The 230,686-nt window shown below is 71.0% G+C and carries 190 protein-coding genes, 3 rRNA genes and 2 pseudogenes (1 of these 195 cut by a window edge); 97 read left to right on the top strand and 98 right to left on the bottom strand.

Translation table 11 applies throughout. The features are described 5' to 3' along the window. Window positions 1-208: 208 nt before the first annotated feature. On the bottom strand, window positions 209-736 hold the full coding sequence (locus OG522_RS08600; RefSeq protein ID WP_329467518.1) for a MarR family winged helix-turn-helix transcriptional regulator: 528 nt from the start codon (window positions 734-736) through the stop codon (window positions 209-211). 152 nt (window positions 737-888) lie between these two features. Here OG522_RS08600 and OG522_RS08605 point away from each other — a divergent pair, with 152 nt between their 5' ends. Next, window positions 889-1,176, top strand: a complete 288-nt coding sequence (locus OG522_RS08605) for a hypothetical protein (protein ID WP_329462343.1) — start codon at window positions 889-891, stop codon at window positions 1,174-1,176. A 217-nt stretch (window positions 1,177-1,393) separates the two neighbouring features. Here the strand turns inward: OG522_RS08605 and OG522_RS08610 are convergent, their stop codons facing one another. Further along, the gene (locus OG522_RS08610) at window positions 1,394-2,257 is read right to left on the bottom strand and encodes an SDR family oxidoreductase (protein ID WP_329462344.1); all 864 of its coding nucleotides are present in this window, start codon (window positions 2,255-2,257) and stop codon (window positions 1,394-1,396) included. Between the two features lie 98 nt (window positions 2,258-2,355). On the opposite strand from OG522_RS08610, the gene OG522_RS08615 reads away from it, so the two are divergent. Next, the gene (locus OG522_RS08615; protein WP_329462345.1) at window positions 2,356-3,105 is read left to right on the top strand and encodes a TetR/AcrR family transcriptional regulator; all 750 of its coding nucleotides are present in this window, start codon (window positions 2,356-2,358) and stop codon (window positions 3,103-3,105) included. A 238-nt stretch (window positions 3,106-3,343) separates the two neighbouring features. Here OG522_RS08615 and OG522_RS08620 read toward each other — a convergent pair whose 3' ends face one another. From OG522_RS08620 to OG522_RS08650, 7 genes are all read right to left on the bottom strand, one after another. Then, complete coding sequence (locus tag OG522_RS08620; protein ID WP_329462346.1) at window positions 3,344-3,931, bottom strand: hypothetical protein; 588 nt, start codon at window positions 3,929-3,931, stop codon at window positions 3,344-3,346. Continuing rightward, window positions 3,931-5,100 carry an ROK family glucokinase gene (locus tag OG522_RS08625; RefSeq protein ID WP_329462347.1) on the bottom strand — a complete coding sequence of 390 codons (1,170 nt, stop codon included), beginning with the start codon at window positions 5,098-5,100 and terminating at the stop codon, window positions 3,931-3,933. Before OG522_RS08625 ends, OG522_RS08620 begins: the two co-directional genes overlap by 1 nt. Before the next feature lie 76 nt (window positions 5,101-5,176). Continuing rightward, window positions 5,177-6,031, bottom strand: a complete 855-nt coding sequence (locus tag OG522_RS08630) for an ATP-binding cassette domain-containing protein (RefSeq protein WP_329462348.1) — start codon at window positions 6,029-6,031, stop codon at window positions 5,177-5,179. Continuing rightward, window positions 6,028-7,065, bottom strand: coding sequence for an ABC transporter permease (locus OG522_RS08635; RefSeq protein WP_329462349.1), 1,038 nt, complete (start codon window positions 7,063-7,065; stop codon window positions 6,028-6,030). Before OG522_RS08635 ends, OG522_RS08630 begins: the two co-directional genes overlap by 4 nt. After that, window positions 7,062-8,045, bottom strand: coding sequence for a sugar ABC transporter substrate-binding protein (locus OG522_RS08640; RefSeq protein WP_329462350.1), 984 nt, complete (start codon window positions 8,043-8,045; stop codon window positions 7,062-7,064). The genes OG522_RS08635 and OG522_RS08640 overlap by 4 nt, the downstream gene beginning before the upstream one ends. Before the next feature lie 128 nt (window positions 8,046-8,173). Then, window positions 8,174-9,178 (bottom strand): substrate-binding domain-containing protein, encoded by a 1,005-nt coding sequence (locus OG522_RS08645; RefSeq protein WP_329462351.1) that lies wholly within the window; start codon window positions 9,176-9,178, stop codon window positions 8,174-8,176. 144 nt (window positions 9,179-9,322) lie between these two features. Continuing rightward, entirely contained in the window at window positions 9,323-10,042 is a 720-nt protein-coding gene (locus tag OG522_RS08650) for a GntR family transcriptional regulator (protein ID WP_329467519.1), read from the bottom strand. Window positions 10,043-10,197: 155 nt separating this feature from the next. Between OG522_RS08650 and OG522_RS08655 the strand changes: the two genes are divergently transcribed. Then, the gene (locus OG522_RS08655) at window positions 10,198-11,199 is read left to right on the top strand and encodes a Gfo/Idh/MocA family protein (protein WP_329462352.1); all 1,002 of its coding nucleotides are present in this window, start codon (window positions 10,198-10,200) and stop codon (window positions 11,197-11,199) included. Between the two features lie 337 nt (window positions 11,200-11,536). After that, on the top strand, window positions 11,537-12,307 hold the full coding sequence (locus OG522_RS08660; protein ID WP_329462353.1) for a hypothetical protein: 771 nt from the start codon (window positions 11,537-11,539) through the stop codon (window positions 12,305-12,307). A gap of 1 nt (window position 12,308) precedes the next feature. On the opposite strand, the gene OG522_RS08665 is transcribed toward OG522_RS08660, so the two are convergent. Genes OG522_RS08665 through OG522_RS08675 form a run of 3 tightly spaced genes read right to left on the bottom strand, consistent with a single transcriptional unit; the run spans window position 12,309 to window position 15,414 of the window. After that, window positions 12,309-13,487 (bottom strand): cytochrome P450 family protein, encoded by a 1,179-nt coding sequence (locus OG522_RS08665; protein WP_329462354.1) that lies wholly within the window; start codon window positions 13,485-13,487, stop codon window positions 12,309-12,311. Between the two features lie 23 nt (window positions 13,488-13,510). Beyond that, window positions 13,511-14,194 carry a response regulator transcription factor gene (locus tag OG522_RS08670; protein WP_329462355.1) on the bottom strand — a complete coding sequence of 228 codons (684 nt, stop codon included), beginning with the start codon at window positions 14,192-14,194 and terminating at the stop codon, window positions 13,511-13,513. Beyond that, window positions 14,191-15,414 carry a sensor histidine kinase gene (locus OG522_RS08675; protein WP_329462356.1) on the bottom strand — a complete coding sequence of 408 codons (1,224 nt, stop codon included), beginning with the start codon at window positions 15,412-15,414 and terminating at the stop codon, window positions 14,191-14,193. Before OG522_RS08675 ends, OG522_RS08670 begins: the two co-directional genes overlap by 4 nt. A 146-nt stretch (window positions 15,415-15,560) precedes the next feature. Here OG522_RS08675 and OG522_RS08680 point away from each other — a divergent pair, with 146 nt between their 5' ends. Next, window positions 15,561-15,767: a hypothetical protein gene (locus OG522_RS08680; RefSeq protein ID WP_329462357.1), complete on the top strand. Its 207-nt coding sequence runs from the start codon at window positions 15,561-15,563 to the stop codon at window positions 15,765-15,767. A gap of 73 nt (window positions 15,768-15,840) precedes the next feature. Here the strand turns inward: OG522_RS08680 and OG522_RS08685 are convergent, their stop codons facing one another. The 3 genes from OG522_RS08685 to OG522_RS08695 all read right to left on the bottom strand — a co-directional run bounded on the left by OG522_RS08685 (window position 15,841) and on the right by OG522_RS08695 (window position 18,576). Next, a complete protein-coding gene (locus tag OG522_RS08685; protein WP_329462358.1) occupies window positions 15,841-16,797 on the bottom strand; it encodes an EamA family transporter in 957 nt (318 codons plus the stop codon). Between the two features lie 235 nt (window positions 16,798-17,032). After that, window positions 17,033-17,659, bottom strand: coding sequence for a dihydrofolate reductase family protein (locus tag OG522_RS08690; protein ID WP_329462359.1), 627 nt, complete (start codon window positions 17,657-17,659; stop codon window positions 17,033-17,035). A 104-nt stretch (window positions 17,660-17,763) separates the two neighbouring features. Beyond that, the gene (locus tag OG522_RS08695) at window positions 17,764-18,576 is read right to left on the bottom strand and encodes an AIM24 family protein (RefSeq protein WP_329462360.1); all 813 of its coding nucleotides are present in this window, start codon (window positions 18,574-18,576) and stop codon (window positions 17,764-17,766) included. A 182-nt stretch (window positions 18,577-18,758) separates the two neighbouring features. Here OG522_RS08695 and OG522_RS08700 point away from each other — a divergent pair, with 182 nt between their 5' ends. Further along, the gene (locus tag OG522_RS08700) at window positions 18,759-19,499 is read left to right on the top strand and encodes an SDR family NAD(P)-dependent oxidoreductase (protein ID WP_329462361.1); all 741 of its coding nucleotides are present in this window, start codon (window positions 18,759-18,761) and stop codon (window positions 19,497-19,499) included. A gap of 204 nt (window positions 19,500-19,703) precedes the next feature. Here OG522_RS08700 and alc read toward each other — a convergent pair whose 3' ends face one another. Together alc and allB are read right to left on the bottom strand one after the other, a co-directional pair. Beyond that, complete coding sequence (gene alc, locus OG522_RS08705; protein WP_329462362.1) at window positions 19,704-20,816, bottom strand: allantoicase; 1,113 nt, start codon at window positions 20,814-20,816, stop codon at window positions 19,704-19,706. A gap of 4 nt (window positions 20,817-20,820) precedes the next feature. Continuing rightward, window positions 20,821-22,158 (bottom strand): allantoinase AllB, encoded by a 1,338-nt coding sequence (gene allB, locus OG522_RS08710; protein WP_329462363.1) that lies wholly within the window; start codon window positions 22,156-22,158, stop codon window positions 20,821-20,823. Between the two features lie 313 nt (window positions 22,159-22,471). On the opposite strand from allB, the gene OG522_RS08715 reads away from it, so the two are divergent. Further along, on the top strand, window positions 22,472-23,275 hold the full coding sequence (locus tag OG522_RS08715; protein WP_329462364.1) for an IclR family transcriptional regulator: 804 nt from the start codon (window positions 22,472-22,474) through the stop codon (window positions 23,273-23,275). Window positions 23,276-23,341: 66 nt separating this feature from the next. Here the strand turns inward: OG522_RS08715 and OG522_RS08720 are convergent, their stop codons facing one another. The 3 genes from OG522_RS08720 to OG522_RS08730 form a co-directional block, all read right to left on the bottom strand. Continuing rightward, the gene (locus tag OG522_RS08720; protein WP_329462365.1) at window positions 23,342-24,991 is read right to left on the bottom strand and encodes an alkaline phosphatase family protein; all 1,650 of its coding nucleotides are present in this window, start codon (window positions 24,989-24,991) and stop codon (window positions 23,342-23,344) included. A 162-nt stretch (window positions 24,992-25,153) separates the two neighbouring features. After that, window positions 25,154-25,858, bottom strand: coding sequence for an ABC transporter ATP-binding protein (locus OG522_RS08725; protein WP_329462366.1), 705 nt, complete (start codon window positions 25,856-25,858; stop codon window positions 25,154-25,156). Beyond that, window positions 25,855-26,916 carry an ABC transporter permease gene (locus OG522_RS08730; RefSeq protein WP_329462367.1) on the bottom strand — a complete coding sequence of 354 codons (1,062 nt, stop codon included), beginning with the start codon at window positions 26,914-26,916 and terminating at the stop codon, window positions 25,855-25,857. Before OG522_RS08730 ends, OG522_RS08725 begins: the two co-directional genes overlap by 4 nt. A 134-nt stretch (window positions 26,917-27,050) precedes the next feature. Here OG522_RS08730 and OG522_RS08735 point away from each other — a divergent pair, with 134 nt between their 5' ends. After that, window positions 27,051-28,232, top strand: a complete 1,182-nt coding sequence (locus tag OG522_RS08735; protein WP_329462368.1) for a sensor histidine kinase — start codon at window positions 27,051-27,053, stop codon at window positions 28,230-28,232. Continuing rightward, window positions 28,229-28,870, top strand: a complete 642-nt coding sequence (locus OG522_RS08740) for a response regulator transcription factor (protein WP_329462369.1) — start codon at window positions 28,229-28,231, stop codon at window positions 28,868-28,870. Before OG522_RS08735 ends, OG522_RS08740 begins: the two co-directional genes overlap by 4 nt. A gap of 302 nt (window positions 28,871-29,172) precedes the next feature. Here the strand turns inward: OG522_RS08740 and OG522_RS08745 are convergent, their stop codons facing one another. Both OG522_RS08745 and OG522_RS08750 read right to left on the bottom strand, forming a co-directional pair. Then, on the bottom strand, window positions 29,173-29,583 hold the full coding sequence (locus OG522_RS08745; RefSeq protein WP_329462370.1) for a universal stress protein: 411 nt from the start codon (window positions 29,581-29,583) through the stop codon (window positions 29,173-29,175). Continuing rightward, the gene (locus tag OG522_RS08750) at window positions 29,573-29,701 is read right to left on the bottom strand and encodes a hypothetical protein (RefSeq protein ID WP_329462371.1); all 129 of its coding nucleotides are present in this window, start codon (window positions 29,699-29,701) and stop codon (window positions 29,573-29,575) included. The genes OG522_RS08745 and OG522_RS08750 overlap by 11 nt, the downstream gene beginning before the upstream one ends. Window positions 29,702-29,806: 105 nt before the next feature. Between OG522_RS08750 and yczR the strand changes: the two genes are divergently transcribed. Beyond that, window positions 29,807-31,294: a MocR-like transcription factor YczR gene (gene yczR / locus OG522_RS08755; protein ID WP_329462372.1), complete on the top strand. Its 1,488-nt coding sequence runs from the start codon at window positions 29,807-29,809 to the stop codon at window positions 31,292-31,294. A 401-nt stretch (window positions 31,295-31,695) separates the two neighbouring features. Here yczR and OG522_RS08760 read toward each other — a convergent pair whose 3' ends face one another. After that, window positions 31,696-32,010 carry a DUF5955 family protein gene (locus tag OG522_RS08760; RefSeq protein WP_329462373.1) on the bottom strand — a complete coding sequence of 105 codons (315 nt, stop codon included), beginning with the start codon at window positions 32,008-32,010 and terminating at the stop codon, window positions 31,696-31,698. A gap of 153 nt (window positions 32,011-32,163) precedes the next feature. Between OG522_RS08760 and OG522_RS08765 the strand changes: the two genes are divergently transcribed. From OG522_RS08765 to OG522_RS08780, 4 genes are all read left to right on the top strand, one after another. Beyond that, on the top strand, window positions 32,164-32,778 hold the full coding sequence (locus OG522_RS08765) for a nucleotidyltransferase family protein (RefSeq protein WP_443074678.1): 615 nt from the start codon (window positions 32,164-32,166) through the stop codon (window positions 32,776-32,778). A 242-nt stretch (window positions 32,779-33,020) separates the two neighbouring features. Continuing rightward, the gene (gene aceB, locus OG522_RS08770; protein WP_329462375.1) at window positions 33,021-34,640 is read left to right on the top strand and encodes a malate synthase A; all 1,620 of its coding nucleotides are present in this window, start codon (window positions 33,021-33,023) and stop codon (window positions 34,638-34,640) included. A gap of 351 nt (window positions 34,641-34,991) precedes the next feature. After that, window positions 34,992-36,194: an FAD-dependent monooxygenase gene (locus OG522_RS08775; RefSeq protein WP_329462376.1), complete on the top strand. Its 1,203-nt coding sequence runs from the start codon at window positions 34,992-34,994 to the stop codon at window positions 36,192-36,194. Window positions 36,195-36,439: 245 nt separating this feature from the next. Continuing rightward, window positions 36,440-37,048: a TIGR03086 family metal-binding protein gene (locus OG522_RS08780; RefSeq protein WP_329462377.1), complete on the top strand. Its 609-nt coding sequence runs from the start codon at window positions 36,440-36,442 to the stop codon at window positions 37,046-37,048. Between the two features lie 284 nt (window positions 37,049-37,332). Here OG522_RS08780 and OG522_RS08785 read toward each other — a convergent pair whose 3' ends face one another. Beyond that, window positions 37,333-38,172: a pentapeptide repeat-containing protein gene (locus OG522_RS08785; RefSeq protein WP_329462378.1), complete on the bottom strand. Its 840-nt coding sequence runs from the start codon at window positions 38,170-38,172 to the stop codon at window positions 37,333-37,335. A 543-nt stretch (window positions 38,173-38,715) separates the two neighbouring features. On the opposite strand from OG522_RS08785, the gene OG522_RS08790 reads away from it, so the two are divergent. Both OG522_RS08790 and OG522_RS08795 read left to right on the top strand, forming a co-directional pair. Further along, a complete protein-coding gene (locus tag OG522_RS08790) occupies window positions 38,716-39,582 on the top strand; it encodes a chitosanase (protein WP_329462379.1) in 867 nt (288 codons plus the stop codon). 167 nt (window positions 39,583-39,749) lie between these two features. After that, window positions 39,750-40,172 (top strand): excalibur calcium-binding domain-containing protein, encoded by a 423-nt coding sequence (locus OG522_RS08795; protein WP_329462380.1) that lies wholly within the window; start codon window positions 39,750-39,752, stop codon window positions 40,170-40,172. A gap of 167 nt (window positions 40,173-40,339) precedes the next feature. Here OG522_RS08795 and OG522_RS08800 read toward each other — a convergent pair whose 3' ends face one another. The 8 genes from OG522_RS08800 to OG522_RS08835 form a co-directional block, all read right to left on the bottom strand. Beyond that, entirely contained in the window at window positions 40,340-41,749 is a 1,410-nt protein-coding gene (locus OG522_RS08800; protein WP_329462381.1) for a nucleobase:cation symporter-2 family protein, read from the bottom strand. A gap of 369 nt (window positions 41,750-42,118) precedes the next feature. Next, window positions 42,119-43,510, bottom strand: coding sequence for an 8-oxoguanine deaminase (locus OG522_RS08805; RefSeq protein ID WP_329462382.1), 1,392 nt, complete (start codon window positions 43,508-43,510; stop codon window positions 42,119-42,121). Between the two features lie 51 nt (window positions 43,511-43,561). Then, window positions 43,562-44,962: a nucleobase:cation symporter-2 family protein gene (locus OG522_RS08810; protein WP_329462383.1), complete on the bottom strand. Its 1,401-nt coding sequence runs from the start codon at window positions 44,960-44,962 to the stop codon at window positions 43,562-43,564. 64 nt (window positions 44,963-45,026) lie between these two features. Next, window positions 45,027-45,950 carry a factor-independent urate hydroxylase gene (pucL, locus tag OG522_RS08815; protein ID WP_329462384.1) on the bottom strand — a complete coding sequence of 308 codons (924 nt, stop codon included), beginning with the start codon at window positions 45,948-45,950 and terminating at the stop codon, window positions 45,027-45,029. A 5-nt stretch (window positions 45,951-45,955) separates the two neighbouring features. Further along, window positions 45,956-46,354: a hydroxyisourate hydrolase gene (gene uraH, locus OG522_RS08820; RefSeq protein ID WP_329462385.1), complete on the bottom strand. Its 399-nt coding sequence runs from the start codon at window positions 46,352-46,354 to the stop codon at window positions 45,956-45,958. Further along, window positions 46,354-46,878, bottom strand: a complete 525-nt coding sequence (gene uraD / locus OG522_RS08825; RefSeq protein ID WP_329462386.1) for a 2-oxo-4-hydroxy-4-carboxy-5-ureidoimidazoline decarboxylase — start codon at window positions 46,876-46,878, stop codon at window positions 46,354-46,356. The genes uraH and uraD overlap by 1 nt, the downstream gene beginning before the upstream one ends. A 167-nt stretch (window positions 46,879-47,045) precedes the next feature. Continuing rightward, window positions 47,046-47,468 carry a helix-turn-helix domain-containing protein gene (locus OG522_RS08830; protein WP_443074679.1) on the bottom strand — a complete coding sequence of 141 codons (423 nt, stop codon included), beginning with the start codon at window positions 47,466-47,468 and terminating at the stop codon, window positions 47,046-47,048. Further along, window positions 47,465-47,716 carry a hypothetical protein gene (locus tag OG522_RS08835; protein ID WP_329462387.1) on the bottom strand — a complete coding sequence of 84 codons (252 nt, stop codon included), beginning with the start codon at window positions 47,714-47,716 and terminating at the stop codon, window positions 47,465-47,467. The genes OG522_RS08830 and OG522_RS08835 overlap by 4 nt, the downstream gene beginning before the upstream one ends. A gap of 124 nt (window positions 47,717-47,840) precedes the next feature. On the opposite strand from OG522_RS08835, the gene OG522_RS08840 reads away from it, so the two are divergent. The 10 genes from OG522_RS08840 (at window position 47,841) to OG522_RS08885 (ending at window position 55,695) form a co-directional block, all read left to right on the top strand. Continuing rightward, window positions 47,841-48,674, top strand: a complete 834-nt coding sequence (locus OG522_RS08840) for a TIM barrel protein (RefSeq protein WP_329462388.1) — start codon at window positions 47,841-47,843, stop codon at window positions 48,672-48,674. 50 nt (window positions 48,675-48,724) lie between these two features. Next, window positions 48,725-49,615: a 2-hydroxy-3-oxopropionate reductase gene (locus OG522_RS08845; RefSeq protein ID WP_329462389.1), complete on the top strand. Its 891-nt coding sequence runs from the start codon at window positions 48,725-48,727 to the stop codon at window positions 49,613-49,615. Between the two features lie 202 nt (window positions 49,616-49,817). After that, a complete protein-coding gene (locus OG522_RS08850; protein WP_329462390.1) occupies window positions 49,818-51,284 on the top strand; it encodes a catalase in 1,467 nt (488 codons plus the stop codon). A 456-nt stretch (window positions 51,285-51,740) separates the two neighbouring features. Further along, entirely contained in the window at window positions 51,741-51,923 is a 183-nt protein-coding gene (locus OG522_RS08855) for a hypothetical protein (RefSeq protein WP_329462391.1), read from the top strand. Window positions 51,924-52,510: 587 nt separating this feature from the next. Next, window positions 52,511-52,726 (top strand): hypothetical protein, encoded by a 216-nt coding sequence (locus OG522_RS08860; RefSeq protein ID WP_329462392.1) that lies wholly within the window; start codon window positions 52,511-52,513, stop codon window positions 52,724-52,726. Further along, on the top strand, window positions 52,723-52,890 hold the full coding sequence (locus tag OG522_RS08865; RefSeq protein WP_329462393.1) for a hypothetical protein: 168 nt from the start codon (window positions 52,723-52,725) through the stop codon (window positions 52,888-52,890). The genes OG522_RS08860 and OG522_RS08865 overlap by 4 nt, the downstream gene beginning before the upstream one ends. A gap of 348 nt (window positions 52,891-53,238) precedes the next feature. Further along, window positions 53,239-53,979: a DUF6879 family protein gene (locus tag OG522_RS08870; protein WP_329462394.1), complete on the top strand. Its 741-nt coding sequence runs from the start codon at window positions 53,239-53,241 to the stop codon at window positions 53,977-53,979. Then, window positions 53,976-54,818, top strand: a complete 843-nt coding sequence (locus OG522_RS08875; protein WP_329462395.1) for a helix-turn-helix domain-containing protein — start codon at window positions 53,976-53,978, stop codon at window positions 54,816-54,818. The genes OG522_RS08870 and OG522_RS08875 overlap by 4 nt, the downstream gene beginning before the upstream one ends. 134 nt (window positions 54,819-54,952) lie before the next feature. After that, window positions 54,953-55,468: a hypothetical protein gene (locus OG522_RS08880; protein WP_329462396.1), complete on the top strand. Its 516-nt coding sequence runs from the start codon at window positions 54,953-54,955 to the stop codon at window positions 55,466-55,468. Continuing rightward, the gene (locus OG522_RS08885; protein ID WP_329462397.1) at window positions 55,465-55,695 is read left to right on the top strand and encodes a hypothetical protein; all 231 of its coding nucleotides are present in this window, start codon (window positions 55,465-55,467) and stop codon (window positions 55,693-55,695) included. The genes OG522_RS08880 and OG522_RS08885 overlap by 4 nt, the downstream gene beginning before the upstream one ends. A 1,401-nt stretch (window positions 55,696-57,096) precedes the next feature. Here OG522_RS08885 and OG522_RS08890 read toward each other — a convergent pair. Next, a complete protein-coding gene (locus OG522_RS08890) occupies window positions 57,097-57,924 on the bottom strand; it encodes a helix-turn-helix transcriptional regulator (RefSeq protein ID WP_329462398.1) in 828 nt (275 codons plus the stop codon). A 117-nt stretch (window positions 57,925-58,041) separates the two neighbouring features. On the opposite strand from OG522_RS08890, the gene OG522_RS08895 reads away from it, so the two are divergent. Beyond that, a complete protein-coding gene (locus OG522_RS08895; protein ID WP_329462399.1) occupies window positions 58,042-59,106 on the top strand; it encodes an aldo/keto reductase in 1,065 nt (354 codons plus the stop codon). 594 nt (window positions 59,107-59,700) lie between these two features. Here OG522_RS08895 and OG522_RS08900 read toward each other — a convergent pair. Beyond that, window positions 59,701-59,922, bottom strand: a complete 222-nt coding sequence (locus OG522_RS08900) for a hypothetical protein (protein WP_329462400.1) — start codon at window positions 59,920-59,922, stop codon at window positions 59,701-59,703. Window positions 59,923-60,596: 674 nt separating this feature from the next. On the opposite strand from OG522_RS08900, the gene OG522_RS08905 reads away from it, so the two are divergent. Next, window positions 60,597-61,082, top strand: coding sequence for an SRPBCC family protein (locus OG522_RS08905; protein WP_329462401.1), 486 nt, complete (start codon window positions 60,597-60,599; stop codon window positions 61,080-61,082). Between the two features lie 153 nt (window positions 61,083-61,235). Here OG522_RS08905 and gcl read toward each other — a convergent pair whose 3' ends face one another. After that, window positions 61,236-63,017 carry a glyoxylate carboligase gene (gene gcl, locus OG522_RS08910; protein ID WP_329467521.1) on the bottom strand — a complete coding sequence of 594 codons (1,782 nt, stop codon included), beginning with the start codon at window positions 63,015-63,017 and terminating at the stop codon, window positions 61,236-61,238. Window positions 63,018-63,346: 329 nt separating this feature from the next. Here gcl and OG522_RS08915 point away from each other — a divergent pair, with 329 nt between their 5' ends. Continuing rightward, a complete protein-coding gene (locus tag OG522_RS08915) occupies window positions 63,347-64,042 on the top strand; it encodes a hypothetical protein (RefSeq protein WP_329462402.1) in 696 nt (231 codons plus the stop codon). A gap of 111 nt (window positions 64,043-64,153) precedes the next feature. On the opposite strand, the gene OG522_RS08920 is transcribed toward OG522_RS08915, so the two are convergent. Next, window positions 64,154-65,764 (bottom strand): AMP-binding protein, encoded by a 1,611-nt coding sequence (locus OG522_RS08920; RefSeq protein WP_329462403.1) that lies wholly within the window; start codon window positions 65,762-65,764, stop codon window positions 64,154-64,156. Beyond that, entirely contained in the window at window positions 65,761-67,434 is a 1,674-nt protein-coding gene (locus OG522_RS08925; protein ID WP_329462404.1) for an AMP-binding protein, read from the bottom strand. The genes OG522_RS08920 and OG522_RS08925 overlap by 4 nt, the downstream gene beginning before the upstream one ends. 244 nt (window positions 67,435-67,678) lie before the next feature. On the opposite strand from OG522_RS08925, the gene OG522_RS08930 reads away from it, so the two are divergent. Beyond that, window positions 67,679-68,488, top strand: a complete 810-nt coding sequence (locus OG522_RS08930; RefSeq protein WP_329467522.1) for a helix-turn-helix transcriptional regulator — start codon at window positions 67,679-67,681, stop codon at window positions 68,486-68,488. A 3-nt stretch (window positions 68,489-68,491) separates the two neighbouring features. Here OG522_RS08930 and OG522_RS08935 read toward each other — a convergent pair whose 3' ends face one another. Further along, the gene (locus tag OG522_RS08935; protein ID WP_329462405.1) at window positions 68,492-69,322 is read right to left on the bottom strand and encodes a helix-turn-helix domain-containing protein; all 831 of its coding nucleotides are present in this window, start codon (window positions 69,320-69,322) and stop codon (window positions 68,492-68,494) included. Window positions 69,323-69,385: 63 nt separating this feature from the next. Between OG522_RS08935 and OG522_RS08940 the strand changes: the two genes are divergently transcribed. Continuing rightward, window positions 69,386-70,642, top strand: coding sequence for an MFS transporter (locus tag OG522_RS08940; RefSeq protein WP_329462406.1), 1,257 nt, complete (start codon window positions 69,386-69,388; stop codon window positions 70,640-70,642). 46 nt (window positions 70,643-70,688) lie between these two features. On the opposite strand, the gene dmpI is transcribed toward OG522_RS08940, so the two are convergent. Further along, entirely contained in the window at window positions 70,689-70,871 is a 183-nt protein-coding gene (dmpI, locus tag OG522_RS08945) for a 4-oxalocrotonate tautomerase DmpI (RefSeq protein ID WP_329462407.1), read from the bottom strand. A 114-nt stretch (window positions 70,872-70,985) separates the two neighbouring features. Continuing rightward, on the bottom strand, window positions 70,986-71,870 hold the full coding sequence (locus tag OG522_RS08950) for a LysR family transcriptional regulator (RefSeq protein WP_329462408.1): 885 nt from the start codon (window positions 71,868-71,870) through the stop codon (window positions 70,986-70,988). A gap of 205 nt (window positions 71,871-72,075) precedes the next feature. Here OG522_RS08950 and OG522_RS08955 point away from each other — a divergent pair, with 205 nt between their 5' ends. Continuing rightward, window positions 72,076-72,735: a LysE family translocator gene (locus OG522_RS08955; RefSeq protein ID WP_329462409.1), complete on the top strand. Its 660-nt coding sequence runs from the start codon at window positions 72,076-72,078 to the stop codon at window positions 72,733-72,735. Window positions 72,736-73,120: 385 nt separating this feature from the next. Continuing rightward, window positions 73,121-73,483 (top strand): SAV_915 family protein, encoded by a 363-nt coding sequence (locus OG522_RS08960; RefSeq protein ID WP_329462410.1) that lies wholly within the window; start codon window positions 73,121-73,123, stop codon window positions 73,481-73,483. A 37-nt stretch (window positions 73,484-73,520) separates the two neighbouring features. On the opposite strand, the gene OG522_RS08965 is transcribed toward OG522_RS08960, so the two are convergent. Then, on the bottom strand, window positions 73,521-74,675 hold the full coding sequence (locus OG522_RS08965; protein ID WP_329462411.1) for a winged helix DNA-binding domain-containing protein: 1,155 nt from the start codon (window positions 74,673-74,675) through the stop codon (window positions 73,521-73,523). A 311-nt stretch (window positions 74,676-74,986) separates the two neighbouring features. On the opposite strand from OG522_RS08965, the gene OG522_RS08970 reads away from it, so the two are divergent. Continuing rightward, complete coding sequence (locus tag OG522_RS08970; RefSeq protein WP_329462412.1) at window positions 74,987-75,778, top strand: GNAT family N-acetyltransferase; 792 nt, start codon at window positions 74,987-74,989, stop codon at window positions 75,776-75,778. After that, window positions 75,775-75,999 (top strand): translation initiation factor IF-1, encoded by a 225-nt coding sequence (gene infA / locus OG522_RS08975; RefSeq protein ID WP_329462413.1) that lies wholly within the window; start codon window positions 75,775-75,777, stop codon window positions 75,997-75,999. Before OG522_RS08970 ends, infA begins: the two co-directional genes overlap by 4 nt. Window positions 76,000-76,431: 432 nt before the next feature. On the opposite strand, the gene OG522_RS08980 is transcribed toward infA, so the two are convergent. Beyond that, on the bottom strand, window positions 76,432-77,001 hold the full coding sequence (locus OG522_RS08980) for a TetR/AcrR family transcriptional regulator (protein ID WP_329462414.1): 570 nt from the start codon (window positions 76,999-77,001) through the stop codon (window positions 76,432-76,434). 83 nt (window positions 77,002-77,084) lie between these two features. Here OG522_RS08980 and OG522_RS08985 point away from each other — a divergent pair, with 83 nt between their 5' ends. Beyond that, window positions 77,085-78,005, top strand: coding sequence for an NADP-dependent oxidoreductase (locus tag OG522_RS08985; protein WP_329462415.1), 921 nt, complete (start codon window positions 77,085-77,087; stop codon window positions 78,003-78,005). Window positions 78,006-78,127: 122 nt separating this feature from the next. Here the strand turns inward: OG522_RS08985 and OG522_RS08990 are convergent, their stop codons facing one another. The 3 genes from OG522_RS08990 to OG522_RS09000 form a co-directional block, all read right to left on the bottom strand. Continuing rightward, window positions 78,128-78,424: a hypothetical protein gene (locus OG522_RS08990; protein WP_329462416.1), complete on the bottom strand. Its 297-nt coding sequence runs from the start codon at window positions 78,422-78,424 to the stop codon at window positions 78,128-78,130. Between the two features lie 465 nt (window positions 78,425-78,889). Continuing rightward, window positions 78,890-80,407, bottom strand: coding sequence for a DEAD/DEAH box helicase (locus OG522_RS08995; RefSeq protein WP_329462417.1), 1,518 nt, complete (start codon window positions 80,405-80,407; stop codon window positions 78,890-78,892). Between the two features lie 387 nt (window positions 80,408-80,794). Beyond that, the gene (locus tag OG522_RS09000; protein WP_100580096.1) at window positions 80,795-80,998 is read right to left on the bottom strand and encodes a cold-shock protein; all 204 of its coding nucleotides are present in this window, start codon (window positions 80,996-80,998) and stop codon (window positions 80,795-80,797) included. A gap of 439 nt (window positions 80,999-81,437) precedes the next feature. Here OG522_RS09000 and OG522_RS09005 point away from each other — a divergent pair, with 439 nt between their 5' ends. Continuing rightward, the gene (locus OG522_RS09005; protein ID WP_329462418.1) at window positions 81,438-82,202 is read left to right on the top strand and encodes an SDR family NAD(P)-dependent oxidoreductase; all 765 of its coding nucleotides are present in this window, start codon (window positions 81,438-81,440) and stop codon (window positions 82,200-82,202) included. A 48-nt stretch (window positions 82,203-82,250) separates the two neighbouring features. Here the strand turns inward: OG522_RS09005 and OG522_RS09010 are convergent, their stop codons facing one another. The 7 genes from OG522_RS09010 to OG522_RS09040 all read right to left on the bottom strand — a co-directional run bounded on the left by OG522_RS09010 (window position 82,251) and on the right by OG522_RS09040 (window position 91,894). Continuing rightward, window positions 82,251-83,144: a polysaccharide deacetylase family protein gene (locus OG522_RS09010; protein WP_329462419.1), complete on the bottom strand. Its 894-nt coding sequence runs from the start codon at window positions 83,142-83,144 to the stop codon at window positions 82,251-82,253. A gap of 373 nt (window positions 83,145-83,517) precedes the next feature. Beyond that, window positions 83,518-84,750, bottom strand: a complete 1,233-nt coding sequence (locus OG522_RS09015; protein ID WP_329462420.1) for a GNAT family N-acetyltransferase — start codon at window positions 84,748-84,750, stop codon at window positions 83,518-83,520. Window positions 84,751-84,913: 163 nt separating this feature from the next. Beyond that, complete coding sequence (locus tag OG522_RS09020) at window positions 84,914-86,065, bottom strand: XdhC/CoxI family protein (RefSeq protein WP_329462421.1); 1,152 nt, start codon at window positions 86,063-86,065, stop codon at window positions 84,914-84,916. Window positions 86,066-86,111: 46 nt separating this feature from the next. Beyond that, entirely contained in the window at window positions 86,112-87,575 is a 1,464-nt protein-coding gene (locus OG522_RS09025; RefSeq protein ID WP_329462422.1) for an NCS2 family permease, read from the bottom strand. Between the two features lie 400 nt (window positions 87,576-87,975). Next, on the bottom strand, window positions 87,976-90,375 hold the full coding sequence (locus tag OG522_RS09030) for a xanthine dehydrogenase family protein molybdopterin-binding subunit (RefSeq protein WP_329462423.1): 2,400 nt from the start codon (window positions 90,373-90,375) through the stop codon (window positions 87,976-87,978). 2 nt (window positions 90,376-90,377) lie between these two features. Next, a complete protein-coding gene (locus OG522_RS09035; protein WP_329462424.1) occupies window positions 90,378-90,998 on the bottom strand; it encodes a (2Fe-2S)-binding protein in 621 nt (206 codons plus the stop codon). Between the two features lie 2 nt (window positions 90,999-91,000). Beyond that, window positions 91,001-91,894 carry an FAD binding domain-containing protein gene (locus OG522_RS09040; RefSeq protein WP_329462425.1) on the bottom strand — a complete coding sequence of 298 codons (894 nt, stop codon included), beginning with the start codon at window positions 91,892-91,894 and terminating at the stop codon, window positions 91,001-91,003. Window positions 91,895-92,154: 260 nt separating this feature from the next. Here OG522_RS09040 and OG522_RS09045 point away from each other — a divergent pair, with 260 nt between their 5' ends. Then, window positions 92,155-93,825 (top strand): PucR family transcriptional regulator, encoded by a 1,671-nt coding sequence (locus OG522_RS09045; RefSeq protein ID WP_329462426.1) that lies wholly within the window; start codon window positions 92,155-92,157, stop codon window positions 93,823-93,825. Window positions 93,826-93,967: 142 nt separating this feature from the next. Continuing rightward, a complete protein-coding gene (locus tag OG522_RS09050; protein ID WP_329467523.1) occupies window positions 93,968-94,735 on the top strand; it encodes a hypothetical protein in 768 nt (255 codons plus the stop codon). A gap of 90 nt (window positions 94,736-94,825) precedes the next feature. On the opposite strand, the gene OG522_RS09055 is transcribed toward OG522_RS09050, so the two are convergent. After that, a complete protein-coding gene (locus OG522_RS09055) occupies window positions 94,826-95,572 on the bottom strand; it encodes a GntR family transcriptional regulator (RefSeq protein WP_329462427.1) in 747 nt (248 codons plus the stop codon). Between the two features lie 124 nt (window positions 95,573-95,696). On the opposite strand from OG522_RS09055, the gene OG522_RS09060 reads away from it, so the two are divergent. Together OG522_RS09060 and OG522_RS09065 are read left to right on the top strand one after the other, a co-directional pair. Next, the gene (locus OG522_RS09060; RefSeq protein ID WP_329462428.1) at window positions 95,697-96,545 is read left to right on the top strand and encodes a (2Fe-2S)-binding protein; all 849 of its coding nucleotides are present in this window, start codon (window positions 95,697-95,699) and stop codon (window positions 96,543-96,545) included. Window positions 96,546-96,744: 199 nt separating this feature from the next. After that, on the top strand, window positions 96,745-97,806 hold the full coding sequence (locus OG522_RS09065; RefSeq protein ID WP_329462429.1) for a DUF2637 domain-containing protein: 1,062 nt from the start codon (window positions 96,745-96,747) through the stop codon (window positions 97,804-97,806). Window positions 97,807-97,831: 25 nt separating this feature from the next. On the opposite strand, the gene OG522_RS09070 is transcribed toward OG522_RS09065, so the two are convergent. Beyond that, window positions 97,832-98,293 (bottom strand): ATP-binding protein, encoded by a 462-nt coding sequence (locus tag OG522_RS09070; protein WP_329462430.1) that lies wholly within the window; start codon window positions 98,291-98,293, stop codon window positions 97,832-97,834. Between the two features lie 140 nt (window positions 98,294-98,433). On the opposite strand from OG522_RS09070, the gene OG522_RS09075 reads away from it, so the two are divergent. Beyond that, a complete protein-coding gene (locus OG522_RS09075; protein WP_329462431.1) occupies window positions 98,434-101,526 on the top strand; it encodes an alpha-mannosidase in 3,093 nt (1,030 codons plus the stop codon). 28 nt (window positions 101,527-101,554) lie between these two features. On the opposite strand, the gene OG522_RS09080 is transcribed toward OG522_RS09075, so the two are convergent. The 3 genes from OG522_RS09080 to OG522_RS09090 form a co-directional block, all read right to left on the bottom strand. Beyond that, window positions 101,555-103,387 carry a serine/threonine-protein kinase gene (locus OG522_RS09080; protein WP_329462432.1) on the bottom strand — a complete coding sequence of 611 codons (1,833 nt, stop codon included), beginning with the start codon at window positions 103,385-103,387 and terminating at the stop codon, window positions 101,555-101,557. A gap of 182 nt (window positions 103,388-103,569) precedes the next feature. Then, complete coding sequence (locus OG522_RS09085) at window positions 103,570-105,312, bottom strand: pyruvate dehydrogenase (RefSeq protein WP_329462433.1); 1,743 nt, start codon at window positions 105,310-105,312, stop codon at window positions 103,570-103,572. 27 nt (window positions 105,313-105,339) lie between these two features. After that, entirely contained in the window at window positions 105,340-106,779 is a 1,440-nt protein-coding gene (locus OG522_RS09090; protein ID WP_329462434.1) for a protein phosphatase 2C domain-containing protein, read from the bottom strand. 260 nt (window positions 106,780-107,039) lie between these two features. On the opposite strand from OG522_RS09090, the gene OG522_RS09095 reads away from it, so the two are divergent. The 3 genes from OG522_RS09095 to OG522_RS09105 all read left to right on the top strand — a co-directional run bounded on the left by OG522_RS09095 (window position 107,040) and on the right by OG522_RS09105 (window position 109,003). Continuing rightward, on the top strand, window positions 107,040-108,032 hold the full coding sequence (locus OG522_RS09095; protein WP_329462435.1) for a helix-turn-helix domain-containing protein: 993 nt from the start codon (window positions 107,040-107,042) through the stop codon (window positions 108,030-108,032). A 45-nt stretch (window positions 108,033-108,077) separates the two neighbouring features. After that, window positions 108,078-108,560, top strand: a complete 483-nt coding sequence (locus OG522_RS09100) for a DUF456 domain-containing protein (protein ID WP_329462436.1) — start codon at window positions 108,078-108,080, stop codon at window positions 108,558-108,560. A 77-nt stretch (window positions 108,561-108,637) separates the two neighbouring features. Next, window positions 108,638-109,003 (top strand): PPOX class F420-dependent oxidoreductase, encoded by a 366-nt coding sequence (locus OG522_RS09105; protein ID WP_329462437.1) that lies wholly within the window; start codon window positions 108,638-108,640, stop codon window positions 109,001-109,003. A gap of 3 nt (window positions 109,004-109,006) precedes the next feature. On the opposite strand, the gene asnB is transcribed toward OG522_RS09105, so the two are convergent. The 4 genes from asnB to rsgA form a co-directional block, all read right to left on the bottom strand. Continuing rightward, window positions 109,007-110,848, bottom strand: a complete 1,842-nt coding sequence (gene asnB / locus OG522_RS09110) for an asparagine synthase (glutamine-hydrolyzing) (RefSeq protein ID WP_329462438.1) — start codon at window positions 110,846-110,848, stop codon at window positions 109,007-109,009. A 177-nt stretch (window positions 110,849-111,025) separates the two neighbouring features. Further along, window positions 111,026-112,126: a calcium:proton antiporter gene (locus OG522_RS09115; protein WP_329462439.1), complete on the bottom strand. Its 1,101-nt coding sequence runs from the start codon at window positions 112,124-112,126 to the stop codon at window positions 111,026-111,028. 145 nt (window positions 112,127-112,271) lie between these two features. After that, a complete protein-coding gene (locus tag OG522_RS09120) occupies window positions 112,272-113,636 on the bottom strand; it encodes a DNA-3-methyladenine glycosylase 2 family protein (protein ID WP_329462440.1) in 1,365 nt (454 codons plus the stop codon). A gap of 374 nt (window positions 113,637-114,010) precedes the next feature. Beyond that, window positions 114,011-115,126: a ribosome small subunit-dependent GTPase A gene (rsgA, locus tag OG522_RS09125; protein ID WP_329462441.1), complete on the bottom strand. Its 1,116-nt coding sequence runs from the start codon at window positions 115,124-115,126 to the stop codon at window positions 114,011-114,013. A gap of 709 nt (window positions 115,127-115,835) precedes the next feature. Between rsgA and OG522_RS09130 the strand changes: the two genes are divergently transcribed. Beyond that, complete coding sequence (locus OG522_RS09130; protein WP_329462442.1) at window positions 115,836-117,560, top strand: ABC transporter permease; 1,725 nt, start codon at window positions 115,836-115,838, stop codon at window positions 117,558-117,560. 27 nt (window positions 117,561-117,587) lie between these two features. Further along, a complete protein-coding gene (locus OG522_RS09135) occupies window positions 117,588-119,006 on the top strand; it encodes an ABC transporter ATP-binding protein (RefSeq protein ID WP_329462443.1) in 1,419 nt (472 codons plus the stop codon). Between the two features lie 35 nt (window positions 119,007-119,041). Here the strand turns inward: OG522_RS09135 and OG522_RS09140 are convergent, their stop codons facing one another. Beyond that, complete coding sequence (locus OG522_RS09140; RefSeq protein ID WP_329462444.1) at window positions 119,042-119,437, bottom strand: ArsR/SmtB family transcription factor; 396 nt, start codon at window positions 119,435-119,437, stop codon at window positions 119,042-119,044. Window positions 119,438-119,586: 149 nt separating this feature from the next. On the opposite strand from OG522_RS09140, the gene OG522_RS09145 reads away from it, so the two are divergent. Next, complete coding sequence (locus tag OG522_RS09145; RefSeq protein ID WP_329462445.1) at window positions 119,587-119,850, top strand: hypothetical protein; 264 nt, start codon at window positions 119,587-119,589, stop codon at window positions 119,848-119,850. Further along, window positions 119,847-120,239, top strand: a complete 393-nt coding sequence (locus OG522_RS09150) for a VOC family protein (protein ID WP_329462446.1) — start codon at window positions 119,847-119,849, stop codon at window positions 120,237-120,239. The genes OG522_RS09145 and OG522_RS09150 overlap by 4 nt, the downstream gene beginning before the upstream one ends. On the opposite strand, the gene OG522_RS09155 is transcribed toward OG522_RS09150, so the two are convergent. Both OG522_RS09155 and OG522_RS09160 read right to left on the bottom strand, forming a co-directional pair. Continuing rightward, window positions 120,179-120,898: a helix-turn-helix domain-containing protein gene (locus tag OG522_RS09155; protein ID WP_329462447.1), complete on the bottom strand. Its 720-nt coding sequence runs from the start codon at window positions 120,896-120,898 to the stop codon at window positions 120,179-120,181. The two genes, OG522_RS09150 and OG522_RS09155, sit on opposite strands and share 61 nt — an antisense overlap. A 33-nt stretch (window positions 120,899-120,931) precedes the next feature. Next, a complete protein-coding gene (locus tag OG522_RS09160) occupies window positions 120,932-122,116 on the bottom strand; it encodes a YihY/virulence factor BrkB family protein (RefSeq protein ID WP_329462448.1) in 1,185 nt (394 codons plus the stop codon). A gap of 17 nt (window positions 122,117-122,133) precedes the next feature. Here OG522_RS09160 and OG522_RS09165 point away from each other — a divergent pair, with 17 nt between their 5' ends. The 14 genes from OG522_RS09165 to OG522_RS09230 all read left to right on the top strand — a co-directional run bounded on the left by OG522_RS09165 (window position 122,134) and on the right by OG522_RS09230 (window position 135,597). Continuing rightward, window positions 122,134-123,768 (top strand): acyl-CoA dehydrogenase family protein, encoded by a 1,635-nt coding sequence (locus tag OG522_RS09165; protein ID WP_329462449.1) that lies wholly within the window; start codon window positions 122,134-122,136, stop codon window positions 123,766-123,768. 294 nt (window positions 123,769-124,062) lie between these two features. Further along, window positions 124,063-125,352, top strand: a complete 1,290-nt coding sequence (locus tag OG522_RS09170; RefSeq protein WP_329462450.1) for a helix-turn-helix domain-containing protein — start codon at window positions 124,063-124,065, stop codon at window positions 125,350-125,352. A 43-nt stretch (window positions 125,353-125,395) separates the two neighbouring features. Next, complete coding sequence (locus tag OG522_RS09175; RefSeq protein ID WP_329462451.1) at window positions 125,396-125,959, top strand: GNAT family N-acetyltransferase; 564 nt, start codon at window positions 125,396-125,398, stop codon at window positions 125,957-125,959. Window positions 125,960-126,066: 107 nt separating this feature from the next. Beyond that, on the top strand, window positions 126,067-126,150 hold the full coding sequence (locus OG522_RS09180) for a putative leader peptide (RefSeq protein WP_310591794.1): 84 nt from the start codon (window positions 126,067-126,069) through the stop codon (window positions 126,148-126,150). Window positions 126,151-126,264: 114 nt separating this feature from the next. Further along, window positions 126,265-127,962: a nitrite/sulfite reductase gene (locus OG522_RS09185; protein WP_329462452.1), complete on the top strand. Its 1,698-nt coding sequence runs from the start codon at window positions 126,265-126,267 to the stop codon at window positions 127,960-127,962. After that, the gene (locus tag OG522_RS09190; RefSeq protein WP_329462453.1) at window positions 127,959-128,138 is read left to right on the top strand and encodes a hypothetical protein; all 180 of its coding nucleotides are present in this window, start codon (window positions 127,959-127,961) and stop codon (window positions 128,136-128,138) included. Before OG522_RS09185 ends, OG522_RS09190 begins: the two co-directional genes overlap by 4 nt. Then, window positions 128,135-128,893: a phosphoadenylyl-sulfate reductase gene (locus OG522_RS09195; protein WP_329462454.1), complete on the top strand. Its 759-nt coding sequence runs from the start codon at window positions 128,135-128,137 to the stop codon at window positions 128,891-128,893. Before OG522_RS09190 ends, OG522_RS09195 begins: the two co-directional genes overlap by 4 nt. 32 nt (window positions 128,894-128,925) lie before the next feature. Beyond that, the gene (cysC, locus tag OG522_RS09200; RefSeq protein ID WP_329462455.1) at window positions 128,926-129,471 is read left to right on the top strand and encodes an adenylyl-sulfate kinase; all 546 of its coding nucleotides are present in this window, start codon (window positions 128,926-128,928) and stop codon (window positions 129,469-129,471) included. Continuing rightward, on the top strand, window positions 129,468-130,403 hold the full coding sequence (gene cysD / locus OG522_RS09205; protein WP_329462456.1) for a sulfate adenylyltransferase subunit CysD: 936 nt from the start codon (window positions 129,468-129,470) through the stop codon (window positions 130,401-130,403). Before cysC ends, cysD begins: the two co-directional genes overlap by 4 nt. A 1-nt stretch (window position 130,404) precedes the next feature. Next, window positions 130,405-131,787, top strand: coding sequence for a sulfate adenylyltransferase subunit 1 (locus tag OG522_RS09210; RefSeq protein WP_329462457.1), 1,383 nt, complete (start codon window positions 130,405-130,407; stop codon window positions 131,785-131,787). Window positions 131,788-132,020: 233 nt separating this feature from the next. Further along, window positions 132,021-133,133, top strand: a complete 1,113-nt coding sequence (locus OG522_RS09215) for an aliphatic sulfonate ABC transporter substrate-binding protein (RefSeq protein ID WP_329462458.1) — start codon at window positions 132,021-132,023, stop codon at window positions 133,131-133,133. A 46-nt stretch (window positions 133,134-133,179) separates the two neighbouring features. Continuing rightward, window positions 133,180-133,974, top strand: a complete 795-nt coding sequence (locus OG522_RS09220) for an ABC transporter ATP-binding protein (protein ID WP_329462459.1) — start codon at window positions 133,180-133,182, stop codon at window positions 133,972-133,974. Continuing rightward, the gene (locus OG522_RS09225) at window positions 133,961-134,851 is read left to right on the top strand and encodes an ABC transporter permease (RefSeq protein ID WP_329462460.1); all 891 of its coding nucleotides are present in this window, start codon (window positions 133,961-133,963) and stop codon (window positions 134,849-134,851) included. The genes OG522_RS09220 and OG522_RS09225 overlap by 14 nt, the downstream gene beginning before the upstream one ends. A gap of 5 nt (window positions 134,852-134,856) precedes the next feature. After that, window positions 134,857-135,597: a sirohydrochlorin chelatase gene (locus OG522_RS09230; RefSeq protein ID WP_329462461.1), complete on the top strand. Its 741-nt coding sequence runs from the start codon at window positions 134,857-134,859 to the stop codon at window positions 135,595-135,597. Between the two features lie 131 nt (window positions 135,598-135,728). On the opposite strand, the gene OG522_RS09235 is transcribed toward OG522_RS09230, so the two are convergent. The 7 genes and pseudogenes from OG522_RS09235 to OG522_RS09265 all read right to left on the bottom strand — a co-directional run. Next, window positions 135,729-138,386, bottom strand: coding sequence for a fibronectin type III domain-containing protein (locus tag OG522_RS09235; protein WP_329462462.1), 2,658 nt, complete (start codon window positions 138,384-138,386; stop codon window positions 135,729-135,731). A 158-nt stretch (window positions 138,387-138,544) separates the two neighbouring features. Continuing rightward, window positions 138,545-139,123 carry a TIGR03086 family metal-binding protein gene (locus tag OG522_RS09240; protein WP_329462463.1) on the bottom strand — a complete coding sequence of 193 codons (579 nt, stop codon included), beginning with the start codon at window positions 139,121-139,123 and terminating at the stop codon, window positions 138,545-138,547. A gap of 85 nt (window positions 139,124-139,208) precedes the next feature. Further along, complete coding sequence (locus OG522_RS09245; RefSeq protein WP_329462464.1) at window positions 139,209-139,841, bottom strand: DsbA family protein; 633 nt, start codon at window positions 139,839-139,841, stop codon at window positions 139,209-139,211. Window positions 139,842-140,041: 200 nt separating this feature from the next. Continuing rightward, window positions 140,042-140,440, bottom strand: a complete 399-nt coding sequence (locus tag OG522_RS09250) for a nuclear transport factor 2 family protein (protein WP_329462465.1) — start codon at window positions 140,438-140,440, stop codon at window positions 140,042-140,044. Continuing rightward, entirely contained in the window at window positions 140,433-140,993 is a 561-nt protein-coding gene (locus OG522_RS09255) for a DUF1697 domain-containing protein (protein ID WP_329462466.1), read from the bottom strand. Before OG522_RS09255 ends, OG522_RS09250 begins: the two co-directional genes overlap by 8 nt. A gap of 75 nt (window positions 140,994-141,068) precedes the next feature. Then, the gene (locus tag OG522_RS09260; RefSeq protein WP_329462467.1) at window positions 141,069-142,274 is read right to left on the bottom strand and encodes a S8 family peptidase; all 1,206 of its coding nucleotides are present in this window, start codon (window positions 142,272-142,274) and stop codon (window positions 141,069-141,071) included. A 297-nt stretch (window positions 142,275-142,571) separates the two neighbouring features. Next, window positions 142,572-142,876: pseudogene (locus OG522_RS09265) on the bottom strand (sugar ABC transporter substrate-binding protein); the annotation flags it as partial. A 107-nt stretch (window positions 142,877-142,983) separates the two neighbouring features. On the opposite strand from OG522_RS09265, the gene OG522_RS09270 reads away from it, so the two are divergent. After that, a complete protein-coding gene (locus tag OG522_RS09270; protein WP_329462468.1) occupies window positions 142,984-143,895 on the top strand; it encodes a phosphotransferase enzyme family protein in 912 nt (303 codons plus the stop codon). Window positions 143,896-143,913: 18 nt separating this feature from the next. On the opposite strand, the gene OG522_RS09275 is transcribed toward OG522_RS09270, so the two are convergent. Together OG522_RS09275 and OG522_RS09280 are read right to left on the bottom strand one after the other, a co-directional pair. Beyond that, the gene (locus OG522_RS09275; RefSeq protein WP_329462469.1) at window positions 143,914-144,636 is read right to left on the bottom strand and encodes a 3'-5' exonuclease; all 723 of its coding nucleotides are present in this window, start codon (window positions 144,634-144,636) and stop codon (window positions 143,914-143,916) included. A 108-nt stretch (window positions 144,637-144,744) separates the two neighbouring features. Then, on the bottom strand, window positions 144,745-145,980 hold the full coding sequence (locus OG522_RS09280; protein WP_329462470.1) for an SAV2148 family HEPN domain-containing protein: 1,236 nt from the start codon (window positions 145,978-145,980) through the stop codon (window positions 144,745-144,747). A gap of 322 nt (window positions 145,981-146,302) precedes the next feature. Between OG522_RS09280 and glgX the strand changes: the two genes are divergently transcribed. Both glgX and treY read left to right on the top strand, forming a co-directional pair. Continuing rightward, window positions 146,303-148,423 (top strand): glycogen debranching protein GlgX, encoded by a 2,121-nt coding sequence (glgX, locus tag OG522_RS09285; protein ID WP_329462471.1) that lies wholly within the window; start codon window positions 146,303-146,305, stop codon window positions 148,421-148,423. A 210-nt stretch (window positions 148,424-148,633) separates the two neighbouring features. Continuing rightward, window positions 148,634-150,961, top strand: coding sequence for a malto-oligosyltrehalose synthase (gene treY / locus OG522_RS09290; RefSeq protein WP_329462472.1), 2,328 nt, complete (start codon window positions 148,634-148,636; stop codon window positions 150,959-150,961). Here treY and OG522_RS09295 read toward each other — a convergent pair. Both OG522_RS09295 and OG522_RS09300 read right to left on the bottom strand, forming a co-directional pair. Further along, the gene (locus tag OG522_RS09295) at window positions 150,945-151,982 is read right to left on the bottom strand and encodes a cytochrome P450 (RefSeq protein WP_329462473.1); all 1,038 of its coding nucleotides are present in this window, start codon (window positions 151,980-151,982) and stop codon (window positions 150,945-150,947) included. The genes treY and OG522_RS09295 overlap by 17 nt on opposite strands. A 289-nt stretch (window positions 151,983-152,271) precedes the next feature. Continuing rightward, window positions 152,272-152,826 carry a DUF1707 and FHA domain-containing protein gene (locus OG522_RS09300; RefSeq protein ID WP_329462474.1) on the bottom strand — a complete coding sequence of 185 codons (555 nt, stop codon included), beginning with the start codon at window positions 152,824-152,826 and terminating at the stop codon, window positions 152,272-152,274. A 446-nt stretch (window positions 152,827-153,272) separates the two neighbouring features. Here OG522_RS09300 and treZ point away from each other — a divergent pair, with 446 nt between their 5' ends. Beyond that, window positions 153,273-155,012 carry a malto-oligosyltrehalose trehalohydrolase gene (gene treZ, locus OG522_RS09310; RefSeq protein WP_329462475.1) on the top strand — a complete coding sequence of 580 codons (1,740 nt, stop codon included), beginning with the start codon at window positions 153,273-153,275 and terminating at the stop codon, window positions 155,010-155,012. 36 nt (window positions 155,013-155,048) lie between these two features. Here treZ and OG522_RS09315 read toward each other — a convergent pair whose 3' ends face one another. The 3 genes from OG522_RS09315 to OG522_RS09325 form a co-directional block, all read right to left on the bottom strand. Further along, on the bottom strand, window positions 155,049-156,179 hold the full coding sequence (locus OG522_RS09315; protein ID WP_329462476.1) for an aminopeptidase P family protein: 1,131 nt from the start codon (window positions 156,177-156,179) through the stop codon (window positions 155,049-155,051). Between the two features lie 108 nt (window positions 156,180-156,287). Beyond that, on the bottom strand, window positions 156,288-157,241 hold the full coding sequence (locus tag OG522_RS09320; protein ID WP_329462477.1) for a hypothetical protein: 954 nt from the start codon (window positions 157,239-157,241) through the stop codon (window positions 156,288-156,290). A 41-nt stretch (window positions 157,242-157,282) separates the two neighbouring features. Beyond that, on the bottom strand, window positions 157,283-157,915 hold the full coding sequence (locus tag OG522_RS09325) for a nucleoside/nucleotide kinase family protein (RefSeq protein ID WP_329462478.1): 633 nt from the start codon (window positions 157,913-157,915) through the stop codon (window positions 157,283-157,285). A 55-nt stretch (window positions 157,916-157,970) separates the two neighbouring features. Between OG522_RS09325 and OG522_RS09330 the strand changes: the two genes are divergently transcribed. Further along, on the top strand, window positions 157,971-158,363 hold the full coding sequence (locus tag OG522_RS09330) for a VOC family protein (RefSeq protein ID WP_329462479.1): 393 nt from the start codon (window positions 157,971-157,973) through the stop codon (window positions 158,361-158,363). Window positions 158,364-158,456: 93 nt separating this feature from the next. Here OG522_RS09330 and rrf read toward each other — a convergent pair. The 3 genes from rrf to OG522_RS09345 form a co-directional block, all read right to left on the bottom strand. After that, window positions 158,457-158,573 (bottom strand): 5S ribosomal RNA (rrf, locus tag OG522_RS09335). An 88-nt stretch (window positions 158,574-158,661) separates the two neighbouring features. Next, a 23S ribosomal RNA gene (locus OG522_RS09340) occupies window positions 158,662-161,786 on the bottom strand. 289 nt (window positions 161,787-162,075) lie between these two features. Then, window positions 162,076-163,601: ribosomal RNA gene (locus OG522_RS09345) — 16S ribosomal RNA — on the bottom strand. The 16S, 23S and 5S rRNA genes sit together here, the layout of an rRNA operon. A gap of 605 nt (window positions 163,602-164,206) precedes the next feature. On the opposite strand from OG522_RS09345, the gene OG522_RS09350 reads away from it, so the two are divergent. Beyond that, complete coding sequence (locus tag OG522_RS09350) at window positions 164,207-164,941, top strand: 4'-phosphopantetheinyl transferase family protein (RefSeq protein WP_329462480.1); 735 nt, start codon at window positions 164,207-164,209, stop codon at window positions 164,939-164,941. Window positions 164,942-165,088: 147 nt separating this feature from the next. Here OG522_RS09350 and OG522_RS09355 read toward each other — a convergent pair whose 3' ends face one another. Then, window positions 165,089-166,699 carry a tryptophan halogenase family protein gene (locus OG522_RS09355; RefSeq protein WP_329462481.1) on the bottom strand — a complete coding sequence of 537 codons (1,611 nt, stop codon included), beginning with the start codon at window positions 166,697-166,699 and terminating at the stop codon, window positions 165,089-165,091. Window positions 166,700-166,874: 175 nt separating this feature from the next. Between OG522_RS09355 and OG522_RS09360 the strand changes: the two genes are divergently transcribed. Next, complete coding sequence (locus OG522_RS09360) at window positions 166,875-167,528, top strand: DUF4097 family beta strand repeat-containing protein (RefSeq protein ID WP_329462482.1); 654 nt, start codon at window positions 166,875-166,877, stop codon at window positions 167,526-167,528. A gap of 60 nt (window positions 167,529-167,588) precedes the next feature. Here OG522_RS09360 and sbnB read toward each other — a convergent pair whose 3' ends face one another. Continuing rightward, window positions 167,589-168,587, bottom strand: coding sequence for a 2,3-diaminopropionate biosynthesis protein SbnB (gene sbnB / locus OG522_RS09365; RefSeq protein WP_329462483.1), 999 nt, complete (start codon window positions 168,585-168,587; stop codon window positions 167,589-167,591). A 134-nt stretch (window positions 168,588-168,721) separates the two neighbouring features. Between sbnB and sbnA the strand changes: the two genes are divergently transcribed. The 16 genes and pseudogenes from sbnA (at window position 168,722) to OG522_RS09445 (ending at window position 205,455) form a co-directional block, all read left to right on the top strand. Beyond that, complete coding sequence (gene sbnA, locus OG522_RS09370) at window positions 168,722-169,759, top strand: 2,3-diaminopropionate biosynthesis protein SbnA (RefSeq protein WP_329462484.1); 1,038 nt, start codon at window positions 168,722-168,724, stop codon at window positions 169,757-169,759. Between the two features lie 41 nt (window positions 169,760-169,800). After that, window positions 169,801-170,673 carry a 4'-phosphopantetheinyl transferase family protein gene (locus OG522_RS09375; protein WP_329462485.1) on the top strand — a complete coding sequence of 291 codons (873 nt, stop codon included), beginning with the start codon at window positions 169,801-169,803 and terminating at the stop codon, window positions 170,671-170,673. After that, complete coding sequence (locus tag OG522_RS09380; RefSeq protein WP_329462486.1) at window positions 170,637-171,572, top strand: ornithine carbamoyltransferase; 936 nt, start codon at window positions 170,637-170,639, stop codon at window positions 171,570-171,572. Before OG522_RS09375 ends, OG522_RS09380 begins: the two co-directional genes overlap by 37 nt. Next, entirely contained in the window at window positions 171,569-172,849 is a 1,281-nt protein-coding gene (locus OG522_RS09385) for an MFS transporter (RefSeq protein ID WP_329462487.1), read from the top strand. Before OG522_RS09380 ends, OG522_RS09385 begins: the two co-directional genes overlap by 4 nt. A gap of 101 nt (window positions 172,850-172,950) precedes the next feature. Continuing rightward, on the top strand, window positions 172,951-173,901 hold the full coding sequence (locus OG522_RS09390) for a TauD/TfdA family dioxygenase (protein ID WP_329462488.1): 951 nt from the start codon (window positions 172,951-172,953) through the stop codon (window positions 173,899-173,901). Window positions 173,902-174,033: 132 nt separating this feature from the next. Next, window positions 174,034-174,261, top strand: a complete 228-nt coding sequence (locus OG522_RS09395) for an MbtH family protein (protein ID WP_329462489.1) — start codon at window positions 174,034-174,036, stop codon at window positions 174,259-174,261. Window positions 174,262-174,314: 53 nt separating this feature from the next. Next, window positions 174,315-179,315, top strand: coding sequence for a non-ribosomal peptide synthetase (locus tag OG522_RS09400; RefSeq protein WP_329462490.1), 5,001 nt, complete (start codon window positions 174,315-174,317; stop codon window positions 179,313-179,315). Beyond that, window positions 179,312-189,955, top strand: coding sequence for a non-ribosomal peptide synthetase (locus tag OG522_RS09405; protein WP_329462491.1), 10,644 nt, complete (start codon window positions 179,312-179,314; stop codon window positions 189,953-189,955). Before OG522_RS09400 ends, OG522_RS09405 begins: the two co-directional genes overlap by 4 nt. A gap of 115 nt (window positions 189,956-190,070) precedes the next feature. Continuing rightward, a complete protein-coding gene (locus OG522_RS09410; RefSeq protein WP_329462492.1) occupies window positions 190,071-191,039 on the top strand; it encodes a TauD/TfdA family dioxygenase in 969 nt (322 codons plus the stop codon). Then, window positions 191,036-191,782, top strand: a complete 747-nt coding sequence (locus tag OG522_RS09415; protein ID WP_329462493.1) for a thioesterase II family protein — start codon at window positions 191,036-191,038, stop codon at window positions 191,780-191,782. The genes OG522_RS09410 and OG522_RS09415 overlap by 4 nt, the downstream gene beginning before the upstream one ends. Window positions 191,783-191,810: 28 nt before the next feature. Beyond that, window positions 191,811-192,035 carry an MbtH family protein gene (locus tag OG522_RS09420; protein ID WP_329462494.1) on the top strand — a complete coding sequence of 75 codons (225 nt, stop codon included), beginning with the start codon at window positions 191,811-191,813 and terminating at the stop codon, window positions 192,033-192,035. After that, entirely contained in the window at window positions 192,028-201,180 is a 9,153-nt protein-coding gene (locus OG522_RS09425) for a non-ribosomal peptide synthetase (protein ID WP_329462495.1), read from the top strand. Before OG522_RS09420 ends, OG522_RS09425 begins: the two co-directional genes overlap by 8 nt. Window positions 201,181-201,243: 63 nt before the next feature. Next, window positions 201,244-202,011, top strand: coding sequence for an ABC transporter ATP-binding protein (locus OG522_RS09430; protein WP_329462496.1), 768 nt, complete (start codon window positions 201,244-201,246; stop codon window positions 202,009-202,011). Further along, complete coding sequence (locus tag OG522_RS09435; protein ID WP_329462497.1) at window positions 202,011-203,978, top strand: ABC transporter permease; 1,968 nt, start codon at window positions 202,011-202,013, stop codon at window positions 203,976-203,978. Before OG522_RS09430 ends, OG522_RS09435 begins: the two co-directional genes overlap by 1 nt. A gap of 88 nt (window positions 203,979-204,066) precedes the next feature. Then, window positions 204,067-205,056: pseudogene (locus OG522_RS09440) on the top strand (hydroxyacid dehydrogenase); the annotation flags it as partial. A 90-nt stretch (window positions 205,057-205,146) separates the two neighbouring features. Then, the gene (locus OG522_RS09445) at window positions 205,147-205,455 is read left to right on the top strand and encodes a chorismate mutase (RefSeq protein WP_329462498.1); all 309 of its coding nucleotides are present in this window, start codon (window positions 205,147-205,149) and stop codon (window positions 205,453-205,455) included. On the opposite strand, the gene OG522_RS09450 is transcribed toward OG522_RS09445, so the two are convergent. Continuing rightward, on the bottom strand, window positions 205,346-205,954 hold the full coding sequence (locus OG522_RS09450; RefSeq protein WP_329462499.1) for a hypothetical protein: 609 nt from the start codon (window positions 205,952-205,954) through the stop codon (window positions 205,346-205,348). The two genes, OG522_RS09445 and OG522_RS09450, sit on opposite strands and share 110 nt — an antisense overlap. A gap of 134 nt (window positions 205,955-206,088) precedes the next feature. Continuing rightward, window positions 206,089-207,981, bottom strand: a complete 1,893-nt coding sequence (locus tag OG522_RS09455) for an AfsR/SARP family transcriptional regulator (RefSeq protein ID WP_329462500.1) — start codon at window positions 207,979-207,981, stop codon at window positions 206,089-206,091. A gap of 209 nt (window positions 207,982-208,190) precedes the next feature. Between OG522_RS09455 and OG522_RS09460 the strand changes: the two genes are divergently transcribed. Further along, window positions 208,191-208,379, top strand: coding sequence for a hypothetical protein (locus OG522_RS09460; protein ID WP_329462501.1), 189 nt, complete (start codon window positions 208,191-208,193; stop codon window positions 208,377-208,379). Window positions 208,380-208,415: 36 nt separating this feature from the next. On the opposite strand, the gene OG522_RS09465 is transcribed toward OG522_RS09460, so the two are convergent. The 5 genes from OG522_RS09465 to OG522_RS09485 form a co-directional block, all read right to left on the bottom strand. Further along, window positions 208,416-211,406: an AfsR/SARP family transcriptional regulator gene (locus OG522_RS09465; protein ID WP_329462502.1), complete on the bottom strand. Its 2,991-nt coding sequence runs from the start codon at window positions 211,404-211,406 to the stop codon at window positions 208,416-208,418. A 441-nt stretch (window positions 211,407-211,847) separates the two neighbouring features. Continuing rightward, on the bottom strand, window positions 211,848-212,252 hold the full coding sequence (msrB, locus tag OG522_RS09470) for a peptide-methionine (R)-S-oxide reductase MsrB (RefSeq protein WP_329462503.1): 405 nt from the start codon (window positions 212,250-212,252) through the stop codon (window positions 211,848-211,850). 19 nt (window positions 212,253-212,271) lie between these two features. Further along, window positions 212,272-213,666, bottom strand: a complete 1,395-nt coding sequence (murC, locus tag OG522_RS09475; RefSeq protein WP_329462504.1) for a UDP-N-acetylmuramate--L-alanine ligase — start codon at window positions 213,664-213,666, stop codon at window positions 212,272-212,274. A 97-nt stretch (window positions 213,667-213,763) separates the two neighbouring features. Beyond that, window positions 213,764-214,231: an indole-3-glycerol phosphate synthase gene (locus OG522_RS09480; protein WP_329462505.1), complete on the bottom strand. Its 468-nt coding sequence runs from the start codon at window positions 214,229-214,231 to the stop codon at window positions 213,764-213,766. Window positions 214,232-214,386: 155 nt separating this feature from the next. Beyond that, window positions 214,387-215,160 (bottom strand): pyrimidine reductase family protein, encoded by a 774-nt coding sequence (locus OG522_RS09485; protein ID WP_329462506.1) that lies wholly within the window; start codon window positions 215,158-215,160, stop codon window positions 214,387-214,389. Here OG522_RS09485 and zapE point away from each other — a divergent pair. The 3 genes from zapE (at window position 215,159) to OG522_RS09500 (ending at window position 217,711) form a co-directional block, all read left to right on the top strand. Beyond that, window positions 215,159-216,265: a cell division protein ZapE gene (gene zapE / locus OG522_RS09490; protein WP_329462507.1), complete on the top strand. Its 1,107-nt coding sequence runs from the start codon at window positions 215,159-215,161 to the stop codon at window positions 216,263-216,265. The genes OG522_RS09485 and zapE overlap by 2 nt on opposite strands. A 66-nt stretch (window positions 216,266-216,331) precedes the next feature. Next, window positions 216,332-216,757, top strand: a complete 426-nt coding sequence (locus OG522_RS09495; protein WP_329462508.1) for an OsmC family protein — start codon at window positions 216,332-216,334, stop codon at window positions 216,755-216,757. Between the two features lie 78 nt (window positions 216,758-216,835). Continuing rightward, complete coding sequence (locus tag OG522_RS09500) at window positions 216,836-217,711, top strand: PPK2 family polyphosphate kinase (RefSeq protein WP_329462509.1); 876 nt, start codon at window positions 216,836-216,838, stop codon at window positions 217,709-217,711. Between the two features lie 18 nt (window positions 217,712-217,729). Here the strand turns inward: OG522_RS09500 and OG522_RS09505 are convergent, their stop codons facing one another. After that, the gene (locus tag OG522_RS09505; RefSeq protein ID WP_329462510.1) at window positions 217,730-218,482 is read right to left on the bottom strand and encodes a hypothetical protein; all 753 of its coding nucleotides are present in this window, start codon (window positions 218,480-218,482) and stop codon (window positions 217,730-217,732) included. Window positions 218,483-218,688: 206 nt separating this feature from the next. Between OG522_RS09505 and OG522_RS09510 the strand changes: the two genes are divergently transcribed. Further along, on the top strand, window positions 218,689-219,591 hold the full coding sequence (locus tag OG522_RS09510; protein ID WP_443074680.1) for a polysaccharide deacetylase family protein: 903 nt from the start codon (window positions 218,689-218,691) through the stop codon (window positions 219,589-219,591). Window positions 219,592-219,609: 18 nt separating this feature from the next. Here the strand turns inward: OG522_RS09510 and OG522_RS09515 are convergent, their stop codons facing one another. Genes OG522_RS09515 through OG522_RS09530 form a run of 4 tightly spaced genes read right to left on the bottom strand, consistent with a single transcriptional unit; the run spans window position 219,610 to window position 222,113 of the window. Then, window positions 219,610-219,843, bottom strand: a complete 234-nt coding sequence (locus tag OG522_RS09515; protein ID WP_329462512.1) for a hypothetical protein — start codon at window positions 219,841-219,843, stop codon at window positions 219,610-219,612. A gap of 40 nt (window positions 219,844-219,883) precedes the next feature. Then, window positions 219,884-220,552 (bottom strand): ABC transporter, encoded by a 669-nt coding sequence (locus OG522_RS09520; protein WP_329462513.1) that lies wholly within the window; start codon window positions 220,550-220,552, stop codon window positions 219,884-219,886. Then, window positions 220,549-221,412, bottom strand: coding sequence for an ATP-binding cassette domain-containing protein (locus OG522_RS09525; RefSeq protein WP_443074681.1), 864 nt, complete (start codon window positions 221,410-221,412; stop codon window positions 220,549-220,551). The genes OG522_RS09520 and OG522_RS09525 overlap by 4 nt, the downstream gene beginning before the upstream one ends. A 23-nt stretch (window positions 221,413-221,435) precedes the next feature. Continuing rightward, window positions 221,436-222,113, bottom strand: a complete 678-nt coding sequence (locus OG522_RS09530) for an AIM24 family protein (protein ID WP_329462514.1) — start codon at window positions 222,111-222,113, stop codon at window positions 221,436-221,438. A 70-nt stretch (window positions 222,114-222,183) separates the two neighbouring features. Between OG522_RS09530 and OG522_RS09535 the strand changes: the two genes are divergently transcribed. Further along, on the top strand, window positions 222,184-222,930 hold the full coding sequence (locus OG522_RS09535) for an aminoacyl-tRNA hydrolase (protein WP_329462515.1): 747 nt from the start codon (window positions 222,184-222,186) through the stop codon (window positions 222,928-222,930). Window positions 222,931-223,019: 89 nt separating this feature from the next. Here the strand turns inward: OG522_RS09535 and OG522_RS09540 are convergent, their stop codons facing one another. Both OG522_RS09540 and OG522_RS09545 read right to left on the bottom strand, forming a co-directional pair. After that, window positions 223,020-223,385 (bottom strand): darcynin family protein, encoded by a 366-nt coding sequence (locus OG522_RS09540; RefSeq protein ID WP_329462516.1) that lies wholly within the window; start codon window positions 223,383-223,385, stop codon window positions 223,020-223,022. Between the two features lie 255 nt (window positions 223,386-223,640). Continuing rightward, window positions 223,641-224,534: an NAD(P)H-binding protein gene (locus OG522_RS09545; protein ID WP_329462517.1), complete on the bottom strand. Its 894-nt coding sequence runs from the start codon at window positions 224,532-224,534 to the stop codon at window positions 223,641-223,643. A gap of 113 nt (window positions 224,535-224,647) precedes the next feature. Here OG522_RS09545 and OG522_RS09550 point away from each other — a divergent pair, with 113 nt between their 5' ends. The 5 genes from OG522_RS09550 (at window position 224,648) to OG522_RS09570 (ending at window position 230,500) form a co-directional block, all read left to right on the top strand. Then, window positions 224,648-225,595 carry a LysR family transcriptional regulator gene (locus OG522_RS09550; protein ID WP_329462518.1) on the top strand — a complete coding sequence of 316 codons (948 nt, stop codon included), beginning with the start codon at window positions 224,648-224,650 and terminating at the stop codon, window positions 225,593-225,595. A gap of 94 nt (window positions 225,596-225,689) precedes the next feature. Next, entirely contained in the window at window positions 225,690-227,024 is a 1,335-nt protein-coding gene (locus OG522_RS09555; protein ID WP_329467525.1) for a DUF692 domain-containing protein, read from the top strand. Between the two features lie 155 nt (window positions 227,025-227,179). Continuing rightward, complete coding sequence (locus OG522_RS09560; RefSeq protein ID WP_329462519.1) at window positions 227,180-227,968, top strand: DUF4142 domain-containing protein; 789 nt, start codon at window positions 227,180-227,182, stop codon at window positions 227,966-227,968. 74 nt (window positions 227,969-228,042) lie between these two features. Further along, on the top strand, window positions 228,043-228,801 hold the full coding sequence (locus OG522_RS09565; RefSeq protein WP_329462520.1) for a TIGR04222 domain-containing membrane protein: 759 nt from the start codon (window positions 228,043-228,045) through the stop codon (window positions 228,799-228,801). Window positions 228,802-228,907: 106 nt separating this feature from the next. Next, window positions 228,908-230,500, top strand: coding sequence for an alpha/beta hydrolase (locus OG522_RS09570; protein ID WP_329462521.1), 1,593 nt, complete (start codon window positions 228,908-228,910; stop codon window positions 230,498-230,500). Window positions 230,501-230,563: 63 nt separating this feature from the next. Here the strand turns inward: OG522_RS09570 and hemQ are convergent, their stop codons facing one another. Further along, window positions 230,564-230,686 carry the end of a hydrogen peroxide-dependent heme synthase gene (gene hemQ, locus OG522_RS09575; RefSeq protein WP_329462522.1) on the bottom strand. 594 nt of this gene lie beyond the right edge of the window, so only the last 123 of its 717 coding nucleotides appear in the window; its start codon lies off the right edge, out of view — the gene reads right to left on this strand; the stop codon is at window positions 230,564-230,566.

A 230,686-nucleotide genomic window follows, 5' to 3' on the forward strand; every position in this document is an offset into this window, starting at 1 on the left:
TACGCGCTGATCACCCTGCCCGCCGCACCCGAACCGTGAGCGGTCCGAGGACCTGAGGGGACCGGAACCAGGAGAACCGGCGCGGCGGCCATGCCTCCCATGTGGTTGAGCCACTTCGAACGGACCGCAACGCGTCTCCTACGGCAGGCAACGGGTGAGCCACACCATGTCGAGTCCGCGCGGCGAGTGGCGCCGGAGGGGAGCCGCGTCAGATCGCCCGGCGAGCCTGGGTGTCGGACCAGCCCAGCGGGTACAGCGAGGCCTCGTCCGGGGCCATCGGCTCACCGCCCGCCTCGGCGAACGCCGTCAGGGCGTCCACCAGAGCGGACTGCTGGTCGGGGGCGAGGCGTTCCACGATGGCGGCGATGTCCGCGCGGCGCCGGGCGGTGACCTCTTCCACGAGGCGGCGGCCGTCGTCGGTGAGGCGGAGCAGCGTCTCGCGCCGGTTGTCCGGGTTGACCTGACGGTCGGCGAGGCCCGCCGCGATGAGGCGGTCCATCATGCGCATCGCGGTCGAGGGATTCACCCCGAGCAGGTCGGCGAGGACCACGAGTTTGGCGGTGCCGTGCGTCGACAGGACGACCAGCAACCGGAACTGCGGCAGCGTCACCCGGTCCTCGACCGCGGCGAGGGAACGGGCCGACACGGCCACCAGTACCCGGGACGCGGTGAGTACGGCGCGGGTCACCGCGTCGACATCGGCCAAGCCTTGAGGGGACTGCGCGTGCTCGGTCATAACCCCCTTTCTACCCTGTGCCGACTTCAGCATCGGCAGACCGGGACGGCCGACCCCGAGGGCGAAGCCGAGCGGCTTCATGCGCCGGATGACCATCTGAACCAGCCCCGTGGCCACGGGTGACGCTTCCTCTGTCCTGCCGTTAAGCCGTCATGAACATTCGACGCTCTGCCCCTGGCCTCGGCGCCCTCGCTGTAATCGCGCTGCTGGCGGTGTCCGCCGTCTCCGCGCAGGCCGACCCCGGACCCGAGTACAGCAGGATCGCCCGGGTCGGGGGCATCTGGGACGACTCCTCCGGCCGTTGCGTCAAGAGCTCCCAGTACCTGACGAAGGACGAGGCGCAGACACTGGGCAGGGAGATGGCCTACGTGGCCTGGACCTCAGCCGACCTTCCCAACACCCCCGGGAAGCGCGGGTGTTTGCTGGGCCAGGGCACGTGACGCCGGTGGCCGGTGGACCCGAAAGGTCGTTGCCACACGTAGGTGTCTGATCAGATCGCGAACAACTTGAGCGGGCCCTCGGCCGGGGATTCCCAGCCGAGGGCCTGCTCGACTACCCCCCGGCTCCTCCGAGAGGCGGCCACTCCCCCGACTCCTCCGAGAGGCGGCCGCTCCCTACCGTCCTGGGCGCTGCCGTACGAGCACCGACGGGTTCACCTCAGTCTTTGGACAGCAGTTCGCGCAGCACCGTGCCCAGGGCGATGGGTTCGCGGCCGAGCAGGGTGGCCAGTGTCGGGTCCACGGTGGCGAACTCGCCGACTCGGCTGGCGGCGAAGATGCCGAGCAACTGGCCCGCTATCTCCTCGGGGACGCCTTGGCCGGTCAACTGCTCCCGGAACTCGTCGTCGGGGGCGGTGGCCCTCGTCATGGTGCGGCCCGTGAGCTCGGTGGCGATTGCGGCGATGTCGTCGAAGGTGAGCGCCTGGCTGCCCGTGAGCGGCGGCGTGGGGCCGTCGAAGCGGCCTTCGTCGGCCAGGATGGCGGCGGTCGCCTCGGCGAGGTCGGCGTGCGCGGTCCAGGCGACCGGGCCGTCCGCGGGGAGTACGAGCCGCCCGGACGTTGTCGCGGGGTCGAGGAAGTGCGCCGCGCTGGTGGCGTAGAAGCCGTTGCGCAGCGAGGTGAACGGCACGCCACAGGCGCGCAGTGTCTCCTCCGTGGCGGCATGGTCGCGGCACGCCTGGAAATGCGATGTCGCGCCGGCCCCCATCTGGCTGGTGTAGAGGATGCGACGCGCGCCTGCCGCGACGGCCGCTTCTATCGCGGTGCGGTGCTGCCTGACGCACTCTTCGCCCATTTTGTCGACGGAGACGATGAGCACCTGCGAGGCGCCCTCGAAGGCGTGGGCCAGGCCCGCGGCGTCGGTGAAGCTGCCCTGCCGTACCCGTACTCCCTGGTGGGCGAGCGCCTGCGCCTTCTGCGGGTCGCGGACACTGACACCGACTCGGGCCGCCGGCACGCGCGTGAGCAGCCTTTCGACGATCTGACGCCCCAGTTGTCCAGTGGCTCCGGTCACGATGATCACGATGCGCTCCAATACTGCGACGGCATGGTTTCGATGGAAACACCTACACGGTATCACCGATATTAACGGCGGAACCATCATTGCGGTACCATCGATTCATGGCATCACGTTCACGCGGTGAGGACGGCACCACCGCCGTCAAGCCCGACACCCCCTCTCCGGGCCGGGAGCAGACACGGCAGCGGGTCATCGAGGCCGCCATCGATCTGCTGACGCGCGGGGGTCGCGACGCGGTCACCACCCGTGCGGTCGCTGATGCGGCGGGTCTGCAACCACCGGCCATCTACCGGCTGTTCGGCGACAAGGACGGGCTGCTCGACGCGGTGGCCGAGCACGGTTTCGCCGCGTTCATCGCCACCAAGCACATCGACCCCGCCCCGCAGGACCCCATCGAGGACCTGCGAGCAGGCTGGGACGTCGCGATCGAGTTCGGTCTGGCCAACCCCGCGCTGTTCACGCTGATGTACGCCGAACCCAGCAGGACCAAGTACTCGGCCGCCTTCAAGACCGGCATGGAGATCCTGATGGGCCGCGTCCGGCGCCTCGCCGCCGGCGGCTGGCTCCGCGTGGACGAGGAACTCGCGGCCCAGGTCATCCACGCCACGGCACGCGGCGCGGTGCTCACCTGGCTGTCCCTGCCCCAGGACCGGCGCAACCCAGCCCTGTTGACCACCCTGCGGGAATCCATGGTCGCCACGGTCACCAACCAGCAGCCGGCCGTGCGGGACTCAGGCCCGGCCGGCGCCGCCCGCGCACTGCGCGCCGCGCTGCCCGAACAGACGAACCTCAGCAGCGCAGAGCAACACCTGCTGACGGAGTGGCTGAACCGCCTCGCCGCGGACGGTTGATCGCCGACGGCCCGTGCGTTCTCGGTTGGGTGAGGCGCCGGTTCAGGCGGTCGTGTGGGACTGAGGGGCTGGCCACGCTCCAGCGTTCGGCGGGGCGGGCGTGGCGCGAGCGGCCCGTCCTCGGGCCCGTCAGTCGGTGATACCCGGGACCACCAGGCGGACTCCTACGCGATCACCGCGTGGGTCCGGTTCCGCGTGCCGAGCCCACGGCTTCGGCTCCGGCGCCCTGGCGAGCGGGTCAGGGAGTTGCCGTGGAGACGATGAAAACGACCGGCTTGTCCGGGTCCGTCTCGTCGACGGTGATGTTCTGGGTCGGCAGCGGGTCCTTCTGGGCGTGGACGGTGGCCGCCCAGTCGTGGCCCGCGGGGAAGGTCCAGCCGACCTTCTGGGCTTCCTCGGGGGTGACCGTCACGGCACCGGGCCTAAGGGCCGCCGTACTGGTGCCGCTGTCCTTCATGAACTCGGCGAGACCCGCCGCACTCGTCTTGAACTGGACGTAGAGCTTGCTGACCTTCCAGCTGTTCGTCTCGTAATAGGCGACCGCGACCGCGTCGGAGGGAACCGGCACGTCGTAGATGCGCCGCTGGGTCTTGGACGGCCAGTCGTCCTGGAGGCCGTGGGCCGCGGCCTCGGACTCGTTGTCGCGACCGCTGGTGCGGCTCTGCTCGGCGGAGATCGCCAGATAACCCGCGGGCACGCCGATGAGCAGCACGATGATCACCGCCGTGATCCAGCGCCGCCGGATCATCTGCCGCCGGGTCTCCGGCGGCTTCTCGTCCGGCGGCGAGGACTGGCGCGGCACTGCGGGGCGGTCGGACGGTGTCATCAGTCGGATTCCTGGGTGGTGCGGGTGGTGCCCGTCCTGCGGACGGCTTCGGCGACCTTGGCGTACCGCTCGTACCGCTCGACGCGGCGGCGGTTGGCACGGCGGAAGCGGCGGGCCACCAGCCGGGCGAGGTCGGCGGCGCCGACCATACCCGCCTCGGGGCCGAGCTGCGCCTTCGCGATCCTCGCCTCGGGGCGGTATCCGCGGCCGGTGAGGTGACGCCGGAAGGCGTCCCGTGCCGGCCCGATCAGGAGGTCGTCGGCGGCGCTGACACCGCCGCCGATCACGAAGCAGGACGGGTCGAGGGCGGCCGCCAGGTTGGCGATGCCGACGCCCAGCCACTGCCCGATGTCCTGGAGCAGCTCGACGCACATCGCGTCGCCCTCGCGGGCCAGTTCGGTGATGAGCGGGCCGGTGATCTCCGGGATGTTCCCGCCGACGCGTTCGATGATGTTGTACGCCACCGGAGAGTCGGCGGTCGCCAGTTCGCGGGCCTCCCGGACCAGGGCGTTGCCGGAGCTGTACTGCTCCCAGCAGCCGCGGTTTCCGCAGGCACAGCGGTGTCCGCCGGGCACGACCTGCATGTGGCCGAACTCACCGGCGACCCCGTACTTGCCGCGCTTGACCTGCCCGTCCTCCAGGATCGCGCCGCCGATACCGGTGCCCAGCGTGATCATCACCAGGTGGTCCTCGCCGCGTCCGGCGCCGAAGCGCCATTCGGCCCAGGCGGCCGTGTTGGCGTCGTTGTCGACCATCACGGGGACCGCGAGGCGGGCCTGGAGCGCGTCGCGCAGCGGCTCGTTGCGCCAGGCGAGGTGCGGGGCGAACAGGATGGTGGACCGGTCGGCGTCGACCCAGCCGGCCGCGCCGATGCCGACCGCGTGCACGTCGTGCCGGTCGGAGAGGTCGAGGACGAGCTCGGTGATGGTGTCCTCGACGACCTTGGGGCTCTTGGACTTGTCCGGAGTCTCCGTGCGGAGCTTCTCCAGGATGTTGCCGTCCGCGTCCACAACGCCGGCCATCACCTTCGTGCCGCCGATGTCGATGCCGACGGTGGGGACCCGGGGGGCCGTCAGGTGCGAGCGGCGTTCCCGGGTGCCTACGGTGCGCAGCACGGTGGCTCGGGCGGAACCCCGGTGGGCTAGGGCGAAGTCGCGGTACGTGGTCATCGGGCCCGATTCTGCCACCCCGCCCGAACAGAGACCTCGCACGGAGGGGCCGCCCCGGTGGCCCGGGGCGGCCGGCTCACTCGCCGTCGGTGGGTCCGGCGGGGTCGGCGGGCCCGGTGTCACGCTGGAGTTCGTGGCTGAGTTCTTCTAGTTCGCTGCCGCCCGCCATCTGGCGGGTGAGTTCGTCCAGGGTGATGTCGGCGCGCAGATGGCTGCCGGTCATCGCACCGCGCTTGAGCAGTACGAAGCGGTCCCCGACCAGGTAGGCGTGGTGCGGGTTGTGGGTGATGAGCACCACACCGAGCCCAGCGTCCCGGGCGGCCGCCACGTACTTCAGGACCACCCCGGACTGCTTCACGCCGAGCGCGGCGGTCGGCTCGTCGAGCACGAGGACCTTCGCACCGAAGTACACGGCCCGCGCGATCGCGACGCACTGGCGCTCGCCGCCGGACAGGGTGCCGATCGGCTGGTCCACGTCCCGCAGGTCGATGCCCATGCGCAGGAGCTCGGCGCGGGTGGTGGTCCGCATCTTCTCCACGTCGAGCCGTTTGAAGGGGCCCTTGCCCTTGGTGGGCTCGGAGCCGAGGAAGAAGTTGCGCCACACCGGCATCAGCGCGACCACCGCGAGGTCCTGGTAGACCGTCGCGATCCCCAGGTCCAGCGCCTCGCGCGGATTGCTCAGCGAGACGTCCTCGCCATCGATGCGGAATGCACCGCCGTCGTGCTGGTGCAGGCCCGCGATGATCTTGATGAGGGTGGACTTCCCCGCACCGTTGTCCCCCAGTACGCAGCTGATCTCTCCCGCGTGGACCTGGAGGGAGACCCCTTCGAGGGCGCGGATGTTGCCGTAGTACTTACTGACGTCGTCCAGCTCGACGAGCGCCGTACCCGTGGCCGCGGCTTCGGTGAGGGTGTTCGGGGTGTCGGTCATGCTGTCGCCTCCGCCCGCTTGCGCACCCACGCGTTCAGCAGGGTGGCCAGCAGGAGCATCGCTCCGAGGAAGAACTTGAACCAGTCCGGGTTCCACTCCGCGTAGACGATGCCCTTGCTCGTCATGCCGAAGATGAACGCGCCGACGGCCGATCCGATCGCCGAGCCGTAGCCGCCCGTGATCAGACAGCCGCCGATGACGGCCGCGATGATGTAGATCAGCTCGTTGCCGACCCCCTCACCGGACTGCACCACGTCGAACGAGAACAGCAGGTGCTGGCCCGACACCCACGCCGCGAACGCGACGCCCATATAGAGGCCGATCTTCGTCCTGAACACCGGGACGCCCACCGCGCGGGCCGCGTCCGCCTCACCCCCGACCGCGAAGATCCAGTTCCCGAACCGGGTCCGCAGCAGGATCCACGTCGCCACCGCCACCAGAACCAGCCACCACAGGATGGTGACCTTCAGGTCGACCGAGCCGATCGTCAACTGGGAGGCGAACAGCTTCTTCGCCGAGGAGAAACCCTCCATGTCCGCGATCGACTTCGTGGACACCGTCCCGCTGATCAGCTTGGTGAAACCGAGGTTGAGGCCCGTCAGCATCAGGAACGTACCGAGGGTGATGATGAAGCTCGGCAGCTTCGTGCGGGTCAGCATGAACCCGTTGAAGGCACCGAGGGCCAGGGTGACGAGGAGGGAGACTCCCACTCCCACCCAGACGTTGGCCGTCATCTGGTAGCTGAACATCGACGAGACGAGAGCCGATGTCGTCACCATGACACCGGCCGACAGATCGAACTCGCCGCCGATCATCAGCAGCGCCACCGGCACCGCCATGATCCCGATCGTGGACGCCGCGTACAGGACGGTCGACAGACTGGAGGGCTGCAGAAAGCTTCCGGCGGCGACCGAGAAGAACAGGAACACCGCCGCCGCGCCGACCACCGAGCCCAGCTCCGGCCGGCCCAGCATCTTGCGCCACACCGATCGGCGCAACAACCGCTCGTCCCCGACGATGTCCGTCGCCGTCATCGCGTCCCCCGCTCCGTGTACGCCTTCAGCTGGGCGGCCTGGTCCTTGGTGATGATCTGCGGCCCGGTCAGCACCGGAAGACCGCCGCCGAGCACGTCGGCGTTGTACTTGTACAGCCACAGCAGGTCCACCGCCTCGTACCCCTGGAGGTAGGGCTGCTGGTCGACGGCGAAGCCGAGGGTGCCGGCCTGAAGGGCCGTGGCCACCTTGGCGTTCAGGTCGAAGGTGTCGATCTCGGCGGAGCTGCCCGCCGACTGCTTCGCCTTGTACGCCGTGTCCGCGAAGGGCGCGCCCAGCGTGACCACGGAGTCGATGGAGGGGTCGGCCTGGAGCTTGGCCTCGATGGAGGACTGGACGTCGGGCATGTTGGTGCCGGTGACGTAGAGGTTCTGGACCTCACCGTTGAAGGTCTTCTTCGTTCCCGCGCAGCGCTGCTCGTGGCCTACGTTGCCCTGTTCGTGCAGGACGCAGAGCGCCTTCTTCTTGCCGCGCTTGTTGAGTTCCTCGCCGACGGCCTCGCCCGCGATGGTCTCGTCCTGGCCGATGTGGGTGAGCGCGCCGAACTCCTTGGACTTCTCCGAGCCCGAGTTCACCGTGATCACCGGGATCCCGGCCTTCTCGGCCTTGGCGACGACGTCCTTCATCGCGTCCGGCTTCGCCAGCGTGACGATGATGCCGTCGACCTTCTGGTCGATGGCCGCCTGCACGAACTGTGCCTGCTGCTGGCCCTGGTCGCTGTGCGAGTACAGGAAGTCGATGTTGTCCTTGACGGCTGCCTGCTTGGCGCCGTTCTGGACGATGTCCCAGAAGGTGTCGCCGTCGCCCGAGTGGGTGATCATCGCGATCTTCCAGCGTGGGGTGTTCACCGCGGCCCTGCCCTGGGCCTGCGCGGACTTCCGCGCGTCCTCGGCGCGCTTGCCGCCCGTGCTGCTGCACCCCGCCAAGGAGGCTCCGAGCACCGCTGCCAGCACCGCGCCCATGACGCGTACCCCTGTCCCAACCCTTGCCACGACGCCGTGCCCTTCTTGCTGTACCACCGGGTGCCACCGGGGCTGGTTCAGACCTGCCCCGGCCGCCCAAGTATGGGTCACGCGAGGTCGGCGGGGGATCATCGGGTGCCGCGGGCGGTGTACTTCTCCAGCGCCGGGACGTCCTTCTCAGTGACGATCGCCGGTCCGGTCAGCACCGGCTTCCCGCCGCCGATCACATCCCCGTTGGTCTTGTTCAGCCAGAGCTCGTCGACCGCCAAATAGCCCTGGAGATAAGGCTGTTGATCGACGGCGAAGCCGATCTGCTTCGCCTTGAACTGGCTGACCACGGCCGCGTTCAGGTCGAACGTGTCGATCTCGGCCGAGCTGGCCGCGTCACCCTTGGCCTTCACCGCGGCCGCCGCAATCGGCGCGCCGAGCGTCACCACCGCGTCGATGTCCTTGGCCGACTGGAGCTTCGCCTCGATGGACGAGGTCGACGCGGGCGTGTTGGTGCCGTCCACGTTCAGGTTCTCGACACTGCCCCCGAAGGTCTTCTTCACCCCCGCACAGCGCTGTTCGAGGGAGACGTTGCCCTGCTCGTGGATGACGCAGAGCACCTTCTTCTTGCCGCGCTTGTCGAGCTCCTCACCGACCGCCTCGCCCGCCACGCCCTCGTCCTGGCCTATGTGGCTCAACGCGCCGACCGCCTTGGACACCTCCGCACCCGAGTTGATCGTCACCACCGGGATCCCCGCGTCGACGGCCTTCTTCACGACGTCCTTCAGAGCCTCCGGCTTGGCGAGAGTGACCACGATCCCGTCGACCTTCTGGTCGATGGCCGCCTGCACCAACTGCGCCTGCTGCTGACCCTGATCACTGTGCGAGTACAGGAAGTCCACGTTGTCCTTCGCGGCCGCCTGCTTCGCACCGCTCTGCACGATGTCCCAGAAGGTGTCGCCGTCGCCCGAATGCGTCACCATCGCGATCTTCAGGCGTGGTGTGTTCACCGCCTTGCCGCCGGTCGCGGCCCCGGAGCCGGCGTTCTCGGAGGCCTTCCCCCCGGAGCTGCTGCAGCCGCCGACCGTGAGTGCCAGTGCGGCGGCGACCACGGCCGCCGTGGTCGCCGTGCGGGGTGTGCGCATGGGTTCCGCCTTCTGTCCCGGCCGCCCGGTTGCGGCACGTGAGTTCTAGCGGCGGTTCCGCCACACGGTCAATACTTTGTCCGAACATTCTTACTCAAAGACGTGCTGCTGGCGTCCCGCTTGCGCCCCACCCGCATCCTGCCCTCACGGGCGCACCAGCAGCTGGAACTCGAAGGAGTACCGCGAGGCCCGGTAGATGTGCGAGCCGAACTCGACCGCCCGGCCCGTGTCGTCGAAGGTGGTGCGCTGCATGGTCAGCAGCGGCGCCCCCTCGGTCTCGGTCAGCAGGTCGGCCTCCTGCGCGGTGGCCGCCCGCGCACCGACGGTCTGCCGGGCACTGTGCAGCGTGATGCCCGCACCCCGCATCAGCCGGTAGAGCCCGGTGCCCTCCAGATAGTCGGTGTCCAGCGGGAGCAGCCCGGTCGGCAGGTGGTTGCGCAGCCGCGCCATGGGCTCGCCGTGCGCGTACCGCAGCCGCTCCACCAGGTGTACGTCGCTGCCCTGGGGCACGCCGAGGGCGGCGGCGACCTCGGCGGTGGCCGGCTCGAAGGTGTTGCGAAGGACGGTGGTGGCGGGCTTCTGGCCGGCCGCCTCCAGGTCGTCGAAGAGGCTGCTCAGTTCCAGCGGGCGCTTGACCTGGCTGTGCACGACCTGGGTGCCCACCCCGCGGCGGCGGACCAGGAGCCCCTTGTCGACCAGCGCCTGGATCGCCTGGCGGACGGTGGGTCGGGACAGGCCGAGCCGGTTGGCGAGGTCGATCTCGTTGCCGAGGAGGCTGCCGGGCGTGAGGATTCCCTTCTCGATGGCCGCCTCCAGCTGCTGCGACAGCTGGAAGTAGAGCGGGACCGGGCTGGTGCGGTCCACGCTGAGCTGGAGCGGCTTCGGAAAGTCCACCACGGGTCTGGGCTGCTTGGGCACGAAGCGAGCGTAGTGCGCCGGGGATGTTGACGGGAAGTCGTGAAGTTCGATTGTCAGGACAAACTCTTGACATGATGACGGGCTCCGGCCACGGTGTGCCCATGCGTATCGGACTGATCGGAACTGGACGGATCGGCGCCTTCCACGCGGGAGTACTCGCCCGCCATCCACAGGTCGAGCACCTGGTGGTCGCGGACGCCGACGCCGCGCGGGCCGCCGAGGTGGCCGCGCTGACCGGCGCGAACGCCGTGGACACGGTGGCGGACGCCTTCGCCGGGGTCGACGCGGTGGTGATCGCCTCGGCGACCGCGGCGCACGCCGAGCACATCGCGACGGCCGCCCGCGCCGGGCTGCCCGCCTTCTGCGAGAAACCCGTGTCCCTGGACGTGCCGGGCACGCTGCGGGCGCTGCGGGCGGTCGAGGCCGCGGGCACCGAGCTCCAGCTCGGCTTCATGCGCCGCTTCGACGCGGGCTATGTGCGGGCCCGCGAGCTGGTGCGCTCGGGGCGGCTCGGCCGGCTGCACACCGTGCGGGCCGTCACCTCCGACCCCGCGCCGCCGCCCGCCGCCTATCTGCCGCTGTCCGGCGGGCTCTACCGCGACTGTCTGGTCCACGACTTCGACATCGTGCGCTGGGTGACCGGCCGGGAGGTGACCGAGGTGTACGCGGCGGGCTCCGACGCGGGGCCCGCGATGTTCCGCGCGGCCGGTGACATCGACACGGCGGCCGTCGTCCTCACCCTGGACGACGCCACCCTGGCCACGGCCACGGCCACCCGCTGCAATGGCGCGGGCTACGACGTACGTCTCGAACTGGCCGGTGAGAGCGACCAGTTCGCGGTCGGTCTTGACGACCGCACGCCGCTGACCTCGACCGAGCCGCAGGGTCCGGGCCGTCCCGACAAGCCGTGGACCGGCTTCCTGGAGCGCTTCGCCCCCGCGTACGAGGCCGAGCTCGATGCCTTCGTCCGGCTCGTACGTGGTGAGGCGGACAACCCCTGTGACGGCCGGGACGCGCTGCACGCGCTGCGCATCGCCGAGGCCTGCGAGATCTCGCGCCGCGAACGCCGTCCGGTACGGGTGGCCGAGGTCCCCACCGGCTGAGACCGAACCGGCAGGTGGCGCCCCATGCGCGGTGTCCGGTCCCCGCCCGGTGCGATGAGATCGACAATGTCAACGTCATCGCTGGCCGACGCGGGCCCTTTCCGGACCGTCGGCGGACACGACCCGGGGCGCTTCGGTGCAAACCGAGCGCGTCCACGGTCAGTCAACAGGGTTCGGCGGACGGCGACTTGACGGTGGCCGTGCGCCGCCGGGTTCCGCAAGCCGCCTCGGGAACTGGTCGCGCCACGCCGTCCATCTGTCGTGGAGCGACCGGGCTCCCCCTGGCTCTCCCGTAGCTTAGGGGCCTTCTACGCTGGTCACAGCGAGGGGAGGCAAGGTGCTGAAGCGGTGGTGGTTCCTGGAGGCGCTGCGCCCCGCCGTGCCCGCGCAGCGGTCGCGGGAGATGTCGAAGGAGGCGCAGCAGCGGATCCTGGACGAGTGGGAGGCGGCCCGCGAGCGGCTCGACCGGCTGGTGTCGGCACGGGTGACGGCCGTCGGTGACGTCCTGCGCACCACCGAACTGCCGCTGACCGACGGCCTCATGGCGTCTTCCGTACCCGATCCGCTCGCCCAGGGCGACTGCGCCTGGGCCTTCGACGCGTTTCAGGCGGCGGGCAAGCTCCTCGACGAGGCGGCCGATCTGCCGGATCTCGCGGCGGCGGCGGTTCTCGCCGACCGTGCCCTGGAACGGTTCGCGGCGGTGCACGCGCGGGCGGCCGGGCAGCCGGTGGCCAAGCCCGCCCGCCGGTGTTTCTACAACCCGCTGCACACGACGGCCGAGGAAGGCCACTCCCCCGTGCGCAAACAGCACCGCCGGCAGGCCCGGCGGCGGACCGGGCCGCGGGAGGCGGCGGCCGACCGGCGGCCGGCCTGCCCGGCCTGCCGCAAGGCGATCCTGGCCGGCCAGGCGCCGGACGTCCTGCCCGCGTTGGTGCCGGTGAAGCTGTCGCGGCTGCGGACGGCCCGGGTGCTCGTGCCGTACTACTCGGTGCCGCAGCAGTGGTCGCTGTGGTCGGTCTGCGCCTGCGGGGCGTACGGGGACGAGTGGCCCTCGCTCGTGCTGCGCGGCGAGCACCGCAAGCGGGCGGCGGCTGCGCGCAAGGCGTGAGTCACCAGCGGACCGGCAGGTGGCGTACGCCCCGGATGAGCATGCCGGGCAGCCACTCCAACTGCGCTGGTTCCGCTGCCAGTTGGAGGTCTGGGGTGCGTTCGAGCAGGGTGCGGAGCGCGGTCGCGCCCTCCAGGCGGGCGAGCGGGGCGCCGAGGCAGAAGTGGATGCCATGGCCGAAGGCGAGGTGACCCTGTGGGGGGCGCCGGATGTCGAAGCGGTCCGGGTCGGGGTAGCGGTCCGGGTCGCGGCCGGCCGAGGCGAGGGCGACCAGGACGGGGGCGCCCGCCGGGATGAGGGCGTCGCCGACGAGGACGGGTTCGCGGGCGAAGCGGTAGGTGGCGGTCCCGACGGGTCCTTCGTAGCGGAGCAGTTCTTCGATCGCAGCGTCGATGAGGGTGAAGTCGGCGCGCAGTGCGGCCAGTTGATCGGGGTGGCCGAGCAGGACGCGTACCCCGTTGGAGATGAGGTTGACGGTCGTCTCGTGGCCGGCGACGAGCAGAAGGAAGGCCATGCCGATGAGTTCGTCCTGCGACAGCTGGTCGCCGTCGTCGTGGCGGGCGCGGATCAGGGCGCTCAGCAGGTCGTCGGCGGGGCGGGTGCAGCGTTTGTCCTCGATCAGCCCGACCAGGTACTTGCCGATCTCGCGCACCGCGGTGTTGTCGTTCACGGTCGGGGCGACCGCCTCGTTGGACAGGACGCGGAAGGCCTCCTGGTCGAGGTCGGGCACGCCGAGCAGTTCGCAGATCACGGTCATCGGCAGGGGGAAGGCGAGCGAGTCGACCAGGTCGGCGGTGCGGTCGGGGGCGGCCAGCATGGTGGTGACGAGCTGGTCGGTGATCTCCTGCACGCGGGGGCGCAGCGCTTCGATGCGGCGCGGGGTGAACTCCCGCGCCACCAGTTTGCGCAGCCGGGTGTGCTGCGGCGGGTCGGTTTCCAGCATGTTGGCGCTGACCGGCAGTTCGACGTAGCCCTCTTCCGCGATGGCTCGCCAGTCCTTGGAGAGACGGGGGTCGCCGAGCGCGGACCGCGCCTCCTCGTGCCCGACGATCAGCCAGACGTCGCCTCCGGCCGGAGTGCGGACCAGATGCGCGGGCCCGGCCGCACGCAGCTTGGCGTAGACCGGGTACGGATCGGCGTTGAACTGCTCGGCGTGTTCGCTCAGGTCGATGACGGGCATGGTCCGCCTTCCCTCGGTTCGCTTCAGCCTACGTCGTCGCCGCTCTCGTCGAGCAGACCGGCGTCATGCACCAACAGGGCGATCTGCACACGGTTGTTGAGGCGCAGCTTGGCCAGGACACGGGACACGTGGGTCTTCACGGTGGGCACGCTGAGATACAGCCGGGCGGAGATCTCGGCGTTCGACTGGCCGCGTCCGACGGCCACGGCGACCTCCCGTTCGCGCTCGGCGAGCAGCGCGAGGCGGCTGCGGGCCCGCGCCGTCCGGTCGCCGGGTGCGACGGCGCCGCCCGACACCTGGGTCATCAACTGCCGGGTGACGGCGGGCGAGAGCACGGGGTCTCCGGCGAAGACGCGGCGTACGGCCGCGACGATCTCGGCGGGCGGGGTGTCCTTGAGGACGAATCCGGCGGCTCCGGCCCGCAGCGCCCGCAGCACCTGCTCGTCGGCGTGGAAGGTGGTCAGGACGATCACCTCGGGCGCGTCGGGGCGGGCCCGCAGCGTCTCGGTGGCGGTGAGGCCGTCGACGTGGGGCATGCGGATGTCCATGAGCACGACGTCCGGTCTTAGTTCCAGGGCGAGTTGCTCGATTCCGGAGCCGTCGGCGGCCTCGCCGACGATCTCGATGTCCTCGGCGCCGCCGAGCATGAGGGTGAGTCCCGCGCGGACCAGGGGGTCGTCGTCGACGAGGAGCAGCCGGATGGTCATGAGGGCCACGGTAGCCAGGCCTCCACCGCGAAGGAGCCGTCGGGCGCGCGCCCGTGGCAGAGCCGGCCGCCGGCCAGGGTGGCGCGTTCGGTGAGGCCGATGAGGCCCTGCCCCGATCCCGGCACCTCGGGTACGGTGCCGACGGGTGCGGGGTTGCGTACCTCGACGGCGAGCCCCTCGCCCGGCCGGCCCGTCACGGTGACGGTGACCTCGGCGCCCGGCGCGTGCTTGCGGGCATTGGTGAGGGCTTCCTGGGCGATGCGGTAGGCGTTGCGGCCGGTGGCGACCGGTACGTCGGCGGCGTCCGGGATGCGGCGGTCCAGGACGACCTTCATCCCGGCCGCGCGGGACTCCGCGACCAGGGCGTCGAGGGTGGCGAGGGTGGGCTGCGGCCGGTCGTCGGCGCCCTCGCCGGGGCTGCGCAGTACGCCGATGATCTGCCGCAGGTCCTGGAGCGCCTCGTGTGCGCTGTCCCGGATGATCCCGGCCGCTCGGGCGACCTCGGCGGGCGGCGCGTCGGGCCGGAATTCGAGGGCGCCCGCGTGGACCGAGAGCAGGGTGAGGCGGTGGGCGAGCACGTCGTGCATCTCACGGGCGATGGCCTCGCGGGCGAGCCGCTGGGCGTTCTCGGCCCGCAACGCGGCCTCGGTCTCGGCGCGGGTCGCCCGCTCGCGCAGGGCCAGGACGAGCTGACGCCGGGAGCGTACGAGCATGCCCCAGGCGGTGACCAGCAGGATGAACACCGTGCCCGCGATGGCGTTGGTGAGCAGACTGGTGGTGGGGTCGGGGCGCAGCACGGGCTGGAACACCGAGGTCACCACGGCGAGGCTGCTGACGGCGAGCACGACGGGCTTGAACGGCCGGTGCACGGCGAGACTGAACAGGGCGACCAGGACGGCCCCGGAGGCGACGGGCGCGCCGAGCGACACGAAGACGAGCACCACGGCGAGCCCCACCGGCCAGCGCCGCCGCAGCCACACCGCGCAGCAGGCCAGCGCGCCCACCAGCTGGTCGAGCGCCATGACGGTGTCGGAGTACCCGGGCGTGGAGTGCATCGCGTCGGCGGCGAGCATCCCGATCAGGGCGGCGCCGAGGAAGGCGCACAGGTCGACGGCCCAGTCGCGCACGGTGCGCCGCGGCCGGGCCCGGTCGCCGGGCAGCTCGGGGTCGGCCACCGCCGAGGGCAGCAGCCAGCGGAACTCGGGTCCGGCTCGTGTCATGTCGACAAAGTTACGCAGCGCGGCGGCCGAGCGGCGGGTGGCGGGCGCGGGACGCTACCAAAGTCGCTCGGTCGCAGACTTTGGACGCGCCTGCGGTGTCCCGATGGCCGACGCGACGGCCCGGCCGGTCGGCGCAGGCTCGGCCCATGAGGAAATTCCTGGAGGTCGCCGGGGTCGTTCTGCTGGTCCAGGGCGTGGGCGGCCTGCTCCACGAGTGGACCGGCTGGTTCGGTCTGTGGACGGTGGTGCACCGGCCCAACGCTCTGGCGGGCCATGAGATCTTCGCGAGTGTCGTGCTCGCGGTGGCGGGTGTGGCGGTGCTGATCGCGGCGGAGCGGGGTGTGAAGAGGTAGCCACGGCCGGTGCGCCCGGGGCAGGAGGAAGGGGCTGCGGGCCTCCCCTGTTGCCCGAGGCGTGAGGGAGTGGTCAGGCTCCCGCGGCCCGGCGCCCCAGGGCCGTGCCCGCGAGGACGAGGACCGCGCCCAACAGGCCGAGGGCGCCCAGGCGTTCGCCGCCCAGGGCGATGCCGGCCGCCGCCGCCCAGAGGGGCTCGGTGCCCAGCAGCAGGCTGACGCGGGACGGGGAGGTGCGACGGACGGCCCACATCTGCACGAAGAACGCGAAGAGCGTGCAGAACACGGACAGGAAGAGCAGCCCCGTCCACTCGCGCACGCCGAAGTCCGCGGCCACGGTCCAGGGCGCGCCTCCCGTGCCGGGCACGGCGGCGAGCACGGCGAACACCCCGACTGCGCCGCCGAGTTGGACGGTGGTCAAGGAGAGCGAGTCGGCGTCCTGGACCGCCTTGATGCGGGCCATGAACAGGACGTGCGCGGTACGGGCCAGCGCGGCGAGCAGCATCAGGAGGTCGCCCGCCGAGGGGGCGGTGAAGCCGCCGCCCTGGGTCAGCAGGACCACGCCCGCCACCGAGAGGGCCGCAGCGCCGAGGAAGGCCCGCGGCGGCCGGGTGGGGGTCCCCCCTGCTCGAGCGAAGCCGAGAGCTTGGGGGCGCGTGACGGCCGCCTCGGCGAGCGGAGTGAAGATCATGGTGAGGCTGATGATGAGCCCGGCGTTGGTCGCCGAGGTGTGCACGACGCCGTACGTCTCCAGGAGGAAGATCCCGCTCAGTACGAGGCCGAGCAGTCCCGCGCCGCGCCACTGGGCGGCGGTCAGCGAGCGCAGCCCACGCCACCCGGCGACCGCGAGGACCGGCAGTACGAGCGCGAAGCGCAGCACCAGGACGGCGACCACGGTCCGGGCGGTGGTGATGTCCTTCGCGGCGAGGTAGCTGGCGCCCCAGACGACGGCCACCAGGAGAACGGGCAGGTCGGTGAGCCAGGCGCGGCGCGGGGCGAATGTGGCGGAGGGTACGGCGAGCGACGACACGGGTCCGGTCTCCAGACGGCCTGAGGCGTGGAGACGACGGCGGCTCGCACGGGGAACGATCACCGTACCCGGGCGGGACCAGGGCGGGAAAGGCCGTTTCACCGGCCGCCCACCAGGGGTCATCGGTCGCCCACCGGCACTCACCGGACCGGCCGCTCACCGGCACTCACCCGGCCGTCCGCCGGGATTCACCGGACCGGCCGCCCACCGGGATTCACCCGCCGCCCGCCGCGATTCACTGGTCCAGTTCGAAGCTCCCGTGCCGGGGCCGGCCCGCCGGGCGGTAGTTGTTGACCGAGACCCCGGTGCTGGAGGTGCGGGAGTCGGTGAGCTCGAAGGAGGTGGGCAGGGCACCGTCGGCGAACAGCCGCCGTCCCTGGCCGAGGACCACCGGGAAGGTCCACAGCCGGTACTCGTCGATGAGTTCGTGCCGCATCAGGAACTGGGCGAGGACGCCGCTGCCGTGCACCTGGAGCTCGCCGCCCGGCCGGTCCTTGAGCGCCTGGATCCCCTTGACCACGCCGTCCTCGTTCCCGCAGACGACGGTGGTGTTCTGCCAGGCGGGGTGGTCGAGCGTGTTGGAGACGACGTACTTGGGGAGGTGGTTGAGGCTGCGCGCGACGGGGTCGTCCGGGTCGGTGACGCGCGGCCAGTGCGCGGAGAAGATGTCGTACGTGCGCCGGCCGAGCAGGAAGGCGTCCGCGCGGCCGATCCATTCGGTCACGTACCGCCCCAGGTCCTCGTCCGCGAAGGGGACCAGCCAGCCGCCGTGTTCGAAGACCCCGCTGCGGTCCTCGGAGGGACCCCCGGGTGCCTGCATGACCCCGTCGAGGGTGAGGAAGGTGGTGATGGTGAGCTTCATGGCCCGATCCTTTCGCCGGGTCCGGATCCGGCGTGGGGCGCCACGCCGCTGTCACCGACTGAGACCCGGCGCCCCGGCCGAACTCATCGGCGCGGCCGCGACCGTCACCCCGCGTGGGTGGAGAAGAGCCCGCCGGTGGGACCCTGCTTGTCGCCGCCCTGGGCCTTCTTGAGGGCGTTCGCCAGGCCTTCGATGGTCAGGGACTGGAGTATGACGCGGCCGTTGCCCTCCAGGGTGGCGAGCGAGAGGCCCTCGCCGCCGAAGACGGCGTTCATGAGGCCCTGGCGGTTGAGGCCGCCGATGCGCTGCACCCCGTACTCGATGCCTTCCTCGAAGGCGACGATGCAGCCCGTGTCGACCTCGATGCGGCCACCGAAGTCGGCCGGATTGAGGTCGATGAAGTTGCCCGCACCGCAGATGATCACGGTGCCGGTGCCGGTGAACTTCTCCAGGATGAAGCCCTCGCCGCCGCTCATGCCGGTGCGGCCGCCCTGGAAGGCGATGCCGAAGTCGACGGTGGACTCGGCGGCCACGAAGGCGTCCTTCTCGGCGAACCAGGCGCGGTTTCCGGTGAGTTCGAGGGCGCGCATCTCGCCGGGCAGCACGCCGGCGAAGCCGACGGTGCCCTCGCCGCCGGTGGAGGTGAAGTACTGGAAGGCGAGCGATTCACCGGCGAGCGCGCGCTGGCCGACCTGCATGGCGGTGCCCATGGCCTGGCGCAGCATGCCCCCCATGCCGCCGCCCTGGTCCGCTTGGCCGCTGCGGCCGCGGTCGGGTCCGGACAGGCGCGTCTCCATGCTGACGTTGGCCGTCTTGAACAGGAACTTGCCCGCCTCGCAGTACACGGTCTGGCCGGGGGTGAGGTTCACGACGGCCATCTGCATGGCGTTGCCGACGATCTCTTGCTGAAGGGTCACGGCCGGGTCTCCTGAGTGCGCGGGGTGCTTGCCGCTGGTCAACGTACGACACGAAGTGCCGGGTTCCGAGAGCCGGGCCTCGGCGTCCGATGACCGCCAGCGCGGGGGTGCGGAGGCCGCTTTCCTTGAACCCGCAACCACTACTGGTCACCGGCCGAACGGCCGACGGGGAAGGACCCATCATGAACGCGCTCAACGGCAAGAAGGCCCTGGTCACGGGCGGCAGCCGGGGCATCGGGGCAGCCATCGCGGTGCGGCTCGCCCAGGAGGGCGCCGATGTCGCCGTCACCTACGTACAGGGCGAGGAGGGCGCCCGGGAGGTCGTCGCGAAGATTGAGGCGATGGGGCGGCGCGGGGTCGCGCTGCGCGCGGACCTGGCGCTGGCCGAGGACGCGGTGGCCTCGGTCGAGCGGGCCGAACAGGCCCTCGGCGGTCTCGACGTCCTGGTCAACAACGCGGGGGTCGGGGTGCTCGGGCCGCTCGGCGACATCACGCTCGGCGATGTCGACCGGGTGCTCGCGGTGAACGTGCGCGGCGTCTTCCTCGCCTCCCGGACGGCGGCGGCCCGCATGCCGCACGGCGGCCGGATCGTCACGATCGGCAGCTGCATGGCCCAGCGGGTACCGGGCCCCGGCGGCACGCTGTACGCGATGAGCAAGGCGGCGCTCATCGGGCTCACGAAGGCGCTGGCGCGGGAGCTGGGGGGCCGCGGCATCAACGCGACCCTGGTGCACCCGGGCCCCATCGACACCGACATGAACCCGGCGGACGGACCGACGGCACCGGCGCAGAGCGCACTGACGTCGCTCGGGCGGTACGGGGTGGCGCAGGAGGTCGCCTCGATGGTGGCGTACCTCGCCGGGGCGGAGGCGTCGTACGTGACGGGCGCCGAGCTGACGGTGGACGGCGGGTACGCGGCGTAACGCCCGCCGGCCTCCACCCGGGCCCGTGGCAGCGGCAAAATCGTGCGGCCCCCGCCCTTCGGGCCTCGGTGCGTCGAGGGACGGAGCCCCGGGGCCTGGGGCCGGTGGGAGAAACAACGCGAGGCACCCCGGTGCTGTCGGGTCGGGGTGCCTCGCGTCGGCGGGCGGGTGTCGTGCCGCCCTGTCATGGGGGAACGGACAGGCTCAGCCGCCCAGTTCCTGGTGGCGGGCGGTCAGCCGCGCCGCGCCCTCGGCCGTGAGCGAGCCGAACAGCCGCAGGCGCGAGATGCCGCCGTCGGGGAAGATGTCGATGCGGACGTGGCTGCCCACCGCGGGGGTGTCGAGCACGAAGCGGTGGTTCGTGTCGGGCTGCAACCGGGTGCGCGGCAGGACTTCGGTCCACTCGCCCGAACCGTCGGAGACCGAAAGCGCCGCCCAGCCCGCCGAGTTGCCCTTGAGGTACGCCGTGTCGATCTCGACCGCGCGGATCTCGGACCGCGCGACGAGCTGGTAGCGGATCCAGTCGTTGCCCTTGTCGCGGCGCCGCCGGGTCTCCCAGCCGTCGTCCATCTTGCGGGAGCGGCCCGGCTGGATGGTGTTGGTGGCGGGCGAGTAGAAGCGGTCGGAGGCGTCCTCGACCCGGCCGCCGTTCTCCAGCGCGACGAGGTCGAAGGTGCCGAGCACCCCGAGCCACTTGGGGTCGGGCGCGACCTCGCCGTACACGCGCAGGCGGGCCACACCGCCGTCCGGGTGCTGGTTGAGCCTGAGGTGGGTGAAGCGCTGCTCCACGTCCACCGCGAAGCCGTTGGCCGCGTGCCCGCCAACTGCCGTACGGGGTACGAGAGTTACCCACTTCACGTCGCCGGACAGGAGGTCCTCGGGCGATGGGGAGCCGGGCACCGAGGCCGCCTCGACCGACACCGCCTGCGGGTAGTTGCCGCGGAAGTGCGCGGTGTCGACGACGATGCCGCGGATGACGCCGGGCGCGCCCAGGCGGATGAGCGCCCAGTCGTGGTCCTCGTCGGTGGGGTGCGGCCGGTCGGCCGAGACACCGCGGCGACGGCGGGTCTCCCAGCCGTCCATGATCTTGCCCTTGTGCCCGAAGTGCTCGGGGTCGAACTCGGCGGGCTCGGGCTTGAGCAGGTTCTCGCGCTCGGCGAAGAACTCGTCGTTCGCGGCGATCACGCCCGCGCCCAGGCGCCGGTCGGCGAGGTCGGCGTACTGAGTGAAGCCGAAGTCGGCGGTGCGGTAGTCCGCGTACGGGTCGCCGCCGCCGAAGGGGCTGGCGTCACCGGTGAAGGAAGGCGGGGTGCTCACGGTGTCAGTTGTTCCTTTCGAGCAGGCGGCCGGTGGGCTCGGCGATGACGCCGTCGTGCTGGATGCGCTCGCCGCGCAGCCAGGTCGACTTGACGACACCGTGCAGCGTCTTGCCGGCGTAGGCGGTGACGTGGTTGCGGTGCTGGAGTTCGGCGGGGTCCACGGTGAAGGTCTCGTCGGGGGCGAGCACCGCGAAGTCTGCGTCGCGCCCGGATTCGATGGCGCCCTTCTGCGACAGGCCCACCAGGTCGGCGGTCGCGGTGGACATCCAGCGGACCACGTCCTCCAGGCTGTGGCCGCGCCTGCGGGCCTCGGTCCAGATCGCGGGCAGGCTGAGCTGGAGACCGGAGATGCCGCCCCAGGCGGTGGCGAAGTCGTCGGTCTTCAGCTCGACGGTGGACGGCGAGTGGTCGGTGACGATGCAGTCGATCGTGCCGTCGGCCAGCGCCTGCCACAGCAGGTCCTGGTTGGCGGCCTCGCGAATCGGCGGGCAGCACTTGAACTCGCTTGCCCCGTCCGGGACTTCCTCTGCCGTCAGGGTGAGGTAGTGCGGACAGGTCTCCACGGTGAGCTTGACGCCCGCGCGCTTGGCGGCGGCGATCAGCGGCAGGGCGTCCGAGGACGACAGGTGCAGGATGTGCACGCGGGTGCCGATCCGCCTGGCCGCGGCGATGAGGCCCTCGATCGCGGCGTTCTCGGAGACCTTCGGCCGGGTGGCGAGGTAGTCGGCGTACTTGGGGCCGGTCAGGTGCGGGGCGGCGTCGAGCTCGTGCGGGTCCTCGGCGTGGATGATCATCAACCCGTCGAACCCGGCGATCTCGGCCAGCGAGCGCTCCAGCTGCTCCTGGTTCAGCTCGGGGAACTCCTCGACCCCGGACGGTGACAGGAACGCCTTGAAGCCGAAGACGCCCGCCTCGTGCAGGGCCTTGAGGTCCTTGACGTTGTCGGGCAGCGCGCCGCCCCAGAAGCCGGTGTCGATGTGCGCCTTGCTCGCGGCGACCTCCTGCTTGACGCGCAGGTTCTCGACCGTGGTGGTGGGCGGCAGCGAGTTGAGGGGCATGTCGATGAGGGTGGTGATGCCACCGGCGGCGGCCGCGCGGGTGGCGGTCCAAAAGCCCTCCCACTCGGTGCGGCCGGGGTCGTTCACGTGCACATGGGTGTCGACGATGCCGGGCAGCAGCACGTCGTCACCGAAGTCCTCCAGGCGTGCACCGGCCGGGACGTCGGCCTCGTACGGCAGTACGTCGGCGATCTTCCCGTCGGCGACGGCGACAGACGCCGGGCGCGTCCCCTCGGGGGTGATGACGCGTGTCGAGCGCAGTACCAGGTTGACTTCGGACACCCGAGCCCCTCACTTCCAGCGGAATCTTTCCGTACCCCGGAATTTCAACGATCTGTTGAAGGAGTTTGCGCGCTCGCCGACGAAACCGTCAAGAGTGGCCGAGAGGTGACCACCGACACGGACGCGAGACTTGGAGGTTTCCACAGAATGGAATTAGAATTTCACCAAGCAGAATGTAGGTATCGCCACGGGGTGCGGTGAACGAACGGACAAACCCGCTCCGACCGGCCTGGACGCCCGACCTCTCCAGGGTAGGACGGACAACCGCCCGATAGGCTGCTCCCTCGCCTGCCAGTACCGAAAGGAACGCGCCGTGCCGACGTCAAGCGCCAGCACCACCGACGCCTCCAAGCCATCCGCCACCGGCGGAGGCGTCCAGTCCCTCGAGCGCGCCTTCGACCTTCTTGAGCGGATGGCCGACGCCGGGGGCGAGGTCGGCCTCAGCGAGCTCTCCGCGAGCAGCGGCCTACCCCTGCCGACCATCCACCGTCTGATGCGTACGCTCGTGGCCTGCGGCTACGTACGCCAGCAGGCCAACCGGCGCTATGCGCTCGGTCCGCGCCTCATCCGCCTCGGCGAGTCGGCGTCCCGGCTGCTCGGTACCTGGGCCCGGCCGTATCTCACCCGGCTCGTGGAGGAGACCGGCGAGACCGCGAACATGGCGCTGCTCGACGGCGACGAGATCGTGTACGTGGCGCAGGTGCCCTCGAAGCACTCGATGCGGATGTTCACCGAGGTCGGCCGCCGGGTGCTGCCGCACTCCACGGGCGTGGGCAAGGCGCTGCTCGCGCACACTCCGCCGGAGGAGGTCCGCGCGCTGCTCGCCCGCACCGGCATGCCGGCCGCGACCGAGAAGACGATCACGACTGCGGACGGCTTCCTCGACGCCCTTGAGCAGGTGCGCCGGGCCGGGTACGCGGTGGACGACAACGAGCAGGAGATAGGGGTGCGCTGCCTCGCGGTGTCGGTGCCCAACTCCCCCACCGCGGCGGCCATTTCGATCTCGGGCCCGGCCGGCCGGGTCACCGAGGCGGCCACCGACAGGATCGTCCCGATCCTCCAGGGCATCGCCCAGGAGCTCTCGACGGCGCTGGCGAACACGGGCGCCCAGGCCTGAGTCCCGATCCCCGAAACCCCCGGCGGTGCTGAGCACCGCCGGGGGTTTCTGGTGCCGGGGCCCGGGTCAGCGGACCGGCAGCACGCGGGTGTGTTCGCGGCGTACGGCCTGGAGGTCCTGCGGGTCCAGGCCGAGCAGCGCCAGGATGGTGGGCGCGATCTGGGTGGTGCGGACGCGGTGCGCGTCGCGCACTCCGGCCGGGGTGCCCGCGCCGGAGACCACCAGCGGGACGTCGAGGTCGTCGGCGTTGGCACCGCCGTGCTCGGCGATCTTCTTGGTGCCGCCGGTGTAGACGACGCCGTCGCGGGCGATGCCGAAGAGGTCGGGGACCCGGGCGTCACCGGTCGGCACCCCGAAGTACCGGGCCGCTTCCCTGCCCGCGTACACCTTGGTGAGACCGCTCGCGGTGAAGGGCTTCGGCTTGGCGTCGATGTCGGTGCCGTTGCCGTTCTGGGCGAGCAGGTACGCCTTCGCGAAGTCGGCGGCGCCCTGCGTGTGGTCGTTCAGCCACAGCAGCACGCCGTCGTCGTCCGCGGAGTGTGCGACGAGGTCGCCGGCACCCGGGTGGGCCTTCTTCCAGGCCGCGTTCAGACCGGCGAGCAGCGGCGCGTCGTCGATGCGGGTCAGCGCGGCCGGGTCGGTCGGCGACTGGCCGTGCTTGGCGGACAGCACGACGGTCGTGCTGCCGTCGAGGTGGCGGGCCTTCAACTCGGCGACCAGTGAGCCGACTTCGGCGTCCACGAAGCCGATGCTCTGCTCGACCAGCGGTCCGGGCACGCCCTTGGTCGCGTAGCCGCCCTTGAGGCCGTCGGACGCGGGCAGCTTCTGCGCGGTCGAAACCGACTGGAAGTTCAGGCCGAACACCGCCGGGGTGCCGGTGCGGTGGGCGCGGCTGTGGTCGTATCCGTCGATCTCGTTGCGGACGGCCTGGACCTTGTAGTGGTCGTACTGCTGCGTCGCCTTGTTGTCCTTGGTCCAGTCGGCGCCCTTGGCGTAGCCGATGGCGTCGGAGTTGATCTCGGGCGTGAAGAGATCCTGGATGCCGTTGCCCGAGGGCCCGTCGAGGATGTCGTACGCGGCGTGCTTGTCCGACCAGGCGGTCCGCAGACCTGCCTGGCGGGCCACGTCGAAGACGGTGTTGACGCGCAGGTAGGAGTGCGGGGCGACCGGCTTGCAGGTCTTCGGGTCGACGGGCAGCGCGGCCGGGTTCAGCAGCGTCTGCGGGTGGCCGGTCATCTTCAGGATGCTGCCGGGCAGCCCGGTCAGGCCCTGGCCGGCGTCGAGGGCCGACTTGTCCTTGTCGAGGTCCTCGGTGAGGTCGACCTCGGCGCCCGGCTTGGCGCTCTCGCAGTCCGTGGTGCCGGCCGGGAGCAGGGTGCGGTCGTAGGAGTCGTCGTAGTAGACCCCGGTGGTACCCGGGCCGCCGCCGGTGACCTGGGCGGTCATGCCGGGGAAGGAGTCCGAGGGAGTGGTGGTGCTCGCGTGCGTGTACTGCACGCCGCCGTGCACGAGCCGGGCGAGCGGGGACTGCGGGTGCTGGGCGGTGTAGCGGTCGAGGTCGGCCTGGTGTAGTCCGTCGACGGAGATGAGCAGGACGTGCTGGGCGGCGGCTCGGTGCTGGCGCGCCGGGGTGGCGTCGGCGTGCAGCACGGTCGTTCCGGCGAGCGCGCCGGCCGCGCCGAACGTGGCGGCCAGCCTCAGGAGCGAGCGGTTCACAGGTATCCCCTGACATTGGTGGAACCGGGGTTTGGGGGGTGCGCGCTCATGAGTAGTGGCGGCTCGTGTACCACCGGCCGCTCGGGGGTGAACGTCCGGCGCACGGGGGGTATGGAGCGCCCCATGCGCCGTCCAATGTTGTGCCGGGCGGATCCGCGGCCTTCAGCTCGCGACCGCCCGCGCCTGGCTCAGATGACCGTCGGCCATGGTCACCACGGCGTCCATCCGCTCCAGGTGGGCGCGGTCGTGGGTGACCAGGACGGTGGCCGTGCCGCGTTCGCGGGTGAGCGTGACGAGCAGGTCGAGTACCGCGGCACCCCGATCGTGGTCGAGGGCGCTTGTGGGCTCGTCGACCAGGAGCACGGCGGGGTCGTTCATGAGGGCGCGGGCGATGTTGACGCGCTGGCGCTGACCGCCGGAGAGCTGGTGCGGGCGGCGGTGGGCCTCGGCGGTGAGGCCGACGGCGGCGAGGAGTTCCAGGGCGCGCCCCCGTGCCTCGCGCGGCCTGCGGCCCGCGAGGTGGGCCATCACCTGGAGCTGTTCGGCGGCCGTGAGCGAGGGCAGCAGGTTCGGCTGCTGGAAGACGATGCCGATGGTGTCGCGGCGCAGCGCCGCCTTCTCGGCCGGGCCGAGCGCGCCGGTTTCGGTGCCGGCCACGACGACGCGTCCGCGGTCCGGGGTGACCAGCGTCGCGGCGACCGCGAGCAGGCTGGACTTGCCGGATCCCGAGGGGCCGACGCAGGCCGTCACGGTGCCCGCCTCGACGGAAACCGACACACAGTCGAGCGCGGTGAGGCGGTCTTCGCCGTCGGGATAGGTCAGGGTGATGCCGTCGAGCAGGAGGGGCGGGGTCGAAGCGGGGTTCATCGGGCACTCCCGAGCGCGGTCAGCGGGTCGACGGCGGTGATGCGCCGGATGGACAGGGCGGCGCCGATCACGCCGAGGACGATCAGGACGGCGGCCGGCGTGAGCGTGGTGGCGAGGTCGAGGACGAAGGGCACCGCGTCGCCGACCAGGCCCCCGGCGAGCGAGGCGAGCCCGGTGCCGACGAGCGTTCCCGCGACGAGCATCAGCACGGCCTGCCCGAGCGCGTCCTTCAAGAGGTACGGCGTCGAGGCGCCGAGCGCCTTCAGTACGGCGATGTCTCCGCTGCGCTGGATCGTCCACACGGTGAAGAACGCGCCGACGACGAGCGCCGAGATGACGAAGAGGAAACCGCGCATCAACTGAAGCGAGCCGTTCTCGGCCTGGTAGGACGGCAGCGCGGAGAGCGCGCCGGAGAGCGTCAGGCTCGTCGTGCCGAATTCCTTGTCGAGGGCGGCGAGGTCGGCGCCGGCACCGAGGGTGAGCGCGACGACCGTCGCGGGGGCGTCCTCCGCCAGCGCCGTCCATACGACAGGGGTGTGGCTGTAGGAGTCCTCGCCCGTCACCGCCGCCACGGTCAGCGCCCGGCCGCCCAGCGTCACGGTGTCGCCCGCCTTCGCGGCCAGGGCCTCGGCCGCGCCCTCGGAGAGGACGACGGATCCGGGGCGCACCGCCGAGGACGCGGGGGTCGAGCCGGGCGCGAGGTTTGATCCCGGTGTGACGGCGAAGGACGAGACGGCCGCCGTGCGGTCGCCCGCCTTCGCGTTCAGGGTGGAGATGGCGAGCGGCTGGGCGTCGCGCACCCCGGGAGCCTGCCGCCACTTGTGCCAAGTACCGCTTGGCACAACGGAGTTGGTGAAGGACGCCGACTGTCCGGACGGTGGGGCGGCGAACGCGAGCCGGTCGGCGGGCAGCGCGCTGACGGCCGAGGTGTTGTCCCTTGCCAGCCCGGCGGTGAGCCCGGAAAGCAGCCCCACCAGCAGGGTGATGAGCACCACGACCGTACCCATCAGCGCGAACCGGCCCTTGGCGAACCGGAGGTCTCTCCATGCGACGAACATGGGGCCAAGCCTTCCGGCCGGAGCCCGCCGCCACATCGCGCGGCGGGATGCACGGGCGGTATCGAAGGATGCATCCGCACATCAAACTTTCGGTTGACCGGGACCGCCCGCCTCCCCCGTACGCTGGAAGGCCTATGGATTCCGCACGCCCCCACACCCCCGTCGCCGCTCTGCTGCGCCTGTGTCTGCACGCGCTGCTCGGCGGGCTGCTCGCGCTCGCCGCGGTGCGGGCCCTGAGCGAGGGGACACAGCACGCGACGGCCGTCGTGGTGGCGGTGGCCGTGATGGCGGCGGTGTACGCGGCGGGCGTGGCCGTCCCCGCGGTGCGGCCGCAGACCGCGGCGGCCGCCGTATGGCTCGCGGCGCTCGGCGCCTGTTGGCTCGCGCTGCTCGCCTTCTCCCCCGACGCGCTGTGGGCGGCCTTCCCGCTCTACTTCCTGCTGCTGCACCTGCTGGCGATGCGCTGGGCACTGCCGGCCGTCCTGGCCACGGCGGGCGCGGCCATCGCGAGTTTCCTGCTGCACGGACAGCAGGTCACGCCGGGCACGTTCATAGGGCCGCTGCTCGGCGCGGCGGTCGCCGTCGCGACGGTGCTGGGCTACGACGCGCTGTACCGGGAGAGCGAGCGGCGCCGCGAACTGATCGACGAGCTGGTCGCGACACGGGCCGAACTCGCGGACGCCGAGCGCGCGGCGGGCACCCTCGCCGAGCGCGAGCGGCTCGCCCGCGAGATCCACGACACGCTCGCCCAGGGCCTCTCCTCGATTCAGCTGCTGCTGCGCGCCGCGGAGCGCGCGCTGCCCGCCGACGACCCGGCTCGCGAACACGTCGAGCAGGCTCGCCGCGCCGCCCAGGACAACCTGGCCGAGGCCCGCCGGTTCGTCCGGGCCCTGACGCCCCCGGATCTGGAACACGGCTCGCTGTCGGGCGCGCTTGAGCGGCTGTGCGCGGCGACGCCGGGCCCCGCCGTGCAGTTCGGCGTGAGCGGCACGCCGGTAGAGCTGCCGACGCCGTACGAGGTGGCCCTGCTGCGCATCGCGCAGTCGGCGCTCGCCAACACCGTGCAGCACGCGGCCGCCGGGCGCGCGGAGATCACCCTCAGCTTCATGGACACCTCGGTGGCCCTGGATGTCGTGGACGACGGGCGCGGATTCGACCCGGCCGAGCGGCGACCGAAGGACACCAGTGGCTTCGGTCTTCCCGCGATGCGCTCGCGGGCCCAGTCGCTCGGCGGCACGCTGAGCGTGGAGACGGCACCGGGCCAGGGCACCGCCGTCGCGATCACGCTGCCGCTGCCCGTGGCGGGTGCCCGGTGAGCGCGGCGCCGATCCGGCTGCTGCTGGCCGACGACCACCCGATCGTGCGGGCCGGTCTGCGCGCGGTCCTCGACACCGAGCCCGGCTTCGCGGTGACCGGCGAGGCCGCCACCGCCGAGCGGGCGGTGGAGCTGGCCGCGTCCGGTGCCTACGACGTCGTGCTGATGGACCTCCAGTTCGGGTCCGGGATGCACGGCGCCGAGGCGACCGCCGCGATCACCGGGCGACCGGGCGCTCCGCGCGTCCTCGTCCTCACGACGTACGACACCGACGCGGACATCCTCGCCGCGGTCGAGGCGGGCGCGGCGGGCTACCTCCTCAAGGACGCCCCGCCGGAGGAGCTGGCGGCGGCGGTCCGCACCGCCGCCTCGGGGCAGTCGGCGCTCGCGCCCGCGGTGGCGCACCGGCTGATGGACCGGATGCGCACCCCCGCGGAGGCCCTGACCCGGCGCGAGCTGGAGGTGCTGCAACTGGTGGGGGACGGCCTGTCCAACCAGCAGATCAGCAAGCAACTGTTCCTCAGCCAGGCAACGGTCAAGTCCCATCTGGTCCATATTTACGCGAAGTTGGGCGTGGACTCGCGCACCTCGGCGGTCGCGGCGGCGAGCGCACGCCGCCTGATCCGCCAGCCGGGCTGAGCGCGTGCACCCGCACGGCGGGCCGGACTGAACGCGTCCGCTCGCGCGGTGGGCCGGACTGAGCCCGTCCACTCGCACGGCGGGCCGGGCTGAACGCGTCTACCCGCGCGGTGGGCCGGACTGAGCACATGCACCCGCACGGCGGGCCGGACTGAGTACGTCCACTCGCACGGTGGGGGGGCCGCGACCGCCCCTGTTCGGCCCGGCCCCCGGCTCTCGTCACCCTTGCAGCGCGCAGTCCTCGGCATCGGCGTGCCGCAGGGCGCGCAGTGTGCGCTTCGGCAGGCGGGGCGCCGGAACCATCAGGACGGCGCACCATGCGCGCCGGTGCAGGTGGCGGCGTACCGGAGCCCGGCGCGCCCGCGCGCGCCGACGACCAGCAGATCCTGCGGCCGGTCCGCCACCGTGCACAGCACCGGCCCCGCCTTGCCGAGCAGGACCAGCTTCCGCACCGCGATGTCCTTCGGGGATCCGCCGAGTGCCTCCTGCACAGCCCTGTCGAGCAGGTCGCGCGCTCGGCCCTCGTGGTAAGCGGCCCAGGCGGCGTCGGGGTTGCGCGCGTACAGCGCCTCCCCTTCCGGCGGCTCCCACGCGGTCACCGCCACCAGCACGCGGCCGCCCGCGCGGGCATCGTCCACCGCCGCCCGCAGCGCGGCCAGGCTGCCCAACGAGCCGCCGACCCCCACCACCACGCGCCCCCGGTCACTTCGCACGCTCCTTGCGCTGCCGCAGCCCGCGCAGCCAGACCAACGCGATTCCCCTCGGCCGCTCCTCGTGGCGCCGCTGCAACTCCCGCTCGAACCGGTCCGTGACTGCCACATCGCGTTCCATGACAACTCACCCTTCTCGGCCACATCGTCCAGGCCAATATGCTGACGGAACCCGATTCTGTAGGCTGATTGGACTGGAAAGCATGGCCAATTCACGGAGGTTGGTATGGCAGGCGTGCGAGTGGTCCGGTCCGTGGACACCGGGAGCGGCACCGCGAGGACGCTCGGCAGTCGCCAGCTCGCCGCCCACGTCACCGCCCTCGCCGGCCCGCACCCCGGCTACCGCGCCCTCGCCCAGGGTGTGCGCACGCTGCTGCTGGACGGCCGGATCCCGCTGCACACACGGCTGCCCGCCGAGCGCGAGCTCGCCACCGCCCTGGCCGTCAGCCGGGCCACCATCACGGCCGCGTACGACCTCCTGCGCGAGGGCGGCTATGCGCTCAGCCGCCGGGGCTCCGGAACCTGGACCGCGCTTCCCGAAGGCGAGACACCGGCCAATGTGGCCCGCTACCAGGCCGCCGACGGAGTCATCGACCTGGCGATGGCCGCGCCGAGCGCCCCGGCCGCCGAACTGGCCGCCGCGTTCGAACTCGCCGGTCCCGAACTGGCCTGCCACGCGGCCTCCAACGGGTACCACCCGCTCGGTCTGCCGGAGCTGCGCGCCGCGGTCGCCGAGCGCTACACCCGGCGCGGCCTGCCCACCCTGCCCGAGCAGATCCTGATCACCACCGGCGCCCAGTCCGCGGTGTCCCTCGTGGTCGGCCTCCTCGGCAGGCCCGGCGACCGGGCGCTGGTCGAGAGCCCCTCGTATCCCAACGCCCTCGACGCGGTGCGCCACGCGGGGCTGCGGATCACCCCGGTGCCGGTCACGGAGGACGGCTGGGACATCGAGCTCCTCGAATGCACCCTGCGCCAGACCGCTCCCCGGCTCGCCTATCTCATCCCGGACTTCCAGAACCCGACCGGCGCCCTGATGAGCACCGAGCAGCGGACCCGGCTGCTGCGCGCGGCGCGGGCGACCGGCACCTGGCTGCTCATCGACGAGACGATGGCCGAGATGACGCTGTCGGCGCCCGCGCCGGCACCGTTCGCCTCGCTGGCCCACCAGGGCGAGTCGGAGCAGATCATCACGGTCGGCTCGCTGAGCAAGACCCACTGGGGCGGGCTGCGCACCGGCTGGGTGCGGGCGGGCTCCCGGCTCATCAACGAACTGGCCGCGCTGCGCATCCACGTGGACCTGGCGCCCTCGCTCCTCGACCAGGTGCTCGCCAAGACGCTGCTGCCGGGCATGGACGACGTGCTGCGCGAGCGGCTGCCTCGGCTGCGCGAGCGGCGCGACGCGCTGGCCGCGTCCCTGGCCCGCCATCTGCCCGAATGGCGATGGCAGTTGCCGTCCGGCGGGCTCTCGCTGTGGGTCGATCTCGGCCGCCCGGTCGCGGGCGCGCTGGCCCAGGCGGCGCCGGCCCACGGCGTGAACATCCAGCCGGGTTCCCGCTTCGCCGCCGACGCGGGCACCCACGAACACCGGCTGCGGATCCCGTTCGTACACGACCCGGAAACCGCGGAGGAGGCGGTCCGCCGACTGGCCGCGACCCTGGACGCGGGGTTGCCCGCGTTCGCCGGCGAGCAGAACCGTCCGCACTGGGTGGCGTGAAGGGGCGGCGCCCCCGGCCCGCGCCGTCGGCGGGCCGCCTCAAGGCCCGTGCCGTGGACCCGGCCCCGGCCTTCCGCACTGGCGTGCATGAAGGCGTATTGGGCGCCCGGCCCGCGCCCGTGACGGGCCGCCTCAAGGCCCCGCGTCATGGGGCCGGCCCCGGCCTTCCGCGCCGACGGCCCGCACCGCGTCTCCCAGCCGCTCGGGCCCCGTCGGGGCTGGAGCACTGCGCCGAGGGTCGTATGGGGGTTTGCCCTCGGAGGGCGGGGTACGCGGGCGGGCCGTGTGCGATCTGTACCGGGTGCGGGAGTTACTACCGACCCGGCGACCTGCCGGGCCTGCGCCAGAAGCCGGAGCTCCCGCCCGGCGAATCACCGGACCTGGGCCGGAAACCAGACTTCCTACCTGCCAGGCGGCTCACCGAATAACTCGACCGCTTTCCGTACGTCCGTGACCGCGCCCGCCAGCGCGCTGACCGAGCCGATCGAGCCCGCGATCAGCAGCAGCGACCGGCGCAGCCGCGGAACCTCCGGAACACCACTGATGGCCATCGCGGCCAGCGCCGCCAACTCGTCCTCGGCGACGGCCCGATCGGGGAACTCCGCCGGATGACCGGCCAGCTCCCGGCGCAGCCGGGCGACAGCCGTCCGCAGCTCGCTCACCCTAGGGTCCTCACCGCTGCCTGCCACGGGCCTCTGCTCCACGCCTCGCAACAAAAGTCCTCCCCCACGCACGTCCTTGTGCAGGTGTCCAAAACCCGTACAGCAAAGGTCAACTGCCGGGATGCGCGGGCCAGTTAACGCCATCCGGTGTGCCGTGCGCCACTGCGCGGACGGAATTCGGCAGAAGCGTTGGATATATCTGGGGCCATGACGCGACCAATGACAAACGAGGCCCCTGTGACAGGACTGCTGCTAGCGGCGGGCGGTGGCAGACGCCTCGGCGGCCGCCCGAAGGCGCTGCTCCTGCACCGCGGCCGCCCACTCGTAGAGCACGCGGCCCGGGTGCTGCGCGAGGGTGGCTGCGATCAGGTGTACGTGGTCCTCGGCGCGGCGGCCGACGAGGTACGGGTCCGGGCCGACCTGCCGGGCTGCGTACTGGTCGACAATCCGGACTGGGCCGAGGGCATGGGGTCCTCGCTACGGGCGGGGCTGGACGCGCTCGCCACGGCCGAGGGGCGGCCGAGCGCGGCCCTGGTCTGCCTGGTCGACCAGCCGGGCATCGGCGCCGAGGCCGTGGCGCGGGTGCTCGCCGCCCACCGTTCGGGCGATGCGCTGGTGGCGGCCTCGTACGACGGGAAGCGGGGGCATCCGGTGCTTTTCGGGGCGGACCGCTGGGCCGACATCGCGGCCGGCGCGACGGGTGACCGGGGGGCCCGCGCCTATCTGAAGGCTCACGAGATGGAGGTCACTCTGGTCGAGTGCGGGGATGTGGCCGACCCGTACGACATCGACACCGAGGCGGACCTGGCTCGGCTGGAGTAGACAGGGAGGGGTGGAAACGTGGAGTGAACGGGGTGGCACCCAGCGCCATGGTCTGTCGACCCGGAGAATCTCGACATCAACAAACCATTGAACTTCCACCATGAGGAAACTAGTATCCACTGTTCAGAAGCGCCCGATAGATCAGACGGCGCCCACAGTCGTATCTCGGAGCCCTGGCACTGAGTGCCAGTCTTGGCGACCCGGCGGCCGTCAGGGCACCGCCCGCGAAGGAGTGACAGCTCATGTCCGCACCAGCGCCGTCCCCGCTGGCCATCGTCGATGCCGAGCCCCTGCCCCGGCAGGATGAGGTACTCACCGACGCGGCTCTCGCCTTCGTGGCCGAGTTGCACCGGAACTTCACGGCCCGCCGTGACGAGCTGCTCACCCGCCGCAAGGACCGTCGCGCCGAGATCGCCCGCACCTCCACGCTGGACTTCCGCCCCGAGACCGCCGAGATCCGCGCCGCCGACTGGAAGGTCGCGCCGGCCCCGGCCGCACTGAACGACCGCCGCGTGGAGATCACCGGTCCGACCGACCGCAAGATGACCATCAACGCGCTGAACTCGGGCGCGAAGGTCTGGCTCGCCGACTTCGAGGACGCCTCGGCTCCCACCTGGGAGAACGTCGTCCTGGGCCAGCTCAACCTGACCGACGCGTACGAGCGCCGCATCGACTTCACCGACCCGAAGTCGGGCAAGTCGTACGCCCTGAAGGACGCCGCCGAGCTCGCGACCGTCGTGATGCGCCCGCGCGGCTGGCACCTGGAGGAGCGCCACCTCCAGTTCGACGGCCGCCCGGTGCCCGGCGCGCTGGTGGACTTCGGCCTGTACTTCTTCCACAACGCGCAGCGCCTGATCGACCTCGGCAAGGGCCCGTACTTCTACCTCCCGAAGACGGAGTCGTACCTTGAGGCGCGCCTGTGGAACGACATCTTCGTCTTCGCGCAGGACTACGTCGGCATCCCGCAGGGCACGGTCCGCGCGACGGTCCTGATCGAGACGATCACGGCGGCGTACGAGATGGAGGAGATCCTTTACGAGCTCCGCGACCACGCCGCGGGGCTGAACGCGGGCCGCTGGGACTACCTCTTCTCGATCGTCAAGAACTTCCGCGACGGCGGCGAGAAGTTCGTCCTCCCGGACCGCAACGCGGTCACGATGACGGCGCCCTTCATGCGGGCGTACACCGAACTCCTGGTCCGCACCTGCCACAAGCGCGGCGCGCACGCGATCGGCGGCATGGCGGCGTTCATCCCGTCCCGCAGGGACGCCGAGGTCAACAAGGTCGCCTTCGAGAAGGTCAAGGCCGACAAGGACCGCGAGGCCGGCGACGGCTTCGACGGCTCCTGGGTGGCCCACCCCGACCTGGTGCCGATCGCGATGGCGTCGTTCGACGCGGTGCTCGGCGACAAGCCGAACCAGAAGGACCGGCTGCGCGAGGACGTCTCCGTCGCCCCCGGCGACCTGATCGCCATCGACTCCCTCGACGCCAAGCCCACCTACCAGGGCCTGGTCAGCGCGGTCCAGGTCGGCATCCGCTACATCGAGGCGTGGCTGCGGGGTCTGGGCGCGGTCGCCATCTTCAACCTGATGGAGGACGCGGCCACCGCGGAGATCTCGCGCTCGCAGATCTGGCAGTGGATCAACGCGGGTGTCGTCTTCGAGAACGGCGAGACGGCCACCGCGGAGCTCGCCCGCAAGGTCGCGGCGCAGGAACTGGCCGCGATCCGCGCGGAGATCGGCGAGGAGGCCTTCGCGGCAGGCAAGTGGCAGCAGGCCCACGACCTCCTCCTGAAGGTCTCCCTGGACACGGACTACGCCGACTTCCTGACCCTCCCGGCCTACGAACAACTCGTAGGCTGACCCGCCCCCCTGACAAGCCCCCATCGCCCCGCCCCCGGTTCCGCACAGCACCGGGGGCGGGGTTGTTTTCAAACTCTGCCGACGATGCACCCCGTCACCAGAACCACCCGCTTCAGGAAGCGCCGCACGATGGCGCGCCGCCCGGGGAGATTCCGGGGGCCCGGTGACGCGACGCCGGGCGCGGACGGGTTCGGCGTTGGGCAGGGCGCCCATGCCCGCCCCCGAGCTCACGCGCTCGGTGATCCTGCCGGTCACGACCAAGCGGTCGTGGTTGCTGCGACAATCCGCCGGGGGCGTCCGTCGGGTCTGTGCCCGGCACCCCGTCTGACGAGGACTGCGAGGACACTGGGCATGCGTGGAGGGCGAGTTGCCGTCGTGGGCGGGAGCGTCGCGGGGTGTGCCGCGGCACTCGCCGCGCACCGCGGTGGTGCCGAGGAGATCACGGTGTACGAGCGGGCCGCGGGGCAGTTGGCCGACCGCGGCGTGGGGCTCGCGATGCACAACGACCGGTACGGGGAACTGGAGGCGGCCGGCTATGTGGACGCCGGGATGCCGTGGATACAGCTCAGCAGGCGATGCTGGTACGTGCGCGACGGCTCGGCCCCACTGGGTCGTCAGGTCGGCGTGCTGCCGTTCCCGTTCCGCACGTACAACTGGGGACCACTCTGGCGCGAACTGCGGGGCCGGGTACCGAAGTCGGTGGACTTCCGAGCGGGTACGGCGATCGAGGATCTCCAAGTAGTCGCCGACGAAGTGGAGTTGAGCACGTCCGAGGGGAGTTCCGAACGCTTCGACTTCGTCGTGGGCGCCGACGGCTACCGCTCGGTGGTCCGCACGGCCGCCTACGCCGACGTGCGGCCGCGGTACGCGGGCTACCTCGCCTGGCGCGGCGCCTTCCCCGCCGAACGGCTTCCCGATCCCGGGCGGTGGCCCGTGGAGGACTGCGTGTACGCCGTCTTCCCGGGCGGCCACGCGATCATCTACCGCATACCGGACGGCCGGGGCGGTCAGCGCGTCAACTGGGTTCTCTACACGGCACCGCCCCCGGACCACGGGCTGCCCCTCGACTCCCCCACCAGCCTGCCGCCCGGCACCCTCTCCGACGCGCTGCGCGGGGTCGCCATCGAAGTGGCCGACACTCAACTCCCGCCGTACTGGGGCCAGTTGATGCACCTGACCGCGCCCGAGGACACCTTCATCCAGCCCATGTACGACTTCACCGCACCGCGGTACGCGGCCGGGCGGCTCGCACTGACCGGGGACGCGGCCACGGTGGCCCGGCCGCACACCGGCGGGGGCGCGGTGAAGGCGCTCCAGGACGCGACCGCCCTGCAGACCGCGCTGGCGTCGGCGACGGACTGGCCCGAGGCGCTGGCCGCCTATGACGCCGTACGGTCCCCGGTCGGCCGCAGCATGGTCGACCTCGGTCGCCGCCTCGGGCTCGGGCTCGTACAGGAGACCCCCGACTGGTCCGCGATGGACCAGCCCGGTCTGGAGAAGTGGTGGCAACAGGCGGACGGATCCGGCGCGTTCGGCGGCCGCCGGCTGGCGTGACCCTCACGCTCGGGGGACGGCTACCGCCGGCTGGCCGAGAAGTCGCCCCGCCTCCCGTCCGGCACCGTGGCGCGGATCTTCACGCCGTGGCGGGTGCCGGGCGGATCGGTGGCGGTGAAACCGGTGGCGGTGAAGGGGTACGAGGTCAGGGATTGGACGAGCGCGCACGGCGGTGTCCGCGGGGCCGGGGGAATTCGGCCTCCCACCGAGCGATGAGTTTTCCGCTGCCGCGCCGTCTCCCCTGTATGAGCAGCGACACGAATTCCCATGCCTCCCTTCCCGACCTCAGTGCGGCGGCGGGCGAAGTGACTCGTCTCCTCGAAGGCGTCCGCGATGATCAGCTGGATGCCCCGACGCCGTGCCCCAAGTACCCGGTACGTGACCTCATCTCCCACGTCTGGGGGCTCAGTGGCGCCTTCCAGGACACGGCGCGCAAGGACTTCGGCCCCTCGACCAGCACTCCTCCCGGCAGCGTTCCGCCACCCGAGCTGCCCGCCGACTGGCGCGACACGCTGCCCGCCCGCCTGGCCGCGATGGCCGAGGCCTGGCGGGACCCGGCGGCCTGGGAGGGCGACACCCGGGCGGGCGGTGTCACCCTCCCGGCGGCGGTCATGGGCCGGGTCGGCCTCGACGAGCTGGTCGTCCACGGCTGGGACCTGGCGAAGGCCACCGGCCAGGCCTACCGGCCCGCGCAGTGCGACCTGGAGGAGTCCTATGCGCTCCTCGCGCCGTCGCAGAACGACCCGAGCGCGCGCAGCGAGGCCTTCGGCCCGGCCATCGCCGTACCTGAGGGGGCGCCGCTCCTCGACCGCGTGATCGGAATGAGCGGGCGGGACCCGGCCTGGACGCCGTAGTTGCCTGGGCCACCCGACCACGTGATCGGAACGAGCGGGCGGGACCCGGCCCGGACGCCGTAGTCGCCTGGGCCACCCCACCACGCGATCGGAATGAGCGGGCGGAACCCGACCCGGACATCGTGTTCCCGAGGCCACCCCACCACGTCCGGCATCACCGGGCGGGACGGCCTGACCCCACCCCCCAAGACCACCCACGCTCATGATCGGCGTCAGCGGGCGGGACCCGGCCCGGGTGGCCCGGCCCGGGTGGCCCGGCCTGGGTGCCCTCGTTTCTGGGCTCGCTACCAGTGCGCGGGGCGCGTCAGCGACGGTGGGATCTTTGTCGTCGCGTCGCCCTTCGCGGCGTTCAGCTGGGCCTGGGTGAGGAAGAACGCCTCGGTCAGATCGGCGCCGGACAGCCGCGCGTCGCGGAAGTCGGCGCCGATGAGATCAGCGCCGCGCAGATCCGCGCCGCGCAGGTCTGCGGCGATCAAGAACGCCCCGCGCAGGTTGGCACCGCGCAGGTCTACGCCCTTCAGCTGCGCGCCCATCAGGTCGGCGCCGCGACGGTCCTTTTTCTTGCCCTTGAAGTCGGCTCTGGCCAGCTCGCTCGCCTTCAGGAGAAGCTGGTTTACCTTGCCGCGGTGGGCGGCCACGTCCAGGTCCCGCAGGGCCTCGGGGGCCAGGTCCGTGAACGCCTCGGTCTCCTCAAGGGCGGCGCGCAGCTCCGCGTGGACGGGCCGCGCCTTCGGCAGCGCGAGCGCCTCGGTGACGTACCAGAGGAGCTCGTGCAGCTGCCGCATCACGGGGAAGACCTCGAACATCGGGGCGGCGGCGCCCGGCTCGGCGCGCCAGTCGCGGCCCTCGAAGGTCTGCTGGGAGACCTTCTGTCCGGCGCCGAAGCAGTCGTACACGGTGCAGCCCCGAAACCCGCTCTGGCGCAGGTCCCGGTGGATTCCGCAGCGGAAGTCCTGCTGGAGGTTGGGGCAGGGCTTCCCGGCGGGCTTGTTGATCGCGAAGTCCGCGGAGGCGGAGTAGGCCAGCGCCACGCAGCACAGGCCGAAGCAGTTGCCGCAGTCCGACACGAGGGCGAGGCGGGTGGCCCCCGGAGAGGGGACGGCTGCGCCGGGGTTCTCGGACAACGTGCGGGGCTCCTCTGACGTGCGGGGACGACAGCCGTCCAGTTTAGAGGTGTGCGGGCCGCCGGGCCCCATCGTAGGCGGCCCGCGCACCGGTGATCGCGCTCAGGACGCGGCGACCCACCCCTCCCCCAGCGGGTTGATCCGGTCCGGCATCGCCCTCGAAGGCGAACAGCAAGCCGGCCATCGTGCAGGCGCCGGGCCGTGGCCGGACAGGCCATTCCCGCCGGACAGGTCGTTCGGGCCGTTCCGGTCGGGGCCCGTGCAGGCCGAGGGTCCGAAGTGCCCCGTCCTGCCCCCGTACACCCCGCCCGACCAGGTCCGGACGGACCGGTCACAGGTCCGGTTGACGGCGGTTCGTTGCGCCGGTCTGGGCGGGAAAGCAACTCCCCGTCCCGTACGACGCGTTCAGTACGGGAACGGCTCCACTTGGCTCCCCGCTTCCTCAACTTCCTTGTGCCGCAGGGGTGTACGGGTCCTCCAGGGCAATGGTAGGAAAGTTTCCTAACAGAACACCGGAGCGACGAACTCCTCTTGGAGGTCCAGGTGCACACCCCCCACCGAAAGACCACCGCACGTCGTACCAAGCTCGCCGTAGGGGCCCTGCTCGGCACCGCGCTCCTCGCGGTTCCGGTCACGGCGTACGCCGCCGAGAACCCGGCCACCGCGACAGCGGACAATGCGACGGTGATCAATGCCGCCGCGACCGGGCTCGACGACCCGGCGAAGAAGGAAATAGCCATGCAGCTCGTCTCCAGCGCGGAGAACTCCTCGCTGGACTGGAAGGCGCAGTACAAGTACATCGAGGACATCAAGGACGGGCGCGGCTACACCGCCGGGATCATCGGGTTCTGTTCCGGAACCGGTGACATGCTCGACCTGGTCAAGCTCTACACGGCCCGCAACCCCGGCAACGTCCTCGCGAAGTACCTGCCGGCCCTGGAGAAGGTCAACGGGACCGACTCACACAAGGGCCTGGACCCGAACTTCACCAAGGACTGGAAGACCGCGGCCTCGGAGACGGCCTTCAAGGACGCCCAGAACGACGAGCGGGACCGGGTGTACTTCGACCCGGCCGTCAAGCAGGGCAAGTCCGACGGGGTCGGCACGCTCGGGCAGTTCATCTACTACGACGCCATCGTGATGCACGGCGACGGAAGCGACCCGACCAGCTTCAGCTCCATCCGCAAGAGGGCCCTCGCCAAGGCCAAGCCCCCGGCGCAGGGCGGAAACGAGACGACGTACCTCAACGCCTTCCTGGACGCCCGGGTCTGGGCGATGAAGCAGGAGGAGGCGCACAGCGACACCAGCCGCGTCGACACCGAGCAGCGGGTCTTCCTGAAGAAGGGGAACCTGAACCTGAACACGCCGCTCGACTGGAAGGTGTACGGCGACCCGTACCACATCGGCTGACGCCCACCGCGAAGGCGGCTACGGCAGCGCACTGCTGCCGTAGCCGCCTTCAAGTGCGTTCCGGGACGGCCGAGTTGCTCAATTCAGCTTTACGGACCCTTTGCGAGTCGTATTCTCTTCTTCACCAGATCATCACAGGCGTCTGATCGTCGGAGAGAGCCAGCCGCATGCGCATATCCAGCCTCGCCGTCCGCACCCTGCTCGTCTCCGGCGTGCTCGGCGCGCTCGCCCTCACCACGACCGGCTGTCAGAGCGACGAACCCGCCAAGCCGAAGGCGCCGGTGGCCAGCACCCCGGCCTCCTCCCCCTCCGCCACCACGTCGCCCTCGATCGGCGCGACACCGAGCCCGAGCGCCACGCCGACCTCGCCTCCCCCCGCTTCGAAGGTCCCGGCGAAGCCGAAGCCGACGGAACCCAGCCTTCCGCCCCTGATGGACGACGGCGGAAGCGGCAAGGGCGGTGGCGACAGCGTCTACTACAAGAACTGCGCCGCCGCCCGTGCGGCCGGTGTGGCTCCCCTTCACCGCGGCGACCCCGGCTACGACTCCCATCTGGACCGCGACGGCGACGGCATCGCCTGCGAGCGCTGAGCGCTCCGCTGGAAGCGCGGTCAGGCGGGCTGTCGGCCGAGGGGCGCCCACTCGAACCGAGTCGAGGGCTTGGCGAAGCTGGTCGCGCGGCTGCCCGTGCCCCTTACGGGGCGCGGGTACCGCATCGGCTTTCCCGGCTCGGTCAGAGCAAGGCGACCGCGGCTCGGTCAGTGCACGGCGACCGCCGTTTCGGCCGTGACGAGGGCCTCCCCCTCGGGCTCGGCGCGGTTGTGACCGAAGTGGTTGAAGGCCAGGTTCAGGACGATGGCCACCACGCAGCCCGTGGAGATCCCGGAGTCGAGGACGACAAGGAGCTTGTCCGGGAAGGCGTGGTAGAAGTCCGGCTTGGCGATGGGGATGATGCCGATGCCGACCGAGGCGGCCACGATCAGCGCGTTCTCGCCCTTCTCCAGGGCCGCACTCGCCAGCGTCTGGATGCCGCTGGCGGCCACCGAGCCGAACAGCACGATGCCCGCGCCGCCGAGCACCGGCAGCGGTACGAGGGAGATCACGGAGGCCGCGACCGGACTCAGGCCGAGCAGGATCAGGATGCCGCCACCGGTGGCGACGACGAAGCGGCTGCGCACCTTCGTCATCGCGACCAGGCCGATGTTCTGGGCGAAGGCGCTGGCCATGAAGCCGTTGAAGAGGGTGCTGAGCACCGAGCCGAGGGTGTCGGCGCGCAGGCCGCCCGCGATGGTGTCCTGGTCGGCCGGTCGCTCCACGATCTTGCCGAGCGCCAGCATGTCGGCGGTGGACTCGGTCATGCAGACCAGCATCACGATGCACATCGAGACGATGGCGGCGATGTCGAACTGCGGGGCGCCGAAGTGGAACGGCGTCGGAAAGCCGACGACGTCCGCGTTCTTGATGGCACCCAGGCTGGTCTTGCCCATCGGGATCGCGATGAGGGAACCGGCCACCAGGCCGAGCAGGATCGCGATCTGCTGCATGAAGCCGCGCAGGAGTTTGCGCAGTACGAGCACGATGAGCAGGGTGATCCCGGCGAGAGCCAGGTTGGAGAGCGAACCGTAGTCGGAGGCCGTGGCGTTGCCGCCGGACGACCAGTTGAAGGCCACCGGGAGCAGCGAGACGCCGATCAGGGTGATCACGGTGCCGGTGACGACCGGCGGGAAGAAGCGGACGAGCTTGCCGAAGTAGGGGGCGGCTATGAAGCCGAGCAGTCCGGCGACGATGACCGCGCCGAAGATGACGGGGATCGCGTTCGCCCCGTGCTCCTTGCCGATGGCGATCATCGGGGTGACCCCGGCGAACGAAACACCGTTCACGAAGGGCAACTTGGCGCCGATCTTCCAGATCCCGAGGGTCTGGAGAAGGGTGGCGAGGCCCGCGGTGAACAGGCTCGCGGCGACCAGAAAAGCGGTCTCCTTGGCGTCGAGTCCCACGGCGGGGCCGACGATCATGGGCGGGGCCACCACGCCCGCGTACATCGCGGCGACGTGCTGGAGGCCGCTGGTGAACATCTTCAGCGGGGGGAGCGTTTCATCGACCGGATGCTTCTCGGCGGTCTGGTCGGGGCTGACTGCGGCAGTGCGAACCCTGGGCTGTGCGGCCACGGCGGTTCCTCCGGTCGGTTTACACGTCGGCGGTGGACGCGGGTGTCATGGAGGTGGTGCGTTGTGGTGCGTTGTGGTGCGTTGAGCAGCTGGAACAGCTGGTGCGGAGCAGTGCGAACAGCGCGGCTCACGCTGTTTCGTACGGTCGGCGCGTTCGGGGCGGGTGATCCCGGACGGCGCGGGGCGGCGTGGGTGAACGCCTGATGGTGCGTCAACTATTGTTCTCAACAAGAAAATTGGACGGATCACCGGTCCGGGGGGTGCGTACGTCCTTGTAGTACGCACCCCCCGGTCCAGCTGCCGCGGACCCCGCTCGGGTCCACGGCGACCGGCCGAGGGCCGTCCCCCTCGGCCGGACTCCTGGGGAGGTCAGGCCTGCGCGGCGATCCGGGCGAGGCGCTGGGCCTCTTCGCGGGTCGCCACCGCGATGGCGTCCTCGTCCACCGTGGTGAGGCGGCTGTTCTCGACGATCTGCCTGCCGTTCACGAACGAGGCCGTGACCGGGGCCGCCGCGCCGAAGACCAGCGCGGTCACCGGGTCGGCGATGGAGGCGTGGGCGAGCGTGTCCATCTTCCACAGCACGAAGTCGGCGAGCTTGCCCGCCTCAAGGGAGCCGATCTGGTCGGCGCGGCCGAGCACCTGGGCGCCGCCGTAGGTGCCAAGGCGCAGGGCCTGGCGGGCGTTGAGCGCGCGCTCGCGGTGCTGGGCGTTGAGGCGGTTGATGAGCAGCGCGTTGCGCAGCTCGGTGTGCAGCTCCCCCGACTCGTTGGACGCCGTACCGTCGACGCCGAGGCCGACCGGGACGCCGGCCGCCAGCATGTCCGGGACGCGGGCGATGCCCGCGGCCAGGCGCGCGTTGGAGGACGGGCAGTGGGCGACGCCGGTGCCGGTGCGGGCGAAGGCGGCGATGTCGGAGTCGTTCATGTGGACGCAGTGCGCCATCCACACGTCGCGGCCGAGCCAGCCGGTCGACTCGAAGTAGTCGGTGGGGCCCATGCCGAACAGCTCCTTGCAGAACTGCTCCTCCTCCACGGTCTCCGAGCCGTGGGTGTGCAGCCGTACGCCCTTGGCGCGGGCCAACTCGGCGCCCTGCTTCATGAGTTCGGTGGAGACCGAGAACGGCGAGCAGGGGGCGACGGCGACCTGGGTCATCGAGTCGAAGGAGGCGTCGTGGAAGCGGTCCACGGTCTCGGCCGTCGCGGCGAGCGCGCCGTCGAGGCTCTCGACCGCGAAGTCCGGCGGCAGGCCGCCGTCCTTCTCACTGCGGTCCATGGAGCCGCGGGCCAGTGTGAAGCGCACGCCCATCTCGGAGGCGGCACCGATGATCGCGCCGGACAGGTCGCCCGCGTTCCGGGGGTAGACGTAGTGGTGGTCCATCGCGGTGGTGACACCACCGCGTGCCATCATCGCGAGCGAGCCCTGGGCCGCGACGCGCCCCATCTGCTCGTCGATGCGCGCCCACGTCGGGTAGAGCGCGACCAGCCAGTTGAAGAGGTTGTGGTCGGTGGCCAGACCACGCGTGATCCACTGGTAGAAGTGGTGGTGCGTGTTGATCAGGCCGGGGGTGACCAGGTGGCCGGTGCCGTCGATGCGGCGGACCACGCCCGGAAGGCCCTTCGGGGCCTGACCGGCTCCGATCGACTCGATCTTGTTGTCGGCGACGACCAGGTAGCCGGAGGCGTACTCGGTGTCATTCGCGTCCACGGTTGCGATCGCACAGTTCTCGATGACGATGCGCTGGGGAGCTGCCGAAGGTGCCATGGTGCTTCCTTCCTTACTCTGCGGCGGTTGTGACTGGGGCACGGCAGGACCCTACGAGGATTTGAGTGCCGGGGCGGCGACGGTGCTCCGGGTGCCGAGATGGTGGAAGAAAAGGTTCAGCAGGACCGCGGCGAGCGCTCCCGCGCTGATGCCGGACCCGAGCACGGTCTGCGCCCAGGCGGGGAATCCGGCGTAGAAGGTGGGTGCCGCGAGGGGCACGATGCCCGCTCCGAGCGCCACTGCCACCAGGATGATGTTGGAGCTGTCGTCGAGCCCGGCCTCGGAGAGGGTGCGGATACCGCTGACCGCGATCGAGCCGAACAGGACGATGCCGGCGCCGCCGAGGACGGGCATCGGCACCGTGGAGACGACCGCGCCGAGCACCGGGAAGGCGCCGAGCACGAGCAGAGCGGCGCCCGCGACCGCGACAACGTACCTGCTGCGGACGCGAGTCAGTGAGACCACGCCCACGTTCTGGGCGAACGCGCTGGTCGGGAAGCCGCCGAAGACGGGGCCGAGCAGCGTCGCGATGCCGTCGGTGCGCAGGCCGCGGGCGATGGTGCGTCCGTCGGTGCGGCGCTCGCAGATCTCGCCGATCGCCAGCATTCCGGCGCTGGACTCGGTCATCAGGACCAGCATCACGATGCACAGGGACAGGATGGCCGCGGGCTGGAACTCGGGGGCGCCGAAGGAGAACGGTGTGGGCAGCGCCGCCACCGGCGCGGACCTCAGGGCGGAGAAGTCGGCCATCCCGAAGGGGATCGCGGCGAGCGTTCCGATCAACAGACCGAGCAGCAGGGCGACTTGATGCAGGAAGCCGCGGGCGAAGCGCTGGAAGAGCAGGATCACGGCGAGCGTGAAGGCGGCGAGCGCCAGGTTCTTCATGGATCCGAAGTCGGCGGCGTTCTTGTCGCCGCCCTGGGCCCAGGAGACCGGCACGGGCATGAGCGTGACGCCGATGAGCGTGATCACGACACCGGTCACCAGCGGCGGGAAGAAACGCAGCAGCCGGCCGAAGAAGGGGCCGACCAGGAGGCAGAAGACTCCGGCGACCATCACCGCGCCGTAGATGGCGGGGAGTTGGTGGCCCCTGGCGCTGGTTTCGGCGATCGCGAGCATGGGCGCGATGCCGGCCGAGGAGGCGGCATTCACGAACGGGAGCCGGTTGCCCGCGAAGTTCGCGATGCCGAGGGTCTGCAGGACGGTGGCGAGCCCGGCGATGAGCAGGCTTGCCGCGATCAGCCGGGTCTGTCCCGCGGTGTCCAGGCCGACGGCCTGGCCGATGATGAGCGGAGGGGTGACGACGCCCGCGTACATGGCGGCGATGTGCTGGAGCGCGGCGGGGACGAGCCGCGCGGCCGGAAGCTTTTCGTCCACCGGGTGCACGGCACCTTCAGGTGGGGTGGGACAGGGGCCGTCGGCTGGTGCCGGCCCCATTGCGGGCTGTGCCATGGGATTTCCCTCCGGTCTGGCCGGCCCCCGCCCGACGGCGGGCGGGGGACGGCTCAGTGCCGCGTCAGAGGTTGGTCATGTCGACCGGGATCTGCGGCTCGACGCCGTCGCGCAGGACGGTCGCCTCGATGAGCCCGTACGGACGGTCCGCCGCGAAGTAGACCTCGTTGTCGTTCTTGAGCCCGAACGGTTCGAGGTCCACCAGGAAGTGGTGCTTGTTCGGCAGCGAGAAGCGAACCTCGTCGATCTCGGACCGGCTGTTGATGATGCGCGAACCCATCTGGTACAGGGTCTGCTGGAGCGAGAGCGAGTACGTCTCGGCGAAGGCCTGGAGCATGTGCTTGCGCACCTGCTCGTAGGACTTCTCCCAGTTGGGCGCCTTCTGCTCGTCGTCGGTCCAGTTGAACCGCCAGCGGGCCGAGACCTGGGTCGCCAGGATGCGGTCGTAGGCCTCCTGGAGCGTCGTGTACTTGTCCTTGACGTAGCCCCAGAACTCGGAGTTCGTCGAGTTCATCACGACCAGGTCCTTGAGGCCGGAGATGACCTCCCACTTCTCACCGTCGTAGGTGATCTGGGTGACCCGGGTCTCCTGGCCCTTGCGGACGAAGGAGTGCTTGACCTCGTCCGAGCCGATGAACTTCGAGTTGGCGTCGGAGGTCTCGATGCGCTCCCACGAGTACTCCTCGATGCGGATCCGCGCGATCTTGATCGGCTCCTGCGAGGTCACGAAGTGCCGCGCGAGGTGGATGCCGAACTGCTCGGCGGACTCGATGCCGTACTCCTTGGCGAACGCGTACACCGTGTTCTTGGTGGTGTCGGTCGGCAGGCAGTTGGCGTTCGAGCCGGAGTAGTGCACGTCCGCCATGTCGCCGGACAGGGCGACGGAGACGTTGAGGTCCTTGATGTGGTGCGTGTCGCCGTCCCGCGTGATCTTGACGACGCGGTTCTCTGCTTTGCCGTACTGGTTCTGGCCGAGAATCGTGGGCATGTCTGCTAGCTCCCTCGGTAAACGGAGTAGCCGAACGGGTTGAGCAGCAGCGGTACGTGATAGTGCTCGCCCGGCTTGACGGCGAAAGTGATCGCCACCTCCGGGAAGAACGCACCGCTGTCCCTTACGCGGGGGGCGTCCTGCTGCGCCTCGGCTTGCTTCTTGTCGTTCTTGCTGAAGTACCCCTCGACCTCGAAGTCGAGTCGTACGTGGGTGGTGCCTTCCGGCAGGGCCGGCAGGTCCTTGCAGCGGCCGTCCGCGTCGGTCGCGGAGCCGCCGAGCGCGATCCACTCGGCGTCGGAGCCCGAGCGGGCCGCGAGCGAGATGGCGACGCCTTCGGCGGGGCGTCCGATGCTGGTGTCCAGGATGTGCGTGGACACCGAGGCGGTGGTCGCGGTGCTCATCAGTCCTTGTCCCCTTCTTCTGCTGTTTCTACGAGACGGGTCAGCCGGATTCGGTTGATCTTCCCGAGTTCGGTGCGCACGATCTCGCGCTCCTCCTCGGCGGTGTTGCCGATCCGGGTCTTCACGGCGTCGCGCATCTGCTCACCGGTGGCGCCGGTGGCGCAGATCAGGAAGACATGGCCGAACTTCTCCTGGTAGGCCAGGTTCAGTTCGAGCAGCTCGGCCTTGAGGGCCTCGGAGGCCCCGGCCATGCCGCGCTGTTCGCGGGCGGACGTGGGGTCGCCGGGCTTCGGCCGACCGATCGGCGGGTGCCCGGCCATCGCCTCTTCGAGGTCCTGCACGGTCAGCTCGGCCAGAGCGGCGTCACTGGCTGTGAAGAGATCCTCTGCGGTGGCGTACGGGCGCCGGGCGAGCAGTTTGCTCCCCCACGCCGAACTGGCGCACACCTCGTGGAGTGCGGCCAGAGCCGCACTGTCCTGGGAGGTGTTGAACCGGGTGAGGCCCGGTGTCGGAGTCGAAGTCACGGCGGCCTCCGTGGCCTTGGTGCTGAACGGGCTGCGGCTAGCTAACGCCCTCCGAAACATCCCGTCAACACTTTGTTGAAAACTTGGGGTTACAAAAACCGCCGCCCGGTGTCCGGACGGCGGCTCGTCGCGCGAAGGGTGCCTGAGCGGGCACCGAGGGTGCTCGTTCAGTCGCCCTTGGGGCCGTTTCCCCTGTTCAGATCCCTGTTCAGGTAGTTGTACACGGTGAAGCGGCTGACCCCGAGCGCGGCGGCGACCGTCTCCACACCGTGTCGCACCGAGAACGCGCCGCGCGCCTCCAGAGTCCGGACGACCGACTGCTTGGCCTTGCGGTCCAGGCCCGCGAGCGGCATGCCGTACCGGCGCTCCATGGCGGCCAGGATGTGATCGAGGGAGTCGGACAGCTGCGGGAGGCGCACCGCCACCACGTCCTCACCCTCCCAGGCGAGCACCACGTCGTCGGGGTCGGCGTGTCCGGGGGCCAATATCTCGGCACCCATGGCATCGACCAGCGGCTTGACCGCCTGGATCAGAGGGTGGTCCGCGGGCTCGGTCGCCCGCGTAAAGGACTGGTCCGCCGATTCGGTCACTTCTCACCCTCCCCGATCACATTGACCTGGAGCGAGACGCGGGTCGCGCCCGCCGCCAGGGCCTTGCGCAGCAGCGCGTCCACGGCGGTCAGCACGTCGTCGGCACCGCCTTCCGCGGTGTTGCCGAACGGACCGACGTCCACGGCGTCCAGCTGGGCCGCCTGGATGACGTCGCGGGCGACCACGGCATGCGGGGGCGCCTCGTCCAGGTCGAAGGGCTCGGTCGTGAACTCCACTCTCAATCGCACGGGCTCAACCTACTGCGCGGCCGACGAAATCCGGGAGGCCCACTTGACAAGCCCGCCGGTCCCACTGCAACCTTCCATCAAGCAGAAAATAACTTCCGCGATACGGAAGGAGCGCACACCCCTCATGGGATACACGGACCAGCGCTTCGATGTGAACCTCTCGATCCTCTTCACGGAACTCCCGCTCCTGGAGCGCCCCGCGGCCGCCGCCGCGGCGGGCTTCACGGCGGTCGAGCTGTGGTGGCCCTGGATCGAAACCCCCACCCCCGAGCAGGCCGAGCTCGACGCCCTGAAAAAGGCGCTCGATGACGCCGGCACCCAGCTCGTGGGCCTGAACTTCTACACCGGCGCGCTGCCCGGCCCGGACCGCGGCGCCCTTTCGGTACCCGGCGAGGAGTCGGACCGCTTCCGCGCCAACATCGAGGTGGCGGCCGACTTCGCCGCCTCGGTGGGCTGCAAGGCGCTCAACGCGCTGTACGGCAACCGCGTCGAGGGCGCAGACCCGCAGGTGCAGGACACCCTCGCCCTGGAGAACCTCGTCCTGGCGGCCCGCGCGGCCGACCGGGTCGGCGCGATCCTCCTGGTCGAGACCCTCAACAAGCCGGAGTCGCCGCTCTACCCGCTGGTGAGCGCGCCCTCCGCCATCGAGGTCATCGACAAGGTGAACGCGGCGACAGGCCTTGGCAACGCCAAGTTCCTGCTCGACATCTACCACCTGTCGATGAACGGCGAGAACGTCCGCGAGGTCATCGAGGCGTACGCGGACAAGACCGGCCACGTGCAGATCGCCGACAACCCGGGCCGCGGCGCGCCGGGCACCGGCTCGCTGCCGCTGGAGGAGCTGCTCGACCAGCTCAAGAAGGCGGGCTACGCCGGCTGGGTCGGCCTGGAGTACAAGGCCCCCGACGCCGCCGCCTCCTTCGATTGGCTCCCCGCCGAGGCCCGCGCGGCGAGCTGACCGCGCACCCGAACTTCTTGACGTACCACCGCAGTTAGAGAGGCACCCTCATGAGCAACCTCCCCAAGATCGCATGGGTCGGCCTCGGAATCATGGGCTCCCCCATGTCCGAGAACCTGATCAAGGCCGGCTACTCGGTCACCGGGTTCACCCTGGAGCAGGACAAGCTGGACCGCCTCGCGGCGGCCGGCGGCACCGTGGCGGGCTCGATCGCCGAGGCGGTCAAGGACGCCGACGTCATCATCACGATGGTCCCGGCATCCCCGCAGGTGGAGGCCATCTCGTACGGTGAGGCCGGCATCCTGGCCAACGCCGGGCGGGGCGCGCTGATCATCGACATGTCGTCGATCACCCCGCAGACCTCGGTCGACCTCGCGAAGAACGCCGCCGAGAAGGGCATCCGCGTTCTGGACGCCCCCGTCTCCGGCGGCGAGGCCGGCGCGATCGAGGCCGTCCTGTCGATCATGGTGGGTGGCGAGCAGGCCGACTTCGACGAGGCGCTGCCGATCCTTCAGGCCCTCGGCAAGACCATCGTCCTGTGCGGCCCGCACGGCTCCGGCCAGACGGTGAAGGCCGCCAACCAGCTCATCGTCGCGGTCAACATCCAGGCCTGCGCCGAGGCGGTCGTCTTCCTGGAGAAGTCGGGCGTGAACCTGACGGCCGCCCTGGACGTCCTGAACGGCGGCCTGGCCGGCTCCACGGTCCTGACCCGCAAGAAGGACAACTTCCTGAACCGCGACTTCAAGCCCGGCTTCCGGATCGACCTGCACCACAAGGACATGGGCATCGTCACCGACGCCGCCCGCAACGTGGGCGCGGCCCTTCCGGTCGGCGCGGTCGTCGCCCAGCTGGTCGCCTCGCTGCGCGCCCAGGGCGACGGCGGTCTGGACCACTCCGCCCTGCTGCGCGCCGTCGAGCGCCTCTCGGGCTCGCAGGTCTGACCCGCTGAAACACCCCTTTGGGGGTCCCCAGATTTCCGGTCGGCGGCGGCGCTGACACCTGTCCTGTCGCGCCCAGGCGTCGCCGCCGTCCGGAAGCTCACTCCATCATTTTCAACAAACTGTTGACGTTCCGTTCCAGGCCTCCTTACGCTCCAGGAACCGCCGAACAGTCAGCGGTGCAGCTCCAGTACGGAAGGTCACGATGTCGAAGCGCGTGCTTACGACCGAGTCCGGCGCCCCCGTCGCCGACAACCAGAACTCCGCCACCGCCGGCGTCGGTGGCCCCATCCTGCTCCAGGACCAGCACCTCCTTGAGAAGCTCGCGCGCTTCAACCGTGAGCGCATCCCGGAGCGCGTGGTGCACGCCCGCGGCTCCGGCGCGTACGGCTACTTCGAGGTGACGGATGACGTCACCGGCTTCACGAAGGCCAACTTCCTCGGCGAGGTGGGCAAGCGGACCGAGACGTTCATCCGCTTCTCCACCGTGGCCGACTCGCTCGGCGGCGCGGACGCGGTGCGCGACCCGCGCGGCTTCGCCCTGAAGTTCTACACCGAAGAGGGCAACTACGACCTCGTCGGCAACAACACCCCGGTGTTCTTCATCAAGGACCCGATCAAGTTCCCCGACTTCATCCACTCCCAGAAGCGCGACCCCTTCACGGGCAAGCAGGAGCCGGACAACGTCTGGGACTTCTGGGCGCACGCCCCCGAGGCCACCCACCAGATCACCTGGCTCATGGGCGACCGCGGCATCCCGGCCTCGTACCGTCACATGAACGGCTACGGCTCGCACACCTACCAGTGGACGAACGCGCAGGGCGAGGCCTTCTTCGTCAAGTACCACTTCAAGACCAACCAGGGCATCCGCTCGCTCTCCGCCGAGCAGGCTGCCGAGACGGTCGGCAAGGACGCCAACAGCCACCAGACGGACCTGCTCCAGGCCATCGAGCGCGGCGTGAACCCGTCCTGGACGCTGTACGTCCAGATCATGCCCGCCGCCGAGGCCGCGGACTACCGCTTCAACCCGTTCGACCTCACCAAGGTGTGGCCGCACAGCGACTACCCGCTGCAGCGCGTGGGCCGTCTGGTCCTGGACCGCAACCCCGACAACGTCTTCGCCGAGGTCGAGCAGGCCGCCTTCTCCCCGAACAACTTCGTTCCGGGCATCGGCCCCTCGCCCGACAAGATGCTCCAGGGCCGCCTGTTCGCCTACGCCGACGCGCACCGCTACCGCCTGGGCGTCAACCACACCCAGCTCCCGGTCAACGCACCGAAGGCTGTTTCTGGGGGGAGTGCCGACAACTACGGCCGCGACGGGCTGATGGCGACCCGCAACGGCCGCCGTACCGACAAGAACTACGAGCCCAACTCGTACGCGGGTCCCGCCCAGACCGACGCGGCCCTGTCGGCCCCGCTCGCGATCCACGGCTACACGGGCACGCACGCCGCCCCGGCCCACGTGAAGGACGACGACTTCTTCCAGGCGGGCGAGCTCTACCGCCTGATGTCGGACGACGAGAAGGCCCGTCTCATCGCGAACATCGCCGGCGGCCTCTCGCAGGTCACCCGCGACGACGTCATCGAGAAGAACCTGGCCCACTTCCACGCCGCCGACGCCGACTACGGCAAGCGCGTCGAGGAGGCCGTCCGCGCCCTGCGCGAGGACTAGCGGCCGGTTCAACACCAAGACCGTGCAAGGGAATTGACGGGAGGTCAAATTCCTTGCACCGTTCGGTCCGCCGACCCGGATGAGGGGTGGTCGGCGGCTCCGGACAACCTGAGGATCGCGGCGGTTCGGCGATGCCAGTGCGGTGGTCAAGGTGTGCGCGCCTCCCTTCCTGACCTGAGGGAAGGGTTTCGGCGCGCACTCCAATCGCCGCCGCCGCGATCCCGGTCATCTCCCCCGCGAACTCCGTCCGGCGGTACGAACGTCCTGTCGCGCCAGCCTCGTACCGCCGGGCGGTCCCAACTTCCCGACCAGGACGCTGGGTTCGGTTTACGGTCCCGAACCGAGCGTCCGATGATCAAGGCCTCACCTGCATTTATGGGTGAGGCCTTGATCTTTGTAGGGGGCTTGGGAACATCACGGGAACACGATCAAGGAAGATGGTCCTATCGTCCCCTCATGGCGAGCATCGTGGACCGCCCGAAGAAGGACGGCTCAGTCACCTATCAGGTGAAGTGGTGTCAAGGCGGAAGCTGGCAGACAGAGAACTTCGGCAACCCGGACGGCGCCAAGCAATTCAAGGGCTTGGTCGAGGCCCACGGGCATCGAGGACAACACGCGCGACGGGTACGAGGGAGGTGACGACGACCACAACCCTGCCCGGACGCACGTCCGCGTGATCGGGAGGGAGTGAACGAGTCATGATCCGACTCCTGTTGGCCGCGCTCGGCTTCGACTACTGCCAGCATCACGGCCGCGACGATCCACGCCGGCCACCAAGCTGCGCGCCGACGGCACCCCTCGGTGGCCGGCGCCCGACGACACCTCCCAGCGTGCGCACCGCTGGTACGGGAAGACCGTTAGTCAGGAGCTGAAACAACAGCACGCGTATGGCCAGTGAGTGAACGCCATCAGCCCAACGACGGCGTCGGCCGCTTACTCGTCCTCGTGCTTGCCTGGCTCCACGATCTCGTCAAGCACGGCCCTCACAGCGTTGAGGACGCGCGTCTGATCTTGCAGCAAGAGCTTGTCCCTCGCGTCCTCTGCCGCTTCCGCCCTGGCTCGGCATTTGTCCTCATGGGCCAAGGCCCAATCCCTGGCGCGGCGTCCGACGCGCACGCAAGGACGCAGCGATCGAGCCCGTCACCCGGCTCATCGAGACCGAGTCCGCCGAGCTCGACGAGCTGTACGCCCGCGCCCTGGCCATCCTCGACCAGCACCACATCACCGTGCAGCAAGGCCGCGTGGTCATGATGCTCGACGCCGACACCGGCAAAGAGGTCCCGATCCCGGACGAGGGCCCGAAGCTCCAGGCCCTCCAAGTCGCCCTGAAGATATGCGAGTCGTACCGCAAGCTCCACGGCCTCGACGCCGAGAAGAAGGTCAACATCAGCGGCGGCGTCCGGTACGAGATCGTCGGCATCGACCCCGCCGACCTCACATGACCACCGCCGTCGACGCCCCAACCGTCGTCGGCTACGAACCCCGAGGCGCAGCCGCCGCGTTGTTCAAGGCGCGGGAGTCCGAGGTCGTCATCGCGGGGCCGACCGGTACCGGCAAGAGCCTCGCCGCGCGCGGCTGGGACGGGTCGACACTGGCCCCTCGGTGACCTTGACGAAGGCGAACGACAGGCCAATCGCTGCCGATGGCACCCCTGTCCGAGAGCCTCGCGAGCTGATCTATGCCCCGGCCGTCCTCAACCTGTGCGAACGGTTCGGCTGCCTTCCCTCTCAACTCCTCGCAGAAGAAGACGCGGAGTTGGGCCGCCTGCTGAGTCCAGGGACAGATCGCCATCGGTCGAGGGCTGCGCCAAAGGGGCCGAGATCCCCTTCGTCGCGTTGCGCACAGCGTTGCCCCCAGCCCGGCTTAAGGACAGCGCGATTCGCAATCTGCCGCAATTGCCGGGCACGAGCACGCCGTTCGCCGCATTCTGGTTCCCCAACCAGCGGAGGACAACATGACGCTCAGGTTCATCGGCACCACCAGCGACGACGGCGACTGCCCCACGCTGTACGAAGTCGAGGGGACCGGAGACATCCTCGTACAAGGCGAGCGAGTCACCGACCCCGAGCACCTGGTCCAGCTGCGCGACGTGAAGGAATCGGAGACCTTCGTCACCGTGCCTCGTGACCTACTCACTCGGTTCGCTCCCCGCGCGGTGACGAATGACATGATCCCGTTCCCCCAAGTGGCCCACATGTTCACCGACTTCAAGCACACGGCCTGGCGCTTGGAGACGCGAAGCGGCTACGCCTCCGACCGCAGGGGCGAAAAGTGGCAGCGCTGGCAGGCCGGCGAACGCATCGCCGATGAGCCCTTCGACGCCTGGCGCACCAACGTGCGCAAGCAGACGGAGCAGGGGAAACGCTTCGAGCGCGTCCGGCTCGTCGACGAGCCGGCCACCGAGGGGCAGCAGTACCTCCTGGCCTCCGGACTCGGGAACGTCGCAGCCGGCGAGGACATCCGCAACCTGCCCCGGTCGGAAGCCAGTCGCCTCGGACTGCCCGACTGGGACTTCTGGCTCTTCGATTCCCGCACTCTGGTCCGTTTCGTCTTCGACGACGAGGACAACACCCTCGGCGTGATCATTAGCGAAGATCCCGCCGAGGTCCTTGCCGCCTGCCAGACGCGCGACAAGGCATGGCACTACGCGACCCGTACCGAGGAGTTCCAGAGGCAGGTACGTTCCATCGTGTGACGACGGACTTCCAGAACGCGAGGATCGCCTTGGGTGCGCGGCTACGTGAGCTGCGCACTGCGGCTGGCCTCGACGGGAAAGGCATCGCGGAACAGCTCGGCTGGCAGCGCTCCAAGGTGTCCCGCCTGGAGTTAGGGAAGCAGACCCCTACTCCAGGTGATCTCGGTGCTTGGGCGCAGGCCGTCGGCCGGCCGGAGCTGACGGGCGAGCTGACCGGACGCCTGTCGGGGGTGGAGACGAAGTACCGGTCATGGCGCCGACAACTGGCAACCGGGCACCGCGCCAGGCAGGAGCTGGCCATCGCGGAGACGGCGGACACCAAGGCCATCCGCGGCCTGGAAGTCGCCCGTATCCCGGGCCTGTTCCAGACACCGGACTACGCTCGCGCCACCTTCGCGGCGAACTCCCGGTTCCGGCAGGTCGTCAAGGACATCGACGACGCCGTGCGGACGCGGATGCGCCGCCAGCAGGCCCTGTACGAACCGGGCAAGAGCTTTCGCTTCCTCGTGTGGGAGGCCGCCTTGTACGTGCGGATGTGCTCGCGCGAGATTCACGCAGCTCAACTGGACCGGCTCGTCAGCCTCATCGGCCTCGACACCATCGAGCTCGGCATCGTGCCGCTCGGCGCACAGCTGCGGCGCACCCCTGCGCACGGATTCTGGATCTACGACCGGCGTCTCGTGATCGTCGAGACGATCGACACAGAGATGTGGCTCGACGACGAGGACTCGATTCGCCTGTACGAGCGCGCGTGGGACTGGCTGGCCGAGTCTGCCGTGTACGGCCCACAGGCGCACCGCGTCATCGCGCGCGCCAGGGCATCTCTCGACACCACCTGAGCAATCTCGGCGAACCCGGCGCCCTGCGCAAGCAATTGCGCGCAATCGCCGAGCGGGTCCGCCTCCTGCCTCCTTACTTTGCTGGTCACGACGGCGCTCCGCGCCGCTTCGAGCAGCCGACGGCGGAGGCACCCATGAACACCGTTGACACCCCACTTGTCCATCCCCTCACCGAGTCCGAGCGAGAGGCGATCCACGACTGGCTCGCGGGCAGTTTCAGGCGTCCTCAGGTAGCGAAGGATCTGTGGCGGAAAGGAGGGATCGCCACGCTCGCCCTCGGCCGCCGCTTCTCAGCGGTCCGCCTCACCGAGCCGCTCGTGTACGCCGTCACCGCCAGCACGCTCCCCGAGACCGTGACTCGCGTCCTGGCGGCCGCCCTGCACGGCCCCGTCATCCACGACCCCCAGGGGCGCAGGTTCTACGCCCTCACGCCGCCGGCCGAACCGACGTGGGGGCTCGGCCAGCACGCCGAGTACCTCGGCAGCGACACGTACCTGGGCGTGCCCCCCATCGAGTTCACCCACCCCGCCGACGGGCTGGACTGCTACTGGGCCGTCCCGATGACCCGCCCTGGACATCTCTGCGACCCGATCCGGCTGGCAGCCCTCGTCACGGCCGGAACACTGGAACTGCGGGGAGCCCAGTCGTGAAGAAGTGGGACTACGTGGTCCACGACGGCCGTACCGGGCTCATCACGATGGACCTGAACGACATGAAGCGGGTCGCCTTCCTCCCGCCGGAGCGCCCCGGCCAACTGCGCGAGGCGACCTTCCGGAACCGGGAACTCCAGCCCGCCACCCCGGAGCAGGCGGCCGCGGCCCAATCGGCAGGACTCACCCGGGAGACACAGCGGAGCTTCCTCCCGCCCCGCCACTGAACTCCGCTCCCTGCCGCCGCCGATCGGCAGGGAGCGGCTCCCCACGTCCCCCGTCCCGGCCGACCAATTCCCTGGCAGGACCACGGCCGGGACGGGGGCACGCACCTCCACTCAACGAACGGCGGCACCACATGAGCACCACCCAGCTCGACCCGCAGGCCCTACGAGCGGCCCTCCCGGTCCTGCCCCCCAGGCGGCTGGGAGTGGCCAGCGGTGCCCCCGTCTTGGCGGGGGCACGGCCTTGTTCCCGTGGCGCGAACAGGGCGTTTTGCACTCATGCCGTGCGCCGCCTGGGGAACCCCGGTCTGGCTCTGTTCCCGCGGGAACACCGACCGGAATCGAGGAGCATGGGACGGCACTGAGCGACATCGAAGTACATCAAAATGTCCCGGTTTAGGGCATCGCCGCAGGTCACGATGGGGTCAAAAATCGAGTTACGGTCCCGAACCGTGCGCCCCGATGATCAAGGCCCTATCCGTTGGCTCGGGTGGGGCCTTGATCTTTTCCGCGCACCACAGCATGGGCGCGGCCATGTGAGAAAGACAGGGAAAGCTCGATCCCACCGGGAGAAGTATCGAGAAATTCAGGTGGCTTGGAGAACCCAGTCGCCCCTACCGTCCAGGTCATGGCAACGCAGGGCGACGACACGGCCCCCAACGCGGCAACCGAGCAATTACGTGCCGCACTGACCCGCGCAGGGATCGTCTTCCTGTCGCTGGGCACGGACTACGGATCATCCCTGGGGCTAGTCAACTTGGGACGCGTCCACCCCGCCGTGGCGGTCCGGCTGGCCACTCGTCTCGAACAAGGCGCAGGACGCATCGCTTATGTCCGGCAAGGCCCTGTCACCACCACTACGGACCCGTCATCCACGACCCGCGCGGCCACCGGTTCTACGTGCTGGTGCCGTCCTCCCCGCCCGCCCAGAACCTCGGCCCGTACGCGGATCGCCTCGGCCTCGGCAACTACCTGGGCGTACCCCACGTCGGGGACAACGAGCCGGGCGAGAACCATGCCGGCTACTGGGCCGTGCCCCTGAAAGCGCCGGCGCCCTGTGCGACCCGATGCCGCTCACCGGGCTCATCAGGATGGGTACGGCCGCGCTCATGGGTACGGCCGCGCTCACCAGCCAGGCTGACTCATGACCGCAACGCAGGCCCCGAGCTCCTACGAGATCCCGAGTGCCGCGAGGCCCCCACCCTCCATTGGGAGGCCAGCCACCTGCACTGCCCCGGTCGCTCGAAGTTCGGCAGCCCTGGGGGCCAGCGGTTCTCGAAGCCCTCAAGTGCTCATGCCGCTGCCACTACTTGGCTCGCTGACTCCGCCTCTCGGCCTACGAACTCCATGGCAGGACCGCAGCCGGGACGTGGCCCTGCACCACCGTCCGTCGAACGGAGGCACCTAATGCACCCGGTCCAGCGCCGACTGGCTCTCGGGGTCCGCGGCGCGGTAGATCACCAACCTCTGATCCGGGTCCTGAAGTGGCACAAGCACCTCGAAATCCACTGCGATGACACCGAGGTCGGGATGCCGCAGCACCTTGCGCCCGCGGCCGTTGACCTTGATGTCGCGCTCGGCCCACAATCGGGCGAACTCCTCGTCAGCAGTGGCGAATTCAGCGATGCGGTCGGTCAACGCCTGATCCTGCGGATGTGCGGCCCACGCGGCGCGAAGGTGGGCGATCCCCTCACGTACGACCCGTTCGCGGTCCACGTAGAACTCACGTATCTCCGGATGCATCAGGCACAGCCACATCGCATTGCGCTGCGACGGCGGCAGGGTGCCGAAATCCAGTAGCAGCCTGGTCATTTCGCTGTTCCAGGCCAGGATGTCGTAGCGGTGGTTCATCAGCATGGCCGGCAGCGGCGACAGGTCGGTGACCAGCCGGGCCAGCTGCGGCGCCGCGGTGGTGGCGGCCTTGCCCGCGTTGCGGGGGCGCTGCTGGGCCAGGTTGAAGAGGTAGGCGCGTTCGTCGGGGGCCAGGCGCAGCGCTCGGGCCAGCGCCTCCACCACGTCCGCCGAGGGCCGCAACCCTCGGCCCTGTTCCAGCCGTACGACGTAGTCGGTGCTGACACCGGCCAGTTCGGCGACCTCTTCGCGGCGCAATCCCGGGGTCCGCCGGGCCTGCCGCCGCGATGGCAGACCGAAATCGCGCGGGTCCAAACGTTCGCGCCGGGTCCGCAGGAACGCGGCCAGCTCCTGTGTCGTATCGACGGTGCGGGTCGTCATGTTCGGTCCAACACTCAGGGTAGGACTGGCGTTCCCAGGAACTTCCCTCCCTTACCGCCGACTTGTGACGGTCACAGACTTGCTTTCGGCAACGGATCGCAAGCACAGGAGGACACGATGTCGCTCACCCTCGACAGCTATCGACTGCTCGGCCGCTCCGGACTGCGGGTCTCACCGCTGGCGCTGGGCGCGGCGACCTTCGGCACCGAGTGGGGCTGGGGCGCCGAGCGGGACGAGGCGCGCAAGCTGTTCGACCTCTATGTCGAGCGCGGCGGCAACTTCATCGACACCGCCGTTACGTACACCAAGGGGAGTTCCGAGCGCCTGCTGGGCGAATTCACCCGCGACAACCGCGAGAGCCTGGTCCTTGCGACGAAATACACGACGCTGCGTCGGCCAGGGGATCCGAATTCCGGGGGACCTCACCGCAAGAACCTGATCGCTTCGGTGGAAGCCAGTCTGCGACAGCTGAATACGGACTACATCGATCTGCTCTATCTGCACATGTGGGATTTCACGACGCCGGTCGAGGAGATCCTGCGCGGCATGGACGATCTGGTCCGGCAGGGCAAGGTCTTGTACTTGGCGATGTCCAACGTCCCGGCCTGGCAGGTGTCGCGCATGCAGGCAATCACCGACCTGCGCGGCTGGTCGCCGCTGGTCGCGCTACAGATCGAGTACAGCCTGATCGAGCGTACCGGAGACCGTGACCTGATCCCCATGGCACGCGAGATGGGGCTGGGGGTGACGCCGTACTCACCGCTGGGCGGCGGCATACTCACCGGCAAGTACAGCCGCGACGACCTGACCACGACGAACGCCGCATCCGCCGACGGCACCCGCAAGAACGTCACCATCGCCGGCGGCGCGCTCACCGAACGCAACTTCGCCATCGTGGACGTCGTGAAGGAACTCGCCACGGAACTGGGCCGTACACCCGCCCAGGTCGCTCTGGCCTGGACCCTGCGGAATCCGGCTGTGACGGCACCGATCATCGGTGCCCGCACCCTCACGCAGCTGGAGGACAATCTGGGCGCCCTGGAGGTCGACCTCACCGCCTCCCAGCTGGCCCGCCTCGACGCGGCCAGCGCCATCGGACTCGGCGTCCCGCACGACCTGCTCGGCGGCGACTTCGGCCGCACACTGACCCGCGGCGACCTGAAGGTCGAAACCCGCCGCTGACACCCTGTCGAGCGCCGGTCCGCGCCGACCGGCTGGCGCGTGCCGCATCCGGCCGCCGGGGAGGGCGGTTCCGTACGGCTCGTGGACTCGTCCGACCGCCGGGGAGGGGCGGTTCCGTACGGCTCGTGGACTCGTCCGGCCGCCGGGGAGGGCGGTTCCGTACGGCTCGTGGACTCGTCCGACCGCCGCCTGCGGCGATCTCGTACGGCTCGGGGGCGCGGTCTACGGAGGCGGCGACGTGGGGCGCTCCGAAGCCGGGCGAGAGGACGATCAGGGGCGACGGCCACGGGCGGGCGGTGCCGCCGAGCCCACTGTGGGGCGGCAGACCGTGGCCGCGCGGGAGATTCCGCTCAGTCCCGTAACGCTGGGTGAGCGAACCATCCGCGCGCGTCGGGCCTCGGTCGCGGTTGAGGGCTGGTTTGTCCCTAGCTGGAGGTGGAGACCTTCGAGCGGGCAGGAGGGGCAGCGGGCGTCGCCCACAGGTGTGCTGACCCACCCGCGCGGGCCGAGGGAGCGGAGCCGGGCTTGCACGCCCCACCCCGCCCCGGGCCGCGGCTGCGGTCCGGACCGGGGTTCACCTCGCGGCGAGCGTGTTTAGAGCTTGTCCATGCGGGTGTACGGGCTGACAATACGGGCCTGGCGGGAGCCGAAGTCGACGAGCATCGCCACGCCGTCCTCGACCCCGATGATGGTGCCCAGGCCGAACTGGTCGTGTGTGACCCGATCTCCCAGGAGGAAGTGCTTGGCCGCCGGGGCATCCGGGGCTTTGAAGGGGCTGGTGGGCAGGTGGCGCCGGGGCGCGGATGGCTTCGTCATCGTCACCCCAGTATGCGCCGCCGAACGGCCCGAAGGGCAGGCCCGACGGGTGACGATGGGGAATCGATCCGGTATCTCCCTGGATCGCGCCCGGAACGAGTGGGAAAATTGTCACGAATTGACACGCAACTCCAAGGTTCCCGGTACTGAAGCCGGAGGCGGGCGTGGCCGACGTTTTCCGGGCCCCCGGCGGCGATGGTCACGGCCCGGCCGCGGGAGCTCAGCGGGCGGACCCCGGGGACTGGCTGCCCCAGCGCCCGGCTCAGCCGCGACAGGCGGTCCGCAGGAACCCCGCGATGCCCGACGGGGCCGTCCGGCCCGCCCAGTGCGGCGGCGCGGCCACGAGAACCCGCTCCCCGGTCCGGCACCCGTGCACGAACCGTCCGTCGCCCGTCGCGGACGGCTCGGTGGTCGCGCGGAGGGGCCCGCGGCTCGGCACGAGTGCGCGGACGGAAGCGGGTACATGGCCCGGACAGGCCCGGACGCGCGGCTCGGGCGCGGGCACACGGACAGGCTCAGGCCCGCGCAGCTCAGCACGAGTGCGGTGCGCAACGGCCGCGGACGCGCGGAAGGGTGCGGATGCACGAGAGGGTGCGCACGCGCGGATGGGCGCGTACGAACACGTCCGGCCGAGCACCTCGGCCGGGGCGACGCAGAGTTTGGAGGAACTCCCCATGGATCAGCCCGAGTTCGGGTACTCGATCTACATCCGGACCACACCCGAACGGCTCTACGAGGCCCTGACCGACGCCGAGTTCGCTCAGCTGTACTTCGGCGGCTGGGGGCCCAGGTCCGACTGGCGGCCGGGCTCTTCGGTGCTGTGGAAGATGGGGCCGGACGGCGCGTACGAGGATCTCGGCCAGACGGTGACCGAGGCGGTGCCGGGCCGACGGCTCGCGTACACCTGGCACCGGATTCTTCCGATGCACCGTCAACTCTTCGATACGGACGAGGAGTTCGAGGCAGCACGGGCGGAGCAGTCGCGGGTCGCCTTCGACATCGAACCGGCCGCCCCCGCCTCGCTCGGGGTGAAACTGACGGTCACTCACGACGGCTTCGACAGCCCGGACAGCGAGATGCTGAACGGTGTCAGCGAAGGCTGGGTGATGATCCTCTCCTCACTCAAGACGCTGCTCGAACAAGAGGACCGCATCCCCTAAGCGGGTGAAAGCGTGCGACTGAAGGCGTGCGGATGAAGGCGTGCACGTGAAGGCGTCCGGCCCCCGCTCCCCAGTGCGGGGGAACGGGGGCCGGACCGTCTTCGGGCGGCGCCACGGGCCCCGGCTCAGCGGCCGGTACCCGGGGCACCGGGATCAGGAAGCCGTCAGTGGACGGATCGCCGTCGGGGCGTGGCCCGGCTCGGTGGCCAGCTCCTCGAACTCGCTGATGTCGCTGATGTCGTTGGTGCGGCTCATCGAGATGTTGGTGACCCGCTCCAGGATCGCCTCGACGACGACCGGGACGCGGAACTCCGCGGCCAGCTTCTTGGCCTCCTCGAACGCGGGCAGCAGCTGGTCCGGCTCGGTGACACGGATCGCCTTGCAGCCCAGGCCCTCGACGACCTTGATGTGGTCGACGCCGTAGACGCCCAGCTCCGGGGAGTTGATGTTCTCGAACTCCAGGTTGACCTGGAAGTTGATGTCCAGGCCGATCTGCGCCTGACGGATCAGGCCCAGGTAGGCGTTGTTCACGAGAACATGGACGTACGGGATCTTGTGCTGAGCGCCGACCGCCAGCTCCTCCAGCATGAACTGGAAGTCGTAGTCGCCAGAGAGGGCGACGACGGGGGTCTCCGGGTCGGCGGTGGCGGCACCGAGCGCGGCCGGGATGGTCCAGCCGAGCGGGCCCGCCTGGCCGCAGTTGATCCAGTTGCGCGGCTTGTAGACGTGCAGCATCTGCGCGCCGGCGATCTGGGAGAGGCCGATGGTGGTGACGTAGCGCGTCTCCGGGCCGAAGGCCCTGTTCATCTCCTCGTAGACCCGCTGCGGCTTCATCGGCACGTTGTCGAAGTGCGTACGGCGCTGGAGCGTGGACTTGCGCTCCAGGTGGGAGGCGACCCAGGCGGAGCGGTCGGGGAGCTTGCCCGCGGTCTTCAGCTCCTTGGCGACCTCCACGAACAGCTCCAGGGCGGCCTTCGCGTCGGAGGCGATGCCGTAGTCCGGGGCGAAGATCTTGCCGATCTGGGTGGGCTCGATGTCGACGTGGACGAACTTGCGGTCCTTGGTGTAGACGTCGAGCTTGTAGCCGGTGTGGCGGTTGGCCCAGCGGTTGCCGATGCCGAGGACGAAGTCCGACTCCAGGAACGTCGCGTTGCCGTAGCGGTGCGAGGTCTGCAGGCCGACCATGCCCGCGTTCAGCTCGTGGTCGTCCGCGATGGTGCCCCAGCCCATGAGGGTGGGGATGACGGGCGTGTTGGTGATCTCGGCGAACTCGACCAGGAGGTCGGAGGCGTCCGCGTTGATGATGCCGCCACCGGCGACGATCAGCGGGCGCTCGGACTCCAGGAGGAAGGAGATGGCCTTCTCGATCTGGGCCCGGGTCGCGGCCGGCTTGTAGACCGGCAGCGGCTGGTAGGTGTCCGGGTCGAAGTCGATCTCGGTGAGCTGGACGTCGATCGGCAGGTCGATGAGGACCGGGCCGGGACGGCCGGAGCGCATCAGATGGAAGGCCTGCTGGAAGACGCCGGGGACCTGGGCGGCCTCCAGGACGGTCGTCGCGGCCTTCGTGACCGGCTTCGCGATCGAGGCGATGTCGACGGCCTGGAAGTCCTCCTTGTGGATCACCGCGACCGGAGCCTGGCCGGTGATGCACAGGATCGGGATCGAGTCGCCGATCGCGGAGTAGAGCCCGGTGATCATGTCGGTGCCCGCGGGGCCCGACGTACCGATGCAGACACCGATGTTGCCCGGGTTGGAGCGCGTGTACCCCTCCGCCATGTGGGAGGCGCCTTCGACGTGGCGGGCGAGCGTGTGGTCGATGCCACCGCCCTCCTTGAGCGCCCGGTAGAAGGGGTTGATCGCCGCGCCCGGCACGCCGAAGGCGTGGCTGACGCCTTCGAGCTTGAGGATCTCAACTGCCGCTCGGGCAGCGGTCATACGAGGCATGGAGTGCTCCTGCTTCAGCCAGGGCGGAGTCGGGCTCTGTCGCGCCACCTGGTCGCGCAACCTTCGAACCTGATTCCGTAATGCGGAAGTTTAGTTCTGCTATGTGGAAGCAATGTAGGACGGGTTCGCTGGCGCGTCAAGGGACGTCCGGGGATGCGCGAATCGGCCACACGGCGGTCCCGGTTGATGGACCATGGACGGCGGAGCCTCCCGGCCGCGCCGGTGGGGTGTTCCACTCGGCGTGGGACGGAGCCCGCGGGGCAGCGTCGTCAGGGGAGGCGGATCCCGTTCGGGCCGTGTCGTCAGGGAGGTGGGGGCGGATGAACCGCGAGGGTGTTCCGGTGCGCTGTCCGACCTGTCGGCGCGACCACCTCTATCTGCCGCCGGCCTACCCGTGTGTCTGCGGCGCCCCGCTCGCGCCGCCCATCCAGCGCGGTGCCGCGCCCTCGCCGATCACCCACCGCACCTGGACGGACGCCTGGGTCACGGTCCGGTGCCGGGCCTGCGGGCGGCAGAGCCAGTGGCCGCATCCCGAGCTCGGCTGCACGTGCGGGGCGGTCCTCAGGGTCCCGGTGCGCCCGGTGACGGCGCCGTCGGCGCGCGTGCCGGTCCCGCCGACGGCTGCGGCGCGGCCCCGCACGGCGTTCCGGCCACTCACGATCCGTACCGCGCGGGACGCGGTGACCGCGGCCGCGCTCTATCTGAACTGGCTGGGCTTCGGTGGCATACACCAGGCCGAGCCGCGCCCGGCCTCCGGCATCGACCTGCGCGGCCCCGGCCTCGTCGCCCAGGTGGACCCGACGACGCGGCCGTCCTCGGTGCGGGCGGTCGAGTGCCTGTGGCTGCACGGCATGACCACGTCCGCGCGCAGCGTCCACTTCTCGCTCGCCGGGTACGCGACGGACGCCCGGGAGCGCGCGGACGAGCTGGGGGTGCCGCTGTTCGTGCTGGATCTGACGGGCACGCCCCAGCCGGTGAACGGCGCGGCTCGCGAACTGGTCTCGACCGGCCCCTGAGCCCGGCGGGCGCGGTCCCCCTCGGGGTCAGCCCGGCGGACACACACGCCCCCGCGGCGCCGGGCCTCGCCTCGACGGCCCTCAGGCCATGCCCGGAGCGCGCCCCGGGGGTCAGGCGTCGCCGTACGTCTCTCGCAGCTCTACCTTGCGCACCTTGCCGCTGACCGTCATGGGAAAGGCCTCAAGGATCCGCAGATGGCGCGGAATCTTGAAGTGCGCGAGCTGCTCGCGGCAGTACGCGGTCACCTCGTCCAGGGTGGGCGGATCGGCCGGGTCGCGCGGGATGACGCAGGCCAGGATCTCCTCGCCGTACTTCTCGTCGGGGATGCCAACCACCTGGACGTCCGCGATCTTGGGGTGTCCGTACAGGAACTCCTCGATCTCGCGCGGGTACACGTTCTCGCCGCCGCGGATGATCATGTCCTTGATGCGGCCGACGATCTCGACGTACCCGTCCTCGCGCATCACCGCGAGGTCGCCGGTGTGCATCCAGCGCCCCGCGTCGATCGTCTCGGCGGTACGCTCCGGCTCGTCCCAGTAGCCCAGCATCACGCTGTAGCCGCGGGTGCACAGCTCGCCCGGCTCACCGCGCGGGACGGTGACGCCGGTCGTGGGGTCGACGACCTTCACCTCGACGTGCGGCATGACCCGGCCGACGGTGCCGGTGCGCCGCTCCAGGTCGTCGTCCGTGCGGGTCTGGGTGGAGACCGGCGACGTCTCGGTCATGCCGTAGCAGATGGACACCTCGGCCATGTGCATCTCGGCGACCACCCGCTTCATCACTTCCGCGGGGCACGGCGAGCCCGCCATGATCCCGGTACGCAGCGAGGAGAGGTCGTACGAGGCGAAGCCGGGGAGGTTCAGCTCCGCGATGAACATCGTCGGCACCCCGTACAGCGAGGTGCAACGCTCCTGCTCCACGGCGCGCAGCGTCGAGGCGGGCTCGAAGGACGGCGCCGGGATCACCACGCAGGAGCCGTGCGTAAGGGCCGCCAGATTGCAGAGCACCATGCCGAAACAGTGGTAGAAGGGGACCGGGACACAGATCCGGTCGGCCTCGGTGTAGCGGAGCAACTCACCAATGAAATAACCGTTGTTGAGGATGTTGTGGTGCGAGAGGGTGGCACCCTTCGGGAAGCCGGTGGTGCCCGAGGTGTACTGGATGTTGACCGGGTCGTCGCAGGACAGTTCCGCCTCGCGCGCCTCAAGTCCCTTACCGGGATGGGTGGTTCCGGTCGCCATCAGGGTGTCCCAGCCGGGGTCGCCGATGAAGACCGTCCGGCGCAGCGCCGGGCACTCGCCCCGGACCTGCTCCACCATCGCCCGATAGTCGCTCGTCTTGTGGGACAGCGACGCGAAGAGCACCGAGACCGCGGACTGACGCAGTACGTACGCCAACTCGTGGACCCGGTACGCGGGGTTGATGTTCACCAGGACGGCGCCGATCCGCGCGGTCGCGAACTGGAGCAGGATCCACTCCGGGCAGTTCACCGCCCAGATGCCCACCCGGTCGCCCTTCGCGACCCCGCTCACGAGCAGCGCGCACGCCAACTGGCTCACGTCCGCGCCGAATTGGCCGTACGTCCAGCGCCGCCCGGAGGGTACGTCGACCAGCGCCTCGTGCGCGCCGTGCGCCTCGATCACCCGGTCCAGGTGGGCGCCGATCGTCTCGCCGAGCAGGGGGGTGTCGCTCACACCGTGGGCGTAGGACAGGGTCGTCATCGCTGCTCACCTTCCACGTACTCAGCCGCCGAACCCTCCGCCGTCGCCTCCTTCAGCTCGACCCGGCGGATCTTGCCGGAGACCGTCTTGGGCAGCTCGCCGAACTCGATGACGCGCACACGCTTGTACGGGGCGAGGACGGCCCGCGAGTGCGCGAAGAGCAGTTTCGCCGTGTCGGAGCCCGGCTCCCAGCCTTCGGCGAGCACGATGTACGCCTTCGGCACGGCGAGGCGTACCGGGTCGGGCGCCGGGACCACCGCGGCCTCGGCGACCGCCTCGTGTTCGAGGAGTGCGCTCTCCAGCTCGAAGGGGGAGATTTTGTAGTCGGAGGCCTTGAAGACGTCGTCGGCCCGGCCGATGTAGGTGATGTAGCCGTCGGCGTCACGCGCACCGATGTCGCCGGTGCGGTAGTAGCCGCCGGCCATCGCCTCCGCGGTGCGTTCCAGGTCGCCGTGGTAGCCGGTCATCAGGCCCACCGGCTCGGCGGACAGGTCGAGCGCGATCTCGCCCTCGGTGCCCGGCTCGCCGGTGACCGGGTCGAGCAGCACCACGCGGTAGCCGGGGCAGGGTCGCCCCATCGAGCCTTCCTTGAGCAACTGCCCTGGTGTGTTGGCGACTTGGACGGCGGTCTCGGTCTGTCCGAAGCCGTCCCGGATGACCACGCCCCATGCGCGGCGCACGGTCTCGATGACCTCGGGGTTGAGCGGTTCGCCCGCCGCGACCACTTCGCGCGGCGGCGTGCGCAGCGCGCCGAGGTCGGCCTGGATCAGCATCCGCCACACCGTGGGCGGCGCGCAGAAGCTGGTGACCCGCGCCGCGTCCATCTCGGCCATCAGCCGGGCCGCGTCGAAGCGGCTGTAGTTGAAGATGAAGACGGTGGCCTCGGCGTTCCACGGCGCGAACAGGTTCGACCAGGCGTGCTTGGCCCAGCCCGGCGAGGAGATGTTGAGGTGTACGTCGCCGGGCTTGAGCCCGATCCAGTACATCGTCGACAAGTGCCCTACGGGGTACGACACATGGGTGTGCTCGACCAGCTTGGGGCGGGCGGTGGTGCCGGAGGTGAAGTACAGCATCAGCGGGTCGTCGGCGCAGGTGGCGCCGTCCGGCTCGAAGGGCTCGGGGACGGTGAGCGAGTCCTCGTAGGCGAGCCAGCCCTCGGTGCGCGCACCGACGGCGATCCGGGTGTAGTCGCCGGGCACCTCGGCGAACTTCGCCGCGTCCGCGCTCCGCACGATCACATGCCGCACCCGGCCGCGGGCCACCCGGTCGCGCAGGTCGGCGGGGCCGAGCAGCGGGGTCGCGGGGATGACGACGGCGCGCAGCTTCATCGCGGCGAGCGCGGTCTCCCACAGCTCGACCTGGTTGCCGAGCATCACCAGGATGCGGTCCCCGGCCCGCACGCCCTGCGCGCGCAACCAGTTCGCGGCCTGGCCGGACCGCGCCGAAAGCCCGGCGAACGAGCGGGTCAGCCGGGAACCGTCCTCCTCGACGATGTGCAGCGCGGTCCGCTCGTTGCCCTCGGCGATGACGTCGAACCAGTCGAGCGCCCAGTTGAACCGCTCGGGCCGGGGCCAGGCGAAGCCCTCGTACGCCACGGCGTAGTCCTCCCGGTGCTGGAGCAGGAAGTCCCGGGCGGCCCGGAAACTCTGCGTCGCGCCGACTTCGTTCATGTGTCCTCCTCGTTGCCCGACCGCTCGCCATCATCGTGGTGCGAGTGACCCACGTCTCACTACCCCCGGATGGGGGTGGCGCGCACGTCTCCCCGAAACGGCCTCGTCCGCGGCCGCCCGCGAAATCCGGCCGCCAACTCCGCCCGGCCGGTTCCGTCCGGGCCCCCGGAGGTGATGATGTGGTCCCGAACGTCGGATCAGGGGCAAGGGGCAGCGGGTGACGGTGCGGGCCGAGGCTGTGGAGATGCGGGCGGCGCTGCTGCGGATGCGGCGCGCCACGGGGCTGCCGGTCGCGTTCGGCGGGCTGCTCGCGGGCCCGCGCCAGTTCCGCATCGCCGAACTCAGCGGCACGGCGACCGCCGCGCTGCGCGGCCTGGTCATCTCGGCGGGCAGCGGGCTCGGCGGCAAGTCGGTGGCGCTCGCCCGGCCCTGCGCGGTCACCAACTACCGCGAGTCGCGGCACATCTCGCACGAGTACGACGCGGTGGTCGCCGCCGAGGGCCTGCGCTCGGTGGTCGCGGTGCCGGTGGTAGTGGGCCGGCGGGTGCGTGGGGTGCTGTACGCGGCGCTGCGCGAAGCCCTGCCGATCGGCGACCGGCTGTTCGGTGCGGCCGTCGACGCGGCGCGCGACGTGGAACAGGCCCTGGCCGTACGGGACGAGACCGAGCGACTGCTTGCGACGGCCGGGGAGCGGGCCGCGGACGCCGGGTCGGGGGCCGGGGCGTGGGAGGAGGTCAGGCAGGCGCACGGTGAACTGCGCGCGCTGGCCCCGCGGGTCGCCGATCCGGAGCTGCGTGCCGCGCTGCTCGGTGTGTGCGGCAGGCTGGCCGGGGCGGCCGGGCCGCCCGCCGCGCGGCCGGTGGCACTGACCCCGCGCGAGCTGGACGTCCTCGCGTGCGTGGCGTCCGGCACCACCAACGCGGCCGCCGGGGAACGGCTCGGGCTGCGCCCCGAGACGGTGAAGGGCTATCTGCGCTCGGCGATGCGGAAGCTGGGCGCGCACACCCGGCTCGAAGCGGTCGTGGCGGCCCGCCGGGCGGGGCTGCTGCCGTGAAGCTCACGCCTCGGTGAGCGCCCGCAGGCCCTCGTGCGCCGCCGGGTCGTCGGGCAGGTAGGCCAGGAAGTGGTGGCCTGGTTCCTCGACGGCGGCGAGTTTGACCGAGCGCAGCCGCAGGTCGCCCACGACCGGGTGGCGGAAGTGCTTGACGGCGGGGCGGAAGGCCGCGGTCTCCCGCTGGTCGAGCCACCGCGCGGCGCATGGGTCCGCGCCGATCTCCTCGATGATCTCGGCGTACCGCGGATCGTCCGGGTGGTGTGCGGCCCGCGCCCTGAACTGGCCCAGCAGACAACGGGCTTCGGCCTCCCAGTCGGCGAGCAGCGCGCGGCACGGCGGCCAGCGGAACACCAGCCAGAGCATGTTGCGCCGCTTGGCAGGCAGCCGTGCGAGGTCGGTGAGCAGCGCGGCGTACGAGGTGTTCCAGGCGAGCAGGTCCCAGTGCGGGTCGACGACCATCGCCGGATGCGGCAGCATCGCGTCGACCAGCGAGCGCAGGTTGGGCGAGACCCAGCTCGCCGGGGCGCCGCGCGGCGGGGCATCCCGCGCGGGGTGTTTCGCGAAGGACAGCACGTGCGCGGTCTCGGCCGGATCGAGGCGCAGCGCCCGCGCCACCGCCCGCAGCACCTGCTCCGACGTGCGCACCCGGCCCTGCTCCAGCCAGGCATACCAGGAGGCGCTGATTCCGGCGGCCTCGGCGACCTCGGCGCGGCGCAGCCCGGGGGTGCGGCGGCGGGGCGCGACAGGCAGCCCCAGCGCGCCCGGGGCGAGGCGCTCGCGGCGCGAGCGCAGGAACGCGCCGAGTTCCGCGCGGGGCTGTGGTGAGGTGCTCACGGTGTCAGTGATGGTAATCGGCTGAGCGAACACGGACCTCAATCCCTCTGCTGAGCTGGGCACATGACCAGTTCACCGACACCTGCTCCTGCTCCTGCTCCTGCTCCTGCTCCTGCTGCGGCACGGCTCCTCGGCGCGGCGGGGTTCGTCAGCAACTTCGACCGCTTCTCGATCGCACCGATGCTGGTGCTGATCGGCTCCGCCCTCAATGTGCCGCTCGGCACGGCCGCGCTCGCCGCGAGCGCGTACACCCTCTGCTACGGCGTTGCCCAGCCGGCCTGGGGTCTGGCGAGCGACCGGTTCGGCCGCGTGAGGGTGATGCGCTGGTCGCTGGCGGCGTCCGCCGCCGGAGCGCTCACCTCGGCGCTCGCGCCCGGAGCCGTGGTGCTGATCGGGGCGCGGGCGGTCACGGGGGCCTGCTTCGCCGCCGCCATCGCGGGCTCGCTGACCTATGTGGGCGACACGGTCGCGCCGTCCGGGCGGCAGCGGGCGCTGGGCTCCTTGATGACGGCGTTCGCGCTCGGAACCGCGCTGTCCACCGTCGTCGCCGGAGCGCTGGCGCACTGGCTGAGCTGGCGCCTGGTCTTCGCCCTGCCGGGCCTGCTCGCCGGGTGTCTGGCACTCGCCCTGCGCCAACTGCCCGAGCCGGTGCGCGAACCCCGCGCGGGCGGTGAGCTGCGCACCGTCCTGCGCTCGCGCCACCAGTGGTACGTGATGGGGGTGGCCCTCCTCGAAGGGGGCGTGCTGCTCGGCTGCTTCACCTATCTGCCGTCCGCCCTCGAATCCCTCGGCGCGGCTCCGGCGACCGCTGGCGCGGTGGCGGCCCTGTACGGGGTCGCGGCGATGGGCGGCGCGCAGGCCGTGCGGCGCCTGGCCGGGCGCCTCGGACCGGTCACGCTGATCGTGACTGGCGGGATCCAGCTGACGCTGGCGTACGCCGCCGCCGCGCTGCACCCGTCCCTGGCGACTCTGACGCTGACCGCGCTGCTGCTCGGCGGCGGCTGGGCGTTCCTGCACTCGACGGTGCAGGCGTGGGCGACCCAGGTGGTCCCGGGCGCCCGCGCCACGGGGGTCGCCTTCTTCGGGGTCGCCCTGTACCTGGGCAGCGCGCTGGGCACGGGACTCGGCTCGGCCGCGGCCCAACGAGGCGCGTTCCAGGGCCTGTTCGGGATCGCGGCCGTACTCTCGGTACCGCTCACGGTGCTCGCGGCGTACGGCCGCCACCGCTACGGTTCCGCCTCGCGCCGGGAACGCTCCCGGCGCGAGGCGGAACCGGGCCCGTCCGACCCCCGTACGGACGGCGCCCCACACCGGGGGTGAGACGGTCGGCTTGGACAACCCGGCGCCAACTGCCCCTCCCCCAGGCCTACTTGTCGGCGGTCAGCGTGCCGGCCGCGCCCCAGCTGTCCTTGGGGACCTCGTGGATCCACACCTGGACCGTCTCGGCCGGAATCTTGTACGCGTCGACGAACGCGTCGGTCACGCGCTTGACCAGCTCGCGCTTGAGCTCGATGTCGCGGGGGCCCTGCTGAATGGTGACGATGGGCATGATCGGCTCCTCTGTCGGCGGCGGCTTCCCGGCCTTTCCGGGTCGCTCAGCGGCGTGACCTCAGTCCATCGGATCCGTGCCGTGCCACCAAGAAGCAGATCGCGAGCGCAGCGATCAGCTTTCGTGATCGTTACTGGTCAGCGGCTTTGAGCAGGCACTCAGGAGGAGGTCGAGGGCCGGGGTCCGGCGCTCGGCGGCCACCGCCAGGCAGGTCGGCAGGACGAGGCCCGGGGCACGGAAGGGGCGAAAGGCGACGCGGGGGCTGTGCAGCACGCGCGCGTGGGCCGCGTACACCACCGTCCACTGCGGGCTGAGCCCGATGGTGGCCAGGGTGTCCTGGAGGGAGCCGCTGACCGGGCCGGGTACGGGTTCGAAACCCGCCGCGTGACAGGCACCGACGACCAGGTCCACGAGGGCGGGGTTGGTGCGGCGGGCGGTGATGCACAGCGGCAGGTCCGCGAGGTCGGCCAGGGCTATCTCGTCCTGGCGGGCGAGCGGATGCCCTGCGGGGACCGCCGCGACCAGGGGGTCCTCCCAGAGCGACAGGATGCGCAGGCCCGGCGCGGGCTGCCGGGAGCGGACGAACGCGGCATCGAGGCGGCCGTCGGCGACCTGCGCCAGGCGGTCGCGGGTGGGTGCGGAGACCAGCTCGACCGCGGTGTCCGGGGCGAGCCCGGCGAACGCCCCGAGCACCCGGTCGAGGTGCTCGCCAAGGCCGGTGCTGGTGCCGAGCCGCAGCGTGGCGCGCTCCCGAACGGCGGCCCGCGCCCGCTCGGCGGCGGCAAGCACCGCGCGGGCCTCCGGCAGCAGCCGCTCCCCCGCCGCGGTGAGCCGCACGTGCCGCGGCGACCGGTCGAAGAGCTCGGCCCCCAACTCCCTTTCCAGACGCCGCACTTGCTGACTGACGGCCGACTGAACAATATGCAACCGCCCGGCGGCCCGCCCGAAGTGCAGTTCCTCGGCAACGGTGACGAAGTAGCTGAGCTGCCGCAGTTCCATGCGGTGACTTTAACCAGGGGGCCTGGGGACTCCGGCGGGGCCGGGGGCCATGCGGCGACGTACCCAGGCGCCCCGGCCGAGCCGACGGCCATACGACGACGTTATCCAGGCAGGCCGGGGGGCTCCGACCGGGCCGATGGCCCAGCGGGCCCACGCGCCCCGCACCCCTGGGCGCGCGGCACACGGGTGGGGTTGAATGGCGGCCATGGTGTCGACCGACCGCATTCTCGCCTTCGCGGCGATGTCCCTGTTGGTGATCGTGATCCCCGGGCCGAGCGTGCTGTTCGTGATCGGCCGGGCCCTCGCGCACGGCCGCCGGACCGCGCTCGCCACCGTCCTGGGCAACGTCGTGGGTTCGTACGGCCTGGTCTGCGCCGTGGCGCTCGGCATCGGTGCGCTGGTGGAGCGCTCGGCGGCCGTCTTCATGGCGGTGAAACTGGCGGGCGCCGCGTACCTGGTCCTGCTCGGGGTGCAGGCGTACCGGCACCGCAAGGACATGCGGCTGGGGGTGGACGCCATCGGAGAGACGGCGGCCGCGGTCCGGCCCGCCCGCGGCGATCTGCGGACGGTCGCGGACGGCATCCTGGTGGGCGTCACCAACCCCAAGGGCATCGTGTTCTTCGCCGCGGTGCTGCCGCAGTTCGTGGACCACTCGGCCGGGCACCTGCCCGCCCAGATGCTGCTCCTCGGCCTGGTCCCCATCACCATCGGGCTGGTGACGGACACGCTGTGGGGACTGGGTGCGGCGGCTGCCCGCAACTGGTTCGCCCGCTCCGAGCGGCGCCTCTCGCTGATCGGCGGCGCGGGCGGCTTCGCGATGATCGGGCTCGGCGTGACGGTCGCGGCGACGGGCCGGGCGGACTGAACCCCGGCCGGTCGCGGCGACGGGCGGGCGGACTGAACCCGGGTACGGCGGCGAGCTCCGCCACCCAGTGGGCCCGCGCGGCGTGAGCGCCGCATCCTCATGGGCCGGGCCGGTCCTGATACGGATGCCCGCCGCCCGGACGGCACGGCACGGCAGCCCGGCGGCCTGCCCCGCCACCCGGTGGGGTGAACGCGGCGCGCGGGCGCCCGCGCCCCGGCACTCCGGCCCGCCCGCACGGACCTGCGCCAAGCGCACGTCAAAATCGGGCGCACCGGGGTCAACGCCGCGTCATGGCGTGAGTCCGGGCCGCCCGTGCGGGCATAACTTCGCAACGTACGGGCGCACGAGCGCGTACGGCATCCGAACTCCCGCACCGGAGGACACCATGCTCAGCCTCACGATCGAGGACGCCGACCCCGAGGAACGCCGCCCGGCAGGGCCGCTGTACGTGCCGGTTCGGCTCGGCTCTGCCGGAGGGCACCAACTGCGCTTCCTGCGCGACGAGTTGGGGGTGCGCACTGCCGTCGGGTTCACCAGCCCGGACCGGCTGAACGCCGTTCTGGGCGGCGACCAGGCCTGGATCCGGCTCGCCGAGCCCGCCCTGAAGGCACTTTCGGCCCCGCTCGGGGTGACCCGCGTGACGGTCGACCCGCTGCTCTCGCCACCGGCCGCGCAAAGGCGGCGCGGCCAGACCGCATCCGCACCCGCGTCCGCCTGCGCGCGCCGCGACCACGCACTGAGCCTCTAGGTCCCGGGCTGTCCGGCGGGCCACGGGGCCGGACAGCCTAGTGGCCCGCGAACTCGCCGAACCGTACGTCGCAGGAGGTGGCCGAGGTCATGTCGGCGAGCAGCCGCGCGCCCTCCTCGGCCACCTCTGTGCGCCGCGCCTTGCCGAGTGCGCCGAACGGCTGGACGGTGAGCACGGCGGCACCGCCCTTCGCCTCCTCGATGCGCCAGATCCCGGCGAGGAACCCGTCGAGGAGCAGCGTGCGGTGGGCCTGGTTGCCGTTCCAGCTGCGGCCGCGGTACTCGGCCGGGACCACCCGGGCGCGGTCGGCGTGCGAGAGCAGCAGGTTGTCGAACTCGGGGAGGAAGCGCGGCGGCGCGGGAACGTCCTCGGGCGGCCGCGCCGCGTCCGGCAGATCGAAGAGTTCGACGCCGTTCTCGTCCTGGAAGACGGCGAGAGCGGGCCGCAGGCGTTCGAAGGAAGCGGCGAGCCGGGTGAGCCCCGACCAGGCCTGCATGTCCTTCACGGAGGCCGGCCCGAAGGCGCCCAGATAACGCAGTACGGTCTCGTCGGGTTCGGGCACGGGCGCGGGTGACCGGCCGAGCCAGTGCTCGACGGTCGTGAGCGCGACCTGTCCGCTGCGGCCCCACAGCCCGCGCGGGGTGACCTGGATCAGCGGGAGCACACAGCGGGCGGCCACGGACAGCGCGAACGGATCGGCGTCCGGCCACACCTTCAGGAGCACCTCGCGCAGTTCCTTCATCGTGTACGGCCGTTCTTCGACCAGCGTGCGCACGGTTGCGCCGAGCCGGTCCCGGTCGACCCCGGCGAGCCCCGCACGGAAGCTGTTCAACTCGCGGTCCCGCGCGGCCTGCACCAACGGGCGCAGGGTGAGTGCGTCGTCCGCGGTGTGCAGGTGGATGGTGGAGCGCAGGGTGACGATGCGCACCACGTCACGCGCCTCCATCAGCTCCGAGAGCGCTTCCGGGCGGAACCCGGCGAGGCGCGACCAGAGCGCGAAGTACGGCGGCTTCACGTTCTGCGCCTGGAGGCCGAGGAGGTGCGCGACGGCGTCCAGGGGCGAGAGCACGTCACTGCGCCGCAGCAGGAGTTGCCGGTCGAGCGTGGCGCGGTTCAGCGCGCGGGCCGAGAGCACGGGGTGGGATGCGGCCCGGGTACGCCGCGGTCGGGTGCTGCCGGTCTTGGAGGCCATGCCCCGCACGCTACCGACCGGCCGTCGCGGGCGGGTACGAGATACCGATCCGGGCATGGCCCGCGGTCTCATGTGCTGGAGACGCCTCAAGAAGAGCGGATCGTGATCGCGTTACGAGCTCACGGAAAAGCCTTTGAGCGAGGCCGCGCCTCGCTGCTACTTTCGTGGCGGATCGTGAAGTCGTCGTAGGGAGGTGAGCCCCGTGAACACAGTTACCCATGGGTGCTCCCCCAACCCGTCACGGTCCGGCGGCTGACGTTCGGTGTCGCCAGGAGCGCCTGAGGTAGAGGCACTCCTGGAAGGACACTCCGATGAACCCAAAGCCTTTCACATCTGGCCTGAGCAAGAACGCGGTGCTGATCACCCGCGTCGCGGACAGGCAATGGCATGCACTGGATGACGACCTCGTGGTCGGCCGCGGATACGCGGAGCACCGGCCCGACGGGCGCTTGTTCGTCAGCATCGACGCCTGGCACGCTGCCACCTTCGACCGGCTCGCCGAGGCGTTGCTGGCGGAACTGCGGGCGCCGCTGTACACGGTAGTTGACGAAGCCGACGCCGAGCTGACGGCCGGCTGGCGGCGGGCCGGTTTCACGATCCGGCGCCGCGAGTGGGAGTACGTCGTGCCGACCGGCCCGCGGGTCACGGGGCTCGAAGCGGTCCTGCCGCCTTCGGGAGTGACGATCGTGCCCGCCGGGCAGGCGGACGAGAGACTGCTACGGGCGGTGGACCGCGCGATCCGTGATGAAGTCGGGGCGACCGTCGGGTGGCAGTCGATGCCCGCGGAGGTAATTCCGCGTCCCGAAGGCGACACCATCGTCGACCCGTCGAAGTACGCGGTGGCCGCGGCGCCGGACCGCTACCTGGGTCTGATCCGGGTGGTGACGGCGAACCGGCCGCGCATCGGACTGGTCGCGGTCCGGGCCGGCGATCAGCGCCGCGGCATCGCGCGGGCACTGCTGGCCCACGCCCTTGGGACGCTGCACCGCTCCGGTTTCGCGACGGCCCACGCCGAAGTCCACCAGTCCAACCAAGCGGCATCGGCGCTGTTCGAGGGCATCGGCGCCCGGCCGATGAGCAGCAACCTGGAGCTGGTGCGATGACGAAGAACAGGAATGTCATCGAAGTCGAGGGCAAGGTTGTCGAGTGCCTGCGCAGCGCCATGTTCACCGTGGAACTCGACAACGGCCACCAGGTGCTCGCCCACATCAGCGGGAAGATCCGCAAGAACTACATCAAGATCGTGCTGGAAGACCGGGTGCTGGTGGAGCTCCCGCCGTACGACCTGACGCGCGGCCGGATCGTGTTCCGGTACCGGAACTAGCGGCAGTCGGCACCTGCCGCAGTCGCTGATCCCGGGCCCCGGTCACGGTGTTTCCGTGCCCGGGGCCCGGATGATGGCTCGCCCGGCCACGGCGCCCGCGCCTCCAGCCGCCGCCGACAAGCCCGACCCGAGCCGAACCCGCGCTCCTGGGGCAGCAGTTGCATCAACCAACCCCCACAACTCCACAGCCCCGCAGTCGGCTTGCATCATCACACGCACCACTGACACACCTCGGCCTCCACAACTACCAGGCGGTCCATTGCACATGCAATGCGGATCAAGCCAAGTGCGGAGTGCTTCCCGACCTGCTGCTGGAGGCCGAAGCGCTGCTCGCGCGGACCTTGTCGCACTCGTGGCACGCAAAGGCGGTCTACCTGGTCAGGCCTCGAAACGCAGGCCGACCCGCAGACCGATCACGACGCGATACGCGCCTCAGCGCACGGCTCCGGCCGCGCGCACTTCGGCCAGCGCTTGCCGTGCCAGTGGGCCGAAGCCCTCACTGTTGTCGGTGTCGATCCATTGGTCGTAGGCGATCTGCCAGGCGAGTGTGCCCAGTTGCGCGGCCACGCGCGCGGTGAGGCTGGGGACGCCGCGGTGGTTGAGGGCCTCGATCATCGCGGCGGTGAGGTCGATTCTCTTCAGGGCTTCGCGTTCGCGCAGTTCCGTATGGGCGTTCAGCACGGCCTGGCGCCGGCTGCTGAACTCGCGGCGCTCCACGGTGAAGAACGTCCGGCCGAGCGCCTCCAGGGCCTCCGCCACCGCGTCGAGCGGCCCGGACGACGGCGGCGCGGCGGCGATCGCTTCGACGAGCAGGCCGGCCACCGTTCCCCCGCCGAAGAGCACCTCGCGCTTGTCCTTGAAGTACCGGAAGAACGTGCTCTTCGTGAGCCCCGCGCGCTCCGCGATCTCGATCACGGTCGTGTTCTCGTAGCCGTGCTCCTCGAAGAGGTCGAGCGCGGCGGCCGCGAGTCGTTCTGGTGCGTCGGGTTGCCAGCGAGCCATGCGAGCAGTGTACGGGACTTGGTCCCATCACTACTGTAGGGTCGATGAGACCAAGTCCCATCACTGGCCAGGAGAGGTCACCGATGAGTAAAGCTGTGCGTTACCGGCGATTTGGCGGACCGGAAGTACTCGAACTGCAGGAGATACCCGAGCCGCACGCCGCTCCGGGCGAGGTTCGCGTCCGGGTCACGGCCGCCGGGCTGAATCCGATGGATTGGCAGATCACCACGCGGCCCGAGATGGCGGCGCGGTTCGGCATCACCTTGCCGGCCGGGTTCGGCAGCGACTTCGCCGGAGTGGTGGACGAGGTGGGCGCCGATGCCAGGGGATTCGCGACCGGCGACCGGGTGTACGGGGCTGCGATTGGCCGGTCCGTCGCCGATTTCGTGCTGGCCAAGACACCTGAGGCAACGCTGTGGCACACACCGGAGGGTATCGGCGACGCGGTGGCGAGCACGCTTCCGGTGTCCGGACTGACAGCCTCCGCCGCGCTCGCCGCGATCGGGCTCCGCACCGGGGACACCGTCCTGATCGGCGGAGCGGCGGGTGGCGTGGGGATCTTCGCCGTGCAGCTGGCGAAGCTCGCGGGTGCCCGGGTGCTCGGCACCGCCTCCGAGGGCACGTTCGGATTCCTGCGCGGGCTCGGCGCCGAACCCGTGTCGTACGGCCCCGGCCTGGCGGACCGGGTGCGGGCCCTGGCGCCCGAGGGGATCACCGCCGCGACCGACCTGTTCGGAAGGGAGGCGGCCGAGACCGCGCTCGAACTCGGCGTGGCACCCGAGCGGATCTCCGTCGTGGCCGACGGCCCCGCCCCGCCGCCCGGCGTGCGCACGGCGGGCGCACTCGACGCGGCTCCGGGCGACCTGGAACGGATCGCCGCCGCGATCCATTCCGGCGAGATCACGGTACCGATCGCGGCGACCTTCCCGGTCGAGCAGATCCGCGAAGCCGTGACGACGCAGGCCGAGAGGCATGTTCACGGCAAAATCGTGGTCGCCCTGTGAACCGGCCCAAGGTGGACTCGGCGACCAGGATGGGAGCGCGTATCGCGCAGTGACCGTTCTGTGTGGATCAAAGCCCTCACTTGAGCTGTCCGCTCCTCGCGACTCGATACGCGCCCCAAGTCCTAGCTGTGGCCGAGGAGGCTGATGGGATTGACGATGCTCACGGCGCCTCCGATGGCCGTGGCGCTGACGGCGACGTTTTTGGCGATTGCGCTGAGTTTGTCGGGGACTTCGTGGTTGCTGAGGTCGATCACCTGGTTGACGTTGACTGGGGCGGTCTCGGAGGCCGGGGCCAGCGCGATGCTTCCCAGCGAGAGAAGGGCGCCTGCAGCGATAGCGGTGATGACCCGGCGAACAGTGCTTACGCCACGGCTCCCTTGTACGGGCATATCGGGTGATCCGACGGGCAGCATGCCCAACCCGCAGCTCCGTGCACCGTCCGCGCAGGGGCGCCCGGAAGCCTCCCACGGAGGGCGCATGGGACTAGCCCGGCGCCGCGCGCCGCGCCTGGCGGACCAGCAACGGACTCATCGGACAGGCCCCAGGCCTCCCGCCGGGTCAAACGCCCATCACGCCTCGAACCGATACCCCATCCCCCGCGCCGTGATCAGGTGGCGAGGGTGGGACCGGTCCGGCCCCCCCTGGCGACGAGCGCCACCAGCGCGAAGACCGCGACCGTGGTGACGACGAAGGCCACGTCGGCCATCGTGAACTCCTGAAAGAGGCTCGGAAAACAACAGGCCTGATGAGGAAATCTCCTCATCAGGCCGTTTTCGCCACCGTTGACGCGCCTCTTACGGTCAGCCCCGCGCCCTTGACGCCTCTCTTACGCCGCCGGGTTCCGCCATCGCCCCGGCCCCGCTGGCTCGCCCCGGGCCGGCCGGTTATGCGGCCCGGCGGACCCGCGCGGCCTTGCGGGCCTCGGCGAGTTCACGGGACTCTCCGGCGCGGCGCGAGGTGGCGCGGCCGGACTGGCCGCGGGCGGTGCCCCGACCAAGGAAGGGGGCCTGGCCGCGCTGGGGGCGGTCCGCGGGGGGTGCGGAGGGGCCGATCGGGATGCCGGAGGGGGCCTTGGCGCCCGTGATGCGGCTCAGCTCGGCCTCGCCGGAGCGGACCTGGGTGATGGTCGGGGTGATCCCGGCGGCCACCATCAGGCGGCTCATCTCGCGGCGCTGGTTGGGCAGGACCAGCGTGACGACGCTGCCGGACTCGCCGGCGCGGGCGGTGCGACCACCGCGGTGCAGGTAGTCCTTGTGGTCGGTCGGCGGGTCGACGTTCACCACGAGGTCGAGGTTGTCGACGTGGATGCCGCGCGCGGCGACGTTCGTGGCCACCAGGACCGACACGGCGCCGGTCTTGAACTGGGCCAGCGTCCGGGTGCGCTGCGGCTGGGACTTGCCGCCGTGCAGAGCCGCGGCGCGCACCCCGCTCTGGAGCAGGTGCTTGGTGAGCTGGTCCACGGCGTGCTTGGTGTCCAGGAACATGATGACCCGGCCGTCGCGGGCCGCGATCTCGGTCGTCGTGGCGTACTTGTCGGCGCTCTGCACGTGCAGTACGTGGTGCTCCATCGTGGTGACCGCGCCGGCCGACGGGTCGACGGAGTGGACCACCGGGTCGTGCAGGTAGCGCCGGACCAGCAGGTCGACGTTGCGGTCCAGGGTCGCCGAGAACAGCATCCGCTGGCCGTCCGGGCGCACCTGGTCTAGCAGTTCGGTGACCTGCGGCATGAAGCCCATGTCGGCCATCTGGTCGGCCTCGTCGAGGACGGTGATGGCGACCCGGTCCAGACGGCAGTCGCGGCGCTCGATGAGGTCCTTGAGGCGGCCCGGCGTGGCGACGACGACCTCGGCGCCGGAGCGCAGCGCGCTCGCCTGGCGGCCGATCGACATGCCGCCGACGACGGTGGCCATCCGCAGCTTGAGGGCGCGGGCGTACGGGGTGAGGGCGTCGGTGACCTGCTGGGCCAGCTCGCGGGTGGGCACCAGGACCAGGGCGAGCGGCTGCTTGGAGTCGGCGCGCCGGCCCGCGGTACGGGCGAGCAGCGCGAGGCCGAAGGCCAGGGTCTTGCCCGAGCCGGTACGGCCGCGGCCCAGGACATCGCGGCCCGCGAGGGAGTTCGGCAGGGTGGCCGCCTGGATGGGGAACGGCTCGTTCATGCCCAGGCTGGTGAGCAGGTCGAGCACCTCGGCGGGCAGATCGAGATCGGCGAAGCCCGCGACGGGGGGCAGTGCCGGGGTGATGGTGACGGGCAGGGCGAACTCGCCCTGGACCGCGGCGGGCCTGCGGGCGCCGCCGGAGCGGCCCGCGCCCTGCGGACGAAAGCGGGCCCCGCGGTCGGCGCCCGAGGAGCCGCCCTTGCGGGAGCCGGAGTAGCGGTCGTTCGTACGAGCTGAACGGTTCAAGGAGAACCTTCCTCGATATGGCACGTATCGAGGGACTCCCGGCGGAATTGTGCGGCCGGGACATCGCAAGAACGAGCCGAAACAGAAGTCGAATTCTGATCCGGCCGCACGCGGGCGCGGGAATTCCCCGCCCGGTGTCGGAATGCCGGTGCATCCGCCGCCTCGGAAGGCGGACGGGCCGGATCAGGACAGCGGGCTGAGCCGCGCCGGGCCGGGGCCACGGGCGGTCGTCCGCTGGGTGGCGGGACGCTCCGGGCGGTGCCCGGTGTCCCGCGGGTCGTGGAAAGAACGCCGTCGTGGTGGGACGGCCGACCCGGTGAAACAGCAACGAGCTGGGGCCCGCACCGCAAGGTGCGAGCCCCAGCCGCGTTCAGAAACGCCTCAGCGTCAGGCAGGCGTGATGTTCTCGGCCTGCGGGCCCTTCTGGCCCTGCGTGACGTCGAAGTTCACCTTCTGGCCTTCCTGAAGCTCACGGAAGCCCTGGGCGGCGATGTTCGAGTAGTGGGCGAACACGTCCGGACCGCCACCCTCCTGCTCAATGAAGCCGAAGCCCTTTTCCGCGTTGAACCACTTCACGGTGCCAGTAGCCATGTCATATCTCCTTCGGGGCATGCCCGGGGGTCCGCACTGTGCTGACCCCGTTGTTACTGTGATGATTGCCCCGTCCGGAAATTCACCGGAAATACAAAAGCGCCCGACGGCATAAAACCATCAAGGCACTTGAAGTCTTTGGGAACCACAACTGCAACTGGGAGCAACCGTAGCACGGATCCGCCGGGGCAGCACGGCAAATACTACTATTTCGGCTGAGCCATCAGAAACCCTTGCCGTACCGCACATGAATTTCTGTGGTCGCGGCGACAAATATTTTCTCCGGAAGCGGCCGGGCCGACCTCAACAGGGCGTCAGGACCGGCCAGTTGGCGACCGGACGGGCACCCTCGCACTTGATCTTCGGCGGCCACCCCGAACACTGGTGGGGGCGCGGAGACCGTGCGCGAAACCCGTCTGCGGAGAAATGAGAGCCCCACGTGACAACTGTTCTGATCACTGGCGCGACCTCGGGCATCGGCGCCGCGTTCACCCACCGGTTCGCCGGTCTCGGCTGCGGCCTGGTCCTGGTCGCCCGGGACGAGGAGCGGCTGCGGCGGACGGCGAAGGAGATGCGGGCCCGTTACGGCGTCCCCGTCGAGGTGCTGGCTGCCGACCTGGTCGATCCGCTGGAGTGCCGCCGGGTCGAGGAGCGGCTCGGCTCGGCCGGGGACCCGGTGGACGTCCTCGTCAACAATGCGGGTTTCGGCCTTTCCGCGCCGTTCCCGCACAGCCCGGTCGACGACGAGGAGCGGATGCTCAATCTGCTGGTGCGGGCGCCGCTGCGGCTCACGCACGCGGCCGCGCCGGGCATGACCGCCCGGCGGCGCGGCGTCATCCTCAATGTCTCGTCGGTGGCGGGCCTGCTGCCCACCGGCACGTACGGCGCCGCGAAGGCGTGGCTCACCGCCTTCAGCGAGTCCCTGCGAGTCGACCTCGCCCCGCAGGGTGTGCGCGTCCTGGCGCTCGTGCCCGGTTTCACCCGTACGGAGTTCCAGCAGCGGGCCGGGATGGACGTGACGTCGCTTCCCGCCTGGGCGTGGCTGGACGCCGAGAAGGTGGTGGAGCAGGCCCTGAAGGATCTGCGCCGCCGCCGGCCGGTCAGCATCACGGGGCTCCAGTACAAGGCGTACGCCTTCGCGGTACGTCACGTACCGCGCACTGTCGCGGCGCGCATGGCCCGTTCCCGTACGCCCGCGAAGTGACCGGTCGGGGGCGGCTCGGTCCCCTCGTGCGGGCCGCCCCGAGCGGCGTCAGACCTTCGGGAAGCTGAAGACGTATCCCTGCTGCGCCAGCCAGGGAAGCACCTGTTTCAGGGCGGCGACCGTCTGGGCGCGGTCGCCGCCGCCGTCGTGGAACAGCACGATCGGGCCGTTCTTGAGTTCCTGTTTCACGGTCTGGACGATCTGCGCGGTGCCGGGCTGCTTCCAGTCCTTGGTGTCGACGTTCCAGCCGAGCGGCCGCATGCCATGGGTGGCGGCGATGTGGCGGTTGTCGGGGGTGAAGGCGCCGCCGGGGGCGCGGAAGTACTGGACCTTGGCGCCGCCCGCCGCGTCCTCGATCATCTTCTGGGCGTCGAGGACCTGCGCGCTCTGGTAGGGCACGGGCTTCTTGTTCATCTGCTCGTCGTGGCTGACCGTGTGGTCGCACAGCCGGTGGCCGTCCGCCACGACCTCCTTGACCAGGGCGGGATTGGCCTGGGCCTGCGGGCCGATCATGCAGAAGGTGGCCTTGACGCCGTACTGCTTCAGGACGGCGAGGATCTTCGGCGTCCAGACCGCACTCGGCCCGTCGTCGATGGTGATGGAGACGGACTTGCCGCCGCTCTCCGTGGCGTGGTCTATCGACTCCGCTATTCCGGCGCCGGAGGGCGCCGCGGGGTCGGTCGAGCCGGCGGAGCCGTCCGTTCCGTCCGGTGCGCTGTCGCCGCCTCCCGCGCCCGACGCCGCGCCGGAGCCCGAAGCATGGGCGCCCGGCTTGTTGTCGGACTTGCCCGGAGTCTTCGAGGAGTGCGCGAGTGCCGGGCCCGGACCGTCGGAGGAGGTGTCGTGGCCCAGGAACACGGCGGCGGCCACCCCGCCGGTCAGCACCACGGCCGTAGCTGCGGCCATCACGATGCGGCGTGTGTGGACAGTCGGGCGCGCCATGGATTCCCCATCCCCTCGGTACGTGCCGGTGTGGCAGCGAAGCTTCACCAGCCCGCCACGATCGCACGATCGCGCTCGAATCCCGAAATGTGAATTCTCCCGGCGGGTATGGAGGGAAAATACCCGATTCCCGGCAACCTCCTTGCGGCGCATGGTGGTTGACGCGACTTCAGTGGTGCGAGGGGTTCGGTTCAGCTGCCGCACGCCGGGACTTTCGTCCCTAACGCGCAGGCAAAGACCCCGCCAACGGGGGTTCTGGTACCCGGTCCCAGCGGGGGATTCGCCACAGGACCATCGGCCCTGGGCCGCTCGCCGCGGGACGAGAGACACATCACTCGCGCGGGGGGGATTTCTCGGCCCAGCCCTGGGCGGGTCAGAACTCGTCGGCGGTGTGCGGGAGTTCCGCGGTGCGCAGCGCCGCGTCGAGGGCCGCCGCGGCGCCCGGGGTGTGCTCGGCCACCAGGCCCGCGAGGACGAGGCGGCGGGCCTCGGTGCCGCCGAGGTAGCAGGCGGCCAGGTCGCGCACGTCGAGGCTGAGGTCCGGTGCGGCCGCCGTCGCCTCGTAGGTGCACGTGTGCGGGGACGCGGCGAGGCGGAAGCGGCCCGCGTTGGCCGGGACGCGGTCGTCGCGCACCTCCAGGACGAGGAAGGCCTCGGCCGCCCAGGAGCGCGCGGTGAGCGCGGCGCGCACGTCCACGAGGCGGAGCCACAGCGCCGGGAACTCGGCGACGGTCTTGACCTGGTCGCGGTCGGCGGCGAAGAGCAGCAGCGGGTCGTCCGGCGCGAGGCCCCAGGCGCGTACGGTGCCGGTCAGGTCGATGCCCGCGAGGTAGTTCCACAGCGCGGCCTCACCGGCGGCGGTGTCGGCCTCCAACTCGGCGACCTGGACGGTGCCGGACTTGGCGGGATCGTCCTCGCGCCGGGTGCGGTAGATGGCGTACCCCGCGAGCGGTTCGTCGATGGCGCCCAGACCGACGATGCGGGGCGGGCCGAGTTCCTCGTCGTCCTCGTCGGTTTCGGGCAGCCACTCGCCGCGCCAGCGGGCGCTGTCGCGGGCGATCCGGCCGGCCCGCCGGGTGCGGGTCGCCTCGTAGTAGGGGCCGAGTTCGGCGGGCGCGTCGTCGGCGTCGATCAGGCGCAGGGGGCGCCGGTCGGGGTCGACGCGCAGGGCGAGCGGGCGGGTGGAGTCGATCTCGACGGACGTGCCGTAGGTGCCCGCACCGAAACCGAAACGGCCGTAGATGGCGGCCTCGGACGCCCAGAGCGCGACGACGGGACGGGCGTGGTCGGCGCAGCGGCGGAACAGTTCGGCGATCATGCCGGAGAGCACGCCGCGGCGTCGGTGGGTGGGCGCTACCGAGACGAACGTGAGCCCGGGGCAAGGGAGTTCACCCCCCGGGATGGAGAGCGTGAAGCGGTGGGCGACGAGGAACCCGACGAGCGCGTCGCCGTCGTACGCTCCGACCCGGTCGCAGCGCAGCACCATCGCGCGGTGGTACTCGCGCTTCTCCTTCTCGTCCGGCCGGTCGTGGAAGACGAGCCACCAGAGTTCCAGGGCTCGGTCGACGTCGGACTCGGGCACGTCACGGAACTGGAGCTCGTTCATACGGCGACCCTAACTCGTGCAAAATGGGGCATCGCCTGCATATCGCCTGGGTCGTGGCGCCCCGTGGCGCCGGGGCTCCGGTCGGCGCGACCGCCGGGAGCATTCGGCGGGGGCCGCCGCACTCAGGGGGACGCGCAGGTGAGCGGCCGGGCCGCGGGGCGGGCTACGCCACCCGGCCTATGCGCCCGAGCGGTGTGTCCGAGCGGTCGTGGTGGATCGGGGTGTGGGCGCCGGTCAGCGAGGTGCCGCTGCCGCCTCGCCGGCTGGCGACGATCTCCGCGGCGATCGACAGCGCGGTCTCCTCGGGCGTACGGGCGCCGAGGTCGAGGCCAATCGGGGAGCGCAGGCGGTTCAGTTCGAGCTCGGTGACGCCCACGGCGCGCAGCCGCTCGTTGCGATCCAGGTGGGTGCGGCGCGAACCCATCGCACCCACGTAGGCGACGGGGAGCTTCAGGGCTCTCGCCAGGAGCGGGATGTCGAACTTGGCGTCGTGGGTGAGGACGCACAGGACCGTACGGGAGTCGGTCGTGGTGCGTTCCAGGTACTCGTGCGGCCACTCCACGACGATCTCGTCGGCCTCGGGGAAGCGGGTCCTCGTCGCGAAGACGGGCCGGGCGTCGCACACGGTGACGTGGTAACCCAGGAACTTGCCGACCTTGACCAGGGCGGAAGCGAAGTCGATGGCGCCGAAGACGATCATCCGGGGGGCCGGGACGCTCGATTCGACAAGGACGGTCAGCGGCTCGCCGCACAGCCGGCCGTCCGCGCCGAGGGAGACGGTGCCGGTTCGGCCCGCGTCCAGCATGGCGGCGGCCTCGTAGGCGACCGCGCGATCCAGCTCGGGGTGGCCGCCGAGCACACCCTCGTACCGCCCGTCGGGACGGACGAGCAGCGCCCGGCCCATCAAGTCTGCGGGGCCGTCGGTGATCCGGGCGACGGCCGCGGCCTCGCCGCGTACGGCGGCGGCCAGGGCCGCGGCGAACACCGGGCGGACGGGCGCGTTCGCGCCGACCGGGGTGACGAGTATGTCGATGACGCCACCGCAGGTCAGGCCGACCGCGAAGGCGTCCTCGTCGCTGTAGCCGAAGCGCTCCACGACACTGTGGCCGTCGTCGAGCGCCTGTCGGCACAGCTCGTAAACCGCGCCCTCCACACATCCACCGGAGACCGAGCCGATGGCCGTGCCGTCGCTGTCGACGGCGAGGGCGGCACCCGGCTGCCGGGGCGCGCTGCCGCCGACGGCCACCACGGTGGCCACGGCGAACTCGTGTCCCTGCTCGACCCACCGGTTGAGCTCTTCGGCGATGTCCAGCATGGTCGGTCTCCTTACGGATGTGTGGAGGGCGTCAGCGGCGCGGCCGCTACTTGACGCCGAGCCAGCTCTCGATGGGATGCAGCGCGAAGTAGATGGTGAAGACGGCTGTCAGGGCCCACATGAACCCGCCGATCTCCCGCCACTTGCCCTGCGCCGCCTTGATCACCGTGTAGGCGACGACGCCCGCTCCGACACCGGCGGTGATGTTGTAGGTGAACGGCATCAGCGCGACGGTGAGGAACACCGGGATGGAGACCGAGCGGTCGCTCCAGTCGACGTGCTTGGCCGCGCTCATCATCATCGAGCCGATGACGACCAGGGCCGCGGAGGCGACCTGGGCCGGGACCAGCTGGGTGACCGGGGTGAAGAAGAGGCAGGCCGCGAAGAACAGGCCGGTGACGACCGAGGAGAGCCCGGTACGGGCACCCTCACCGGCGCCGGACGCGGACTCGATGAACACAGTCTGGCCGGAGGCGCCCGCGACGCCGCCGATCGCGCCGCCCGCACCGTCGATGAACAGGGCCTTGGACAGGCCCGGCATGCGGCCCTGGTCGTCGGCGAGCTTGGCCTCCTGGCCGACGCCGATGATGGTGGCCATCGCGTCGAAGAAGCCGGCCAGCACCAGGGTGAAGACGATCATGCCGACGCTGATGGCGCCGATGGACCCCCAGCCGCCGAGCTCGACGTGGCCGAAGAGGCCGAAGTCGGGCATGGAGACCGCGCTGCCGCTGAGACCGGGGGCGGTGCCGCCCCAGTCCGCGTCGGTCAGGCCGGCGGCCTTGGTGACCACGAAGGCCAGGACGCTGCCCGAGACGATGCCGATCAGGATCGCGCCGGGCACCTTGCGGGCCTGGAGGGCGAAGATCAGCAGCAGGGTGACCGCGAAGAAGAAGACGGGCCAGCCGACGAGCTGACCGGTGGCTCCGAGGGTGACCGGCGGTCCGTGCTCGGGGCCCTTGCCGACGAATCCGGCCTTCACCAGGCCGAGCAGGGCGACGAACATGCCGATGCCCATGGTGATGGCGTGCTTGAGCGCCAGCGGGATGGCGTTCATGATCATCTCGCGGAGGCCGGTGACGACCAGGAGCATGATCACGACGCCGTACATGACGCACATGCCCATAGCCTGCGGCCAGGTCATGTTGGGGACCACCTGGGTGGTCAGAGCCGCGGAGACGTTGAGTCCCGCGGCCAGTGCGAGCGGAACCTTGCCGATGAAGCCCATCAGCAGCGTGCTGACCGCGGCCGCGAGTGCGGTGGCGGTCACCAGACCGGCGTGGCCCAGAGTGTGCTTGTCGACGTCGGGCGTCGAGAGGATCAGAGGGTTGAGCAGGAGGATGTAACACATCGCCATGAAGGTGGTGATGCCGCCGCGCACTTCCTGCGCGAACGTGGATCCCCGCTCGGATATGTGAAAGTACCGGTCGAGCCAGGATCTGCCGGCGGAGGGACGAGAGCCGGAGCCCGCGTCCTCAGCGGTGGTCCTGGGCTCCACAGACTGCTGGGTCATGGTGCCTACTCCCAAGGTTCACAGGGGCACCCGCATAAGACTTGAGTCCTCAGGTCAGACAAGCTGCGGGATTTGGGATGGTGCGTGGGCTGCACGACCCGGGGGACGGCCCGAGACGAACGGTGTCTGCTTCCTGCGGGGGTACCGGAACCGGTACCGCAGTGCAGATGGCTACGGGGTGTTGCTGGTGTTTCGGGTACTGCATGTGGTGCTGGGTACTGCATGTGGTGCTGGGTACTGCTGTGAAGCGAAGACCGCGAGCGGTGCGGCTGCTTGTTTACTCCGGGCGGTGCGGGCGTCGGAAGTGTGACGTTCCTGGGAGGCACACACCGCCCGGAGGGCTTGTGGGAGGGGAGGGGCCCGGCGGCGCGAGTCCGCCGGACACCCCCCTGGGCAGGGTCTACGTGCCGGTGAGGTGTTCGGGGCGGACCGGGGTCTTGTTGAGTTCGAGCCCGGTCGCCGCCCGGATGGCCGCGAGGACGGCCGGGGTGGACGAGAGGGTCGGGGCCTCGCCGAGACCGCGCAGACCGTACGGCGCGTTGGGGTCGGCGAGCTCCAGGACGTCGACCGGCATGGTCGGGGTGTCGAGGATGGTGGGGATCAGGTAGTCCGTGAAGGAGGGGTTGCGCACCTTCGCGGTCTTCGGGTCCACGATGATCTCTTCCATCACCGCGACGCCGAGGCCCTGGGTGGTACCACCCTGGATCTGGCCGACGACGGAGAGCATGTTGAGCGCCTTGCCGACGTCCTGGGCGGTGGCCAGCTCGACGACTTTGACGAGGCCGAGCTCGGTGTCCACCTCGACCACCGCGCGGTGCGCGGCGAACGTGTACTGGACGTGGCCGTTGCCCTGGCCGGTGACGAGGTCGAAGGCCTGGGTCGGGCGGTGCCGGAACTCCAGCTCGACGTCGATCTCCTCGCCCTCCAGGACGTCCGCCAGGTCGGCGAGTACCTCACCGCCGTCGGTGACGACCGTGCCGCCTTCGAGCAGCAGCTCGGCGGTGGCCCAGGCGGGGTGGTAGGAGCCGAACTTGCGGCGGCCGATCTCAAGCGCCTTGGCGCGGACGGCCTCGCAGGTGTTCTTCACCGCGCCACCGGTCATGTACGTCTGCCGGGAGGCGGACGTCGAACCGGCGGAGCCGACCTGGGTGTCGGCCGGGTGGATGGTCACCTGCGTGACGCCCAGCTCCGTACGGGCGATCTGGGCGTGCACGGTGACACCGCCCTGACCGACCTCCGCCATGGCCGTGTGGACCATCGCGACGGGCTCGCCGTTGATGACCTCAAGACGCACCCGGGCGGTCGAGTAGTCGTCGAAGCCCTCGGAGAAGCCGACGTTCTTGATGCCGACCGCGTAGCCGACACCCCGTACGACACCCTCGCCGTGCGTGGTGTTGGACAGGCCGCCGGGCAGGGCGCGGACGTCCGCCTCCTCGCCGGCCACCAGCCACTGCTGCTCGGGCGGCATCGGACGGGCCTTGACCCGGCGAAGGAGCTCGGCGACCGGGGCCGGCGAGTCGACGACCTGGCCGGTCGGCATGATCGAGCCCTGCTCCATGGCGTTGAGCTGGCGGAACTCGACCGGGTCCATGCCCAGCTTCGCCGCGACCTTGTCCATCTGGGCCTCGTAGGCGAAGCAGGCCTGGACCGCGCCGAAGCCGCGCATCGCGCCACAGGGCGGGTTGTTCGTGTAGAGCGCGATCGCCTCGATGTCGACGTCGTCGACGACGTACGGGCCGACGGAGAGCGAGGAGGCGTTGCCGACGACCGCCGGGGAGGCCGACGCGTAGGCGCCGCCGTCCAGGACGATCTTGCACTTCATGTGCGTGAGCTTGCCGTCCCTGGTGGCGCCGTGCTCGTAGGAGAGCTTCGCCGGGTGGCGGTGCACATGGCCGAAGAAGGACTCGAACCGGTTGTAGACGATCTTGACCGGCTTGCCCGTGCGCAGCGCCAGGAGGCAGGCGTGGATCTGCATCGAGATGTCCTCGCGGCCACCGAAGGCGCCGCCGACGCCGGAGAGCGTCATGCGGACCTTCTCCGGCGGCAGGCCCAGGACCGGGGCGATCTGCTGGAGGTCCGAGTGCAGCCACTGGGTCGCGACGTAGAGGTCGACGCCGCCGTCCTCGGCGGGCACGGCGAGGCCGGACTCCGGGCCGAGGAAGGCCTGGTCCTGCATGCCGAAGGTGTACTCGCCCCTGACGATCACGTCGGCGCGCTTGGCGGCCTCGTCCGCGTTGCCGCGGATGATCGGCTGGCGGTGCACGATGTTCGGGTGCGGGACGTGACCGGCGTGGTGGTCGTCGCGGCCCTCGTGGATCAGCGGCGCGTCGGGGGCGAGGGCGGAGGCCTCGTCCGTGACGACCGGCAGCTCCCTGTAGTCGATCTTGATCTTGGCGGCCGCGCGGCGGGCGGTCTCCGGGTGGTCGGCGGCCACCAGGGCGACCGGCTCACCGTGGTGGCGGACCCGGCCGTGGGCCAGGACCGGGGTGTCCTGGATTTCGAGGCCGTAGTTCTTCGTCTTGGCCGGCAGGTCGTCGTAGGTGAGCACGGCGTACACACCGGGCATCGCGACGGCCTCGGAGATGTCGATGTTCTCGATCTCGGCGTGCGCCACCGTGGAGCGGAGCGTCTGGCCCCAGAGCATGTCCTCGTGCCACATGTCCGAGGAGTAGGCGAACTCACCGGTGACCTTGAGGGTGCCGTCCGGGCGGAGCGTGGACTCGCCGATGCCGCCCTTGGTGTGCTTCTGGGTGACGTTGGTCGGTGTACCGGCGGGTGCGGTGCGGGTTTTCTGCGCCATGATCAGACCGCCTCTTCCTGACGGGCGGCCGCGAGGCGGACCGCGTCGAGGATCTTCTCGTAGCCGGTGCAGCGGCACAGGTTGCCGGAGAGCGCCTCGCGGATGTCCGCGTCGGACGGCTCGGGGTTGCGCTCCAGGAGCTCGTCCGCGGCGACCAGGAGACCCGGGGTGCAGAAACCGCACTGCACGGCGCCGGCGTCGATGAACGCCTGCTGGATCGGGGCGAGCCCGCCCGCTTCACCAGTCTGGCTGCCCTGCGCCCGCGGGCGCAGCCCGCTGTTGGACGGCAGCGCCTGCCACTGCTTGGCGGCGTCCAGGCTGGTGCCGCAGGCGCCGGAGGCGCAGCCGGCGCCGGGGTGGGCGTCGGTGCGGTGGGCGGCGTAGTCGGCCAGCCCCTCGACCGTGACGACCTCGCGACCCTCGACCTGACCGGCCGCGACGAGGCAGGAACACACCGGAACACCGTCGAGACGGACCGTGCAGGAACCGCACTCGCCCTGTTCACAGGCGTTCTTCGAACCCGGAAGACCCATGCGCTCGCGCAGGACGTAGAGGAGGCTCTCGCCCTCCCAGACGTCGTCGGCTTCCTGCTTGCGGCCATTGACCGTGAAATTGACGCGCATGGTTATGCCGCCCCTTCAAGCGTGCGGCCGTTGCCGCGGTACGACTCCCAGGTCCACATCAGCGTGCGGCGGGCCATGACGCCCACCGCGTGCCGGCGGTAGTTCGCGGTGCCGCGGACGTCGTCGATCGGGTTGCAGGCGCCGGACGCGAGGGTGGCGAACTCCTTGGCGACCGACGGGGTGATGATCTTGCCGTTGTCCCAGAAGCCACCCTCTTCGAGCGCCGCGTTCAGGAATTCCTCGGCCGCCTTGGCCCGAATGGGGGTCGGCGCGGCCGAGCCGATGCCGGTGCGCACCGTGCGGGTCTCGGGGTGCAGCGCCAGGCCGAACGCGCAGACCGCGATGACCATGGCGTTGCGGGTGCCGACCTTGGAGAACTGCTGAGGACCGTCCGCCTTGGGGATGCGGACGGCCTTGATCAGCTCGTCCGCCTGAAGGGCGTTGCGCTTCACACCCGTGTAGAACTCGTCGATCGGGATGAGCCGGACACCGCGCGCCTGCGACTCGACCTCGACGTCCGCGCCGGACGACAGCAGCGCCGGGTGGGCGTCGCCGGCCGGGGAGGCGCAGCCGAGGTTGCCGCCGACGCCACCGCGGTTACGGATCTGCGGGGAGGCGACGGTGTGCGAGGCGAGCGCCAGACCCGGCAGCTCGGCACGCAGGTTCTCCATGATCTGGGTGTACGAGACGGAGGGGCCGAGCCGGACGGTGTCCTCACCGATCTCCCACTGGCTCAACGCACCGATGCGGTTCAGGTCCAGGAGGTACTCCGGCCGGCGGTGGTCGAAGTTGATCTCGACCATGACGTCGGTACCGCCCGCGATGGGCACGGCGGTGGGGTGCTCCGCCTTGGCGGCGAGCGCCTCCTCCCAGCTGGAAGGGCGAAGGAAGTCCATGAGTAGCTCTCCTCTCTCATCAATCGTGGTGGTTGGCGCGGGTCCCCGGGGAGGCGAGCCCTCGACATCTCGGTCGTTCATCTGCTGTTAACGCGTCGTGAAATCAGTACACAAGCCGGACTGCCACGGGTGCAGTCACCGAAACCATGAAGGAGTTGGCTGGTCTCCGCTCACGTCTTGTAGATTCGTATGAAAGGCGGTGCTCCGTTACCTCACCGCTTTCCAACGGCAACATCAAGACAGATCGGCGGCGACACGCGATGCGGCTGCGCGCACTTCTGGAGACCGAGGCGCTGGGGCTGCGGCTGCTCGGCGGCGAGGACGAGCTGGACCGCACGGTACGTGGGGTGATGACCACTGACCTGCGGGATCCCAGCCGCTACCTGGCGGGCGGCGAGCTCGTTCTGACGGGCCTCGCCTGGCGGCGGGACGCCGAAGATTCCGAGCCATTCGTACGCATCCTCGCGGGTGCCGGGGTGGCGGGCCTGGCGGCCGGCGAAGCCGAGCTGAGCGCGATCCCGGACGATCTCGTGATGGCTTGTTCTCGCCATCGCCTTCCGCTGTTCGCGGTCAACGAGTCGGTCGCGTTCGCAACGATCACCGAGCACGTGGTGCGCCAGGTGTCCGGCGAGCGGGCGGGCGACCTCGCCGCGGTCGTGGACCGCCACCGCAGGCTCATGACGTCCGGCCCGGCGGGCGGCGGCCCCGAGGTGGTCCTCGACCTGCTCGGCTCCGACCTGGACCTGCGAGCCTGGGTGCTTTCCCCCACCGGCCGCCAGATCGCGGGCGTGGGCGACCCGCTCACCCCGGAGATCGGCGCCGCGCTCGCCGCCGAGCACCTGGGCGCGACCCGCACCGGCCGCCGGGGCCCGCACCGGGCCACGGTCGGCGGCGTGGCCTACTCGCTGTTCCCGATCCGCAACAACGGGCGCGGCGCCGCGCCCGCCGCCCGCGATGTACGCGAGACGGTGCTTTCGGACTGGCTGCTGGCCGTCGAGGCGGACGCGAGCGACTGGCCCGCCGCCCGGCTCGACCTGCTCCAGGGCGTCACCCAGCTGATCGCCGTGGAGCGCGACCGGCGCGACGCCGCCCGCGCGGTGCGCCGCAGGCTCGCCCAGGAGGTTCTGGAGCTGGTGCAGACCGGCGCCGCGCCCGCCGAGATCGCGGCCCGCCTCAGGGTCGCCGCCCCGGTGCTGCTGCCCGGCCTCGGCACCGCGCCGCACTGGCAGGTCGTGGTGGCCCGGGTGGACTGGGAACGCGACGGCGGCGCGGAGATCGAGGCCGGGCCGGTCGCCCAGTCGCTCCTGGAGGAGATCCTGGTCGACCCCGCGGTGGTCGGCACCGAGTCCTCGGACCGGATCGCGGTGGCCCACGCCGGTGACGAGGCGATCGCCCTGGTGCCGCTGCCCGCGCCCGCCCCCGAGGCCCCGGAGTCCGGCCTGCACGCCGACGCGCTGCTGGCCTCCGTACGCTCGCCGCTCTCGGCGGGCCTCGCCGACGACGGCCGCCTGACACTGGGTGTCAGCGCCGCGGTGCACTCCGCGGAGGGGCTGCGCGGCGCCCTGGAGGAGGCCCGGCACGCCCGCCGGGTCGCGGCCGCCCGCCCCGGCCGGGTGTGCGCGGCCGGCCACCACGAGCTGGCCTCGCACGTGCTGCTGCTGCCGTTCGTGCCGGACGACGTGCGCCGCGCCTTCACGGCCCGCCTCCTCGACCCGCTGCGCGACTACGACCGCAGGCACCGGGCCGAGCTCATCCCGACCCTGGAGGCCTTCCTGGACTGCGACGGGTCGTGGACGCGATGTGCGACGCGGCTGCACCTCCACGTCAACACCCTGCGCTACCGGGTGGGCAGGATCGAGCAGTTGACGGGCCGTGACCTGTCCCGCCTTGAGGACAAGCTGGACTTCTTCCTGGCGCTTCGTATGAGCTGACAGTCGATTCCGGCCGGTGTCGGACGATTGTGAACTCATTCACGCACCCCCCTTGGCCCGGCGTGCCATTCCGTGTTGAGATGCGGACTTGACTCAGCAGCTCGATGGCGCGCTCGGGGAGGGCAACGTGGCGCACACCGCCATGTCTGGTTCCGGAACGACTGCAGATGACGGGGATCCGCTCCAGACCGCGGTATGGCGGCTGCGCTCGCGCGGCTGCTGGACGGACGCCGCCGCCCTGCTCGAACCGCACGCCGCCGCACCGGCCGGCGCACTCCAGCGCACCGCCCTGCTCACCGAGCGCTGCGTGTACACCGAGTCCGGCTGGGCGGAGGCGGACGAGGCGCTGCGCGCCGCCGAAGCCGTCGCCCGCAGCGACGAGGAGCGCGGCGCCGCCGCCAGCGAGCGCGGCTATCTCGCCTACGCCTCAACGCTGTTCGGGGTGCGTGACCGGGCCGACGAGGCCCGCTCGGCGCTCGGCCGGGCCGCCGCCCTGACCGCCCCCACGGGACGCGGCCGGGCGCTCCTCGACTTCCGGCGCGGGCTACTGGCCGAGAACGTGGCCGACGCGCCCCAGGCCGCCCTCGCCGCCTACCGCCGCGCCCACGAGGGCGCCGCCGCGCACGGCGACACCCTGCTGCTCTCCTTCACCTGGCGCCATCTGGCCGGACTCGCCCTGCGCGAGGGCGAGTTGACGCAGGCGCGGCACGGCTTCACCGAGTCCCTGCGCATCCGCGAGGAGCTCGGCTACCTGATCGGTACGGCTCCCGCCCTGGCCGCGCTCGCCGACACCGAGGAGGAGCCGGCCGCGACCCGTCTGCGCACGGAGGCGGCCCGCCTCGTACGCCTGCTCAAAGTACCGACGTGGCTGGCGGCCCGCCTGGAGACACCTCCCGCCACTGCGGTCTGACGGTCTCTCAGGTGGGCTGAACCGGCTCCTGCCGCAAGGGAGTTGATTCGACCGATCGACGATCGGCGCCGGAGGTTCGGGCCCCGCCGCTCAGAGCGCGGACCCCGTGAAGTGCTCCCGTACCAGCGACTGGACGACGGTGAGGTCCCGGGCGCACAGCGCGTCGAGCAGGGCCAGGTGTTCGGCCGCGTCGGCGATCAGGTCGGCGCGGCGGGCGGCCGGCGCCGCCGTCAGCGGCCACTGCGAGCGCCGGTGCAGGTCGTCGGCGACCTGGACGAGCTGCTCGTTGCCCGCGAGGGCGAGGACCGCGCGGTGGAAGGCCCGGTCGCACTCCGCGTAGCCGGCCCGGTCGCCGGTCGCGGCGGCCGCGGTGGTGGCGTCGGCGAGCGGCCGCAGTTCGGCCCAGCGGCTCGCGGGAACGGTCCGGGCGAGCCGCAGCATCACCGGGACCTCGATCATGGCCCGTACCTCGGCGAGCTCCGCCAGTTCGCGCGGGCTGCGTTCGGTGACCCGGAAGCCCCGGTTCGGCACGACCTCGACGGCGCCCTCGATGCTCAGCTGCTGCATCGCCTCACGCACGGGCGTCGCCGAGACTCCGAGCCGCTCGGCGAGCACCGGCGCCGAGTACACCTCACCGGGCGCGAGTTCGCCGTCGACCAGGGCGGTGCGCAGCGCGGCCAGGACCTGGCCGCGCACCGAATGGCGGTGGACGGTGCGCGGCGGGGGCGGCTCGCTGCGGGTGTGCTCGCCACAGCCGTCGCCGGCTCTGGCCTGTTCCGGGATGCGGGGTGCCCCGAACGGAGCCACCACCGCCTCGCGCACTCTGCTCTGCTGCACCCCTGCCTCCTACGGCCGCGTCCGCCCCCCACAGACCATAGGCGGACAAAGCAGGAGTTCAAACATCGCCAACCTCCGCTAAGGTAAGGCTTACCTGTTAACGATCGTGATTCGGTGGTCCCGCATGACCGTCACCGCCCTGGTGCCCAGTCCCGCGCCGAGCCCCGTTCAGGGCTCCTATGCCCGCCTCGCCGAGGTGTTCCCCGCGCTGCGAATCAGGGAGCTGGCACCGGCGGAGCAGGCGCCGACGGGTGCGGGCTGGGTCGGGGCCGCTGAGCTCGCGGCGGGCGGCGCGGCCCTGGACGCCTTCCTGGCCTGGGACGACGCCCAGGTCCTGCGGGACTACGGACACCGGGCCCGCCCGGACGTCATCGCCTCCTTCGGCTTCCACCGCTACGCCTGGCCCGCCTGCCTCCTCGTGACGGCGCCGTGGTTTCTGGAGCGCCGGGTGCCGCGGGTGCCCGTCGCCGATGTGGCGTTCCAGCGGGCACGCGGCCGGATGGCCGTACGGGTGCGGGAGTTCGCCTGCCTGCCGGACGATCCGGCGGCCGGGCTGGCGGGTGCCCGCGTCGTACCGGACGAGGAAGCGCTGCGGGGCGAGGTGCGGGCCGCGGTGGCCGAGCACCTCGGGCCGGTGCTCGACGGCTTCGGTCCGCGCATGCGGCGCGGCAAGCGGGCGCTGTGGGGCATGGCGACGGACGAGATCGTCGAAGGACTCTGGTACGTCGGCGCCCTGCTCGGCGAGGAGGCGCGCGCGATGGCCGCACTCGACGCCCTGCTGCCCGGCACCGCCAAGCCGTACGTGGGCACGCCCGGCTTCCGGGAGCTGGCCGGGCCCGACGGGCGCCCGCTGCCGACCCGGGACCGGGCCAGCTGCTGCCTCTTCTACACCGTGCGTCCCGAGGACACCTGTGTCACGTGTCCGCGCACTTGTGACGCCGATCGCGTGGCGAAGCTCAGCGCCGCCTCCTGACTCGCGCGCCGCCCATCCGGGTGAATGCCGGTCGAACTCAACTCGCTTACTGGGCACGGCAGTTCGAGGAAATCACCCCTATCCGACTGCCCTGGGCCTGTGTTGACGCCCTCTTGCCGCGAAAGCCCCCTGCCGTCCCGTACGACTGGAGCAGTATGGCGGCCGATACGCCCTAAGCGATTCAAGGGACTGACACGGCATGCGACTGACCGACATATCGCTGGACTGGCTGCTTCCGGGCGGCGTGATGATCGTGGGGGTCGTCGTGGCTTTGGTGGTGCTCGCGCGCGGCAAGCGCGCCGGTGACAACGCCTCTGGCGACGACTCCTGGGAGCGCAGCGAGGAGCGGCGCAGAAGGAAAGAGGCGGTGTACGGCTCCGCCTCCTATGTGCTCCTGTTCTGCTGTGCGGCGGTGGCCGCCGCGCTCTCCTTCCACGGCCTGGTCGGCTTCGGCCGACAGAACCTCAATCTGACGGACGGCTGGGAGTACCTGGTTCCGTTCGGCCTCGACGGCGCGGCCATGTTCTGTTCCGTCCTCGCGGTGCGCGAAGCCAGCCACGGCGACGCGGCGCTCGGTTCGCGCCTGCTGGTGTGGACGTTCGCGGGCGCCGCGGCCTGGTTCAACTGGGTGCACGCGCCGCGCGGCATCGACCACGCAGGCGCCCCCCAGTTCTTCGCCGGGATGTCCCTTTCGGCGGCGGTGCTCTTCGACCGCGCGCTGAAGCAGACCCGCCGCGCGGCCCTGCGCGAACAAGGCCTGGTGCCCAGGCCGCTGCCGCAGATCCGGATCGTACGGTGGCTGCGTGCTCCCAGGGAGACGTTCGGCGCCTGGTCGCTGATGCTCCTGGAGGGTGTGCGCACGCTGGACGAGGCGGTCGACGAGGTGCGCGAGGACCGGCGGGCCAAGGAGGAGAACAAGCTCCGCAGGCGCGACCAGGAGAAGCTGGACCGGGCCCACTTCAAGGCGCTCAGCCGGCAGAACCGGACCTGGGGGCGCGGCAGGGGCGGCGGCCGCCAGGTGGACGTCCCGGGAATCGGACCGGCCAACGGCTCCGCGCAGCCCAAAGCTGTCGCGGAGCCGGCCATATCCGAGCCGGGACAGCTGCCGTTGCGAAGCCGGCCCTCCCTCCTGGCCGTCGGGACCACTGAGTCCTCGGCGACCAGGACCGTGGACCTCACCGCCGAGGACGACACCCAGGCGCTCCCGCGGCTCGACTCCCTGGAGCGCAAGCTGAAGGACCTTGAGCAGCAATTCGGATAGCGCCCCGCACGGGGCGCGCGGAGGGTTAGGGCGTCGCGTCCTTGCCCAGCTCGAACCACACGACCTTCCCCATGCCGTGTTCGTGTACGCCCCAGGCGTCCGCGAGTGCCTGGACGAGCAGCAGACCCCTGCCGTGCGTGCCGTCGTCGGCGGACGGTGCGTACGGTGTGGGCAGCGCGGCCACGAAGTCCCGTACCTCCACCCGCAGCCCGGCTTCTCCCACGGTGGCCGTCACCACCGCTCCGTGATCGGTGTGGATGAGCGCGTTGGTCACCAGTTCACTGGTGAGCAGCTCCGCGACGTCGACCGCCCCCGAATGCCGCGACTGCTTGAGAAGTTCCCGTAGCTCGCGACGTATCTCGTGCACCGCGCTCAGATCCGCGCGCCCCACTCTCCTGCGCAGCAGACGCTGGTCCGTCTGCGGCGCATCAGGTGTACGGACGAGCCCGCCCCCCGCGGGGCCGAGTCCTGCCTGATGCCCTGTCATAACCCCCACCTGCACGTTGTGACGACCTTCCTCGCTCGAACATGCACACGGGATGCATGCCCCGACCCGGCGCCGTCACGCATGGTGATTCCTCAATGACCGAAAGGGAAACCCTTGGAGGGAGAACCGAGGAGTCGCGAATGCATGACGACCGATCGCTGGTGGAGGGCCGCCTGGAGCGGGCCCTGCGGCAGTTCGTCCGGCCGGCGCAGTACGCCGCCCGGGTACCGCTCGCCCTGGCCGTCTGGCACGCGCCGGGCGAGCCGGTACCCGTCGACCGGGCGTTGACCGCGGCATACGAGCCGTTCGAGACCGGTACGGAGTGGGGCCGGCCCTGGTCGACCAGCTGGTTCCGGATCGAAGGGCGGGTGCCCGAGACCTGGGCCGGACGCAGGGTGGAGGCGGTCCTCGACCCCGGTTTCACCGGAGCGGGTCCGGGTTTCCAGGCGGAGGGGCTGGTGTACGACGCCTTCGGGGTCCCGCTGAAGGGCATCCATCCCCGCAACCGGCATATTCCGGTGGCGGCGCCCGCGGCGGGCGGCGAGGAGGTCTCGCTGCTCCTTGAGGCGGCCGCCAATCCGGAGGTGCTGCACGACTTCGAACCGACCCCGCTCGGGGACGTTCGGACCGCCGGGCATCGGCCGATGTACCGATTCGCGACTGCCGATCTCGCCGTACTCGACCACGAGGTGTGGCATCTGGTGCTGGACGTGGAGGTGTTGTCGGAGCTGATGCGCGAACTGCCCGCCGACCGCTCGCGGCGGCACGAGATCCTGCGGGCCCTCGAACGCATGCTGGACGCCCTCGACCTGCACGATGTGGCGGGCACCGCGGCCGCCGCCCGCGCCGAGCTGGCCCCTGCGCTGTCCCGTCCGGCGGTGCCCAGTGCCCACCGGGTCTCGGCGACGGGCCATGCCCACATCGACTCGGCGTGGCTGTGGCCGCTGCGCGAGACGGTCCGCAAGGCCTCCCGCACCTTCGCCAATGTGACGGCGCTCGCCGCCGACTACCCCGAGCTGGTCTTCGCCTGCTCCCAGGCCCAGCAGTACGCCTGGGTGCGCGACCACCAGCCACACATCTGGCGTCGCATCAAAAAGGCTGTGGAGCAGGGGAATTGGGCTCCAGTCGGCTCGATGTGGGTGGAGTCGGACGCCAACATGCCGGGCGGCGAGGCGCTGGCCCGCCAGATCGTGCACGGCAAGCGGTTCTTCCTCGCGGAGTTCGGTGTGGAGACGCAGGAGATCTGGCTGCCCGACTCCTTCGGCTACACCGCGGCGTTCCCGCAGCTCGCGAAGCTGGCCGGGGTGAAGTGGTTCCTCAGCCAGAAGCTCTCCTGGAACCAGACGAACCGGATGCCGCACCACACCTTCTGGTGGGAGGGCATCGACGGCACCCGCGTCTTCACGCACTTCCCGCCCGTGGACACCTACAACTCCCAGCTGCACGGCGCCGAACTCGCCCATGCGGAACGGAACTTCAGCGAGAAGGGCCTCGCCACCCGCTCGCTCGTCCCGTTCGGCTGGGGCGACGGCGGGGGCGGCCCGACCAGGGAGATGCTGGAGAAGGCTCGCCGGCTGCGCGATCTGGAGGGCTCGCCGCGGGTCACTGTCGAGAAGCCGTCGGCGTTCTTCGCGGCCGCCGAGGCCGAGTACGGGTCGCAGGCCCCGGTGTGGTCAGGTGAGCTGTATCTGGAGCTGCACCGGGCGACCTACACCACCCAGGCGAAGACCAAGCAGGGCAACCGGCGCAGTGAACACCTGTTGCGTGAGGCCGAGTTGTGGGTGACGGCCGCGGCGCTGCACTCCCCCGGGTACAACGTCCCCTACGACAATCTCGACCGGTTGTGGAAGACGGTGCTGCTGCATCAGTTCCACGACATCCTGCCCGGTTCGTCCATCGCCTGGGTCCACCGCGAGGCCCGGGATACGTACGCCCGGGTGTGCGAGGAGCTGGAAGCGATCATCGCGGGCGCGGTCGCGGCGCTGGGCGGCGAAGGGCGCACGGCGGTCCTCAACGCCTCACCGTACGAGCGGCGCGAGGTGGTCGAGACCGCGGCCGAGAACGCCCCCGAAGGCCAACCGCTGGCCGCGGGCCGAGCCCTGCTCGCCGTCCGCGCCCGCCCGCTCTCGGCGACGAGGACGACGGACGCGACTCCACCGACGACGCAAGTGACGGTCCGTCAGATCAGCTCAACGATCGTCCTGTCCAACGGAATGGTCGAGGTCACCGTCGACCGGGAGGACGGGCTCCTCACCTCGGTGCGTGATCTCGTCGCCGACCGGGAAGTCCTCGCCCCCGGCAGCCGGGGCAACCTCCTCCAGTTGCATCCCGATCACCCCAACCAGTGGGACGCCTGGGACATCGACCGGCACTACCGGCGGCGGCACACCGACCTCACCGCCGCGGACGCGGTCGACCTCGTGGAGCGGGGTCCGCTGCGCGCGGCCGTGCGGGTGGTGCGGAGCTTCGGGAGTTCGCGGATCGTGCAGGAGATCCGGCTGGCCTCGGGCAGCGGGCGCGTCGACATCGTGACCGACGTCGACTGGCGGGAGTCCGAGAAGGTGCTGAAAGCGGCCTTCCCGCTCGATGTGCACGCCGAACGGTCCACGGCCGAGATCCAGTTCGGGCACGTGCACCGCGCCACCCACGTCAACACCGGCTGGGACGCGGCCCGGTTCGAGATCTGCGCGCACCGCTGGCTGCGGGTGGCCGAGCCGTCGTACGGGGTGGCCGTGCTCAACGACTCGACGTACGGGCACGACGTGACCCGGGAGCCGCACGCCGCCGGGCTCGGCACCACCGTACGGCTGACGCTGCTCAGGGCGCCGCACAGCCCTGACCCGGCGACCGATGTCGACCGGCACCGCTTCACCTACGCGCTGCTGCCGGGGGCGCGGGTGAGCGATGCGGTCGCGCAGGGGCTCGCGCTGAACCTGCCGTTGCGGCTCGCCGCGGCGGCCGAGGTCGCCCCGCTGGTCGAGGTGGATTCGCCGGCGGTGACGATCGAGGCGGTGAAGCTCGCGGAGGATCGCGGGGGCGATGTGGTGGTGCGGCTGTACGAATCGGCCGGCGGACGGGTCCGGGCGACGCTGCGGCCCGGGTTCCCCTGTGTGCGGGCGCACGTCACCGACCTGCTGGAACGGCCGCTGGACGAAGCCCCACTCTCGGCGGACGGAATCGCCCTGGCCCTGCGGCCGTTCCAGATCGTGACGCTCAGGCTGCACAGGGGCTGAGGAGGGGAACCGGCCCGCAGGGCGATGCTCAGTAGGGCACGGTGCCGCACCAGGTCTCGGCCCAGGCCGAGGGGCCGTACTTGTTGGCCGCTCGCACCGCGACGCAGATCTCGTCGCCGGAGAAGGGACCGTTGATCGTGTAGCTGGTGCCGCCGGTGGAATAGACGGTGTCGACGTTCTTCTTCGTGAAGTTGCTGCCCTTGTTGGTGTAGTGGACGTCGTAGCTGGTCGCTCCGGAGACGGTCGACCAGCTCACCGTGAGGGGCATGGAACACGCGCCGACACAGGAGTTGTTGTACATGACCTTGTAGCCCTTCATGTCGGCCGGCGGGGAGCCCGCGGACGAGCCGGTGGACCCGGACGAGCCCGAACCACCGGACGCTCCCGCCGATCCGGCCGGACCCGAGGAGCCGGAGCCGCCGCCGACGCCGCCACCGGCGCCCCGGGTGGAACCGCCACCACCGGGCGAGCTCCCCGCGCCACCGCCCGGGGAAGCCGAACTCCCGCCGCTGGGCTGGCCGTTCTGCCCCGCCGTGTCGCCCTTGCCCTTGTCGCTGGCTCCCGGGGACGGCGAACTGCTCGCCGCGCTCGGTGAGTTGCTCACGGCGGGTGCGGCGGGGGCACTGGCGCCCGCGCTGGCGCCGGCACTGCTGCTCGGCGGTTTGGCGTGCGCTTCGCCGCCGCCGTCACTCGCCCAGGGCTGGAGCACGGCGAACGTGCCGCCACCGACCGTGAGCACGGCGATGACGGGCAGCACGATGATCCTGCGCCGGCGGTGGGGCCGTGGGTGGGGTTCGCGTGTCGCGACGACGCCGTCCATCACGACGCCTTCGGGGGGCCCGGCCTGCGGCCGCAGGCCGATGGTCGCCCGGTCCACCGGCTCCTCCCGCAGGGGCGCCGCCTCGGCGTCGAGCAGCCGCGCGGACTGCTGGGCGAGGCGCGCCACCACGCGGGCGGGCAGCCAAGGGCCGCGCGAGGTGCTCGGTCGGGTCCGTTGCGGGTCCGCCAACAGCTCCTCGACGCCGGGGCGTTGGTCGATGTCCTTGGTCAGACACCGGGTGATGAGCGCGCGCAGCGAGTCGTCCTCTACGCCCGCCAGATCGGGCTCGCCCTCCACGATCTGGAACATCACGGCGTGCTGGTTGCTTGCCCCGTGCCCGAACGGCAGCTGCCCGGTCGCCGCATAGGTCAGCACGCACCCGAGCGTGAACACGTCGCTCTTGACCCCGGCGCTCTGGCCGCGCACCTGCTCCGGCGACATGAAGCCGGGAGAGCCGACGGCCATCCCCGTACTGGTCAGCAAGGATTCGACGGACGTCTCAAGGGCCCGAGCGATCCCGAAGTCGATGACCTTCGTGCCGTCCACGGTGAGCATCACGTTGGAGGGCTTCAGGTCGCGGTGCACGATCCCCGCCCCGTGAATGTCCTTGAGCGCCTTCAACAGGCCCTCGGCGAGGGCGTGCAGGGACTCGGCCGGCAGCGGTCCGTACCGCCGCACGATCTGTTCGAGCGAGAGTCCGGGAACGTAGCCCGTGGCCACCCACGGCGGCTCGTCACCCGGGCCCGCGTCGAGCACCGGCGCCGTGTACCGCTCGCCGACCTTGCGCGCCGCCTCGATCTCCCGCCGGAACCGCGCCCTGAACTGCTCGTCGGACACGTGCTCCTCGTGCACGACCTTCACCGCGACGGTGCGGCCGCTGTCCGAACGCGCGAGGAACACCCGCCCCATACCGCCGGCGCCGAGCCGCCCCAGCAGCAGATACGGTCCGATGCGCGCGGGGTCACTGGCCGCGAGCGGCTTGATACCCCCGTCGACGTAATCGTCCTTCTCGCCGCGTCCGTCCCCGTTCGTATCGCTCATGATGGTGTGGCTCCCCCGGCCCTTCTCGCCTGGTCATCGGCGTAACCCGGTTGAGCGTAGTCGCTGTTGGGACGCCGAGTGAAGGTGAGGACGCACGGGGCGCGCGGGATGGTTCTGAGCGGTCCGGTGAAGGGGTGGTGTGCCTTTCGCGACCGTCCCGGACGGCGCCGGGACCGTGGTTCTCATGGCCTGGGCACGTTGCGGAGGTTGGAGCGGGCCATCTGGAGCATGCGGCCCACCCCTCCGTCCAGGACCATCTTGCTGGCGGACAGGGCGAAGCCCGACACCATCTCGGCGCTGATCTTCGGCGGGATCGAGAGCGCGTTGGGGTCGGTGACGATGTCGACGAGCGCCGGATCCTTGTGCCTGAAGGCGTCCTTGAGGGCGCCCGCGAGCTGCTTGGGCTTCTCCACCCGCACCCCGTAGGCCCCCGCCGCGCGGGCGATCGCCGCGAAGTCGGTCTTGCGGTTGGTCGTGCCGTACGAGGGCAGACCCGCGACCAGCATCTCCAACTCCACCATTCCCAAAGAGGAGTTGTTGAACAGCACGATCTTCACGGGCAGCTCGTACTGCACCAGGGTGAGGAAGTCGCCCATCAGCATGGAGAACCCGCCGTCGCCGGACATCGAGATCACCTGGCGCCGACGGTCGATGAACTGGGCCCCGATGGCCTGCGGCAGGGCGTTGGCCATCGAGCCGTGACTGAACGATCCAATGATCCGGCGCCTGCCGTTGGGCGAGATGTAGCGGGCCGCCCAGACATTGCACATGCCGGTGTCGACGGTGAACACCGCGTCGTCGTCGGCCAGTTCGTCCAGGACGGAGGCGACATACTCGGGGTGGATCGGGACGTGCTTGTCCACCTTGCGGGTGTACGCCTTGACGACGCCCTCCAGCGCGTCCGCGTGCTTCTTCAGCATCTTGTCCAAAAACCGCCGGTCGGTCTTGGCCCGCACGCGCGGTGTCAGACAGCGCAGGGTCTCCTTCACGTCGCCCCACACCGCGAGGTCCAGCTTCGAGCGGCGGCCCAGGTGTTCGGGACGCACGTCGACCTGAACGATCTTGACGTCGTCGGGCAGGAAGGCGTTGTAGGGGAAGTCGGTGCCGAGCAGGATCAGCAGGTCGCACTCGTGGGTCGCCTCGTAGGCGGCGCCGTACCCGAGAAGGCCGCTCATCCCGACGTCGAACTTGTTGTCGTACTGAATCCATTCCTTGCCGCGCAGGGCGTGTCCGACGGGCGACTTGATCCGCTCGGCGAACGCCATCACCTCGGCGTGCGCCCCGGCGGTGCCGCTGCCGCAGAACAGGGTGACCCGCTTCGCGTGGTCGATGAGGGCCGCGAGCTTGTCGATCTCGCTGTCGCCGGGGCGCACCGAGGGCAGGGAGGTGACCAGGGCGTGGTCGATCGCCTTGTCGGGGGCGGCTTCGGATGCGATGTCGCCGGGCAGCGTGAGGACGCTGACGCCGCCGCGGCCGATCGCGTGCTGGATCGCCGTCTGGAGCACGCGGGGCATCTGCTTGGGGCTGGAGATCAGCTCGCTGTAGTGGGAGCACTCGCGGAACAGCTGGTCGGGGTGGGTCTCCTGGAAGTAGCCGAGGCCGATCTCCGAGGACGGGATGTGGGAGGCGAGGGCGAGGACGGGGGCCATCGAGCGGTGGGCGTCGTACAGGCCGTTGATGAGGTGGAGGTTGCCCGGCCCGCAGGACCCGGCGCACGCCGCCAGCTTCCCGGTGAGCTGGGCCTCCGCGCCGGCCGCGAAGGCGGCGACCTCCTCGTGCCTGACCTGGATCCAGTCGATGGCGGAGTTGCGGCGGATGGCGTCGACGACGGGATTCAGGCTGTCGCCGACGACCCCGTACAGCCGCTTCACGCCCGCGCGGGTGAGGATGTCGACGAACTGCTCTGCAACGTTCTGCTTGGCCATGGGGCCATCAACCCACGGCCCCCGCGGTTACGCCTCCCAGACTGCGACAGCCGTACGGTCGTCGGCGTACCCCTTCACCCTGAGCTGTACGTCGGCGAGGAACGAGGCGAGGCCCGGCGGCTCGGGGCGGGCCCAGCGCTCCGCCAGTTCCTTGGCGAGGGCGGGCTCGCCGAGCAGGGGTTCTGCGAGGCCGCCGCTGCACAGCAGGAGAGTGTCACCGGGGCGCGCCACCGAGGCCCGGAAGCGGAACGGTTCGCCCGGCGGCGGGGGCGGGTCGATGTAGGGGCGTGCGGGCTCGACGGTACCCAGGTCCATGGTCAGGTGGTCGCCCCGCGGGGTCTGGGCGGGGGGCGAGCCGAAGCCGACGACGGGCTCCCCCGACACGGCTCCCGGCTCGGGCACGGCGGGCTCGATGTCCTGCCAGACGCCGTCGCGCAGCCGGAAGAGTCCGCCGTGCCCGACGCCGAAGAACACCCGGGTGCGGCAGCCGGGGTCGGCGGAGAGCAGCAGGCAGCGCAGGTCCGCGGTGTACTCCTCGGGCTCGGCGCCGAGCTCGGCGGCGCGGGCCCGCAGCATGCCGTAACTGCGGTCGGTGAGGCGGTGAAGGCCGGACTTGAGGTCGCCTCTGCGGGCCGCCCTGATGTCCTCGGCGAGCCGGTGGTGGCTGCGGCCGATGGCGCCGCCGATCCAGCGGCAGGCGTCGGCGGCGGCGAGGTGTGCGGCGTGGGTGGCTCGGGCGCCGCTGGCGACGGCCACCAGGACAAGGGCGTTGTCGCCGGTGCCGAACCGGGCGGTGAGCAGGGCGTCGCGGCGCGGTTCGCCGCGGTAGCGGGCGGAGTCGCCCCGACAGGAGGCCGCCCGCAGCACGTACGAGCCGTAGCGGGCGCCGTCCAGGACGGTGTCGGCCACGAGGTCGTCGAGGGTGTGGGGGTGGGCGGTGGGGAGTGCGGTGGGTTCGGCGTCGTAGGTGGGCGGGCCGTCGCCCACATGGCCCGTGCGGGGCCCGGGGAGGGGGGTGAAGGTCTCGTCGGGGGCGGTTTCCGGTTCCGCGGGGGCAGGCGGAGCGGTGACCGGACCCGTGGCCGACGGGGTTCGTGGTGCCCGCCCTCCCCCGAGGTCTCGGCCCGCCTCCACCGGCGAAGACCCCGATCGCCCGGCGGAACGTTCGCCCACCGCGTGGGGGGTTTCCCGCTCCTCGGTCCAGCCCTCCAAAAGCGCTGGGGCGGTGGGCGGGGGTGGAGCGTCCGGCACGGATTCCCACCAGGCCCTGGGGGCACGTGGTTCGGGTGGGGCATCAGGTGGCGGCCCGCTCTCCGGAACGTTCGAACTCACCGTGTGCGACGCCGAGTTGAAGCGGTCGTCGAGGCTTTCGCCCGAACCGCCGGGACCGGCGTCCGGTGCCGACTCGTCGTACAGCCGGCTCCACCAGTCGTCGCCCGAAGGCGGCCTCTCCCCCTGCTGGCTCATGCCCTTATTGTCCACCTCCCGGGGCGTACGAAAACGGGGCATCGGGAAAATCTGGTCAACGCGCACAGGTGGCAAGGGCATCCGGAAGTCCGCCGGGCGACCCGGCCCCCAGGGGAAGGAAACCCGGCTGTTCCCTGAGGCTGTTGGTGCTGCGGTGGCTCGGCGTTGGCAGAGCGACGGGAGATACGACGATGATGTCGGGAGGCGGTTTGCGCCGGGGCGGTTTCTCGCCACCGGATGGTTGAGGGGGGCGGTTCGGGGTGCTGAGAGCGATAGGTCTCGACGAGACGCGGGAGTCGGCGTACCGCGCCCTGGTCGCGGTGGGCGCGGCCGACGTGGCGGACCTCGCGCACCGGCTCTCGCTGCCCGAGAGCGAGACCGAGCGCGCGCTGCGCGGCCTGGAGCGGCAGGGCCTGGCCGCCCGGTCCTCGGCACGCGGCGGGCGCTGGGTGGCGGCCCCGCCCCGGGTGGCGCTGGGCGCGCTGCTCACCCAGCAGCGCCACGAGCTGGAGCAGGCGGAGCTGGCGGCGGCCCTGCTCGCCGAGGAGTACCGGGCCGAGGCCGCCGAGCCGGCCGTGCACGACCTGGTCGAGGTGGTGACCGGCGCGAGCGCGGTCGCGCAGCGCTTCCACCAGTTGCGCCTGAGCGCCACCGATGAGGTGTGCGCCCTGGTCACCGGCGGGCCCGGGGCGGTGACCGGCATGGACGACGAGGCCGAGGAGCGGGCCTCGATCCGCGGGGTGAGCCACCGGATGGTGATCGAGCGCGAGGTGCTCTCGCTGCCAGCCGGAATCGCCGAGCTGTCCGCCGCGCTGCGCCGGGACGAGCGGGTGCGGACGGTGGAGCGGGTGCCGACCGAGCTCGTCATCGCGGACCGCAGCCTCGCGATGGTGCCGCTGACCGGGCCGGACACCGAACCGGCGGCGCTGGTGGTGCACGCGAGCGGGCTGCTCGAATCCCTGATGGCCCTGTTCGAGACGGTGTGGAAGGACGCGCTGCCGCTGCGGCTCGGCGGCGGGGGCCGGGGCATCGTCGAGGAGGGACTGGGGCCGGACGGGACCGACCTGGAGATCCTGTCGCTGCTGCTCGCCGGGATGACGGACGCCAGCGTCGCCAAACAGCTGGAACTGGGGCTGCGGACCGTGCAGCGCCGGGTCAAGGGCCTGATGGGGCTGACCGGCGTGACGACCCGGCTCCAGCTCGGCTGGCACGCCTACGAGCGCGGCTGGGTGGCCCGCCGACCGGGCCGGTAACCGCCCGGAACTGCGGAAACGAGCCGTTTACCGCACCCTTGACAGATGGGCGTGTGGCAGCTGCTCGGGGTCGCCGCGGTGATGCTGATGGGCCTGGGCGGGGTGCTGGTCCCCGGCGTCCCCGGCCCGGCGATCGTGTGGGCCGCCGTCGCGTGGTGGGCCCTGGCCGACACCACGGGCCTGGCCTGGGGCGTCCTGGCCGGCGCCACCGGCGTGCTCCTGCTGAGCCAGGCCCTCAAGGCGCTGCTGCCGCCGCGCCGCTTCAAGGAGGCCGGGGTGGCCAGAAGGTCGGTGCTGACCGCGGGAATCGCCGCGGTCGCCGGGTTCTTCCTGCTGCCGGTGGTGGGCGGCATCGTGGGGTTCGTCGGTGGCCTCTACGGCGCGGAACGGCTCCGTCTCGGCAGCCACGGCGACGGCTGGGCCTCGGCCCGTACGGTGCTGCGGGCGGGCGGCTACTCGGTGATGGCCGAGCTCTTCGCCTGCCTCCTGGTGGTGGGGGCGTGGGCGGGCGCGATGATCTGGGGCTGAACTCCGCTGCCCGCCGACCGAAGTCCTCGGTCAATTTCCCGATGACGGTGCGGTGGCGGGCGTGTGAGGGTGGCCCCATGACCGAATTCAGCGAGGCCGAGCGCGCGTACCTCAAGAGCCAGCGGCTCGGCCGGCTGGCCACCGTTGACGCCAAGGGCCAGCCGCAGGCCAACCCCGTCGGGTTCTTCCCGCAGGACGACGGGACGATCCTCATCGGCGGCCACGCGCTCGGCACCACGAAGAAGTGGCGCAACCTCCAGGGCAACCCGAGGGCCGCCCTGGTGGTCGACGACGTGGTGAGCGTGCAGCCGTGGAAGGTGCGGGGTGTCGAAATCCGCGGCGAGGCCGAACTCCTCACCGGGCCCCACGAGTTGGGCCCGCACTTCAGCGAGGAGCTGATCCGCGTCCACCCGCGCAAGATCCACAGCTGGGGTCTTGAGTAGCCCCTACGCCAGTTTCACCTCCGGCTTGTACAGGTCCAGCCAGATCGCCAGGTCCAGCGCGCGCTCCAGACCGCGCCGCGAGGCCTGGTGGATCTGCGGGGCGCTCACCTCGGCGGCCCGGCGCAGGCCGTCGCGGTCGATGAGGTCGAAGACCGGGTGGGAGGGCCGGGCCAGCAGGTCCTTGGCGTGGCCCTGGAGGGCGACGGCGTACTTCGGGTCCTGGGTGGACGGGTAGGGGCTCTTCACCCGGTCGTACACGGACTGCGGGATGACGTCCTTGGCCGCCTCGCGCAGCAGGCTCTTCTCACGGCCGTCGAAGGACTTCACCGACCAGGGCGCGTTGTACACGTACTCGACGAGCCGGTGGTCGCAGAACGGTACCCGCACTTCGAGCCCGACGGCCATGCTCGCGCGGTCCTTGCGGTCGAGCAGGACGCGGACGAAGCGGGTGAGGTGGAGGTGGCTGATCCTGCGCATCCGGTACTCGAAGTCGCTCTCGCCGTCGAGGCGTTGGATCGCGGCGACCGCGGTGTCGTACGAGTCCTTGATGTAGGCGGGAACGTTCAGCGCGGCCGCGAGGTCGGGGCGCAGCAGGCCGGAGTCGTCGCCGAACTGCTCGGCGAACTTGACGAGCCAGGGGAAGGTGTCGGCGCTCCGGGCCTCCTCGTCGAAGAACTGCTTGTAGCCGCCGAACACCTCGTCCGCGGACTCGCCGGACAGGGCGACCGTGGAGTGTTCGCGGATCGCCTTGAACAGCAGGTAGAGCGAGGCGTCCATGTCGCCGAAGCCCATGGGGGTGTCGCGGGCCCGGATGACCTTGGCCCGCACCTCGGGGTCGGCGAGCGACTGGGCGTCCAGGACGATGTCCTGGTGGACGGTGCCCGAGCCGCGGGCCACGTCGTGGACGTAGGGGGTGTCGGGGGTGGCGCGCAGCTCGTCGGCGACGAAGTTCTCGGTCTGACCGACGAAGTCCACGGCGAAGCTGCGTACTTGCTCGCCCACCTCGCCGAGCTGGCGGGCGGCGAGCGCGGTCAGCGCCGAGGAGTCGAGGCCGCCGGAGAGCAGCATGCAGCGCGGCACGTCGGCGACGAGCTGGCGCCGGACGATGTCGTCGAGCAGTTCGCGGACGTGGGCGATGCTGGTTTCGCGGTCGTCGGGGTGGGGGCGGGTTTCCAGGGTCCAGTAGGTGTGGGTGCGCAGGCCGCCCCGGTCAAGGGTGACGACGGTGCCGGGCTCGACCTCCTTCATTCCGTCCCACACGGCGTGGCCGGGCGTCTTGACCAGGGTGAACAGCTCGCGCAGGCCGTCGAGCGAGACGGAGCGGCGGGCCAGCGGGTTGGCGAGGATCGCCTTGGGCTCGGAGCCGAAGAGCACGCCGTCGGCGGTCTCGTAGTAGTAGAAGGGCTTGATGCCCATGCGGTCGCGGATCATGACCAGGCGCTGGACGCGCTCGTCCCATATCGCGAAGGCGTACATGCCGTTGAGGCGCTCGGCGACGGACTCGCCCCATTCGAGGTAGCCGTGCAGGACGACCTCGGTGTCGGAGTCGGTGGTGAACCGGTGGCCCCGGGCGGCCAGTTCGGCCCGGAGCTCGGTGAAGTTGTAGGCCTCGCCCGAGTAGACGAGGGCGACGGTCTTGCCGCCGGCCTCGACGGTCATGGGCTGGCGGCCGCCGGGAAGGTCGATGATCGCGAGCCTGCGGTGGCCGAGAGCGGCCGGTCCGACGGCCCAGACGCCCCGGTCGTCGGGGCCCCGGCAATCCATCGTCTCGGTCATCGCGTCCAAGGTGTCCCGCTCGGCGCGCAGGTCACGGTCGAAGGAGATCCAGCCGGTGATGCCACACATGGTTCCTCCTGCTTTCGCCTCCGGCCGGAGGGGGGACGTGCCGCCGACCGAATCAGATGTATCGAGCACCTACCTTTGGATCGTGTGACGCGCGGGGCGGTCCGTCAACACGGCTGTAACGCGGCTGACTTGAAAGCGCCGCCTACTCGGCCGGGAACGTATGCCGGGGGCGGGCCGCTACGGGCTGACCGCGAGCACGATGTACGCGGCGAACAGCGAGAGGTGCACACCGCCCTGCATCAGGGTGGCGCGGCCCGGCACGACGGTGAGGATGCCGACCGCGACGGTCAGCGCGAGCAGCACCATGTGGCTCGCGCCGAGGCCGAGCACCAGTGGCCCCGAAAGCCAGACGGACGCGAGGGAGACCACGGGGATGGTCAGGCCGATGCTGGCCATGGCCGAGCCGAGTGCGAGGTTCAGGCTGGTCTGTACACGGTCTCGGCGGGCGGCCCGTACCGCGGCGATGGTCTCGGGCAGCAGCACGAGCAGAGCGATCACGACGCCCACCACGGAGACGGGCAGCCCGGCCGCGACGACCCCGCTCTCGATGGTCGGCGAGACGCCTTTGGCGAGGCCCACCACGGCGACGAGCGCGACGCCGAGCAGGGCGACGCCGGTCCAGGCGGTGCGCGCGGAGGGCGGGTTGGCGTGCTTGTCGTCCCGCATCACCTCGCCCAGCTGGGTGACCGGCAGGAAGTAGTCGCGGTGGCGCACGGTCTGGGTGGCGACGAAGAGCCCGTACAGGAACACCGAGGCGATCGCGGCGAAGATCAGCTGCGCCGGCGAGAACTCGGGGCCTGGCTTGCTGGTCGTGAAGGTCGGCAGGGCGAGGCTGAGGCCGGCGAGCGTGGTGACCGTAGCGAAGGCGGTGACGGTGCCCTCGGCGTTGAACACGGCGAGCCTGCGGCGCAGGGCGCCGATCAGTAGGCACAGCCCGACGATGCCGTTGCAGGTGATCATCACGGCGGCGAAGACGGTGTCGCGGGCGAGGGTGGCGCTCTTGACGCCGCCGCCCGACATCAGGGTGACGATCAGCGCGACCTCGATGACCGTCACCGCTACCGCGAGCACGAGCGAGCCGAACGGCTCGCCCACCCGGTGCGCGACCACCTCCGCGTGGTGCACCGCGGCGAGCACCGAACCGGCCAGGAAGCAGGCGACGAGCGCGACGAGTACGGCGGGCAGCGAACGCCCCCAGGTCAGCGCGAGCAGCACCACGGCCAGCAGGGGCACAAGCGCCGACCAGCGGTCCAGGGGGAGGCGCGCGAGACGGATCATGCCTCCGACGCTCCCAGAACCGGCCCGGCCCCGCCCGTCGGACAGAGCCTCACGGGGCCACCGGGCAAGCCGCCGCGAGGACGCGGCCCACCGCGCGCCAGGTCCTCGGCGTCCGGACCTCGCCCGCCGCCTGGTCGGACCGCTCCTAGGACCTTCGGTGCAGCTGGCGGTGGGCGTACGAGCGCCACGGCCGCCAGGCGTCCTCACCCGGCTCGCCCGAGCCCACGTCCGGGTCACCGAGTGCTCGCCTGCGGATCAGCGCGACGGTGTCCTCGGTCATGCCAGGCAGCGTACGGAGCACCCGTGCGGCTTCCTCCCGGTCGGCTCCGGCATCCAGGCGCAGCGCGCCGTCGGCGAGGGCGGTCGCGAGCGCGGCCAGCGCGGGATCGGGGTGGTCGGCGAGCAGCGCGGGCTCGGGGAAGAGGTGGGTGAGCGTGCCGCACGGCACGTCCAGACGTTTCCCGTACGCCTCGATCAGCGCGGCGGCGCGGACCCGCCCGATCAGCGCCCGCACCGCGCACTCGTCGGGATCCGCGGCGCCCGGCGAGCGCAGCCCCGGGGTCCCCGCGACCAGCGGGGCAAGGCGCGGGTCGGCGCCGAGCCGCTCGTCGACGGCGTACGGGTCGGCGTCCAGGTCGAACAGGCGGCGAAGGCGCTGCACGGCGGTGGTGAGGTCGCGCAGGTCGGTGAGGTGGATCCGGGCGTCCAGCCAGCCCTGGCTGGCCGCGGCGGGCGCGGGGCCCGCCTCGTCCACGGCCGCGATGCCAGTGCCGTGGGGCAGCCGCAGGGTGCGGCGGTAGGTGCGGGCGCCCGACGCGCCGACGACCTCCTCGACGTGTTCCACCGCCTCGGCCGCCAGCAGGTCGAACGTCTCCTTCGTCGCGTACGCGCCCCGGTGAGCGAGCCGGAGCGGAATCCCGGCCGCCGCCGCGACGGCGGGCTTCGTGGCCCGGGTGCCCGTCTCCTCGCGCAGGGCGCTGGGAGTGCGGGCGTAGATCTGCCGGATGGTGTCGTTGAACTGCCGCACGCTCGCGAAGCCGGCGGCGAACGCGATCTCGGTGACCGGGAGCCCGGTGGTCTGGAGCAGCACCCGGGCCGTGTGGGCGCGCTGGGCCCTGGCCAGGGCGACCGGGCCCGCGCCCACCTCGGCGGTCAGCTGGCGCTGCACCTGGCGGGTGCTGTAGCCGAGCCGGGTCGCGAGGCCCGGTACGCCCTCCCGGTCCACCACGCCGTCGCCGATCATGCGCATGGCCCGGCCCACGACGTCGGCCCGCGCGTTCCACTCGGCGGAGCCGGGCACGGCGTCCGGTCGGCAGCGCCGGCAGGCCCGGAAGCCGTGGCCCTGCGCGGCGGCCGCGCTGGGGAAGAAGCGGACGTTCTTGCGCCGCGGGGTGACGGCGGGGCAGCTGGGCCGACAGTAGATGCCGGTCGTCGCCACGGCGAAGAAGAACTCCCCGTCGAATCGGGCGTCCCTGCTGCTGACGGCCTCGTACCGCGTGTCCTCGTCCATCACCCCTCCAGTGTGCGGTGCCCCGTGCGGGGTGGCTGGCGGGTTTCGGACGGGGAGGTCCTCCCCCGAGGCCCGCCCCGGGGGTGCCCGGGGCTGCCCCCGGCCTCCGCTCGATGCCGGCGTTCGGCACCGGACCGTGCGGGGCCGCTCGCGCAGTTCCCCGCACCCCCGAACCCCGCCTCCGACCCCAGGCCGCGCATCACTGCACGCGCCTCAACCCCGGCGTTCGGCACCGGACCGTGCGGGGCCGCTCGCGCAGTTCCCCGCACCCCCGAACCCCGGACCGCAGACCGAGCATCACTGCGTGGCCGGTCACGCAGCTTCCCCCGCCCCCGGCGGCGCCGAGTACGGGCGGGATTCGGCGCGCGGGCCGGTCAGCGTAGGTGGCCGCGCTTCAGTGCTGCGTTCGCACGGCCCTCGGCCCCCTTCGCTTTCCAGTCTCGTCGAATCTCCGCCCGAACCCGCGCGTCCGTCTTCGCCACGATGCGCTGGTTCTCGCGCGTCAGCTTGCGGTAGCTGTCGAGGCGGCGCTGCGCGAGCGAGCCGTCCTCGATCGCGATGAGCACCGCGCATCCCGGCTCCGCCTCGTGCCCGCAGTCGTGGAAGCGGCAGTCGGCGGCCAGTTCCTCGATCTCGGCGAAGACCTGGCCGACGCCGGTCTCCGCGTCGTAGAGGCCCACCCCGCGCAGGCCGGGCGTGTCGATGAGGACGCCACCACCGGGCAGCACCAGGAGGTTGCGGGTGGTCGTGGTGTGGCGGCCCTTGCCGTCGACTTCGCGGGACGCCTGGACCGCCATCACGTCCTCCCCGAGCAGCGCGTTGGCGAGCGTGGACTTGCCCGCGCCGGACTGTCCGAGCAGCACACTCGTACCGCCCGCGACGAGCGCGCCGAGAACGTCGACGCCCTCGCCTGTCGCCGAGCTGAGCGGTAGCACCCGCACCCCGGGCGCGGTGGTCTCCACGTCCTGGACGAGGTAGGAGAGGCCGACGGGGTCGGGGACCAGGTCCGCCTTGGTGAGGACGACCAGCGGCTGGGCGCCCGACTCCCAGGCCAGGGCCAGGAAGCGTTCGACGCGTCCGAGGTCCAGCTCGACCGCGAGCGACACCGCGATGATCGCGTGGTCGACGTTGGCCGCGAGGATCTGCCCCTCGGACCGCTTGGAGGAGGTGCTGCGCACGAACGCGGTCCTGCGCGGCAGGTACGCCCGTACGAAACGGGGGTCGCCGGCCGGTTCGACGGCGGCCCAGTCGCCGGTGCAGATGACGCGCATCGGGTCGTGCGGGGTGACGAAGGCGGTGTCGGCGCGCAGCGTGCCGTCGGCGGTCACCACGTCGCACTGACCGCGGTCGACCCGGACGACCCGGCCGGGCACCAGGCCTTGTTCGGCGTAGGGGGTGAACTCCGCGGCCCAGCCGTCGTCCCAGCCGTATGCGGCGAGCGGGCGCGACGAGGTGGAGGTGTTGAACGCGGGGAGGAACGAGGAAGACAAGGGGAACCCTTCACAAGGGTGGCCCCGGCGCCACGCGCACAGGCGTGGAGGAAGAGGTCGGTCAGCCGGAGACCACGGGGATGCGATTGATGAACTTCTGGATGCGGGCAGCGCCCATCGCAGTGACAGTCATCGGTCACACCCCCCTGGTGGGTTCACGGTTCGACACCGGCGGCACACGCGGCCGGTGGACGACGCCCACCATAGAACTCCCGCCCGCGGGCGCGCCATTCATTTTTTCGCGCTGCCCGTTCGCGTGGTTCCCGAACTGGCCGCCGCGAGGCTTCCGTTCGTCCTCCGGCCCGCCCGGCGTGCCCGGCGCGAGGGCGGACGGCCGCCCACCCTTATTTGCGTATTAGCGCAATAAACGGCAGACTGCACGAGTCGCAGGAAACCGCATCACCGAAAGGGGGCAGTCATGGACGCCGATCCTCCCAGTCCGCGCTGCCCCGCCGGCAGCCTCTGACACCCCCCGCCCCGAACGCGGGGCGGTGCGGCGCTGCTGCCGCGGTGCGACCGGATCCCCGGGGCCCCCGGCCCTGCATCCCCCTTTTTCTTTCTCACCACGTCGGGCTCCGCCGCGCCCGGGTGCGCCCTCGCGCCCCGCGGTCCGCCGGGCCCCCGGCGTGGTTGGAGGTTTCTTGTGATGTCGCTTCGCACGAGCCGTCCCGCGTCGCGGGTCCCTTCCCGGAAATGGGGTCTCCCCTGCTTGAGCAGGGTCGAGAGCTCGGGGAAGGGCCGCCTGGCCCGGCTCAGCTGGGTCGACGCGGTGGTCGCCGCGGCCGTGCTCGTCCTCTTCTACGTCATGCTCCAGGTCGGCCACGGGACCACGGTCCGCTTCTCCACCGACCAGTCCCTCAAGGTCGACACCGATCCCGCCCAACTGCCGTACGACGCCGCGCGCTCGCTGCTCCGCATGTTCATCGCGCTGGCCGCATCGATCGTCTTCACCTTCGGCTACGCATTGGCCGCCGCCAAGAGCCGGCGCCTGGAACGCATCCTGATCCCGGCGCTCGACATCCTCCAGTCGGTGCCGGTGCTCGGCTTCCTCACGGTCGCCGTGACCGGGTTCATCGCCCTGTTCCCCGGCTCCATGCTGGGCCTCGAATGCGCCTCGATCTTCGCGATCTTCACCTCGCAGGCGTGGAACATGACGTTCGGCTTCTACCATTCGCTCACCTCCCTGCCGCGCGAACTCGACGAGCTGTCACGGTCGTTCAGGTTCAGCCGGTGGATGCGGTTCTGGAAGGTCGAGCTGCCGTCCGGCATGATCAGCCTGGTCTGGAACGGCATGCTGAGCTTCGGCGGCGGCTGGTTCTTCCTCGTCGCCTCCGAGGCGATCAGCGTCAAGAACAAGGACTACGCGCTGCCCGGCGTCGGCTCGTACGCGGGCGCCGCCATCGCCGACGGCGACCTCGGCAAGGTCGGCTGGGCCATCCTCACCATGGCCGTCATGGTCATCGGCGTGAACTTCCTCTTCTGGCGGCCGCTGACCGCCTGGGCCGAGAAGTTCAAGAACGAGCAGTCCGAGGCGAGCGAGACCCAGCGCTCGGTGGTCCTCGACTTCCTGCGCCGCTCCACCTGGCCGCAACTGCTCGGCAAGGCGTTCCGCCCGGTGGGGCGGGCGCTGGGCCGCGCGGGCCGCGTCTTCGGCACCGACGACCGGCCGCTGAGCGTCGACCCGGGCCGCCGGCGCACCGGCGACATCACCTTCACCGTGGTGGCGGGAGCCCTGATCCTGTGGGGTCTGTTCGACCTCGGCCGCTATCTCCACGACGAGACCGGCCTCGGCGTCTTCGGCGAACCCCTCCTCCTCGGCCTCGCGACGCTGGCCCGGGTCGTGGTCCTGGTGGCCGCGGCCACCGTGATCTGGGTGCCGATCGGCGTGAAGATCGGCTTCTCACCGCGGCTGACCCGGATCGCGCAGCCGGTCGTGCAGGTACTCGCGAGCTTCCCCGCCAACTTCCTCTTCCCGCTGGCCGTCTGGTTCTTCCTCAAGACGGGTCTGTCCATCGACATCGGCGGCATCCTGCTGATGGCGCTGGGCGCCCAGTGGTACATCCTCTTCAACACCATCGCGGGTGCCATGTCGATCCCCAGCGACCTGCGCGAAGCAATGAACGACCTGGGCGTACGCGGCTGGCAGCGCTGGAAGCGGCTGATCCTGCCCGGCATCTTCCCCTCGTACGTCACCGGCGGCATCACCGCGTCCGGCGGCGCCTGGAACGCCTCGATCGTCGCGGAAGTCGTCACCTTCGGCGGCACCACGCTGACCGCCACCGGCCTCGGCGCCTACATCGCCAGGGCGACCGCCTCCGGCGACTTCCCGCACCTGATCGCGGGCGTGGCGGTGATGAGCCTGTACGTCGTCGGCCTCAACCGCCTTGTGTGGCGCCGCCTGTACCGGCTCGCCGACACCCGCTTCGCCCTCTGACATCCCTGAACTCCTCTGGAGCCCCTCATGGTTCTGAACACCTTCCGCACCCTGCGCAACGCACGGCGCGCCCTCGTCGAGAACGCGCCCCGCCCCGCCGACGGCGAGCTCCTGCTCGAAACGGTCGGCCTGACCAAGGCGTACGCGGGCGCCGACGGCGAGCTGCCCGTCCTCGGCGGCATCGACCTCCAGGTGCGCGCCGGCGAAGTCGTGGCGCTGCTCGGCAAGTCCGGCTCCGGCAAGTCGACGCTGCTGCGCTGCCTGGCCGGCCTCGTGCCGCCGAGCTCCGGCACGGTGTCCTACCGGGGCGCCCCGCTGACCGGCGCCAATCCCGGAACCGCGATGGTGTTCCAGACCTTCGCGCTGCTGCCCTGGCTCACCGTCCAGCAGAACGTCGAACTGGGCCTGGAGGCACGGGGCATACCGGCCGACGAGCGGGCCGGGGCGGCGGGTCAGGCCATCGACCTGATCGGCCTGGACGGCTTCGAGTCGGCGTACCCCAAGGAGCTGTCGGGCGGCATGCGCCAGCGCGTCGGGTTCGCGCGGGCGCTGGTCGTCGAACCGGACGTGCTGATGATGGACGAACCGTTCTCGGCGCTCGACGTGCTGACCGCGGAGAACCTGCGCGGCGAGCTGATGGAGCTGTGGGAGTCGGGTCAGTTCCCGACCCGGGCGATCGTCCTGGTGACCCACAACATCGAGGAGGCCGTCCTGATGGCGGACCGGATCGTGGTGCTCGGCTCGCGGCCCTACGGCACGATCCGCGAGACGTTCGAGGTCGCTCTGGAGCGGCCGCGCGACCGCGACTCACCCGACTTCGCGGAGCTCATCGACCGGGTGTACCGCACGATGACGGGCCGTACGAAGGAGACGCTCCCCCCGGTCCTCAACTCCGTTCGAGCAGGCGAGGTCCCGGTCGCGGGCCGCGCCGAGGGCGTTGAACCGGACCGCCGCACCCCCGCGAACACCCCGCTGCCCGGCGCCGGGGTCGACGGCCTGTCGGGCCTGGCGGAGATGGTCGCCCACCGGGGCGGGGACTGCGACCTGGCGGACCTCGCCGACGACCTCGGCCTGGAGATCGACGACGTACTGCCGCTGGTGGACGCGCTCGAACTGCTCGGCTTCGCGGCCGTCAGCGGCGGCGACCTGGTCCTGACCGACCGGGGCAGCACGTTCGCCGGCGCCGACGTCCAGCGCTCCAAGCGGATCTTCGCCGAGGCGGGCTTGGACGTCCCCCTCGTCCGCCTGATCACCACCAGCCTGCGCCAGAGCCCCGACGGCACCCTGCGAGCGGGCTTCTTCCGCGACGTACTGGCCCACCACTACACGAGCGAGCAGGTCACCCGGCAACTGGAGACGGCCACGGACTGGGGGCGCTACGGGGAGCTGTACGGGTATGACGCGGAGCGGCGGGAGTACCGCCTGGACGATGGGGCGGCGGCGTGAAGGCGCCCCGCCCGCCGGGGGTTCGCGGGCCGGTGCTATTCGGTGACGGGGCGCGGGACCCTCGCCCTGCGGGTCGCGCGGGCCGGGGCCTCAGCGGTGGCAGGGGCACTGGCGGCGTCCTGCGGCGACACGCCCAGTGCCACTACCGACGCCTCCTCCAACAGGCCCCGCACGCCCGGCCCCGCCGCCCGGTAGTAGATCCGGGTGCCCTCCCGCCGGGAGGTGACGAGCCCGGCCGAACGGAGTTTGGACAGGTGCTGGGAGGTCGCGGCGACATGCGCGCCGATGAGCTCCGCGAGCGCGCTCACCGGCAGTTCGGCGCCGCTCAGCGCCCACAGCAGCCGGTATCGCGAGGGGTCCGCCACCGCCTTCAGGACGGTGACCGCCCGGTCGGCCCGTTCCGCGTCCCAGCTCTCCATTTGCGCTCCCATGCAAATAGCGTAGCGGAGCCCGGTCCGGCCGGTCCGGGCTCCGCTCCGTCCCACCGCCCGGCCAACCGCTCCCCCGCGGGCGGCCAAACCTCGTCAAAACCCGCCTTCTTCACGTAACCGGAATCCCGCCGCGTCCGGTTGCGCCGTGCGTGAGTCTGCTGCGCAAGATCCGCGGTACCGGACGGGTGGCCAAGGACGCGCCGCCCCGCCCGACTCCCGACGCCTTCCCCGCACTCGCCGGATCAGCACAGGTCCGCTGCGTGGACGCCGGATCGTGCAATGGCTGCGAGATCGAGATCGCCTCGGCGTTCGGGCCGCTGTACGACGCCGAGCGGTACGGCGCCCGCCTCGTAAGAGCGTGTCCGTTTCGTACAAGACCCGCGCGCGATGCGCTGCCTACGGTGGGGCCATGACTCCACGACTCGACGCCTTCGGCCTGGTAGTGGCCGACATGGCGGCATCTCTGGCCTTCTACCGCCGTCTCGGCCTGGAATTCCCCGCCGACGCGGACACCCAGCCGCATGTGGAGTGCACGCTCCCCGGCGGCACCAGGGTCCTGTGGGACACCGAGGACACCATCCGCTCCTTCGACCCCACCTGGACGCGGCCCACCGGCGGCACCCGTACGGAACTGGCCTTCGAGTGCGCCTCGCCCGCCGAGGTCGACACGGTGTACGAGGAGCTGGTGGGGGCCGGATATCGGGGCCACCTCAAACCGTGGGACGCGTTCTGGGGCCAGCGCTACGCCACTGTCCACGACCCGGACGGCATGGCCGTGTCGCTGTTCGCGGCGCTCACGTAATCGGTCAGCGTCATCTGGGCGAGCGAGCGCATCTCCCGGGCGAGATGCGCCTGGTCGCTACAGCCCGCGGTGACGGCGGCCTCGGCGTACGGCATGCCCCGCCGTACCAGAGCGAGGGCGCGCTGGAGCCGCAGGACGCGGGCCAGCGTCTTGGGCCCGTAGCCGAAGGCGTCGAGGGAACGCCGGTGCAGTCGGCGGGCGCCGAGACCGGCCTCGGCGGCCGTCGCGGTGACGCTCCATCCGGCGGCGAGGCGCTCGGCCACCGCCCGCATCAACGGGTCCGGGGCCGGGGTTCTGGCCAGGGCCACGGCTTCGAGGGCGGCGGCCGGATCGGCGGCCTCGCCGATGCGTTCGGCGAGCCCGCGCACCTCGGCGCCGGGCCAGATCAGGTCGAGCGGCACTCGCTCGTCGCGCAGTTCGTGCGCCGGGACGCCGAGGACGGCGGGGCCGTCGCCGGGCGCGAAACGGACCCCGGCCCAGCGCGTGCCGGAGCCGGGCGCGTACGCGTGGGTGTCGGGGCCGGCCACCAGGAGCCGTCCCCCGGACCAGAGCAGGTCCATGCAGCCGTCCGGCAGGACGGGCCGCACCGCGCCGGTACCGGACTCGGCACGGGTCCAGACCACCGCGCCGGGCACCTGGGAGGGCCGCTCTCGGTACATGCCTTCGAGGGTAGTGCGAGGTGTGCCGCCCGGTCAGTCGCGTTCCCGCGGGGGCTTCTCCTCGGGCTTCTTCGGGGTGTGCAGCCGGGACTTCACGTCGTCCGGGGGCAGGAACCTCGACCAGCGTTCGGGGAACTCGGACGGCATCCCGGGGTCGTTCGCGTCGTCGGGGTCGTCGTCGGCGTCGTCGTCGGGGTCGTCGTCGGGGTCGAAGAGCGTCTGCTGGCCGGGCTGGGCGCGGGCGACGAGCTGCGCCGCCTGGGCGGTGCGCACCCGGTCGCTGGCGGCGCGGGCGGCGGCCGTGGCGACGGACGGCCAGACCCGGTCGATGGCGGCGTTGACGGCCGCGCCGACCAGCACCGCGAACGCGGAGATGCCGATCCACAGGAGCACCGCGATGGGGGCGGCGAGCGAGCCGTAGATGGTGGGGCCCTCGACGGTGCTGGTCAGGTAGATCCGCAGCAGGAAGGAACCGAGCACCCACATCGCGAGCGCCACCAGGGCGCCCGGCACGTCCTCGATCCACGGCGAGCGGACCGGCACCGAGACATGGAACAGCGTGGTCAGGAAGGCGATGGACAGCAGGATCATGGTGGGCCAGTACAGGAAGCTGATCACGTCCGTGCCCCACGGGACCAGCTCCACCACGCGGTCCGGGCCGACCACCGCGAGCGGCAAAACGACCGCGCCGATCAGCAGCGCCACGATGTACAGGAGCAGCGAGAGCATCCGGGTCTTGACGATGCCGCGGTGCCCGTCGAGTCCGTACATCACGGTGATGGTGTCGATGAAGACGTTCACCGCGCGCGAGCCCGACCACAGGGCGATGGCGAAGCCGATCGAGACGATGTCGGGGCGCTTGCCCTTGGTGACGTCCTCCAGGAGCGGCTGGGCGAACTCGTGCACGCCCCGGTCGGACAGGACCGTGCCCGCCGCGTTGAGGATGTTCTGCTCGATGCTGGCGACGGTGTGGGTGCTGGTCCAGCCGTCCACGTAACCGAGCAGCGCGATCACACTGAGCAGCAGTGGAGGCAGCGAGAGGAGCGTGAAGAACGCTGCCTCGGCGGCCAGGCCCAGGATGCGGTACTCGACACACGAGTTGATGGTGTCCTTCAGGAGCAGCCAGCCCAATTTCCGCTTGGAGACGTTGCGGTAGAGGACGCGGGCCCGATGAAGGCGGCCGGATGTCCGCTCGGGTGTTTCATTTGCTGGCTGCACGTCCTTACCGTATCGGCATGGCAGCCACCACCCACACAGTGACCAACCAGGCTTCGCCCCTGGTGGGGTACGACGTCTTCACCGCCGACCGGGCCCTCAGCGAGGCCGTCGAGCGGCACACAGCGCCGGAACTCCTCGACGGCGTACGAGAGGAACTCACGGAGCTGGGACACAGCGCGGGATCGGCCCAGGCCCAGCAGTGGGGTGCCCAGGCCAACGAGAACCCGCCGAAACTGCGCACCCACGACAGGTACGGCAACCGGATCGACGAGGTCGAATTCCACCCCAGCTGGCACCGGCTGCTCGGGCACGCCGTGACGGCCGGGCTCACCGACGCCTGGGGACGGCCTGCCGGCCACGTGCGGCGCGCGGCCGGGTTCCTGGTGTGGACCCAGGCGGAGGGCGGGCACGGATGTCCGGTTTCCATGACGCACGCGGCGGTGCCCGCGCTGCGCACCGACCCCGCGCTCGCCGCCGAGTGGGAGCCCCGGCTCACCTCGCACGTGTACGAGGAGGGGCTGCGGCCCGCTTCGCGCAAGGGCGGGGTGCTCTTCGGGATGGGCATGACGGAGAAGCAGGGCGGCAGTGACGTCCGGGCGAACACCACGTCGGCCGTGCCGCTGTCGGCCGACGGCGAGTACCTGCTCACCGGGCACAAGTGGTTCTGCTCGGCGCCGATGAGCGACGGCTTCCTGGTGCTCGCGCAGGCGCCGGGCGGGCTCACCTGCTTCCTGGTGCCGCGCGTGCTGGAGGACGAGACGCGCAACGCGTTCGCGATCCAGCGGCTGAAGGACAAGCTCGGCAACAGGTCGAACGCGTCGAGCGAGGTCGAGTTCGACGGGACGTGGGCGCGCCGGGTCGGCGAGGAGGGGCGCGGGGTGCGCACCATCATCGAGATGGTGGCGGCGACCCGGCTCGACTGCGTGATCGGCTCGGCGGCCATCATGCGCCAGGCCGTCGCGCAGGCCGTCCACCACGCCTCGTACCGCAGCGCGTTCGGCGGGCTGCTCGTCGACAAGCCGCTGATGCGCAACGTGCTGGCCGATCTGGCGCTGGAGTCGGAGGCCGCGACGACGCTGGCGCTGCGCCTCGCGGCCGCCTACGACGTCGACACCGAGCAGGAGCGGGCGTTCTTGCGCCTGGCGGTCCCGGCGGCCAAGTACTGGGTCACCAAGCGGTGTACGCCGGTGGCGGGCGAGGCGCTCGAATGTCTGGGCGGCAACGGGTACGTGGAGGAGTCCGGGATGCCGCGGCTGCTGCGCGAGGCGCCGCTGAACTCGATCTGGGAGGGCTCGGGCAACGTCCAGGCCCTCGACGTGCTGCGGGCGCTCCAGCGCGAGCCGCAGGCGCTCAACGCCTTCCTCCAGGAGGTCGGCAGGGCGCGCGGCGCCGACCACCGCCTGGACGGTGCGATCAAGGACCTGCTGACCGAACTCGCCGACCTGGACGGCATCGAGGCGCGGGCGCGGCGCCTGGTGGAGCGCATGGCGCTGGTGCTCCAGGGGTCGCTGCTCGTGCGCTGGGCACCGCCCGAGGTCGCGGACGCGTTCTGCGCCTCACGGCTCGGCGGTGACTGGGGTGCGGCCTTCGGCACGCTGCCGCACTCGCTCGATCTGGCGTCGGTGGTGGAGCGGGCCCGCGCCGAGGTGTGAGCGAGCGGCCGTGCGAGCGGCCGGAAATGGATGCCCGCGACGCGACCGTCGGGGGTGGTGCTGCGCCGACACGGCACCACCCCCGCACTCTCATGCGTCCGAGGAGGAGCATGACGACCGGACATCCGGTGCGCGCTCACCTTCGTACACGCACACGGCTGTTCGCGAGAGTTGCAAAGGGTTGCACCCATGTGCGGCATATCCCCGCGCCCGAACCGCCGGGCAGGCACGATGAATTCAGGACATCGGGGCCGCTCCTGCCGGGGGCGCCGGTGTCGACAGCGGGAGGACCCTGTGCACACCACGACGCTCGATGCCGCCCGGCTCGCCGCGATGGGAGCCGATGAGGCCGCCCGCGTCCTGAAGGGCATGCGCGCGGCCGCCCTGGAGGGCAGACGGTCACGGGTCCTGCCGCGTACGGAGATCGAGGAGTCCTGGCGGCGGATGCTGAGCCGCGGGCTCGACCCCGACCAACACCACCACGCCGCGCTGCTCTCGCTCGGCGAGGTCGAACGGCGCCGGCACCAGTCGCCGTTGAGGGAGGTCCTGCCGGTCCTGAGGGACGCGCTGGTGGCGGTGGCGGACGCGGCCCAGCACATCATGGTCGTCTCGGACGCCGAGGGGCGGCTGCTGTGGCGCGAGGGCCACGCCTCCGTCCTGAAGCGGGCCGACGCGCTCGGCTTCGAGGTGGGAGCGGACTGGAGCGAGGCGGCCGTCGGCACCAACGGGGTGGGCACCCCGCTCGTCACCGGCCGGCCCATGCAGGTCTTCTCCGCCGAGCACTTCGTCGCCGCCCACCACGCCTGGACGTGCGCGGGCGCGCCCATCGTCGATCCGCGGGACGGGCAGTTGCTCGGCGTGGTCGACATCAGCGGGCCGCTGAGCACCATGCACCCGGCCACGCTGTCCTTCGTGACCTCGGTGACCCGGCTCGCCGAGGCGGAGCTGCGGGGCCGGCACACCGCGGCTCTCGACCGGCTGCGCTCGGCGGCGGCCCCCGTGCTCAGCCGGATCGGCGGGCGCGCCCTGGCCGTCGACTCCAACGGCTGGGTGGCCGCGGTGACCGGCATGCCTCCGGTCGACCGGCTCGCGCTGCCGAAGTCGTTCCGCGCCGGCCGCAGCTGGCTTCCCCCGCTCGGGATGTGCACGATCGAGCCACTGCCGGGCGGGCTGCTCGTCCAGGTCTGCGACGAGAGCGGCGGCGCCGGCACGAGGACGCGCCGGGTCGTGCTGGATCTGAGCCGTTCGCGGCGCTGCTGCGTGACGGTGTCGGGGGAGACGGGCAGCTGGACGCAGGAGCTCAGCCCGCGCCACGCGGAGCTGCTCTTCGTGCTCGCGCTGAACCGGGAGGGCCGCAGCGCGGCTCAGCTGGCCGAGGACATCTTCGAGGACCCGACGCGCAGGGTGACCGTACGGGCCGAGATGTCGCGGCTGCGCCGCCATCTCGCGGAGGTGCTCGCCCACCGCCCCTACCGCTTCAGCGAGGACGTTCGGGTGGAGGTGGTGCGGCCGGACCGCCCGGCGGACCTGCTCCCGCAGTCCTCCTCCCCGGCGGTCCGGCTGGCCCGGGGCCCACACCCCTGACCTGCGTTGGCCGGCGGGAAGGGGCCGTGATTTTCTGGCGCCCATGAGTATCACCGTGACCACCTGGTCCCTTGAGCAGACCTCGCCCGACGATCTGCGCCCGGCCGCCGAACCGTCGGGCGACGTCACGATCGTGCGCGCCGAGGTCCCCTCGCCGGAGTTCAGCCGCTTCCTCTATACGGCGGTCGGCGGCGACATCAAGTGGATCGACCGCCTTGGCATGACGTACGCGGAGTGGGAGCGGGCGCTGGCGAAGCCGGGCACGGAGACATGGGTGGCCTACGAGCGGGGCACGCCCGCGGGCTATGTCGAGCTGGAGGCGCAGCCGGGCGGCTCGGTCGAGATCGTCTACTTCGGTCTCGTCCCGGCCTTCCGCGGCCGGCGGATCGGCGGCCACCTCCTGTCGTACGGGATACGGCGGGCCTGGGACCTGGCCGAGCGCTGGCCCGAGCTGCCCGCCACCGAGCGGGTGTGGCTGCACACTTGCTCGCTGGACGGGGAGCACGCCATGGACAACTACCTGCGCCGCGGCTTCAAGCTCTTCGATACCAGGGAGGAGCAGGCCGAAGAGGTGGCGGCGCCGGGTCCGTGGCCGGGGGCGTACTGACCCGCCGGGCAGTGACCCGGAACACAATGTCCCATGATGTGGGACATCTTTGTCCACATTCTGGATAGTGGTGGACTGGGCCGAAAGTCCCGTGACACGCTTCCGTCATGTCTGGAACTGGAATTGCCTTGGTGAGTCGGCGGCACGTCGACCTCGGCCGCATGTCCAGCGCCATCTGTCCGGCACGCTGACGCTCCCAGCGAAGCCGCGATCCCCTTCCCTTTGTCCTGACTGCGCACGATTGCGTCCTGAGCGCGAGTGTGCAGGTCAGAGCCGCCCTCCTGCAGTCCCGAAGGACGTATGCCATGGCCGCCAGCCCAGAGAACCCTGCCGCCGCCACGCCCCGCCGCAAGCCGGGGCGCCACCGTGGTGAAGGCCAGTGGGCCGTCGGTCACTTCACGCCCCTCAATGGGAACGAGCAGCTGAAGAAGGACGATGACGGTCTCAATGTGCGGACACGCATTGAGACGATCTACTCGAAGCGCGGATTCGACGCGATCGACCCCGGCGACCTGCGCGGCCGGATGCGCTGGTGGGGTCTGTACACCCAGCGCAGGCAGGGCATCGACGGCGGCAAGACGGCGATCCTGGAGCCGGAGGAGCTGGACGACGAGTTCTTCATGCTGCGGGTCCGCATCGACGGCGGCCGGCTGAGCACCGAGCAGCTGCGGGTGATCGGCGAGATCTCGCAGGAGTTCGCGCGCGGCACCGCCGACATCACCGACCGGCAGAACATCCAGTTCCACTGGATCCGCATCGAGGACGTCCCGGAGATCTGGAACCGTCTCGAAGCGGTCGGCCTGTCCACCACCGAGGCCTGCGGTGACACGCCCCGCACCATCCTCGGCTCGCCCGTCGCCGGCATCGCCCAGGACGAGATCATCGACGGCACCCCGGCCGTGGACGAGATCCACCGCCGCTTCATCGGCAACCCGGCCTTCTCCAACCTGCCGCGCAAGTTCAAGACGGCCATCTCGGGCTCCCCCCAGCTGGACGTCGCGCACGAGATCAACGACATCGCCTTTGTCGGCGTCGTCCACCCCGAGCACGGCCCCGGCTTCGACCTGTGGGTCGGCGGCGGGCTGTCCACCAACCCCAAACTCGGCGTGCGGCTGGGCGCCTGGGTGCCGCTCGACGAGGTGCCGGACGTCTTCGAGGGCGTCATCTCGATCTTCCGCGACTACGGCTACCGGCGGCTGCGCACCCGCGCCCGGCTGAAGTTCCTGGTCGCGGACTGGGGCGCGGAGAAGTTCCGCCAGGTGCTCCAGGACGAGTACCTCAAGCGCGAACTGGTCGACGGGCCGGCGCCCGAGCAGCCCAAGGACGTCTGGCGCGACCACCTCGGTGTGCACCGCCAGAACGACGGACGCTTCTACGTCGGCTTCGCGCCCCGGGTGGGCCGCGTGGACGGCACGACGCTGAGCAAGATCGCCGAGCTGGCGGAGTCGCACGGCTCGGGCCGGCTGCGTACCACCGCCGAGCAGAAGATGATCGTGCTCGACGTCGAGGAGGCGCAGGTCGACTCGCTCGTCTCCGGACTTGAGGCACTCGACCTCAAGGTGAACGCCTCGCCGTTCAGGCGCGGCACGATGGCCTGCACGGGCATCGAGTTCTGCAAGCTGGCCATCGTCGAGACCAAGGCGCGCGGCGCCGCGCTCATCGACGAACTGGAGCGCCGCATCCCGGAGTTCGACGAGCCGATCACCATCAACATCAACGGCTGCCCCAACGCCTGCGCCCGCATCCAGGTCGCGGACATCGGCCTCAAGGGTCAGCTCGTCCTGGACGCCGCGGGCAACCAGGTGGAGGGCTTCCAGGTGCACCTGGGCGGCGCGCTCGGCCTGGAGGCCGGCTTCGGCCGCAAGGTCCGCGGCCTGAAGGTCACCTCCGCCGAGCTGCCCGACTACGTCGAGCGGGTCCTGACACGCTTCCAGGCCGAGCGCGCCGAGGGCGAGCGGTTCGCCGCCTGGGCGTCGCGCGCGAGCGAAGAGGCGCTGTCGTGAGCGAGCGTGCGGCCCCCTTCCACTGCCCGTACTGCGGGGACGAGGACCTCCGTCCGAATGAAACCGGACACGGCGCCTGGGAATGCGCGGCGTGCAACCGGGCCTTCCAGTTGAAGTTCCTCGGGCTGCTCGCCCGGGGTGTTCAGCGCAACAACGTGGGAGGGGAAGAGATATGACGGCCACTCAGGCAGGCACTCGGACCAGCACTCAGGTCAACGCCCAGACCGGCACTCAGGCCGACACTCGCACTGCCGAGGACCTCAAGGCGCTCGCCGAGCAGGCGGGCCGCGACCTCGAAGGGGCCACGGCACTGGAGATCCTCCAGTGGGCCGCCGACACCTTCGGCAAGCGGTTCTGCGTCACCTCCTCCATGGAGGACGCGGTGGTGGCCCACCTCGCCTCGCGCGCGATGCCCGGCGTGGACGTGGTGTTCCTCGACACCGGCTACCACTTCCCCGAGACCATCGGCACCCGCGACGCGGTCGCCGAGGTGATGGACGTCAACGTCATCACCCTGACCCCGCGTCAGACCGTCGCCGAGCAGGACGCCGAGTACGGCCCCAAACTGCACGACCGCGACCCCGACCTGTGCTGCGCACTGCGCAAGCTCAAGCCCCTTGAGGACGGCCTCGGTTCGTACGCCGCCTGGGCGACCGGGCTGCGCCGCGACGAGTCGCCGACCCGGGCGAACACCCCGGTCGTCGGCTGGGACGAGAAGCGGCAGAAGGTCAAGGTGTCGCCGATCGCCCGCTGGACGCAGGACGACGTGGACGCCTACATCGCCGAGCACGGCGTGATCACCAACCTGCTCCTGATGGACGGCTACCCCTCGATCGGCTGCGCCCCCTGCACCCGCCGGGTCGCCGAGGGCGAGGACGCGCGCTCCGGACGCTGGGCCGGACGCAACAAGACCGAGTGCGGACTGCACTGATGACGGACCGTCAGAACAACCAGGAGACTTCGATGAGCGTGACGGAGGCGGGAGCCACCATCTGGCTGACCGGTCTGCCGAGCGCCGGCAAGACCACCATCGCCCACGAACTCGCGGGCAGGCTGCGCGCGGACGGGCACCGGGTGGAGGTGCTCGACGGCGACGAGATCCGCGAGTTCCTCTCGGCGGGCCTCGGCTTCAGCCGCGAGGACCGGCACACCAACGTCCAGCGGATCGGCTTCGTCGCCGAACTGCTCGCCGCCAACGGCGTGAAGGCCCTGGTCCCGGTGATCGCGCCGTACGCCGACAGCCGTGAGGCTGTGCGGGGGCGCCACCGCAGCGAGGGCACCGCCTATCTGGAGGTGCACGTCGCGACGCCGGTGGAGGTCTGCTCCGTACGGGACGTGAAGGGTCTGTACGCCAAGCAGGCGGCGGGCGAGATCAGCGGACTGACCGGTGTCGACGACCCGTACGAGGCGCCCGGGGCGCCGGATCTGCGGATCGAGTCGCACACCCAGACCGTGCAGGAGTCCGCGACCGCGCTTCTTGCGCTGCTCACCGAGAGGGGCCTGGCATGACGTCGGCAATCACAGTGAGCGAGGGCGTCGACAGCCCCTACGCGCTCAGCCACCTGGACGCTCTGGAGTCCGAGGCGGTGCACATCTTCCGCGAGGTGGCGGGTGAGTTCGAGCGGCCGGTGATCCTGTTCTCCGGCGGCAAGGACTCCATCGTCATGCTGCACCTGGCGCTCAAGGCGTTCGCGCCCGCCTCGATCCCCTTCTCCCTGCTGCACGTCGACACCGGCCACAACTTCCCCGAGGTCCTCGCCTACCGCGACCGGGTGGTGGCCGAGCACGGGCTGCGCCTGCACGTCGCCTCGGTGCAGGAGTACATCGACGCGGGCAAGCTGCGCGAACGGCCCGACGGGGTGCGCAACCCGCTCCAGACGGTGCCGCTGACCGAGGCGATCCAGCAGCACCGCTTCGACGCGGTGTTCGGCGGCGGCCGCCGGGACGAGGAGAAGGCCCGCGCCAAGGAGCGCGTGTTCTCGCTGCGCGACGAGTTCTCGCAGTGGGACCCACGCCGCCAGCGCCCCGAGCTGTGGCAGCTCTACAACGGCCGGCACGCCCCCGGCGAGCACGTCCGCGTCTTCCCGCTGTCCAACTGGACCGAGCTCGACGTGTGGCAGTACATCGCCCGCGAGGACATCGACCTGCCGCAGATCTACTTCGCCCATGAGCGCGAGGTGTTCAAGCGGTCCGGCATGTGGCTGACGGCGGGCGAGTGGGGCGGACCGAAGGCCGAGGAGAGCGTGGAGAGCCGGCTGGTGCGCTACCGCACCGTCGGCGACATGTCCTGCACCGGCGCCGTCGATTCCGACGCGACGACGCTGGACGCCGTCATCACGGAGATCGCCGCGTCCCGGCTGACCGAGCGGGGCGCCACCCGCGCCGACGACAAGATGTCCGAGGCCGCGATGGAAGACCGCAAGCGCGAGGGGTACTTCTAAAATGAGCACGACCGCCGAGAATGTTGCGCAGTTGACCGACCCGTCGGCGACCACGCTCCTTCGCTTCGCGACCGCCGGGTCCGTCGACGACGGCAAGTCCACCCTGGTGGGCCGCCTGCTGCACGACTCCAAGTCGGTCCTCACCGACCAGTTGGAGGCCGTCGAGGCCGCGTCGCTCAAGCGCGGTCAGGAGGCGCCGGACCTGGCGCTGCTGACCGACGGCCTGCGGGCCGAGCGCGAGCAGGGCATCACCATCGACGTGGCCTACCGCTACTTCGCGACCCCGCGGCGCCGGTTCATCCTGGCCGACACCCCCGGGCACGTGCAGTACACCCGCAACATGGTGACCGGCGCCTCCACCGCCGACCTCGCCGTCGTCCTGGTCGACGCCCGCAACGGCGTCATCGAGCAGACCCGCCGGCACGCCGCGGTCGCCGCCCTCCTTCGCGTTCCGCACGTGGTGCTCGCCGTCAACAAGATGGACCTGGTGGCGTACGAGGAGAAGGTCTTCGCGGCGATCGCCGAGGAATTCACCGCGTACGCAAGCGAGTTGGGCGTCCCGGGCTGGGGGTCTGGGGGGAGCCCCCAGGAAAACTGGTGTACCGCGATCCCGATCTCGGCGCTCGCCGGGGACAACGTCGTGGAGCCCAGCGCCAACATGGACTGGTACGGCGGCCCCACCGTCCTTGAGCACCTGGAGACGGTGCCGGTCAGCCACGACCTCACCGGCTGCCACGCCCGGCTGCCCGTGCAGTACGTGATCCGCCCGCAGACCGCCGAGCACCCCGACTACCGGGGCTACGCCGGCCAGATCGCGGCCGGCACCTTCCGGGTCGGCGAGGCCGTGACCGTGCTCCCCTCGGGACGTACCAGCAAGGTCTCGGGGATCGACCTGCTCGGCGAGTCCGTCGACATCGCCTGGACGCCGCAGTCCGTCACCCTCCTCCTGGAGGACGACATCGACATCTCGCGCGGCGATCTGATCGTGCCGAGCGGGGACGCGCCCGCCACCACCCAGGACGTCGAGGCGACGGTCTGCCACGTGGCCGACCAGCCCCTGACGGTGGGTCAGCGGGTGCTGCTCAAGCACACCACCCGCACGGTCAAGGCGATCGTCAAGGAGATCCCGTCCCGGCTGACCCTGGACGACCTCTCCCAGCACCCGGACCCCGGACAGCTGGTCGCCAACGACATCGGCCGCGTCAAGGTGCGCACCGCCGAGCCGCTGGCGCTCGACTCCTACGCCGACTCGCGGCGCACCGGGTCCTTCCTGCTGATCGACCCGGCCGACGGCACCACCCTCGCGGCCGGCATGGCGGGCGAGTCCTTCGCCACCCACAAGGCCGTCACCACCGTCGCGGACGAAGAGGGCTGGGACTTCTGATGCACCAGGACGTCTACGCGACCTTCGCGAAGGAGGGCGGCCGCATCGGCAGCGGCGCCCTCGGCAGCGGTCAGGGCGGGGTGGGCCGATGTGCGCGATGACGTACGCGCACCGCTCGCGCGCCCGAACGCACCACCCTCCCCCGCACCGAAGACCCGCCGACTCCCCGGCCGCGTCCCGGAGTTGAGACTCCACCGGACGTAAGCACCGGGCCTCCGAGAGGAAATCCTCCCGTGCCTGCCAGCTCCACTTTGCGCCGCAGCCTCCTCGCCGCCGCCACCCTGCCGCTCCTGTTCGGGGCGCTCGCCGCCTGCGGCTACGGCTCCCAGGCGGACAAGGAGAACGCCGGGAACGCCGCGCCCGCCCCGGGGGCGAAGAAACTCTCCGCCGACACCGTGAAGATCGGGTACTTCCCCAATCTGACCCACGCCACCGCGCTGGTCGGCGTGCAGGAGGGCCTGTTCCAGAAGGAGCTGGGCGGCACCGCCGTCAAGACGGCCACCTTCAACGCCGGGCCGTCCGAGATCGAGGCGCTCAACGCGGGCTCGATCGACATCGGCTGGATCGGCCCCTCGCCGGCGATCAACGGGTTCACCAAGTCCAAGGGCCAGAGCCTGCGCATCATCGGCGGCTCCGCGTCCGGCGGGGTGAAGCTGGTGGTCAACCCGGCGAAGATCAAGTCCGTGGACGAGCTCAAGGGCAAGAACATCGCGACCCCGCAGCTCGGCAACACCCAGGACGTGGCGTTCCTCAACTGGATCGCCGAAAAGGGCTGGAAGGTCGACCCGCAGAGCGGCAAGGGCGACGTCAACGTGGTCCGCACCGACAACAAGATCACCCCGGACGCCTACAAGTCCGGTTCCGTCGACGGGGCCTGGGTGCCCGAGCCGACGGCGTCCAAGCTGGTCCAGGAGGGCGGCAAGGTGCTCCTGGACGAGTCCGACCTGTGGCCGGACCACCAGTTCGTGATCACCAACATCGTCGTGTCGCAGAAGTTCCTCAAGGCGCACCCCGATGTGGTGGAGGCGGTCCTGCGCGGCTCGGTGAAGACCAACGAGTGGATCGCGACCCACCCCGACCAGGCGAAGGCCTCGGTGAACGCGGCGCTCAAGAAGCTCTCCGGCAAGGAGCTGCCGGCGAACGTCATCGACCCGGCGTGGAAGTCCATCCAGACCCTGGACGACCCGCTGGCCGCATCGCTTCAGGCGCAGGCCGACCATGCGGTGAAGGCCGGCCTCCTGAAGAAGCCCGACCTCAAGGGCATCTACGACCTGGACCCGCTCAACAAGGTCCTCAAGTCCCTGGGCCGTCCCGAGGTCGGCGACGCCGGTCTCGGCGCCAACTAGTCCCCGCACCAAGCCGGTTCAACAGGTTTCCCAGGAGGTGACGACCATGGCCACTGCCCTCGCCAAGGCCGCGGACCGCACGGCGGCCGAGCACGACTACGCCGCCCGGATCGGGCATGTCTCCAAGTCCTTCGCCGGCCGTGGCGGAGCGCAGCTCGTCCTCGACGACATCACCCTCGATGTCGCGCCGGGCGAATTCGTCACCCTCCTGGGCGCCTCCGGCTGCGGGAAGTCGACGCTCCTGAACCTGGTGGCGGGCCTGGACGCGCCGACCGCGGGCACCATCGAGACACCCGGCGGCCGCCCCGCCCTGATGTTCCAGGAGCACGCCCTGTTCCCGTGGCTGACCGCGGGCAAGAACATCGAACTCGCCCTGCGGCTGCGCGGCGTCCCCAAGAACGAGCGGCGCACCCGGGCCGAGGAACTCCTCGAACTGGTCCGGCTGCACGGTGCGTACGGCAAGCGGGTGCACGAGCTGTCCGGCGGCATGCGCCAGCGCGTCGCGATGGCGCGGGCCATCGCGCAGGACTCCCAGCTGCTCCTGATGGACGAGCCGTTCGCGGCGCTCGACGCGATCACCCGCGATGTGCTGCACGACGAGCTGACCCGCATCTGGCGCGAGACGAACCTGTCGGTGCTGTTCGTGACGCACAACGTGCGCGAGGCGGTCCGGCTCGCCCAGCGCGTGGTGCTCCTCTCTTCGCGGCCGGGCCGGGTGGCTCACGAGTGGACCGTGGACATCGACCACCCGCGCCGCATCGAGGACGCCGAAGTGGCGGAGCTCTCCGTCGAGATCACCGAACAACTGCGTGGGGAGATCCGCCGACATGGCCAGCACTGAGACGACTCCGGTCAAGGAACCCCACGATCTGGGCAGCCTCGAAGCGGGCCTCGACGCGCTCGAAACCGTCCAGGCCCACCGCACCCCCGTCCGCGAGGTGCTCGTCAAGAAGGTCCTGCCGCCGCTGACCGCGGTCGCCCTGGTCCTGGTGGTCTGGCAGGCCCTCGTCTCGGCGAAGGTCACCGACTCCTACAAGCTGCCCGCGCCGTCCGCGGTGTGGTCGAGCCTGACCGACATGTGGCTCCAGGGCACCCTGCTCGACGTCGTGTGGACCAGCGTGTCGCGCGGTCTGCTCGGCTTCCTGCTGGCCCTGGCCATCGGCACCCCGCTCGGCCTGCTCGTGGCCCGGGTGAAGTTCGTGCGGGCCGCGATCGGCCCGATCCTCTCCGGCCTCCAGTCGCTGCCGTCGGTGGCCTGGGTCCCGCCGGCCGTGCTGTGGCTCGGCCTGAACGACTCGATGATGTACGCGGTGATCCTGCTCGGCGCGGTCCCCTCGATCGCCAACGGCCTGGTCTCCGGCGTCGACCAGGTGCCGCCGCTGTACCTGCGGGCGGGCCGCACGCTGGGCGCGACCGGCGTGCGGGGCGCCTGGCACATCCTGATGCCGGCCGCGCTGCCCGGCTATCTGGCGGGTCTGAAGCAGGGCTGGGCGTTCTCCTGGCGCTCGCTGATGGCCGCCGAGATCATCGCTTCCTCGCCCGATCTCGGCCTGGGGCTCGGCCAGTTGCTGGAGAACGGCCGCAACAACTCCGACATGCCCGGGATCTTCCTCGCGATCATCCTGATCCTGGTCGTGGGCATCGCCATCGACCTGCTGATCTTCAGTCCGCTGGAGCGCCGCGTGCTGCGCGGCCGCGGCCTGCTCGTGAGGGGCTGAGCCGCGTGCACCGCCCGGTCCTGCTCGTCATAGCCCACGGCAGCCGCGATCCGCGACACGCGGCGACCGTCCACGCCCTGGTGCGGCGGGTGCGGGGGCTTCGGCCCGGGGTGCGCGTGGAGACGGGCTTCCTCGACTTCAACGCGCCCTCGGTCCCCCAGGTCCTGGACCGGCTCGCGCTCGAAGGCGTACGGGATGTGGTGGCACTCCCCCTCCTGCTGACCCGCGCCTTCCACGCGAAGGCCGACATCCCGGCCGTGCTCGACCGGGCACCGGCGCGCCTGAACATCACGCTCGCCGATGTCCTCGGCCCCTCGCCGCTGCTCCTGGACACCTTGGAGCGGCGGCTGTACGAGGCGGGCCTCACGCCCGCCGACAAGCGCTCGACCGGGGTCGTACTGGCCTCGGCGGGCTCCACAGACCCGGAGGCGATCGCAGTGATCGCTGAAATCGCGCGGGAGCTGCGGCACACCGGTTGGTGCGCCGTGCGGCCTGCGTTCGCCTCCGCGGCCCTGCCCCGTACGGAGGACGCCGTACGGGAGCTTCGCGCCCTGGGCGTCCGGCGGGTGGCCGTCGCCCCGTACGTCATCGCGCCGGGCTTCCTGCCCGACCGGATCGCCCGTGGCGCGGCCAAGGCGCACGTCCTGGCCGAAGTACTGGGCCCCGCACCGGAGTTGGCCCGGCTGCTGCTGACCCGCTACGACGAGGCCAAAACCCGCCCCCGAGCCGCCGCGCTAACGGCTTGAGCCCCTCCCCTCCACCCGACGACGGCACCCGCGGGGCTCCGGCTGAGAGCGGCGGGCGGGGTGAGCCCGGCGGGGGTGCAGGGGCGGGAGCATCGGCTCACTCCCTCCCATTTCCCACCCCCGCCCCCGGCTCAGGGAAGGGGCGAGGTGGGGGCTGACGTGGCCCCCGGGCCGACACCCGCCGCCGTGATCGCCGCGACCGTGAAGGTGTACGTCTTCCCCGGCACCAGACCCCCCACCACCCGGAACATCCCCTTCGCCGTCGGCTGGGTGACGAGCGCGTCGCGGCCCGCGGCCTCGATGACGCGGCCGTCCGAGACGGTGATCCGGTAGCCGATGACCTTGGCGTCGCCCATGGCCGCGGGCGGCGTCCACGCGACCGTGACCGCTCTGGCGCCGACCCGCGCCCTGACGCCGGTCGGCGCGCCGGGCAGCACGACGGCCGCGGTCGGCTCAAGCGCCGCGGAGGCGAGCGAGGGCGCGCTCTCGCCGTGCGCGTTGCGTGCGGTGACCGTCACCCTGAACGGGCCGTCGGAGGGCCGGAGTTGGCCGATGCGGACGTACGCCTGCCGTTTGAAGTCGGCGGCCGTGATGCTCGCCGAGGCGGCTTCGGTGCCGTCGGGGCGCAGGGCGTGTGCGGTGTATCCGGTCAGCGCTGAACCGCCGTCCACGTAGCTCGGGTTGAAGGTGACGTACAGTCCGTCCGCCCCCGCCGTGCTGGTGCCCACCCGCGCCGGGGCCTCGGGGACCGAGACGGCCGCCGTCGTGCGGTCGAGGATGCCCCGGTAGGCGGGCTCGATGCCCGCGTTGGCGAGGATGTCGGCGGGCGCGTCGGTGGGGGCCGCCATGAGGTGGTTGCCCGTGGTGACCAGGCCCTTGTCGTCGCCGTCGGCGGCGCCCTCCTCCCACCAGTTGTCCTTGACCAGCGTCGGGTCGTTGTTTCCGAGTTTGTCGCGGTAGTCGGTGTGGCGGCTGGCGACGTTGGCGTACGCGGCCCCGTACAGGACGTTGCCCTGGACGGTCTCGTAGGTGCAGCCGTTGTCGGTGTAGACGCTCTTGCCCAGGCCCCACTGGTCGTGGATGACGTTCCCGGTGACCTTTTCGCCGTCGGCCATCGAACTGCCGGTCAAACCCTGGGTGTAGACGCCTCCCCCGTCGTCGAGGAGCTGCATGTAGTCGAAGACGAGGTTGTCGCGCACCGTGTTGTCGTGGCTCGGGTTGGGGGTCGCGGGTGAGCCGATCTTGTCGGGCCAGCCGCCCCAGCCCATGGAGATCGCGCTGTAGCCGAGGTGGTCGAGCTGGTTGTGCGCGATGGTGTTGTGCTGGGTGTAGCCGTTGAGGATGCCGACCGAGCCGTGGAATTCGCGTGGCAGCGCGTAGAGGTGATTGTCCGTGACCTCGATCCGGGCGGCCGGTGGCTGGCCGTCCACGCCGCCCAGCTCCAGCCCGTTGCCGGAGATGTCCGTGAACACGCTGGCGCGCACGGCGGCGTCGGTGGTCCCGGCTCCGAGTTCGAGCCCGGCGGCACCCAGGTGCGCGAACGTGCTGTCACTGATGTCGATGCCCCGCGCGTACGCGAAGGAGACGTTGCCCGGCATCTTCGTCCACGACGCGAAGGGACAGGTCCCGCCCGGGGTGAAGCCGCACAGGCCTTGGGTCGCCCAGCCCTTGGCGCCGGTGAGGGTGTAGCCGGCCTGGATCTCGGAGAAGCCTTCGGGGCTGGAGGGCGTCAGCCAGGTCGCGTAACTGAAGTCCAGTCCCTGGAAGGAGACGTCGTGCAGCGGCGCGGCGGCCGTGCCGCGGCCGTCGACCAGTTTTTCGGCGGAGGCCGCCTCGATGTCGGCGCTGCGCGGATCCTCCCCCTGGCGCGGCAGGTAGTAGACGGTGTGCGCGGTTCGGTCGAGGTACCACTCGCCGGGCTGGTCGAGTAGTTCGAAGGCGTTCTCGACGTAGGACGCCTTGCCGTTGTTGGTGAGCTTGCCGGGGCCGACCATGCTGACCGTGCGGCCGGGCCGGTCGGGGAATTCGACGCGCTTGTTGGAGTTGTCCCAGCACGGCTGGGCCATGGTGATGGTGTTGCCCTGGGCCGCGGCGATCCGGCAGCGTGGCTCGGTCCACTGTCCGAGTCCGTCACGCTCGGTATTCCAGAGCGACTCCCCGCTGGTGTACACGAACTCGGCGTCCGAGGGGTGGCGCCAGTGCGCGATGGCGTCGGAGGTCACCGTGTAGCCGGTGGATGTGACCGTGAGCCCGACCGGCACCTCGCCCCGCGCGCGCTGCCCGCGCACCCCGTCGACGTACAACTGCCGTGTGTCGGTGAGTCCTTGGGGCGCCGGCGCGGACCAGAGTCCGGGCCGTCCGGACACCGGCTGCCAGCCCTCTACCTTGCGGCCGCCGCTGATGACCGTGGCCCCCGCGCCCGCGCCCTGCCAGACGATGCGGTGGCCACCGTGGCCCGAGTCGCGGGCGTCGAGTGCGAGCGGGCGGTCCATGCGGTAGGTGCCGGCCGCCAGGTGGATCGTGAGGTCGCCGTCCTGGCGCGCGGCCCTGACGCGCGCCAGATCGCGGGCGCGGATCAGGCTGCTCACGGGATGTTGGGGGCTGCCGTCCGCCGAATCGCGGCCGGCCGGGGACACGTACACATCGTCCGGGGCCGCGCGCGGCGCCTGCGCCGTGGCGGTCGGCAGGACACCGGGCGTCCCCAGGACCAGGGCCACAGCGGCGGCGAGCGGGGCGATCAGGGCGGCTCTTCGCGGCGCCGTCCGTGGCGCGCTGCGGGATACAGGCATGTTCCCTCCCCTGGGGCTCACGGGATCGGCCCCATGAACCCCTGGAAAGGTAGGAGCATTGACACGCCACGGTCAACACATCCGCCCGGATCAACTCATCAGAACCGCCAACTCCCCCCATTCATCGGATCACTTGAGGCTCCATGCCGACTGCGGGCTCACGCGGTCCACTGTGGGTCGCGGCCCGATGCGGCCAGAGCCAGCTCCAAGGTGGTGGCGGTGGCCGGCCGGTCCACGGGGTCGGCGAAGCCCTGGTACTGGCGGTAGATCTCGGCGTTCGACTCGACCGCCCCCAGCACGAACGCGGCGGACTCCTGCGAGAGGCGTACCTCCTGGCCGGTGGCGCGCGCCACGTCCCAGCCGTGCAGCACCAGCTCTTCGATGAGCATGAGGGCGATCTCCTTTGCGGGCATCGCGGACCCGCCCAGATCGATCTCGCCCTCCCATGCGGCCGGGTCGGCCCAGGCGGCCACGGCCCGGTCGAGCTGGGCGGCGTACTGCTCGGCCCAGTCGGCGTCGGCGGTGAAGTCGCAGGCCGTGAGCTCGTCGGGGAGCGGTTTGCGCAGGGCGCGGTGCTCCAGGCCGTGGGAGCTGTAGAGCACCCAGTGGTTCACCAGGCCCCGCAGGTCCCACTCCGCGCAGGGAGTGGGACCTGCGAGTCGGCCGGGGTCGACGCCGCGCGCGATACGGGCGGCTTCTGCTGCACATTCGGTCATGGCACGGTGTTCGTTCTTCATGGCACCACCCTGTCGTGGCGCACCCGGCCGGGTATTGAAAAAACGCGACAGCGTTCCTGGTCGGGGCGCTCGGGACGGGGGCTTCTCAGTCGAAGCTGAGGGAGCCCGTCCGGGTCCGCTTGAGTTCGAAGAAGTCGGGATAGGCGGCGATGGTGCGCACGCTGTCGAAGAGCCGGGCCGCCTCCTCGCCGCGCGGGATGGACCCGAGCACGGGGCCGAAGTAGACCCTGCCGTCGAAGTGCATCGTCGGGGTCCCGACGTAGCCGTCCTCGGCCGGGTCCTTGCCCGCGTCATGACTGCGTTGTACGGCTTCGTCGTACGCGGTGTCGTGCGCGGCACCGGCGAGCGCGGCGGGAAGGCCCAGCTCGGCGAGGGACTGGGCGATCACCTCGTCAAAGTCCTCGTTCTTGTCCTGGTGTATGCGGGTGCCGAGCGCCGTGTACAACTCTCGCAGCACCCCGTCCCCGTGCGCCTGGGCCGCCGCGACGGCGACCCGGACGGGGCCGATCGACTTGTCGACCAACTTCCGGTACCAGTCGGGCAGTTCATTGCCGACGTTGTGGAGGTAGAGGCTCATCGCGCGGAACCGGAGATCGATGTCGCGGTGCCGCTCGACCTCCAGCATCCAGCGGGAGGTGATCCAGGCGAAGGGGCAGGCGGGGTCGAAGTAGAAGTCGACGGTGGTGCGCTGTGCGGGGCCGGTCGTCAGGTGCGTCATACGTAGACCGTAGCCCGACAATGGCCCCCGCTTCTGGGCCATTGCCCTTTGTCAGGAGTGGGCCACTTCGGGAGCGGGCGGAGGCACTGGCCGTGCTGCTGCCCGACGCCCGGGACCGCTTCGCTCGCGCATCTGGACGAGAACCTGGACGCGGGCCGGATCCGGATGTTGGAAGCCGAGTTGAGTGAGCTGGACGCCCTTCAGACGTCCTGAGCACCTTCGCCGACCGTCGGCCCCGTGAACGGTGTCGCCTGGTGGAAGTAGAGCAGCCAGCCGTCCTCCGTCTGTCGCCACAGGGAACTGCGGTGCGCCAGAAGCCCGTTGTTGTCGGAGTCGAAGGTGAGGTGGACGAGGTCGGGGGCAAGCTGCACCGCCGTCATCCGCGAGGCGGTGATCGGCCGCACGGCGCGGGTGTCCTCCGCGGTCAGGGCCGCGATGATGGCAGCCCGGTCCCAGCGCCGCCCCGACCGGCCGAACTCGATGTACTCGGGGTGCAGCAACGACCCCAACTCCTGGACACAACTTCGGACTTCGGGGTCGAGCAGGCGCAGCTCGTTCTCCATGGCGGCCTCCACGGCGGGCCGGCCGATGTCAGCCATCGACGGATTCCGTCATCCGCACCAGCGCCTTGACCGTGTTCCAGTTCCGGGAGGTCACGTCGACCCCCTTGAGCAGGCCGGGCCTGGACAGGGCGGCGGCGAGCGGCGACGTACCGAGGCCGCCGGGCGCGTACAGGTAGAGCACCTGGTCGCCGAGGCGGAACTCCTCGGGAAGGAAGGCGGCCGGGTCGATCCCCGCGAACCGGTCGGCGGTGACCGGCGGGCCCGAGAAGAACGTGGCGTGCAGTTGCTTGCCCGCCAGTTCGTCGGCCGGGAAGGGGCAGGCGTCGAGCACGGCCCGCAGATACGGCCCGCTGCGCACCATGCAGGCGACGTGGAAGCCGAAGTGCTTCTCGATGGCGGCCTCCAGCTGCGCGGCGAGCGCGTCCGGGTCGCCGGAGGTGGTACTGAAGACGGCGTTGCCGCTGTTGAGATACGTCTTCACATCGCCGTGGCCCAGCTCGTTGAGAATCTTCCGGAGCTCGGCCATGGGAACTTTTCTGTTCCCGCCCACATTGATGCCGCGCAGCAGAGCGGCGTACGTCGTCGTCATGCGCACACCCTAAGGCGGCCCCCGTGCCCCGTGGGGGAAGAGCACGGGGGCCGCCGTTCAGCGCTGCCGGGGGGGCTACTCGACTATCTTCAGCAGCTTGTTCGGGGTGCCCTGGCTTGCGTTGGAGATCTTGTCGGGCGTGGCTCCGTTGGTGAGGGCGTCCGACACCTGCGCGGGGGTGGCGTCCTTGTGTCCGGCCAGGTAGACGGCCGCGGCGCCGACGACGTGCGGGGTCGCCATGGACGTACCGGAAATGGTGTTGGTGGCGGTGTCGCTGGTGTTCCAGTCGGACGTGATGTCCGAGCCGGGGGCGTACAGGTCGACCACCGGACCGAAGTTGGAGAAGCTGGACTGCTCGTCGTTCTTGGTCGACGAGGCCACGGTGATGGCCTCCTTGACGTGGGCCGGCGAGCTGTTGCCCGCGTCCGCGGACTCGTTGCCCGCGGCCACGCCGAAGGTGACGCCGGAGGCGATCGCCTTCTGGACGGCTTCGTCAAGGGCCGGGTCGGCGGTGCCGCCGAGACTCAGGTTGGCGACCGAGGGGCCCTTGTGGTTCTTGGTCACCCAGTCGATGCCCGCGACGACCTGCTCGGTACTGCCCGAGCCGTTGTTGTCGAGGACCCGCACCGCGACGATCTTCGCCTTCTTGGCCACGCCGTGCGCGGTTCCGGCGATGGTGCCCGCCACGTGCGTGCCGTGGCCGTTGCCGTCGTCCGCCTTGTCGTTGTTGTCGACCGCGTTGAAGCCGTAGGAGGCGCGCCCCCCGAAGTCCTTGTGGGAGATGCGGACTCCGGTGTCGATCACATACGCGGTGACGCCGTCCCCGGCGCTGTCCGGGTAGCTGTACTTGCCGTCACCCGCGGTCTCGGCCTGGTCGATCCGGTCGAGGCCCCAGGACGGCGGGCCCGACTGGGTGGCGTTGATGTGGAACTTCTTGTTCTGTACGACCTTGCCGACGGACGGGTCAGCGGCCAGGCGCTTGGCCTCGGTCTCGGAAAGTCCGCTCGCGGAGAAGCCGTTGAGGGTGGAGGAGTAGTCGCGCTGGAGCGTGCCGCCGTACTCCTCGGCGAGCTTGCGCTTGGCGTCGGCGGAGGCCGACTTGTCGAGCAGGACGATGTAGCTTCCGTCGACCGCGCCCTGGGCGTTCAGTCCGAACACCGGGCCTTCGGCGGGAGCCGCTCCGGCGAACGGGGAGTTCAGTGCGGTCACTGCGGCCGCCGCCACGGCGGCGGTTATGGCCGCGGTGAGCTTGATCCGGCTCGTGCGCTTGTGAGTTGCCATGAAGAGGGGTCTCCTCGGTCACTCTGTGTGGGGGGCTGGCCTACCGGAAGGAAACTTTCCGGAGGCTTTTCGAAACCCTTGCCGATTGACGCGCGCAGATCAAGGCCTTCATGCAGCTGTGACTTAGCCAACAAGGTTTCGTAATAAGAAACCGGCCAACAGGGGGCAACTCGGGCTCCATGGAGGGATGGTGAACACTCTGTGTGAACCCGACGGCCTTCCCTTCCACCCCAACTCCCTTTACGGATAAGGGAATTTGGCACGCATACCGCCGGGATGCCCCAACTCGTATGAAGCTCAGCGCTGATAGCGGGCGAGTACCAGGTTCCCGTCCTTGGCCAGTCGCCTGTCCAGTTCGGCCGCGTCGATCGCACCGCTGCAGTACTCCCGCAGTGCGGGGGTGGCCACCTTGTCCTGCCACTCCGGGTAACCGCGCACGGACTGCGTGGGCGCCGGCCGGAGGTAGGGGCGAGTGCGGCGCCGGTCTGCCAGCCGTTCCGCGCGGTGTGCAGGGCCGGGTTCTTCAGCGCCTCGGTCCCCGTCGGCAGCATCCAGTCACCCTTGGCCAGCCGGACCATGTTCGCCGGGCCGAGCGTGAAGTCCCCGCGCCATCGACGGCGGCCACCTCCTCCAACTCCACGAAGACGGCGAAGACGACCTGCGTGAATGCGAGACTTGACCGGTACGCAGCGATCACCGGGAGACGACGATGGACGAGGCACGGGCCCGCGCCCTACTGGCCGCGGCAGCGCTGACCGGGCCCGGCGGGCTCGGCGGAGCCGCGGACGCCGAACTGCTCGCTCTCGGCGAGAACGCGGTCTTCGCGCTGCCCGGCACCGGACGCACCCCCGGCGGTGGTCTGGTGGTCAAGGTCGGCCGGGACGCGACGCACCACCCGGAGCTGCTCGAACGCGCCGAGCGCGAAGTGGCCGTGGCCGGCTGGCTCGCCGAGGCCGGAGTACCCGCGGTACGGCCGGCCGAACCGAAGCCCCGGCTGGTCGACGGCCACCCGGTGACGGTGTGGCACCGCCTGCCCGCCGCCGTAGGCCCGGCCGGGCCGGCCGATCTGGCCGAACTGCTCCGGTTCGTCCACGCCCTGCCGGCTCCCGGCTTCGAACTGCCCCGCCGCGAACTCCTCGGCGGTGTCGAGCGCTGGCTACAACTGGCCGGCGCGGCGATCGACCCGGCCGACGCCGCCTATCTGCGCGCCCGGCGCGACGGTTTCGCGGCGGCGGCCGCGGCACTCACTCCTCAGCTGCCCCCGGGTCCCATCCATGGCGACGCCCTCCCCCGCAATGTGTACCTCGGCCCCCAAGGGCCGTTCCTGGTCGATCTGGAGACCTTCTCCGCCGACTTCCGTGAACACGACCTGGTCGTGATGGCGCTGTCCCGCGACCGGTACGGCCTGCCCGCGGAGCAGTACGACGCGTTCGTCACCGCTTACGGCTGGGACGTATGTGAATGGGAGGGATGCGCGGTGCTGCGCGGCGCCCGCGAGACGGCCAGCTGCGCCTGGGTCGCCCAGCACGCTCCCACCAACCCGAAGGCACTCGCCGAGTTCCGCCGCCGTGTCGCCTCGCTGCGGGACGACGACCCCGAGGTGCGCTGGTATCCGTTCTGACCCCGCCCGCGCGGGGCCTCAGCCGCGGGCCGGGGCCAGTTCGCGCAGGGGCCAGGCGCCGTCTATCACCGCGTCGGCGGTGCCGTTCTTCCGCAGGAACTGCTGGAAGTCGGCCGCCCATTGCGCATGCCACTGGATCTGGCGTTCGTGCAGCCGGGCCGGTTCGAGCCGCGCCACCTGGGGGTGGCGCTCGGCTATCGCCAAGGCCACCCGGACCGCGGCCAACGCGTCGGCGCCCGCGTCGTGCGCCGCCTCCAGGACGACTCCGTACTCGACGCAGACCGCTTCCAGGGTTCGCTTGCCCTTGCGGTACCGGTCCACGGAGCGGTCGATCGTATAGGGATCGATGACGGGGCCGATCATCGCGCCGCCCAGCCGGTCGCTGAGCGAGGGCAGTTGGTGGCGCTGGAGCTCGGCGGCGAGCAGCGTCAGGTCGAAGGCCGCGTTGTAGGCGACCACCGGCACGCCCTGGCGCCAGTAGCCGGTCAGGGTCCCGGCGATCTCGTCCGCCACCGCGGCGGCGGGGCGGCCCTCCGCCGCGGCTCGTTCCGTGCTGATGCCGTGGATCGCGGAGGCCTGGGCCGGAATCCGTATCCCCGGGTCCGCCAGCCAGTTCCGCTGCCGGACCACGTCCGTCCCCCGCACCGCGACGATCGCGGCCGACACGATGCGCTCTTCGAGCGGCTCGGTGCCGGTCGTCTCCAGGTCGAAGCCGACCAGCGGCTCCAGGTGCCAGCTCATGCTGCTGCCCCTCCTTCGTGGTGCTTTCCCCCAGTTGACGACCACCCTCGCACGCGCCACTGACAATCGGCCGCGCGGCGGGAATCCGCCGGAGAAAACCGCCCTGAATCAGGACACTGGGCGCGAATCCATCCAGACCGACTCGAACTCCTCGCGGTAGGTCTCGAAGAGCCCGTGCTCCACGTCCTGGCCGGGCCGCACCACACCCCGTCGGCCGCCCCCGCGCAGCACGAGCACCGGCGCCTCCATGCCCCTGGCCCGGCGCAGGTACGACTGGACGACGGCGATGCCGTCCGCGCCGTCGCCGTCCACCAGGTAGGCAGTGAAGCGCGGGGTCTCGTCGAACACCTGGATCTCGAAGGCTCCCGGGTCGCGCAGCCTGGCCCGCACCCGCCGCATGTGCAGGATGTTCATTTCCACCGAGCGGCTCAACTCGCCTTTTTTCAGGCCAAGTTCGCGCTCGCGGCGCTTGACGGAACTGCTCGCCGGATTGAGGAAGAGCAGCCGGATGCGGCACCCGGATTCGGCGAGCCGCACCAGCCGCCGCCCCGAGTAGTTCTGCACCAGGAGGTTGAGGCCGATGCCTATCGCGTCGAGGCGGCGGGCTCCGCCGAAGAGGTCCTCGGCGGGCAGCTGGCGCTGTAGGCGCACCCGGTCGGAATGGACGGAGACGACATCGGCGTACCGGTCGCCGACCAGGTCCTCCACGGCGTCGATGGGCAGGCGGTGCGCGGCCGGGGCCCCACCGGCTCCGCCGAGGACGTCCAGGAGCCGCGCCGAGGCCCGCTCCGCCTGGGCGAGCACCGCCTCGTTCAGCGCCCGGTTGCGGGAGACGACGTTGCGGGCCACCTCCAGCTCGTCCAGCGCCAGTTCGACGTCGCGGCGGTCGTCCACGTACGGCTCGAAGCAGGGCCAGTGCTGCACCATCAGTTCGCGCAGCTGAGGCAGGGTGAGGAAGCTGAGCACGTTGTCGTCGGCGGGGTCGAGCAGATAGCCCTTGCGGCGCGAGACCTCGCGCACCGCGACGGCCCGCTGCACCCACTCCTGGCCGGCCGGACCGGCCGCCGCGACCACCCAGTCGTCGCCGTGGACCGGTTCGTAGATCGGGCGGAGCACGGCGGCCACCACGGCGCGCAGCCGCTGTTCCACCAGGTTCAGCCAGATGTAGGCCCGCCCGGCCCGCTGCGCACGGGTACGCACCTCGCTCCAGGCGTCCGCGCCCCAGTCCAGCTCCGCCCCGATCTCCATCGGACGCGCGAGGGATACCGCTCCGGGCGGGGTGTCGCCGGCCTCCCCCTCATGACCCGTGTCACCAGGGGGCAGCTCAAGACCTCCCGAGCTCACCCACGCACCGCCTTCCGCCCCCCGGCAAACCCTGCGAGTCCCACGCGTACCGCTCGCCTTCAACGATCAAGGAAGGGTACTCCGGGAGCAGGAGGCGATGCAGCCGGATGGCGAGTCGAGTTTGCCAACTCGCATGAGGATACGGTCTGTTCTGCTGGGCACTATCTGTCGGAGTGAGCGGATTCATAGCCCTTGGCCGCTCCGGCCGGGTCCGGGTCACCCGTTGGCGCATGCGCACGTCCTGGGTGACGGTCGTCTTTTCGGGGAGGATCTGGCCCAAGAGACCCTCAGTATCCCGAGCGGAAGTGGAAGAGTCTTGCCCATGCAGGTGTGGCCGGGACAGGCTTACCCACTCGGCGCCACGTACGACGGCGCCGGGACCAATTTCGCGGTCTTCTCCGAGGCCGCCCGGCGGATCGAGTTGTGTCTGCTGCACGACGACGGCTCGGAGACGGCCGTCGAGCTGCGTGAGTCCGACGCGTTCGTACGCCATGCCTATCTGCCCGGCGTCCTGCCGGGCCAGCGGTACGGCTTTAGGGTGCACGGACCGTACGAGCCGCAGAAGGGGCATCGCTGCAACTCGGCGAAGCTGCTGCTCGACCCGTACGCGCGCGCCATAAGCGGCCAGGTGGAGTGGAGCGAGGCGGTCTACGGCTACCACTTCGGCCGCCCCGACAGCCGCAACGACCTGGATTCGGCGCCGCACACCATGACGTCGGTGGTGGTCAATCCCTTCTTCGACTGGGGCGACGACCGGCTGCCCCGCACGGACTACCACCACACCGTGGTCTACGAGGCCCACGTCAAGGGCCTGACGATGCTGCACCCGGAGCTTCCCCCGGAACAGCGCGGCACCTACGCGGCGCTCGCCCATCCGGCCGTCATCGAGCACCTCACCCAACTCGGCGTGACCGCACTGGAGTTGATGCCGGTGCACCAGTTCGTCCATGACCACCGGCTCGCGGACTCCGGAATGTCGAACTACTGGGGCTACAACACCATCGGCTTCTTCGCCCCGCACAACGCCTACGCGTCCTGGGGCGACCGCGGCCAGCAGGTGCTTGAGTTCAAGCAGGCCGTGCGGGCGCTGCACGAGGCGGGCATCGAGGTGATCCTCGATGTCGTGTACAACCACACGGCGGAGGGCAACCACCTCGGGCCGACCCTCTCCTTCCGCGGCCTGGACAACGCGCAGTACTACCGGCTCGCCGACGACCTGCGGTACTACGAGGACACCACCGGAACCGGCAACAGCCTCCTGATGCGGTCCCCGCACGTGCTCCAGCTGATCATGGATTCGCTGCGGTACTGGGTGACCGAGATGCACGTGGACGGCTTCCGCTTCGACCTCGCCGCCACGCTGGCCCGCCAGTTCCACGACGTGGACCGGCTGTCGTCCTTCTTCGACCTGGTCCAGCAGGATCCGGTGGTCAGCCAGGTGAAGCTGATCGCCGAGCCCTGGGACGTGGGCGAGGGCGGCTACCAGGTGGGCAACTTCCCGCCGCTGTGGACGGAGTGGAACGGCAAGTACCGCGACACCGTGCGGGACTTGTGGCGCGGCGAGCCCCGTACGCTCGCCGAGTTCGCCGGCCGGCTCACCGGGTCGTCCGACCTGTACCAGGACGACGGCAGGCGGCCGCTCGCCTCCATCAACTTCCACACCTGCCACGACGGCTTCACCCTCAACGACCTCGTCTCGTACAACGACAAGCACAACGAGGCGAACGGCGAGGGCAACCGGGACGGCGAGAGCCACAACCGGTCCTGGAACTGCGGGGCGGAGGGCCCCACCGAGGACCCCGAGGTGACCGAGCTCCGCGCCCGCCAGATGCGGAACTTCGTCGCCACCCTGATGCTGTCGCAGGGCGTGCCGATGCTCAGCCACGGCGACGAGTTCGCCCGCTCCCAGAGCGGCAACAACAACGCGTACTGCCAGGACAACGAGCTGTCCTGGGTGCACTGGCCGGACCCCGGCGACGACCCGCAGGGGTCCCTGCTCGCCTTCACCCGCGCCATGGTGTGGCTGCGCCGCGACCATCCGGTCTTCCGGCGCCGGCGCTTCTTCCACGGCCGTCCGGTGCAGGGCACCCACGACGAACTCTCGGACATCGCCTGGTTCACCCCTGAGGGTGAAGAAATGGCCGACCGGGATTGGCAGTCGGCGAGCGCGAAGGCGCTGTCGGTCTTCCTCAACGGCAACGCGATCTCCGAGCCGGGTCCGCGCGGCGAGCGGATCGGCGACGACTCGTTCCTGCTGATGTTCAACGCGAGTGCGGAGGAGATCGACTTCGTGGTGCCGGTCAACCACGGCCGACAGTGGCAGGTGGTCGTGGACACCGCGCGGCCGGAGGGCGTGCCGCCCGGCGAGGGCCCGAAGGTGGCGGCCGGCGAACACGTCACGCTGATCGGCCGGAGCCTGACCGTGCTACGCCGGCCGGCGTAAGCGGTCTTCGGGAGGGTGCGTTCGAGGGCGCGGCCCCATGGGTGTCCGCCTGCCCGAACGGGGTCGGGAGACCGGGCGCGCACGCGCCCCTGGGCGGTGCGCGTGCGCGCCCGGCGGGATCCGGTCGTCAGGCGATGCCGACGCGCCCGACCGGGGCATCCGCTGCGGCCGAAGGCACAGATACCGCCCAACGGGGGTACTTACCTTGGCATGACCCCGCCCACCGCGACTTACCGGCTCCAGCTCCAGCCCGCGTTCCCTTTCGCCGCCGCCGAACAGGCGGTGCCGTACCTGGCCGGGCTCGGCGTCTCACACCTCCACCTGTCGCCGGTCCTGGAGGCCGTGCCCGGCTCGACGCACGGGTACGACGTCACGGACCACTCGAAAGTACGCGAGGAACTGGGCGGCGAGTCCGCACTGCGCTCGCTCGCGTCGACGGCGCGCGACGCCGGGCTCGGCCTGATCCTCGACATCGTGCCGAACCACATGTCCGCCTCCGCCCGCCACAACCGTCAGCTGTGGGACGTGCTGCGTGCGGGGCCGTCCTCGCCGTACGCGCCGTGGTTCGACATCGACTGGGCGGGGGGCGGCGGGCGGGTCCTGCTGCCGGTGCTGGCCGGGCCGCTGGGCGCGGAGCTGGACCGCCTGACGGTGGCCGGGGATGTCCTGCGCTACGGCGAGGAGCGCTTCCCCCTGCGGGTGGGCACGGCGGAGCTGCCGCTGCCCGAGCTGCTCGACGCCCAGTGGTACCGGCTCGGCTGGTGGCGGCTTGCCAGGACCGAGCTCAACTACCGTCGCTTCTTCACCATTTCGGACCTGATCGGCGTGCGGGTGGAGGACGAGGAGGTGTTCGCGGCGACGCACGCCAAGGTCCTCGAACTGGTCCGGGACGGTGTGGTGGACGGACTGCGGATCGACCATCCGGACGGCCTCGCGGACCCGGAGGCCTATCTGCACCGCCTGAACGGGGCGACGGGCGGCCAGTGGACGGTCGTCGAGAAGATCCTCACGGGCGACGAGCGGCTGCCCGCGCGGTGGGAGGTCGCGGGGACGACCGGCTATGACGCGCTGCGGCACATCGACGGCCTGTTCACCGACTCGGCGGGCGCCGGTCAACTCGCCGCACAGTACGTACGGTTCACGGGTGCGGCCGTCGATCTGGGGGGCCGGTGGCAGCCGACGGCGCGCCGGGCCGCCTACCAGGTGCTCGACCACGAGCTGGTGGCCGAGACGGAGCACCTGGTGCGGCTGGCCGGGCGGATCTGCGCGGCGGGCGGCCCCGAGTTGCGTGACCACGCGCCCTGGGCGCTGCGGCTGGCCCTGCGCGAGCTCCTGGTCCGGGTCCCGGTCTACCGTCCCTACCGGCTCGGGGCCGAGCTGGCGCTGTCCGGCCAGGACGCCCTGGAGGCGAAGGCCGCCTTCCCGGTACCCGAGGAGTCGGCCGCGGTGGACACGGTGCGGGACCTGGCGCTCGGCCGTCTCGGCGACGCGCCGGAGCGGGCGGCGTTCCGGGCGCGCTTCGCGCAGACCTCGTCGGCGCTGCACGCCAAGTCGGTCGAGGACACGGCCTTCTACCGCCATGCGCCGCTGCTCTCGGTCAACGAGGTGGGCGGGGATCCCGGGCGGCCTTCGGTGGAACCCGGCGAATTCCATGCGTTCTGCGTCCGCCTCGCCCGTGACTGGCCGGCCACCGGGACCGTCCTGTCCACCCACGACACCAAGCGCAGCGCACAGGTGCGGGCCCGGATCGCGGTCCTTTCGGAGTGCCCCGGGCGGTGGGCCGCGCTGCTCGACCGGCTCGCGGGCGCGCGGGCGCCGGACCAGCAGCTGGCCTGGATGGCCTGGCAGACGTCGGTGGGGCTCGGGGGCCTGCCGGAGACGGAGCGGCTCACGGCGGCACTCCTCAAGGCGGTGCGCGAGGCCGGTCTCCGTACGACATGGACGGAACAGGACCCGGAGTACGAGAAGGCGGTGGCCGATTTCGTGGCGGCCGGACCCGGTGGCGAACCAGCCCTAGCCGTAAGGGAGTTCGCCGAGGAGACCCGGGCGGCCGTGCGGGCCAACAGCCTGGGCGCGGCGCTGCTGCATCTGACCATGCCGGGCGTGCCCGACCTCTACCAGGGGACGGAGGAGGAGTACACCGCGCTGGTGGATCCGGACAACCGCCGCCTGGTCCGGTTCGAGCGGGCCGCGCTCGCCGACCCCGGCGAGAAGCTCGGGGTGACCATGGCGGCCTTGCGTCTACGCCGTGAACTCCCCCATGTCTTCGGCGAGTCGGGGACGTACGCCGCCCTGTCCGCGCGGGGCGACCGGGCCGGTCACTGCGTGGCGTTCTGCCGCTCGGGCGAGGCGGTCACGGCGGTGACGCGGCTCTCGCTTCAGCTGGCGGAGGCGGGGGGCTGGGCGGGCACGGAGCTGCATTTGCCGGACGGCCGGTGGGTCGATGTCCTTGTTCCGGGGCGGGAGTTCACGGGCCCGGTGGCCCTTGACGACCTCTTCTCGGGGCTCCCGGTGGCGCTGCTCAGGAGGGCCGTATGAGCAGGAGGCGAGGGGCTCGGGTGAGCAGTCCGCATTCGACCGCCTCGAAGCCGTCGGCCGGGCGCAGGCCCGGCATGGCGGTGAGCAGGGCGTTCACCGCGCAATCCGCCTGGAGTTCGGCGACCCGGGCGGCCGGGCAGTCGGCGGGCCCGAACGCGAGCCCGCCGGGGTTCGCGCGGTGCAGGTCGAAGGTGTCGGGGTCGGCGAACCGGTCGGGGTCCCGGCTCGCGGCGCCCACGAGCAGGGCGACGGCGGCTCCCGCCGGGATGGTGGCGCCGGATATCGCCACGTCGCGAATGACGCGGCGCAGCACCACGTGCACGGGCGGGTTGCGCCTCAGCGATTCGTCCCAGGCTTGCCCGATCAGCGCCGGAACCGCCTTCACCAGCTCCAACTGCTCTGGGTTTTCCAGCAGGTTGGCCATGAGCGAGGCGATGGCCTGACCGGTGAGCGCGGCCTGGTCGGCGCAGCGCGCGGCGAGCAGGGCGACTCCGGTGCCGCCCCGGCGCCGTCCGAGGTCCGTGGCGCAGGGGGCCGCCGCCCGGCTGCGAGCCGGGCCGCCGTAGGGACGGCCCATCACGGCTCCGTAGGAGAGCCCGGTGGCGGCGGCGATCGTGCCGGTCGGCAGCCAGCGGCAGAACTCCTCGACCAGATCGGCCTCCTGGCGTCCCGCGATGCGGCGGGCCAGCACATAGGCGGTGCGTGCGCACACTTCCCGCAGCAGGTCGAAGGCGCTCTCGGGCGCCGAGTACTCCTGGACGCAGTGCACCGTCCCCGGCCCGCAGCACGTTCCTCGGCGCGGGCCGAGGAGGCGGGGGTCGCCGAGCGCGGGGACGACATCGGCGTATCGGCTGACCAGCCAGGCTTCCAGTCTGTCGTCCCACAGCAGCGGGTGTTCCTCGCGCAGGGTCCGGTAGAAGGCGTACGGGTCGTTGCGGGCGGCGGGCCCGAGCAGCGAACGCTCCGGTGGCGCGGGGGCCGCGGGCGTCGGGCCCGCCCCGGGTGGCTCGACGGTGGTCATGGCGCGCCTCCCCGGTCGGCGCCCGGCGGGGCGCGGTCGTACCGGATCTCCGGCGGCTGTGCGGACCGCCGCCGGGCCCGGTGGGTGTTCCCAGCGGACCACTTCCACCGGAAGGCCGCGATCGGCGTTCGGCCGTACGGGTGAGAGTCGCCGCTGCCGGATGGCGCTGACCTGCGCGTACAGCTCGGCGAAGGCGTACGTGCGGTGCCGGGAGGGGTGTGAAGTCGGCCCACCGACACACGGCCGGGGTGAGGCCCCGGCCGGGCGCGCGGGGATCGGCTGGTGCGGGTCAGTGGGTGGCGAGGCGGAAGGCCATCCGGCCGAAGGTCACCTGGTCGCCGTCCGCCACGAACACCGCACCCGTCACGCGGCGGCCGTTGACGCAGGTCCCGTTGGTGGAGCCGAGGTCGCGCAGCAGCCACTTCCCGGACTGGAAGGTGAGTTCGGCGTGTACGCGGGAGACCGTGTCATGGCTCAGTCGGAGCCCGTTGGCCGGATCGCGGCCGATCCTCAGCGGATACGGGCCCGGCACGGGGAAGAGGAGTTTGGGCAGCCGCTCCGACTGCCACGCCCTGCGCAGCGAGACCGAGAACTCCGACACCTTGCCGACCGCGCCGAACACCGCCTTGGCCCAGCGGTTGCCGCGCTCCAAGTCGGCGGTCAGCACCGCCAGTTCATCGGCCTTGCGGGCGGCGAGTGCCAGTTCCATGCGGCGCAGGAACGTGTCGTGCGACAACTTCCCCTCGGCGGCGCCCTCCCGCAGCACATCCAGCACCCGGTCGCGCTCCGCGTCGGAGAGCCGGGCGGGCGCCGCGGAGGTGTGGAATTCGAAGGAGGACGTCACACGACGATTGTCCTTCCAGAAGGCCGGAAGTGTCCAGCAGACCGGCGCCCCGCGGGCGCGGGCCCCTGACCATGCCGCCCCACCTGACCTGCGACGCAGCCAGACCGTCCGGTCAACTCCCTTGGCGGGCGCACCCGGTGCGTTGGTGGGGTCGGCCGACTTCCCCGCGCTTGGAGCCCCGGAGGCCACGCTCGTGACGACTTTCCCGCCGGACATCACCATCCGCCCGGCCACCGACCGCGACGCGGGCTGCCCGAGACGAAGCGGCCCGCATCCGTGCCCCCACGGACCTGGCCGACGTCCCCATGGCGCACGCGTTCGCCCATGCGGGCTACGTCGCCTTCGAGCGCGCGATCAACATGGTCCGGAAGTAGTCACGAATTGCGGGCGTGTCCCCCTCCGCTGTCGCACCATGGTCGCAACCGGCAACGACAGGGGGACACCCAGTGCTGTTCGAAGTGTGGGCGCCGAACGCCGAACGGGCCGCCCTTCTCCTGGAAGGCGTCACCCGTCCCATGAGCCGCCACCCCCTGCGGGCGGGCTGGTGGCAGACCGAGGCCGAGGGCCATCCGGACGACCGCTACGGATACGTCCTGGACGACGGGCCGGTGCTGCCGGACCCGCGATCGCGACGCCAGCCCGACGGACCCGACGGCCTCAGTGCCGTCGTCGTCCACGAAACCTTCGACTGGCAGCACCCCTGGGCGGGCCGCCCGCTGCCACGCGCCGTCCTGTACGAGCTGCACATCGGCACCTTCACCCCGGAAGGCACCCTCGACGCGGCGATCCAACACCTCTCGCATCTGGCCGAGTTGGGGATCACCCACATCGAGCTGATGCCGGTGTGCCCGTTCCCGGGGCAGCACGGCTGGGGGTACGAGGGCGTCTCGCTGTGGGCGGTGCACGAGCCGTACGGCGGACCCGAGGCGCTGAAGCGGTTTGTCGACTCCGCGCATTCCCATGGGCTCGGCGTGGTCCTGGACGTCGTACACAACCACCTGGGCCCGTCCGGCAACTACCTGCCGGCCTTCGGCCCGTACTTCACCGACACCCATCACACGCCCTGGGGCGCGGCCGTCAACCTGGACGCCCCCGGCTCCAACGAGGTCCGCGAGTACCTCCTGGAGAGCGCACTGGCCTGGCTGCGCGACTACCGTCTCGACGGGCTGCGCCTGGACGCGGTGCACGCGCTGGCCGACACCCGTGCGTACCCCTTCCTCGAAGAGCTCTCGACCGCCGTCGACGTGCTCGCCGTCGACGTCGACCGACCGCTCTTCCTCATCGCCGAGTCCGATGCCTGCGACCCGCGCACGACCACCCCGCGCGGTGAGGGCGGCCTGGGCCTGCACGCGCAGTGGAACGACGACTTCCACCATGCGCTGCACACCGCGCTCACCGGCGAGTCCCAGGGCTACTACGCCGACTTCGCCCGCGCCCCGCTGTCCGCGCTCGCCAAGACGCTGACCCGCGTCTTCTTTCACGACGGTACGTATTCGAGCTTCCGCGGCCGCACGCACGGCCGCCCGGTCGACCGGCACCGCACCCCCGCACATCGCTTCGTGGGCTACGCACAGACCCACGACCAGATCGGCAACCGGGCCCAGGGCGACCGGCTCTCGGCCACACTGACCCCCGGCCTGCTGGCCTGCGCGGCGACCCTGACCCTGACGAGCCCGTACCCGCCGATGCTGTTCATGGGCGAGGAGTGGGGCGCCCGCACGCCCTGGCAGTTCTTCACCGACCACACCGACCCCGAGCTCGCCCGAGCCGTACGGGACGGCAGGCGGCGGGAGTTCGCGGCGCACGGCTGGGCCGCCGAGGACATCCCGGACCCGCAGGACCCGGCGACCCGGCGGCGTTCGTGCCTCGACTGGAGCGAACCGGACAACCAACCGCACGCGAGGCTGCTCGCCTGGCACCGCGAGCTGATCGCGCTGCGCCACAAGCGGGCGGACCTCACCGATCCCGACCTGGCGGCCGTCAAGGTGGCGTACGACGAGGAGGCGCGCTGGCTGACCTACCGGCGCGGTGACCTGCGGGTCGCGGTCAACCTCGGCAAGGAGCCGGCCAGGATCAGGCTCGGGGACGGCGGCCGGGTCCTCGCATCGTGGGAGCCGCTCGGGGCACCGGGCGCGGACGGCCTGCTGCTGATGCCGCCCCAGTCGTGCGCGGTCCTCGGCCCCTGAAGCCACTCCCCTCAACAGCCGTACCGAGGAAGGGAGTTACTCGACGATCGCCATGGCGTGGTCCGTGTTGTTCAAACGCCGACAACCGTCATCCGTAACGGTGACGATGTCCTCGATGCGGACACCGAAGCGGCCGGGCAGATAGATGCCCGGCTCGATGGAGAAGCACATACCGGGCACCAACGGCTGTTCCTCGCCCTCGATCATGTACGGCGGCTCGTGCGTGGTCACCCCGATGCCGTGGCCGGTGCGGTGGATGAAGTACTCGCCGTATCCGGCCTCTTCGATGACCGCGCGCGCCGCACGGTCGATGTCCTGGCAGGCGACACCGGGCTTGACCGCCTCGAAGCCGGCCTGCTGGGCGGCGCGCACCACGTCGTGGACCCGCTGCTCCTCGGAGCTGGGCTTGCCGACGTGCACGGTGCGTGTCGTATCGGAGCCGTAGCCGTACTTGAGGCCGCCGAAGTCGAGGACCACCATGTCGCCGCGCTCGATCGTGCGGTCGCCCGCCTCGTGGTGCGGATTAGCGCCGTTGGGCCCGGAACCGACGACGGTGAAGTCGACCTGTGAATGGCCGTACCGCAGCAGGAGGGCGGCGAGATCGGCGGCGACCTCAGTCTCCTTCCGGCCCTCGAAACGTACTCCCACGATCTCCTGGTACGCCTCGTCCGCCGCCGCCCCCGCGGACTCCAGGCGGGCCAGCTCGTGCTCGTCCTTGACGGCGCGCAGCATCGGCAGCGCCTGGGTCAGCGAGACGTAGGACGTGCCGGGCAGTTCCCGCTGGAATCCGAGCAGATGCATCGCCCAGGCGTTGTCGCTCACGCCGAAGCGGCCGTCGACGTCGAGCAGTGGGGCAGTCACGGCGTACGGATCCTTGCCGTCGGTCCAGGCGCGCAGCGTCAGCGCCCCGGCCCCGGCGGCTTGCGCCGCGTCGGGCGCCTCCAAGGTGGGCACGACGAGGAACGGCTCCTGACCGGCCGCGAGCACCAGGGTGGTGAGCCGCTCGGTGATCGCCGTCGGCTGATAGCCGGTGAGGTACACGAGGTCGGGTCCGGGCGCGACGAGCACGCCGGCCAGACCGGCGTCGGCGGCCGTCTGGGCCGCGCGGGCCATCCGGGCCCGGTAGTCGTCGGCGGTGAAGGGCGCGGGGGCAGGCATCGTGGACATGGCCTCATCCTGCCGGTACGCCCGTTGACGCGCGAGTGCGAATGCGGCGCGGGTGACGGGGTCCTTACAACCCTGGCGAGTGCGCGTACGGCGCGGGTGACGGGGTCCTTACAACCCCTCCGTCTCCTCGCCCACCAGGCGTTCGAGCAGCTCGCCGAAGTCCTCCCCGACCACGATGCGCAGCCCGTCGCCGTCCCGGTCGCTGAGCTGAGTGAGCGTGCCGCCGCGCCACCAGTAGACGTACGGGCTGATCGAACCGGGTGTGTCCTCGAAGCCGGAAGCGGCGAACGACGCCATGGCGTTGAGGGCGAGCACCATGCCGGAGTCGCGAATGACGTGGAAGGCGAGCTGATGGCGGAAAGGCATCGCGACGAGCGCGCCCTCCGGAGGCAGCTCACGGCCGGTGACCTGACGGACCACGGCTTCCAGGGCGAGCACGCGACTCGCCGTGTAGAAGGAGTCGCCGACGACGAGATCGAAGCGCATCCCATCGTCGCCCTTCACCGTCTCATGGCCCTCGACGGGCAGCTCCCGCAGATTGCGCAGGGCCTGTTCCCGCAGGTCAGGGACCTTACCGAGAGGTTCGAGGGCCTCGTCGGTCAGCATCATGACGCTCTCGGGCAGGTCGAGAGCGAGGATCTCGTACAGCCCCGGCGCGACACTGCGGGCATAGCCGAAGCTCTGCGGGTCGAGGCCGTCGCGGCTGATCACGCGCGGGTAGAGCTGGGCGCGGATCTGATCCGGCGAGAGGGTTTCGAGTGCCGAAGGCGCGTCCATGGTGCGCAGCACCATCCCGACGTGTTTGCGGATGAGTTCCGGCCACATGCGCGGACCGCGCGGATCGTTGTGGCAGACGGCGGCGAGATTGCTCAGGCCGAACTGGCGGCCCGAGCTGTCCTTCACCAGGTCCGCGTAGACGGTGACCTCCAGGCCCAGCTCGGCGAACGCCTCCCTGACCTGAGCGCGGAAGCGGGTGCCCTCGCCGTCCGAGAAGAAGCCGAACTCGGGGTCCCGCGGGACATCGCTCGCATCCCGCTTGGGCCCTCGCCGGAATATCCCCACGTCTGCTGCCTTTCCGTCGCACCGTCGCCGGAGCTGCGAGCCTACCCAGTGAGCGCCCCGGTGATGACAAGATCCGCCCGCTCCCGGCCGGACGCCACGAGACGCGCGTTGACCTCGTCGGACTCCCGGACCCACCGCTCCGCATACGGCCTGGGCTTCCCGTGCCGCACATGCCGCTCCACCAGCCCGCGCACCCGCAGCTCCTCATCGGCGTGCAGGTACCAGATCTCGTCGACGAGGTCCCTGACCTGCGCCCAGGCCCCTTCGTCGTGCAGCAGATAATTTCCTTCGGTCACCACGAGCGGCACATCCGGCGCAACCGGAACGCTCCCGGCCAGCGCCTCCTCCAGCGACCGGTCGAATTCCGGCGCGTATACGACCGCGCCCGGCTTCGGTGAGCGCAGCCGGGCGAGCAGCGCGACGTATCCGTCGGCGTCGAAGGTGTCGGGCGCGCCCTTGCGTTCGGTACGTCCCAGCCGGCGCAGCTCCGCGTTGGCGAGATGGAAGCCGTCCATCGGAACGAGCACGGCCTGACCGTCGAGACGCCGCACCAACTCCACGGCGAGCGTGGACTTCCCGGCACCCGGCGGCCCGGCGATCCCGAGAACGCGGCGGCGACCGGGAACTATGAGGCTGCGGGCACGGGAGACGAGCCGGGCCAGATCTGGATCCATGACCGCATTGTTCCACCGCCGCCGCTGGTCCAGTGGTACGTATAACCTTAGGCGCATGCCGCACATCGCACTGATTACGCTCGTCGTGCGCGACTACGACGAGGCCATCGACTTCTACACCCGCGCACTCGGTTTCGAACTGGCCGAGGACACCGATCGGGGGGACGGTTCGCGCTGGGTGGTGGTACGCCCGCCCGGCTCGGCGAACGGGGCAGTCTCGCTCCTCCTGGCCCGCGCCAAGGACGACGCCCAACTGGCGAGCGTGGGCGCGCAGACCGGCGGCCGGGTCGGATTCTTCCTGCACACCGAGAACTTCGCGCGCGACCACTCCCGGATGCTGGCCGCCGGAGTCCGTTTCCTGGAGGAACCGCGGCACGAGCCGTACGGTTCGGTCGCGGTGTTCGAGGACCTCTACGGAAATCGCTGGGACCTGTTGCAGCCGGCTTAACGGAATTCGGGACGGAGGCCCGGCCCTTAAACGCAGAAAAGCCCCGCACCGTGATCCCGAAGGAATCATGATGCGGGGCTTTCCCCAAAAATTGTTCGGCGGCGTCCTACTCTCCCACAGGGTCCCCCCTGCAGTACCATCGGCGCTGAAAGGCTTAGCTTCCGGGTTCGGAATGTAACCGGGCGTTTCCCTAACGCTATGACCACCGAAACACTATGAAGTTGAACACCGGAACCCCAAGCAGGGGCTCTGACAGCTGTTCATTGCTTCAGAACAAACACAGTGGACGCGAGCAACTGAGGACAAGCCCTCGGCCTATTAGTACCAGTCAGCTCCACCCCTTACGAGGCTTCCACATCTGGCCTATCAACCCAGTCGTCTACTGGGAGCCTTACCCTCTCAAGGAGGTGGGAACACTCATCTCGAAGCAGGCTTCCCGCTTAGATGCTTTCAGCGGTTATCCTTTCCGAACGTAGCCAACCAGCCATGCCCTTGGCAGGACAACTGGCACACCAGAGGTTCGTCCGTCCCGGTCCTCTCGTACTAGGGACAGCCCTTCTCAATGTTCCTGCGCGCGCAGCGGATAGGGACCGAACTGTCTCACGACGTTCTAAACCCAGCTCGCGTACCGCTTTAATGGGCGAACAGCCCAACCCTTGGGACCGACTCCAGCCCCAGGATGCGACGAGCCGACATCGAGGTGCCAAACCATCCCGTCGATATGGACTCTTGGGGAAGATCAGCCTGTTATCCCCGGGGTACCTTTTATCCGTTGAGCGACGGCGCTTCCACAAGCCACCGCCGGATCACTAGTCCCGACTTTCGTCCCTGCTCGACCCGTCGGTCTCACAGTCAAGCTCCCTTGTGCACTTACACTCAACACCTGATTGCCAACCAGGCTGAGGGAACCTTTGGGCGCCTCCGTTACTCTTTAGGAGGCAACCGCCCCAGTTAAACTACCCATCAGACACTGTCCCTGATCCGGATCACGGACCGAGGTTAGACATCCAGCACGACCAGAGTGGTATTTCAACGACGACTCCACAACCACTGGCGTGGCCGCTTCACAGTCTCCCACCTATCCTACACAAGCCGAACCGAACACCAATATCAAACTGTAGTAAAGGTCCCGGGGTCTTTCCGTCCTGCTGCGCGAAACGAGCATCTTTACTCGTAGTGCAATTTCACCGGGCCTATGGTTGAGACAGTCGAGAAGTCGTTACGCCATTCGTGCAGGTCGGAACTTACCCGACAAGGAATTTCGCTACCTTAGGATGGTTATAGTTACCACCGCCGTTTACTGGCGCTTAAGTTCTCAGCTTCGCAACCCCGAAAGATCACTAACCGGTCCCCTTAACGTTCCAGCACCGGGCAGGCGTCAGTCCGTATACATCGCCTTACGGCTTCGCACGGACCTGTGTTTTTAGTAAACAGTCGCTTCTCGCTGGTCTCTGCGGCCACCCCCAGCTCACCGAGTAAATCGGATCACCAGTGATGGCCCCCCTTCTCCCGAAGTTACGGGGGCATTTTGCCGAGTTCCTTAACCATAGTTCACCCGAACGCCTCGGTATTCTCTACCTGACCACCTGAGTCGGTTTAGGGTACGGGCCGCCATGAAACTCGCTAGAGGCTTTTCTCGACAGCATAGGATCATCCACTTCACCACAATCGGCTCGGCATCAGGTCTCAGACTATGTGTTGTCCGGATTTGCCTAGACAACGTCCTACACCCTTACCCCGGGACAACCACCGCCCGGGCTGGACTACCTTCCTGCGTCACCCCATCGCTTACCTACTACAGATCCGGGTCACCGGCTCCACCACTCCCCTCAACTCCGAAGAGATCAGGGCGGCTTCACGGGCTTAGCATCGTCTGATTCGATATTGGGCGTTTCAAAGCGGGTACCGGAATATCAACCGGTTGTCCATCGACTACGCCTGTCGGCCTCGCCTTAGGTCCCGACTTACCCTGGGCAGATCAGCTTGACCCAGGAACCCTTAGTCAATCGGCGCACACGTTTCTCACGTGTGTATCGCTACTCATGCCTGCATTCTCACTCGTGAACCGTCCACCACTAGCTTCCGCTGCAGCTTCACCCGGCACACGACGCTCCCCTACCCATCCATACAGGCGTTGGCCCTATACGTATGAATGACACGACTTCGGCGGTACGCTTGAGCCCCGCTACATTGTCGGCGCGGAATCACTTGACCAGTGAGCTATTACGCACTCTTTCAAGGGTGGCTGCTTCTAAGCCAACCTCCTGGTTGTCTCTGCGACTCCACATCCTTTCCCACTTAGCGTACGCTTAGGGGCCTTAGTCGATGCTCTGGGCTGTTTCCCTCTCGACCATGGAGCTTATCCCCCACAGTCTCACTGCCGCGCTCTCACTTACCGGCATTCGGAGTTTGGCTAAGGTCAGTAACCCGGTAGGGCCCATCGCCTATCCAGTGCTCTACCTCCGGCAAGAAACACACGACGCTGCACCTAAATGCATTTCGGGGAGAACCAGCTATCACGGAGTTTGATTGGCCTTTCACCCCTAACCACAGGTCATCCCCCAGGTTTTCAACCCTGGTGGGTTCGGTCCTCCACGACCTCTTACAGCCGCTTCAACCTGCCCATGGCTAGATCACTCCGCTTCGGGTCTAGAGCGTGCAACTCAAACGCCCTATTCGGACTCGCTTTCGCTACGGCTTCCCCACACGGGTTAACCTCGCTACACACCGCTAACTCGCAGGCTCATTCTTCAAAAGGCACGCAGTCACGACTGTATGTGCAAGCACATACAGCGACGCTCCCACGGCTTGTAGGCACACGGTTTCAGGTACTATTTCACTCCGCTCCCGCGGTACTTTTCACCATTCCCTCACGGTACTATCCGCTATCGGTCACCAGGGAATATTTAGGCTTAGCGGGTGGTCCCGCCAGATTCACACGGGATTTCTCGGGCCCCGTGCTACTTGGGTGTCTCTCAAACGAGCCGTTGATGTTTCAGCTACGGGGGTCTTACCCTCTACGCCGGACCTTTCGCATGTCCTTCGCCTACACCAACGGTTTCTGACTCGTCCTGTCGCCGGCAGACGACAGAAGAGAGATCCCACAACCCCGCATGCGCAACCCCTGCCGGGTATCACACGCATACGGTTTGGCCTCATCCGGTTTCGCTCGCCACTACTCCCGGAATCACGGTTGTTTTCTCTTCCTGAGGGTACTGAGATGTTTCACTTCCCCTCGTTCCCTCCACATACCCTATGTGTTCAGGTATGGGTGACAGCCCATGACGACTGCCGGGTTTCCCCATTCGGAAACCCCCGGATCAAAGCCTGGTTGACGGCTCCCCGGGGACTATCGTGGCCTCCCACGTCCTTCATCGGTTCCTGGTGCCAAGGCATCCACCGTGCGCCCTTAAAAACTTGGCCACAGATGCTCGCGTCCACTGTGCAGTTCTCAAACAACGACCAGCCACCCATCACCCCGAACCAACCGGTTCGAGTGCACTGGGGCCGGCGACCGAAGACCAACAGGCAAAGCCCGTGCCTTCAGATACCCAACAGCGTGCCCGGCCCTCTCCATCGCCTCGTTCCGTGTTCCACGCTCCGAAGAGCAGTACTAGCGGCCCGAGTTGACCAAGAGCGCCGAATAGTCAACGTTCCACCCATGAGCTGACCGTGCAGAACATTTGTCTGCAGACGGTGCTGTGCTCCTTAGAAAGGAGGTGATCCAGCCGCACCTTCCGGTACGGCTACCTTGTTACGACTTCGTCCCAATCGCCAGTCCCACCTTCGACAGCTCCCTCCCACAAGGGGTTGGGCCACCGGCTTCGGGTGTTACCGACTTTCGTGACGTGACGGGCGGTGTGTACAAGGCCCGGGAACGTATTCACCGCAGCAATGCTGATCTGCGATTACTAGCAACTCCGACTTCATGGGGTCGAGTTGCAGACCCCAATCCGAACTGAGACCGGCTTTTTGAGATTCGCTCCGCCTCACGGCATCGCAGCTCTTTGTACCGGCCATTGTAGCACGTGTGCAGCCCAAGACATAAGGGGCATGATGACTTGACGTCGTCCCCACCTTCCTCCGAGTTGACCCCGGCAGTCTCCTGTGAGTCCCCATCACCCCGAAGGGCATGCTGGCAACACAGAACAAGGGTTGCGCTCGTTGCGGGACTTAACCCAACATCTCACGACACGAGCTGACGACAGCCATGCACCACCTGTATACCGACCACAAGGGGGCGACTATCTCTAGCCGTTTCCGGTATATGTCAAGCCTTGGTAAGGTTCTTCGCGTTGCGTCGAATTAAGCCACATGCTCCGCTGCTTGTGCGGGCCCCCGTCAATTCCTTTGAGTTTTAGCCTTGCGGCCGTACTCCCCAGGCGGGGAACTTAATGCGTTAGCTGCGGCACCGACGACGTGGAATGTCGCCAACACCTAGTTCCCAACGTTTACGGCGTGGACTACCAGGGTATCTAATCCTGTTCGCTCCCCACGCTTTCGCTCCTCAGCGTCAGTAATGGCCCAGAGATCCGCCTTCGCCACCGGTGTTCCTCCTGATATCTGCGCATTTCACCGCTACACCAGGAATTCCGATCTCCCCTACCACACTCTAGCTAGCCCGTATCGAATGCAGACCCGGGGTTAAGCCCCGGGCTTTCACATCCGACGTGACAAGCCGCCTACGAGCTCTTTACGCCCAATAATTCCGGACAACGCTTGCGCCCTACGTATTACCGCGGCTGCTGGCACGTAGTTAGCCGGCGCTTCTTCTGCAGGTACCGTCACTTTCGCTTCTTCCCTGCTGAAAGAGGTTTACAACCCGAAGGCCGTCATCCCTCACGCGGCGTCGCTGCATCAGGCTTTCGCCCATTGTGCAATATTCCCCACTGCTGCCTCCCGTAGGAGTCTGGGCCGTGTCTCAGTCCCAGTGTGGCCGGTCGCCCTCTCAGGCCGGCTACCCGTCGTCGCCTTGGTAGGCCATCACCCCACCAACAAGCTGATAGGCCGCGGGCTCATCCTTCACCGCCGGAGCTTTTAACCCCCCAAGATGCCCTGAGGAGTGTTATCCGGTATTAGACCCCGTTTCCAGGGCTTGTCCCAGAGTGAAGGGCAGATTGCCCACGTGTTACTCACCCGTTCGCCACTAATCCACCCCGAAGGGCTTCATCGTTCGACTTGCATGTGTTAAGCACGCCGCCAGCGTTCGTCCTGAGCCAGGATCAAACTCTCCATGAATGTTTACCCGTTATCGGGTGCACACATCACGTAAGAGCGGGACGACCATGCCGGAATAAGGCCGGTCGTCCACAGCGTCCTCGCTGTGTTGTTGCCTGCCCACCACAAGAGCGGAACAGGACTTTTCAAAGGAACCTCGATCCGCCGAAACGGATACGGGGTTGTCAATCTGGCGTTGACTTTTGGCACGCTGTTGAGTTCTCAAGGAACGGACGCTTCCTTTGTACTCACCCTCTCGGGCTTTCCTCCGGGCGCTTCCCTTCGGTATTTCGTATTCCCGACTCTATCAGACGCTTTCGTGTCCGATTCCCCGTCGGAGGGGGTTGTCTTCCCGGCCCTCGGGCCGTTCCGACGTCCCGAACTCTAGCGGATTTCCCCGGCCGATTCATAATCGAGTCTTCCGGTTCGGCCGAGAATAGAATTCGGGCACGCCGAATTCGTCCCGGCCGGGAGATCGTGCTGAGTTGGGTGCCGCAGAACCTGCGGCGGGCGGCGGTCGCAGAACCGTTCCGGCTCCGTGACAGCTCGCAGGACCTTACGGGTCCGCTCATGCCACGTCAAATTGAGCGTCAACTCCCTGTCGTACGGGGCTGTAGCGTTCCCCCGTGACCTTGATCCTCGAACCCGGTACCACCGTCGCGCACGCCTGGTGGTGGCGTACTGGAGACGGCCCGATAGACCCGGCCGACCTGGCTCTGCTCAGCAAGGCGGAGCGCGACCGAGCCGCACGGTTCGTACACGTGGGCACGGCGGTCGGCTTCGTCGCCGGACGTGCCGCGAGCCGGCGGATCCTGTCGGACCTCCTCGACGTGCCCCCCGCGGAGATATGCCTCGGGCGCAGGCCGTGCCCCGGATGCGGCGATCCCCTGCACGGTCCGCCCGCCGTGCTCCACCCTGTCTCTCCCCTGTGGATCAGCATTTCGCACACCGACGGGTGCGGCATGCTCGGCGTGGCCCGTGTTCCGGTGGGGGTGGACGTCGAAGTCGTACGAGAGTTCCCCATTGACGAGCTCGCGCCGGCCGCCCTGACCGAATCCGAGCGCCGGGTCGTGTTCGACGCCGCCGACGGAGATCCCCGGACGCGAGCCTTCCTTCGCTGCTGGACGCGTAAGGAAGCGGTGCTGAAGGCGGTCGGCGTCGGCATCACCACCGATCTGCGCACGGTGGAGACCCGGCCGGAACTCTCCGGTCCGGCGGTGGTGGCCGCTGGAGTGCCAGGCACGCCCGCGTCCTGGACCGTGACAGACCTCGCCGTGCCCGGCGCGTGGGCGGCGGCCGTCTCCGTGCCCGCCGACACGGACGGCAGTCGAGCCGAGGTCCGACTCCACGAGCACGTGTAGAAGTCGGCACGCGACCGGGCCGCATAAAGGGGGGAAAGCCGTCGCCCGCTTCGGTCACCCCTCGGGCAATCGGTCTCCCTCGCCCGTCACCCCCCGGGGAAGCGGTCCCCCTCTCCGGTCACCCCCCGGGAAGCGGTCTCTCTCCCGTCACCCCTCGTGGAGCTTGCGCAGACATTCGTATGCCGTCGGCAGCGTGTCCAGGAGGTTGCGCTGCTGGCGTTCGATGGTGGTGAATAGCTGGTCCGCCGCCGCCACCGGTTCCGGACGGTGGGCCAGGGTCGGCAAGGCGGTGCGCGGCTCCGTACCGAGGCCGGCCAGGACGCTGTAGTAGTGGCCGTCGGTCCAGATGTTGTGGAGCTCGGCTTCGGCGTTGCCGTGCGAGCCGTAGTAGGCGGCCTCGTCCGTGACCATCGGGTTGACGGGCAGGCCGGCCCGGTAGACGTCGGCCTTGCGGCGCAGCCCGGCGGGGAGCTCGCGTTCCTTGCCCGCGCGCCAGAACGTGGTGTCGGTGCGGGGGGCGAACGCCATGTGGGCCTGCACGAAGTCACGGGAGTCCGCGAAGATCTCGTCGGTCTCGCGGTTGTAGCTCTCGGCCAGCGCCGGGTCGAAGTCGCGGTCCGGGAAGTGTGTGACGAGCCGGTGCAGTGCGGCGATCAGGAAGTGGCTGCCGGTCGACTGGAGCGGTCCGAGCGAGCCGGCCGAACGGCCCACGGCGATGACGTTGTCGACCCATGCGCGCCGGGTGCGGCCGACCCGTAGGTCCACGGTGTCGAATGCGGTATGCCCCGCGTCCAGGCCCCACAGCGTGCTCAGCTCCGCCTGTGCTTCGTCCACCGTGGTGAGCGAGCTGTGGTGGACGTGGCCGGTGGAGAAGCTGCCGCGCAGCGGGATCTTCCAGGCCCAGCCGGACGGCACGGCTATGGCGGAGGTGTACGGGTCGACGCCTTCGGCACGGTCGTTGTGGGGGATTCGGGCGACCACGGCACGGTCGCAGAGCAGTTCGCCGGAGAGGTCCTCGAAGGGTTCCGCCAGGACGCCGTTGATGAGGGCTCCGTCGAAGCCAGAGCAGTCGATGAACAGGTCCGCTTCGAGAACGCTTCCCTCTGTGGTGCGCAGGGCCGTGAGGTGGCCGTGCTCGTCGCGGTCGGCGCCGGCGAGTTCGCCCACCACCACGTGGGTGTCGTGCTTGGCCGTGGCGAAGCGGCGCAGGTAGTCGGCGAGCAGGGCCGTGTCGAGGTGCCAGGCGTAGCGGGTCGCGGCGCGGCCGTCGAGCCAGCGCGGTGCGAGCTTGGCGTCGAGGAGCGGGGGTTCGCGGAAGCAGGCGTAGTCGAAGGGTTCCTGGGTGCGGCCGTCGTGCTTGCGCTTGAACCAGTAGTGGGAGAGCGGGAGTCCTTCGCAGTCCGGCAGCAGACCGGTGGAATGGTAGAAGTGGTCGCTGGAACCGCTGGGCAGTTGCCTGGGTTCGGCCGAACCGGGGCCCTCGGTACGCCAGTTGACGAACCGGATGGCCGTTTTGAAGCCCGCGCCGCACTCTCGCATCCACTCGTCCTCGTTGATGCCGAGCGGGTCGAAGAAGCACCGGTGGAGGTGGGGCAGGGTGCCGGCGCCCGAGGCGATGGGCGGGGCCGTGTCGTGCGGCGATTCCAGGACGGTGAGGTCCACGGTGCCCTGGAGTGCCTTGCCGAGGTGGGCTGCGGTCATCCAGCCTTCGGCTCCGCCGCCCAGGATGACGGCCCTGCGGATGCGTCGACTGTTCATGCGGGTGCACTCCTGGCGGTGAGCTGGGGGGTCTCAGGAGAACCACCCTCGACCAGCGTCCTATACGACGGCTATAGATGCGGTGAGAGCGGTGTACAGGAATTTCATAGATCCCGACAGGGTCCCCGGGTGAGCCTGGCTGCTCCGACCGGGTAACCGTCCTTAGGGAGTTCCGATGAAGCGCCCGTTCCGTACGAAGACCGCGGTGTATGTCATGGCGGCCGTGGTGTCCGGGGGGCTCGTCTCCGGCTGCATGGGTAAGACGAGCACCGACTCCGCTTCGTACACCGTCGATTCGAAGATCACCTCGCTGAAGGTCAAGACGTCCGGGGGCGCCATCGACGTGGTGGCCGGCGGCGGCGACGCGGTGCGGGTGACCGAGTCGCTCAAGTACGACGGCGACAAGCCGAAGACCCAGCACCTCACCCAGGGCGGGGAGTTGACGCTGACCGCGCCGTCGGACTGCGGCGGGGGCCTCGGGGGCTCGACATGTGAGGTCAGCTACCGGGTGGAGGTGCCCAAGGCGCTGGCCGCGACGCTGGAGAGCGACGGCGGGAACATCTCGGTGGACAAGGCAGTGGCGGGCCGGTTGACCGCGCGTTCCGACGGCGGCAAGGTGACGGCCGGTTTCACCGAGGCGCCGGAGTCCGTGGACATCAGCAGTTCCGGCGGCAATGTCACGATCCGGGTGCCGGACGGGGCGTACGCGGTGGACGCGGCGACCGGGGGCGGCAGTCAGAGCGTGAAGGTGCGCACCGATCCCGGGTCCGCCCGCAAGATCCGGGCCCGCTCCGACGGCGGCGGGATCTCCGTGCTCCCGCTGGCCTGAGCCCGTACCGCGGTGGCCCCCTCCTGGGAAGGTGGGGGCCACCGTCGTGTGCGTACGGGGTCAGGAGGCGAGGAAGTCGTCCACGCGGATGCCTCGGCCGGACTGCTCGGCCTGCTCGCGTACGTACTCGGCGAGCGCGATGTCGAGGACGCCCAGGCCGAACGGCGAGTACACGACGGGGCGGGCGGGGTCGCGGTCGAGGGCCGCGGTGCCACGCAGGAGGGCGCCGATGGGGGCGGTGACGAAGTCGCGGTTGCCGGTGCGTTGTTCGGCCAGGTGCAGCGAGGTGCGCTCGCGGCAGACGTGGTCCGCGTCGTCGACGATGTTGACGGATCCGAGGACGGTGTCGACGGTGAGGTCGCGCAGCGAGATGTGGAGCACGGTGGTGCCGGGGGCGCAGGCCGACAGGTCCGTGTGGGGCTCGCCCGCGGTGGTGGCGAACGAGATGAGCGGGTGGGCGGCGAGGGCCTCGCGCAGGCCGGCCACCGGGTACGCCTTCACCGAGGGGACCTCGGCGGAGCAGGTCCTGGCGAAGTCCTCGGCGCGGGCGGTGTCCATGTCGTACAGCGCGGCCTCACGCAGGTTCGGCAGGGCCGCTGCCAGGAAGCGCAGGATCTCCAGGTTGATCACTCCGCAGCCGATGAGGGCGACGGTGGTGGGCGGGTCCTGTTCGGTGAGGACGCGGGCGGCGAGTGCCGCGCTCGCGGCGGTGCGTTTGGCGGAGATGACGGAGCCTTCGAGGAAGGCGGAAGGCCGACCGTTTTCGAGGGAGTTGAGGGTGATGCTGGCGCTCGCCCGCTCAAGGCCCGCTGCGACGTTGCCGGGGAACGAGGCGATCCACTTCATTCCGGCGACCGGTGCCGCGCCGCCGCGGTAGGCGGGCAGTCCGATGATGCGGTCCCGGGCGTGCCGATCCTCGGGAAAGCGCAGGAAGGTCGAGTGTGGCAGTGCCGTCGCGCCCTCGTCGTGCAGCCGGTAGGCGTCGGCGACAAGGTCGATGATCTCCAACTCCCGGCCCGCCAGGGCGTCCGCCACGTCGGTGCGCCGAAGGATCAGCATTGCGGTTCCTTTCGATGGTCGAGTGCTGCGGTGACCCTGCGGCGGGTCTCTATACCTCTTCTCTAATAGAACGCGCATAGGGCGGCTGTTCACCGTGGTCTCCGGAAAGCCACGACAGAGGGAAGGGCAGCCGCATGAGCCGTCCCGTACTCAAAGGGATTCTGGACACCATCGGGAATACCCCGCTGGTCGAACTCCGCAATGTCTTCCCGGGGTTGAGATCCCGGGTTTTCGCGAAGATGGAGAGGTTCAATCCGGGGGGAAGCATCAAGGACCGGTCCGCGCTCGGCATGCTGCTGAACCGGATCCACGAGGGCCAGCTGGTTCCCGGGCGCTCGGTGGTCGTCGAGTCGAGTTCGGGGAATCTGGCCATCGGCATCGCGCAGATCTGCAAGTACTTCGGGATCGACTTCATCTGTGTCGTCGACGCGAAGACCACCGCGCAGAACCTGGCGCTGTTGTCCGCCTACGGGGCGCGGGTCGAGGTCGTCCGGACCCCGGACCCCGAGACCGGGGAGTTCCTCGGGGCCCGGCTGGACCGGGTGCGGGAGCTGGTCGACACCGTGCCGGGGGCGTACTGGCCCAATCAGTACGCCAATCCGCTCAACCCGCTCGCGCACCACGAGACGATGCGGGAGATAGCCGAGGCGCTGGACGGGCGGGTCGACTACCTGTTCTCGCCGGTGTCCACGTTCGGCACGCTGCTCGGCTGCGCGACGTACGTCGAACAGCACGCATTGGCGACCACGGTCGTCGCGGTGGACGCGGTGGGCAGCGCGATCTTCGGCCAGCCGCAGAGCCGCCGGCTCATTCCGGGGCACGGCGCCTCGGTGCCGCCGGCGCTGTTCGACCCGGCGGTGGCCGACGAGGTGGTGCACGTGGGCGATCTCGACTGTGTGGTCGCCTGCCGGCGGATGGTGCATCGCGAGGGAATTCTGGCCGGTGGTTCCTCCGGTGCGGCCGTGGCCGCCCTGGAGAAATTCAGCGACCGAATTCCCGCGGGGTCGAACGTCGTCCTCATCTTCCCGGACGGCGGCGACCGGTATCTCAACACCATCTATTCGGATGCCTGGGTCGGCGAGCACTTCGGGGAGGTCTCGCATTTGTGGAAGCGCGCCCTGACGGCTCCCGGCAGGCTCCGGCTGACGACGGCCACCGCCACCGGAGCCTGATCCCTCATGGATCGGGCCCGACGAGAAAAGGGGTGACACCCATGAGCGCCGAGGACTTCTCGGATGTCTTCGACGCCGATGTGACGCACGTGTGGTGGGGGACGGTCGCCGAACCGCTCGGCCCGGACGCCATCGCCGTGCTGTCCGCGGCCGAACGGGACTCGGCACGCGCGATGACCGCCGAGGCGGGCCTGTACTACGCCGGTGCCCACGTGGCGGTACGCCGCGTACTCGCCGGCTATCTCGGGGCCCGTCCGGCCGACTTGCGGCTCGGGCGGCTGCGCTGCCCGGAGTGCGGCGACAGCGACCACGGTGCGCCGTGCGTCGAGTGGCCGCCGACCGAACTGAGCTACAGCCTGTCCCGCTCGGGACCGCACTGGCTGCTCGGGGTCACGGGCGGCGGCCACCGGATCGGCGTCGACCTGGAGCAGGTGCTGGGGTTCGACACCGCCGCGGTGGCGCCCTCGGTCCTGTCGGACCGGGAGCTCGCACATCTGCGTCAGGAATCGGAACCGGCGGCCCAGCTGGCGGTCTTCCTCCGCTACTGGACCAGGAAGGAGGCCGTGCTGAAGGCGAGCGGGGTCGGTCTGATGACCGATGTCCGGGCGGTGGACGTGCACGCTCCGCCGGGTGGCGGCCCGCTCGTCGTGGCCCATGCGGCGGCGACCGGGCCGGACAGCTGGGTGGTGGAGGACCTCGCGGTCGGTCCGGGCCGGTACGCGGCCATCGCCCGCGAGGCCGCCGCCGCCGGACCGCTGAGGCTGATCGGGAAGCCGCCGCCCACCGTCCGCGGGGCCGGGAGCGCCGAGCCGTCCGGGGCCGCACGGATCGCGTTCCTTGACGAACCGTCCGACACCGATGAGCAAAGGAGCACACCGTGGCCGTCCGCCACCTCATCTCTCTCGATGACCTGACCGACGACGAGTTGCACGGGGTCGTCGCCCGGGGAGCGGAGTTCTCCTCGGGACAGTCCTCGCCCGGCGGGCTGCTGGCCGGGGCGGTCGCCGGGATCTACTTCCGGAAGACCTCCACCCGTACGCGTACCGCGTTCTCGGCGGGTGCGCTGCGGCTCGGCGCGCAGATCGTCACCTTCAACGGCGCCGATCTGCAGACCAACACGGGCGAGACCAGCGAGGACACCGGCCGGGTCTTCTCGCGGATGCTGGACGTGCTGGTCGCGCGGACCTCCGGTGACCCGGCCGAACTGCGGTCCTGGGCGAGCCAGTCCAGGATGTCGGTGGTCAACGCCATGACCGCCGACGAGCATCCGACGCAGGGCCTCACCGATCTGACCACGCTGCTGCGGCAGTTCGGGCGGATCGAGGGGCTGCGGGTGCTGTACCTCGGCGAGGGCAACAACACGGCCGCCGCGCTCACCCTCGGTCTTTCGCGGTACGCCGGGACCGAACTGGAGCTGCGCACGCCCGCGGGTTACGGCCTGACGGCGGACGTGCTCGGGCGGGCCGGGGCGTCCGCCGCGGCGCACGGCTCCTCGGTCGTCGAACGGCACGACGTCGAGGAGCTTCCCGTCGATGTCGATGTGGTCTACACCAGCCGCTGGCAGACCACGGGCACCAGTAAGGAGGACCCCGACTGGCGAGAGCGGTTCGTACCGTTCCGGATCAACGAGGCGCTCTGGGAGTACAGCCCGAAGGCCGTGTTCATGCACGACCTGCCCGCCCACCGCGGTGAGGAGGTGAGCGCCCGGGTGCTCGACGGCCCCCGCAGCATCGCCTTCGACCAGGCCGAGAACAAGATGCACAGCGCGATGGCCGTGCTCGAATGGTGCCGCACGGGCGGTGGCGGAGCATGAGCCTGCTCGATGAGGCGGCGCCCGAAGCGCGCGCCGCGCCCGGACCGCTGCGCCGCAACCGGGACTTCCTGCTGCTGTGGACCGGAGCCGGTCTGTCGGCGCTCGGGCTGCGGGCCAGTGTGGTCGCGTACCCGCTGCTGATGATCTTCTTCGGGGACAGTCCCACCGGGGCGGGAGTGGTCGGATTCGCCGCCCTGCTCCCACAGTTGGTGGTCCAGCTGCCCGCCGGGGCGCTCATCGACCGATGGGACCGGCGCAGGCTGCTCGTGCTGTGCGACCTCGCCGGCCTGATCGCCATGGCGGGGGTCACCGCGATGCTGCTCGCGGGCCGGCTGTGGCTGCCCGTGGTGGCCGCGGCGGCCTTCGTCGACGGCACCGCGGGCCTTTTCTACCGGCTGGGCGAGCGCGCGGCGATCAGCCACGTCGTGCACCCGGCGCAGCTGAACGCCGCGCTCGGCCAGAACGAGGCGCGCGGGCAGGCGGCGGGTCTGCTGGGCCAGCCGGCCGGCAGCGGGCTCTTCCAGTTCGGCCGGTGGCTGCCGTTCGCGTTCACCGCGGTGACGCACCTCGTGGCGCTCTGCACGCTGCTCCTGATCCGGCGCGATCTCCAGGGCGAACGGAGCGCGCCCGCCTCCTCGTTGCGTACGGAGGTCGGCGAGGGGCTGCGCTGGGTGTGGGGGCGGCGCTTCATGCGGGCCGCCGTGGGGTTGCTCGCCGGGAGCAATCTGCTCTTCCAGATCCTCACCCTCACCCTGGCCCTCGTCATCAAGGAGAACGGCGGCTCACCGGTGCAGATCGGCATGATCGGTCTGGTCGCGGGGGTCGGCGGGGTCGCGGGTGCGCTGGCCGGATCGCGCGCCGCGGGCCGGGCGGCGCCCCGCGCCGTGCTCGCCGGGGCGCTCACCCTGTGGGCCGCGCTGATGGCGCCGGTCGCCTTCGTGTCGAACCCGTACGTCCTGGGCACGCTGCTCGGCGGGATGAGCTTCGCCGGGGCGCTGATGAACGTCGTGGCGGGCGTGCACCAGGTGCGGATCACCCCGGAGGCCCTTCAGGGCCGGGTGACCAGTGTGTTCGCGCTCCTTGGATCCGGTATGGCGTCGGCCGGCGCGCTGGCGGGCGGGGTGCTGCTCGCCTCGTTCGGTACGCATCGCACGGCGCTCGCCATCGCCGCCGCGATGGGGCTCCTGGCGCTGGTGTCGCTGGTCTCCCCGGCGTTGCGGGAGTCGGCCGACGCCGGCCCCGTCGTCCCGGATATGGCCCGTAGCGAAGAAATATAGGCCCGCCTCCGAGGGTGGGTTCACGGGGGCGCGCCCCTGTCGGTCGGGGTCAACTCCCCCGATTGGCGGGCGAGTTCCCTTCCCGGAAGGAGAGAACACGGATGGAGAACGTGGCGAACGGCGGCCTCTGGGCGCCGGCCGAAATCACCCCCGCACAGACCGGCACGGAGCCCAGTGCCCGCGGTCTGGCGGCACACCTCGGCTCGCTGGACGACCTCGGTGCTCTGCTGGCCCACGAGAAGGCCTTGGTCTTCCGGGGGTTCGGCATCGAGCCGGGCGAACTGGAGGAGGTGATGGACCTGCTGCTGCCGAACCGGCTCGCGTACGTCCACGGCAACTCGCCCCGCACCAAGGTCGGTTCCAACGTCTACACCTCGACGGAGTACCCGGCCGAGTACAGCATCTCGATGCACAACGAGATGAGTTACGCCCACCAGTGGCCGGCCAGGCTGCTGTTCTACTGCGAGACGGCTCCGGGCACGGGGGGCGCCACCCCGGTGATCGACGGCACCCGCTGGCTCGACTGCCTCGACGACGAGGTGCGCGAGGCCTTCGCGGGCGGCGTCCGCTACAGCCAGAACCTGCACGGTGGCATGGGCCTCGGCAAGAGCTGGCAGGACACCTTCGAGACGGCGGAGCGCGGGCGGGTCGAGGAGTTCCTCGGCGATTCGGGCGCGGACTGGAAGTGGCGGCCGGACGGTTCGCTGCACGTCACCCAGCTGCGACCCGCGATCACCACCCACCCGGTGACCGGCGACGAGGTGTGGTTCAACCAGGCCGACCAGTGGCATCCCGCCTCGCTCGGCGACGACACCGCCAAGGCCCTCGCGTCGATCATGCCCGCGGACGAGCTCCCCCAGTCCGTCAGCTTCGCCGACGGGTCCCCCATCCCGGACGCCTACGTCGTCCAGATCCGCGACCGGGGCCTGGCCAACGCCGTGGACGTCGACTGGCGGCGCGGGGACCTGCTGCTCATCGACAACGTCCTGGTGGGCCACGGCCGCCGGCCGTTCACCGGACCGCGCCGCGTCCTCGTCGCGATGTCCGACTGACCGACTCACCGACTCACCGACTCACCGACTCACCGACTCACCGACTCACCGACAGGCTGGCCGACTGGCCGACCTCAACTGCCTTCCACGTACGGCCAATTCACCCCTTGATCCAACGAACAGGAGACCACCGTGTCCACCGAGACCAACTCCGAGCAGACCCAGGCGCCCACTCACCGCGTGGTGCTGAACACCGAGGAGCAGTACTCGATCTGGTGGGCCGACCGGGCGCTGCCCGCGGGCTGGCGCGCCGAGGGTACCGAGGGCAGCCGCGAGGAGTGCCTGGCCCACATCGGCGAGGTGTGGACGGACATGCGTCCGCTGAGCCTGCGCCGCCGCATGGACACCACCGCGGTCTGACTCCGCGGCCATCACACCGATCACGCCGATCATCAACGAGGAGCTTCAGAGACATGAATCCCGAGTCGCGTACGGGCGCCTCCCCCAGCGAGCCCCTCCTGGCTCATGAACTCGTAGCGAGCCGCGCGGCCAAGACTCCGGATGCGGTCGCCGTGGTCGATGGCGCACGGGAAATCAGCTACGCCGAGCTCGACACCCGCGCCGACCGCCTGGCCCGCCGACTGCGCGGCCTGGGCGTGGGGCCGGGTTCGGTGGTCGGGGTGTGCCTGCCCCGCTCCGCCGACCTGGTCGCCACGCTGCTCGCGGTCTGGCGGGCGGGAGCCGGATATCTGCCGCTCGACCCGGCCCAGCCCGCCGCGCGCTCCTCGTGGATGCTCAAGGCGGCCGGGGCGAAGTACGTCGTCACCGGCTCCGAATGGGCCCCGGTGGCGAATGGATCGGGCGCCGAGGCGCTCGTACTGTCCGAACTTGACTACGGACAGGACGAGTTGGAGCAGTCGGTGCACCGCGCCGGTCCACTCGACATCGCGTACGTGATCTACACCTCGGGCTCGACCGGCACCCCCAAGGGCGTCGTCATCAGCCACCAGGGCATAGCCAACCGCATCGCCTGGGCCACCGGCACGCACGGGCTGTCACCTGCCGACCGGGTGCTGCACAAGACCGCGATCACCTTCGACGCCCATGTGTGGGAGGTGTTCGCGCCGCTGGTGAGCGGCGGCACTCTGGTGCTCGCCCCCGCGGGTGCCGAGCGGGACCCGGCCGCCCTGCTGCGGACGGTCGCGGAGCAGCGGGTCACCGTGCTCCAGGTGGTGCCGTCGGTGCTGCGGCTGCTCGCCGAGGAGGACGGCTGGGAGCGGTGCGAGGCGCTGCGGCTGCTGTTCTCGGCCGGCGAGCCGCTCCAGGCGGAGCTGGCCCAGCGGGTGCTGCGGCGCACCGGTGACCTGGAGATCTGGAACACCTACGGGCCCACCGAGTGCGCGATCGACGTGACGGCGCACCGCTTCGAGCCCGCGCAGACCTCGGGCGCCGTGCCGATCGGCCGGCCCATCGGCGGTATGCGGGTGCTGGTCGCGGACGCCGAGGGCAGGCCGGTCGCGGTCGGCACGCCCGGCGAGCTGTACGCGGGTGGCGTCGGCGTGGCCCGCGGGTATCTCGGCAGCCCGGAGCAGACGGCGGACCGGTTCGTGCCGGATCCGTTCGCCAAGGACGGCTCGCGGCTCTACCGCACGGGCGACCAGGTGCGCTGGCGTGCGGACGGCGTGCTCGAATACCTGGGCCGCATCGACCACCAGGTGAAGATCAACGGCGTACGGATCGAGCCGGGCGAGGTGGAGAGCGCGCTGAGCGCGCACCCCCGGGTGGGCGGCGCGGTGGTCCTCGCGTTCACGGGGCCCGACGGCGCCAAGCGACTGGCCGCGTACGTGCTGTCCGACTCGGACGAGATCGTCACCGGGCTGCGCGCCTTCCTCCAGGAGCGGCTGCCCGACACGCACATCCCCGCGGTGTTCCTGCGCCTGGACGCCTTCCCGCTCACCGTCAACGGCAAGGTCGACCGGGCCGCGCTGCCCAGCCCCGAACTCGGCGCGGCGCAAGGACGCCCGGTCCGCCGCGAACCGGGCACCGAGGCGGAGAAGCTGGTCGCGCGGACCTGGCGGGAGCTCCTGAAGACCGAGAGCGTCGGGCTCGACGACGACTTCTTCGCGCTCGGCGGAACTTCGCTCCAACTCGCACGGCTCGCCAGCCAGTTGCGTGCCGCGTCCGGGCAGAAGCTCCAGCTGCGCGGACTGTTCGCCGCGACCACCGTCGAGGCGCAGGCCCGACTGCTCGCTCCGGTCGAGGCGTCGCGGCCCGTCGAGCCGCCCATCGCCGCCGTGCCGCGCGACGGCGGCCCGCTGCCGCTCTCGTTCGGGCAGCGGCGGCTCTGGTTCCTGGACCGGATGAACCCGGGCAGCCACGAATGGGTGGCCGGGATGTTCCTCAAGGTGCCCGTCGGCACCCATGTCGCCCATGTCCAGCGGGCCCTGAACGCCCTGGTGGAGCGGCACGAGGCGCTGCGCACCCGGTACTCGGTGGTGGACGGCGAGTCGGTGCAGTTCATCGCGGAGCCGCACCGGGTCGATCTGCGCCACCTGCACGCGGACCGCGCGGAGTTCACCGCGCTCCTCAAGGAGGAGTTCGGGCGGGGCTTCGACCTGGAGAACGGGCCGCTGCTGCGTGCCATGCTCGTGCGGCTGCGCGCCGGCGACCACATCGTGACGGTGGCGATGCACCACATCACCACCGACGGCTGGTCCTCGACCGTCCTGGAGCGGGAGTTTCACCAGTTGCTCGCCGCCTACCGCGACCACCGCAATGACGCGGGCCTGCCGGTACGCGCCATCGACTACGCCGACTACGCGGCCTGGCAGCGCTCCCGCCTCACCGACGAGGTGATCGCCGAGGGGCTGCGCCACTGGCGCGGGGTGCTGGCGGGGTCCACTCCGCTGGAGCTGCCCACCGACCGGCCGCGCGCGGCGGTCCGGGACGGGCGCGGCTCCGTCGTCCACTTCTCGGTGCCCGAGCCGGTCGTCACGGCGCTCACCGAACTCGGCAGGCAGCACGGCGCCACCCCCTTCACCACGCTGCTGACCGCGTACGCGACGCTGCTCGCGGCGCACGGCGGCCAGTGGGACGTGCCGGTCGGAACGCCGGTGGCCGGGCGGGAGCGGGCCGAGACGGAGGGTGTGGTCGGGTTCTTCCTCAACAGCCTCGTCATGCGCTGCGCGCTGGAGGGGCGGCTCACCTTCCGCGAGGCCCTGGAGCGGGTCAAGGAGACGACCCGGGAGGCCTTCGCGCATCAGGAACTCCCGTTCGAGCGCCTGGTGGAGGAGCTCGCCCCGGAGCGCGACCTGTCGCGCACCCCGCTGTACCAGGTGGCGTTCGATCTGCACGACGAGTCGTTCAACGGCGCGGTCGAAGGGGCCGAGGACATCGGGACCCTGAAGGAGATGTGGGGCGTAGCGCACACCGACCTGACGCTGTACATGCGCCGGCACGCCGACGGTTCGATGTTCGCGAGCCTGGAGTTCGCGACCGCGCTGTACGACGCGGCCACCGTCGAGCGACTCTCGGAGCGGTTCCAGCGCCTGCTCGCCGCGGTCGCCGCCGACCCCGGGGTGCGCCTGGACGAGGTGGCGCTGCTGCCCGCGGCCGAGCTGGAGCGGCTGACGTCCACCTGGGCGACGGCTCCGGCCGAGCCCGTCACGGCCGCCGTGCACGAGGTGTTCGCGCGGCAGGCCGCGGCGACGCCGGACGCGGTCGCGGTACAGGAGGACGGCGGATCCGTCAGCTACGCCGAGCTGGACGCCCGGTCCAGTCAACTCGCCTATCATCTGCGGTCGTTGGGGGTCGTGCCCGAGACGCCCGTCGGGGTGCTGCTCGACCGGGGCGCCGAGCTGATCGCCACGCTGCTCGCGGTGTGGAAGGCGGGCGGCGCCTACATTCCGATGGACCCGGCGTGGCCGGCCGAGCGGGTCTCGGCGATGGCGGCCGACGCGGGCGCCCCGGTGGTGCTGACCGCCGCCCGGTACGGGGAGCGGTTCGCGGGGTTCGCGGGCGAGCTGGTGCTCACCGATGCCGACGCGGACGCCAGGGCGCTCGCCGCGCTCCCGGTCACCGCACCCGAGGTCCCCGCCGACCTGGACCGCCTCGCCTACCTCATCTACACATCGGGTTCCACCGGTCGCCCCAAAGGTGTCGCCGTGGAGCACCGGGGGCTCGCCAACCACCTCCGGTGGGCGGTCGCCGAACTGGTGTCGCGGGGAAGCGGCGGCAGCGCGGTGTTCTCGTCCACCGCCTTCGACCTGGCGGTACCCAATGTGTGGGCGCCGCTGCTCGCCGGCCAGCGGGTGGTGATGCTGCCCCAGGACATGGACCTCAGCGAGCTGGGCGAGCGTCTCGCCGCCCGGGGACCGTACAGCTTCCTGAAGCTGACGCCCGGCCATCTCGACATCCTGGCGCACCAGTTGACCCCCGAGCAGTCCGCTCAACTGGCGGGAGTGGTGGTGGCGGCGGGCGAGGCGCTGCCCGGTCCGCTCGCCCGCGCCTGGGTGGAGCGGCTCGGGGCGGGGCGGCTCATCAACGAGTACGGGCCGACCGAGGCCTCCGTCGGAACCTGCGTCCATCCGGTGCCGGACGGCGAGCAGGCTCCGGTGGTGCCGATCGGCCGCCCGCTGCCCGGGATGGCGATGTACGTCCTGGACGAGACGCTGAGGCCGGTGCCCACCGGATCGGTCGGCGAGCTGTACGTGGGCGGTACGGGCGTGGCCCGCGGCTATGCGGACCGGCCGGAGCTGACCGCCGAGAAGTTCGTGCCGGACCCCTTCGCGGGCGACGGCCGACGGCTGTACCGCACCGGGGACCTGGTGCGCTGGCTGCCGGGCGGGCACGTCGAGTTCCTCGGCCGCACCGACCACCAGGTCAAGATCCGGGGATATCGGGTCGAGCCCGGCGAGGCGCAGGCCGTGCTCGCCGAGCACCCCGGGGTGCGCGAGGCGGTGGTGATCGCCCGGACCGACGGCGCCGGCACGGTGCGGCTCGCCGGGTACTTCGTACCGGCCTACAACCCGGTCGGCGCGGACGAACTCGCCGCCTTCTGTGGCGAGTTGCTGCCGGACTACCTGCTGCCGTCCTCGTTCACCGCGCTGGACGCGATCCCGCTGAACGCCAACGGAAAGCTCGACCGGGCCGCGCTGCCGGACCCGGCGCCCGACGGGGACGCGCCGCGAGAAGCCGCGGCCAGTCCGCTCCAGGAGCGCATCGCCACCATCTGGGCGGAGCTCCTCGGTGCCCGGATCGGGGTGCACGACAACTTCTTCCGCTCGGGCGGCAATTCGATCCTCGCGATCCGGCTGATCGCGGCGATCCAGACCGAGTTCGAGATCGCCCTGCCGGTGCGGGAGATCTTCGAGTATCCGACCGTCGCCGGCCTGGCCGACGCCGTCGAGTCCCGTATCCGCGCCGAGATCGAGCAGTTGTCCGACGCCGAGCTGTTGGAGGAGCAGAGAGCATGAGCATCCAGGAGTCAACTCCCGTACAGCAGGACGCGCGTCAGCGTGACCGGTCGGTCGCCGAGCTCCGCGCGGAGCTCCTTCGCGCCAGGCTCGCGGGCCGTCGCGGCGCTCCCGCGGCCGTCGCCGCCCCGCCCCGAATACCCCGCGCCGACCGCGGGGCGCCGCTGCCCCTGTCCGCCGGACAGCAGCAGATGTGGTTCCTGAACCGTCTGGAGCCCACGAGTGCCGAATATCTGGTGCCGATGGTGCTCCGCCTGCGCGGCACCATCGACGCGGCGGCGCTCGGCGGGGCCTTGCAGACGGTGATCGACCGCCACGAGATCCTGCGCACCCGCTACGCCCTGTCGGGCCTGGAGCCCGTGCAGCTGATCGACGCCCCGGCGCCCGTCGCGCTGCCGCTCACCGATCTGAGCGGCGAGCGGACCGCGGACCGGGAGGCGCTGGCCGCCGAACTCGTCGAGCGGGAGGTCACCACGCCCTTCGACCTGGCGGCCCAGTGGCCCGTACGGGCCCGGCTGGTCAGGCTGGCCGAGGACGAGCACATCCTGGCCGTGGTCTTCCACCACATCGCCTGCGACGCGTGGTCGACGCGGGTCTTCGCCGGTGAACTCTCCACCCTGTACGCCACCTTGGCCCAGGGCGGCGAACCGGCACTCGCACCGCTCGACGTCCAGTACGCCGACTACGCGGCCTGGCAGCGCGAGCAGCTCTCCGGACCGCGGCTCGAACAAGAGCTGGCGCACTGGCGGGAGCGGCTGGCCGGGGCGCTTCCCGCCGAGCTGCCCACCGACCGGCCGCGCCCGGCGGTCCGCGACACGACGGGCGCCGATGTACGCTTCGCCTTCCCCGAGGCGCTGGCCGGGCGGGTCCGCGAGCTGGCCGGCGCCCACGGCACCACGCCGTTCGCCGTGCTGCTCACCGCGTTCCAGGTCCTGGTGGCGCGCTACACCGGACAGAGCGACGTCTCGGTCGGCACCGTCGTGTCGGGCCGCTCCCGCCCCGAGCTCCAGCCGCTCATCGGCTATGGCATCAACACCCTTGTCATGCGTGGCAGTTGGGCGGATGATCCGGGCTTCGGCGAGCTGCTCGGCCGGACCAGGGGCGCGGTGCTCGACGCGTTCGACCACCAGGAGGTGCCCTTCGCCCGCCTGGTGGACGAGCTCCAGCCGGAGCGCGACATGTCGCGCACTCCGCTCCACCAGGTCGCGTTCACCATGCACGAGCAGCGCATAGACGCGTTCGCGCTGCCCGGTCTGTCCGTCGAGCAGTACGAGCGGACGGACCCGATCGCCAAGTTCGAGCTGACCCTCCAGATCGAGGAAGGCACCGACGGCTCGCTCGGCGGCGCCCTCAACTACGCGGCGGCCCTGTTCAACCACGCCACGGTCAAGCGGATGACCGGGCACTTCCTGCGCCTCCTGGAGGAGGCGACCGCCGATCCGGCGCTCCCCGTCTCCCGGCTCCGCATCCTGGACGACATCGAACTCGCCGTCACCACCGGAGCGTTGAGCGGCCACCGTCCCGTCGTACCCGACCGCTGTGTGCACCAGGTCTTCGAAGAGCAGGCCGCGGCCACCCCCGACGCGCTCGCCGTGACCGCGGCGGGCACCTCGCTCACGTACCGGGAACTGAACGAGCGGGCCAACCGGATCGCCCACCATCTGCGCGCGCTCGGCGCGGGCCCCGAACGGCTCGTCGGGCTGTGCCTGGAGCGCGGCATCGAGCTGCTGCCCGCGCTGCTCGGCATCCTCAAGTCCGGGGCCGGCTACCTGCCGCTCGACCCCGCGAACCCGGCCGACCGGCTCGCCTACGTGCTGTCCGACGCGGGCGCCCGCATCGTCGTCGCGTCACAGGCGACCGCCGCCGCGCTGCGGGACGCCGAGGACGCCGAACTGGTCCTCCTCGACCGGGACTCGGCGCTCATCGAGGCCCGTCCGCCGACCGATCCCGAGCCGCTCGCCGGGCCCGGCTCGACCATCTACGTCATCTACACCTCCGGCTCCACCGGCCGCCCCAAGGGCGTCGTCCTGGAGCACGGCAACGTGCTGCGCCTGCTGACCACCGCCCACGAGCACTACGCGTTCACCCCGGGCGACGTGTGGACCATGTTCCACTCGTACGCCTTCGACGTGTCCGTGTTCGAGATGTGGGGTGCGCTGCTGTACGGCGGCCGGCTCGTCGTGGTCGGCCAGGACGTCACGCGCTCGCCGTCCGACTTCCTCGACCTGCTGGTCGCCGAGCGGGTGAGCGTCCTCTCGCAGACCCCGACCGCCTTCCGCTCCCTGGTCGCCGCGGCCGGATCCGGGGATCCACGGATCGACCGACTCGCCCTGCGGGCCGTCGTGTTCGCCGGGGAGAAGCTTGAGGTTCCGGAGCTGCGGCCGTGGCTGGACCGCGTCGGCCCGCACGGCCCCGCCCTCGTCAACATGTACGGCATCACCGAGACCACCGTGCACACGACGTACTACCGGATTGGGGAGGATGACTTTGAGCCGCTTGCGGGCAATCGGGTGGGGCATCCGCTCAGCGACCTTTCGGTGTATCTCCTTGACGCCGCCGGAAATCCGGCGCCCATCGGTGTTCCGGGCGAGATCCACGTCGGCGGTCCGGGAGTCGCCCGCGGCTACCTGGGCCGGCCCGAGCTGACCGCGGAGCGTTTCGTGCCCGACCCGTTCGGGCCGCCCGGCGCGCGCCTGTACCGCAGCGGCGACGCGGCGCGCCGACTGCCCGACGGCAGCCTGGAGTTCATCGGGCGCATCGACAACCAGGTCAAGATCCGCGGCTACCGCGTCGAGCTCGGCGAGATCGCGCACGCCCTGCTCGAACACCCAGGGGTCGGCGAGGCCGTGGTCCAGGTGCGGGGTGACTCGGGCGAGAAGCAGCTCGTCGGCTACCTGGTCGAGGGCGCGCCGGGCAGCCTGCCCGAGCCCGGCGAACTGCGCACGCTGCTGCGCAGGACGCTGCCGGAGTACATGCTGCCCGCCGCCTTCGTCACCCTCGACGCGATCCCGCTGACCGTCAACGGCAAGCTCGACCAGCGTGCGCTGCCCGCCCCCGACACCACGGCGCTGCGCGGCGGCTCCGCCTACACCGCGCCCCGTACGCCCGTGGAGGAGCGGGTCGCCGCCGTGTGGACCGAGGTGCTCGGCGTGGACCGGGTCGGCGTCGACGACTCCTTCTTCGACCTCGGCGGCGATTCGATCCGGGCGATCGCGATGGTCGGCGCGCTGCGCTCGGCCGGGTACGACGTCGCGGTCCGCGACGTGTTCGACTTCCGCAGTGTGGCGCAGCTCTGCGAGTCGATCACCGGGCGGCCCGCGCTCGCCCCCGGCACCGAGACCGTCGAGCCGTTCGCGCTGCTCGACGAGGCGGACCGGGCGGCGCTGCCGACCGGGGTCACCGACGCCTACCCGCTGTCGCAGATGCAGCTCGGCATGGTGGTCGAGATGCTGGCCGACACCCATCGCAACCTGTACCACAACGTATCCACGTTCAAGATCCGCGACGAGGAGCCCTTCGACCCCGAGGCGTTCCACGCGGCGGGCCGGCTCGTCACCGCCCGCCACGAGGTGCTGCGCACCTCCATCGATCTGACCGGCTACTCGCGGCCCCTTCAGCTGGTGCACGCCGAGGCGGAAATGCCGCTGGGCTGGCAGGACTTGGGCGGTCTGGACGCCGCCGCCGTGGACCGCGCGCTGCGGGCGTTCACGGTCCGCGAGCGGGCAGATGTCTTCGACCTCGCGGTGCCCTCGCTCATGCGGTTCCACGCGCATCTGACGGACGACACGACCGGCTGGTGGATCTCGGTCACCGAATGCCATCCGATCCTGGAGGGCTGGGGCCACCACTCGCTCCTGATGGAGCTCATCGAGTGCTACCGGGCACTGCGCGACGGACGCGAGCCCGAGCCGTTCGAGGCGCCCGCCGTGCGCTTCGCCGACTTCGTCGCCGGGGAGCTGACGGCGCTCGAATCGGCCGAGGACCGGGCGTACTGGCAGTCGGTGGTCGAGGAGCACGCCCCGCTGCGGCTGCCGGAGAGCTGGGGCGACAGTGCCGAGCTGCCCCGCGAGACCGTGCAGGCCGCGATCGTGTGGACCGATCTGGAGGACGGGCTGCGCCGGCTCGCCGCCCGCGCCAGGACCTCGCTCAAGAGCGTCATGGTGGCCACCCATCTGGCCGTGATGAGCCGCCTCACCGACGAGGAGGCCTTCCACACCGGTCTCGTGTGCGACGCGCGCCCCGAACTGCTGGGCGCGGACCGGGTGTTGGGGATGTACCTCAACACGCTGCCGTTCGCCCACGACCGGTCGGCCCGTACCTGGACCGAGCTCGTCCAGCAGGTCTTCGACCGCGAGGTCGGTCTGTGGGGCCACCGCCGCTATCCGATGGCCGCGATCCAGCGGGCGTGGGGCGGCTCGCGCCGACTGCTCGACGTGTACTTCAACTACCAGGACTTCCGGCAGGTGGACGCCGGTCTGGTGGACCACGAGGGCGGCATCGACGACAGCCCGTCCGAGTTCCCGCTCACCGTGTCCTCGCGGGTCGGCCACATCATCGTGACCGCCGACTCGCATGTGGTGAACCAGGAGAACGCCGAGCGCCTGGTGGCGATGTACCGCCGGGTCCTGGAGGCGATGGCCGCGGACCCCGACGGTGACGCGACGCTCGATCTGCTCGGCGAGGCGGAGCGCGACCGGCTGCTGCACGACTGGAACACCACGTCCGTCGCCCGGAGCGACCGCCCCGCGCACGCCCTGTTCGCGGCGCGGGCCGCCGCCGCGCCGGACGCGGTCGCGCTGTCGTGGGCCGGGCGGGACTTCACGTACGGCTGGTTGCAGAATCGTTCCGATGCCTACGCCTCCCGGCTCGCCGCGCTGGGCGCGGGTCCGGAGTCCGTCGTCGGGATGCTCCTCGACCGCACCCCCGAGCTGGTCGCCGCGATGCTCGGCGTCTGGAAGACCGGCGCCTCCTACGTGCCGCTCGACCCGGCGTTTCCCGCCGACCGGATCGGCTACGTGCTCGACGACGCGGGCGCCGGACCGGTAGTGACCGCGGCCGCGTACGCCACCGTCCTGGACGGCGTGCACGACGGGCCGCGTCTGGTCCACGACCTGCCGTGGCCCGAGCCCGCCCAGGCGCCCGCGCCGGTGCCGGGCGAGGCGGACAACCTGGCCTACACGATCTACACCTCGGGCTCCACCGGCCGCCCCAAGGGCGTCGGCATCGCCCACGCCGCGCTCGCCAATCTGCTGCTCGCGATGGCAGAGGAGCTCGGCTCCAGTGAGGCCGACACCTGGCTCTCCCTCACCTCGGTCTCCTTCGACATCTCGGGACTCGAACTGTTCCTGCCGCTCGTCACCGGCGGCCGGCTCGTCCTCGCCGACAACCTGGAGACCAAGGACGGCGCGGCGCTGGCCCGCTTGGTGGAGAGCCACGGCATCACCCACGTCCAGGCCACCCCGTCCGGCTGGAACCTGCTGCTCCGCTCGGGTTTCGAGCGGGCCCCCGTCACGGCGCTGACCGGCGGCGAGGCGCTGACCTCGGAGCTGGCCGGCGAACTGCGGGCACGGGTCGACCGGTTGGTGAACGTGTACGGGCCCACCGAGACGACCATCTGGTCCACGAGCTGGGAGGTTCCCAGCGAGCCCGACCGCGTGTCGATCGGCCGGCCGATCGCCAACAACACGGTGTACGTACTGGACGCGCTGCTGCGGCCGGTGCAGGTCGGGGTGCCGGGTGAGCTGTACATCGGCGGCTCGGGCCTGGCCCGCGGATACCGCGGTCTGCCCGAGCGCACGGCGGCGTCCTTCGTACCCGACCCGTTCGGGGCCGAGCCGGGCGCGCGGCTCTACCGCACCGGCGACGTCGTGCGGATGCGGCCCGACGGCACGCTCGTCTACGTGGGCCGGGCCGACAACCAGGTCAAGATCCGCGGCGTGCGCATCGAGCCCGGCGAGATCGAGGCGGCCCTGACCGGCCTCGACGGGGTCGCCCACACCGCCGTCACCGTCCGCGAGGACACTCCCGGCGACAAGCGCCTGGTCGCCTATGTCGTACCGGCGGGCGAGGAATCGCCCGAACCGGGCGAGCTGCGGCGGCGGTTGAGCGAGCTGCTTCCCGAGGCGCTGCTGCCCTCGGCGTTCGTCATCCTGGACGCGCTGCCGCTGAACGCGGCGGGCAAGGTCGACCGGCGGGCCCTGCCCGCGCCCGAGCAGGACGCGCTGGCCGCCGGCGACTACGTGGCGCCGCGCACCCCGGCCGAGGAGCGCGTCGCCGCCCTGTGGGCCGAGGTGCTCGGGGTCGACCGGGTGGGGGTCGAGGACTCCTTCTTCGACCTCGGCGGCGACTCGCTGCGCGCCATCAAACTGGTCGGCACGCTCCGGGCCGCCGGGTACGACATCGCGGTCCGCGACGTGTTCGAGCACCGTACGGTCGCCGGACTCACCGCGGCCGTCGCGGGACGCCCCGCGCTGGCGGACGGCATCATGGCCGTCGCGCCGTTCGCGCTGATCGACGCCGACGACCGGGCACTCCTGCCGGCCCGCCTCCACGACGCCTATCCGGCCTCTCAGCTCCAGCTCGGCATGCTGGTGGAAATGCTCGCCGACACCAGCGGCGCCACCTACCACCAGTGCGTCTCGATCCGGGTCACCGATGACCGGCCCTTCGACGAGGCGGCGCTGCGGTCGGCCGTCGAGCGGGTCACGGCCCGCCACGATGTGCTGCGGACCTCGTTCGACCTGGTCGGATTCTCGGTGCCGATGCAGCTCGTGCACGACCGGGTCGAGGTGCCGGTGCGCGTCCTCGACCTGCGCGAAGACGACGCGGCGGCACAGGAGTTGGCCCTCGCGGCCTTCCTCGCGGCGGAACGGCGCGACCGCTTCGATGTGGCTCGGGCGCCGCTGCTGCGGATCGCGGCCCATCTGGAGAGCGACACCGCGTGGCGGATCACCTTCAGCCAGCCGCATGCGATGACCCAGGGCTGGGGCCAGTTCGCCCTGCTCACCGAGCTGGTCGACTGCTACCGCGAGATCCGCGACGCCGTGCGCGAGCGCGAGCCCTACGTCGCTCCCGTGGTGCGGTACGCCGACTTCGTGGCGGGCGAGCTGGAGTCGCTGAACTCCGGGGAGGACAGCGCCTACTGGAAGGATGTGACCGGCAACTACGCCCCGCTGCGGCTGCCGGCCGGCTGGGGCGAGGAGGGCGAGCGGCGCACCCATGTGGTGCCGGTCTCGCTCACCGATCTGGAGCAGCCGCTGCGCGCCTTCGCCTCGCGCAGCCGGGTCTCCCTGAAGAGCGTGCTGCTCGCGGCGCATCTGAAGGTGATGAGCCAGCTCACCCAGGAGGCGTCCTTCCACACCGGCCTGGTCGTGGACGCACGTCCCGAAGCCCTCGGCGCGGAACGGGTGTTGGGCATGTACCTCAATACGCTGCCCTTCGCCTTCGACCGTACCGCCCGCACCTGGGACGAGCTGGTGCAGCAGGTCTTCGCCCGCGAGGTGGACCTGTGGGCCCACCGGCGCTATCCGATGGCCGCGATCCAGCGGGAGGCGCCCGGCGCCGAGCGGCAGATCGACGTGCTGTTCAACTACCACGATCTGCGGATCTTCAACAGCGAGCGGATCGACGCCGCCTCCAGCGTCGGCGAGACCACCACCGAGTTCGCCCTGAGCGTGGCGACCGGCGGCCAGGGGCTCAACCTCACGGCCGACTCGAGGGTGTTGAGCCGGGCGCAAGGGGAGCGGATCGCCGGAATGTACCGGGCGGTGCTGGCCTCGATGGCCGCGTCCCCGCTCGGCGACCCTCGGCTGACTTATCTGGACGAGCAGGACCAGGAGCTGCTGAACGCCTGGACCGAAACCGGGCGGGCGCCCGAGTGGGTCGCCGTGGAGGAGCAGCTCGACCGGTTCGCCGCCGAGCATCCGCAGCGGGTGGCGCTCACCGCCGACGGGGTTTCGCTCAGCTACGCGGAGGCCGCCGCCGCGTCGAACCGGCTCGCCCACCATCTGCGGTCGCTCGGGGTCGGCCCCGACGCGGTCGTGGCGATCCACGCCGACCGCTCCCCCGCCACGGTCCTCGCCGTGCTCGCGGTCCTCAAGGCGGGCGGTGCCTACCTGCCGCTGGACCCCGAGCTTCCCGCCGAACGCCTCGCGTACATGGCCAAGGACGCGGGTGCGAGTGTCGTGCTCACCGAACGCGGCCTGTACGGCGCGGAGTTGACGAGCGTGCGGCTGGACGAGCCCGAGGCCTGGGCGGACCGACCTGCCACCACTCCCTTGCCGCTCGCCGAGCCCGACCATCTCGCGTACGTCATCTACACCTCGGGTTCCACCGGACTCCCCAAGGGCGTGCAGGTCACCCGGCGGGGCATGGCCAACCATCTGCTCGCCAAGGTGGAGGACCTGGCGCTGACGGAGGCCGACCGCGTCGTCCAGAACGCCTCGATGGCGTTCGACATCTCGGTGTGGCAGATGCTGTCGGCGTTCGTGGTCGGCGGCCGCACCCGGGTCGTCGGGGCGGCCGCGGCCGTGGACCCGGACGCCTTGTTCCGGCGGACCACCGAGGAGCGGCTCACCGTCCTGGAGGTCGTACCGTCGCTGCTGCGGGCCGCGCTCGACGCGTGGGACGCGGGGCTCATCGACCTCGAGCTGCCGGATCTGCGGTGGCTGGTGGTGACGGGTGAGGCGCTGCCGCCGGACCTGTGCCGCCGCTGGTTCGCCCGCTTCCCCGCCATCGCGATGGTCAACGCGTACGGGCCGACGGAGTGCTCGGACGACGTCACGCACGCCGTGATCCGGGCCGGCGATCCGGTCGGCGAGGCCAGGGTCACCATCGGCCGGCCGGTGCGCAACACCCGCCTGTACATCCTGGACGCCGACATGGCGCCGGTGCCGGTGGGCGTGCCCGGGGAGCTGTACGCGGGCGGCCTCGGGGTCTCGCGCGGCTACGGCGGGCGCGCCGCGCTCACCGCCGAGCGGTTCCTGCCCGACCCGTTCGGGCCCGCCGGATCCCGGCTCTACCGGACCGGCGACGTGGCGGCCTGGAACAGGGAAGGCTCCATCGAGTTCCTCGGCCGCGTCGACCACCAAGTGAAGGTCAGGGGCGTCCGCATCGAACTCGGCGAGATCGAGGCCGCGTTGGCGGCGCTGGACGTCGTGGCCGACGCGGCGGTCGCGGTCAAGCGGGGACCGTTGGGGCACGAGCAGCTCATCGGGTACGTGGTGGCCGCCGACGGCACGGCCCCCGACCCGGCCGCGCTGCGCGAGCGGCTCGCCCGCGTCCTGCCCGAGGCGATGATCCCGGCGGGCTACGTGACACTGCCCGCACTGCCGTTGACGCCGAACGGCAAGGTGGACCGCAAGGCGCTGCCGGAGCCCGCCATGTGGTCGGGCGAGGACCGGCCCCACAGCGCCCCGCGCACCGAAACCGAGCGGCGCATCGCGGCGATCTGGTCGGCGGTCCTCGGCATCTCGGGGATCGGCCGCGAGGACGGGTTCTTCAAGCTCGGCGGCGATTCCATTCTGGTGATCCAGGTGATCGCGGCCGCCCGCCGGGCGGGCCTCGCCGTCTCGCTCTTCCTGCTGTACCAGCACGACACGCTGGCCGCGCTCGCGGCGGCCGTCGACGCCGCGCGGGTACCGGTCACTGCTGAGCCGGACCGTACGGTCGATCCCGAAGCCGTGCTCGCCGCGCTCGCGGCGAGCGGGGTGCCCGGCGCGAGCCTCGCCGTGATCGAGGGCGGCGAGCTGGTCGCCCTTGAGGGCATCGGAACGCTCAGCGCGGACTCCGCCGAGCCCGTCACGCCGGACACGCTGTTCCAGGCCGGCTCCTGGGGCAAGCACGTCACGGCCTTCGCCGTCATGCGCCTGGTCGACAAGGGCGTACTCGACCTGGACGCGGAGGCCAACGCCTACCTGCGGACCTGGCGACTGCCTCAGGCTGAACGGCCGATCACCGTACGGCACTTGCTCAGTCATCTGGCCGGGCTCGCCGAGACTCCGCGCCAGGCGGTACGCAAGGGCCGGCCGGCGCCGGAGCTGCTCACGCTGCTGCGGGAAAGGGCCGTTCCGGAGCTGGCGCCGGGCTCCGAGTTCCGCAAGTCCAACGCGCACTATTCGGTCCTGGAGCAGCTTCTGGTGGACGTCACCGGTGAGCTGTTCGAGGCGCTGATGCGAGCCCTCGTGTTCGACCCGCTCGCGATGGGGGGCTCCAGCTTCGACCAGGCGTTCCCCGAGCGTTCGGGACGTGCGGTGGCGCTCGGCCACGACGAGCGCGGGGTGCCCCTGGAAGGCGGCTGGCTGATCCATCCGGAGCGGGCGGCGGCCGGGCTGTGGACCACGGCCGCCGACATGGCCAGGTTCGAACTGGAGCTGCGACGCGGCTACTTGGGCCGCCCGCTGGCCCTGCTCTCCCCCGGCGGCGCCAGGGAACTGCTCACGCCGCACAGCGACAGCTTCTACGGACTGGGCACCATCGTCGACGGCGACGGCACCGAGATCGAGTACGGACACGGCGGCTCGCCCGGCGGCTACCAGGCGGTCTCCATGTGCCGGCTGCACCGTGGCAGCGGGCTCGTGGTGCTCACCAACGGCGAGTTCAACGACCGCGTCCTGAAGGCGGTGGGCGCCGACCGGAAGTAGCCCCGCAAGACCTCGTATCGAAGATGTATAGCCCCCGGCCGGAGAGTGATCCGGCCGGGGGTTCTTCATGCGCCCGCGGAAGACGGCCCCACCCCCAGATACCAGGGAGACACCGATGACCGCAGAGACACTTGCGTTCGTCCTGGAGCGCGAGCCCGGCAGCCCCGGCGTCACCGAGCTGATCGGCAAGGAGTCCACGCTGCTGCGCGAGAAGCTGGGCACGCATGGCGCGGTGCTGCTGCGCGGCTTCGACATCGGCGGCGTGGACGGTTTCGCCGCCGTGGTGCGGGCGCTGTCCGGCGAGCCCCTGAAGTACTCCGAGCGCTCCTCGCCGCGCTCCACCATCAAAGGCAACGTCTACACCTCGACGGACTACCCGCCGGCCGAGGAGATCTTCCTGCACACCGAGAACTCCTACCAGGCGTCCTGGCCCAAGCTCCTCTACTTCCACTGCGTCGCCGAACCGGAGACCCTCGGCGCGACCCCGCTCGCCGACACCCGCGCCGTGTACCGGCTGATCGACCCGGCGGTCCGCGAGGAGTTCGAGCGGCGCGGCTGGATGGTCGTGCGCAACTTCCACGACGGCTTCGGCGTCGACTGGCGGCAGGTCTTCAACACCGAGGACCGGGCCGAGGTCGAGGCCAACTGCCGGGCCAAGCAGCTCGGGTTCGAGTGGAGCGCCGACGGCGGTCTGCGCACCCGGGGGGTCCGCCGGGCCGTGCACGTGCACCCCACAACCGGTGAGCGGGTCTGGTTCAACCACATCGCGTTCTTCCACCACACCACGCTCGCCGCCGACGTACGCGAGGGCCTGCTCGAACTGTTCGGGGAGGAGGACCTGCCCAGCAACACCTTCTACGGCGACGGCGGAGCCATCCCCGAGGAGGTGACCGAGCACCTGCGCGCCTGCTACCGGGCCGCGTCCACCCGCTTCGACTGGCGCGCCGACGACGTGCTCGTCGTCGACAACATGCTGACCGCGCACGGCAGGGAGCCCTTCACCGGTCCGCGCCGGATCGCCGTCGCGATGGCCGAGCCGTACGCGCCCGCCGAGCCCTTCACCGCCCGGACGGTGACGGCATGAGCGCCTGGTTCCGCACCTTCGCGCCGCGCCCCTCGGCCGAGCTGAGGCTGATCTGCTTCCCGCACGCGGGCGGCGCCGCGAGCGCGTTCCGCGGCTGGTCCGAACTGCTGCCGCCGTCCGTCGAGGTGACCGCGGTCCAGTACCCCGGCCGCCAGGACCGCATCATGTCCGACCCGGCGCCCGACATGGACACCCTGGTGGGCGACATCACCGCCGAGATCGCCCCGCTGCTCGACCGCCCGGTGGCGTTCTTCGGCCACAGCATGGGCGCCACCGTCGCCTACGAGGTGGCCCGCGCGCTGCCCGGCGCCCTGCGGCCCGCGCTCACCCGGCTCATCGCCTCGGCCCGCAAGGCGCCGCACGCCTGCGAGCCGCTCGGCCCCGAGTACCGCGGCGACGAGGGACTCCTGCGCTACGTCGCCGGGCTCGGCGGCACCGGGGCCTCGCTGCTCGCCCACGAGGAGCTGCGCGAGCTGGCCCTGTTCGTGCTGCGCGGCGACTTCCACCTCATCGACACCTACCGCTACCGCCCCGGGGCCCCGCTGACCTGCCCGGTGACCGCGATCGTGGGTGCGCACGACGCGAATTGCACGCGCGCCGACGCCGAGGGCTGGGAGCGGTACACCACCGCGTCGTACGACCTCCAGGAGATACCCGGCGGCCACTTCTACCTGGAGACCGCGACCAGGGAGCTGATGGCCGCGCTCACCGCCCGCCTCGCCCCCGTGCCGGCCATCCGCTGACGCCCACCACACCTCAAGGAGCTTCCCCATGGCGAACAATCCCTTCGACGACCAGGACGGCACCTTCCACGTCCTGGTCAACGGCGAGGAGCAGCACTCCCTCTGGCCGGCGTTCGCCGAGGTTCCCGAGGGCTGGACGGTCGCGCTCCACGGGGCGGGGCGTGCCGAGTGCGTGGCGTACATCAACGAACGGTGGACGGACCTGCGTCCGCTGAGCCTGCGCGCGCCGATGGCGGGGCCCTCCCATGTCTGACCGCGCCCCGGGCCCGGCCCGGCTGCCCCTGTCCGCCGCGCAGCGCGGCATCTGGTTCGCGCACGATCTCGACCCGACGGGCCGCCGCTACAACGTGGCCGAGTACAAGGAGATCCACGGCCCCGTCGATGCCGCGCTGCTCGCCGCCGCCTGGTACCAACTGGCCTGCGAGGCCGATGTGTTGAGGGTTTCGCTGATCGAGCACGACGAGTTCGGGCTGTGGCAGCTCCTCGACGCGGAGCCGGGCGCGCGCGCCCTGCACTTCTTCGACGTGAGCGGTGCGGCCGACCCGGAGGGCACCGCCCGGGGGTGGATGGACGACGACCTGGCGACGCCCGTGGACCTGTCTTCGGGCGCCCTCTACACGGTGGCGCTGTTCAAGGTCGCCGAGGACCGCTTCCGCTTCTACCAGCGCTACCACCACATCGTGATGGACGGCATGGGCGCGGCCCTGCTCGACGCCCGCTTCGCCGAACTGTACGAGCGGGCACTGGCCGGCGAGGAGTGGGGTCCGAGCCCCTTCGGCAGCCTGCCCGAGCTACTCCGCGAGGACGCCGAGTACCGGGTCTCCGAGGAGGCGGCCGACGACAGCGCGTACTGGGCGTCGCAGCTGGCCGGGCTGGCGGACCCGCCGCGGATCGCCGAGGGCCGCAGTCAGGACCCGGAACTCGCCGACACCCCGTTCGTGCGCCGCAGCGTGCGCCTGTCCGCGGAGACCGCCGAGCGGGTGCGCACGGTGGCGCGGTCCGCGCGGGCGCCCTGGACGATGCTGATGATCTCGCTGGTCGCCGCCTACGTACACCGGGTGTCCGGCAGGGACGAGATGGTGCTCGGGCTGCCGGTCACCGGCCGCACCACCGAGCTGACGCGCCGCACCCCCGGCATGTCGTCCAACATCGTGCCGCTGCGCCTCGGCGTGCGGCCGATGATGCGCCTGCCCGAGCTTGTGGGCGGGGTGCGCGACCAGGTGCGGGCGAGCCTCAAGCGCCAGCTGCCGCGGTACGAGGACCTGTGCCGCGGGGTGTCCGGCGGGGACTCGGAGCACCGGATCGCGGGGCCGATGGTCAACATCATGGCGTTCGCGCCCGGCCTGGCCTTCGGCGGACATCTCACCGTCCAGCACAACCTGAGCAACGGCCCGGTGGACGACCTCGCCATCGGCATCTACGACCTCGGCCAGGGGCAGGGGCTGCGCATCGACTTCGACGCGGCGCCCGGCTCCTGCGACATCGAGGCCGCCGCCGTCCACCAGGACCGCCTCCTCACCTTCCTGCACGCCGCCCTGGACCAGCCCGAACTACCGCTGGGCCAGTTGGAGTTGGTGAGCGCCGAGGAACGTCACCGGCTGCTCGTGGAGCGGAACGCGCCGGACGCCGAGGTCCCGGCCGAGGAGCGCACGCTCGCCGCGCTCTTCGAGGAGCAGGCCATGCTGCACCCCGACCGGGTGGCCGTCACCGACGGCGCCATCTCGCTGACGTACGCGCAGCTCGACGAGCGGGCCAACCGCCTCGCCCGGTTGCTCAGGTCCCACGGCGCCGGTCCCGAAGGCTATGTCGCGGTCGCCCTGGAGCGCTCCGCCGATCTGGTGACCGCGCTGCTCGCGGTCGTCAAGTCCGGTGCCGGGTATGTGCCGTTGGACCCCCACTACCCGGTGGACCGGCTCGCCTACATGCTCCGGAACGCCACCCCCGCACTGGTGATCACCACCGAGGCGGCCCGGCCGGGCCTGCCCGCAACCGAGGTCCCGCTGCTCGTCCTCGACGCGCCCGCGACCGTCCGGGAACTCGCCGCGGCCGACCCCGCGCGGCTCGCCGACGCCGACCGCACCACGCCGCTGTCCGCGGACAACCCGGCGTACGTCATCTACACCTCGGGCTCCACCGGCCGCCCCAAGGGCGTGGTGATCCCGCACCGCAATGTGGTGCGCCTGTTCACCGCCACCCGGCACTGGTTCGGCTTCGGACCCGACGACGTGTGGACGCTGTTCCACTCGTACGCCTTCGACTTCTCCGTGTGGGAGCTGTGGGGCCCACTGCTGCACGGCGGCCGGCTCGTCGTCGTCCCGCACGCCGTGAGCCGCGCCCCCGAGGAGTTCCTGGCGCTGCTCGCCGCCGAGCGGGTCACCGTCCTCAACCAGACGCCGTCCGCGTTCTACCAGCTCATGCAGGCCGACGCGGAGAAGCCGGTGGGTGAACTGGCCCTGCGGCGCGTGGTGTTCGGCGGCGAGGCGCTCGACCTCGGCCGTCTCGCGCCCTGGCAGCGCGCCCACCCGGAGGCTGTGCTGGTCAACATGTACGGCATCACCGAGACCACCGTGCACGTGAGTCATCTCGTGCTCGGCACCCATGACACGGCGGGCCAGACCCGCAGTCTCATCGGCCGGGCCATCCCCGATCTGCGGATCTACGTCCTGGACTCGGCGCTGCGGCCGGTCCCGGTGGGCGAGCGCGGCGAGATGTACGTGGCGGGCGCCGGTCTCGCCCGCGGCTATCTCGGCCGCCCCGACCTGTCGGCGGACCGGTTCGTCGCCGACCCGTTCGGCGATCCCGGCACGCGCATGTACCGCACCGGCGACCTCGCCCGGTGGCAGCCCACCGGCGGTCTCGAATACCTGGGGCGTGCCGACCACCAGGTGAAGATCCGTGGCTTCCGCATCGAACTCGGCGAGATCGAGAGCGTGCTGCTCGCGCTGGCCGAGGTGGCGAGCGGCGCCGTGGTGGTCCGCGAGGACCGTCCGGGAGACAAGCGCCTGGTGGCGTACGTCGTCCCGGCGGCCGGCGCCGGGCTCAGCGACCGTGAGCTGCGCGGCGCGCTCGGCGAGGCGCTGCCCAGCCATATGGTGCCCTCCGCGTTCGTGACGCTCGACGCGCTGCCGCTGACGGCGAACGGCAAGCTCGACACCAAGGCGCTGCCCGCGCCCGTCCACCTCGGCTCGACCAACGGCCGTGCGCCGCGAACCGAACGCGAGGAAGCGCTGTGTGCGCTGTTCGCCCAGGTGCTCGGGGTGGGGCGGGTCGGTGTGGAGGACTCCTTCTTCGATCTCGGCGGCGACAGCATCATGTCGATCCAGCTGGTGTCGCAGGCCCGCCGGGCCGGGCTCGGCCTCAGCTCGCGCGAGGTGTTCCGGCTCAGGACCCCGGCCGCGCTCGCCGAGACGGCGACGGCCTTGGACGAGCGGCCGGCGGAGGAGCCGGACGCGGGGCTCGGGGCCCTCCCGTTCACCCCGGTGATGCGCTGGGCGGACGAGCACGGCGGTCTGCTGGACGGCTACAACCAGTCGATGGTCCTGCGCGTACCGGCCGGCCTGACGCTCCCTCACCTCAGTGCCGTCCTTCAGGCACTGCTCGACCACCACGACGCGCTGCGCGCCCGGCGCACCGGCGACACCCTCTTCGTGGGACCCGCGGGTTCGGTCGCCGCCGCCGGGTGTGTGCGCCGGGTGGACGCGGCCGGTCTCGACGAGAGCGCGCTCGACGCGCTCGCGGGCGCCGAAGGCCGGGCCGCGCTCGGGTCGCTTGCGCCGGACGCGACCGGCGGCATGGTGCGCGCCGTGTGGTGCGACCGGGGTCCGGCGCAATCCGGGCTGCTCGTCCTGGTCATCCACCACCTGGTGGTCGACGGGGTGTCCTGGCGGGTGCTCGCCCCGGATCTGGCCCAGGCCTCGGCCGCCGTGTCGCAGGGCCGCACCCCGCAGCTCCAGCCGGTGGGCAGCTCGCTGCGGACCTGGTCCCGGCGGCTGGCCGAGTCCGCCACCTCGCCCGAACGCGAGGCCGAACTCCCTTACTGGACCGAGGTGTTGGCGAGCCCGGCCCAACCACTCGGCAGCCGGCCACTGGACCCGGCAGTCGACGTACTCGGCACGGCCGGGCGCCTCACGCTGAGGCTGCCCGTCGAGGTCACCCGCACCCTGCTCACCACCGTGCCCGCCGCCTTCCACGCGGAGGTCAACGACGTACTGCTCGCCGCGTTCGCGCTGGCACACCGCACCTGGCGGGGCGGCACCGAGCCGGTCCTGGTCGATCTGGAGGGCCACGGCCGCGAGGAGTCCGCGCTGCCGGGCACCGACCTCTCCCGTACGGTCGGCTGGTTCACCAGTCTGCATCCGGTGCGCCTCGACGCCGGCGGCGGCGACGACCTCGGGGCGGCGCTCAAGGCGGTCAAGGAGCAGCTGCGCGCGGTGCCCGACAAGGGCATCGGCTACGGCCTGCTCCGTCACCTCAACCCCGCGACCGCCCGGCACCTCGCCCCGCTCGGACAGGCGCAGATCGGCTTCAACTACCTGGGCCGGTTCGCCGCGCCCGGCACGCGAAGCGACTGGGCTGTCGTACCGCGGATCGCGGACGGCATTCCCGGTGGCACCCACGCCCGGCCGCTCGGGCACCCCCTCACCCTCGACGCCCTCACCCAGGACGGCCCCAACGGACCTGAACTGGTGGCGAGTTGGACCTGGGCATCGGGCATCCTGGACGAGCGCGAGGTGGCCGCCCTGGCCGCCGCCTGGTTCGACGCGCTGCGGGCCCTGGCCCACCACGGCTCGCTTCCGGGGGCCGGAGGACGCACCCCCTCGGACGTCGCTCCGGCCGGGCTCTCCCAGCGCGAGATCGAACTCCTGGAACGGCGCAGGCCCCGGCCCGCCGACCTGCTGCCGCTCGCACCGCTCCAGGAAGGGCTGCTCTTCCACAGCCTCCAGGCGGGCGACGGCGACGTCTACACCGCGCAGCTCAGGCTCGACCTGACCGGCCCGCTCGACCCCGACCGGCTGCGGTCGGCCACCCGCACCCTCCTGGACCGGCATCCGCACCTGGGCGCCGAGTTCCACCACGAGGGCCTGGCCCGGCCCGTCCAGCTGGTGCCCGGAGAGCTCGAACTGCCCTGGTACCAGGTCGACTTGACCGATCTGCCCGAGAGCGAGCGGGAGGAGGGCGCCGACGCGCTGGCCGCCGCCGAGCGGGCACTGGGCTTCGAGCCCGACCGGGCTCCGCTGTTCCGCTTCACCCTCGTACGGCTCGGCGACGACAGTCACCGACTGCTCCTCACCAACCACCACCTGCTGCTCGACGGCTGGTCCATGCCGGTCCTGATCCGCGAGCTCCTCACCCTGTACGCGGCCGGCGCCGACCCGTCCGGGCTCCCCCGGCCGCGCCCCTACCGGGACTTCCTGACCCATCTGGCCGCCGCCGACCGGCAGGCCGCGCGGGCCGCCTGGCGCGAGGCGCTCGCCGGTCTCGAAGAGCCCACCCTGGTACGGCAGTCGGACCGCGACCGCACCCCACAGGTGCCCGAACGGATCGAGTTCGCGCTGCCCGCGCCGGTGGCCGGCGCGCTCACCGAGCGGGCCAGGGATGCCGGGCTCACCCTGAACACGGTGTTGCAGGGCGCCTGGGCGCTGGTTCTGGCCCGGCTCACCGGCCGGGACGACGTGGTGTTCGGTGCGACGGTCTCGGGCCGGCCCCCCGAGCTGCCCGATGTCGAGTCGATGGTGGGTCTGTTCATCAACACCCTGCCGGTGCGGCTGCGCCTGGACCCCGCCGAGTCGCTCACCGCACTCCTGGACCGCATGCAGCAGGAACAGTCCGCGCTCCTGGGCCACCAGTACCTCGGGCTCGCCGAGATCCAGCAACTCGGCGGCGTGGGTGCCCTGTTCGACACGGCGATGGTCTTCGAGAACTATCCCCTCGACGTGTCGGCGCTGGCCGCCGCCACCGCCGGAACGGGGCTCTCGCTGGCCTCGGTGAGCGGTCACGACGCGGTGCACTACACCCTGGGTCTGGTCGCGCAGCCGGACGGCGACGGCGGGCTGCGCTTCCGCCTCGACCACCAGAGCGATCTGCTGGACGCGGCGCAGGCGGGCGCGGTCGCCGAGCGCCTGCTGCGCGTGCTCGTCACCATCGCCGAGGCGCCCGGCACACCGGTGGGCCGGATCGACGTACTTCCGTCGGCCGAACGCGCCCAGCTCCTCTCCGGCTGGAACGACAGCGACGTCCCCTCCGCCGGACGGCACTTCACCATCCCGGGGCTCTTCGAGGCCCAGGTGGCCCGCACCCCGGACGCCGTCGCCCTGGTGCACGGGACCACCGAGCTCAGTTACCGCGAGCTCAACACCCGGGCCAACCGGCTCGCCAGGCTGCTCGCCCGGCGCGGAGCCGCCCCCGAGCGGTTCGTGGCCATCGCCCTGCACCGGTCGGTGGACCTGGTGGTGGCGCAACTGGCCGTACTGAAGACGGGCGCGGCCTTCGTGCCGCTCGACCCCGGCTACCCGGCCGACCGGATCGCCTACATGCTCCGGGACGCCGACCCCGCCCTGGTCATCACCAGCAGCGCGGTGGCGGCGGACGGCCTTGTGGACACCGGGGCGCCGCGACTGCTCATCGACCGCACCGACTACCGGAGTTACTCGGGCAAGGGCCTGACCGCGCTGCGCGACGCCGCCCAGGCGGCCTACGTCATCTACACCTCGGGCTCCACGGGCCGCCCCAAGGGCGTCGTCGTCACCCATGCGGGCATCGCCTCCATGGTGGCCGGGCAGACGACGGGTCTGGCCGTCACTCCCGCGAGCCGGGTGCTGCTCTTCGCCTCGCCGAGCTTCGACGCGGCGGTGTGGGAGCTGTGCATGGCGCTGCTCACCGGCGCGCGTGCGGTGCTCGGCGACGCCGACCAGCTGCTACCGGGACCGGCGCTCGCCGCGCTCATCGCCGGGCACGGCGTCACGCACGCGACACTGCCGCCGTCCGCACTGCCCGTCCTGCCCGAGGACGCCCTGCCGCCCGGCGCCACGCTCGTGGTGGCCGGCGAGGCCACCGCGCCCGATCTGGTGGACCGCTGGTCGCGGGGCCGGCGCATGGTCAACGCGTACGGCCCGACCGAGTCGACGGTCTGCGCGAGCATGAGCGGCCCGCTGGCGGGTCAGGTGCTCGCCCCGATCGGCCGCCCGATCGCCAACACCCGTCTCTACGTGCTGGATCCACACCTCCAGCCGGTACCGGTCGGCACTCCCGGCGAGCTGTACATCGCCGGATCGGGCCTGGCCCGCGGCTACCTGGGCCGGCCCGACCTGACGGCCGACCGGTTCGTGGCCAACCCCTTCGGAGAGGCCGGCTCGCGCATGTACCGCACGGGCGACCTCGCACAGTGGCGCCCCGACGGCAACCTCGACTACCTCGGGCGCGCGGACCACCAGGTGAAGATCCGCGGCTTCCGCGTCGAGCCCGGCGAGATCGAGTCGGCACTCACCGCCCACCCGGGCGTCGAGCAGGCCGTCGTCCTGGTCCGCGAGGACCAGCCGGGCGCCAGGCGTCTGGTGGCGTACGTCGTCGGCGAGGACACCGCCGGCCCGAAGCTGCGTACCTTCCTCGGGGCGGCGCTGCCCGACTACATGGTGCCGGCGGCGTTCGTGCCGCTGACCGCGCTGCCGCTGACCGCCAACGGCAAGGTCGACCGCAAGGCGCTGCCCGCGCCCGAGCTGGGCTCCAACGGCGGGCGCGCGCCGGCGACCCGGCGCGAGGCCGTGTTGTGCTCCCTGTTCACCGAGGTGCTCGGGGTCGGCTCGGCCGGGGCCGACGACTCGTTCTTCGACCTGGGCGGAGACAGCATCATGGCCATCCAGCTGGTGTCCCGGGCCCGCGAGGCCGGGCTCGCCCTCTCGGTGCGCCAGGTGTTCACCCACCGCACGGTCGCGGCGCTCGCCTCGGCGGCCGAAGCAGTCCCCACCGAGGGCGAGTCGGCGACGGCGCCGGGGGCCGAAGGTCCCTTCCCGGGGCTTGAGGAGGAGACGGCTCTGCTGCTGCGCTCAGAACCCGACCTCATCGACGTACTGCCGCTCACCCCGCTCCAGGAGGGCTTCCTCTTCCACGCGCTGCTGAGCGACGACGACGGCGACGGGCCCGACGCGTACACCACCCAGCTCACCCTGGAGCTGGCGGGCCCGCTGGACGCGGACGCCCTGCGCACCGCCGCCGAGCGGCTGCTGGCCCGCCAGCCCGCGCTGCGGGCCGGGTTCCGTCACGAGGACACCGGACGAGCCGTCCAGGTCGTGCACGGCAAGGTGCCGCTGCCGTGGCAGTACAAGAAGGCGGACGAGGACGACGAGGTCCGCCGACTCGCCTTCGAGGAGCGGCGGTTCACCTTCGAGCTGGCGAGTCCGCCGCTGCTGCGGATGCTCCTGATCGAGCTGCCCGGCGAGCGTCACCGCCTGATTCTGACGGCCCATCACATTCTATGGGACGGGTGGTCGGTGCCGGTGCTGATCGAGGAGCTGTTCACGCTGTACGCCCAGCGGGACGCGGCCACGTCGCTGCCCGAACCTCCGCCGCTGCGCGGCTACTTCGCCTGGCTCGCCGGCCAGGAACCCACCGGCGCGGAAGCGGCCTGGGCCGGGGCCCTGGCGGGAGTCTCGCCCACGCTGGTCGCCCCGGGCTTCGAGCAGGCGAAGCAGCGGGCGCAGGAGTCGGTCCGCACCGAACTCCCCGCACAGCTCACGGCGCGGCTCCAGGAGAGGCTGCGCGGCGCCGGGCTCACCCTCAACACCGCGGTCCAGGGCGCCTGGGGGGTGGTGCTCGCCGGACTCACCGGCCGCACCGACGTGGTGTTCGGCTCGACCGTCTCCGGGCGCCCCGCCGAGGTCCCCGGCATCGAGCGGATGGTCGGCAACTTCATCAACACCCTGCCGGTGCGCGTCCGCATCTCCGCCGACGAATCGCTCGGCACCCTGCTCGCCCGGCTCCAGGAGGAGCAGACAGCGCTGCTGCTCCATCACCACCTGGGGCTCGGTGACGTCCAGCGGCTCGCGGGCAGCGGCCCCCTGTTCGACACGACCACGGTCGTCAAGAACACGCCACTGGAGGCGAGTTCACTGCTGGGACGGGCCGAGGGACTCGACGGGCTCCAGCTGACCGGCGGGGACAGCGAGGACGCCACCCACTACCCGCTGCGCATGCAGGCGGTTCCGGGACTCGACACCACCACCCTCGGCCTCCACCTCGGATACCTCCCCGATCTCTACCGGCGGGAAGAGGCGCGGGGGCTGCTCGACACGATGGTGCGGGTCCTTGAAGCCCTCGCGGAGGGTGGCGACACCCCGGTCGGACAACTGCGCGACCAGTCCCCGCAGCCCCAGGAAGACCTTCTGGCCCAGTGGGGCGGGTACTGAACTGTCCTGATCCATCCGCGAGTTCGTCCGGCCAGTACGACATCACTTGATAGGCGTTGAAGCATGGAAAACGACCAGGCAGTCAGGCTCGAACAAGTCAGCAGGTGCTACGCGTCCGGATCGTCGGCGGCGGTGCGCGCCCTAGACGGCATCACCGTCGGTTTCGACCGCACGACCTTCACCGCGATCATGGGGCCCTCGGGTTCCGGGAAGAGCACCCTGTTGCAGTGCGCGGCCGGCCTCGACCGGCCCGACGCGGGACGGGTGGTCGTGGACGGGGTCGATCTGGGCCCGCTCGGCGAGAAGGCGCTCACCGAGTTGCGCCGGGACCGGATCGGCTTCATCTTCCAGGCGTTCAACCTGCTGGGCGCGTTGAGCGCCGAGCAGAACGTGGGGCTGCCGCTGCGGCTCGCGGGGCGCCGCCCCCAGGCGGCCGAGGTGCGGGCCGCGCTCGCCCAGGTGGGTCTGGGCGAGCGCGGCGGACATCTGCCCTCGCAGATGTCCGGCGGCCAGCAGCAGCGGGTGGCGATCGCCCGCGCGCTGATCACCCGGCCGAAGGTGCTGTTCGCCGACGAGCCGACCGGCGCCCTGGACAGCAGTTCAAGCCGTACGGTCCTGGAACTGCTGCGCACGCTGGTGGACGAGCAGGGCCAGACGACGATCATGGTGACGCACGACCCGGTCGCCGCCTCCTACGCGGACCGGGTGGTCTTCCTGGTCGACGGCCGGCTCACCGACGAGATGCACCGGCCTACGGCCCAGCGGGTCGCCGAGCACATGGCGCAGCTGGAAGCCGGCGCGGAGCCGGTGGCCACGGACGGGGGCCGGTGATGGGCAAGTTCAGCCTGCTGCTTCCGGTGGCGGTCGCCACCCTGCGCAAACGGTGGCTCGGTTTCATCGGCTCGTTCGTCGCGCTCACCCTGGGCGTGGCTCTGATCGCCGCGTCGGGGCTGCTGGTCAGCACCTCGGCGGGGCTGGAGAACAACGACCCGTCGGCCCCCTCCCTGAAGAAGCTGCTCACCTTCATGGCGGGGATGTCGGGCTTCGTGTCCGTCTTCGTCGTGGCGTCCACGTTCGCGTTCGCGGTCGCCGGACGCCGCCGCGAGACCGCGCTGCTGCGGGCGGTGGGTGCAACGCCCCGCCAGATCCGGTTACTCGTGCTCGGTGAGGCGGTCGTCGTCTCGCTGGTCGCCTCGGTCTGCGGGGCGCTGCTCGGCCTCGCGGTGGCGCCCCTGTTCGCACGCTGGCTGGTGTCGAGGGGCGCCGCCCCCGAGGGCTTCACCGTGGACGCGGGGGCCGTTCCCCTGCTCATCGCCGCCTGCGTCGAGATCGCCGTAGCGGTGCTCGGCGCCTACGCGGCGGCCCGCCGGGCCGGGCGGGTGCGGCCCGTGGAGGCGCTCGGCGACGCGGCGGTGGACGGCCGGGTGATGACGCTCGGCCGCTGGCTGTGGGCCGTCGGCTACCTCGCGGTCTTCGCCACCGTCCTGCTCCTGTTCACGACCATGCCGGCCGCGATGCAGCACGATCCGCAGCTGCGCGATCCGCAGAACATGCCGGTGTGGTCGCTCTTGATCGACGTCATGGCGATCATGGCGATCGCCCTGTTCGCTCCGCTGCTCGTACCGCCGCTGGTACGGCTGCTCACCCTGCCGGTGCCGCTCGCATCCGGCGCGGTGGGCCTGCTGGCCCGGCAGAACGCCCTCAAGGCGGTACGCCGCACCGTCTCCACCGCGACCCCCATGTTCCTCGTCATCGGTCTCACCGGCACGGTGGTCGGCTCCACACTGACCTTCGGCGACGCCCGGAGCCTGCAGTCCCGTGCGGCGCTCAGCGCCCAGTACGTCGTGGAACCCACGAGCGGTGCGACCCTTCCGGCGGCGGCGGTGCGGCAGCTGCGCGCGCTGCCCGGCTCCCGCACCACCACGGTCCGCAGCACGCTCCTCACCGGCCTCGACGGCGGCGACTCCACGTCGTCCACGGCCACCGCGGGCACCATCTCGGCGACCGCGATCGACGGCGACGCGGCCACCACGTGGAAGCTGCCCACCCCCTCCGGCTCCCTCGACCGCCTCAGCGGGGCCACCGTGGCCGTGTCCGCGGCGCTCGCCCAGTCCAACGGCTGGCAGGTGGGCGACCGCCTCACGGCGTCGCTCGCCGACGGCACCCCGGCCACGCTGAAGCTGGTCGCGCTGGTCAAGACGCCACTGAGTCTCTCCGAAGTCCTCATCCCGTACTCCGTGGTGGCCGGCCACCTCGCCGGTGACCCGCAGCCCACCGCCGCCTATGTCTCCACCCGGCAGGGCTCGGCGCCCGTGGCCACGGGCACCAAGGTCACCGCGGCCGCCCAGTGGGGCAGCGGCGACAACGACCCGCGGGCCCGGTCCGACTGGATCGCGATGATCGCGATCCTGGGTCCCGCGCTGCTGTACGCACTGATCGCGATCGTCAACACGATGATGATGTCCACCGGCGACCGGCTGCGCGACTTCGCCACCCTGCGTCTGACCGGCGGCAACGATCGCCAGGTCCTCTCCATGGTGGGCCTGGAGGCGGTGCTCACCGCGGCGACCGCCACCGTGCTCGCACTGCTCGTCACCACGGGCACCCAGGCCGCCACCCTGATGCTCATCAACCGCCGCATCCTGGACGCCGGTTCACCGCTCACGCTCGGCCTGCCCTGGCCCGCGATCGGCGCGGCCGCGGCCGCCGGGCTCGCCCTCGCGCTCGTCTCCAGTCTCGTGCCGGCCAGGCTCGCGCTGCGCACCCGCGCGCTCGACCTCGCCGGATCCCGCCAGTGAACCGCATCCGCACAGCCGCGGAGCCACACCCGCACAGCCGCCTCCGCAGAGCCACCTCCGTAGCGCCACACCAGAGAGAAGGCCGATCATGAGCTTCGCCACGCTCGTCCCCCTTGCCGGGTCAGTACCGGCAACTCCCGTGAACAGACCGGTGGTTCTGCTGGCCGAGGAGCTGTCCCCCGCCACTGTCGACGCCCTCGGTACGGAAGTGGAGGTGCGCCGCTGCGACGGCAGTGACCGCGGTGAGCTGCTCGCCGCGCTCGCCGACGCGAACGCGGTGCTGATCCGCTCGGCGACGGCCATGGACGCCGAGGCCATCGCCGCGGCACCGCACCTGAAGGTCATCGCGCGGGCGGGCATCGGCCTCGACAACGTGGCGGTGGCCGAGGCCACCGCCACCGGGGTCCTGGTCGTGAACGCGCCCACGTCCAACATCGTCAGCGCCGCCGAACACGCCATCGCGCTGCTGCTGGCGGTGGCCAGGAACGTGGCCCCGGCGGACGCCGCGTTGCGGGCCGGCCGCTGGCAGCGGGCGCGCTACACCGGCGTCGAGCTGTCCGGCAAGGTGCTCGGCATCGTCGGACTCGGCCGGATCGGCTCGCTCGTCGCCCACCGGATGGCCGCGTTCGACATGCGGGTCATCGCCTACGACCCCTACGCGGACGCCGAGTCCGCCGAGCGTGCCGGAGCCCGCCTCGTACCCCTGGACGAACTGCTCGCCCACTCCGACTTCATCACCGTGCACCTTCCGAAGACCCCCGAGACGCTCGGCCTGATCGGTGCGGGCGCGTTCGCCGGGATGAAGCCGGGAGTGCGGATCGTGAACGCCGCGCGCGGCGGCATCGTCGACGAGGACGCGCTGTACGCCGCGTTGCGGGAGGGCCAGGTCGCGGGGGCGGGTCTCGACGTCTTCGCCACCGAGCCCTGCACGAAGTCGCCGCTGTTCGCCCTGGAGAACGTGGTGGCGACCCCGCACCTGGGCGCGGGCACCGCCGAGGCCCAGGAGAAGGCGGGCACGTCGGTCGCCGCCTCCGTCCTGCTCGCCCTGTCCGGTGCCCCGGTTCCGGACGCCGTCAACGGCTGAGGACCCGGCTCCCGCGGCCTGCCCAGCGCCCTCGCGGGCTCGCCGTCCCGCACGTCAACCGCCCAGCCGCACAAGGAGAGCGCCATGACCCAGCAGACCCTGTCAGGCACCGGCCCGGCCGTCGCCGAGGCCGCGATCGCGAACCTCAGGAGCTCCATCGACGCACTGGACGCCGAGATCCTCACGCTCCTGGAGCGGCGCCGCGAGCTGTCCGAGGGCGTCCAGCGGGCCCGGATGTCCACGGGCGGGCGCCGCACCGAGTTCAGCCGCGAGAACGTGATCATCAAGCGGTACGCCGACCTGTTCGGGCGGCCGGGAGGAGCCATCGCCATGACGATTCTGGAGATTTGCCGGGGCTCGACATCAACGCGAGCCAGTAGCATCCGGCGCTGACCACGAGAAGGTCCAGGCTCAGCGCCATCGCCACGGCGCCCAGGAGCACGAGGAGCGGAGCGAGCAATCCGCCGGCCGTTTTGACGGGTCGGCGGATGGCCGCTGTCATGAGCAGGGCCAGCAGACCCACGTAGAACAACAGCGGCCCGACGGTGTACACGGCGGGGGTGACGGCGGGATGCGCCTTGACGGCGAGGAACAGCGCGTCCATCCCGCCCCGGTCGGCCGCCCGGAACCCGACCACGAGGTCGATGACCGCCTGCACGATCCCGGCGGCAAGCCCCGTCAGGGCGACCGCGGCCGCCGCGGTGGCGGCCGGGTGTAAGTGCCGCCGGCGCAGTCCCCGTACGACGGGTACGAACAGGGCGAGCGAGCCGAGCAGCAGCAGATGCCCCGTCGTCCATGCAGCGCCGGGGCCCTCGGCGTCGCCGGACAGCCGGACGATGCCGTACGCGGCGAGGAGGGCGGGGGCTGCCGTGCCGTACCGGTGAAAGGTCATGCGCCGATCGTCGCGTGCGGGGACCGCCGGGCCATCGGGAAGGACCCGGGCACCAACCCTCCCCCGACCCCTACGGGTTGGGGCCGGACATGGCTGAACCCCGGCCCGTCCGGGCCGGGGTTCGGTGGGCCTGCTCAGCCCGCCTGGGCCAGGGCGACCCGTACGGGTCGGTGCACGGGCAGGGACTGTACGTACAGCAGGACGAGCCGGTGGAAGCGGAAGTGGAAGGTGGCGGTGTCGGGGCCGCCGGCCTCGCCGAGGGGGCGAACGGTCTCCAGGAGCGCGCCCTCGGCCAGCCGCTCCACGAGGTCCTCGGCCCGCCGGTCGGGCAGCCCGAGCACGGTCGCGGCCGACGCGGCGGAGAACGGCCGCTCGCCGAGCACCGAGAGGCGGGCGAGCAGCTCGCGGCTCTCCTCGTCGGTGCGCTCCAGCCAGCTCGCCAGCGATGCGGTCAACTCCAGCTCTCCGAAGGAGAGTTCACCGAGCCGGGCGTCGGGTTCGGCGAGCCGGCGGGCGAGCCGGGCGACCGACCAGTGGGGCCGGGCGGCCAGCCGGGCCCCCGCGATGCGCAGCGCGAGCGGCAGTCCCGCGCAGTGGTCGGCGATCAACCGGGCGGCCCCGGGCTCGGCGGCGGTGCGGGCCTTGCCCGCCGTCGCGCTGAGCAGCCCGAGGGACTCCTCGGGACTCATGGGTTCGAGCGGGAGGGTGAAGGGCCCCGCGGTGACGGCGAGATGGGCGTGGCCGGTGACCAGTGCGGCCGCGGTCGGACCGGCCGGCAGGAGCGGGGCGAGCCGGCGGCCGTCCACCGCGTTGTCGAGCAGCACCAGGATCCGGCGCCCCGCGGTGCTGGTGCGATAGACCCGTACGAGTTCGTCGAGGTCGTGCGGGGCCGGGCCGGGCGGCTGCTCGCCGAGCGCGTGCAGCAGGTGGACCAGAACGTCGCGGGGGTCCTTGGGGGCGCCGTCCGGACCGGTCAGGTCGGCGTACAGCTGACCGTCGGGGAAGTGCTCGCGGCTCTGGTGCGCGGCGTGCACGGCCAGCGCGGTCTTGCCGACGCCGGCCATTCCGGTGATCAGGCAGCGGCGCGTCGTCGGCTGTCCGCCGGGGGCGAGCAGGCGGCGCAGGGCCGCGAGTTCACGGCCGCGACCGGTGAATCCGGCGGTGTCGGGCGGCAGCATGGCGGGCGCACGGACGGAAGCCGGCGCGGGGCGGGTGTGCGACACGGCCGGCTCGGGTTCCAAGGTGCGGACGGCGGCCACGGACAGCGGCTGCCGCTCCACGGACTCGGGTTCGAGGTCCAGGATTCCACGCAGCACCGCTTGATGAGTATCCGTCAGGTCGGTGCCGGGGTCGACTCCCAGTTCCTCGGCGAGCACCGCGCGGCCCTCATGGAAGGCGTGCAGGGCGTCGGCCTGACGGCCGCAGCGGTACAGGGCCGTCATCAACTGGGCGCGCATCCGCTCGCGCAGCGGGAAGTCCGCCACCAATCGGGTCAGTTCGGCGACGATCTGGTGGTGCCGGCCGAGCGCGAGATCGGCTTCCATCCGATTTTCCAGCGTGGCCGCCCGGCCCTCCTCCCATTGCGGAATTTCTTCCTCCGCGAGAAATTCCGTGACATTCACCAACATGGGGCCCTGCCAGAGTTCCAGCGCATTGCGCAGCAGACTTCCCGCGTCCTCATATCGGTGTTCCTGGAGCGCTTGGCGGCCGAGCCGGTCGAAGCGCTCGTATTCCACGACGTCCACCAGACTGTCGCCGGTCTTGATCGCATAGCCGGGCGAGCGGCGCTCCAGGGTGGCCTCGGGCTCCAGGAGCTTGCGCAGCCGCGACACGTAGGTGTAGATCTGCGCGCTCATCGTCGCGGGCGGGTTGGCGCCCCACAGGAGCCGGCTCAGCCGGGAGTCGGGCACCACACGGCCCCGGGCCAGCAGCAGGGCCGCGAGAAGCGTGTGCATCTTCGTACCCGACAGAGCGATCCGCAGGTCCTCGCGTCTGGCCTCGACCGGGCCTAGCAGGTGGAAGTCCATGGTTCCCCGTTCAACGATGGGCGTGGTGGCGACTGTGTGCCCCACCTTGTCCAACCGCTGTGTCCCACCGATTTTGAATCGATTTCATCACCCGGAGAGCTGTTCATCCGGCGACGAAATCGAAATGATAAGGCGCCAACAGAACAGCTCCCTAGCGTCCTTCTCGGATCGCAGCCAAGGCGGCGGCGAACGAAACGAGGAGCATTCAGATGAGCTTCATCCGCAGCACGACGGGCGTCATCGTGGCCGGCATCTTCGCGGCGGGTCTCCTCACCGCCGGCGCCGCCGGAATCGCCCAGGCGGACGAGTCGACCACCACGCCCACCACAGTCACCGCCCCCGCCGCCTCACCGGCGCCGACCACCTCGGTCACCCCCGGCGAGAACCCCTGGAACTGACCCCGCGTTCGCCCCCCGGCAGCACCGGGCAGTTGCTCAGCCGTCGAGCAGCCCGGTCAGTTGCCCGGTCGGCACCGGGACGCCCGGTGCGGCCGACTCGACCAGCGCGATCAGCCGGTCGGCACGCTCCAGCCAGTTCTTGGCGGCAACCGTCGTGAACGCCTCGCGGGCCCGCTCGAAACGGTCCACCGCCCCGGCCCGGCCCGCCATCGCGTCCATGCAGCCGAGATCGATCTCGATCCGCCCGCGCAGCAGGTCGTCGGACAGCTCGTCCGCGATGCCGAGGGCCGGCTGCAAAGCCTCCTGAGCCTCGGTCAACTCCCCCTGGCGCCACATGGTTTCGCCCATCAGGCGCAGTGCGTACATCTCCCCGACCCGGTCCCCGCCCGCCCGGGTCAGCGCGATCACCTGCCGGCTCGCCCGGCACGCCTCGTCGGTCCTGCCGTCGCGCAGCAGCGTCCCGGCGAGCCAATACAGGCTCTGCGCCTCGGCCCGCCAGAAACCGCCCTCGCGGCTCCTGGCCACCGCCTGCTCGGTCAGTTCGACGGCGCGGGCGAGGTTGCCGCGCTGCGTCTCGATCTGGGCGAGCAGGCCCATCGAGTGCACCGCGCTGCGGACCTCCCCGATCCGCAGCAGCACCTCCATCGCCGCCTCGCAGTGCTCGGCGGCGCTGTCCATGTCGCCCTCGAAGTGGGCGCAGATCCCCAGCAGTCGGCGCACCCGGGCGGCGCCCGACTCGTCACCGGTCTCCTCGCACAGCCGCAGTGCGGGTACCAGGCGTTCCTGCGCGCCCTCGTAGCGCCGCTGGTTGATGGCGAGCGAACCGAGGGAACGCAGCATCATCGCCTCGCCCGCCCGATCACCGCCGCGCCGCGCCGCGGCCAGCGACTGCTCGGCGCAGGACTGCCAGTCCTCCAGGCAGTGCCGGGTCTCGAACAGGGCGGTGGCCGCGGCGGTGAGCAGCCAGCTGACGGCGGGTTTCGGCGACTGCGCAGCCTGCCCGATGACCCCGACCATGGCCGAGCGCTCCGCCTCGAACCACTGCATGGGGTCGGCGAGGAGTTCCTCGACCAGTGACTCCGGCAGCGCGGGCCGGTCGGCCCGGCGACCGAGTCCGCCGTGGCCCTCGACCCTGCGGTGGGCCTCCTCGGCGATCGAGAGCCAGTCGCCGAACGCCCTGTCCAGGGCCGCGGTCCGCTCCTCCTCGCTGTCCTCGGCGAGCGCGAGCTCCCAGGCGTACAACCGCAGCAGGTCCTGGAAGCGGTAGCGGGCCGGCGCCCCCGGCGGCCCCGAGACCACTTCGAGGAGCTGGGCGTCCACGAGCTGCTCGATCAGGTCCTCGGCCTCCCACAGATCGGTGTCCACCACGGAGGCCCCGACCCAGGCCGCGAAGTCGGGGGCGTTGAGCAGGCCGAGTCTTCGGTACATGCGGGCGGCGGCCGGATCCAGGTCGCGGTAGCTGAGCCAGAGCCCCGCGCGCACTCCGCCCTGCCCCGGGCTGAGTTCGTCGAGCCTGCGCCGCTGATCCTCCAGACGGCCGACCAGGGAGCGCAGCGACCAGTGCGGGCGGGCGGCGAGGCGGGCCCCCGCGATGCGCAGGGCGAGCGGCAGCCGGTCGCAGAGCTCGCTGAGCCGGGCCGCGGCCACCGGATCGGCGTTGAACCGGTCGGGTCCGGCCACCTGCGCGAGCAGCTCGGTGGCCTCGCCCTGGGCGAGGGTGGGCAGGGCGAGGCGCAGCACGTCGTAGTCGCCGGTCAGGTCGTCGATGGCGTCCCTGCTGGTGATCAGTACACAGCAGCGGCCGGCGCCGGGCAGCAGGGAGCGCACCTGCTCGAAGGAGCGGGCGTTGTCGAGCAGGATCAGCATCCGCTTGTTGTCGAGCACGCTGCGGTAGAGGGCGGCCCGGTCCGTGGGGTCGGACGGGATCTGCGGGCCGGGCACACCCAGCGAGCGCAGCAGCCGGTCGAGGGCGGCGCCGGGCGAGACGGGGTCGTCCTTCTCGTCGTATCCGCGCAGGTCTATGAAGAGCCGGCCGTCGGGAAAGCGGGCGGCGACCTGGTTGGCCCAGTGCACCGCGAGGGCGGTCTTGCCGACTCCGGCGACTCCGGCGACGACACCGACGGCCAGGGGGCGCGAGCCGTAGTTGTCGTCCAGCATCCGGTCGAGACCGGCGAGTTCGTCCATCCGCCCGGTGAACGCCGCTATGTTCGCGGGGAGTTGGGAGGGCACCGTGGTGATCAGCGCCGGCGCGGCGTCGACCGCGGGCTGCGCCAGGTCCGGCGAGTCCTGGAGCACGAGGTCGTGCAGCGACTGGAGCGCGGGGCCGGGCTCGATGCCGAGCTGGTCGACCAGGATGTCGCGCCCCTCCCGGAAGATCTCCAGGGCCTTGGCGCGGCGCCCGGAGCGGTACTCGGCCAGCATGAGGAAGGCACGCGCCTGCTCGCGGAGCGGGTTCTCCCGTACCAACGCGGACAGTTCGCCGATCAGCGCCCGGTGCCGGCCGAGCTGGAGCTGGAGCCCGGCCCGCTCCTCGCGCAAGTCGAGCCGGAGTTCCTCAAGGCGGGCCGCGGCCGATTCGGCGACCTCGCTGTCGATCCCCTCAAGGGCACGGCCGCGCCACAGGCTGAGCGCCTCCTCCACCAGGGTGCCGGCCTCGGCCGCCTGCCCACGCCGGGCGGCGTCCCGGGCGCGACTGGCCCACTCCTCGAACTCCCTGACGTCCACACGGTGTTCACCGGTGGACAGGATGTATCCCGGGTGGGAGGTGACGATCAGGTCGTCAACCCCTGCGGCCTCCTTGAAGATCTTGCGGAGCGCCCCGACGCAGATGGCGATCTGGTTGCGTGCCGTGGTGGGCTCTCTGCCCTGCCAGACCGCCTCGATCAGGCTGTCCACGGAGACCACCCTGTTCGGCGCGAGCAGCAGCGTCGTCAGGACGATCCGCTGCCGGGCACTGCCGAGCGCGACCCGCTCGCCGTCCACCTGTACGTCCAACGTGCCGAGCAGTCTGAACACGATCTTGCGCACAAGTCTGATTCCCCCAGTCCCGGCGTCCCCCAAGGTCATTTGACCATCCCGCGCAGCCCCGCCGGGCGGCTCCGCGAGGATCAAGCATTGAATTCAGCCATCCTGGACCTTCGCATAAGAGACCCCACGCCCCCGTCGGGGGATCCCCCACACCTCTTGCAGGCCTTGTCGGAAAAGGACTTCCGCGCCGAATCGGCCCCCGCACACCCGCTCTCTCGTTCGAAACGATCAGGCCGGACGCGACACGAGCCACATCGGTCCACACGGGGCGGCATCCGGCCCGGCACTTTTCGGGCGGCAGCGCCTCGCGGTCGGCCCACCGAACGACCGGTCGCCGTCCGCCGCGCCGATCCTGGCCGATTGTCGGACCGAATCAGGCCGTAAATCGCCTCTGCCGGACGCCAGGCGTCCGGCAGGAGGCTCATTCCACCGGCATAGGCCTCACGCCGGCGGCGTCAGCTTCAGCGAAATACTGTTGATGCAGTACCGCTGGTCCGTGGGCGTCGGATACCCCTCACCCTCGAAGACGTGGCCGAGGTGCGAGCCGCACCGGGCGCAGCGGACCTCGGTGCGGAGCATGCCGTGGGAGCGGTCCTCGATCAGTTCGACCGCTTCGGTGTCCTTCGGGTCGTAGAAGCTCGGCCAGCCGCAGTGCGACTCGAACTTCTCGGTGGAGGTGAAGAGTTCGGCCCCGCAGGCGCGGCACGAGTACACCCCCTGCGTCTTGGTGTCGGTGTACTCACCGACGAAGGCGGGCTCGGTACCGGCCTGGCGCAGCACCTGGTACTCGGCGGGGCTCAGTTCCGCGCGCCACTGCTCGTCCGGCTTTTCGACGTCGTACGCCATGGGGTGCTCCTCGGTCGGATCAGTTCGACAGGCGGGCCAGGATGGCCGGGCCGAGGTCCGTCACGTCGCCCGCGCCCATGGTCAGAACGAGATCGCCCGGGGCTGCCATTCCCGCGATGACGTCCGGGACGGTGTCCTTGTCGTGGACGGCGGTGACCTGGGCCCCGGCCGTCTTCGCGGCGTCGATGATCAGCGCGCTGGTGACCCCGGGCAGGGGGTCCTCGCGGGCCGGGTAGATGTCCAGGACGACGGAGGAGTCGGCGAGCGCCAGGGCCTGCCCCATCTCCTTGCCCAGTTCCTGGGTGCGGGAGAAGAGGTGGGGCTGGAAGACCACGAGGAGGCGGGAGTCGCTGGCCGCGCCCCGCATCGCTTCGAGGTCGGCCGTCATCTCGGTGGGGTGGTGCGCGTAGGAGTCGATGACCTGGACGCCCTTCGCCTCGCCCTTGAGCTGGAGGCGGCGCTTGACTCCGGTGTACTTGCCGAGCGCGGAGGCCAGGTTGTGCGCCGGGATGCCGAGCGCCACACCGGCCGCGAGGGCGGCGACGGCGTTGTGGGCGTAGTGGCGGCCGGGAACGGAGACGGTGAAGGTCAGGTACTTGCCGTTGAGGACGACCGTGACCTCGGAGGTGAGCCCGCGGGGCGTCACCTTGTGGACGCGTACGTCCGCCGTCTGCGACTCGCCGTACGTCACGACCTTCAGCGACGACAGGTCGCGGACGCGCCGGGTCAGCTCGACCGCGCCGGGCTGGTCGGCGGCGATCACCAGGGTGCCGCCGGGGACGACCTTGCCCACGAACGTCTCGAAGGAGTCGTAGATCTCGTCCATCGAGGCGTAGTTGGCGTGGTGGTCGAGTTCGACGTTGAGGACGATGGCGACCTCGGGGTCGTACTTCTGGAAGCTGCGGTCGCTCTCGTCGGCTTCGGCCACGAAGATGTCGCCCTCGCCGTGCCGGGCGTTGGTGCCGGGTCCTTCGAGGTCGCCGCCGATCGCGTACGAGGGGTCCAGGCCCAGCTCGGTCAGGGCGACGGCCAGCATGGAGGTGGTGGTCGTCTTGCCGTGGGTGCCCGCCACGGCGATGGCGCGCAGGCCCCCCATCAGCGAGGCGAGCGCGTCGGAGCGGTGCACGACGGGCACGGAGAGCTCGGCGGCGCGGGCGAGCTCCGGGTTGTCGGCGCGGATCGCGCTGGAGACGACCACGCAGGTGGCGTCGTCGGCGAGGTGGCCGGCGGCGTGCCCGATGTGCACGGTGGCGCCGAGCGCCCGCAGCGCCTGGGCGGTGGCGGATTCCTTCGCGTCGCTGCCCGCGACCTTGGCTCCGCGCTGGGCCAGGATCTTCGCGATGCCCGACATGCCGGCACCGCCGATGCCGATGAAGTGCGGCCGTTCCATGGCGGTGGGAATGGCGGATGCCATGCGGTTCTCTCCCCGGGTGCGACGTACAGAAGGAGCCCCCACCCTAGTTCCTGCGGGGGCTCCGGCCGCGACGCGGCTTCTGGCCGGAGCCGGGCCGCTACTCGCTGTGCGCGAACAGCTTCAGGACCGGCACGCCCACCTTGTGGCGGGCCCGGGAGGCCCAGTCCCGGTGGAAGAACTCCTCCACGTAGTGCGGTGCGGTCAGGACGATCACCTCGTCGGCCCGCACCTCGTCGACCACGCCCTTCAGCTGGTTCAGGGGGTGGTCGTCGACGATCTGGCCCACGGCGGCACTGCCCGCGGCCCGCAGTGAGTTGAGCGAGTGCTGCAACGCCAGTTCGGCGGGGCCCTGCGCCGCCGAGCCCTCCGGCTCCTCCCCCTCGTGGACGGCTTCGTCCAGTTCCCCCAGTGCCACGTCGTCGATCGCGCGCAGCAGCCGGTCCTGGTCGCCCCTGGGCTGCATGAGCACGACGAAGGAGACCGGCTCGTCCCCGTGCAGAGTGGTGACGAATTCCACGTCGACGGAGGTCAAGGGCTTCTCGATCATCAGTACGCTCGTGAACACGACAGGCGCCCTTCTTTTCTCTCCACGGCCGCGACCACCGCCGAGGTGGCGGATGCGGCCCCTGCGGAAACCATCCTTCCCCGTGCCCGCACGGGGTCTGCGTGAGTTAAGTGTGCCCAGCGCGAGATAACCGGAACGACAAATTCCGCAGGTTGTCAGATCCGACGGTAACGCGTGTAGAGGAACCCGGCGTCTTCGAGCAGTGACGTCAGCGCGAACCGCTGGGGCACCTGCACCGGGGGGCCGCCGGCGATCCGCTGCGCATCGCCCGCCGTCAGCGTCGGGGAGACCGTCAGGCACAACTCGTCCAGCACGCTGGCGGCCACGAACTGGCCGAGCAGCCGCGGCCCGCCCTCCGTCAGGAGGCGCCGGAAACCGCGCTCGGCCAGCGCCCGCACCGCCCGCTCGGGCTCGACGCCGGGACCGTCACCGGCGACCACCACCTCGGCGCCGCCCCGCTCGGCCTCGCGGATCCGCTCCGGATCCGCGGCGGCGCCGGTCAGGACCAGGGTGGGGACGAGCGGCGAGGCGAACAGGGGGAGCGAGAAGTCGAGGTCCAGGCTGGCCGTGACCACGGCGATCGCGGCCACGGGGCCCTGCCCCGCGGCCTCGCGGCGGGCCGCGAACTCGGCCCGCGCCCTGGCCGGCCGGTAACCCTCCAGGCGTACCGTTTCCGCGCCGACCACGATCACGTCGGCCAGCGCCCGCAGGGTGCCGAAGACCCGCATGTCCGTCTCCGAGGACAACGGCTGCGAGCGGCCTTCGTGCTGGCCGGCCCCGTCGAGCGAGGACACCATGTTGGCCCGCAGCCAAGGGCCGTCCGTGCGCGGGTAGGCGTAGGCGTCGGCCAGCTCGTGGAGCGACCACTGGGTGTCTTTCGCGGCCTCGGCGTCCGGTGTCTGGTCGGTCACAGGGAACAGTTGTCGCATGCCGTGCAGTCTGGCACGACCCTTACAGTGGGGAACTGTGTCGACCAGCCCCATAACCCAAGCGGCCCCGGTGTCGCTCTGCGCCCGTGCGCCGCATGTCCCCGCCGACCGTCTGGTCGCCGAGATGGTCCCGCCGCCGCGGTTCGACTCGGTCCGCTTCGAGACGTACGTACCGGATCCGAACCAGCCGAGCCAGGCGGAGGCGGTCACCGTCCTCTCCTCGTTCGCGGCCGGGCTCGGCGGAGCGCACGCCGTCGGCGGCAAGCGGCGCTGGTTCGCGAAGAAGCCGGCCGCCGCCACCGGGCCGCGCGGGGTGTACCTCGACGGCGGTTACGGCGTCGGCAAGACCCATCTGCTCGCCTCGCTGTGGCACGCGACTCCGGCCGAGCCCGCGCTGAAGGCCTTCGGTACCTTCGTGGAGCTGACGAACCTTGTGGGCGCGCTCGGCTTCCAGCAGACCGTGCGGACGCTGAGCGGCCACCGGCTTTTGTGCATCGACGAGTTCGAGCTGGACGACCCGGGCGACACCGTGCTCGTCTCCTCGCTCCTTGCCCGTCTGGTCGAGCAGGGCGTGGCGCTCGCGGCGACCTCCAACACGCTGCCCGGCAAGCTCGGCGAGGGCCGGTTCGCGGCCGTCGACTTCCTGCGCGAGATCCAGGGCCTGTCGGCGCACTTCCATCCGCTGCGGATCGACGGCGAGGACTTCCGCCACCGGGGTCTGCCCGAGGCGCCGGCCCCGTACTCCGACGAGCAGGTCACCAAGACGGCGTACGCCACCGAGGGCGCAGCGCTCGACGACTTCCCGCAGCTGCTCGACCACCTCTCGCGCGTCCACCCCAGCCGGTACGGGGCGCTGACGGACGGGGTGCGCGCGGTCTGCCTGACCGATGTGCGTCCGGTGCCCGACCAGTCGACGGCGCTGCGTCTGGTGGTGCTCGCCGACCGGCTGTACGACCGCGAGGTGCCGGTCCTCGCCTCGGGCGTCCCCTTCGACCGGCTGTTCAGTGACGAGATGCTGAACGGCGGATACCGCAAGAAGTACTTCCGGGCGATCTCCCGCCTGACCGCGCTGGCCCGCGACGCGAAGGGCCTTGTGGCGCAGTAGGTTTGGGGCCGAGGGGGCTCCTGCTGCATCCGTCCACCGCCCCCTCGGCCACAGAAGGGAATCATCATGGCCACCACGCGCACGGCGCACACGGTCTGGGAAGGCGAGCTCATCAAGGGCTCCGGCACCGTCACGTTCGACTCCTCGGGCATCGCGTCCCAGGCGGTCTCCTGGCCGTCCCGCGCCGAGCAGGCCAACGGCAGGACCAGCCCCGAGGAGCTCATCGCGGGCGCCCACTCCAGCTGCTTCTCGATGGCGCTCTCGCACGGTCTGACCGGCGCGGGCACCCCGCCCACCCGCCTGGAGACCAAGGCCGACGTCACCTTCCAGCCCGGCGAGGGCATCACCGGTATCCACCTCACCGTGCGCGGCGAGGTCCCCGGCCTCGACGAGGAGGGCTTCCAGTCGGCCGCCGAGGACGCCAAGAAGAACTGCCCGGTGAGCCAGGCCCTTTCGGGGACCACCATCACGCTCACCGCCGAGCTCGCCTGACCCTGCCGCCAGCGGTAGCGCCGGACGCCGTTCCATCGCACGATCGAGGGAACGTACCGGGACCGGAAGGGGTGCGCAGTGGCCGGAAAGGGCGAGAAGAAGCGGCCCGAGCAGAACCTCCGCGAACTGCTGCGCATCCCCGAGGGCGAGCGCGTCGACCTCTCCTCGTACGCGGCCGACGCCATCCCCGCCGGACCGCGCGACAAGGCGGCAGGCCTGGCCGACACCGCCCGGATGGGTGAACGCCTCGCCGCTCTTCAGGAGCGCCTGTACGCGGCGAGCACCGCGGGCGACCGGCGGCGCGTCCTGCTCGTGCTCCAGGGGATGGACACCAGCGGCAAGGGCGGCACCGTCAAGCACGTCATCGGCCAGTTCAACCCTTCCGGCTGCCGCATCAGGGCCTTCAAGACGCCGACCCGCGAAGAGCTGAACCACCCCTTCCTGTGGCGGATCGCCAGGGCGCTTCCGCAGCCCGGCGAGATCGGCATCTTCGACCGCTCGCACTACGAGGACGTGCTGATCGCCCGGGTGCGCCGCCTCGTCCCGCGCTCCCGGCTGGGCCGTCGCTACGGCCAGATCAACCGCTTCGAACAAGCGCTGGCCGAGGACGGCGTGCTGGTGGTGAAGGTGTTCCTGCACCTCAGCCGCGAGCAGCAGCGGCGCCGCCTGCTGCGGCGCCTCGACGACCCCGACAAGCACTGGAAGTTCAACCCCGCGGACATCGACGAGCGGGCGCTGTGGCCCGACTACCAGCGGGCGTACGAGATCGCGCTTGAGCGCTGCTCGACCGGCGCCGCGCCCTGGTTCCTCGTCCCGGCCGACCGCAAGTGGTACCGGAACTGGGCGGTCAGCAAGCTGCTCCTGGAGCATCTGGAGGCGCTCGATCCGCGGTACCCGAAGGCGGGTTTCGACGTCGAGGAGTGCAGGCGGCGACTCCTGGAGGAGCCCAACTAGGCGTGGTACACGTCCCGTTCAGGCAGAGCGACTCACCAGGGCCGAGATGTCGATGGTCTGGGCGGCGGTGGGGGTGGCGGTGGGCACCGGCTTGTCGAAGCCGTCGAAGCGCACGGTCGCATCGGGGGCCGCGCCTTTCTGTCCGGCCGTGATCCGCACCGGGTAGGGCTTGCCGGTCGCCGAGACGTCGACCGTCAGGGTGCGGCCCTGCCGGGTGGTGGTGAGGGGGATGACGGAGGTCGCGTCGACCTTGGTCGGCTTGCCCTTGGTGAGCCCGGTTGACGGCAGCTTGGCCGCGTTGTCCAGGTACTTCTGGAAAGCGTCGAGGTCGCACACCCCGGCGGTGGCGCGCAGCACCGGGTCGTTGGTGGTGCCCCGCAGATACCGGTTGCCGACGAGCGAGGCCATCGCGCTGCCGTTGCCCGGCACCTCGTTCTTCCAGAACGCCGCGTCCGGTTTCATCCACACGTCGGCGCCCCGCTTCACGATCTCGACGGACCCCTGCGGCCCAAGACTCACCGAGCCCCGGCAGTTCCCGGACCGGTCGAGCGTGAGGTCGAAGGAGGTCGGGGCGCCGGGCACGCCCAGATCGCCCTTGGCGGTGACGTGGAGCGATGTGGCGCCGTGGAGGGCGTCGCGGGACTGCTGGGCGATCTGATCGGCGGAGAGCGAACCGAGGTCGTCGGTGCGGGCGGTCGCCGTACCCGCGAGTGCGAGTAGGGCGGCGGCCGAGCAGACCGCCGAACACGCGGCCGTACGAGATCCGGACACGTCGCCTCCCTGAGGCCGTGAGGGCCGCGCCCGGCCTGCGAAGGGGCTCGACCGGACCCTGCTCCGTATGGAACGAGCCTAGTCCCCGTGGACGGATCGGGCGCGTTGCGGCCGGGGCGCCTGGGGACGCGGGCCGCGTGCGCGGGCCGTGCGGCATTGGCCGGAATCTCCGAAGGCCCGGGAGTGCCGCAAACCTCCGTTCGCTAATGATCAGATACTTTCCGTTCGTGACCATTTCTGCACGAAAACTGCTAGCGGTTGCCGCGCTCGGAGCGACCCTCGCGGGCTGCGGCTCCGACCCCGCCGCTCACAAGGCGGCGGACAAGCCCGCTCCCTCCGCGTCGGCACGACCGTCGGGTGCCGCCGCGCCGTCGCCCGCGGACGTCGCCAAGAACGCTCCGACGATGGCACCCGGCCCCGGCGGAATCACCCCGGTCTTCGAGCGGGCGCCCAAGAACCCCAAGGCCGAGAAGGTCGTCGCGCTCACCTTCGACGCCGACATGACGGCCGATCAGGGGCCCCGCGCGGCGGGCGGCGAGCACTTCGACAACCCCGCGCTCATCGCCGACCTGCGGCGCCTGAAGGTACCGGCCACGGTCTTCATGACCGGGCGCTGGGCCGAGGAGTACCCGGACCAGGCCCGCTCCATCGGCACCGACCCCAACTTCGAGATCGGCAACCACTCCTACAGCCACTACGCGTTCAAGTCCGACTGCTACGGGCTGCCCGTGGTCGACAAGGGCGGGATGCGGGCCGACGTGGAGAAGGCGACGGCCATGTTCGCCAAGGCCGGGGTACGCAACGCCGTGCCGTACTTCCGCTTCCCCGGCGGCTGTTACGACAACGAGGTGCTGCGCAGGCTGGCGCCGCTGAAGATGACCGCCGTCCAGTGGGACGTGGTGAGCGGGGACGCCTTCGCCAAGGACGCGAACGCGGTGGCCGAGCAGGTCCTGGCCGGCGTGCGGCCCGGTTCGCTGGTGGTCATGCACTGCACGCGCAGTGCCGCGCCGGTCACCGACACGGCGCTCCAGCGCATCGTCCCGGAGCTGCGCAAGCGCGGCTACCGCTTCGTGAAGGTCTCCGACCTGATCCGCGGCGCGCAGCACTGAGCCGCGGCAGTCGGCGCGTCAGCCCGAGCAGGCCGTCCGCTGGGCCTCCTGCCACTCACAGACGGGGCAGAGCGTGATGCCCCTGGTCGACTCCGGGTACTCGGTGGGCGCGCGGCACAGCACGCACTCGGCGAACGGGCCCTCCACCGGGCCGCCGGGTTCCGCGGGCGCGGCGGTGGGCCCGCTCGCGCAGTACGCCGCGTCGGCGCGGGTCTCGTTCCGGTCCGCCGGATCCTCGTGCGTCGTGTCCATGCGGACGAGCCTAATCGGGTCCCTCGGATACCGGGCCTGGTCAGCGGCGTCGTGAGCTGAGCGCGCAGACCGCCGCCGCGGCCGCCCCCGCGAGCACGGCGGCGGCCGCGAGCGGCACCAGCGCCACGTGCACGGTCCCGGTTTGCGAGCCGGTGACCAGGTCGTGGACGGCGTACTGCGCGGGCGACGGGGCAAGGACCAGGGTGAGCAGCGCGGCCAGCGCGGTGAGCGTGAGGGACCAGCCGCGGCCGTGCAGCACCGGGCGACTGCCCAGCGCGCCGACCGCCGCGCCGGTCAGTACGCACACCCCGGCGGCCACCAGCCCCGCCACGATCGCGGAGCCCAACGGCACCGCCACCTTGTGGTCCCCGCTGGCTGGATCGCTCGCGACGGCCACGTACGCCGTGCCCGCCAGCGCCGGCACGGCCGCGGCGCCCACCGCGGCCAGCAGGGACGCGAGATGCACCCGGGCCGGGCCCACCGCCGCGGCGGCACAGGCACGGGCGGCGTCCGGCTCCTGGGTGACGCAGACGCGGACCAGCCAGGCCGCCACCGGGAGCAGACCCGCCGCCGCGTAGCCCATCGAGTCGAGGACCGGCTCCCCCGCCTGCACCCCGATGCCCAGGAAGGCGACGTACACCAGGACGGGCGCGAGCCAGCGCTGGGAGCGCAGCAGCAGGGCGGTCTGGTAGCGGACGAGCGGCTTCACGGGCGACGCACTCCTCGTATGTGCCAGGGCGGACGGGCGGCGAGCAGGGCGCGCAGCAGGTCGTCGGAGTGGGCGGCCGCCACGGTCAACACGTGCGATCCGTCGGGGCCGGGCCCGAGCGCGGGTGCGCCGGGCAGGTCGGCGGGGCTCGGGGCGGGTCCCACGACGTCGATGTGGACGAGGTTACCGACGACTTCGAGCGGCGTCGGGAAAGCGCCGGGCAGGTCCGCGCCGAGTCGCTCAGGAAGGCCGGGGTGCGAGGCGGCTCCGAGTGGCTTCAGCGATCCCTCGCACAGGGCGTACCGCTCGTCCTCGCTACCGGCGAGCCGCTTCGGGTCGTGGTCGACGAACACGACGGTGGTGCCGGCCGCCACGCGTTCCTTCACCGCGCCGTCCAGTTCCGCGCGGGCATCGGTGTCGAGACCGGTCCATGCCTCGTCCAGGACGAGGAGTTCCGGTGCGGCGAGCAGAGCCTGGGCCACGGCGACCTTCTGGCTGGTGCCCTTGGAGAGTTCGGCGAGCGGGGTACTGGCATGCTCGGCCGCGCCGAATCGCTCCAGCCACCGCTCGGCCCGTTCCTTGGCCGTCCGGCCCGGCAGGCCGTGGACGCGGCCGAGGTGCACCAGGTAGCCGGCCGCGGTGAACGGCAACGCCGCGGGGAAGCGTTCGGGGACGTAGGCGGTGCGCGGGCGACCGGCGACGCGGCCCTCGCTCGGTGCGTCGATCCCGGCGACGAGCCTCAACAGCGTTGACTTTCCAGTGCCGTTGGTGCCTGCGATCCGAACCAGGGTGCCGGTGCGCAGGTCCAGGTCGATCCCGCGCAGGATCCATGGACCGCCGATGCCGTACCGGCGGCCCACTCCCCGCAGTGCGCGTGCGGTGCTCAGTGCTGCTGCGCCTTCTGCGGCGTCGCCTCGCTCGGGCGGACGATGACGTAGCCCTCGCCCTGGAGCATCAGCTGGACGGCCTCGCCGGAGCCGCCGCGCAGCATCGAGCCGATGGACTGCGAACGGTGCAGGGAGGTCTGGAGGTTCGCACTCCAGCCGACCACCGCGTCGGTGTCCACGTACACCGGCAGCTGCGGGGAGACCGGGATGACCAGCGGGTTGCCCTCGCAGACCAGGCCGAGGCGGCCGTAGCCGGTGAAGACGCTGTTGAAGAGGCCGCCGCCGGCGATGCCGGAGCCCTTGACCGTCTTGATCTCGTAGCTGAGCGAGGAGTCGAAGCAGAGCACGTTGCGGCCGTTGATGGTGAGGGCGTCGCCCTGTTCTATGTCAACGATGAAACAGTTCTGGGCCTCGTGCGCGAACCAGGCCTCGCCCTGGCCGGTGACCGCCATCAGGGGCAGGCCCTCGCCGGTCACCGCGCGCTTGAGCATGCCGCCGATGCCCTGACCCCGGCGCTCGAACTGGAGGGTGCCGCGGTAGGCGATCATCGCGCCCTGGCGCGCGAGCATCTCGCCGTTGACGGCGTACTTGATCGACTTGGCGTTCTCCAGGGTCATACCGGCGGCGGTCGCCGGCTGGGCCATGTTGTCTTTGGCAAAAAGGTCGCTCTTCATGCGCGCATCCTGTCCCGGAACAATTCATTCCGCCAAGAATCACCGGTTCGGCGGCTGGCAGACTGGTGCCGTGAGCACCCAGGACACCTCTTCCGACAGCCCGTTCCACAACCAATCCCCGCGCGACGAGGCGCCGCAGTACGTGCTGCCGCTCGTCGTCCGCATCGAGAAGGCCGAACCCCCGGCCCGTACCGATGCGCTGGAGACGGCGGCCCGCGCGGTGCTGGTGATCCTCTCCGACGAGCGGTCGCTCGGCGAAGGTGCGGGCGAGGGCGAGTGGGCGCAGGTGATGCGTGACTGGCAGGACGCGCGGATCCGCAAGGTGGTGCGGCGGGCCCGCGGCGCGGAGTGGCGCAAGGCTTCGGCGCTGGACGGCATCACGGTGACCGGCAAGTCCGCCGAGGTACGCGTCTTCCCGCCCATCCCCCTGGACGGCTGGCCCAAGGAGCTGGCCAAGCTCCAGGTGTCGGGCACGGAGCTGGACGACCCTGCGGTTGTGGACGCCCCGGACCCGCTCGCGCCGGTGCTCTGGGTCAACCCGGACCTCGACATGTCGGCGGGCAAGACCATGGCTCAGGTCGGGCACGCCGCCCAACTCGCCTGGTGGGAGCTGTCGGACGCGGACCGCGAGGCCTGGCGCGCGGCGGGCTTCCCGCTCTCGGTGCGCACCGCACAGCCGGCCGCATGGCGCGAACTGACGCTCAGCGGGCTGCCGTTGGTGCGCGACGCGGGCTTCACCGAGATCGCGCCGGGGCTGACCGTCGCGGCCCAGGGCGGCAGTCTCTTCTGCACGCTGCCGTCCGGACGCCGGCCGTAGCGGCCGCTCCGGCGTCGAACGCACCCTGCGCCGATGCCCCCCGGCTCCAAGGAGGCAGGAGGCATCGGCGTCGCGGACCGCCGGGGCGGTCAGGTGCTGACGGTGGCCACGGGGTCGAGGCCGTAGGTGCGCGCGTAACCGTTCTCGGTGCCGACGAGGAGCTCGACGACCTCGAAGTAGCGGTCCCAGAACGGGGTTTCCCGCAGCACGTCGATGAGGAGCTGGTAGGCGGTGTGGTCGTCGGCCTCCCAGACCCAGACGTCGGTGACGCGGGTGGAGTAGAACTCCGTGTCGTAGAAGCGTGACCGTACGCCGGTGGTCTTGGCCTTGATCGCGGGGATGACCTGGGTGGCGAAGGCGCTCGCCCGTTCCTCGGGGGTCATGGCGAGCCACTCGGGCAGGGTCTTGATGAGCATGAACGCGGTGACCGGCGGTGTGGTTTGCTCAGCGGGCATGACGGATGTCTCCGGGATGGCAGATGGTGGTGGCGAGTTGGGCGACTCGGGCACCGGTGACGGAATGGCGCGTCTCCAGAACTCGCCTTCCAAGGGCGGACTGGCGCGTCTCCAGGACTCGCCTTCCAAGGGCGGACTGGCGCGTCTCCAGGACTCGCCTTCCAAGGGCGGACTGGCGCGTCTCCAGGACTCGCCTTCCAGGGGCGGAACGGCACGCCTTCAGGACTCGGGTGCCGCGGGCCGAGCGGCGGGCCGTCAGGAGAGGACAGCGGGCTTGAGGGTCAGGGCGCACCACTGCTCGAAGCTGGTGGGGGACGCCGCGTCCGGAGTGCGGGCGACACCGGCGTCCAAGCCCTCGTTCTTGGCCCGCTTCATGTCGACGATGCCTTGGACGAACGCCTCGTTGAGGCCGTAGCCGAGGAGGGTGGCGTGCAGCTCGCCGAGCGGCTGGCGTTCGTAGCGGACGGGGCGGCCGAGCTGCTCGGTCATGATGCGGGCCAGGTCGTTGTAGGACAGGTCCCGCGGCCCGAGCACCGGGACGCTGTCGCTGCCGGTCCACGAACGGTCGGTCAGCAGGCGGGCGGCGACGGCCGCGATGTCGGCGACGGCGACGAGGGGGGCCTTGCGGTCGGCGTCGACGGCGTCGGTGAAGACCCCCTTCGCGCGGATCGAATCGGCCTCCTCCAGGATGTTCTCGAAGAACGACGGGTTGGCCAGGGCCCGGTACGCGACACCGGTGCCGGCGATGAGGTCGTCCATGGCGAGGGAAGCGGTGACGAGTCCCGCGCGGTGGGCGAGCGGGGATACGCGGCCGAGCGCGGAGACCCCGACGACGTGACCGACGCCGTGCGCGGCGAGCGCCTTCGCCGCGGGGCGGGTGAAGCCGCAGTAGGCGTCGTCGGGGGTCAGCGAGGCGTCCGGAGGGACGAGCCAGAACACGGCGTCCGCGCCCTCGAAGGCCCGGTCGACAACCTCGGCGTCGCCGTGCGAGCCGGTGATCACCTCGACGCGTTCGCGCACCGCCTCGGAGAGCCGGGCGGGGTCGCGCACGACCACGCGCAATCCCTCGCCGTGGGCGGGGGCGGACTCCAGGAGCAGCGGCAGCAGGTGGCGGCCGATGTTTCCGGTGGGAGCGGTAATGACGATCATGAAAACCTCAGGGGGTCGTGCCGGATCGGTACGTCCCTCATCCTGCGGAGCCCCCGGTGTTGCCACAATGGGAACTTCAGCACTGGATCATTGCCTGAAATGGAATTACGCCTATGAGCAGCAGTCCAGAGCCGGTCATCGACGCCCAGCTGGCCGTCGCGTTGGACGCTCTGCTGGCGGAGCAGAGCGTCACCCGCGCCGCCGCCCGTCTGCATACCTCCCCCGCCGCCATGAGCCGCACGCTCGCCCGACTGCGGCGCGTCCTTCAGGACCCCCTCCTGGTCCGGGCCGGCCAGGCCATGGTCCCCACCCCCCGCGCCGAGGCGCTGCGGGATGAGGCCGCCGCGGTGGTGCGCCGGCTGGGTGCGCTGCTCGCCCCCGGCGCCGGCGTCGACCCCGCCGCCCTGCGCGCCACCTTCACCCTCCAGACTGCCGACGTGGTCGTCGCGGCGCTGGCCCCCGGGCTGCTGCGACTGGCCGGCCGGGAGGCGCCGGGGGTTTCGTTCCGCTTCCGCGCCGAGGACCTGGAAGCCGGTCCGGCCCTGCGCGACGGCCGGATCGACCTGGAGATCGGCTCCATCGACCACGCCGACCCCGAGGCCCAGGTCGAGGAACTGGTCACCCTGCGGCTGGTGGCGGCCGTCCGGCCCGGCCACCCCCTCACCGAAGGGCCGCTGACCGCGGTCCGGCTCGCGGCCGCCGAACACGTCGGAGTCAGCCGCCGGGGACGGTTCACCGGCCCGCTGGACACCGCCCTGGCCGAGCGGAACCTCCACCGGCGGGTCGCTGTCGTCCTGCCCAGCCACCTGGCCGCGATGACCCTCGCCGCCGGCAGCGACGCCGTCTGCCTCGTCCCCACCGCGCTCCCCGGCGCCGGACCCTCCCCCCTGACCGACACCGCCACCGCCCTCGGCCTGTGTCTCCTCGACATCCCGCTACCGCTGCCACCCCTGACCATCGGCATGGCATGGCATCCCCGCCATGCGGCCGACGGAGGCCACCACTGGCTGCGCGACGCCGTCCGGCGCGCCCTTCGCGCACCCGGGAGCCCGGCCGCCTGAACCTTGTGGGCGCCGCCGTGCGGCAACCTCAAATCAAGCTCTGAACGTGTCGCGCGAGGGATTCGGTGCCGAGGTGGCGGGCCATGACCTGTCCATGAAGCATTTGGGCATCGGCATCGGCTGGCGGCCTGAGATCGCGGACGCCATTGAAGGGCTGTCCGGCATCGAGTGGGTCGAGGCGGTCGCGGAGAACCTCTGCCCCGGTCACCTCCCCGACTCGCTGGTGCGCCTGCGCGAGCGCGGCGTCACCGTGGTGCCGCACGGCGTTTCACTGGGACTGGGCGGCGCCGACCGTCCCGACACCGGCCGGCTCGCCGACCTCGCGGCCCGCGCCCAGGCGCTGGGTGCCCCGCTCGTCACCGAACACATCGCGTTCGTACGGGCGGGCGGCCCCCTCACCGCCTCCCCGCGCCTGGAAGCCGGCCATCTCCTGCCGGTGCCGCGCACCCGGGACGCCCTCCGGGTCCTGTGCGAGAACGTGCGCATCGCCCAGGACGCGCTGCCGGTTCCGCTCGCGCTGGAGAACATAGCGGCCCTGATCAACTGGCCCGACGAGGAGTTGACGGAGGGTCAGTTCCTGGCGGAACTGGTGGAGCGGACGGGGGTGGGGCTGCTGATCGACGTGGCCAACCTGCACACGAACCGCGTCAACCGCGGCGAGGACCCGGCTCGGGCGCTGGCCGGGCTTCCGCTTGAGGCGATCGCCTACGTGCACGTCGCGGGCGGGGTCGAGCGGGACGGGGTGTGGCACGACACACATGCGCATCCCGTGCCGGAGGCGGTGCTCGACATCCTGGGCGACCTGGCCGCGCGGGTTTCGCCGCCCGGGGTGCTGCTTGAGCGGGACGACGCGTTTCCGCCCGCGGCGGAGCTGAAGGGTGAACTGGACGCCATCGGGGGCGTACTGGGGGCCGCGAAGCCCACCGCCCCGCCCCTTTCCGGTGTGACGTCGTGCGGCTTTGCCGCGCCGCGGGAGCCGACCCCGGGCCCCCGCTCCTCGCACGCCCCAGGGGCTGACCTCGACCGCCCTGGATCGCGAGACCGCCTCGCTCTCGCCCAGGCCGCGCTGCTGTCCTGTCTCACCGCCGGGACCCCCGTGCCCGCCGGGTTCGACGGGCCGCGGTTGCGGGTGCAGGCGCGGGCGCTGGTCGACAAGCGAGCGGATGTCGTGGGCAAGGTGGCGCCCGAGTTGCCCCGAATCCTCGGGTCCGGGTACCGGCCGGCTTTCCTCGCGTACGCCAAGTACCGCCCTCTGCGGGCTGGTTACCGGCAGGACGCGCTCGACTTCGCCCGGTTCCTGCTCCGTGCCGGGTGGGTCGAGGACGCCGATGCCCGTCGCCGGCTGACGCGGTGGTGGAAGGAGCGGGCCACCGCCAGGCCGCCGGGGCGGGCCGTGCGGCTGCTGCGTACGCTGGTCCGGGCGGCCTGAGACCAACCCGTCAACGTACCCTCTGCGCAGATGAGTTGAGCGGCACTCCCTCATCACGTGACGACCCCCACACCACCCGCTCACCTATTTCACCGAACCGCCTTCGGGATCAGGCGTATCCGCACTACCGTGCGGCACCGCACCAGGAGGCATCCATGCGTCGCTTGTTGTCCGGTACGGGACTGGTCGTCACCGCGTTGGCGGCGACCTTCGTCGCGTTGCTCTTTCCGGTCTGGTCGTACGCCGACCGCTCCGGCACCCCGCTCGCCGATCTCAACGCGGGCACCGTGTCCACCCGCTGGGGCCCGCTCTCCGCCGCCGACCGCGACTTCGTGGTCCGGGTGCGGCTCGCCGGGCTCTGGGAGGGACCCGCGGGGCAGCAGGCCATCGAGCGGGCTCCCAGCGCCGCGATCAAGGCGGCGGGTCAGCACCTCGTGGACGGGCACGCCTTCCTCGACGCCCGGGTCCGCGAGGTCGCGGCGCAGCTCGGCATGGCTCTGCCCGACCAGCCCAACGCCCAGCAGCAGTCCTGGCTGCGCACCCTGACGGCCGCGCGCGGCAGCACGTACGAGTGGGACTTCGCGAACCTGCTGCGGTCCGCGCACGGCAAGGTCTTCGGGCTCGTCGCACAGATCCGCGCCACCACCCGCAACTCGCTGGTGCGGTCGCTCGCCGAGGACGCCAACACGACGGTCCTGGACCACATCAAGATGCTGGAGGCGACCGGGCTCGTCGACTTCGACGCGCTCGCGCGCGACGGGGCCGCGACGGCGACCGCGAGTCCCACCGGACCGCCGCCGCCCACGCCGGGAGCCGGCCTGCCGAGCCCGGCCCCCCTGACGTCCCTGCCGGACGACGGCACTTCGCCGTCGTTCTCACTGCCGCCCGCCGCGTCCCGCCCGAAGGACGAGGCGTCACCCGCTCCCGACACCCACAGTCCGTAACGAAGAGATAACCCGACGTCCAAATTGTGGACAGGTCATGGCGGTGAAGCCTCAACTTCGCATAGAAATCGGCCATGTTCTGGGTCCTCTTCCTTCTGCTGGCGATCGCCGCGGCCGGGTTCTCCTGCGGCCGCCTGTGCCTGGCGTCCGTCGCCGCGGCGCGTCCCGTACCGCTGACGGACCGGGAAAGGAGCCTGTCCTGCTACGAGGCCGCGTTCCTGGCGGGCGGCCCCGACCGGGTCGCCGACCTCACGCTCGTCTCCATGCACCGGGCCCGCAGGCTGCTGCTCGCGCACACCGGCTGGGCCACCGTCGTCGACCCCGAGGGCCGCGACGACCTGGAGCGGTCCGTCCTGACGGCGATCGGTCCCGGCGGCCAGGAGCGGATAGCGGCGATACGGTCCGGCGCGGCCGCCGCCGACGCGGTGCACGCGCTGGCCGAGCGGCTCGCCGCGGCCGGTCTCGCCGTTCCCGACGCCATCCGGTCCGGGGTCGGCACCTCGGTACGGGCGGTCCGCGGAGCCACCCTCTTCATCGCGGCGCTCGCGGTCACCGCACTGCTCATGCCGGGTGAAACGGGCACCGGGCGGGGGGAGATGGCGGCCTGGTTCGCCCTCCCGCTGGTCCTCACCCTCGGCTGCCTGGCCATCGCCCGGGTGGAGATCCGTCCCCACACCCGCTGGGCCTCGCCGGACGGCCAGCGGCTGCTCGGCGGGCTCGACCCGGAGGGCGATCCGCTCACCGCGGTGGCCGTGCGCGGGATCAGGGCGGTGGACGATCCCCAGCTGCGCAGCGCCCTGGCCGGGGGCCGCTTCGCGCATCGGGGTCAATGACCGCGGCCGTCGCGGCCCCGCTGCTTTACTTCACCCCTTTCAAAGTATCCCCTTTTGATCTGTATGTACTTCCGTAGTACCGCAGCACGAAAGGGATGTACCGGCGATGAGAGCAGTAGCGCTGTACGGAGCCCTCGGTTCCCTCGTCCTGACCGCGCTCGCCGCCGCCCCCGCCGGCAGCGCGGACTCGCTCACCGCCGAGGCGCGGGGGGTGGCCGTCGCCGCCGGGCGCGCGGCCGCCGACCCGATCGTCTTCGGCCGCTGCCCCCAGGCGGAGATGCTGCCCGTGACGGTCCAGTGCGGCACCGTCAAGGTGCCGCTCGACTACGCGCAGCCCACGGGCCGTCAGATCGCCCTCACCGTCAGCCGGTCCAGGGCGCGGGGCAAGGCACGCCAGGGCGCACTCGTGTACAACCCGGGCGGCCCCGGCGCCTCCAGCACGTACTTCCCGATGGCCGCCGGACTCCCCGAGTGGAAACGGATCGCCGGTGCCTACGACCTCGTCGGCTACGCGCCGCGCGGGGTGGCCCGCTCGGCCCCGCTCTCCTGCCAGGACCCGCGCGACTTCACCAAGGCCCCCACCCAGTCGCCCACGGACCCCTCGCCCTCGTACAAGCAGGAGCGGATCGCGCAGGCGCAGGCGTACGCCGAGGGGTGCGCGCGCAACGCGGGGGACGCGCTGAGCCACTACACCAGCATCAACAACGCCCGCGACCTGGACGTACTGCGGGCCGCGCTCGGCGAGAAGAAGCTGACCTTCATGGGCGCCTCGTACGGCACCTACTTCGGCGCGGTCTACGCCACGCTCTTCCCCTCCCACGTCCGCCGGATGGTCTTCGACTCGGCGGTCGACCCGGCCCCCGAGCAGATCTGGTACCGCAACAACCTCGACCAGTCACGGGCCTTCGAGGGCCGCTGGGCGGACTTCCGCACCTGGGTCGCCAAGCATGACGACGTCTACCACCTGGGCAAAACGGCCGACGAGGTCCTGGAGAGCTACGAGAAGGTGCGGGCCAAGCTGACCCGGGAGCCGGCCGGCGGCACGGTGGGCCCCGGCCAGTTGCAGGCCGCGTTCCTCAAGGCGGGTTACTACGACGACTACTGGGCGAGCCGGGCCACCGCGCTGTCCGAGTACCTGAAGGGCAATCAGCAACCGCTGCTCGAACAGGCGGCGCCCAAGGCGGAGTCGGCGGCGGACGACGAGAACGGCAACGCGGTCTACACGGCGGTCGAGTGCAACGACGCCGCCTGGCCAAGGGACTTCACGACGTGGGACCGCGACAACAGCGCGCTCGCGAAGACCGCGCCGTTCGAGACGTGGGACAACGCGTGGATGAACCTGCCGTGCGCCTACTGGCCGGCCCCGCAGCAGAAGCCGGTGGATGTCGGGGTCAAGGAGGGGGCGCTGCCGGCGACGCTGATCCTGGCGGCCGAGCGGGACGCGGCGACGCCTTACCCGGGCGCGCTGGAACTCCAGCGGCGGCTGCCGGGCTCCGTGCTAGTCACGGAGAAGGACGCCGGTACGCACGGCATCGCGGGCGGCGCCAACAAGTGCGTCAACGGCTATCTGGAGGACTACCTGGTGAACGGTCGGACGCCGGTGCGGCGCGCTGCGTGCGCGCCGCACCCGGAGCCGAACCCGGTGTCGCTGGACGAGCGCGTGGCCGACAGGCCGGGGCGTGCGCCGCGCGCTCTCTGATCTTCCGGGTCAGGGGTGACCGGGGTCCGCTCGCGTGGCGCGAACCCCGGTCACCTGGTCTTGCTAGGCCAGTGAGGCCACGAGGTCGGCGACGCTCTTGCGGCGGCCCGTGTAGAACGGGACCTCCTCGCGGACGTGCATGCGGGCCTCGGAGGCGCGCAGATGGCGCATGAGATCCACGATGCG

This window comes from Streptomyces sp. NBC_01431 (assembly GCF_036231355.1).
GTDB lineage: Bacteria > Actinomycetota > Actinomycetes > Streptomycetales > Streptomycetaceae > Streptomyces.

What these genes read in the sequence shown, in the direction of transcription:
- OG522_RS08600 (WP_329467518.1), bottom strand. Translation starts at nt 736, where the DNA reads ATGACCGAGCACGCGCAGTCCCCTCAAGGCTTGGCCGATGTCGACGCG.
- OG522_RS08605 (WP_329462343.1), top strand. Translation starts at nt 889, where the DNA reads ATGAACATTCGACGCTCTGCCCCTGGCCTCGGCGCCCTCGCTGTAATC.
- OG522_RS08615 (WP_329462345.1), top strand. Translation starts at nt 2,356, where the DNA reads ATGGCATCACGTTCACGCGGTGAGGACGGCACCACCGCCGTCAAGCCC.
- OG522_RS08620 (WP_329462346.1), bottom strand. Translation starts at nt 3,931, where the DNA reads ATGACACCGTCCGACCGCCCCGCAGTGCCGCGCCAGTCCTCGCCGCCG.
- OG522_RS08625 (WP_329462347.1), bottom strand. Translation starts at nt 5,100, where the DNA reads ATGACCACGTACCGCGACTTCGCCCTAGCCCACCGGGGTTCCGCCCGA.
- OG522_RS08630 (WP_329462348.1), bottom strand. Translation starts at nt 6,031, where the DNA reads ATGACCGACACCCCGAACACCCTCACCGAAGCCGCGGCCACGGGTACG.
- OG522_RS08635 (WP_329462349.1), bottom strand. Translation starts at nt 7,065, where the DNA reads ATGACGGCGACGGACATCGTCGGGGACGAGCGGTTGTTGCGCCGATCG.
- OG522_RS08640 (WP_329462350.1), bottom strand. Translation starts at nt 8,045, where the DNA reads ATGGGCGCGGTGCTGGCAGCGGTGCTCGGAGCCTCCTTGGCGGGGTGC.
- OG522_RS08645 (WP_329462351.1), bottom strand. Translation starts at nt 9,178, where the DNA reads ATGCGCACACCCCGCACGGCGACCACGGCGGCCGTGGTCGCCGCCGCA.
- OG522_RS08655 (WP_329462352.1), top strand. Translation starts at nt 10,198, where the DNA reads ATGCGTATCGGACTGATCGGAACTGGACGGATCGGCGCCTTCCACGCG.
- OG522_RS08665 (WP_329462354.1), bottom strand. Translation starts at nt 13,487, where the DNA reads ATGCCCGTCATCGACCTGAGCGAACACGCCGAGCAGTTCAACGCCGAT.
- OG522_RS08670 (WP_329462355.1), bottom strand. Translation starts at nt 14,194, where the DNA reads ATGACCATCCGGCTGCTCCTCGTCGACGACGACCCCCTGGTCCGCGCG.
- OG522_RS08675 (WP_329462356.1), bottom strand. Translation starts at nt 15,414, where the DNA reads ATGACACGAGCCGGACCCGAGTTCCGCTGGCTGCTGCCCTCGGCGGTG.
- OG522_RS08680 (WP_329462357.1), top strand. Translation starts at nt 15,561, where the DNA reads ATGAGGAAATTCCTGGAGGTCGCCGGGGTCGTTCTGCTGGTCCAGGGC.
- OG522_RS08690 (WP_329462359.1), bottom strand. Translation starts at nt 17,659, where the DNA reads ATGAAGCTCACCATCACCACCTTCCTCACCCTCGACGGGGTCATGCAG.
- OG522_RS08700 (WP_329462361.1), top strand. Translation starts at nt 18,759, where the DNA reads ATGAACGCGCTCAACGGCAAGAAGGCCCTGGTCACGGGCGGCAGCCGG.
- OG522_RS08725 (WP_329462366.1), bottom strand. Translation starts at nt 25,858, where the DNA reads ATGAACCCCGCTTCGACCCCGCCCCTCCTGCTCGACGGCATCACCCTG.
- OG522_RS08730 (WP_329462367.1), bottom strand. Translation starts at nt 26,916, where the DNA reads ATGTTCGTCGCATGGAGAGACCTCCGGTTCGCCAAGGGCCGGTTCGCG.
- OG522_RS08735 (WP_329462368.1), top strand. Translation starts at nt 27,051, where the DNA reads ATGGATTCCGCACGCCCCCACACCCCCGTCGCCGCTCTGCTGCGCCTG.
- OG522_RS08750 (WP_329462371.1), bottom strand. Translation starts at nt 29,701, where the DNA reads ATGGAACGCGATGTGGCAGTCACGGACCGGTTCGAGCGGGAGTTGCAG.
- yczR (WP_329462372.1), top strand. Translation starts at nt 29,807, where the DNA reads ATGGCAGGCGTGCGAGTGGTCCGGTCCGTGGACACCGGGAGCGGCACC.
- OG522_RS08765 (WP_443074678.1), top strand. Translation starts at nt 32,164, where the DNA reads ATGACGCGACCAATGACAAACGAGGCCCCTGTGACAGGACTGCTGCTA.
- aceB (WP_329462375.1), top strand. Translation starts at nt 33,021, where the DNA reads ATGTCCGCACCAGCGCCGTCCCCGCTGGCCATCGTCGATGCCGAGCCC.
- OG522_RS08775 (WP_329462376.1), top strand. Translation starts at nt 34,992, where the DNA reads ATGCGTGGAGGGCGAGTTGCCGTCGTGGGCGGGAGCGTCGCGGGGTGT.
- OG522_RS08780 (WP_329462377.1), top strand. Translation starts at nt 36,440, where the DNA reads ATGAGCAGCGACACGAATTCCCATGCCTCCCTTCCCGACCTCAGTGCG.
- OG522_RS08795 (WP_329462380.1), top strand. Translation starts at nt 39,750, where the DNA reads ATGCGCATATCCAGCCTCGCCGTCCGCACCCTGCTCGTCTCCGGCGTG.
- OG522_RS08805 (WP_329462382.1), bottom strand. Translation starts at nt 43,510, where the DNA reads ATGGCACCTTCGGCAGCTCCCCAGCGCATCGTCATCGAGAACTGTGCG.
- OG522_RS08810 (WP_329462383.1), bottom strand. Translation starts at nt 44,962, where the DNA reads ATGGCACAGCCCGCAATGGGGCCGGCACCAGCCGACGGCCCCTGTCCC.
- pucL (WP_329462384.1), bottom strand. Translation starts at nt 45,950, where the DNA reads ATGCCCACGATTCTCGGCCAGAACCAGTACGGCAAAGCAGAGAACCGC.
- uraH (WP_329462385.1), bottom strand. Translation starts at nt 46,354, where the DNA reads ATGAGCACCGCGACCACCGCCTCGGTGTCCACGCACATCCTGGACACC.
- OG522_RS08840 (WP_329462388.1), top strand. Translation starts at nt 47,841, where the DNA reads ATGGGATACACGGACCAGCGCTTCGATGTGAACCTCTCGATCCTCTTC.
- OG522_RS08845 (WP_329462389.1), top strand. Translation starts at nt 48,725, where the DNA reads ATGAGCAACCTCCCCAAGATCGCATGGGTCGGCCTCGGAATCATGGGC.
- OG522_RS08850 (WP_329462390.1), top strand. Translation starts at nt 49,818, where the DNA reads ATGTCGAAGCGCGTGCTTACGACCGAGTCCGGCGCCCCCGTCGCCGAC.
- OG522_RS08855 (WP_329462391.1), top strand. Translation starts at nt 51,741, where the DNA reads ATGGCGAGCATCGTGGACCGCCCGAAGAAGGACGGCTCAGTCACCTAT.
- OG522_RS08865 (WP_329462393.1), top strand. Translation starts at nt 52,723, where the DNA reads ATGACCACCGCCGTCGACGCCCCAACCGTCGTCGGCTACGAACCCCGA.
- OG522_RS08870 (WP_329462394.1), top strand. Translation starts at nt 53,239, where the DNA reads ATGACGCTCAGGTTCATCGGCACCACCAGCGACGACGGCGACTGCCCC.
- OG522_RS08880 (WP_329462396.1), top strand. Translation starts at nt 54,953, where the DNA reads ATGAACACCGTTGACACCCCACTTGTCCATCCCCTCACCGAGTCCGAG.
- OG522_RS08890 (WP_329462398.1), bottom strand. Translation starts at nt 57,924, where the DNA reads ATGACGACCCGCACCGTCGATACGACACAGGAGCTGGCCGCGTTCCTG.
- OG522_RS08895 (WP_329462399.1), top strand. Translation starts at nt 58,042, where the DNA reads ATGTCGCTCACCCTCGACAGCTATCGACTGCTCGGCCGCTCCGGACTG.
- OG522_RS08900 (WP_329462400.1), bottom strand. Translation starts at nt 59,922, where the DNA reads ATGACGAAGCCATCCGCGCCCCGGCGCCACCTGCCCACCAGCCCCTTC.
- OG522_RS08905 (WP_329462401.1), top strand. Translation starts at nt 60,597, where the DNA reads ATGGATCAGCCCGAGTTCGGGTACTCGATCTACATCCGGACCACACCC.
- gcl (WP_329467521.1), bottom strand. Translation starts at nt 63,017, where the DNA reads ATGACCGCTGCCCGAGCGGCAGTTGAGATCCTCAAGCTCGAAGGCGTC.
- OG522_RS08915 (WP_329462402.1), top strand. Translation starts at nt 63,347, where the DNA reads ATGAACCGCGAGGGTGTTCCGGTGCGCTGTCCGACCTGTCGGCGCGAC.
- OG522_RS08920 (WP_329462403.1), bottom strand. Translation starts at nt 65,764, where the DNA reads ATGACGACCCTGTCCTACGCCCACGGTGTGAGCGACACCCCCCTGCTC.
- OG522_RS08925 (WP_329462404.1), bottom strand. Translation starts at nt 67,434, where the DNA reads ATGAACGAAGTCGGCGCGACGCAGAGTTTCCGGGCCGCCCGGGACTTC.
- OG522_RS08930 (WP_329467522.1), top strand. Translation starts at nt 67,679, where the DNA reads ATGCGGGCGGCGCTGCTGCGGATGCGGCGCGCCACGGGGCTGCCGGTC.
- OG522_RS08940 (WP_329462406.1), top strand. Translation starts at nt 69,386, where the DNA reads ATGACCAGTTCACCGACACCTGCTCCTGCTCCTGCTCCTGCTCCTGCT.
- dmpI (WP_329462407.1), bottom strand. Translation starts at nt 70,871, where the DNA reads ATGCCCATCGTCACCATTCAGCAGGGCCCCCGCGACATCGAGCTCAAG.
- OG522_RS08950 (WP_329462408.1), bottom strand. Translation starts at nt 71,870, where the DNA reads ATGGAACTGCGGCAGCTCAGCTACTTCGTCACCGTTGCCGAGGAACTG.
- OG522_RS08955 (WP_329462409.1), top strand. Translation starts at nt 72,076, where the DNA reads ATGGTGTCGACCGACCGCATTCTCGCCTTCGCGGCGATGTCCCTGTTG.
- OG522_RS08960 (WP_329462410.1), top strand. Translation starts at nt 73,121, where the DNA reads ATGCTCAGCCTCACGATCGAGGACGCCGACCCCGAGGAACGCCGCCCG.
- OG522_RS08965 (WP_329462411.1), bottom strand. Translation starts at nt 74,675, where the DNA reads ATGGCCTCCAAGACCGGCAGCACCCGACCGCGGCGTACCCGGGCCGCA.
- OG522_RS08970 (WP_329462412.1), top strand. Translation starts at nt 74,987, where the DNA reads ATGAACCCAAAGCCTTTCACATCTGGCCTGAGCAAGAACGCGGTGCTG.
- infA (WP_329462413.1), top strand. Translation starts at nt 75,775, where the DNA reads ATGACGAAGAACAGGAATGTCATCGAAGTCGAGGGCAAGGTTGTCGAG.
- OG522_RS08980 (WP_329462414.1), bottom strand. Translation starts at nt 77,001, where the DNA reads ATGGCTCGCTGGCAACCCGACGCACCAGAACGACTCGCGGCCGCCGCG.
- OG522_RS08985 (WP_329462415.1), top strand. Translation starts at nt 77,085, where the DNA reads ATGAGTAAAGCTGTGCGTTACCGGCGATTTGGCGGACCGGAAGTACTC.
- OG522_RS09000 (WP_100580096.1), bottom strand. Translation starts at nt 80,998, where the DNA reads ATGGCTACTGGCACCGTGAAGTGGTTCAACGCGGAAAAGGGCTTCGGC.
- OG522_RS09010 (WP_329462419.1), bottom strand. Translation starts at nt 83,144, where the DNA reads ATGGCGCGCCCGACTGTCCACACACGCCGCATCGTGATGGCCGCAGCT.
- OG522_RS09015 (WP_329462420.1), bottom strand. Translation starts at nt 84,750, where the DNA reads ATGAACGAGCTCCAGTTCCGTGACGTGCCCGAGTCCGACGTCGACCGA.
- OG522_RS09020 (WP_329462421.1), bottom strand. Translation starts at nt 86,065, where the DNA reads ATGCTGGACATCGCCGAAGAGCTCAACCGGTGGGTCGAGCAGGGACAC.
- OG522_RS09025 (WP_329462422.1), bottom strand. Translation starts at nt 87,575, where the DNA reads ATGACCCAGCAGTCTGTGGAGCCCAGGACCACCGCTGAGGACGCGGGC.
- OG522_RS09030 (WP_329462423.1), bottom strand. Translation starts at nt 90,375, where the DNA reads ATGGCGCAGAAAACCCGCACCGCACCCGCCGGTACACCGACCAACGTC.
- OG522_RS09035 (WP_329462424.1), bottom strand. Translation starts at nt 90,998, where the DNA reads ATGCGCGTCAATTTCACGGTCAATGGCCGCAAGCAGGAAGCCGACGAC.
- OG522_RS09040 (WP_329462425.1), bottom strand. Translation starts at nt 91,894, where the DNA reads ATGGACTTCCTTCGCCCTTCCAGCTGGGAGGAGGCGCTCGCCGCCAAG.
- OG522_RS09045 (WP_329462426.1), top strand. Translation starts at nt 92,155, where the DNA reads ATGCGGCTGCGCGCACTTCTGGAGACCGAGGCGCTGGGGCTGCGGCTG.
- OG522_RS09050 (WP_329467523.1), top strand. Translation starts at nt 93,968, where the DNA reads ATGTCTGGTTCCGGAACGACTGCAGATGACGGGGATCCGCTCCAGACC.
- OG522_RS09060 (WP_329462428.1), top strand. Translation starts at nt 95,697, where the DNA reads ATGACCGTCACCGCCCTGGTGCCCAGTCCCGCGCCGAGCCCCGTTCAG.
- OG522_RS09065 (WP_329462429.1), top strand. Translation starts at nt 96,745, where the DNA reads ATGCGACTGACCGACATATCGCTGGACTGGCTGCTTCCGGGCGGCGTG.
- OG522_RS09070 (WP_329462430.1), bottom strand. Translation starts at nt 98,293, where the DNA reads ATGACAGGGCATCAGGCAGGACTCGGCCCCGCGGGGGGCGGGCTCGTC.
- OG522_RS09075 (WP_329462431.1), top strand. Translation starts at nt 98,434, where the DNA reads ATGCATGACGACCGATCGCTGGTGGAGGGCCGCCTGGAGCGGGCCCTG.
- OG522_RS09080 (WP_329462432.1), bottom strand. Translation starts at nt 103,387, where the DNA reads ATGAGCGATACGAACGGGGACGGACGCGGCGAGAAGGACGATTACGTC.
- OG522_RS09085 (WP_329462433.1), bottom strand. Translation starts at nt 105,312, where the DNA reads ATGGCCAAGCAGAACGTTGCAGAGCAGTTCGTCGACATCCTCACCCGC.
- OG522_RS09090 (WP_329462434.1), bottom strand. Translation starts at nt 106,779, where the DNA reads ATGAGCCAGCAGGGGGAGAGGCCGCCTTCGGGCGACGACTGGTGGAGC.
- OG522_RS09100 (WP_329462436.1), top strand. Translation starts at nt 108,078, where the DNA reads ATGGGCGTGTGGCAGCTGCTCGGGGTCGCCGCGGTGATGCTGATGGGC.
- OG522_RS09105 (WP_329462437.1), top strand. Translation starts at nt 108,638, where the DNA reads ATGACCGAATTCAGCGAGGCCGAGCGCGCGTACCTCAAGAGCCAGCGG.
- asnB (WP_329462438.1), bottom strand. Translation starts at nt 110,848, where the DNA reads ATGTGTGGCATCACCGGCTGGATCTCCTTCGACCGTGACCTGCGCGCC.
- OG522_RS09115 (WP_329462439.1), bottom strand. Translation starts at nt 112,126, where the DNA reads ATGATCCGTCTCGCGCGCCTCCCCCTGGACCGCTGGTCGGCGCTTGTG.
- OG522_RS09120 (WP_329462440.1), bottom strand. Translation starts at nt 113,636, where the DNA reads ATGGACGAGGACACGCGGTACGAGGCCGTCAGCAGCAGGGACGCCCGA.
- OG522_RS09135 (WP_329462443.1), top strand. Translation starts at nt 117,588, where the DNA reads ATGGTTCTGAACACCTTCCGCACCCTGCGCAACGCACGGCGCGCCCTC.
- OG522_RS09140 (WP_329462444.1), bottom strand. Translation starts at nt 119,437, where the DNA reads ATGGGAGCGCAAATGGAGAGCTGGGACGCGGAACGGGCCGACCGGGCG.
- OG522_RS09150 (WP_329462446.1), top strand. Translation starts at nt 119,847, where the DNA reads ATGACTCCACGACTCGACGCCTTCGGCCTGGTAGTGGCCGACATGGCG.
- OG522_RS09155 (WP_329462447.1), bottom strand. Translation starts at nt 120,898, where the DNA reads ATGTACCGAGAGCGGCCCTCCCAGGTGCCCGGCGCGGTGGTCTGGACC.
- OG522_RS09165 (WP_329462449.1), top strand. Translation starts at nt 122,134, where the DNA reads ATGGCAGCCACCACCCACACAGTGACCAACCAGGCTTCGCCCCTGGTG.
- OG522_RS09175 (WP_329462451.1), top strand. Translation starts at nt 125,396, where the DNA reads ATGAGTATCACCGTGACCACCTGGTCCCTTGAGCAGACCTCGCCCGAC.
- OG522_RS09180 (WP_310591794.1), top strand. Translation starts at nt 126,067, where the DNA reads ATGTCTGGAACTGGAATTGCCTTGGTGAGTCGGCGGCACGTCGACCTC.
- OG522_RS09185 (WP_329462452.1), top strand. Translation starts at nt 126,265, where the DNA reads ATGGCCGCCAGCCCAGAGAACCCTGCCGCCGCCACGCCCCGCCGCAAG.
- OG522_RS09195 (WP_329462454.1), top strand. Translation starts at nt 128,135, where the DNA reads ATGACGGCCACTCAGGCAGGCACTCGGACCAGCACTCAGGTCAACGCC.
- cysC (WP_329462455.1), top strand. Translation starts at nt 128,926, where the DNA reads ATGAGCGTGACGGAGGCGGGAGCCACCATCTGGCTGACCGGTCTGCCG.
- cysD (WP_329462456.1), top strand. Translation starts at nt 129,468, where the DNA reads ATGACGTCGGCAATCACAGTGAGCGAGGGCGTCGACAGCCCCTACGCG.
- OG522_RS09210 (WP_329462457.1), top strand. Translation starts at nt 130,405, where the DNA reads ATGAGCACGACCGCCGAGAATGTTGCGCAGTTGACCGACCCGTCGGCG.
- OG522_RS09220 (WP_329462459.1), top strand. Translation starts at nt 133,180, where the DNA reads ATGGCCACTGCCCTCGCCAAGGCCGCGGACCGCACGGCGGCCGAGCAC.
- OG522_RS09225 (WP_329462460.1), top strand. Translation starts at nt 133,961, where the DNA reads ATGGCCAGCACTGAGACGACTCCGGTCAAGGAACCCCACGATCTGGGC.
- OG522_RS09235 (WP_329462462.1), bottom strand. Translation starts at nt 138,386, where the DNA reads ATGCCTGTATCCCGCAGCGCGCCACGGACGGCGCCGCGAAGAGCCGCC.
- OG522_RS09240 (WP_329462463.1), bottom strand. Translation starts at nt 139,123, where the DNA reads ATGAAGAACGAACACCGTGCCATGACCGAATGTGCAGCAGAAGCCGCC.
- OG522_RS09245 (WP_329462464.1), bottom strand. Translation starts at nt 139,841, where the DNA reads ATGACGCACCTGACGACCGGCCCCGCACAGCGCACCACCGTCGACTTC.
- OG522_RS09250 (WP_329462465.1), bottom strand. Translation starts at nt 140,440, where the DNA reads ATGGCTGACATCGGCCGGCCCGCCGTGGAGGCCGCCATGGAGAACGAG.
- OG522_RS09255 (WP_329462466.1), bottom strand. Translation starts at nt 140,993, where the DNA reads ATGACGACGACGTACGCCGCTCTGCTGCGCGGCATCAATGTGGGCGGG.
- OG522_RS09260 (WP_329462467.1), bottom strand. Translation starts at nt 142,274, where the DNA reads ATGGCAACTCACAAGCGCACGAGCCGGATCAAGCTCACCGCGGCCATA.
- OG522_RS09270 (WP_329462468.1), top strand. Translation starts at nt 142,984, where the DNA reads ATGGACGAGGCACGGGCCCGCGCCCTACTGGCCGCGGCAGCGCTGACC.
- OG522_RS09275 (WP_329462469.1), bottom strand. Translation starts at nt 144,636, where the DNA reads ATGAGCTGGCACCTGGAGCCGCTGGTCGGCTTCGACCTGGAGACGACC.
- glgX (WP_329462471.1), top strand. Translation starts at nt 146,303, where the DNA reads ATGCAGGTGTGGCCGGGACAGGCTTACCCACTCGGCGCCACGTACGAC.
- treY (WP_329462472.1), top strand. Translation starts at nt 148,634, where the DNA reads ATGACCCCGCCCACCGCGACTTACCGGCTCCAGCTCCAGCCCGCGTTC.
- OG522_RS09295 (WP_329462473.1), bottom strand. Translation starts at nt 151,982, where the DNA reads ATGACCACCGTCGAGCCACCCGGGGCGGGCCCGACGCCCGCGGCCCCC.
- OG522_RS09315 (WP_329462476.1), bottom strand. Translation starts at nt 156,179, where the DNA reads ATGTCCACGATGCCTGCCCCCGCGCCCTTCACCGCCGACGACTACCGG.
- OG522_RS09325 (WP_329462478.1), bottom strand. Translation starts at nt 157,915, where the DNA reads ATGGATCCAGATCTGGCCCGGCTCGTCTCCCGTGCCCGCAGCCTCATA.
- OG522_RS09330 (WP_329462479.1), top strand. Translation starts at nt 157,971, where the DNA reads ATGCCGCACATCGCACTGATTACGCTCGTCGTGCGCGACTACGACGAG.
- OG522_RS09355 (WP_329462481.1), bottom strand. Translation starts at nt 166,699, where the DNA reads ATGAACAGTCGACGCATCCGCAGGGCCGTCATCCTGGGCGGCGGAGCC.
- OG522_RS09360 (WP_329462482.1), top strand. Translation starts at nt 166,875, where the DNA reads ATGAAGCGCCCGTTCCGTACGAAGACCGCGGTGTATGTCATGGCGGCC.
- sbnB (WP_329462483.1), bottom strand. Translation starts at nt 168,587, where the DNA reads ATGCTGATCCTTCGGCGCACCGACGTGGCGGACGCCCTGGCGGGCCGG.
- sbnA (WP_329462484.1), top strand. Translation starts at nt 168,722, where the DNA reads ATGAGCCGTCCCGTACTCAAAGGGATTCTGGACACCATCGGGAATACC.
- OG522_RS09375 (WP_329462485.1), top strand. Translation starts at nt 169,801, where the DNA reads ATGAGCGCCGAGGACTTCTCGGATGTCTTCGACGCCGATGTGACGCAC.
- OG522_RS09385 (WP_329462487.1), top strand. Translation starts at nt 171,569, where the DNA reads ATGAGCCTGCTCGATGAGGCGGCGCCCGAAGCGCGCGCCGCGCCCGGA.
- OG522_RS09390 (WP_329462488.1), top strand. Translation starts at nt 172,951, where the DNA reads ATGGAGAACGTGGCGAACGGCGGCCTCTGGGCGCCGGCCGAAATCACC.
- OG522_RS09400 (WP_329462490.1), top strand. Translation starts at nt 174,315, where the DNA reads ATGAATCCCGAGTCGCGTACGGGCGCCTCCCCCAGCGAGCCCCTCCTG.
- OG522_RS09405 (WP_329462491.1), top strand. Translation starts at nt 179,312, where the DNA reads ATGAGCATCCAGGAGTCAACTCCCGTACAGCAGGACGCGCGTCAGCGT.
- OG522_RS09410 (WP_329462492.1), top strand. Translation starts at nt 190,071, where the DNA reads ATGACCGCAGAGACACTTGCGTTCGTCCTGGAGCGCGAGCCCGGCAGC.
- OG522_RS09415 (WP_329462493.1), top strand. Translation starts at nt 191,036, where the DNA reads ATGAGCGCCTGGTTCCGCACCTTCGCGCCGCGCCCCTCGGCCGAGCTG.
- OG522_RS09420 (WP_329462494.1), top strand. Translation starts at nt 191,811, where the DNA reads ATGGCGAACAATCCCTTCGACGACCAGGACGGCACCTTCCACGTCCTG.
- OG522_RS09425 (WP_329462495.1), top strand. Translation starts at nt 192,028, where the DNA reads ATGTCTGACCGCGCCCCGGGCCCGGCCCGGCTGCCCCTGTCCGCCGCG.
- OG522_RS09430 (WP_329462496.1), top strand. Translation starts at nt 201,244, where the DNA reads ATGGAAAACGACCAGGCAGTCAGGCTCGAACAAGTCAGCAGGTGCTAC.
- OG522_RS09435 (WP_329462497.1), top strand. Translation starts at nt 202,011, where the DNA reads ATGGGCAAGTTCAGCCTGCTGCTTCCGGTGGCGGTCGCCACCCTGCGC.
- OG522_RS09445 (WP_329462498.1), top strand. Translation starts at nt 205,147, where the DNA reads ATGACCCAGCAGACCCTGTCAGGCACCGGCCCGGCCGTCGCCGAGGCC.
- OG522_RS09450 (WP_329462499.1), bottom strand. Translation starts at nt 205,954, where the DNA reads ATGACCTTTCACCGGTACGGCACGGCAGCCCCCGCCCTCCTCGCCGCG.
- OG522_RS09455 (WP_329462500.1), bottom strand. Translation starts at nt 207,981, where the DNA reads ATGGACTTCCACCTGCTAGGCCCGGTCGAGGCCAGACGCGAGGACCTG.
- OG522_RS09460 (WP_329462501.1), top strand. Translation starts at nt 208,191, where the DNA reads ATGAGCTTCATCCGCAGCACGACGGGCGTCATCGTGGCCGGCATCTTC.
- msrB (WP_329462503.1), bottom strand. Translation starts at nt 212,252, where the DNA reads ATGGCGTACGACGTCGAAAAGCCGGACGAGCAGTGGCGCGCGGAACTG.
- murC (WP_329462504.1), bottom strand. Translation starts at nt 213,666, where the DNA reads ATGGCATCCGCCATTCCCACCGCCATGGAACGGCCGCACTTCATCGGC.
- zapE (WP_329462507.1), top strand. Translation starts at nt 215,159, where the DNA reads ATGCCGTGCAGTCTGGCACGACCCTTACAGTGGGGAACTGTGTCGACC.
- OG522_RS09485 (WP_329462506.1), bottom strand. Translation starts at nt 215,160, where the DNA reads ATGCGACAACTGTTCCCTGTGACCGACCAGACACCGGACGCCGAGGCC.
- OG522_RS09495 (WP_329462508.1), top strand. Translation starts at nt 216,332, where the DNA reads ATGGCCACCACGCGCACGGCGCACACGGTCTGGGAAGGCGAGCTCATC.
- OG522_RS09510 (WP_443074680.1), top strand. Translation starts at nt 218,689, where the DNA reads ATGATCAGATACTTTCCGTTCGTGACCATTTCTGCACGAAAACTGCTA.
- OG522_RS09515 (WP_329462512.1), bottom strand. Translation starts at nt 219,843, where the DNA reads ATGGACACGACGCACGAGGATCCGGCGGACCGGAACGAGACCCGCGCC.
- OG522_RS09530 (WP_329462514.1), bottom strand. Translation starts at nt 222,113, where the DNA reads ATGAAGAGCGACCTTTTTGCCAAAGACAACATGGCCCAGCCGGCGACC.
- OG522_RS09540 (WP_329462516.1), bottom strand. Translation starts at nt 223,385, where the DNA reads ATGCCCGCTGAGCAAACCACACCGCCGGTCACCGCGTTCATGCTCATC.
- OG522_RS09545 (WP_329462517.1), bottom strand. Translation starts at nt 224,534, where the DNA reads ATGATCGTCATTACCGCTCCCACCGGAAACATCGGCCGCCACCTGCTG.
- OG522_RS09550 (WP_329462518.1), top strand. Translation starts at nt 224,648, where the DNA reads ATGAGCAGCAGTCCAGAGCCGGTCATCGACGCCCAGCTGGCCGTCGCG.
- OG522_RS09555 (WP_329467525.1), top strand. Translation starts at nt 225,690, where the DNA reads ATGAAGCATTTGGGCATCGGCATCGGCTGGCGGCCTGAGATCGCGGAC.
- OG522_RS09560 (WP_329462519.1), top strand. Translation starts at nt 227,180, where the DNA reads ATGCGTCGCTTGTTGTCCGGTACGGGACTGGTCGTCACCGCGTTGGCG.
- OG522_RS09565 (WP_329462520.1), top strand. Translation starts at nt 228,043, where the DNA reads ATGTTCTGGGTCCTCTTCCTTCTGCTGGCGATCGCCGCGGCCGGGTTC.
- OG522_RS09570 (WP_329462521.1), top strand. Translation starts at nt 228,908, where the DNA reads ATGAGAGCAGTAGCGCTGTACGGAGCCCTCGGTTCCCTCGTCCTGACC.